This is a genomic window from Acidovorax sp. NCPPB 3576, assembly GCF_028473605.1.
Classification (GTDB): domain Bacteria; phylum Pseudomonadota; class Gammaproteobacteria; order Burkholderiales; family Burkholderiaceae_C; genus Paracidovorax.
Window position 1 is genome coordinate 4,546,248 of the sequence record NZ_CP097267.1, and the last position, 225,793, is coordinate 4,772,040.

Consider the following 225,793-nt stretch of genomic DNA (forward strand, 5'->3'; position numbering starts at 1 on the left):
GTTACCGAAGCCGACCGCAAGCGCACCCCCCGTCCCCAGCCACTGCCCGGCGTGACCCTGTCCACCCCCGGCCGCGGCCAGCGCGTGAGCCTGGAGCGTGGCGTCGCCACCCGCAGCAAGAAGAACCCCGGCAAGCGCTCCAAGAAGGGCGGCTGAAAAGCCCCCTTCGCGCCCAGCGCAACGCCAAAGCCCTCTCCGGAGGGCTTTTTTCATGGGGCGATGGCTGAGCCCCCACGCGGTGCCGCCACGCTCCGCACGCCGGCTCAGAACCGGTAGCGCGCCGTCACCTGCGCGGTGATCCGCCAGCAGGCCGCACGGAAGCGCACCGCCTCGCCCTGCACAAAGGGCTCGAAGGCTGCCCGCACGGCTTGGATGACCCGGGCACGGGTCGGCCCGTCGGCGCCGCGCAGGGCCAGGCCGACCGGACCGAGGCCGGTGAAATAAGGCACCAGTTCGTCGCGCCGCAGGGTGCAGACGGCATCAAGGGGCTCGATCTCGATGCCGTCCCAGCCACTGGCCTGCAGGATGCCCGCCACCCGCTCGCGGTCCGCGAAAGCGAACTGGCCCGGCGCATCCGGCTGGCGCGCGGGCAGGCCGGGCAGCAGCGGGGCTGCGGCGCGCTCGGCGGCCGTCATGAAGGGGTTCTCCGCCGCGCTGCGCCACGCGACGGCGCACAAGCTGGCGCCGGGGCGCGCCGCGCGGTGCAGGTTGGCGAACGCCGCCACCGGGTCGCCGAAGAACATGACCCCGAAGCGCGACACCAGCCGATCCACGGAAGCCGGCGCGAAGGCATGGACCTGCGCATCGGCACAGACGAAGTCCGCGCGCGGCGCAGGCAGCCCCTCGCGCAGGCTGCGCTGGCGCGCCGCGGCGACCATGGGCGCGGAGAGGTCGATCCCGGTGCAGCGCCCCTCCTGCCCCAGCCGGCGGGCGATAGCCAGCGTGGTGGCCCCGGTGCCGCAGCCGATGTCGAGCACCTGCATGCCGGGCCCCGCGCCGGGGGCGTCGGCCGCATCGGCGAGCACGGTCTCGAAGGGCGCGAACATGCGGTCGAGCAGGGGTTGCGCCTGGACCCAGGCATGGCCGGCGGCGCCGTTCCAGAGCGCGGCTTGCGGGGAATCGATCGAAAGGGGTGGGTTCATGGAGGCCTCCTGGGTGCGCGGAAAGGGGGTGAAAGCTAGACTGTGCGACTTCAAGCCGACTTGAGGTCAAGCCCATGGAGATCCTGGACATCGCCGAGGTGGCACGCCGTTCGGGCCTGCCGGCATCGACGCTGCGCTTCTACGAAGAAAAAGGGCTGATCGCCTCCGTCGGGCGGCACGGCCTGCGGCGGCTGTTCGATGCGGGCGTGGTGGAGCGGCTGGCGCTCATCGCGCTCGGGCGCGCGGCCGGCTTCTCGCTGGACGCCATCGGGCAGATGTTCGGCCCCGACGGCCAGCCGCGCATCGACCGCGGCCGGCTACTGGCCCAGGCCGACGACCTGGACACCACCATCCGCCAGCTCACCGCCATGCGCGACGGGCTGCAGCACGCTGCGCGCTGCCAGGCGCCCAGCCACATGGAATGCCCCACCTTCCGGCGCCTCCTGCGCACCGCCGGGGCGGGGGCGGCCATCGGCCGGCCCGGGCGGCCCGCCGATCCAGGCCGGTGACCCGGCAGGGCCCCATGGCCTGCGGCAACGGGGCACAATCGGTCCACCCCTTTCCACCTGCCGGGACCGCACCATGTCCACCCACCTTTCACCCAACGACGCCGGCACCCTCTACCAGGCGTTGCAGGCGGGGCCGCTGGCCGGAAGCCCCATCACGGCACTGCGCATCGGAGCGGGCCATTCGTCCATTGCCAGCGGCACCCAGGCCCAGGCCCTGCTGCTGCGCACCCTTGAGGTGGGCTACTACGCCACGGCCGCCGCGTGCTTTCGCCACGATCCCCCGGCCGAGGGCGAGCTGGAGCATGCCATCCAGGTGGTGGAAGACGCCGTGATGCCGGTGCACGCGGTGTTGCCGCCGGGCACCACGCTCTACACGGCCGACGCCGGCATCCGGCAGGTGGCGCTGGCGGCCGGCATCGAGGCGCAGCCCGAGATGACCCTGCCGCTCGATGCCGTGGAGCGCACCTTCCACCGCCTGGCCGCCGTGGCCATGGGCCGCCCGCCCGCCCAGGAAGGGCTGCCCGAGGGCTCCGCCTTCGCCGCCACGCTGCTCATCCTGCGCGAATGCATGCAGCACCTGGGCTTTGACCGCATCGTGATCCGCTCCGACACGGTGGTGTAGCCCGCGGCCCGGCGATCAGCCCGGACCGGGCACCACGAACGCCGCACGCGCCGCCTCGGCCGCCGCGCGCACGCTGCAGCCCTCGAAATGGTCGTTGACCAGCCCCATGGCCTGCATGAAGGCATAGACCGTGGTGGGACCGACGAAGCTGAAACCCCGCTTTTTCAAGTCCTTGGACATCGCCACCGAAGCCGGCGTGGTGGGCATGGCGCGCACCGACTCCAGCGTGATGCGGCCGGGGCGCCCCTCGGCGGCGGCCGGGGCGAAGCGCCACACGTAGTGCGCCAGCGAGCCGAACTCGCGGCGCAGTTCCAGCACGCGCTGCGCGTTCTGGATGGCCGACTCGATCTTGCCGCGGTGGCGCACGATGCCGGCATCGCCCAGCAGCCGCTGCACGTCGGCCGCACCGAAGCGCGCCACCTGCTCGGCGTCGAAATGGGCGAACCCCGCGCGGAAGGCTTCGCGCTTGTTCAGGATGGTGAGCCAGCTCAGGCCCGCCTGAAAGCCTTCCAGGCACAGCTTTTCATACAGGCGCCGGTCGTCCGCAACCGGAAAGCCCCATTCGTGGTCGTGGTAGTGGCGGTACAGCGGCGTGGCGCTGCACCACTGGCAGCGGGCGCATCCGGCTTCGTCGGTGAACAAGCCGCTGTCCGGGCTCGGAGAGGCAGGGGCGGGAACAGGAGCGGAAAGAGGGGCAGGCATGCATCGATTCTGCCCGCGCCCCGAACGCGGGGACATCGGGCGCACGGTGGCTTTAGCTATCCTTGGCCCACCGACCGCCGACCCATTGCCGAATGCTCCTGCCACCCCTTCCCCCGTCACCCCTGCGGTCGCCTCGCCGCCTCCTGCTGCTGGCCGCCTCGCTGCTGCTCTCCGGATGCGCCAGCACCGGGCAATCGCTGGCGTACTACTGGCAGTCGGTGCGCGGGCACCTGCAGCTCATGCACGCGGCCGAGCCCATCGACTCGTGGCTGGCGCGGGGCGACACCTCGCAGCCGCTGCGCGATCGCCTGCAGCTGGCGCATGAGGCCCGCCGCTTCGCCGTGACCGAGCTGGCGCTGCCCGACAACGCCAGCTACCGGCGCTATGCCGATCTGGGCCGCCGCTCGGCCGTGTGGAACGTGGTGGCGGCACCGCCCGATTCGCTCACCCTGCACCGCTGGTGCTTTCCGATCACCGGCTGCATCGGCTACCGCGGCTATTTCAACGAGGCCGATGCACGCGCCGAGGCCGCGCGGCTGGCCGCCGATGGCCTGGAGGTGGGCGTGTACGGCGTGCCCGCCTATTCCACCCTGGGCTACATGAACTGGGCGGGTGGCGACCCGCTGCTCAACACCTTCATCGGCTGGCCCGAGGGCGAGTTCGTGCGGCTGCTGTTCCATGAACTGGCGCACCAGGTGGTCTATGCCAACGGCGACACGCTGTTCAACGAGTCTTTCGCGACGGCCGTGGAGCGCCTGGGCGTGGCCCGCTGGCTGGCCGAGCGCGCCACGCCGCAGGCGCGGGCCGACTACGCGCACGGCGATGCCCGGCGCAACGCGTTTCGCGCACTCACGCGGGCCGCGCGCGAACGGCTGGCGGCGGCCTATGAATCCGCCGAAGCGCCGCCCGACCCCGCCATGGCCACCCGAAAGCAAGAAGCCATGCAAGCGTTTCGCGCCGACTACGCCGCACTGCGCGCGCGCTGGATCGCCGAGGACGGCGCCACGCCTGCGCAGCTGGCCGGCTACGACCGCTGGGTGGCGGACGCCAACAACGCCACGTTCGGCGCGCAGGCCGCCTATGACGAATGGGTCCCGGCCTTCGAGGCGCTGTTCGAGCACGAAGGCCGCGACTGGCCGCGCTTTTATGATGCGGTGAAACGCCTTGCGGCCCTGCCGCACGAACGACGCGAGGCCGCCATGCGCGCCCTGCTGCCCACCCCGTCCCCGGAGAAGCCCCTTGCCTGACATCCACATCCAACGCCCCCACCGGCTCGGCCTGCCCGAAGCGCGCAAGATCGCCGGCCTGTGGGCCCAGAAAGCCCAGGCCAAGTTCGACATGGAATGCGCCTACGAAGAAGGCGCCGCGCAGGACACGCTGCGCTTTCAGCGCCCGGGCATCGAAGGCACGCTGCAGGTGCATGCGGACCGGTTCGAGCTGCAGGCGGAGCTGGGTTTTTTGTTCAGCGCGTTCAAGGACCGCATCGCCGAAGAGATCGACTCGCAGTTCGACAAGCTGCTGGGCCGGCCCTCGCCCAGCGCGGCCTGAGCCGCGCGGGCAACAGCAACAAAAATGCGGGGCCGCGCACTGCACGGCCCCGCATGGAATCGCTGGCGTTCAGCGCAGCGAAATCAACTCAGCGATTCGATCAGGTCGATGTACTGCTGCTTGGCGGCATCGCCTTCCGTGCCCTTGAGCTTTTCCCACGCATCCCACTTGGCGCGGCCGACCACGTCGGAAAAGCTGGGCTTCTTCTCGGCGTTGTCGCCGGCCGTGGCCTGCTTGTACAGCGCGTAGATCTTGAGCAGCGTCGGATTGTCGGGGCGCTCGCTGAGGTTCTTGGACTGGGCGACGGCGGCTTCGAACGCCGTGTTCAGATCGGACATGGAAAAGGTCTCCGTTGGTAGTCGATCTGCCATCTTAGGGCCTGTTTCTGCCGCGCCCTGCGACGGCCCGCTGGGCGGTAAAGCCTCCCGTGAAGCCATCCGTACCCCACTGCCCGCGCCCGGCCGCCCACACCCCTGTGCTGGGGGGGGGCCTGGGCCTGCCTTCTTCTGCTCAGTCTCCGTTCAGAACGTTTCCCAGTCGCTCTCGGACCCCGACTTGGCCGCCGGGGCTGCCGCGCGGGCAGCCGCAGGTGCCGGGGCACTGGGTGCGGGCTTGGCTGCCCCCGCCGTTGATGCGGCAGGTGGCGAAGGGGGCGGCGGCGACGCAGCGGCCTGGGCCGAGGCTGCGGGCCCGGTCTTCGGCACCGCATTGCCGCCCAGGCGCTTGACTGGCGGCTTGGCCGCGGAGGAGGCCGCAAACCGCGGTGCGGGTGCCGGTGCCGGACGGGACACCCCGGCCTGCGCAGGACGGCGCGCCGGCGCCTCGGCCACCCCGGCATGCAGTGCGCCCTCGCCCGCCAGGCGGAACACCGCGGTCGCGCGCACCAGTTCGCTGGCCTGGACGTTCAGGCTGCTGGCAGCCGCGGCCATTTCCTCGACCAGGGCCGCGTTCTGCTGCGTGGCCTGATCCACATGCGTGATGGCTTCGCTGATCTGATCGACCCCGCTGCTTTGCTCGGCGCTGGCGGCGCTGATCTCGCCCATGAGGTCGGTGGCGCGGCGGATCGCGGTGACCACTTCGGCCATGGTGGCGCCGGCCTTGTCCACCAGCGCGCTGCCACGCTCCACGCGGTCCACGCTGGCGGTGATGAGGCCCTTGATCTCCTTGGCCGCCTCGGCGCTGCGCCCGGCCAGGCTGCGCACCTCGCTGGCCACCACGGCGAAGCCCCGGCCCTGCTCACCCGCGCGGGCCGCTTCCACGGCGGCGTTCAGCGCGAGGATGTTGGTCTGGAAGGCGATGCCGTCGATCACGCCGATGATCTCGCCGATCTTGCCGCTGCTGTCCTGAATGCCGCGCATGGTGTCCACCACCTCGGCCACCACCGCGCCGCCTTGCTCGGCCACCGAAGAGGCGGTCTGCGCCAATTCGTTGGCACGGCGCGCGCTGTCGGCGTTCTGGCGCACCGTGCTGCCCAGTTGCTCCGCCGACGCCGCGGTCTGCTCCAGCGCCGAGGCCTGCCGCTCGGTGCGCGTGGACAGGTCGTGGTTGCCCGCATCGATCTCGCTGCTGGCACCCGACACGCTCTCGGCGCTGGTGCGCACGGTCTGCACGACCGCGCCCAGACGCGCACTCATGCTGGCCATCGCCGCCATGATGCTGTCCGTATCCCCCGGGCGCACCGGAATGCGCGAGGCGAGATCGCCCGCCGCCACCGCATCCGCGACCCGTTTGAGTTCCGCCGGGTCGGCGCCGAGCTGCCGCACCACCGTGCGCAAATAGACGCTGAGACCAGCCAGGCAAGCCGCCACGGCCAGCACCGCCGCCATCGCCACGGCCCGGCCCGTGGCGGCGTACTCCTTCACGTCGTGGATGCGGGCGGAAAGGCGCTCGCCCTGGCGGTCCTTTTCCAGGCCCAGCGGCGCCAGCAATCGGTTTCGGGCGGGAATGGTCTGGTCCACCAGGAAGGCGAAGGCATCGTCCTTGCGATCGGCCTGGATGAGCGCCAGGTTCTGCTCGCCCGCGGCCCAGAACGCCCGCATCAGGGCGGGAAGGGGCTCGTAGGCGCGACGCCCTTCGTCGTTGACCATGTTGGCGCCGAACTCGTCGAGCGTCTTTTGCAGCAACTGGCGCTTTTCGGCGATGTCGGCCAAGGTGACGTTGCGCTCTTCGGGCGTGCGCGCCAGGATCGAATGGCGCAACTGCAGCGACACGCGCGTCACGTTCAGCTCCAGGGCCGCGATCCGCTGCAGTTGCGGCACGTTCCTGGATCGGACCACCTCCGCATCCTCGTTGATCTGGCCCATCATGATCCAGATGGCCACGGCCACCGCGCCGAGCAGCAACAGGATGGCCCCGTTGATGAGTGTCAGGCGGAGTGCGAGCGTGTTCCGGCCTTGTTCAACCTCCATGTCGATCCCCTCTCTCTGCATTGATTGTTTTGACAGGCCTGCAGTACGGCGGGCCATACAGGGCGCTGCGGTTCGTGCGCAGAGGACATTGTTCGCGTTATTCACGCGAAATGCCAGCCCCTGCGTGTCGCCGGGGATGCAAAGGGTCGCCGTGGCGAGGGTTACGCGGTGCTGGAGAGCCCGTCCACGGCCTGGAACATCGACTGCCGCGCCTGGCTCACCACCTGGCCCTTCCAGGCATCGGTATCGGTGTAGAAGGCGGCCAGCATCTGCGCGCGAATCTGCGCGGCCAGTTCGGCCGGGGCCTCGGGATGCAGGTTCAGCCAGTGTTCGGCGCGCAAGGCCTGCATGACCTCCAGCACCGGCACCGTGCCGTATTCCATGGCAATGCCGGTGATCTCGGCCTGCGGGCATTCCTCGTACACGCTGATCCACATCAACCCCGTGAGGAATGCCGAGGTGGACGATCCGTCATAGATCGACGTGACCGGCGTGGCGCCGCCGCCCGCCCACCAGTCGCGCGCCCGCTGCACCGAGGCCGCATCGTCGCGCCCCGCGTAGATGCGTTCGCCGTGGCCGCTGGGCCCCAGGCCCGTGTGCAGGTCGATCCAGGCGATGCGCCGGGCATGTTCGCCCTGCTCGCGCAGCACCTGGCGCAGCGTGCGGTTGCTCCATGTGGGCGCCGTGCCGCCGAAGAACAGCCCCCCCGGAAACTCGTGCTGGCCCCGGCTGATGGCAGCCTGCCACGCGGCCTCGCCGCGCTCGCCGATGAAGCGGAACACCGCCGCGCGGTTCTCGGCCGTGGGCGGCCATTGGTCGGGCAGCAGCAGCGGCTGGATCTCGCGGTAGGCCGGGTTCACCGGCAGGGGCTGCGTGAAGTCGTGGAAATTGCGGTTCAGGTCCACGTTCTCGTGCGTGGCGCGGCGGATGTGCGAGAAGCCATACGGGTTGAGCCCATGGATGTAGAGCACGGCCACCCCCTGCTCGCGGGCCTTGGCGCGCCAGGCCTCGTCGTGCAGCGCGAACACCTGCACGCCGCTGCCGCAGTAGCCCTCCACGCCGTGGCATGCGCTGGTCACGATGAGCAGGTGCTGCGCGTTGTCGGGGCCGTCGCGCACCACGTCCATCGCCAGCGTCTCGCCGTCGCGCCCTTTGAGCGGGTGCGTGTGCGACTCCACCAGCAACCCGGCGGCCGCCGCGGCCTCCAGGAACTGGGTGCGGGCGCGCGCGTAGCTTTGAGAAAACGCCGAGGCGATACCGATCATGAAGATCTCCGTTCAAGGGGCCGGGAGGCTGAAAAAGGCAACGCGAAAACCCCGCCGCAAGCGGCAGGGCCCAGGCGCACGAAGCACCCGATGCGAAGCATTGAAATAGGAATGCCACCAGGCGCCCACGGGCGCCAGGATGGAGGCCGGCACGCGCCAGCGGATCAGCCGGCCGGCCGGGACAGCCAGCCTTGCGCCAGTTGCACCCAATAGGTGGCGCCGAGCGGGATCAGGTCGTCATTGAAGTCGTAGCTCGGGTTGTGCAGCGTGCAGGGGCCGCCGCCATGGCCCATGGCGCGGTGGTCGCCGTCGCCGTTGGCGATGAAGCAGTAGGCCCCGGGCTTGGCCTGCAGCATGAAGGCGAAATCTTCCGCGCCCATGGTGGGCTCCTGCCGCACCACGTTGGCCTCGCCCACGATGCCGGCCATGACCTGGCGCGCGAACTCCGCTTCGGCGGGCGAGTTGATGGTGGGCGGGTAGTTGCGCACGAACTCGAACTCGCACGTGGCCTCGTGCGCGGCGCAGGTGTGTTCGGCCACCTGCTTCATGCGGCGCTCGATCATGTCCAGCACCTCGACGCTGAAGGTGCGTACCGTGCCTTGCAGCTCGCAGCTGTCGGGCACCACGTTGGTGGCCTCGCCGGTGTGGATCATGGTGACCGAGATCACGCCCGCATCCACCGGCTTCTTGTTGCGGCTGATGATGTTCTGGAAAGCCTGCACCATCAAGCAGGCGATCGGCACGGGATCGGTGCCCATGTGCGGCATGGCGGCATGGCTGCCCTTGCCGCGGATGACGATCTTGAATTCGTTGCTCGACGCCATCACCGGGCCGGGGCTCACGGCGAACTGGCCGGCCTTCATGCCGGGCCAGTTGTGCATGCCGAACACGGCCTGCATGGGGAACTGCTCGAACAGGCCGTCCTCGATCATCACGCGGGCGCCGCCCCCGCCCTCTTCGGCCGGCTGGAAGATCAGGTACACGGTGCCGTCGAAATCGCGGTGCTTGGCGAAATGCTGCGCCGCAGCCAGCAGCATGGCCGTGTGGCCGTCGTGGCCGCAGGCGTGCATCTTGCCGGGGTGGGTGCTGGCGTGGGCGAAGGTGTTGAACTCGGTGATGGGCAGCGCGTCGATGTCGGCGCGCAGGCCGATGGCCCGGCCGGAAGCCCCGCCGTCGCGCCCGTGCACGATGCCGACCACGCCCGTCTTGCCCAGGCCGCGGTGGATGGGAATGCCCCATTCGGTGAGCTTGCCGGCCACCACATCGGCGGTGCGGACTTCTTCAAAGCACAGTTCGGGATGCGCGTGGATATCGCGGCGCACGGCGGCGATGCCGGCTGCCTGCGCAACGATGGAATCGAGGACTTTCATAGGAACATTCCTTTAGCGGTGCGCCAGGGCTGGACCGAGCGACCATGACGAAAAAGAAGGGCAGGAATGCAACATGCATGCCTGACGCACCGAGTCTAGGGCCTGCCTGCCCCACACGCCGGAAACTGATTTGATTGACCTAGCGCATACTGGGATGCTAATCGCCTCCATAGGATGCCGATAGTCCCAGCAGGCAAGCACGCGGCCTGCGGGTTTCCCGCCCTTCGCAAATCGACCGAATGGGCGTCGCTACGTGCCACTCCCTCCCCCCAAGCCATCCCCCGCCGGTCCGATCACCGGGTGCCCCAGGGCATCCCCTTCAGCGCAGAGAGCCAGGAACCCCCATGAAATTCTTCAACGGATTGAGTATCGGCACCCGCCTGCACGGCGTGTCCCTGCTATTGATCGCCGCACTGTCGGCCCTTGCCCTCACCTCCTGGCTCCAGCTCTCGGAAGTGGCGCGGCTGGCCGAGGTGGCCGGCAAAACGCGCGTGCTCCAGCTCGGGCTCATCGCCAGCACCGAGCTGAGCGTGACGCAGGTGCTGCTGAACCTGCGCCAGGCGCTGCTGGTGCAGTCGCCGCAGGGCATCGATGCCGTGGCCAAGGACATCGATGCGATGCGCCAGCAGATCACCCGCAACGATAACGCGTTCCTTCAGGGTGTGACCAACCAGGCCGGCCGCGACGCCTTCGAGCGCGACTGGCTGCAGCTGCAGCGCGTCACCTGGCCCGCCGCAGAGGCCAACATGGCCCTGGTACGTGAGGGCCAGTTGCCGCAGGCGCAGGCCATGCTGATGGAAAAGACCATCCCCACCTTCATGCCCATGCAGGCCTGGCTGAAGGCCGAGCGCGAACGCCAGGGCCAAACGCTGGCAACGGAGGTACAGGGGATCCAGTCCGCTGCCGACGCCACGCGGCGCCAGCTCACCGCCCTGGTCACGGTGATCGCCATTGGTCTGATCGCCTTTTCCTGGTACATCGCGCGGCTGCTGCGCGCCCGCGTGAAGGTGTCGCAGGACGTGGCCGACCGGGTGCGCCAGGGCAACTTCACCCAGCCCGTGACGGACAGCGCCCGCGACGAATTCAGTCCGCTGCTACAGACCATGGCGACCATGCAGGCTTCGCTGACCGATGTGGTGGTGAACGTGCGCAACAACGCCGAAGGCGTGGCCACGGCCAGCGCGGAGATCGCCTCCGGCAACAACGATCTGGCCCAGCGCACCGAGCGGCAGGCCTCGGCGCTGCAGCAGACCGCCGCGTCGATGGAGCAACTCAGCTCCACCGTCAAGCAGAACGCCGACAACGCCCGGGAGGCCAACCAACTGGCCGCCGGCGCCAGCGCCATCGCTCAAAAGGGAGGCGATGTGGTGGCCCAGGTCGTGGAAACCATGAAGGGCATCAACGACAGCAGCAAGAAGATCTCCGACATCATCGGAGTGATCGACGGCATCGCCTTCCAGACCAACATCCTGGCGCTCAACGCCGCCGTGGAAGCCGCCCGCGCCGGCGAGCAGGGCCGCGGCTTCGCCGTGGTGGCCAGCGAGGTGCGCAGCCTGGCCGGGCGCAGCGCCGAGGCCGCCAAGGAGATCAAAAACCTCATCACCATCAGCGTGGACCGCGTGGGCCAGGGCACCACGCTGGTGAACCAGGCCGGTGCGACCATGGCCGAGGTGGTCGCTTCGGTGCGGCGAGTGACCGACATCATGGGCGAGATCAGCGCCGCCAGCAGCGAGCAGAGCACCGGCGTGGAGCAGGTGGGCGAGGCCATCACCCAGATGGACCAGGTCACCCAGCAGAACGCCGCGCTGGTGGAAGAAAGCGCCGCGGCGGCGCAGAGCCTGAAGACGCAGGCGCAGCAACTGGTGCAGACCATGGAGGTGTTCCAGATCGCGCCCGGCGCATCGCTGCAACAGCCCCAGCAAGCCCCCATGCCACGCCCTCAACCCAGCGCGGCGCGGCCACCGCTGCCACCGGCGAAGACCCCGGTAAAGCGCCTGGGCACCGCGCCGAGCGCGACCGCAGGCCACGGCGAAAAGGACTGGGAAGGCTTTTGAGCCGGGGACCGCAACACGGGCCGGCGCGATCCGGGAGAATGGACCCATGATCTCCACGAACGCCCTGCAACTGGCCCAGACGCTGGTGCGCATGAACACCGTCAGCCACCGCTCCAACCTGGATCTGATCCATTTCGTGCGCGACACGCTCGATAAGCTCGGGGTAAAAAGCCGCCTGAGTTTCAACGCCGACAAGACCAAGGCCAACCTGTTCGCCACGCTGGGCGAGGGCAAGCCCGCCGGCATCATCCTGTCCGGGCACACCGACACCGTGCCGTGGGACGGCCAGGACTGGACGTTCGACCCGCTGGGCGCCACCGTGCAGGACGGGCGCCTGTACGGCCGGGGCAGCGCCGACATGAAGGCCTTCATCGCCATCGCGCTCGCGCAGGCCGAAGCTTTCTTGAACAGCGATGCGCCCTTCGCCATCCACTATGCCTTCAGCTACGACGAAGAGGTGGGCTGCTTCGGTGTGAAGGAACTCATCGCCGACATGAAGGACGCCGGCATCCGCCCGCTGGCCTGCATCGTGGGCGAGCCGACCAGCATGGTGCCGGCCATCGCGCACAAGGGCGTGTACCGCTACAAGTGCTGCGTTCGCGGCAAGGAGGCGCACTCCTCGCTCACCCCGCATTCGGTCAATGCCATCGAGATGGCGGCGCGCGTGGTGGGCCGCGTGCGCGACATGGCCGAGGGCTTCGAGCGGAACGAGCCGCGCTTCGAAGGCTTCGACGTGCCCTTTTCCACCGCCAGCGTGGGCCAGTTCCATGGCGGCATCGCCGACAACGTGGTGCCGCGCGATGCCGAGTTCCGCTATGAATTCCGCGACCTGCCCACGGCGGACGCCGCCGGCATGCAGGCCGAGGTGATCGCCTATGCCCGGTCGCTGGAGCCCGCGATGCAGAAGGTGGCGCCCAGCACCGGCATCACTTTCGAGACGATCTGCGAGATCCCGAGCTTCCTGGGCCACCGGGACGATGCCGTCACGCGGCTCGCGCAGCGCCTGGCCGGGGAACAAGGCACCACGCTGGTGGCCTTCGGCACCGAGGCGGGGCTGTTCAAGAACGCCGGGATTCCCACCGTGGTGTGCGGGCCAGGCAGCATCCAGCAGGCGCACCAGCCCGACGAATACGTCTCGCTGGACCAGCTCGCCCGCTGCGAGGCCTTCATGCAGGGGCTGGCGGCAACGCGCCAGTTATAGAGAAAAGCAGCGCGCCGGATCAGACGCGCACGCGGCCGTCGCCCGTGAGCATCGACATCTCCACGAAGCGCGACCCCATGTGGTTGCCGGGACCGAACGCCACCTGAAAGCCAGCGATCTGCTGCGTGCCGAAGCCCTCCAGTGCCGAGATCAGCGATTCGCGCGTGGGTCGCGCGCCGGCCTGGCGCAGCCCCTCGGTGAACACGCGCGCGGCCACATAGCCTTCCAGGCTGGAATAGTTGGACTGGACCTTGTTGCCGCCCTTCTTGATCGCCTCCTGGAACTCCCGCGTGAGCTGGCGGGCGGACTGGTAGGGCGAAGGCATCACCTGCGAGACCACCACGCCCGCGCCATCGGCCTTGAGTTCGTCCATCAGCGCCTGCGTGCCCACGAACGACAGGTTGTAGAACGTGCCGCCGTAGCCCGCCTTGCGCGCGGCGCGCACGAACGCGGCGCTGGCGGCATAGGTGCTGACCTGCACGATCGCCTCGGGCCGCGCAGCCACCAGGGTGCGCACCGCCGCGGCCACGTCCACCGAGTTGCGCTCGACCGTCGCCTGCGCCACCGGGGCGAGCTTGTGGGTGCCCAGGGCCAGCGTCATGCCGTCCAGTCCGGCCTTGCCATAGGCATCGTTTTGGTAGAAGACGCCGATCTTGCTCAGGCCCAGGTGGGTGAGCTTGTTCACGATGGCGGCGGTCTCGTCGTTGTAGGAGGCCCGCACGTGGAACACCAGCTTGTTCAAGGGCTGGCGCAAGGCCTCGGCCCCGGTGAACGGGGCGAAGAACGGCAGTTTGGCCTGCGTCAGCAGCGGCATCGCCGCCACGCTGGTGGGCGTGCCCACGTAGCCGAACAGCGCGAACACATCGTCGGTGATGAACTTGCGCGTGTTGGCGGCGCAGCGGTCGGGCTCGTAGCCGTCGTCCAGCGTGCGCAGCTCCACGGTGCGCCGGCCAGAGCCCGCCTGGGCGTTCCACTGCTCGAAGTGGAGCTGGGCGCCCTGGTGCAGTTGCACCCCGAGCTGCGCGGCGGGCCCGCTGAACGGAGCGGACTGCCCCAGCACCAGGGGCGCCTCCGACTGCGCCCTGGCCAGCCCGAAACCGCCGAGCGCGGCGGCCCCCAGGCCGATGGAAAACCGTCTGCGCCCCAACGCAAGATGCTTCATGGTGAAATCCCCTCTTCGATCAAAAAACGTCGATGTTCCGCGGGGTTGCCACCCCGCCATCGCTGCTGGTTGGTGAGTGTATCGACAGGAAAACCCCTATGTCCACGACTGAAATCCCCCTCTTTTCCGAGCCGGTGCGGCAAGTGCGCGGGGCCTGCCCCCACGATTGCCCCGACGCCTGCGCCCTGCTGACCACCGTGGACAACGGCGTGGCCACCCGCGTGCAGGGCAACCCGGCGCACGGCCACACCGGCGGCGTGCTGTGCGCCAAGGTGTCGCGCTATGCCGAGCGCACGAACCACCCCGAGCGCCTGCTGCAGCCGCTCAAACGCATCGGCCCCAAGGGCCCGGGGTCGCAGTTCGAGGCGGTGACATGGGACGAGGCGCTCACCGATATCGCGGCGCGTTTGACGCGCATCGCCGCCCGCGCCCCGCAGGCCATCCTGCCCTACAGCTATGCCGGCACCATGGGCCTGGTGCAGGGCGAAAGCATGGACCGGCGCTTTTTCAACCGGCTGGGCGCATCGCAGCTGGGCCGCACCATCTGCTCCACCGCCGGCGGCGAAGGCCTGAACTACACGCTGGGCGGCAAGCTGGGCATGAAGGTGGAGTTCTTCGCAGAATCGCGCCTCATCGTCATCTGGGGCAGCAACTCCATCGGCAGCAACCTGCACTTCTGGCGCTATGCGCAGCAGGCCAAGCGCGACGGCGCCCGGCTGGTGTGCATCGACCCGCGCAAGAGCGAGACCGCCGAGAAGTGCCACGAGCACCTGCAGCTGCGCCCCGGCACCGACGCGGCCCTGGCCCTGTCGCTCATGCACGAGCTGATCGCCAACGACTGGCTCGACCACGACTACATCGCGCAGTACACCGTGGGCTGGGACGCGCTGCGCGAGAACGCCCTGCAGTGGCCGCCCGAGCGCGCGGCCGAGGTCTGCGGCCTGCCGGTGGAGCAGATCCGCCAGCTGGCGCGCGACTACGGCACCACGCGGCCCGCCGCCATCCGCCTGAGCTACGGCATGCAGCGCGTGCGCGGCGGCGGCAACGCCACGCGCGCCGTGGCCTGCCTGCCCGCGCTCACCGGCGCCTGGCGCCACCGCGCGGGCGGCCTGCTGCTGTCCAGCTCCGGCCACTTTCCCGTGCAGCGCGCCCAGTTGCAGCGCCCCGACCTGCACGCGGGCCCGGTGCCGCGCACCATCAACATGGTGACCATCGGCGGCGACCTGCTGCGCGAATCCTCGCCGGAGTTCGGCCCGAAGATCGAGGCCGTCGTCGTCTACAACAGCAACCCCGTGGCCGTGGCGCCCGACTCCGCGCAGGTGGCCCGGGGCTTCGCGCGCGACGACCTCTTCACCGTGGTGCTGGAGCACTTTCGCACCGACACGGCCGATTACGCCGACTACCTGCTGCCCGCCACCACGCAGCTCGAGCACTGGGACGTGCACGTGTCCTACGGCCATACCGACGTGCTGCTCAACCGCCCAGCCATCGCGCCGCTGGGCGAATCGCGCTCCAATGCCCGCATCTTCCGCGACCTGGCCGAGCGCATGGGCTACACCGAGCCCTGCTTTGCCGACAGCGACGAGGCCCTGTGCCGCCAGGCCTACGGCGACCGCATCGACTTCGGGCAACTGCTCGACGTGGGCTTCGCGCCCCTGCCCCTGCCCGATGCGCCGTTCGCCGAAGGCGGCTTTCACACGCCGTCGGGCAAGTGCGAGTTCTACAGCGAGCGGCTGGCGGCCCAGGGGCTGGCGCCCGTGCCGGTGCACGTGCCCAACCACGAGTTGCCGCAGCCCGGCGGCCGCTACCCGCTGGCCATGATCTCGCCGCCCGCGCGCAACTTCCTCAACTCCACCTTCGTAAATGTGCAGAGCCTGCGCAACATCGAAACGCAACCCGTGCTGGAGATCCACCCCGACGACGCCACCCCGCGCGGCATCGCCGACGGCAGCCTGGTGCGCGTGTTCAACGATCGCGGCAGCTACGAATGCCACGCCGCCGTGAACAACCGCGCCCGCCCCGGCGTGGTCAACGGCCTGGGCATCTGGTGGCGCAAGTTCGGCGTGAACGGCACCAACGTGAACGAGCTGACCAGCCAGGCGCTGACCGATATCGGCGGCGCGCCCACGTTCTATGACTGCGTGGTGGAAGTGGCAGCGATGCCCGGGCAGGCTGAGGTTGCCCGCTGAAATACCGAACCGATGATCGCGCTCAGGGGCCCATGTCCGCGTTGTGCGTCTCGATCCAGTCCAGTCGCGTGGCGTTCTCGACCAGCTTGGCGACATGCACGAACGCTTCGCTGACAGGGCAATGGACCGTGTCGGCCAGGATGCGGGCCAGATCCCCCAGCGCACAAGGCTGGCCCAGCGCCTTGAAGAGGACATGGGCCGGCCTGTTGATGTAGGCGGCGGTCAGAGTTCGATCGTCGACCACGAGCGCACCTCCGTCCGCTTCCTCCCGCAAATGGATGCAACGGGACAGCCGAATCGTTCCCTTCGACATCCGATCGGCCACATGGCTGTCATGTTCCATCAAGCCGAGCCTCCGTGGAGATGAAGTCGAAATGGGTGCCATTCAAGCCGTTTCCGATGCCGATGTGAATGCCGGTGGCTCCTTCGTTGAGCACGCTGTTGAGACTGCGATCGACTCGGCCCAGCGGCAACGCCCCGGTACCGATGGCCACCTCGGTCAAGGCGAAGCCGTATTGCGATCCACTCAGCATGTGGATGGCATCGGCCCATTCGCCCAATCCACTGACGATTCTGTTGTCTTCGACAACCAATTGAAACGGGCAAGCCTTGCGGAGTTTTTCCGCCATTTCCGCTGCGGGCTGGAAGGTCGACGCACTCTCTCGCCGCATTTGACGGTGCTTCGCGACCAGCACCGTATCGACCCGGACCACCCCAGAGACGGACATCGCCGCGTCGACCTGGCCCGCCATGTCGCTGGGCGACATCCCCACTTCGAAGTAGTTGCCAAGGGTCGTGTGCTCGTCGTGGAGCAGCGCCACCCGGGTGCGCCCCACCGCGTGGAGCACATCCGGCAGTCGGATCGTCAACGCAGTGTCCGGCCCCGTCATCGTGATTTCCTCACGCGCCATCAGCAGCCGCGTGATGACGCGGCGGTTCATGGCCACCGACAGAGAAACGTCGACTTCCGAAAACATCTCGACCGAGTATTTCGCTGTATCCAGGTCGGATGAAAAGGACGCGAGCGGCAACCACAGGATGCTCGTCGCCGACCATTTTTCGAGCAGCAACTCGCGTGACGGGACACGGTCCCAGTCAAGCGGTATGGCGAGCGCACGCCTGGGCACTTCGACGTCGCCCACGCCGATTTCGTCAAACGTCGTGACGGGAAGATCGCGCGCCGCCAGCCATTGCGCCAAGTCCCAATCGTCAGTCAAGAGGGTCGCTTCCTGCCCTGAAAAAATCGACCTGATGTTTCGAATCAATCCATCGCGCATGCATTACCTCCCCGGTCGGGTTCGTCCTCGATGGGCCTCAGTCCCACGTCAAGACACGGACACGAGGCGACGTCGCCCACGTTGACTTTCACGATCGCCTCCCGTTTGCGCTGGACGTCGGTTCCAATATTTTTCAGCGGCGACGGAAGATGGGATGGGTTTGGCTCTGGCAACTGCAAAGCACGCCCGTACATCTCGCCATCGGTCGCGTAGCCTTCGGCAATCCATATGCGTCTGGACATTCACAATTTCTTTTTTAAATATTGGAAAGATGGAATCTGGCGTCCGCTTTTCAGAGCGGCGCCAATATCACCGATGGTCTGAACCCCTAAAACTCAGATCGCGTTATAGATGATCGCAAAGATGGGCGTGCTGCTGACAGCATCGAGACCCAAACTCGCCGTGCCCTGAACGTCGTCAAGGGCGCCCAGTAGAGTGATTTCTGGAACTTCGGTGATAACTGCCGTTTGATTCGCGTTCATTTAACTTCCTTATGTCGTGGATAAATGTCAGCCTTTTGATCGCTGACACCACTATTCTCGTGACCTGGGCGACGTTGTGTGTAGAAAAAGAGGCAAGACGTTGCGCCGCAACGACACACCGTTAATTGATTTTCACGATGATCAATGCCGTTTTAATATGGGGGGGGGAACCTCTCAAAACCTCCGAGTTTGCAAGTTTGGTCGTCGTAACTCGTTGATTTATAAGGGTGCCGACTGTTTGGGATGGGGGTTTGAGAGGTTCCCTGGGGTGGACCCAAGAATAAGAAGTGGAGCAATAAGGCCCTTGCGCCCACCCCCAAAAATGCAAAACCAGCCCGTTGCACTGTCTCGGCATCGGTCGGGATATTTAAAATGCATGCCCCGTGAAAATGCATCAAAAAAAGGGCTTCCGAAGAAACCCTTTCGCTCTTGTCTCCAGTACCCAGAAGCGTTGAGTGGACGCGAACGAGGCGCAAGCGGCACGCCGCCGCGGGTCTTCAGATTTTCTGCGCCACCCCTCTTGAAAACCCGAAGCCCGCTGCTAATTCATGGACCGGAAGCGCCGGAGCTTCGCCGGCGTTCCGTTTAACCACCCTCAACGACACGTCACTCATTGGAGGTTTCGCCATGTACCGATCTCTGTTTCCGCGCGATATGTTCGCCGAGATGGATCGCCTGCAGCGCGAGATGCAGCAGGCCTTCGATCTGTCGCCCACCATCCGCGGCTTCGCCCGCAACGGGTTTCCCGCCCTGAACGTCGGCGGGACGCCCCAGTCCATCGAGGTGTATGCCTTCGCCCCCGGCGTCGATCCGGCCACGCTGGAGGTGCACCTGGAGCGCGGCCTGCTGAGCATTGCCGGCGAGCGCAAGAGCCCCATCGGCCAGGCCGATGCGAAGGCGACGGCGCACATCAACGAGCGCTTCGACGGCAAATTCCGCCGCGTGGTCACGCTGCCCGACGATGCCGATCCGGACGCCGTCAACGCCCAGTTGCGGGACGGCGTGCTGCATATCACCGTGCAGCGCCGGGCCTCGGCACAGCCGCGGCGCATCACGATCCAGTAACCCGCAGGTTTCCGAAGCAGACAGGAGAAACAGCCATGCGCAACGATATCCAGACTTCGAATAACAGCCACAGCTTGAGCCACAGCCATAGCCAAAGCGACGGCAATCGCAGCCGCAACCACCACACCGGCAGCGCCCACCCCCAGCCGGGCGCCACCCGCCAGCCAGCCCCCGCGCCGCAGGACCGCTCGCGCTACGCCGATTCGGCGCTCACGCCGCCGGTCGATGTGATCGAGGACTCGGGCGGCATCACGCTCTATGCGGATCTGCCGGGCGTGAGCCGCGACAAGCTCAATCTGCAGGTCGAGTCGGAGACGCTGACGATCGAGGCCGAATCCGACCTGGCCGTGCCCGAGGGCCTGACCTCCAGCCACACGGAAGTAGGCTTGGGTCGGTTCCGCCGGGTGTTCACCCTGAGCAAGGAACTGGACACCGAGCGGGTGTCGGCCGAGCTGGCGAACGGGGTGCTGAAGCTGCGCATTCCGAAGGCGCAGCACGCACAGCCGCGGCGCATCGAGGTGCAGATGGCTTAACGGCTTGCGGAGCCGCCAGGGATCAGTGCACCGGCATTGCTATTACTTATATAGCAATGCTCCCTAGTGAATATTGCGCTGGAGCCCTTTTTTACTCAAAGTCGGCTCGCACAAAAGGATTGCCCCCGCCTCAGCATCGCGGCCCCTGCAGCTAATACGACTGCAGGGGCCGCATTGCGTTGAGCCCAGTTGAGCGCTGTCGGGCTCACCCTGCGGCAGAGGGCGATGCGGCGACGCTCTGCGCATCCAGCGCCAGGTAGTGGTGCACCACGGGACGGCCCGGGCCGACGTGGTAGCGCAGCGCCTCGGCCTGCAGATCGGCATCGGCTTTGGAAACACGGCCGTGCTGGCGCAGGTGCTCGGCCCACGATTCGACCAGGAACCACTCGATCACCCGGCCCGGCTCGGCCGTGTGCTCGGCCACGCCCCAGGCGTAGGCGCCGTCGCGGCGGCGTTCGCGCGCCACGTGCTGCATGGCCTGCAGGAAGGCGGGCAGGTCGGGCTGGCGGATCTGGTATTCGATCTGCACCATGACCGGGCCGCGATCGTGCGCGACGGGCTCGGCCAGCAAAGGCTCGGGCCAGTGGTTGGAAGGCTGCAGATCGGCTTCGCCGGTGGGCAGCTTCACGCGGTGAAAGAGCACGGCCGCCAGCACCAGGCCGCCCGCACCGACCAGCAGCGTGAGCGGCAGTCCCGCCTGCCCTGCCACCAGGCCCCAGCCCAGGCTGCCCGCGGCCATGGCGCCGTTGAACACCATGAGATAGATCGCAAGGCCGCGGCCACGCACCCAGTTGGGCAGCACGGCCTGGGCCACGCCGTTGAGCGTGGTGAGCGCGATGATCCAACCCCAACCCAGCACCAGCATGAGCGCCACGGCGGCCTCGCGCGGCGGCGCGAGGGTGAGCACGGCCATCACACCGGCGGTGAGCAGCGAGGCCAGCAGCACCAGCCCGTCGGCATCCAGGCGCTTGCGCAGGCGCGGCAGCAGCACCGCGCCGAGAATGGCCCCGGCACCGACCGCGCCCAGCATCACGCCGTAGAAGCCCGCCGTGCCGCCCAGCATGCGCCGCGCCACCAGCGGCAGCAGCGCCCAGACGGAACTGGCGAACAGGAAGAACACCGCCGCGCGCAGCAGCACCACGTGCAGTTCGCGGCTGGCGCGGGCGTAGCGCAGCCCGGCGCGGAAGGCGCCGAAGAACTGCTCGTTCAGCCCGGTGGATTCGGCCTTGGGGCGCTTCCACCACAGCAGCGCGGCGATTACGAAGCCGTAGCTCGCCACGTCCAGGCCATAGGCCGCGGCCGCGCCGAAGCTGGCCAGCAGCAGGCCGCCCGCCGCCGGGCCGATGGCGCGGGCGATGTTGATGCCCAGCGAGTTGAGCGCCACAGCGCTTTTCAGCTCGCTGCGGGGCACCAACTCGGGCACGATGGACTGCCACGTGGGCCCCATGAGCGCGGCACCGATGCCGCCCACGAAGGTGAGCGCGATGAGCGATTCCACCGTGAGCGTGTTCGTGCGCGCCATCACCAGCAGCGTGCCGCTCACGCAGGCCAGCAGCACCTGCACGGCGATCAGAAAGCGCCGGCGGTCCAGGATGTCCGACAGCACGCCGGCGGGAATCGCCAGCAGGAAGATCGGCAGCGTGGCCGCCGTCTGCACCAGCGCCACGGCGGCGGGGCTGGACGACAGCTCGGTCACCATCCACGAGCTGGCCACGTCGCGCATGAAGCTGCCGATGTTGCCCAGCACCGTGGCGGACCACAGCACCGCGAACAGCGGCAGGCGCAGCGGCGCGAAGCTGCCCGAAGGTGCGGGCACGGCGGCGGCGACCGCGGCGGACGGTGAATCGTGTTGGTGATCGTCATGCGCCATGGAGGCCTCCCAGGTCGTGCCAGGCGACGAGCAGCATGCCGCCCACCAGGCCCCAATGTTCGAAGAATGCGTTGGCGGCGCGCTGCCGCTCGGGCGGTGCCACCTGCCAGAAGCGGTCGGCCAGGAACGCCGCCAGCACCGTGAAGCCGGCCAGCGCCAGCGCGCCCAGCCAGCGGTACCAGCCCGAGACGATCAGCAGCGAGGCGCCCAGTTGCAGCGCGATGGTTGCGGCCGCCACGGGCGCGGCGGGTGCCAGGCCAAAGCCTCGCATCTCGGCCACCGCGCCGGCGAAGTCGCGCGCCTTGCCGATGCCGCCCTGCAGGTAGGCCGCGCACAGGCACAGCAGCGCGAGCGACTGCACCCAGGGCGCGGTGAAGGCGCCGCGCAGCGCGTCGATGGAACCGTCCACGGTCACACCGCCCAGCAGGCGCAGCCCAGGGCGCCCCAGAAGCCCTTCAGGTCGGCGATCGGCAGCCGGCTGCTCCAGGCCGTGGCGTGCTGGTGGCCGTGCACGTTGCAATCGTTGGCGCAGGCGCACGCGGCGGCGGCGCGGCGCACCACGGCCTGCAGCGGCGCGCCCTCCTGCGTGCCCCAGCCGCCATAGCCGCCGAAGGTGCGCACGGGCGACCAGTCGGGCATGGCGGGCGGCGGTGCCGCGTCGTCGAAGCGGGCGAAATCACCGGCGCCGTACACCACCTTGCCGCCCACCACCGTGAGCAGCGCCGTGGTGTCGGCGATGTCGGATTCGGGGCAGGCGAAGAAGTCGCGGTCGGGCACGGTCAGGTCGGCCAGCTGGCCGGCCTGGATGCGGCCCTTCTTGCCTTCTTCGTTGCTGAACCAGGTGACGTTCTCGGTCCACAGGCGCAGTGCCGCTTCGCGGCCCAGGCAGTTGCGCTGCGGCGTGATCTGCAGGCCGCCCACGGTCTTGCCCGTGATGAGCCACGACAGCGACACCCACGGGTTGTAGCTGGCCACGCGGGTGGCGTCGGTGCCGGCGGACACGTGCACGCCCTTTTCCAGCATGCGCTTGACGGGCGGCGTGGCCTCGGCCGCGCCGGCGCCGTAGCGCTCGACGAAGTACTCGCCCTGGTAGGCCATGCGGTGCTGCACGGCCACGCCGCCGCCCAAAGCGGCGATGCGGTCGATGGACTTTTCCGAGATGGTCTCGGCATGGTCGAAGAACCAGTTCAGGCCGGCCAGCGGCGTGTCGCGGTTCACCTTCTCGAACACGTCGAGCGCGCGCTCGATGGTCTCGTCGTAGGTGGCATGCATGCGCCAGGGCCAGCGGTTCTGCGCCAGGATGCGCACCACGCCTTCCAGGTCGTCTTCCATCTCGGGCGCCATGTCGGGGCGCGGCTGGCGGAAGTCTTCGAAGTCCGCCGCCGAGAACACCAGCATCTCGCCCGCGCCGTTGTGGCGAAAGTAGTCCGTGCCCTGCTTGTATTGCGACGTGGCCGTCCAGTTCAGGAAGTCTTCCTTTTCCTGCTTCGGCTTTTGCGTGAACAGGTTGTAGGCCAGGCGGATGGTGAGCTGATCGGCATCGGCCAGTTCCTGGATCACCTGGTAGTCGTCGGGGTAGCTTTGGAAGCCGCCGCCCGCATCGATGGCGCCCGTCACGCCCAGGCGGTTCAGCTCGCGCATGAAGTGGCGCGTGGAGTTGACCTGGTATGCATGCGGCAGCTTGGGGCCCTTGGCCAGCGTGGCGTAGAGGATGGCCGCATTGGGCTTGGCCAGCAGCAGCCCGGTGGGGTTGCCGGCCGCATCGCGCACGATCTCGCCGCCGGGCGGCGCGGGCGTGTCGCGCGTGTAGCCCACGGCCCGCAGCGCGGCGGCGTTGAGCAGCGCGCGGTCGTACAGGTGCAGGATGAACACCGGCGTGTCCGGCGCCACGGCATTCAGCTCGGCGATGGTGGGCAGGCGCTTCTCCGCGAACTGATGTTCGGTGAACCCGCCCACCACGCGCACCCACTGCGGCGCGGGCGTGACCGCCACCTGGCGCCGCAGCATGCCCATGGCATTGGCCAGGCTCTTCACGCCGTCCCAGCGCAGTTCCATGTTGAAGTTGAGCCCGCCGCGGATGATGTGCAGGTGGTTGTCGATCAGGCCCGGCAGCGCGCTGCGGCCGTTCAAGTCGATGCGCCGCGTGCCCGGCCCGGCCAGCGCCAGCACGTCGCGGTCCGTGCCGACTTGGGTGAAGCGCCCCTGCGCGATGGCCACGGCACTGGCCGTGGGGTTGGCGCGGTCCAGCGTGGTGAAGCGGCCGTTGTGCAGGATCAGGTCGGGGGTGGTGGGCGGGGTCATGGGCAGGCTCCTTGGAGGATCGGCAACGCGAAGGGTGCGCTCTTTTTCAACCCTCGTGGGCGTTGAACATGGCCTTGGCATAGGTGATGCCCAGGCCGTAGCCGCCACCGAACTTTCTGGCGATGCCCGTCGTCATGTCGTAGGTGTCCGTGCGCGCCCAATCGCGTTGCAGCTCCAGCAAATACTGCAGCGCCGTGATGGGCCGCGCACCCGCCTGCACCATGCGCTCCATGGCGCGGTGGTGGGCCTCGGCGGAGATGTCGCCGCTCGCATCGGCGATCACGTACACCTCGAAGCCCTGGTCGAGCGCCGACAGCGCCGGGCCCACGATGCACACGCTGGTCCACAGGCCCGCCAGCACGATGCGCGGCTTGCCGATTTCGTTGATGCGGCGGATCACGGCCTCGTCTTCCCAGGTGTTCATCGACGTGCGGTCCAGCAGCGCCTGGCCGGGGAACGGCGCGGTCACCTCTTCGAACATCGGGCCGCTGAAGCTCTTTTCCGCCACGGTGGTCAGGATCGTGGACACGCCGAAGCCCGCCGCCGCGCTGGCCACCAGGCCAGCGTTGGAGCGCAGCGTGATCGCATCGATGGAATGCGTGGCGAAGGCCATCTGCGACTGGAAGTCGATCATCACCAGCGTGTGGTCCTGCGGGTTGAGCAGCGTGGCGCCGGGGGTGGCGGTGGCGACGGGCTGGGCGGCGGCGGGGGTGCGGACGGCGGTCATGGCAAGGCTCCTGGATGGAATGGAAAAGACGGAAGGAAAAAGGAAAGGCAATCGAAAGAAAAGGCCCGGGGGCCGGGGCGGCGGTGCCGCCGCCCCTCACCAATCAGTGCGGCATGGCGGGCAGCTCGTTGGGGCGCAGGTCGAACACCAGCACCTCGGCGTCGTCGCCCCTGGCAAAGCGCAGGGCGCCAGCGTCGCGGATGCGGGCGCCGTCGCCTTCGGACAGGCGCTCGCCGTTCACCTCCAGGCTGCCGCGGGCCACGTGCACATACACGTTGCGGCCGGGTCCCACGTCCAGTTCGGCGGCCTCGTCGCCGTCGAACAGGCCGGCATGCACCCGGGCGTCCTGGTGGACGGCCAGCGAGCCGTCGGACCCTTCGGGCGAGATGATCAGCCGCAGCCGGCCGCGCTTTTCGGCCTCGCTGAAGTGCACCTGCTGGTAGCGGGGCGTGGCGCCGATCACGCCGGGCACGATCCAGATCTGCAGGAAGTGCACGGGCTCGTCGGCCGAGTGGTTGAACTCGCTGTGGCGCACGCCGGTGCCGGCGCTCATCATCTGCACGTCGCCGGGGCGGATGACCGAGCCGGTGCCCATCGAATCCTGGTGCTCCAGCGCGCCTTCCAGCACGTAGGAGAAGATTTCCATGTCGCGGTGGGGATGAGCGCCGAAGCCCTTGCCCGGCGCCACGCGGTCGTCGTTGATGACCAGCAGGTCCGAGAAGCCTTGCTGGTTGGCATCGCGGTAGTGGCCGAACGAGAACGTGTGGTGCGAATGCAGCCAGCCGTGGTTGGCGTTGCCGCGTTGGTGGGCTTTGCGGATGTCGAGCATGGTGCAGGTTCCTTTCGGTTTCTTCGATGAAATTCACACTGGGGGCCTGTCGCTGAAATCACCTCGATTTCATTGGGCTTCAGTGCTGCGGTGAAGAAAGTATCCCGCGCCGTGAGGGGTCACAGGTTGAAAGGTTTCGCCATCCATCATCGATAATTTCGATGATTCAACCCATCGCCCTCACGCCATGCTGAAACTCACCCTCGAAGCCATCGAACTGGTGGACGCGATTGCCCGCCACGGCTCGTTCGCCGGCGCCTCCGAGCGCCTGCACAAGGTGCCGTCCACCATCTCCTACGCCATCGGCAAGCTGGAGGAGCAGCTCGGCATCGCCCTCTTCACCCGCAACGGCCCGCGCGTGGCGCTCACGCCCGCCGGGCAGGAGATGCTCAAGGAAGGCCGCTGGCTGCTCACCGCCGCGCACCAGCTCGAATCGCGCATGCGGCAGATCGCCACGGGGTTCGAATCGGAATTGCGGCTGGTGCACGACTCGCTCATCCCCACCAGCGCGTTCAACCAGGACATCTGCGCCTTCGAGGACCTGCACTGCGGCACGCGCCTGCGCATCGGCTGCGAGGCGCTCACGGGCACCTGGGAGGCGCTGCGCGACGGCCGCGCCGACATCGTCGTGGCGGCAGGCGAAGGCCCGGCCGGCGGCGGCTACAAGGCGGTGGCCGTTGGCAGCCTGGCGTTCGTGTTCTGCGTGACGGCCACGCACCCGCTGGCGCAGCTGCAGCGCCCGATCACCCGCAGCGACCTGCTGGACCACACCGCCGTGGTGGTGGGCGACGGCGCGCGGTCGCTCACCGACCGCACCGTGGGCCTGCAATCGGGCCAGCGCCGCATCACCGTGCCATCGATGCAGGCCAAGATCGCCTGCCAGGCGGCGGGCCTGGGCCACGGCTTTCTGCCGCGCGCATGCATCCGGGTGGAGCTGGAAACGGGGGTGCTGGTGGAGCTGCCGGTGGAGGAGCCCCGCCCCGACGAGACCTTCTGGCTCGCCTGGAAGCCCGAGCACATGGGCGAGGCGCTCAAGTGGTGGCGCCAGCGGCTGGACCGGCCGCTGCTGCCGGGCATCCTGCCGCAGTGAAGGCGCCGCCGACGCGGCCCATCACAGCGGCAAGTGTCGCTGCGATGGCCGATTCCTCGTCAGGGGGGTGCCGACCGCTGCGGGAATTTTCGATAGATCTTTTTCAGTATCCAGATTTCCCCGCATTCCAAGACCAACCACAGCGGGAAAAGCGGCATCACCATAAAGATGAAAAACACACGCAAGGGAAAATAAAGGAGAAAAAACATCCCCACATAAAACCCGTGCAGCGGCTGCTTGTTTTTGATGAAAAACAGGATGAAGACGAGAAAAGCCAAGCCCGAAGTCAAAATGACATGGAAGCCCAGCAGCAGATAGGCCATGGCCTTGGGCAAATAATCATGGGTGGCCACCCATTTTGGCGAAAGCTCCTGAAAGGCCGATGCGGCCATCGACAGAAAGAAAACGAGAATGCCCAGGCCCAGCACGGCGAATGGAATCCAACACGCGTAAGCCATCCATTTGGAAGGCGCTTTCAATGCTTCGGAACGCGGGGTTTTCATCAATTCCAAATTCTCCTGGGGTCGTATTTCCATGCCGAGGGGTCCAGGGGCACAGGATTCGGCCACGTACCCTGGGGCCATAAATTACCGCCATAGAAGCTTTTACTGACTCCGGATTCGGTGAAGGCCTTGTCGTGATACTGATAATTTATCGCTGCACTGGAACCGGGTTCTAAATCACTGCGTGGGCGCTTACATGGTGCCGCTCGATTTAGGCTCAGTACATTTCATTGCGATCAAATAAATGATTAAAGAAAGTACTCCGGCGCCAGCACCGAAGAAACTATAAAAAAGAGATAAGCCATCCATTTTTGGAATGCGACCGAGCAATAAGAATAATACGAAATTTATTAAAAAACCTCCAAAAATGAAAGCAAAAATTGCAGCCGTCACCAAACCATACCGACGGTAAAACTGCAAAACAAAATACAGACAGGCTGAAATCAGAAAAAAAGAAATTCCAAAAATAAAACTCCCCAAATATAAATAAAGAGAAGAATAATCTCGATGTGTGAAGCAGAGGAACAAAAACGTCACAGAAAGAGAAGATAAAAAACTTGCAAGGAGATATTTATTTATTTGCATGATTTGGCGTGATCAAACACTTTTTCATCCACGTTCCCCCACAAATACTTTGCCAGCGCATTATTTAACGTCCCCATCGGCCCAACACCTTCGCCATAAGTGTGGACAGTTACCTCATTGGCACTCTCCGAAACCCAGCGGCGCACAATTCCTGGATATAAAAGGTGGCTTTTCTCAGTGATATTTGTAACCATTGTTCTATCGACTGATACCGAATGACTCACTGGTCCTACCGGAATAGCAAAGCCCTGTTGCCCGTCTTTAATGGGCTGCCCGTCAGAACCAGGTGCTGGATACCTCATGAGCCCCTCTGAAACTTTGCCCAAAGTGCAACCAGCCGTTTTCTTTGAGCATGAATTAGTGACGTTATAGCTGTGGAAATTGGGATTTTTTTCATCAAACAGCATTACGCCTTTTTCATCTTCTCCGAGCAGACCAGGATAATATGGTCTGTTATTGCTCAGGTATCCCCTTTGCGCCATAGAGCCGGGCTCTAATCCAAGCGGGTCAACCCAGCCTAAGGGGTCACTTCCGACATAGGCATAAATGTTATGTCCCCCGGCCAGCCCAATCGGGTCCTGCGTCACATATTGCCCCAGGTGGGGGTCGTAATACCGGAACCGGTTGTAATGCAACCCCGTCTCAGCATCCAGCTGCTGCCCCTGGAACCGGATGTTCTGCTCGATCCGGTACGGGTTGTATTCCTCCCGCACCTCGCCCCAGGCGCCATAGCTGGCCGCCCACGTCACTTGGCCCGCCTTGTCTCCATTGCCATCCACCAGCCCGATCGGCGTGCCCAGGTGGTCGCACAGGTAGTGCCGGATGGTCAGCGGGTTGCTTGCCGCCTGGGCTTGCCTCTCGGCCTGCAACTGGCCCACGCTGCCCGCCATCAGCTGTGCAAGCTCCCGGGGCATGTGCGCCTGCGCGCGTTGTAGCGCCTTCGCACCCGTGGCCGCATCCAGCACGCTCTGCAGCGCCGCCTGCACCATCTCCCGCTGCGCACGCGGCATGGCCGCGAAGGTGTTGGCCGCATCCGTGGTGTCTTCGCCGGGCTCCGCGCCCAGGCCCATCAGCGTCTGCATCGCATCCTTGGCCCCTTGCCTGCGCTGCAGCTGCAGCAGCGGCACGAAGCTGGCCGGCTCATAGACGGTGTGCCGGATGCCTTTTTCATCCTGCGTGTGCACCAGCCGGTCGGCGTCCCAGCCGTAGTGGGTGGTGTCCTCCCGCCCTTCGCGCACCACGGTCTTGGCCAGGCGCCGCCCGAAGGCGTCGTAGCGGTAGCGCGCCACGGGCGCATCGCCTGTCTCGCCCGGCGCCTGCTCGGAGACCGCCGCCAGTTGGTGCAGCGCGTCGTATTCCAGCCGCAGCGTGCGCCCATCGGCGTGCTGCGCCTGCACGCGGTTGCCGAAGGCGTCGTAGCGGTACTGAAGGATTGCCCCGTCCACTGCGCTGCTCCAGCCGATGCGGTTGCCCGGCCATTGCTGCACCGGCCCGCCCGCGCGGCCTGGCGCGCTGTCCGGCGGCGCCAGCAGATCGAAGCCGGGGTCGTGCAGGTTCTGCTGCACCTGGCTCGCCCAGTCCTGGCGGTCCGCTCCCGGGGCCGCGTCCTGGCCCAAGAGGTCGGGCAGCCGGTTGCCTGCCGGATCGAGCCGCCAGCGCCGCTGCTGCACGCCTTCGGCGACCGCATGCGCCACGCCGGTCAGGCGCTGGTGCACGTCGTAGTGGTAGCGCGTGGCATCCAACGGGGTCTGCACGCCCACCAGCTGGCCCAGCGCGTCGTAGGTGTAGCGGCGCACGGGCAGGGTCCCCAGCGGGCCCGATGCCTGCGCCGCTCCTGTTGCCGTTGTCCGGGGCAGCCCTTGCCAGTCTTGCTGCAGCAGCCGCCCCATGGGGTCCAGGCGCCGGGTCTGGGTGACTGCGGCATGGACCCTTTCCGCGCCGCTGTCCAGTTGCAAGGTGCGTGCGACCTCGCGGTGCAGGGCATCGCGCTCGATGGCCAGCACCGGGGTCTTGTCCAGCAGCAGCCCGTGCACGTGGCCCGAGCCGTAGGCCAGCCAGTCCAGCTCGCCCAGGCCCTGCAGCTGGCTGCCCAGCCGCTGCCCGAGCGCGCCCAGGCGGTGCGCGATGCGGTGTTCGAATTCGGGCTCCGCCTCGCCCCCCAGGTGGGGCGTGGCAGGCGCCTGCCGGTACAGGGTCTGCGCCTCGCCCGTGGCCCGGCCGAAGGGGTCGCGCTCCAGGGCCACGCGGGTGTCGGCGATGAGGCGCTGGGCCTGCAGGCGCTGCGCGGCTTCGGCCAGGGCCGGATCGGGCTCTGCGGTGGAGCTTGCGCCCAGGGCCAGCAGGGCTTGCAGCAGCGGGGCGGGCAGGTCCAGCCATTGATCGCCCAGGGTCTGGAGGTGGGTCTGGGGGTGGGGTTGGCCCTGCGCGGCCGCCCAGGGCAGGTGCGCGGTCCAGGTGCGGGCCGTGGCGAGGGCGCCGCGGTCGTCGTAGGCGTAGGCCTGGATCTGCAGGCTCTCGCCGCGGTCATGGGCGCTGGTGTCGTTGCCCTGTGCGCTGTGCACGCCCGGCGAGCGCACGAGGACGCGGGCCACGATGCGCCCGCCCGCATCATGGTGGTTGCGGCTCCTCACGGTGGCGCCCAGCCCTTGGGCGGCGGCGCCTTGCACGCCCGGGTGTTGGCCCTGCCCGTGTCCGTCGCTCTTGTGCACGAGCTGTCCGGCGGCGTCGTAGCCATAGACTTGCACGCGCCCGTCAAAGCCCACCTCTTGCACCAGCCGGTCCTGCACGTCGTGCACGAAGCGGGTGACGGCCTGGTTCTCGTTGATGAGCTCCACCAGGCGGCCCGCCACGTCGTAGCGCAGCGCGTATCCCCGGCCGGCCTGGGTTTGCGCGATGACGCGGCCCCACAGGTCGTGGCCGTAGGTGACCGAGGTCGTGACGGTGGTGGTCGTGGCGCCATCCCCCACAGGCTGCGCGCCATGCGTGGCCGCCTGCAGCTCGCCGTTCGGTCCCCAGCGGTATTGCACTTGCGTGCCGTCGGGCGCCATGACGCGGGTGGGCCGGCCCGCGCCGTCGTACTGGTAGCGCGTGCGCTGGTTCAGGGCGTCGATGCTCTCGCGCACTTCGCCAAAGGCGCCGTAGTGCCAGGCATGCACCCGGCCCGAGCAGTCGGTGTGGCGCGTGAGCTGCCCGCAGCCGTTGTAGGCCAGTTCCTTGCGCCCGCCCTGCGCGTCGATGACGGCCACGGGCTGGTCGCACCAGGGCCGGGTGGCGGGGTCGATGGCGCCCTCGGCGGTCAGGGGGGCGTATTCGAAGCGGGTGGCGAGGGCCGGGGTATCCAGGCCCTGGGGATCGCCCACGGTCACCTGCAGCAGCCGGCCCCAGGCGTCGTAGTCCATGTGGGTTGGCAGCGCCCCCAGGCCCACGCTCTGCAGCAGCAGGCCGTCCTGCGCCGAGCCCGCTTCGCCCCAGCGCTGGCGGGTGCTGCGCCCGTCGGGGTTCTGCGTGCCCAGCAGCCGCCCGGCGCCGTCGTAGCGCCACCAGGTGGTGCGCCCCAACGGGTCGGTGTGGGCGATGCGCCGGCCCGCGCTGTCGTAGCGGTCGCGCTGCTCGGCGCCATCGGGCAGCACGAGCCGCACCAGGCGCTTGTCTCCGCCCTCGCCTTCGAAGTGGTAGCGGGTGAGCCGGTTCAGGCTGTCGCGCACGCGCACTTCGCTCACTGGCACAGACTGCGGCACGGGTGGCGGGGTGGCGGGGGCCGTCTCGGACTCGGCGATCGCAACGGGGGGGATGGCCGGGATGGCCGGGATGGCCGGGATGGCCGGGATGGCCGCCGGGGGGGCGGGGGGATCGCGGTATTCGAAGACGTACGACAGTCCCTGCTCGTTGTGCTGCTCCACCACGCGGGCGCCGGGCCGGGGCATGGCGGCGCCCTGGTCTTCGTAGAGGTAGGTGTGCAAGGGTCCGCTGCGCACCCGGTGGCGCACCATGCGGTGCAGCCGGTCGTAGCCGAACTCGCGCGTGCGCTGGCCGTCCCGCCCCAGCACTTCGACCAGGTCGCCCGCGCTGTCGTAGCGGTAGCGCACCAGCGGCACCCGGTAGCCCGGGCCGGTGCAGGCCGCATCCAGCGGGTTGTGCACGCAGTCCACGCCGGTCAGCCGCTCGCCGCTGTCCGGGCCGAGCAGCGGGTGGGCGGTGGCGGTGGTTGGGGCCGCGGCGGCAGCCCCCTCCCGCTCGCGGTTGTAGTGCAGCGCATAGCGCCGCCCGCTGCCGTCGGTGATGGCGATGAGCCGCCCGTGCTCGTCGTATCCGTAGTGCTGGCTGCGCCCGAAGCGGTCCAGCACCTGGCCCACGCGGTGGCGCCCGTCCTCCCCCGGCCACAGCAGCCACACGGCGCCGCCGTTGCCCGAGGCGGCGATCACGCACCGGGGATCGCCCATCACTTCAGAGGGAACGTGGGCCCAGCGCGGCTGCCAGGCCCAGGGCTGCAGCTCGGCAGGGGTGCGCGCGAGAGGGGCGGCTGCAAGCGATGTGCCGCCACCGCCGCGCAGGAGCCACAGGTCTTCGCTGGCGCTGTACAGCGCTTGGCCGGGTGCCAACGGCTCGCCGAAGGTGATGGCCCGCCCCCCGGTGTCCAGCAGCACGGTGCGCCCTGCCTCCAGCCGCACGGCGATCTCCATGGGCAGCTTCCAGCCGTAGCCCAGCAGCCCGCAGGTCGCCCCGTGCTCTTCGTTCACGTAGCTGCTGTACTGGCGCTGCCACACGAGCGGCATCGGCCCGGGCAAACTGAAGTCCCGCTCGTCCCCGCCCATCAGCACCTTCGCCCCCAGCGCCGGGTTGACGGGGCTGCCCACCGCCATCCCCCCCGGACACACGGAGCAGGCCACGCCCCCCGCCGAGCCGATGAGCACGGTGGCCGAGCCCTGAACGATCGGCCCTCCCTTCTGGGTCATGTCGCCTTGCCGCGCCGCTGGTTTGCCACTCATGCTTTCGCTCTTTCTTGGGGATCGTTTGCCGGGTTCAGGCAAGGGGAGATGGAAGTCTTTGCACCAATCGCCTCGGGGCTCTGGCCATCGCATCGGGTTTGGGGCCGCGCCGCTGCGCGAAGGCCATGCAGGGCAAGCCCCGCCGGCCCGCCTCAGCAGTTGAGCTTGTCCAGGCTGGACAGCACTTCGATCAGCGCCGGCGTGAGCCGCACGGTGCTCGCCCCGCAGCGCAGGGTGATCTCCTGGTCCGCCTCCAGCGTGATCTGCTGCGCCTTGACGGCCAGCGCCTTGCCCACCTGCAGGCTGTCGCCGCCCGTGACCTGCGCGCTGCGGTCCCCACCCACGCTCACGCTGTCGTCCTTGCCCACGCTGCGGCTCCAGTGCATGCCCACCAGGTCATTGCGCACCATGCCGACGTTCACGCTGTAGGCCACGCCGATGTTCATCATCTTGGCCATGCCGACGTTCTGCATGGCCAGCATGCCCACGGTCTCGGTTTTCATCTTCCCGACCTGGATGGTCCAGTTGCTGCCGATCTAGTCTTTCTCGTTCTTGCCGATGGTCTTGCTGCGGTTCTTGCCGATGCTCACCGTCTCGTCGATGCCGACGTCCTCGCTTCGGTTGTCGCCGATGCTGATCTTTTCGTTGTGGTCCACGCGCTCGGTGCGGTTGGAATGGATGGTGATGGTCTCGTCGCCATCGACTTCCTCGGTGCGCCAGCCGTGCACGGTGATCTTTTCGTTGCGGTCCACGGTCTCGGTGCGGTCGCGGTGGATGACGTTGGTTTCGTCCCGGTCGATGGTCTTGCGCCGATCATTGCCCACCCACTTGTCCTCGTCGTTCTCGACCTCGGTGAGCTGGTCCTTTTGCGCATGCAGCCACAGCTGCTCGGCCCCGGCCTTGTCCTCGAAGCGGATGGCGTTGGCATCCCCCGCGCCGTTCTTCAATCCGTCGCCGAAGGCCCCGCCCTTGCTCGATTTGGTCTTGATGCCCGACTGCGTGGCGTTGGCCGGCAGCGCCCACGGCGGCATGTTGTCGGCGTTGTACACGCAGCCGGTGATGAGGGGGTAGTCGGGGTCGCCGTTGAGGAAGTCGACCACGACTTCCATATTGATGCGCGGGATGAACATGGCCCCGAAGCCGGAGCCGGCCCAGCTGCTCGATACCCGCACCCAGCAACTGGAGTTCTCGTTCATGGCGCCCACGCGGTCCCAGTGGAACTGCACCTTGACGCGGCCGTACTGGTCGGGCCAGATCTCCTCGCCCGGCGGGCCGACGACGACGGCGGTCTGCGGGCCGGTGGTCCTGGGTTTGGGGGTGGTGCGCGCGGGGGTGTAGGGCACGCTGGTGGGCTGGGCCACCAGGGTGAATCGCTGGAACGAGCCTTCTTCCTGCGCCGTGCCCTTGGGGCCGGGCGCTGCGGCGCTGACCTGGGGGTTTTCCTTGAAGTGGTATTCGAGGCCGGTGAGCAGGTATTGCTGGTTCTGGTCCTCGCGCGGGTAGTTCTCCAGCGTGAAGGTATAGCCCGGGGCGAGCGCCCGGTGGCGCGACTGGCCCCGCACGGTGCTGTGCCCGGTGAGGCTTTCCTGCAGCCGCACGCGGGCATAGGCTTCGCCGTCGCCGAACTCGGTGTAGCCGCCCGGCCATTCGTAGATTTCGTGGCTGTCGTGCGCGTGGCCCGGCGGGGTCTGGCGCATGTTGGACAGGTCGGCGCGCGGTTTCTTGAAGTCGTAGTCGTCGTTGTAGTGCCGCCCGGAGTGGATGGCCTGGTGCAGTTCCCAGGCGTGGATGTTCTCCTTGTCGGCGACGGCGGCCTTCTCGGGCGGGTAAAAGGGGATGACGGCAGCCCCGGGCAGCGGGCTGTGCGAGGCGACGATGTCGTCGGCCAGGGTCAGGATGTGCTGGCCGGCGCTGTGCTGGTGGTAGTAGTAGATGCCTTCATGTTCCATGAGGCGCGAGACGAAGGCGCAGTCGGTCTCGCCGTACTGCACGCAGTAATCCCAGCTGCGATACGCCCGCGTGAGCCGCTTTTGCAGGGGGTGGCCGTATTTGCCGAGCACCTCTTCAATGATGTCGGGGACGGTCTTGTTCTGGAAGATCCGGAAGTCGCTCTTGCGCGTGGCCAGCCACAGCCAGGGCTGCAGGCGCAGGCGGTAAGAGTAATACCGGTGGTCTTCGCCTTGCAGGCCGAAGCGGGTGACGATGCCGTCCAGGTAGCGCCGGCCGCCGCCTTCGGTCTCCACTTCCACGCTGGCGTGCTTGCCGAGCAACGCCTTGGGGTCGATGGATTTGCTCTCGCTCAGCAGGTCCACATCCAGCGAGAACAGCTCGGAGAGCGCTTCCTTGCCCTGCAGGCGGCGAAACTGCAGCTGTTCTCCCAATGGCGTTTGGATCGTGACGCGGCGTGTCATCGTGGGCAGACCTTCACACAGGCTGTGGCATTGAAACGACGGGCATCATATCCCGGCATGCGAAAAGCCCTTCCAGCCGGCAGCCCATCCATGGCAGCAGCAAAAGCAGTGCAGCCGATGCTGCAAGCGGCCCCATGTGCTCATCCATTTCCCGCGCCAGAAACGCACTGCTGCCAGTGCCGTTCTGCACCGGCTTGAATCGGAGCCGCCTGCCCCTGCAGCCCCAGCAGTCCGCTCAGCCCAGCAGCTTGAGCAGCGCGTGCGCCGCCGGCTCGGACGATGCCGGGTTCTGCCCCGTCACCAGCAAGCCATCGGTCAGCACGAAGGGTGCCCAGTCGGGGCCCTTGGCATATTGGCCGCCGCGCTCTTTCAGCATGTCTTCCACCAGGAAGGGCACGATCTTGGTGAGCTGCACGCCCTCTTCCTCGGTGTTGGTGAAACCGGTCACCTTGCGGCCCTGCACCAGCGGCAGGCCGCCCACCGTCTTGGTGTGGCGAAGCACGCCCGGCGCATGGCACACCAGGGCCAGGGGCTTGCGGTCGGCAAAGGTGTTTTCGATCAGCGCGATGGAATGGGCGTCTTCCGCCAGATCCCACAGCGGGCCGTGGCCGCCGGGGTAGAACACGGCGTCGAAGTCGTCGGGGTTCATGCCGGACAGCGCAAGCGTGCTGGCCAGGTGCTTTTGCGCCTCGGTATCGGCCTTGAAGCGGCGCGTGGCGTCCGTCTGCGCGTCGGGCTCGTCGCTCTTGGGGTCCAGCGGCGGCTGCCCGCCCTGGGGCGAAGCCAGGGTGATCTCTGCGCCTGCGTCCTTGAACACGTAGTAGGGCGCGGCGAATTCTTCGAGCCAGAAGCCCGTTTTCTTGCCGGTGTCGCCCAGCTGGTCGTGGGAGGTGAGGACCATCAGGATTTTCTTTGCCATGGCGGTGCTTTCATTCAAGAGATCGGGAAAAAGGGAAGCGCTGGCGCGAGCGCGTTTTCTCAGTTGGGGCCAGCATCCGTGAATGGAAGGGGCCACCCCAAAAGAGTGCGCGCCGGTGAGGAAGTCGGCTGGACGCCCCTGGCAATGCCGACCGGGTGGCCCGCGCTGCGAGGGCCAGCCCGAGCTTACTTACAGCGCGGCTTCGAGCACGCGGCGGCTCACCTCGGGCGTCACGTCGCGGTGCTCGCCCAGCCGCACCATGCCGTGCGCCTCCAGTTGCGCCACCAGCGTGTCCACGCTGTCAGCGCCCAGGCCGTAGGCCGACAGCCGGGTGGGAATGCCCATGCGCTCGAAGAAATCGCGCGTGGCGGCGATGGCGGCGTCGATGCGCTCGTCCTCGGTGCCGGTGCGGATGCCCCACACACGTTCGCCGTACTGCAGCAGCTTGGCGCGCTTCGGACCGCGTTGCGCCTGCAGCAGGGACGGCAGCACCACGGCCAGCGTGCGCGCATGGTCGATGCCGTGCAGCGCGGTGATCTCGTGGCCGATCATGTGCGTGGCCCAGTCCTGCGGCACGCCCGCGCCGATCAGTCCGTTGAGCGCGAGGGTGGCGGTCCACATCAGGTTGGCGCGGTCGTCGTACACCGGCTCGGGCGCGGCCAGGATGCGCGGGCCGATCTCGATCAGCGTCTGCAAAATGCCCTCGGCAAAGCGGTCCTGCACCGCCCCGTCCACGGGGTAGGTGAGGTACTGCTCCACCGTGTGCACGAAGGCATCGACCACGCCGTTGGCCAGCTGCTGCGGCGGCAGGGTGTAGGTCTTGGTGGGGTCGAGCACCGAGAACACCGGGTAGGTGTGCGGGCTGCCGAAGGCCAGCTTGGCGCCCTTGGCGCGGTGCGTGATCACGCCGCCGTTGTTCATCTCCGAGCCCGTGGCGGGCAGGGTGAGCACCGTGCCGAAAGGCAGCGCGCGGGCCACGTTGCTGCCGCGCTTTTCCAGGATGGCCCAGGGGTCGCCAGCCTCGAACGGCACGGCCGCGGCGATGAACTTCACCGCATCGATCACCGAGCCGCCGCCCACCGCCAGCAGGAAGTCGAACCCGCCCTCGCGGATCTGCGCCACGGCGTTCATCGCGGTCTCGTAGCTCGGGTTGGGCTCGATGCCCGCGAACGTGGCGTGCTGCCGGGCCCCGAGCGCCGCCCGCACCTCGGCCAGCGTGCCGGTCTTCTCGGCGCTGGCGCCCCCCACCAGGATCAGCACCTTGGCCTGGGCCGGCACCAGCCGCTCCAGGTCGGCGATGCGGCCTTTTCCGAAGGCGATGTGCGTGGGGTTGTGGAAGTCGAAATTCAGCATGGGGGTTTTCTCCTGGGGGACGTTATGGGGTGGCGTGGTGCGCCAGCGCCGGAGTGCGGCCAGCGATGCACGCCGGTCATGGCCCCGGCCAACGAGGGGCGATTTCCCAGAGATGGGGACGAATGCCGGGTTGTAAAGCCGTCCATCCGGGGCGAACGGGTCGCCACAGCACCAGGGTGGCTCCGCTCAGGGCCTCAGCCGGTACGGGAGTGCATGAAGAAGGTCGTGACCTGGAGCAGATTGGGGATGTCGCTCACGGCCACGAGCTTTTGGCGCTTGTCGATGGACTCGAGCTTGACGCGCAGTTGGTTGCCTACCACCAAGGTCAAGACGCTGGGCACGGGAGCGTCGTACGCAAACTTCAAGAGGGCATTGGGCATCGGGTTTTTGAAAAAGAAGAAGCGGCCGGGATCGTCCAGCGCGCCAAAGCGTTCGCGAAGGGCGCTACCGCACAACCCCTGCGAAAGGAGGCATCCGGACGGTGATCCCAACGCGCTGGCATTGGTCCACGATGCGGTCCGCCCAGGCACGGGTCACAAGGAAGGTGCTGGTTCCTACCTCGTCCTGAGTGGCCACCACGTCTGTCTTCAAATTGACAGGGTTGGAGTTCACCAGCCCTGCCGCCTCGCTGGCGGGATCTTCGCGCGGGCCGCCGGGGTCATTGGTCAAGGTGTAGATCCTCGCCCCCGTGATCCACACCATCCAGATCGTGTCGCGCTCCGCTGGCTGCGCGGCATCAAGCCGCTCCTGCACGAAGCAAAAGCGGTTTTCGCGCCGATTCTGGCGAAGCTTGCGCAAGAACGCCTTGAGGGTGTCCGCCGAAGCGATGTGGCCGAACGCCGGTTTCGAGAAAGCAGAATCGGCCGGGACTGGCAATGCACGTTGGCCGGCGGCCTGCGTGGCCCCGGCAGCACCGACCATCAACAAAGCGGCAAAGGCCAGGACGGCCGGCCGGCGCAAAGCCATTCCCGCGAAGGCATGGAGCCAAGGGGCAGGCGGGATATCGAATGCATGGCAAATCGGGAGAAACACGAGGGCGCCGTAGTTTAAATCCCGATTTTCAATTCGTTCCGCCTGGCGGGATATCTGCGCTTCGCAGGGGCTCCGCAACCCTTTGCCCTCAATCCAGCTTCACCCCCGCCGCCTTGATGATCTCCCCCCACCGCTTGGCCTCCGCGCGGGCCATCGCGCGGAACTGCTCGGGCGAGCCGGCCAGGGGCTCCATGCCGAAGTCCTGCATGCGCTTGACCACCGGCGGGCTGGCCAGGGCCTTGTTGACCTCGGTGTTGAGGCGGGTCACCAGCGCGGGCGGCAGGCCGGCGGGGCCGAGCACGCCCTGGAAGGCATAGACCTCGGTGTTGGGCACGCCGGCCTCGGCCAGCGTGGGCACGTCGGGCAGGCCGGGCACGCGCCTGGCCGAGCCGATGGCGAGCGCCCGCACCTTGCCGGCCTGAATCACCGGCAGGCCGGCGGCCAGGTCGAGGAACATGCAGGGCACCTGCCCGCCCATCACGTCCTGCAGCGCAGGCGCCGCGCCGCGATAGGGAATGTGGGTCAGGAAGGTCTGCGTGCGGTTCTTGAACATCTCCATCGCCAGGTGGTGCGGCGAGCCGTTGCCCGGTGAGGCGTAGTTGAGCTTGCCCGGGTTGGCGCGCGCGTAGGCCAGCAGGTCCTTGACGGTCTTGGCCTCGAAGGCCGGGTGCACCACCAGGGCGAGCGGAAAGCGGCTCAGGCCGGCGATGTAGGTGAAGTCTTTTTCCGGGCTGAACGGCAGCTTGCTGAACAGGTGCTCGTTGTAGGCCAGCAGGGCGTTGTCGGCCGACATGAGCGTGTAGCCGTCGGGCTTGGCGGTGGCGACCATCTGCGCGCCGATGTTGGTGGAGGCGCCGGGGCGGTTGTCCACCACGATCTGCTGGCCCAGCGGGCCGCGCAGGGCCTCGGCCACGGTGCGCGCCAGCACGTCGGTGCCGCCGCCGGCCGGGTACGGCACGACCCACCGAAGGGGCTGGCTGGGGTAGTCGGACTGGGCGTGGGCGGCAGCCCAGGGCATGGCGGCGCCGGCGGTGGCGCCAGCGGCGGCCAGGGCGTTTTTAAGCAGGGTTCTGCGGTGCATGGTTTTGTCTCCTTCAAGGGAATGGCTGGGGGAAACGGATGCGCCAGTCAAGCATCCATGTTTTTCTATTTGCTATTATTTTTATAGCTATATGCCCTAGATATCATTGCGCCGGCGCCTGATTTGGCCTGGAATCATTTCCAGCCCCGCGAGGCGGTGCGGCTTCCGGCGCCGGCGTCGGGAACGCCACGCGCTGCACGCGAAAACCCTGCTGCGCCATCAGCGCCGGCAGCCCCTGCTGCCCCACCATGTGCAGCGCGCCCACGGCGGCGAACACGGTGTGACCGGCAGCGTGGACGGCCGCGATGCCGCGCGCCATGCCGGGGTTGCGGGCGTCCACCATCTGCCGGTATTCGGCCTGCTCGGCGTCGCTGGCGAGGCACTCGCACCATTGCGGATAGGTCTGCAGCACGTTCAGGCGCCCGTCGGCCCAGGCCCGGGTGAGCGTGGTGATGGAGCGCTGCGCCTGGCCGCCTTCGAGCTGGTCGAGCGCGGACCCCACGGCGGCCGCGGTGCGGGCCGGGTCGTCGGAGGTGAGCAGGCGGATCTGCTGCTCGGGGGTTTCCAGCGCCACGATGGGCTTGGCCGTCGCGCGGGCCATGCCGGCGATGACGGCGTCGATGCCATAGGCCAGGTCCACGCCCGAGCGGCGCGCCGACTGCCCCACGAGCGTCACGGCCTGCAACTCGGGCCGCAGGCGCGCGATGGCCGGCGCCAGGCAGGCGGCGTCCACCTGGGCGGCGAGGTGGGCGGCCAGGGCCGGCGGCAGCGGGGGCGCACCGGGCGGGGCCACCATGGCCGCCTGCAGGGCCTGCATCACGGCCGGGTCCAGCAGGTCGAGTTCGAGCGCCACGCGGTCCGAGGCCATCACGGCCGCGCGCACCGTCGGGCCGGGGAACATCCAGCCGCGCTCGGCGGCGTGCACGGTGCCATAAAGCCAACTGGTGCGCCCGCCCTTGTCGATGCGCCACAGCAGGCCGCGGTCGCGCGCGTGGCGCAGGGCCTGCGGCATCTCGGCCGGATCGAAGGGAGCCGCTTCGGGCGGGCAGGAACGCGGAGCGCTGCGGCTGGCGTCACTGGTGGCACTGGCTGGGGCAGCGGCAGGCGCGGCAACGGCCGGCGCCTGCTGCGCCAGCAAGGCGCCCGGCAGCACCAGCCACGCCGCCAGCGCGAGCCGGGCCAGCCCCGCGCGGGTCGTCATTGCGGGGCCGCGATGTTCTGGTCGATGGCGCCGAACAGGCTCTGGCCGGCCTTGTTCTTCATCTCGATGCGGATGGTGTCGCCGAACTTCATGAACTCGGTGGAGGGCTTGCCGTCCTGGATGGTCTCGATGCAGCGCTTTTCGGCGATGCAGCTGTAGCCCTTGGGCCACTCGGTGCGGCCGTTCTGCTCCACGCCGCGGTTGCTCACCGTGCCGCTGCCGATGATGGAGCCCGCGCGCACGTTGCGCGTCTTGGCCACGTGGGCGATGAGCTGGCCGAAGTGGAAGGTCATCTCGGGGCCGGCATCGCACATGCCGACCTTGCGGCCGTTCCAGGTCGATTGCAGCGTGAGGTTCACGCGGCCCTGGTCCCAGGCGTCGCCCAGTTCGTCGAGGGTGATGGCGACCGGGCTGAACGCGGTGGCCGGCTTGGACTGGAAGAAGCCGAAGCCCTTGGCCAGTTCGGCCGGGATGAGGTTGCGCAGCGAAACGTCGTTGGCCAGCATGACCAGGCGGATGCCGTCCAGCGCCTGCTCGGGCGTGGTGCCCATCTTCACGTCGCCGGTGACGACGGCGATCTCGGCCTCGAAGTCGATGCCCATGGCCTCGCTCGGCACGACCACGTCGTCGCGCGGGCCGATGAAGTCGTCGCTGCCGCCCTGGTACATCAGCGGGTCGGTGTAGAAGCTCTCGGGCACCTCGGAGTTGCGCGCTTTTCGCACCAGTTCGACGTGGTTGATGTAGGCGGAGCCGTCCGCCCACTGGTAGGCGCGCGGCAGCGGGGCCATGCACTGGGCGGGATCGAAGGGAAACGCGTGCGGGGCGCGGCCGGCGTTGAGCTGGTCGTACAGGTCCTGCAGCTGGGGCGACAGGAAGCCCCAGTCGTCCAGCACCTGCTGCAGGCGGCTCGCGATGCCGGTCGCATAATGGGCCGTGCCCAGGTCGCGGGAGACGACGACCAGCTGGCCGTCGCGGGAACCATCTTTGTAGGTGGCGAGTTTCATGGGGCTCAGACCTCTTGTCTTCCAACGCACCGGCGGCGGGTGCCCGGCACGAATTACGAATGGTTAAATTGATTTAACTAAACAAAACTCTGGAAATTCTAGTGCAGATGGACAAGGAACGGGCAGGCATACAGTCGGTGGAAGTCGGCTTCGCCCTGCTGGAGGGGCTGACCCGGTCGCGCGGACCGCTGATGCTCAAGGACCTCGCGGCCACAGCCGGCATGAGCGCCGCCAAGGCGCACCGCTACCTCGTGAGCTTCCAGCGCCTGGGGCTGGTGGCGCAGGACCCGGGCACCGCGCGCTACGACCTGGGGCCGGCCGCCCTCAAGCTGGGCCTGGCCTCGCTCGCGCGGCTCGATGCGATGCGCCTGGCGCGCGAGCGCATGCCCGCGCTGATGGACACCATCGGCCACACCCTGGCGCTGGCCGTGTGGGGCAACCGGGGCCCGACCATCGTGCACTGGGAGGAATCGCCCCAGGCCGTGACCGCCAACCTGCGCCTGGGCGACGTCATGCCGCTGCTGGCCTCCGCCACCGGCCGCTGCTTTTGCGCCCACCTGCCGCGCGAGACCACGGCCGCGCTGCTGAAAGAAGAGCTGACCCACGCCGCCAAGCTGGGCCGAACCGACCTGCCCGCCAGCCCCGCCGCCGTCGATGCCCTGCTGCACGAGGTGCGCGAGCGCGGCTCGGCCCGGGTGGTGGACACCCTGCTGCCGGGCATCGTCGCGTTCTGCGCCCCGGTGTTCGACGCCGACGGGCACCTGGCCCTGGGCATCACCACGCTGGGCTCGGTCGCCACGTTCGACCCGGCCTGGGGCGGCGCCATCGACGCACCGCTGCGCGCCGCCGCCCAGGCGCTGTCGCGCGACCTGGGCCACGGTTGCGCATGAGCGGGCCGGGGCCAAGGGCGGGCCGCGCAGGCGCTGCGGGCTTGCCGTCCCTGTCGTACGGGCACTGACCCATGCCCCGCCGCGCCCTCGTTCTGCTGACCCTGCTGGTGCTGGCCGTGCACGCCTGGGTGATTGCCGGTCTGCCCCTGGGCGGCGGGCAGGACCGCGGCGCGCCGGTGCGCATGGCCTTCCACACCCGCACCGTGGCGCCGCCGCCTGCGCCAGAAGCCCCCGCCACGCCGCCGCCGGCCGAAGCCGCTCCGGCCCCTGCGCCCACCCCGCCCGCTGCAGCAACCAAACCCCGGCCCCGGCCGGCCCCCGTGCGCAAGCCAGCCACCCCTGCGCCCGCGCCATCGATGCCCGTTGCGCAGGAAGCGCCGCCGATGCCCCCGGGCGATGCCTTGGCCACGGCAGAGACTCCCGCCGCAGACACCACGGCCATGGCATCGGCTGCAAACGCCGTGCCGGAGGGCGCGGCCTCCGAGACAGCCACGGCGCCCGAGCAGGCCGCCGCCGCTGCGTCCAGCCCCGCATCGGCCGCAGCCGCCTCGCCCACCGCGGCTGCCTCTTTCCCGGCCGACAGCCCACAGGACAGCAGCGCGGGCGTGGACATCCGCCCGCCCGGCGCAGGCGCCAACACCGCCAGCACCACGCCGCCGCCCGCGCGCCTGCCCGATCCGGTGCGCCTGGAATTCGAGGTGAACGGCCAGGCCAAGAAGTTCAACTACCGCGCCAGCGCCGAACTGCTGTGGCGCCACGACGGCGCCCGCTACGAGGCCCGGCAGGAGATCAAGGCCTTCCTGATCGGCGCGCGCTCGCAGACCAGCACCGGCCAGGTGACCGCCAGCGGCCTGCAGCCCGAGCGCTTCGGCGACAAGGCCCGCAGCGAGCAGGCTGCGCATTTCAACTTCGGCCAGGGGCGCGTGACCTTCAGCGCCAACACGCCGCAGGCCGCCATCGGCGCCGGTGCGCAGGACCGCCTGAGCGTGTTCATCCAGCTGGGCGCCCTGCTGGCCGCCGCCCCCGAGCGCTACCCCGACGGCACCCAGATCACCCTGACCACCGTGGGCGCGCGCTACGCCGACCGCTGGACCTTCACCGTGGAAGGCACCGAGATGCTGGACCTGCCCCGCGGCGCCACCCCCGCGCTCAAACTGCAGCGCCTGCCACGCAAGGAATACGACCAGAAGGCCGAACTGTGGCTGGCGCCATCGCTGGGCTTTCTGCCCGCGCGCATCCGCATCACGCAGTCCAACGGCGACTTCGCCGATCTGCGCCTGAGCGCCAACGCGCCGCCTTGAATCGCATCCCCGGGCGCGGCGGACCGCCCGAGACCCTGTGCGGTTTCGCCCACATCTGCGTGGGACAGTGCGGTTACTTCGCTAATCCGGCCGCTCGCTCGCAGGATTCATGAAATACTGTTTTCACGCAGCCGGCGGGTTTTCACCGACCGCCGCATGCGCCAGGGCTTGAACTTAGCGACCTGGGTGGCCATCTGACAGCAACACACCGACAGAGGAACACCATGCACATGCTCTATGACTCCGAAACCTTCGTGGTGGTCCACATGCAGCCGGATGCCGCCGCGGACGGTGCCCCCAAAGGCTGGCCCACCCCGCCCCAGTTCGCGCGCCACGGCTTCGAAATCGTGGACAAGCGCTCCGGCAAAGAGGTGTACCTGGACGGCTCCTGGGCCGAAATGTTCCAGCAGCAGATCCTGGCCTGGCAGCGCGACACCCCCACGCAGGAGGAGGTCGAAGACACGCTGGACGGCTACGTGGGGCTGGCGCAGAACCCGGTGGTGGTGCACTGACGCGCGGCAGGTGACACGGCGCGTGCGTGGTCCTTCGCCCCTCTCGCGCCGCCAATGCCGCGACCTATCGATTCAGATTCAATCGACGCGCTCGCCTGTGTGCTGCCCAAGCCACCGGGTGCCTGACGCCGTGAGCCGGTAGCGCTGGTTTTTGCTGTTCGGCTTGTCCGGCATGGTCCTTTCCACCAGGCCCGCAGCCAGAGCGGGCAGCAGGTAGGCCTTGCGAAAATGCTCCGCATGTTTGAGGCCCACAGCGTCCATCAACGACGCACGGGGCATCTCCCCCTGCAAAACCCCGAGAAGCCTCGCGACTTCCGCGGTGACTTCCGCGGTGACTTCCGCGGTGACTTCCGCGGTGATCGGTTGGGCCAGCGGGTGCACCGGCAATCGCACCACGAACGACAACCGCTCGTCGTCGGTTTCGAACACCGGCTCCGGTGACCCATTGGCACGCATCGCCTTGAGAATTTTCGGGATGCCCGTGGCGCGGCCTTCCGTGAGCCGAAGCTCCTTGAGGAACTCACCGATGCGCCGGTTGCGGTAGCGCCGGCTGACGGCACGGCCTGTCCGCAGATCCTCCAACCGCACCGACCGATCCGGCCCCGGGTAACTCAGCACCACCAGTTCATCCGGGCCGATGCGGACCTCCACCGGATCGTGGCTTTCGTAAGTGCGGTGGTACACCGCATTGACCAAGGCCTCCTCCACCGCCGCGAACGGGAAATTCCAGGCCCGAGTGGCCTCGGCCCGCTGGGGGTGCTTGGCCACCGTTTCGTGCAGGTAGTTGCGCTGCAGGTAATCGAGCGCCTCACGAACCATGCGCGACAACGGGCCCTGGAAAGACTTCTCGACGATGACATCCCCGCCAGTGCCTTGGGGAAACGCCACTACATCCACCTGTGCGCCCGGAAAGAAATGCGTGGGCGCCTCGTTGAAGAACAGCAGCCCCACGTTCTTGGGCCAGGGCGACTCGGCAGGTCCGCCCACCACATTCATCTGCCGGCCCAGCGCTTCGACCGACAGGTCGGCCGCATCGGCGGCCAATGCACTATGCACCTCCTGCAGGAATGCCTGCATCAACGGCTTGGACAGCGAAGCCACCGTGGTTGCCTGACAAAACCGGTCGTCCCAAGGCACCTTGGCCGTCAGGCTCAGCAGCTCCTGCTCCGCCTCGCCCTTGGCCTGCACGGTGCTGCTGTAGCGGCGGATATAGGGGTACCAGACCTTGTGCCTGGCCGTCACCGCTTCCGGCACTTTGTAGGGCCGGTTCTGCCCGCCGGGCGCCCACAGCACCATCAGATGGCGGCCTTGCACGACCTCCAGGCTCAGCACGGGAAAGTAGGGCGGCTGCATCAACTGGCATGCAGCCAGCAGTTCCCGCTGGATCTTGTCGAGTTGATTCGCCGCCAGCCCCTTGGGCGGAAAGACGGGCTGGCCGTTGGCATCGCAGTCCTGCCCGATCACCACATAGCCACCGCCCAGGTTTTCGAAGTCGTTGGCAAACGCGCACAGCGTGCGAAGGATGGCATCGGGATTCCAGCCCTCCTTGTATTCGATCCGCTCCCCCTCCACGGTGCGCTGGTGCAGCAGATCGAGCAGGTTGATGGGCAGCTTGGGTTGCGTGGGCTGAAGCATGGTGCGGGCAATCTAGCATGGGCGTTCCGCAAGCCTGCCGGCCGGTCACCCGGCCGACGCATCCCCCGGATAAATCCACCGATACAGCGGCGCCACCAGCAGCAATACGGCGATCAGCCGGCACACCTGGAAGGCCGTCACCACCGGCACGCCCAGCTGCAGCACCTTGGCGGTGATCGACATCTCGGCGATGCCGCCGGGGGCAGAGGCGAGCACCATCGTCACCCAGTGCAGCCCGGTGGCCCGGGACAGCGCCACCGCGAACAGCGCGCACACGGCGAGCAGCACCAGCGTGCCGATCGCCACCGAGCCCAGCCAGCGCGGCGCGGTGTGCAGAAAGCCCGGGCGAAAGCGCACGCCCAGGCTGACGCCGATCACCAGTTGCGCCGCGTTGACCAGCGCCTGCGGCACGGCCGACAGCGTGATGCCTGCCATGGCCAGGGCCATCGAGACCAGCAGCGCGCCCATGAACCAGGGGTTGGCGCGGCCCAGGCGGTCCATCGCCAGCGCGCCCAGGCCGGTGAGGCCGGCCAGCAGCGCCAGCCCCTGCACGTCCACCACGCGCACGGCGGGCGGCAGCAGGTCCAGGCCGTGCAGGCCGCTGAACTGCAGCGCGAACGGAATGGTCACCGTCACGATCACCAGCCGCAGGCTGTGGCTGGCGGCCACGAGGTCGGTGCGGGCGTGCTCGCGCTCGGCCAGCAGCGTCATCTCCGACGCCGCCCCGATGGCGCCCGAGAAATAGCTGGTCGCGCGCACCACCGGCGCCGGGACGCCCGGCAGGTGCGGCGCGTGCACGCGGTACAGCCATGCGCCGAACAGCCAGCCCCCGAACAGCGCCCACGCCACGCCCAGCGCGATCGCCCACCACATCCCCGCCACCAGCGCCGTGACGTGCGGCGTGAAATACAGGCCCAGCACCGCGCCCAGGGTCCATTGCCCGGCATTGCGCAGCCGCCGCGAACTGGCCGTGGGCACGCCCGAGATGGACAGCAGCGCGGTGGCCACAAGCGGGCCGATCATCCAGGGCAGCGGCGTGTGCAAGGCCAGGCACACCACCGCGGCAGCGAGGGCCAGGGCCAGGGTGAGAAGGATGCGGGCGGGGGGAAAAGAGAGCATCGGCGGGCGCGGAGCAGCGAAATCCAGGGGAGGGGAAAGTATCGCCCGCACAGCGCCAGCCCCCTTCCCGCACCCAGGATTGCAATGAAAAAGACCGAATGCCCTAGTATTCATTGCCCTCGATGCTATTTAATTGATAGCAAACCATTCCACCGAGGTCAGGAGGGCCGGGCCTCGGGGCGAAGCGGCTCGTCCGGGGCCGCAGCCCCGGGCCCGGCCAGGGCGCCCAGTGCGCCGGCCAGCGAGGCGTGCGTGAAAACATACCCCTCGGCAAGGGCGCGCCGTGGCACCGCGCGCTGTCCGCACAGCAGGAGTTCGGACATCTCCCCCAGCGCAGCGCGCAGGGGCCACGCCGGCATCCGCAGCAGGACCGGCCGGCCGAAGGAGGCCGCCATCGCCGCGGCGAACCGCGCCTGCGACGGCACGTCCGGCGCCACGGCATTCACGGGGCCGGCCATGCCGGGGTGGGACAGGGCATGGCAGACCAGGCCCACCGCATCGTCCCGGTGAATCCACGGCACAGGCTGCCGGCCACTGCCGAGCACGGCGCCGAGTCCGGCCCGTGCGGCCCAGGCCAGCGGCGGATAGGCCCCGCCCTGCGGCCCCAGCACCAGGCCCATCCGCAGGCAGACCACGCGCACGCCCAGGGCACGTGCCTGGCCTGCCGCGCGCTCCACCCGGGCACACAGGTCCGACTGGAAGCGCCCGGGCTGCGGCGCGCCGCGTTCGTCCAACGGGGTGTCCGCAGCGGGCACCCCGTAGAAACCCACGGCCGAGGCCCCCACCAGCACGGCGGGCGGGCAGTGCAGGCGCTGCATCAGCCCCAGGAGCTGCCGCGCCGTCCCGACCCGGCTCGTGACCAGTTGCTGGCGCCGCGCGCGGGTCCACGGCCTGCCCAGGACCGGCGCGCCGGCCAGGTGGACCACGGCGTCGATGCGCGTCTCGCCCGGGATGTCCTCCAGGCGGTCCAGCGCCCAGACCTGCGGGCCGAAGGTCGCGCGGGCCTGCAGCGGATCACGCGTCCAGACGATCACACGCCGCCCTTCGCCTTGCAGCCGGCGCACCAGCGCCGTGCCGATGAAGCCCGTCGCGCCCGTCACCAGCACGGCCGGCCCGTGGGCGGCAACGGGCCGCGGGCCCTGGGATTGCACGGCCGCCCGCAGCCGCACGACGGCGACCACGTTGCGAACGCTCCAGGCCAGCACCACCAAGGCCGCCACCGTGAACAGCCAGGACCAGGCCCCGTGTTCGACCCGCACCACGCCGGTCGGCAGGGCGGCATGCGCCGCGAAAAGGGGCGCGATCACGCCGACCAGCACGCCATAGCTCACCGCCAGCAGCGTGTGGAGCACCCGCTCGGCGGGCGGCAGGCGGCGGCTGCGGTCCTCCTCCAGGAAGTCCGCCGCGGTGATCACGATCTCCACCGCCAGCAGGGCCGTGGGCAGCAGCACCCACCCGCCCTGCCACTGCACCCAGGCGAACCCCAGGAAGAGCACGCCGTAGATGGCCTCGCGCGCCGCATGCAGCAGCAGCTCGTGGCGGGCCGACGTGCGCTGCGGCAGGCGGGCGGACCACTCGTGGTGCCAGAGGTTGTCGAACGCCCCCATCAGGGACTGCACCGCCAAGACGATGAAAACGATGTCCATGGAATCACTCCTCGGGATCGGTGAACACACCGGTTTGAAAAAACGTGCAGCCCCACAGCGGGTGCGCCATGTCCAGGGTGAAGCGGAACGTGCCCGGCCCTTCGTCGCGGTGCTCGACCCGGCACCGCCCCGGCGTGAGCCAGTCGGGAATGGGCACGCAGAACGCGCCCAGCGCCAGGAAATACCGGCGGCTGTAGAACACCAGGGCCCCGTCCTCGACCACCACGTCAAGCGCCATGGACAGCCCGCCGCTCGTGCGCTCCTGCAGGCCGCCGTCCGGGCCGCGCAGCTTGGTCGAGCGCACGACGGCGGCGTCGCGCCGCCCCGGCAGGCGAAGGTGGCGCTCCCACACGACACCGCCGCGCGCGTCGCAGGACACCCGCACCTCGGCGGGAACCCCGTCCTCGTCCGCATCCAGCAGCGGCCCGCCCAGCAGGCGCGATGCCCAGGCAAAGCACCGGCCCAGGCGGGACCGCCGGACGTCCAGCGCGCCGCTGTAGCGCACCGGCGCATGGCCTGCCGCGAAACGGCGGCGGATCGCCGGCGAAAGCCGGTGCCATTGCGCCGCGCCCAGCAGTGCGGCCAGGTCCAGGGGCGCCGGCGCCTCGGCAGGGGCGCGGGCATCGGCATCGCGGGGCAGTGAGAGCGGGGTGGCGGTCTTCATGCCTTCTGTATTGCAGGGCACGTGCCAGCGCACAAACCGTTGATTTCAAACGGTTTTTTAATCCGCCTGTCAACGCGGTAGACAGCTGCGGCGGGCGCACTGTCGACACGGTTTACAGTGCCGGATGGCCATTCACATCGCGCTCGCCCTGGCATTCGTCCAGACCCTGGCCCTGTCCGGCGTGCTGTGGCTGTGGGCCCAGCACGTGGCGGGCGCCCGGCTGCTGATCGTCTTCCTGCTCGGCGTGGGGCTGTGGATCGTGGGCAACGAACTGCCCAACTGGGCCGGCATCGGCACCGCGCCCTTCGCCATGGCCCTGCTGGCGACGGTGCCCATCACGTCCGCGGCGTTCCTGCACTTTTGCGCCATCTTCACCGGCCAGCGGCTGCCGACCTGGGCGCTGCGGCTGGCCTACGGCGCGGCATGCGGCGCAACCGCGCTGTCCTGGTGGGTGCCGCCGGGCGCGTTCGAGCACTTTCCGCCGTTCACCGGTGTGCAGTGGGTGGTGGTGCCCAATGCGGCCGGCTGGACCACCAGCCTGGTCTGGGCCACCTGCGCGAGCGCGGGCCTGATCGTGCTGGCCAAGGCCTTCTGGCGGACGCGGGTGGCCACCGAACGCCGGCAGATCGCGGCCGTGGCCCTCTCGTGCGGCTGGGGGCTGATGTGCATCTCGGGCTACGCGTTCGCGGCCCTGCGCATTCCCCAGTACCCCTGGCAGGTGCTGGCTTTCCCCGCGTACCCGCTGATCCTGGTCTACGGCATCCTGCGCTACCGGGTCTTCATGGCCAACGCCTGGGCGCGGCGGGCCCTGGCCTGGGCGATCGTGCTGTTCCTGGGCCTGCTGGCCGTGCCGCTGACCTTGCTGCTGCCGGTGGAGTCGCGCTGGCTCACCTCCGCCGTGGTGGCCGCCACCTGCCTGGCCTGGAGCGGGCCGGTGCGCCGGCTGGCCGAGCGCCTGGTCTATCCCGGGGGCACTCCCACGGCGCACGACCTGGGCACCTGGCGCGGCGCGCTGTCCACGGCCCAGTCGCTCGACGAACTCTCGTCCATCGCCGCCTCGCTGCTGTCCCAGCGCATGGGCGTGGCCGTGCGGGTCGTCACGGGCCCCTCGCTCTCCCCCGATCCGCACACCCCCACGGTGCACTGCCGCAAGGACGGCGCCCAGTGGCAGGCCCACCTGCACGGCTTCGAGCAGGCGCCGCCCGGGCAGCGGCACCTGGCGGAGCTGTTCGGCACCGTGCTCGTGCAGGCGGCGGGCCAGGTGGAAAACGCTGCGGCCGCAGAGCAGCGCGAGCGCGAGCGGCAGTTGCAGGCCCGCCTGGCCGAATTGGGCTCGCTCGCGGCCACGGTCGCGCACGACCTGCGCAACCCGCTGAACGTGATCGCCATGGCCACGGCCTTTTCACCGGCCGAGGTCCGCCAGGACGTTCAGGAACAGATCGCCCGCATCTCGCGCCTGGCGGAGGACCTGCTGGACTACGCCAAGCCCTGGCAGATCGAGCCGCGGGCCATCGACCTCTCGCAGCACGTGCGCCAGGCGATCCGCCACGCCCCTTCTGTGGAACTGGGGCCCGGGCTGGACGGGCCCTGCCCCGTGCACGCCGACCCCGCGCGGCTGGACCAGGTGCTGGCCAACCTCCTCACCAACGCCCAGGCCGCCGCAGGCCAGCGGCGGGTGCACGTGGATGCCGAGCCGGGCGTGGACGGTCTGCGGCTGCATGTCTGCGACGACGGGCCCGGCATTCCCGCCGAGCTGCGCGAGCGGCTGTTCCAGCCCTTCGCCTCGCGCAGCCCGGGCGGCACCGGGCTGGGCCTGGCCATCGTCGCGCGCATCATGGCCGCGCACGGCGGCACGGCCGCACTGACCGAGCGCCCGCCCTGGCGCACCTGCTTCACCCTGACCTTCCCCCCTCGACCATGACCCCTTCCCCCTCCCTGGGCCACATCCTGCTGGTGGACGACGAGCCCGCCTACCAGCGGCTGGGCAGTTCCTTCCTGCGCGAACTGGGCCACCGGGTCACCGTGGCCGGCAGCGGCGACGAGGCCGTCTGGGCGTTCGGCCAGGACCGCGCCCATGTGGTGCTGCTCGACCTCGCCATGCCGCCCAGCATGGACCCCGAAGCGGGCCTGGAGCTGATCGGGCGGTTCGCGGGCTCGGTCGTGGTGGTCCTGAGCGGCCATGGCGACCGGGAACTCGCCCTGCGCGCCGCCGAGAAGGGCGCGTGGGACTTCCTCACCAAGCCCATCGACCCGGACATGCTGCGCTTCGTCGTCTCGCGCGCCATGCACAAGTCTCGCCTGGACGAAGAGCTGCGGGAGCTGCGCGCGCGCGAGGGCAGCGAAGACCTGGGCATCGTCGGCCAGTCGCCCGCCGCGCAGCAGCTGCGCGCCATGGTGCGCCGCGTGGCCGGCACCTCGGTGAGCGTGATGGTGCTCGGGCCCACCGGCACGGGCAAGGAGCTGGTGGCCCGCGCCCTGCACCACTGCAGCGCGCGCCGGCAGGGCCCTTTCGCGGTCATCCACTGCGGCGCCCTGTCCAGCGAACTGCTGGAGAGCGAGCTTTTCGGCCACCTGAAAGGCAGCTTCACCGGCGCCCACCGCGACCAGCCGGGCCTGGTGGAAACCGCGCACGGCGGCACGCTCTTCCTGGACGAAGTGGGCGAGATGCCGCCCGCCATGCAGGTCAAGCTGCTGCGCTTCCTGCAAGAGGGCACCTTCCTGCCCGTGGGCGGGCGCGAGATGAAGAAGGCCGACGTGCGCGTGGTGTCGGCGACGCACCGCGACCTGGAGGGCATGATCCAGGACGGCGGCTTTCGCGAAGACCTCTTTTACCGGCTCAAGGGCGTGGTGATGCGCATCCCGTCCCTGGCCGAGCGGGGCATGGACGTGCCGCTGCTGGCCGCGCACTTTCTGCGCCGCGTGGCGCCGCATGCCCTGTTCGCGCCCGACGCCCAGGCCTGGCTCGCCACGCAGCCCTGGCCGGGCAACGTGCGCCAGCTCCGGGCCCTGGTGGAGTCGGCCGGTGCGCTGATCGCCCCGGGCCACCTGCGCATCGACCTCGACCTGTTGCGGTTCGCCAGCGGCGACCTGGCGCACCTGCCGGATGCGGGCCCTGCCGATGCGGCAGCGGCCACCCCCGCCGGCGCGCTGGATGCGGCCATCTTCGAGCTGGAAACCCGCATGGTGCGGGAGGCGATGGAGGCCACCCAGGGCAACCAGTCGGAAGCCGCGCGCCGCCTGGGCATCTCCCGCGCAGGGCTGATCAAGAAGCTCACCCGGCTGGGCCTGCGCTAGCGCGCGCCGGCCACCGGCCCTGCCCGCCCCTTACCCTCCCCTTACCCTCCCCTCAGCCGCACGTGCCCAGGTGCCCGCACTGCGTGCAGTAGTCGCAGCCGTCCTTTCGGATCACCGCGTGCGCGCCGCACTCGGGGCACTTCTTGCCGGCCATCGCGGGCGGCATGCCCATGGGCGCCTCGGGCTCGTCCAGCGGCAGCACCTGCTGCACCGGGTCGGGCACGCGGCTGGCCAGGATGTTCTGGATCGCGTAGGCCATGGCGGCCACCTCGGAGTCGTGCCACAGCGGCACGCGCGTGCCGTCCTCGCGCTGGCGCGTGCCCAGGCGCACGGGGCCGCGGTCCCACGCCACCTTGCGCATGTCGCTCAGGGCGCGCTCCAGGAAGCCGCCGCGCGCGGCCAGCGAAAGCATGCGCATGCTGGAGGTGATCCACTGCTGCGACTCGCCGCTCTGCCCCACGGGCATGAAGAACTCGATGGCGCGGTCCACCGTGCCCGTGCCATGGGCGTTCGGCACCGGCATGAACGACACCACCAGGTACAGCGTCTTGTGGCCCTCCTGCGTCCAGTACTCCACCTTCTCGGCGACGGCCGGCAAGGCGCCCTTGGGGCGGCTTTCGATCACGGTGCGCATCGGATCGATGGGGGCGGAGGACGTTGTCGTCGCTGCGGCCGCTGCCGATGCGGGTGCGGCCGGCGCCGGCTCGGCCTCGGGCGCATGCGTCTCCAGCACGGCGCCCAGGATGGTGTTGGGCCGGTAGGTGGCCAGTCCCTTGAGGCGCGCGCGCCAGGCGGCGAGGTACAGGCCCTTGAAGTCCTCGTAAGGGTAGTCGGCCGGCACGTTCACCGTCTTGGAGATCGCCGTGTCCACGAAGGGCTGCACCGCCTCCATCATGGCGATGTGGTCGGCTGCGGGCATGGACAGCGCGCTCACGAAGTAGTCGGGCAGCGCGTTCACATCGCCGCCCAGCTCGCGGTACAGCCGCCAGGCGTGGTCTTCCACGGCGTATTCGCTCATGCGGCCGTCGCCCTCGCGCTTCCTGCGCTTGTAGGTCCACGAGAACGGCGGCTCGATGCCGTTGGAGGCGTTGTCGGCGAAGGCCAGGCTCACCGTGCCCGTGGGCGCGATCGACAGCAGATGGCTGTTGCGGATGCCGTGCTCGCGGATCTGCGCCTGCAGCGCCTGCGGCAGCCGGCTGGCGAAGGTGCCGGGCGCGAGGTAACCCGCGGCGCCGAACTTCGGGAACGCCCCTTTCTCGCGCGCCAGCGCCACCGACGCGGCATAGGCCGCATCGCGCAGGCGCTCGGCGATCTGCGCGGCCATGGCGCGGCCCGCGTCGCGGTCGTAGCGCAGGCACAGCATGGCCAGCGCGTTGCCCATGCCGGTGAAGCCCACGCCGATGCGCCGCTTGGCGGCCGACTCCGCGCGCTGCGCCTCCAGCGGCCAGAAAGTCACGTCCAGCACGTTGTCGAGCGCGCGCACCTGCGTGGCGACGCTCTGCTCGAAGGCCTCGAAATCGAAGGCCGGCGCGCCCGCCAGCCCGAACGGGTTGCGCACGAAGCGCGTGAGGATGATGGGCCCCAGGTCGCAGCAGCCGTAGGGCGGCAGCGGCTGCTCGCCGCAAGGATTGGTCGCCGCGATCGCCTCGCAGTAATGCAGGTTGTTGTCGCGGTTGATCGCATCGAGGAACAAAATGCCCGGCTCGGCGAAGTCGTAGGCCGACCGCATGATGGTGTCCCACAGGTCGCGGGCCGGCACGGTGCGGTACACCCACTGGCCGTCGGTGCGCTGCACCGCGCCCTGCGCCAGCAGCGCGGCGCAGGGGCGTGCGGGGTGCACCAGGTCCCACGGCTGGCCATCGGCCACGGCCTGCACGAAGGCGTCGGTCACGCCGACCGACACGTTGAAGTTGTTCCACCGCCCGGGGGTGCGCTTGGCGGTGATGAACTCGAGCACGTCGGGGTGGTCGATGCGCAGCACGCCCATCTGCGCGCCGCGCCGCGCGCCGGCGCTCTCCACCGTGGAGCACGACTGGTCGAACACGTTGATGTAGCTGCACGGCCCCGAGGCCAGCGAGGCCGTGCCCTTGACCTGCGCCCCCTTGGGACGGATGCGCGAGAAGTCGTAGCCCACGCCGCCGCCGCGCCGCATGGTCTCGGCGGCCTCGCGCAGGGCCTCGTAGATGCCGGGGTAGCCGCCGTCGTCCACGCCCTGGATGCAGTCGCCCACGGGCTGCACGAAGCAGTTGATGAGCGTGGCCTGGATGTCGGTGCCGGCGGCGCTCATGATGCGCCCCGCTCCGATGGCGCCCGCACGCAGGTTGGCGAGAAAGCGCGCCTCGTGCGCCTCCCGCCCGGCAGCGGGCTCGACCGAGGCCAGGGCCCGCGCCACGCGGCGGTAGAGGTCCTGCACGTCCGTCTCGCCGGGCTTGAGGTACTTTTCTCGCAGCACATCGAGGCTGATGGGCTGCACGGGGGTGGCGTCGGACGCCACGGGGGTGAAAGGGTCGCGTTGCATGTCGCTGGGCTTTTGCGGGGGCACAAGGCACCCGTTTTACTCCCGTGGGCCGCGGGCCGGGTTGCCCAATGTCAACGAGGGCGGCGAGGGTTTTTCAGGGGATGAAAAGGCAGGGGTGTAGGGTCTGCGAAGCCCAGGCCGGGACGCCTTCACGCACGGGGGCTGCGCGCCCCGTTGCGTTTGTTTCCTGAATGGAAACGCTGTGATTCCTCCGCCGGGGCTTATGCGGCCCGGCCGTTGGCCGCACATTCCAGTCAACGTGCCACGGGTGCCCCTTGGCGCCCGTTCCCACGCAGCCATCCCGTGCCCCTCATTCAAGGAACCTCCATGTCCCCCACCGCCGAACTGGCCGCCGAACTCGAAACCGTCACCTCCGAAGCCGATGCCACCCCGCTGATCGAGCGCCTGCAATGGCGCTATGCCGCCAAGAAGATGGACCCGGCCCGCACGGTGCCGCAAGACAAGGTCGAGCGCATTCTCGAGGCGGCGCGGCTCGCGCCCACCTCCAGCGGGCTGCAGCCGTTCGAGATTCTTCTGGTCACCAGCCCGGAGGTGCGCCAGCGCATCCAGGCCATCGCGTGGAACCAGGCCCAGATCACCGAGGGCTCGCACCTGCTGGTGTTCGCCGCGTGGGACGACTACACGCCCGAACGCATCAACGCCATGTTCGACTACACCAATGCGGTGCGCGGCTTCAAGAACGAAGGCTGGGAGAACTACCGCAACATGCTGCTGGGCACCTATCCGCAGCGCGGCGCCGAGGTGAACTTCCAGCATGCGGCCCGGCAGGTCTATATCGCCCTGTCGGCCGCGCTGATGGCCGCGGCCTACGAAGCGGTGGACAGCACGCCCATGGAGGGGTTCGATCCCGACGCGCTGGATGGCATCCTGAACCTGCGCGCCCGCGGGCTGCGCAGCGTGGCGATCATGCCGCTGGGCTACCGCCAGGCCGAGCAGGACTGGCTGGCCCCGCTGGCCAAGGTGCGCCGTCCGCGCGAGCAGTTCGTCACCGAGGTGTGAGGCGCAGCCGCGCGTTTGGACCCGGCAGCGCGGCACCTGCATCGCAGGCCCCCGAGGCCCCGCGCATGCCAGCCGATCATCGACCCTGAAATCCGCCGAGGGCATGGCCCTGGCCCGCCAAAGGCCGGTGTGGACTTCAAAGGCGCAGCGCACAAGGTGCTCCGGGTGCATAACACTTGGAGCGTCTACAACACCAGGTTCTCCACGCCAGGAGCCCCCATCAGACCACATGTCGAACCCAAGGGCGACCTGGCAGGCGCCGAGGAAAGGGTCATTTCTGGAAGGCACTGAAGCTGCCGTGCGGCCACAGGGGCAGCATGGCATCGCAACGGCCTGCCGCCGCCCTGTCAGGGCGCCTTTGCACCGCCCTGACAGGGCGCATCGTAGACACAGCGGAACCCCACATACACCACGTCAAAGTCGGCCGGCTTCCATTGCATGGACGCGGCCTGCATCTGCGCCGCGCCATACCACCAGGAGCCGCCGGCGGTGAGTGCGGTATCGCCCTGCCGGTCGGCCAGCCATTCCCAGGCGTTGCCGCCCATGTCGTGCAGCGCGTTGACGCCACCGCGCGTGGCACCGGCCGGTGCCAGCCGCGGCCAGGCGTCGGCGCCGCTGGTGTTAGCGCCTTCAGGCGAATCGCCGGTCGGGTACGGGTAGGTGCGGCCCCGCACGAAGCCGGCACGAGTCCCTGCGCCCTGCTCGGTGTAAGCCGCCAGCGTCCATTGGGCGCGGGTGGGTAGGCGGCCTTGCGCCCAGGCGCAGAAGTCACGCGCCTCGTGCCAGTTGACGTGCACGGCGGGCCATTGCGGGCTGACCGGCGGCACGCCGAAGGGGCGGCGGAAGTTCCAGCCAGCGCGGCGCTCCCAGCCGCGGCCCCATTCGTGGCCGCCGCCCTCCCGTTCCGCCGTGGTGACACGGCCGGTGGCTTGCGCGAACTCGGCGAACCGGGCGATGGTGGTTTCGTGTCGATCAATGGCGAAGTCGCCAACGGACACCCGGTCCTGACCTTGTGCGGCCACCGCAAAGAGTGCGCAGGCCGTGCCGTGCAGGATTGCCTTCGGTGTTGTCATCCGTTCACTCCTGGGCCGGCGTGGTGTCAGGCGGGAACCGGCGCCTGGCGCGAGATCAGCCCCTCGCGCCGCAGCGACTCCCAGAACGATGCGGGAATGGTCACACGCATCGACGCCACGTTGGCCTGGACCTGGCCGGGCGCGCGGGCACCGGGAATGATCGCCGAAACCACCACCGGTGCCGCCGCGAACTGCAGCGCCGCCGTGCGGATATCAATGCCGTGCCGGTCGGCCACCACCGCCAGCCGCGCGCGCTTGTCGGCCGCGCCCGCGGGGATCTGGTCGCTGAAGTGATACCGGTTGCGCCCGCCCAGGAAGCCGTCGTTGAGCGGCGTGCCGACGACCACGGATATGCCCTTGCGCTGCAGTGCCGGGAAGGTGCGCGAGAGCGCCACCTCGTGGTCGAGGATGGAGTACTGGCAGGCCAGCAGCACCACATCGGGCGTCGGCACGTCCGATTCAGCGGCCAGCACGGCGGCGTCGGGCGTGTTGATGCCGAAACCCCAGCCACCAATCATCCCCTGATCGCGCATGCGGGCCAGCTCACCCATGGCACCGCCGGTGCCCGCCGCAACGGCGAAGTGGTCGCGCCACGTGCCTGGCAGTTCGCTGTTGTCGGGCGACAGGTCGTGGATGTAGACGATGTCGATCTTGGGCAGGCCCAGCCGTTGCAGGCTGTCCTCCACCGAGCGGCGCGCACCGGCCGCCGTGAAGTCGTAGCGATACGCCATGGGCGCGGGCTGCACCCACAGCGCGGCATTGGGCAGCGGCCCGCGGCTGGCCTGCAGCATGCGCCCGACCTTGGTGGACACGACGTAGTCGTCGGGATGCTTGCCGCGCAGGAAGTGGCCCAGCCGGTATTCGCTCAGGCCGTAGCCGTAGAACGGAGAGGTATCGAAGTGGCGCACGCCCGCGTCCCATGCGGCCTGCAACACAGCCTGCGCTTGCGCGTCGCTGAGGGCGGCGAAGATGTTGCCGATCTGCGTGCCGCCCAGGCCGAAGCGGAATGCGGGCCGATAACGTTGCCCGGGAGCAGCCGCTGCATTGCGGGGCAGCGCCCGGTCGGTCATCGGCCCCCGCGTAGCCAGGACGCTGCCCCGCTCGGTGAGCGCGGCAGACAGGCCGGGCGCCTGAGCCCGCGCCAGGGGCGAGGCGGCCAGGCCGGTGAACGTGGCGGCGGTAGTGGTTGCGGCATGCAGGAAGTTGCGGCGGTCCATGATGTTTTGATCCTTGGTGAAATGACGAAGTCCGAACAGCGACGACTCGAGGTCGGACGCGAAAGCCGGGGGGAGTGATGACGCGGCGCGCTCACCGCCGCGCTCGCAATGCCGCCTGGGCCCGGCGGACCAGCCCCTGATACTGGTTCTGCTTGTCGGGATACCAGGGCAGCGACTGCACCTTGCCGAAGCCGGCCAGCGCTTCAACGTAGCGCGCCGTGTGCCCGCGCTGCGACGCGTCAGGCAGCAGTCCCGCGTCGCCGACGGTTACCTGCGCACTGCCGTAGAGCGGTGAGGTGTCCACGACCTTGGCACCAGCGCTGACGTACTGGCCGATGACGTCGTACAGATCGGAGCGGGGCGCGCCAGGCAATCGATCGAACGTCAGGAACGTGGCCGGGCCCAGGCTGCCGCGCGGGAACGTGCGGCGGGTGGACATGCGGTGAGTCAGGATGGCCATGGATGCACTCCAAAAAAACGGTGGGCGGGGTGCGCGGTCGCCCCACGCGCCGCGCAGGGCCCCATGGTCCGCACGCAGCTGACCGATGCCGCTCGAACGGATTACAGATTGGTAATCCAACGCGCAGGGGGTGCAGGCACAATCGGCCCGGAGGTGAAACAGGTGCACAAAGTGCTGGTGATCGAGGACGACCGCGGCGTGGCCGACTATCTGCACCAGGGGCTGTCCGAGTGCGGCTACCGCGTCGATGTGGCGCACGACGGCCCCAGCGGGCGGGCGCTGGCACTGGGCGGCAACTATGCGCTGGTGCTGCTGGACGTCATGCTACCGGGATGCGACGGCTTCGAGGTGCTGCGCGCCATTCGGGACAAGGGCGGGCAGCCCGTGCTGATGCTGACGGCACGCGACCGGCTGGACGACAAGGTACTGGGCCTGAATGCGGGTGCGGACGACTACCTCGTCAAGCCGTTCGCCTTTTCCGAACTGCGGGCACGGGTCGAGGCGCTGATTCGCCGGGGCCATGCCAGCATTCAGGAGCAGACCGTGCTGCGCGTCGCCGATCTGGAACTGGACCTGGCAGCGCACAATGTGCGCCGCGAAGGCCGCCGCATCGAGCTGTCTACCAAGGAATTCCAGCTGCTGTCCTTGCTGCTGCGCCGCAAGGGACAGGTGCTGACCCGCACCACGTTGGCCGAACGCGTCTGGAACATCCATTTCGACTCCGACACCAACATGGTGGAAGTCGCGGTGCGGCGCCTGCGCGCCAAGGTGGACGACGCATTCCGCCACAAGTTGATCCACACGGTGCGCGGTGTGGGCTACATCCTGGAGTTCCGCGGAGGTGCAGATGGCGACGCATGAACCCCGCCGGCGGGCGCCGCATTCCGTGGTGCGCCGCCTGGCGCTGCAGTTGGGCCTGGGCGTGGCGCTGCTGCTGGGTGCGATTTCCGTCGTCGTATACCTGGGGGTGCAGACGCTGCAGGAGCAGGCCCAGTCGCGCATCTTGGGCATCAAGGTCCAGAAGCTGGTGGAAACCTCCAGCGCGATGTGGCGACCCGAGAACCAGGACTTTCTGCACCTGCTGCAGACCAACGCCGTCAAGCGCCAGGGCTCGCGGCTGCAGCTGCTGCACCCCGACGGCTCGGCGTTCTACCTCGATCCCCACGACGAAGCACACACGCTGTCGCCGCAGGTGCGTTCACGCAGCTTCGAGCTGCGGTCGGCTGACGGACAGCGGTCGCTGCGGGGCCGCTTCGATGTCGATATCGCAGAGGACGAGCAGCGACAGCAGACCCTGGCGCGCCTGCTGGCCCTGGCCACCGCGGCCGGGGCTTTGGTGAGCGCAGGACTCGGATTCGCCGTAGTGCGGCATGGCCTGCGCCCGCTGAGCCAACTGGCCCGGCAGACCCAGGCGATGTCTGCAGGCCGGCAACTCGCGCATCTGCAACTGTCGGCGCGCAGTGCCGAGCTGGCGCCGCTGGTAGACCAGTTCAACGAACTCATCGACCGGCTCGAAGCGGGCCGCGCGCAACTGGAGGCTTTCAATGCCGACGTGGCGCATGAGCTGAGAACGCCGCTCACCGCGCTCATCGGCAAGACCGAGCTGGCGCTGTCGCGACCGCGTGCGGCGCCCGAGCTGGCGCGAACGCTGGCGTCCAACCTGGAAGATCTGGGGCGCATGGCCTCGGTGGTGAACGATATGTTGTTCCTGGCGCGCGCCGACGGAGGGCTGCGCGCGCGCGTGGATGCGCCACGCAATCTGGGTCTGCTCATCACCGAACTGTTCGAGTACCACGAGGCCGACGCCGCTGAGCGGGGCCTGCGGCTAGCCCTGGAAGGCGAGCTCATGCTGCCGGTGGACGAACGGTTGGTGCAGCGCGGCGTCTCCAACCTGCTCAGCAACGCGTGCCGCTATGCCGCGCCAGGCAGCACCGTCCGCGTGAAGCTGGCTGCGGGCGGTGCGGACGGCCCCGGCGTGTCAGTGGCCAACGAAGGGCCACCGATTCCCGAGGCCGCATTGCCTCGCCTGTTCGACCGCTTCTATCGCGGCGACTCGGCCCGGCACCGCGAGGGCATGCACGCGGGCCTGGGACTGTCCATCGTGGCGGCCATCGCCCGCATGCACGGCGGCGATGTCTGGGCGCGCTCGGCGGCCGACGGCACCGAGGTCGGCATGCGGTTCGGGACGGCGCCGGCCGGCTGACGACCTCTCCGCATCTGCGCACGTGCCCGCGCTGCGTGCCGTCGTCGCAACCGTCCTGGGCGCACGGTCTCAGCCATCCCCCCCGCCGCTGATCCGTTGCATCCCCGGGTCGCGCCGCGGGAAGGCGCGGGTCGACAGGGCATGGCTTTAGCATGCGCCCATGCACGGCACCCTGTTTCCCTCCCGATCGCCTTCCCGGCATGCAGCCCATCGACTCGGCCCCGCGCCGTGGCCGAGAGGCCCCCGCCTCGCTGCCACCCTGCTGCTGGCCCTGCTCGCCGGCTGCGCGCATGCGCCCCCGGACCCTGCCGCCCCCACCCCCTGGCTCGCCCAGGTCCAGGCCCTGCTGCCCGCCGATGTGCTGCTGATCGGCGAGCAGCACGATGCCCCCGAACACCAGGCGCTGGAGCGCGAGGCCGTGCAGTGGCTGGCCGCGCGCGGGCAACTGGCGGCGCTGGTGATGGAGATGGCCGACAGCGGGCGGGCCACCGACGGCCTGCCCCGCGATGCGGACGAGGCCCAGGTGCAGCAGGCGCTCGGCTGGAACGCGGCGGCCTGGCCGTGGGCGCAGTACGGCCCGGTGGCCATGGCCGCGGTGCGCGCCGGCGTGCCGGTGCGCGGCGGCAACCTGCCGCGGGCGGACCTGCGCGAGGCGATGCGGGACGAGCGCTGGGACCGGCACCTGGACGCCGCGGCGCTGGCGCGCCAGCACACCGCCCTGCGCGAGGGGCACTGCGGCCTGCTGCCCGAGGCGCAGATTCCCGGCATGGCCCGCATCCAGATCGCACGCGATGCCCGCATGGCGGCGGTGGCCGCAGCGGCGCGGCGGCCCGGGCAGGTGGTGGTGCTGGTGGCCGGCGGCGGCCACGTGCTGCGCGGCGTGGGCGTGCCCACGCACTGGTTTCCGGGCCTCACGGCCAAGGTGGCGCTGGCGCAGGCCGGCGGCGCGCCCGGCCCGCAGGCGGGCGACGCCGACGCGGTGCAGGCCACCGCGGCCCTGCCGGCGCGCGACCATTGCGCGGAGCTGCGCCGCGCGCAGGGCGCCAGGCCCTGAGGCGCCACGGTCCCTCCAGCGCAGGATTCAAGCCAAAACGGCCTCCAGCGCATGATTCACTAGGGCATATAGCTATTATTTTTATAGCATATTGTGGGTCTGGCCGCCCTCGCCTCCTGGGCCGGCGCCGTGCGCAGACCCGCCCGCCTGCGCGCGCAGCAGCGCCGTGAACTCGGCCGCCGGCAGCGGGCGCTGGCACAGGTAGCCCTGGTAGCGGTCGCACCCGCGCTCGCGCAGGAAGGCGAGCTGCTCGGGCGTCTCCACGCCTTCGGCCAGCACCGCCAGCCCCAGGCTGTGGCCCATGGCGATGATGGCCGTGCAGATGGCCATGTCGTCGGTGCTTTGCGGCAAATCGCGGATGAAGCCCTGGTCGATCTTGAGCACGTCGATGGGAAAGCGCTTGAGGTGGGCGAGCGACGAGTAGCCCGTGCCGAAGTCGTCGATGGCCATGCGCAGGCCCAGTCCGCGCAGTCGCAGCAGCACCTGGCGCGCCTCCTCGGGCCGCTCGGCGAGCGCACCTTCGGTGATCTCCAGCTCCAGCTGCGTGGGCGGGTAGCCCGAGGCGGACAGGGCCGATGCCGCACAGCCGGCCAGGTCGGTCAGGTGGAACTGGCGCGGCGACACGTTCACGGCCACCGTCAGGCCGGGCAGCCCGGCCTCGCGCCATGCCTGGCCCTGGCGGCAGGCCTCGTGCATGACCCATTCGCCCAGCGGGCCGATCACGCCGGAATGCTCGGCCACCGGGATGAAGCGGGCGGGGGAAATCATGCCCTCCTGCGGGTCCATCCAGCGCACCAGCGCCTCGGCGCCGATGACGCGGCCCGTGGCGATGTCCACCTGCGGCTGGTAGTGCAGCTGCACGTGGCCCAGTGCCAGCGCAGCGCGCAGGCGCGATTCGAGGGCGAGGCGCTCGCGCGCGGCGCGCGTCATGTCTTCGCTGAAAAAGCACCAGGCGCCGCGCCCGCGCTCCTTGGCGCCATAGACGGCGGCGTGGGCGCCCTGCAGCAGCGCCTGGGCGCTGTCGCCGTGGCGCGGGAACAGGCTGATGCCCACGCTCGCGCCGGCCACCACCTCGAAGCCCTCGGGCGAGCGCCAGGGCTCGGCCACGGCGGCGATCAGCGTGCGGGCGATGGCGGCGGCTTCGTCCTCGCTCTGCGCCTGCCGCACGAGCACGCCCATTTCGTCGCCCGCCAGGCGCCCGGCCAGGTCGCCGGGGCGCAGGGCCGATTCGAGCCGGCGGGCGATGTGCCGCAGCACCTCGTCGCCCACGGCGTGGCCGTAGCTGTCGTTGACGTCCTTGAAGCGGTCCAGGTTGAGCAGCAGCACGGCCATGGGTTCGCCGCTGTGGCGGGCCTGCACGGTGGCCTCCTGCAGCCGCTGGGCGAACCAGGTGCGGTTGGGCAGGCCGGTGAGCGGGTCGTTGTGGGCCAGGAACGCCAGTCGCTGGCGCTGCGCGTGCTCCTGCGAGATGTCGGTGAACAGGCACACGTAGTGCGTCACCACGCCGGCGCCGTCGCGCACGGTGCTGAGCGACATGCGCTCGGGAAACACCTCGCCGTTCTTGCGCCGGTTCCAGATCTCGCCCTGCCAGCGGCCGGTGCGCGACAGTTCGGACCACAGGGCCTCGTAGAAGGCGCGGTCGTGGCGGCCGGACTTGAACAGCCGCGGGGTCTGGCCCAGCAATTCGGCCTCGGTGTAGCCCATCAGCCGCGTGAAGGCCGCGTTCACCGACAGGATGCGGTTGTTCGCATCGGTCACCACCATGCCCTCGATCGCGTTGTCCACCACCGTGGTCGCCAGGCGCTGGCGCCGCTCGGCGCCGCGCGCCATGCGGGCCCAGGCGCGGCCCCGGCGCGTGAGCGCGGCGGCATCGGACGCCTGCAGCCGGCGCAGCCCGACCACCGCCAGCGCGGCGGAAACGAGCACGAAAGCGATGTCCTTGGCGCTGCCCAACCAGCCGGCCCCTGCCCTGCCGCCCAGAGGCTCGCCGGGCAGCCACGACAGCAGCGCATCGCCGCCCGCCACCCACGCCACGCCCGCCGCCACATACGCGGCCCAGGCCCAGCCCGGCACCCGCTTCAGGGCGGGGCCCTCCTCTTCATCCATGAATGTCCTTGTTGTGTTTCGCCTCGCCCGGCGGGAGGCGCCACGCCTTCCCGCCGCCCTCCTTGGGGATCGTATTCTCGCGCCAGCCAAGGCCCCTCAGGCGATCGGCAAAGCGGTGCCGGAACGGCGCGCGGGGCCTTGCAACTTTCGGTCCGCTACCGGCCCCGGGCCTTGCTGCGACAATCGCCCGGCTATGAACCAAGCCTATATCCTTACCCTGTCCTGTCCCGACAAGCTCGGGCTGGTGCATGCGGTGTCCGGCTTCCTGCTGGAGCATGGCGGCAACATCGAAGAGGCCGCCCAATACAACGACCACGCCACCGGGCTCTTTTTCATGCGCGTGCAGTTCGCCTGCGGGGCGCACGACCACGCCGCGCTCAAGACGCAGCTGGCCGCCTTCGCCGGCCCGCACGACATGCACTGGCAACTGCACCCGGTGTCCGAGCCGATGAAGACCGTCATCATGGTCAGCCGCGAAGGCCACTGCCTGAACGATCTGCTGTTTCGCTGGAAGTCCGGCCTGCTGCCGGTGCACATCGCGGCCATCATCAGCAACCACCGCGACTTCTACCAGCTGGCGGCCAGCTACAACGTGCCGTTCCACCACATTCCCGTGACGGCCGCCACCAAGGCGCAGGCCGAGGCGCGGCAGTTCGAGATCATCGAATCCGAAGGCGCCGAACTGGTGGTGCTGGCGCGCTACATGCAGGTGCTGTCGGACGACCTGTGCCGCAAGCTGCAAGGCCGGGCCATCAACATCCACCACAGTTTCCTGCCCAGCTTCAAGGGCGCCAAGCCCTACTACCAGGCGCACGACCGCGGCGTGAAGCTGATCGGCGCCACCGCCCACTACGTGACGGCCGACCTGGACGAGGGCCCGATCATCGAGCAGGACGTGGCCCGCGCGGACCACAGCAAGACGGTGGAAGACCTCACCGCCATGGGCCGGGACACCGAAAGCCAGGTGCTCGCCCGCGCCGTCAAGTGGCACACCGAGCACCGCGTGCTGCTCAACGGCCACAAGACCGTGATCTTCCGCTGACAAGCAGCCAGCGTACGTCTAGAAGTTCGCACGCTTCTCATGTTCACTCACACCACGACCGCTTATGCAATCCTCCGTTAAAGCTACTGCGCGCCCCGTCGGAGTAGACCTCTTTGCTGGTGCAGGAGGCCTTTCGCTGGGGTTTGAGCAGGCAGGATTTGATGTGGCAGCAGCAGTGGAGATTGATCCCATTCACTGCGCTACTCACGAATACAACTTTCCGCATTCAAAAGCCATCTGTGCCTCGGTCGTCGACTTGTCAGGGGAAGACATCCGACAGATTGCCAGCCTTGGAAAAATTGATATTGATGTAGTTTTTGGCGGCGCCCCTTGCCAAGGCTTCTCCATGATCGGAAAGCGTGCCCTGGATGACTCGCGCAATCAATTGGTTTTTCACTATGTGCGACTTGTTCGAGAGCTCAATCCAAAATATTTCGTATTCGAGAACGTCAGAGGTTTGACCCTAGGCAAACACGTGCGTTTTCTTCAAGAGCTCATCGATGAGCTTGCAAGCGCAGGATATAAAGTCTTACTGCCTTATCAAGTGCTGAACGCCGCAGACTTTGGAGTTCCGCAAGATCGGAAGCGGCTATTTCTTCTGGGGGCTCGATCAGATCAGCGGCTTCCGCATTATCCAAAGGCTTCCAAGTTGCGCGCAACAGTGTGGGATGCAATCAGTGACCTGCCAAACGCTGATGAATTCGCGCAACTAGAGAAAGGTGATTCGATATCTGTCCGATGGAATACGCGCCCTGCTTACGCACGACGTTTGAGGTGTTTAGAAGTTGATGCCGCAGACTTCAGCTATCCGCGAGAATTCCTAAAGAATCGATTGACGAGCAGTCTACGAACAAGTCACACCGACCTCTCAAAAGAACGCTTTTTGGCGACTGCGCCAGGAGAGACAGAACCAATCAGCCGCTTTAAAAAACTCCACCCTGATGGACTATGTAATACCTTACGCGCGGGAACCGATAGCGCACGTGGTGCTTTTACGTCTCCGAGGCCAATTCATCCAATATTGCCTAGAGTGATTACCGTTCGAGAGGCTGCGCGTTTGCATTCTTATCCTGATTGGTTTCGCTTTCACGCGACAAAGTGGCATGGTTTCAGACAAATTGGCAACAGTGTTCCGCCACTGCTAGGGCGAGCAGTTGCAGCGGAGATCATAGGCGCGCTGAGCCTAACCCCTTGCAAGCCAGGAAGATCTTTGCAGCTTGGAAAAGAATCTCTATTGAATTTCCAGATGCTTGACGCTTCACGATATTTTGGCGTAGCAAGGAATGTCATAGCTCAACGGCAGCGCAACCCCATCAATCGAGACGTTCTCACCCGCAGCATTGAAGAGGCATATGTCTAAGCTCAAGGCACAACCGTTGCAAGGTAATATTCCAAAAACCCCCAATCGATACTCCGCAATCATTGAGCGTGTTTTCCGGAATCACTACGAGGAAGGGGCAGACTCTTTTGAATTCACACGAGAAGAGCTTGTGGCAGTAGCAACGGAACTGGGCCTGCGATTGCCAAAGAATGTAGGCGATTTGATCTATTCTTTTCGCTATAGAAACGAACTCCCGAATGGAATTCTTGAGTCTGCGAAACTAGGACTTGAGTGGATCATTGAGGGAGCGGGACGCTCCAAGTATCGCTTTCGCCTTGCGCAACGCAATCGGATAATACCCCGAGACGATTTACTCACAATCAAAATTCCGGATTCGACGCCGGAAATCATAGGCGCGTATGCACTCGGCGATGAGCAAGCCTTGCTTGCCAAAGTCCGCTACAACCGATTGATAGACGTATTTCTTGGTATATCGGCCTACTCTCTTCAGAATCATTTGCGCACAACAGTCAAGGGGATAGGGCAGATCGAGATTGATGAGATCTATGTCGGCTTAGACAAGCACGGCAAGCAATTTGTGGTTCCAGTACAAGCCAAAGGCGGGTCTGACAAGCATGGCGTAGTGCAGACTCAGCAAGACATTGCACTATGTGCCCAAGCTTTTCCTGGTTTGATTTGCAGGCCAGTGTCCGCACAGTTCATGACCGACGAGCGAATTGCCATGTTTGAACTGACGGTGATGGATGGAAGTGTGAAAGTCGTGGAAGAGCGGCATTACCAATTGGTCAACGCGCACGCCATAACTTCATCCGATCTTGAGCAATATTCCCGAGCGTAAATTTGGTGTGGCGGCCCGCATCCCGCCGATCCAGTGCCTGCTCACCTTCGAGGCCCTGGCCCGCCTGCGCAGCGTGACGCAGACCGCCGACGAACTGTGCGTGACCCCCAGCGCCGTCAGCCACCGCGTTCGCCAGCTCGAACAGATTTTGGGCGTGCGGCTGTTCGGCCGCGCCGATTTCTCGCTCACCACTGAAGGCAGCGCGTACCTGGCCCATGTGCGCGAGGGCCTGAGCGCGCTGCAGCGCTTTCCGGGCGCGGCCACGGCGCCGGGCAAGCGGCGGCTCAAGCTGGCGGTGACGCCGACCTTCGCCCGCGCCATCCTGATCCCGCGCCTGCGTCAGTTCACCGAGGCCTATCCCGAGATCGACCTGGCGCTGCAGGTGTCCATTCCGCTGCTGGACGTGGTGGCCGAGGACGCCGACCTGATCGTGCGCTTCGGCCCGGGGCACTATGCCGACCTGGAACACGTGGAGCTGGCTCGCGACCGGGTCACGCCGCTCGCATCGCCCGCCTTCGTGCGCGAACACGGCCCCTTCGAGCGGCCTGAGGACCTGGAGCGGGCAGCCCTGCTGCGCAGCCCGCTGGAGCCCTGGCGCACCTGGTTCGGTGCCAGCGGCCTCGACTGGGCCGAGCCCACCGAAGGCTCGCAGTTCAACGACATCGGCCTGATGTGCGACGCCGCCGCGGCCGGCATGGGCGTGGCACTGGTGCGGCTCAAGCTCGGCGCGCCCTGGCTGGAGAACGGCACCCTCGTGCGCCTTTTTCCCGGCGAGGCCCCCAGCCCGCATGCGCACTACCTGTGCTGGCGTACCGGCACCATGGACCGCTGGGAGTGCGCCGCCTTCACCGACTGGCTGCGCCGCACCATGGCCTGAGCACGGCCGAAATCCGCCTGCCTGGGCCGCCGCCATCTCTGGCAAAACCCGGATTTCGCAAAACACGCTTGCGCGGCGCGCGCAGGGCCGGCAAGATTCCCAAAGGCCCTGCATTGGCGCGGGTCTATATTTCGCGGAAGGCGGGCGCGGCTTCAAAACCATGAAATGACGCGCCTCGCCGGTTTTCCAGCAGGCCCGGCATTCAAGCCAGGGGCCGCAGTGGCCGATAACCCCTTGATGCCGCCCACCAGGACTTTTGCGACCATGAACGCCTCCACCGATCCCATTGCCGCATCCGAGCTGGAACGCGCGCGCACCACCGGCCTGCTGGCCGCGCTGGAACGGGTGCAATGCACCATCGAATTCGACCTGGCCGGCAAGGTGCAGCACGCCAACCCGCTGTTCCTGGCCCGCATGGGCTACACCCTCGACGAAATCGTCGGCCAGCACCACCGCATCTTCTGCCCGCCCGACGTGGCGGCCAGCGCGGCCTACAGCGCCATGTGGGAGCGCCTGGCCGCCGGCGAGATCGTCGAAGGCGTGTTCCTGCGGCTCACCAGGCAGGCCGATCCCGTGTGGCTGCAGGCCTCCTACAACCCCATCTTCGACAGCGCCGGGCGCCCGGTGGGCGTGGTCAAGCTGGCCACCGACGTGACCCAGGCGCGCAACGCCCAGGCCGACTTCGAGGGCAAGATCGCCGCGATGAACCGGGTGCAGGCCATGATCGAGTTCGACCTGGGCGGCAAGGTGCTGCACGCCAACCCCAATTTCCTGAAGGTGTTCGGCTACACCGAGGACGAAGTGGTGGGCCAGCACCACCGGATGTTCTGCACGCCCGAGGTGGTGCGCTCGGCGGACTACGCGCGGCTGTGGGAGCGGCTGGCCCGCGGCGAAGTCGATGCCGGGCGCTACCGCCGCGTGGCCAAGGACGGCAAGGACGTGTGGATCCAGGCGTCGTACAACCCCATCCTCGACACCTCCGGCAAGCCCTACAAGGTGGTCAAGTTCGCCACCGACATCACCGAGGAAACGCGCCAGGCCGCCGAAACCAAGGGCAAGCTCGACGCCATCGGGCTGTCGCAGGCGGTGATCGAATTCGGCGTGGATGGCACCATCCTCACGGCCAACCCGAACTTCCTGCGCACCATGGGCTACACGCTCGACGAGATCCGCGGCAAGCACCACAGCATGTTCTGCGACCCCGATTTCGTGAAGACGCAGACCTACCGCGATTTCTGGGCGGACCTGGGCGAGGGCAAGTTCCAGAGCGCGCGCTACCGGCGCATCGGCAAGCACGATGCCGGCATCTGGATCCAGGCGACCTACAACCCGATCTTCGACGTGGAAGGCCGCGTGTACAAGGTGGTGAAGTTCGCGGTCAACGTGACCGAGCAGGTCGAACGCGAGACCGCCGTGTCGCAGAAGGTGCGGGACATCGGCGCCGTGCTGCATGCCATCTCCACCTCGATCCAGCAGGTGGCGCGCAGCTCCGAACGATCGGCCGACCTGGCCACGCAGACCCAGCGCGAGGCCGGCCAGGGCCACCAGGTGCTGGCCCGCTCGCGCGAAGCCATCGCCGCGATCGAGCAGTCGTCGACCGACATCCGCGACATCGTCGCCACCATCGGCGAGATCTCCAGCCAGACGCACCTGCTGGCCTTCAACGCGGCCATCGAGGCGGCGCGCGCCGGGCCGCACGGCATCGGCTTTTCGGTGGTGGCCGACGAGGTGCGCAAGCTGGCCGAAAAGTCGGCGCTCGCCGCGCAGGAAATCTCCAAGCTCGTGGGCAGCAGCGTGGCCCGCGTGGCCGAAGGCGGCCGGCTGTCCGAAGAGGTGGGCGCGGCCTTCAGCCGCATCCTGGCCGCGGTGGACAGCACCAGCCAATCCATCGGCGAGATCCGCAACGCCATGCTGGCGCAGGAAACGTCCACCCAGGACGTCGTCGTGCTGCTGGACAAGCTGCAGGGCGCCAGCTCCGGGCGCACGGGCGCATGACTCCACAGGGCAGCCCGCCACTGCAGGCCCAAGCCCAGGCCCATGTGCGGGTGCGCGTGGGCGATTGCCACATCGCCATCGCGGCGGCGCATGTCGAGCGCGCGCTGGCCATCCCGCCCGAAGGCCTGGCGGCCCTTCCCCGCCGGCAGGGTGCGCTGGCTGGAATGATCGATCTGCAAGGCCGGCCGGTGCCGGTCGTGTCGCTGGAGCGCTGGCTGCCCATGGGCGCCTCGCCCGGCAATGCGCCCCTGCAGCGGGTGCTGGTGCTCCATGCGGGGCAGGCGCTGATCGGTTTGCGGGTGGACGAGGTCCTGGGCGTGAAGCCCGTCGATCCGCAGGCCATCGTGCGCGTGCACCACGACGGCGGCGTGGAGGAGTTGTTCCAGTCGGTCGTGCCCGCTTCGGCTGGCGATCCGATCCTGTCCGTGCTCGAAGTCGAGCGCCTGATGGCCCTGTGCCAGGTGTGGTGCCAGGAGGCTTCGGTGGCGACGGCGACGCCGGCAGGCGCCGCGGCCCCGGTGGCGGCTGCGCCATCGGCCCAGGCGGTGGCCGTGCGGCATGCGGTCTTCGCCGTGGGAGACGATCTGTGGGCCGTGCCGGCCAGCGGCATCCACACGGTGGTGCCCCTGCCGCGCATCGAGCTGAACGTGCCCCCCGGCCACTTCACGGTGGGCATCAGCGAACTGCAAGGCCGCAAGCTGCCGCTGGTGAGCGTGGCCCAGCCGCCCGCCCGTGCCGGTGCCGACCTCTCCCCGTGGGTGGCCGTGCTGGAAAGCCAGGGCCAATGGATCGGCCTGACGGTGGACAACTGCCGCCAACTGGCCGACCTGGCGGAGTCCGACCTGGCGCCCACCCCGGGCGATCCGCTGCTCAAGGGCATCGCCCTGGTGCCGGGCCTGGGCACGCTGCGGGTGCTGGACATCGGCAAGGTGTTCGACGCCGTGCCCGAGGCGGCCGTGAGCGAAGTGGCATCCCCGGCACCCGGCGAGGGAGCGGGCGATGCGGCAGGCCTCGGCCCCGGGGGCGCGGGCACGGATTCGGCCGGCGGGCCCCACTTTCTGATCTTCGAGGCCGACGCGCTGTATGCCTCGCCGGTGGACAGCGTGGTCGGCGTCGTCGAGCTGCCCCAAGCCACGATCGATGAATTGGCCCGCGGCCGGACCGCCGTCATGCCGTGGCGCGGCAAGGCGCTCAAGGTCGTGCCACTGCCCTCGCTCAACGGCCAGCCCAGCCCCGAGCCGCCGCGCATGGCCATCCTGCTGCAGCCCGACCCGGCGGAACACGCCACCGTGGGCATCGCCATCACCCGGCTGTGCGACTGGCTGCCAGCCCACCGTGCCGACGTGCGCGAAATGCGGCTCGGCTCGGTGGGCGAGTTCCGCATGGTCACGCACCAGCACGGTGGCGCCAGCGCCAGCATGGTCGTGGTCGATCTGGGCCAGATGGCCTATCTGCTGGGCTGACGCGCCCCTACCCTGAAGGCCCCCTCCATGACCCCAGCCAGCCCCCCCGAGAACGAAGCACAGCGCCTGCGCGCGTTGCAGGATCTGATGCTGCTCGACACGCCCCCGGAGGAACGCTTCGACCGCTTCGTGCGGTTTGCGGCCGAGCAGCTGGACGTGCCGATCGCCCTGATGAGCCTCATCGACGGCCAGCGGCAATGGTTCAAGTCGCGCGTCGGGCTCGACGTGCCGCAGACCAGCCGCGACGTGTCGTTCTGCGCCCACGCCATCCTGCAGCCCGACCTGTTCGTGGTGGAGGATGCCAACCTCGATGCACGCTTTGCCGACAATCCCCTGGTGACCCAGGCGCCGCACATCCGCTTCTATGCCGGCGCCCCGCTGTGCGCGCCGACCGGCGAGCGCCTTGGTACGCTGTGCATCATCGACACCAAGCCCCGCAGCCTTACCGCGACCGAGCGGGCCGTGCTGCGGGCGCTGGGCACCCTGGCCAACGAAACCATTGCCGGCAAAGACTCAGACGCATGACCCGTTCGCCCCCCTTGCCCCTCCTTTTGCTGGTGGAACCGCAATTCGTCCTGCGCCGCACGATCGTCTCGGTCGCGCGCGACCTCGGCCTGGTGGACTTCCAGGAGGCCACCAGCGTGGCGCGGGCCCTGCCGGTGCTGGCGGCCCAGCCCTTTTTCGGCCTGGTGCTCGATTGCGACGATGCCGCCGCCTCCACCGATCTGCTGGCGCGCCTGCGCAGCGGGGCGTTCGCCTGCCCGGCCGACGTGCCCGTGCTGGCCATGTCCTCGCTGCCCGACCCGGACCGCGATGCCTGGCGCGCAGCCATCGGCGTCACGGGCACGCTGCGCAAGCCCTTCAAGATCGGCGCGCTGCTGGAATCGGTGCAGGCCATGGCGGGGCGCCGGCCATGAGCGCGCGCCCACCTCGCCTGGCGATGCGCGGGCCCCTGGCACGCGCGGGCACCATGCCCCCCTTCACCCCCCCTTTGGGAGACCGCCGCCCGTGCCACCGCTGAGTTCGATCACCCGCCCCGAAGAAACGGACCCGGCGCTCGAGCAAGAGCGCCAGCGCATCTGCGCCCTGCGAGCCACCGGCCTGCTGGAGACGCCGGAGAGCGACGGCTTCGACCGCATCACGCGGCTGGCCAGTGCGCTGTTCGACGCCCCCATCGCGCTGGTGACGCTGGTGGACATCGAGCGCCAATGGCACAAGTCGCGCGTGGGCCTGTCCGCGCGCGAACTGCCCCGCTCGGTGGCGTTTTGCCACTACACCATCCAGTCCACCGAGGTGATGGTGGTCGAGGACACCTTGCTGGACGAGCGCTTCGTCCGCAACCCGCTGGTGACCGGCGAGCTGGGCGTGCGCTTTTACGCAGGCGCCCCGCTGGTGCTGCCCGGCGGCCAGGCGCTGGGCGCGCTCTGCATTCTGGACCAGCGCCCGCGCGCATTCGATGCCGCCCAGCGCCAGCAGCTCCAGGACCTGGCCGCGCTCGTCATGAACGAGATCGCGCTGCAGCGCACGGCCGGGCGCATCAACGAGATCACCAGCCTCTACAACCGGGCCCAGCTCGTGCAGGACCTGATGAGCCTGTGCACCCAGGCCCCCGGCGAGCAGCGGACGCTCGTGCTGCTGGACGTGATCCGCGACCGCGACCTGCAGCAGGCGGTGCGCGCCGTCGGCATCGCCCCGCTGGAGGCCGGCCTGCGCGACGTGACGCTGCACCTGATGCAGGCCCTGGGGCCCGGGGTGCAGCTGTACCACGCGTCCGAGACCCGGTTCGCCTACCTGCTGCCCGAGAGCGGCCCCGAGGCGCGGCAGCAGACGCAGGAGCAGGCCGTGCTGCGGGTGCAGCGCCACCTGCAGGAGGCGTTCCGCACGAGCCGCGTGGTGCTGGAGCTTTACCTGGTGGCGGGCCTGGCGCGCTTCACCCTCGATGCGGAGTCCTCAGGCGACGTGCTGCGCCGCGCGACCTCGGCCCTGCACCAGGCGGACGAGCTGAACCGCGCCTTCGTCTGGTACGCCCCCGAGTCCGACACGGCCCACCGCCGCGCCTTCGCGCTGCTGCGCGGCCTGACGCAGGGGCTGTCCGATGGCGACTTCCGCCTGGTCTATCAGCCCCAGTTCGAGGTGCGCCAGCAACGCTTTTCCGGCGTGGAGGCCCTGATCCGCTGGCGCCACCCGCTCCACGGCAACGTGTCGCCCGCCGAATTCATCCCGCAGGTGGAGCAGACCGCGCTGATCCACCTGCTCACCGAATGGGTGCTGCACACGGCCCTGGCCCAGCTGGCGCAGTGGAACCGCCAGGGCCTGCACCTGACGATGGCGATCAACGTGTCGGCCCGCAATCTGGAGCACCCGAATTTCATCACCATCCTGCGCAACGCCATCGCGCTGCACGGCGTGGCGGCACGGCAACTGCACATCGAATGCACCGAGAACGTGGCCCTGACCGGCCGGGCCACCCAGCGCGTGCTGGAAGAGATCCGCGCCATGGGCCTCAAAGTGTCGCTGGACGACTTCGGCATCGGCTACTGCAACCTGTCGTGCCTGCGCGGGCTGCCCGCGGAAATGCTCAAGCTCGACCAGTCGCTCGTCATGCCGATCGTGGACGACATGCAGGCCTGGACGCTGCTGCGCACCATCATCTCGCTGGGCCAGCGCCTGGGCTACCAGCTGGTGGCCGAAGGCGTGGAAACGCAGGAGATCCTGGACATGGTGTCCGAGGCGGGATGCGACCTCGTGCAGGGCTACTTCCTCGCCTACCCGATGGAAGCGCAGGAGGTGGCGCCCTTCTTCGCCGAACGCACGCCGGCAGCGCCTGGAAAGCTTTTCACGGACAGCGCGAAAGAACTTCACGCGCCCGCGCCCCACCGGCCCTCCGTTTGGCAGCCGGATTGACGTAGAGTGAAAACCAGCGGGGCCCGTCTGCCCCGCCGCAATCCATGACGCCTGCCACCGCCACCACCGATTCCTCTTCGGCGCCTGCCGCCCTCCGGGCACGCCTGCTCCCCGCGCTGCAGGCCGTGCTGCCCGCGCACGCGCTGCTCTGGCACGCCGAGGACACCACGCCCTACGAATGCGACGGGCTCACCGCCTACCGCCAGCGCCCGCTGGCCGTGGCACTGCCCGAGACATACGAGCAGGTGCAGGGCGTGCTGCGCGCCTGCCACGCGCTGTCGGTGCCCGTGGTGGCGCGCGGGGCCGGCACGGGCCTGTCGGGCGGGGCCATGCCGCATGCGCTGGGCGTGACGCTGTCGCTGGCCAAGTTCAACCGCATCCTGCGCATGGACCCCGTTTCGCGCACGGCCGTCGTGCAGTGCGGCGTGCGCAACCTGGCCATCAGCGAGGCCGCCGCGCCCCACGGGCTGTACTACGCGCCCGACCCGAGCAGCCAGATCGCCTGCACCATCGGCGGCAACATCGCCGAGAACTCCGGCGGCGTGCACTGCCTGAAATACGGCCTCACGGTGCACAACGTGCTGCGCATCGAAGGCTTCACCATGGAAGGCGAGCCCGTCACCTTCGGCAGCGAGGCGCTGGATGCGCCGGGCTACGACCTGCTGGCCGCCGTGATCGGCAGCGAGGGCATGCTGGCCGTGGCCACCGAGGTCACGGTGCGCCTCATCCCCAAGCCGCAACTGGCGCGCTGCATCATGGCCAGCTTCGACGACGTGCGGCGGGCCGGCGATGCGGTGGCGGCCATCATCGCTGCGGGCATCATCCCGGCGGGGCTGGAGATGATGGACAAGCCGATGACTGCCGCCGTGGAGGACTTCGTCTGCGCCGGCTACGACCTCACCGCCGAGGCCATCCTGCTGTGCGAATCCGATGGCACGCCCGAAGAGGTGCAGGAGGAGATCGGCCGCATGAGCGAGGTGCTGCGCGCGGCCGGCGCCACCGCCCTCACCGTGAGCCAGGACGAGGCCGAGCGCCTGCGTTTTTGGAGCGGCCGCAAGAACGCCTTTCCGGCCAGCGGCCGCATCAGCCCCGACTACATGTGCATGGACTCGACCATTCCACGCAAGCGGCTGGCCGACATCCTGCTGGCGATTTCCGGGATGGAAAAGAAATACGGGCTGCGCTGCGCCAACGTGTTCCACGCGGGCGACGGCAACCTGCACCCGCTGATCCTGTTCGATGCCAACGACCCCGACCAGTTGCACCGCTGCGAGCTGTTCGGCGCCGACATCCTGGAGACCAGCGTGGCCATGGGCGGCACGGTGACCGGCGAACATGGCGTGGGGATCGAAAAGCTCAACTCCATGTGCACCCAGTTCACCACCGAGGAGAACGCGCAGATGTTCGCGCTCAAGGCCGCCTTCGACCCGGCGGGCCTGCTCAACCCGGGCAAGGTGATCCCCACGCTGAACCGCTGCGCGGAGTATGGAAAGATGCTGGTGCGCGGTGGCCAGATCGCCCACCCGGACCTGCCGCGGTTCTGAGCGCCCAAGTTCTGAGCGCCCAAGAGCGGTCACACAACCCGGCGGCCGAGCGCTCACAGCATCAGCACCACGAGCAGGCAGGCCACCCAGGCTGCCAGCGGCGCCAGGTTCTGCCCCAGCCGGCGCGCGCGGCGGTAGAGGTAGGCGGGCGCCAGCCACACCCAGCCGCGAAAGCCCGCGGTGTCGTGCCCCGTGCGCCACAGCCAGCGCTCGTCCACGAAGGCCAGCAGCACGTTGAATGCCACCGTGAGAAAGAAGAACGCCCCCGACTGCACCGCGCGCTGCGACACGTACGGGTCGCGGTACACCAGGTAGGCCACGAAGCCCTCCAGCGAAACGCCCATGACCGGCGCGCACGCCAGCAGCCAGGCCAGCGTGTTGTTCACACCGCCATCCGCGGGATCGGCGGGCGCCGGCTCGTCCGTGTGGCAGCCGAGATGCGGCCGGAACTCCGAATGCTCCACCGGCACCCAGCACGGAAGCCCCGGCCGCCAGATGCGCTGGCCCGGCGGCAGGCGCCGTGCGTCGATCAGGCGCACGATCTCGTCGTCGGGCACCGGCCCGCGGCACCCGCCTTGCGCCTCGTAGAACCAGCGGGCACCCTCGCTGAAGGGGATATCGCCTTCCATCCAGCTCATCGCAGGAACTCCGCCCGGCCCATCGCGGCGGGCGCCCTTTCGGACGGATGGAGGGCCATGGGATCGGCCGGCGGCAGCCGCGTGACGGGCCGCGCCGCCGCGAGCCGGTGGTGCACGGCCCCTGAGGCGGGCAGCGGCCGGTAGCCACGCCATGCCCGCTCCAGCAGGCGCTGGTAGCCGGACGACAGCGCCGGTCCGTCGTGCGCGGCCTCGGCGAACACGAAGTCGGCCGACACCGGCTCGCGCGCGGTGTGGCTGGCGTATTCGGTGTCCACGCGCGAGCCGAGCCAGACGGGAACGGCTTCGTCCATGCGCCATTCGGTGATCTCGCGCACCCGCCGGAAATCGACCGACCGCTGGCGCAGCAGGTACAACGCCTCGGCCCCGCCCGGCTCGCGGGCATGGCCCGGCGGCAGGGCCGCGAGCGCCTCGCGCGTGAGCCGCGCATAGTGGGCCGTGGCCTGCTGGTGCTCGCAGGCGTATTCGACGATGCGGCGCCCGCGCGCATCCTGGAACGAGCGCCACTGCACCGCGGCGCAGGCCCCGCGGCGGTCCAGCGCCGTGCCCACCACCCGGCCCGGCACATCGCCACGCTCCAGATCCTTCACCTGCCGTACCGCGCCATCGCCGCAGCCGGCGAGCGCCATTGCGGCGCCGACCAGCGCCACCCATCCCTTGTGCATCGTTTTCTCTCCCCTGCCGAGCCCCTCGGCGGGCCCTGAAGTACCCGCCGGAAATCGGAAAGTTGACTTTTAATCAATTGTTTGCCGTTACTTTATCCGAAAATCAATCCTCCGTCACGGGGTCTGCCTAGCGTGCCGCCATGCACGATCCCAAGCAGCGGTTTGCCGAAAAATTACGAGAAGCCATGACAGCCGCCGGCTACGAGCCCAAGCCCTCTGTGCTGGAGCGGGAATTCAACACCCGGCACTGGGGCAAACCCATGACCTTGCACGGCGTGCGCCGCTGGCTACTGGGCGAAACCATGCCCGATGCGCGCAAGCTCATCACCCTGGCCGAGTGGCTGCGGATGCCGGTTCAGGAGCTGGCCTTCGGCGTCGTCGACGGCTCCGCGGTGCGCGAAGAAGCCGCCCAGTGGCATGTGGGCGTGGGCTACGAAGACCGCGAACTGTTCGACACCTACCTCAAGCTGCCGGTGCCCAAGCGGCGGCTGGCGCGGGAACTGATCCTGGCCATTGCCAAGGCCCACGCGGCCGATCAGTCCAAGCCGCTGGCCGGCCCATCCCGTTGAAGCGGCACGCCGCCGTCACCCGCGATCACGACCGCCGCGTAACTCGACGACAGAGTCAATCCACGGCCATCGGGCGTGCCTAGCGTGCCGCCCATGCAAGATCCCAAGCAACTGTTTGCCGAAAAATTACGCCAAGCCATGGTGGCTGCCGGCTACGAACCCAAGCCCTCCGTTCTCGAGCGGGAATTCAACACGCGCCACTGGGGCAAGCCCATGACGCTGCATGGCGTGCGCCGCTGGCTGCTGGGCGAAACCATGCCCGATGCCCGCAAGCTCATCACCCTGGCCGAATGGCTGCGGATGCCGGTGCAGGAGCTGGCCTTCGGCACCCCGACGCCGCAGGCGCGCGAAGAAGCCGCCCGCTGGCACGTGGGCCTGGGCTACGAAGACCGCGAACTGTTCGAGACGTACCTGAAGCTGCCCGTGCCCAAGCGGCGCCTGGCCCGCGAGGTGATCCTGGCGATCGCCAAGGCCCATGCGGCCGACCAGACGCCGCGCGGCAACCGCTGAAGCGCGGGGGCGGCGGCAGTCAATGGGCGAGCAGGCCGCGCACGCCCTGCGCCAGGTCGTCCATGTGCGACAGCACGAACAGCAGCAGGCCGATGAAGCCGCCCACCACCGTGCCGTTGATGCGGATGTACTGCAGGTCGCTGCCGATGTGCAGCTCCACCAGGCGCGCCAGCTCCTTGGCGTCCCAGCGGTCCACCGTGTTGCGCATGTGCTCGGCCACGAACTGCGACAGCTCGGGGGCCCACTGCGCCGCCCACAGCTCCAGCCGCACGTTCAGCCGCACCCGCAGGGCCGGGTCGCCCGCGAGCGACAGGCCCAGCCACTGCCCCATCGCGGCCACCTTGCGCGAGACCTCCGAATCCTCGTCGGCCAGGTCGCGCTGCAGGCGCTCGCGCAGGCTGGTCCAAAGCGTCTGCACGTAGCTTCCCAGCGTGGCGTCGTTCTGCAGGTAGTGGCGGATCGCCATGCCGCGCTCGGCCCATTCCGGGTCGGACTGCAGGCGCTCCACCAGCCGCTGCACCGCGCTGTCCAGCGTGCCGCGCAACTGGTGGGCGGGGTTGCCGGCCACTTCGGCCAGCAGGTTCTCGATGGCCTGGGCGATGGCGCCGGCGCCCTTGTCGCTCAGCCAGTCCGTGGGCAGCACCTTTTCCTTGAGGGGATGCTCGCGCTTGATCCACTGCACGATGGTGTCGGCGATGAAGGTGCGGGTCTGCGGCTCGCGCACCACCGTGGCCAGGCGGGCCAGCAGGTCGTCGAGCAGCGCCTGGTGGCGGCCGTTGTGGGTCAGCGCCTCCAGGGCCATGGCCATGGTGCGCGACAGATCGATCTGCCCGATCAGCGTGCGCGCGGCATCGTTCATGAAGCGCTGGATGCGCTCGTCCTCCACCGTCTCCAGCGCCGACAGCGCCAGGCGCGACATCTGCCGCGCCAGCAACTGGGCATTGCCCGGCGAGGTGAGCCACTGGCCCAGCATGTGGGCCGGGTCGTGGCGGCGGATCATGGTGACCAGCGAGGGCGCATCGAGGAATTCGTCGCGCACGAACGACGCCAGGTTGCCGCCGATGCGCGCCTTGTTGCGCGCGATGATGTCCGTGTGCCGCTGCACGAACGGCAGCGGTATGCGCCGGAACAGGGCCGACACGGCGAACCAGTCGGCCAGGGCGCCGACCATGGCCGCCTCGGCCACGGCGCGCACGCATTCCACCGCCAGGTTGCGCGGCAACGCGTAGGTCAGTGCGAACACGGCGGCCACTGCCAGCAGCAGGCCGGTGGCCAGCCACTTGGCCCGGGTCAGTGCGCGGGCCTGGTCTTCATGGGTGCTGTCCATCGCCCGAGGATAGCCCGAGACGCCTGTGGGACAGGGCCGCTTCAGTGCGCTGGCAGCGGTGCCACCCGATCGAGCGCCGCGGCCAGGTGGCCGACCGTGCGGTCCACGTGGTGCCACTTCTCCAGCCCGAACAGGCCGATGCGGAAGGTCTGGAAGTCCGCCCCCTCGCCGCATTGCAGCGGCACGCCGGCGGCGGTCTGCAGGCCGGCCTCGATGAACTTCTTGCCGTTCTGGATGCCGGGATCGGTGGTGTAGCTCACCACCACGCCGGGGGCCTCGTAGCCCTCGGCGGCCACGCTCGGAAAGCCCCGCTCGCGCAGCAGCGCGCGCACCCGGGCGCCCAGTTCGATCTGTTCGGCACGCACCTTCTCAAAGCCGTAGTCGCGCGTCTCCCGCATCACGTCGCGCAGCTGCACCAGCGCATCGGTGGGCAGGGTGGTGTGGTAGGCGTGCTGGCCTTTTTCGTAGCCCTCGGCGATCTGCATCCACTTCTTGAGGTCGCAGGCGAAGCTGCTGCTCGTGGTGCCGTCGATGGCCTGGCGGGCGCGCTCGCTGAGCATCACCATGGCGCAGCAGGGCGAGCCGCTCCAGCCCTTTTGCGGGGCCGAGATCAGCACGTCCACGCCGGTGGCCTGCATGTCCACCCACACGGCGCCGGAGGCCACGCAGTCGAGCACGAAGAGCGCGCCCACGGCGTGCGCGGCCTCGCTCACGGTGCGCAGGTAGTCGTCGGGCAGCAGGATGCCGCTGGCGGTCTCGACATGGGGCGCGAACACCACTTTGGGCGACTGGGCCCGGATGGCGGCGGCCACCTCGTCGGCTGGGCATGGCGCCCACGGGGCCTGCGGGCCCTCGCCCTGGCGGCGGGCCTGGCACACCACCGCGCCGCCGCCCAGAGCGCCCGCATCGAAGATCTGGCTCCAGCGGTAGCTGAACCAGCCGTTGCGCACGATGAGCACCTTCTCGCGGTTGGCGAACTGGCGCGCCACCGCCTCCATGCCGAAGGTGCCGCTGCCGGGCACCAGAACCGCCGTGTGGGCGTGATAGACGCTCTTGAGCGTGGCCAGGATGTCCTGCATCACGCCGGTGAAACGCCGGGACATGTGGTTGAGCGCCCGGTCGGTGTACACCACCGAGAATTCGAGCAGACCGTCGGGATCGATATCGGGCAAGAGGCCGGGCATGGGTTCTCCGTGAGGGGGGGCCAGCGCGCAGCAGGGGCCGTGCACGGCCGGCAGGAACGAGAAAAAGGGGGCAGGCCAGCTTAGCATGCACGCCATCCGCCGGCCCCTGCCCGGCCCCCGTTCCAGCGGCTCTGAAGGCGGCGAATCGCCCCGCATGGACGCGGCGCGGCCTGCCCCGCTAGGATGCCGGATCGACCTTTTCCAGTCCCCACCAGGAGCCCCTCCCGATGCCCGACTTTCGCAGCGACACCGTCACCCAACCCACGCCGGCCATGCGCGACGCCATGTTCCAGGCCCCGCTCGGCGACGATGTGTTCGGCGACGACCCCACCGTGAACGCCCTGCAGGCGCATGCCGCCCAGTTGCTCGGCTTCGAGGCCGCGCTGTTCGCGTGCTCCGGCACCCAGACCAACCTGATCGCGCTCATGGGCCACTGCCAGCGCGGCGACGAGGCCATCGTGGGCCAGAGCTGGCACACCTACCGCTGGGAGGCCGGCGGCATGGCGGTGCTGGGCTCGATCCAGCCGCAGCCGGTGGAGACCCAGCCCGACGGCACGCTGCGCGTGGCCGACATCGCCGCCGCCATCAAGCCCGATGATCCGCACTTCGCCCGCACCCGCCTCGTGGTGCTGGAAAACACCACCGGCGGCCAGCCGCTGCCCACCGGCTACATCGCCGAAGTGGCCGCCCTTGCCCGCTCGCGCGGCCTGGCCATGCACCTGGATGGCGCGCGCATGTTCAACGCCGCCACGGCCAACGCCGGGAAAAACGGCACCGACGTGTACGACGAAGCCCGCGCGATCTGCTCGCACTTCGATTCGGCCTCGGTGTGCCTGAGCAAGGGCCTGGGCGCGCCCGTGGGCTCGCTGCTGCTGGGCTCGCACGACTTCATCCGCCAGGCGCGGCGCACGCGCAAGATCCTGGGCGGCGGCATGCGCCAGGCCGGCTTCCTGGCGGCCGCGGGCCTGCATGCCCTGCAGCACCACGTTCGCCGCCTGGCCGACGACCATGCCCTGGCGCGCCAGCTGGCCGAGGGCCTGGCCGAAGCCGGGCGCAGCCACCCCGTGCTGCAGGGGCGCCTGGCCGTGGCATCGGCCCACACCAACATCCTGTTCACCGACGTGGAGGCGGACGTGGCGCCGGCCTTCACCGCCTGGCTGGCCCAGCACGGCGTGCGGGTGACCAGCGGCCTCTACGGCCGGGGCACGCGCCTGCGCTGGGTGGCGCACCTGGACGTGGGTCCCGAGGACGTGGCGCAGACGCTGGAGTGCGTGCGCCGGTTCGACGGGCGCGGACAATGATCCGCTGAGGTTCGGCAGGGGCATCCGACCCCTGTGTCGCGCCGGGGAGGCGTGTGGGTTGAAACTAAGCGATGAACGGGGGCTCGATGCCTGCCAGGCCGTCGCGCCTCTTGCGGGCGCGTGGGTTGAAACAATGGCGACATTTCCCACTGGGATGTGTCCAACGTGTCACGCCCCGAGCTGGGCGTGTGGGTTGACACCGTGTCGGGCACCTGGAAGGCCAGCCGGCCTTCCAGGCGCACCGTGCGGACGGCTGGATTGAAGCGCGCTGGATCGGCCCGCGCCTTCGCAGCGGGTGGCGCTTGAGCGGGCGCCCGCCTGCAAGAAACCCGAATGCTATATTTTTTATAGCAACACAGGCAATCAGTACTAGGGCATGAAGGGTTTTTGACTCAAAACCCGCTCCACACCCAATCGAACCGCACATCCAGCGGCAACTGGTGGATGCGGTAGGCCGCGGGCAGCGGCTCCAGCGGGCGCAGGCGCACGACGATGGACGGCATGCGCGGCGACAGCGGCGAGACGCGCTCGGCGGGAATGCGTTCGGCCTCGGCTACCACGCCGACCACCTCGGCGCGGATGCGCCCGCCATCCATGAATTGCAGGCTGGCCTGGCGCCCCACCTGGGCATAGCGCGCCTCGTTGGGCAGCACGTAGGCGTGCACCATGGGCGCGCCGCGCCCCTGCAGCACGGCCACGTCGGTGCCGGGCACCACCCACTCGCCCCGGCGCACGAGTTGGCGCACCACGGTGGCATCGAAGGGCGCGACCACATCGGGCGAGGGCAACGAGGCGCTCGCGGCCAGGGGCCCCGTGCCCGAAATCCCGCCCGCATTCGCGAGCGGCACGGGGCTCTGCGCGCGCAGCGCCGCCAGGGCGAGCGCACGGTCGCGCGCCACTTGCGCTGCGTTTTCGGCCAGGTCGGCCCGCGCGCGGTCCACGCCGGCCTGGGCCTGCATGGACTGCAGGCGCACGCCATCCAGCTCCTGGCGCGTGGCCGCGCCCTGCACGTGCAGGGCCTGCATGGTGCGCACGCGCTCCTGGTGCAGGGCGGCCTGCCGCTGCGCCAGGCGCTCGGCCTCTTTCAGCCCGGCCAGCCGCGCGGCCTGGCCCTGCGCCACGGCCTGGGCCACGGCCGGATCGGCGGCGGCCAGCGGCGCGGCCAGGGCGGTGGAGGCCGGAGCCCCCGCGGCCGAGGGCGGCTCCAGCACCATCACCGGCTGGCCCGCCGGCACGGCATCGCCCACGGCCACGATGCGCGCCACGCGACCGGCGGTGTGCACGCCCACGGCCACCTGCTCGGTGACGACGAAGCCGGGCGCCGTCTCCCACCAGTAGGCGATGGCAAAGCGCATCAGCAGGTAGGCCGGCGCTGCGAGCACCATGGCCAGCAGCAGGTACCAGCGCCAGCGCGGCACTTGCCGCTTGGCGGCGGCGTAGCGCACCGGCAGGCCGTTGGCCTCTTGCGCCGAACCCGGCGGAATGTCGAACTGGATCTTCACGGGGCCGCCTCTTCAAAATCTTCCCACGCCTGCACGACCACACCGGCGAAGGCCGGCAGGTCGGACAGGGCCTGCGCCAGGGCGCGCCAGCGCTGCAGCGCCGCAGTGCGGCCCACGCCGTGGCTGCTTTCCTCGGGGGTGAGCGAATCCTCCATGCTCTGGGCCACCGCCACCCGCAGTCCGGGCACCGCCTGCTGCACCAGCGGGCGCGCCAGCTCGGCCGCGCGCTCGGGCCGGCTCACATAGACCATCGCCACCACCTCCGCAGCGCCGGCCGCCTGCAGGCGCTGCGCCAGGCCCGGCACCTGCAGCTCGCGATAGTGCGTGGTGAGGGCCAGGGGCCAGGGCGTGGCGGCGCGCACCGCCCGCAGCGTGGCCACGGTGCCGTCCTCCCAGCCGGGCTGATCGGCGGCATCCAGCTGGCTGCGCTCCAGGTCGAGGTTGAGCCCGTCGAACGGCAGGTGGCGCAGCGGCGCCAGCAGCGCCAGCAGGGCTTCGCGCCCGGCGGGCATCACCCAGCTGGGCTCGCCGAGCATCAGTTCCACCGCCATGCCCCGGTCATGCGCCCGCTCCAGCAGGCGCCGCAGGGCGGCACGGCCCGCCGGCCGGGCCAGGCTGCGCAACTGCGCGCCGGTGAAGGACAGCAGCACGCGCTGGCTGTCCTGCGGCATGGCATCGAGGCGCGCGGGCCGCTCCAGCAGCGCCTGCCCGCTCCAGGAGAACCAGCCCAGGCCCGGCGCCCGCGCTTCCTGGGCCTTTTCGCCCCGCACCGCTGGCGGCAGTGCGGACAGCGCGGTGAGCGCCGGCGCGAGCAGGTCGGCCAGGGGTTCGGCCACGCCCGGCTGCGGCTGGCAGCTGCTGCCGAGCGCCAGCACGTCGAGCGCGGCCAGCGCCCGGCGCTCGGAACCATCGACGACCTGCAGCGAGGCCTGGTAGAGCGCGTAGCGCGCCATCAGCAGGCGCGAGTAGCCGTCGCCGTCGAAGGCATCGAGCCGCAGGCGCGCAACGCGCAGGCCCTCCTGCGCCGCCTGCAGCCGGTTCAGAAAGCCCGGCATCTCGCCATCGCGCAGCTGCCAGTCGGCCAGGGCCTGGTCCAGCACCGAGCGGTATTCGCCCAGGCGCAGTTCCATCAGCTGATCGGCCCGGTCTCGCTCGCTCTGCAGCTGCCCACGGGCCGCATCGCGCTGCGCCCGCCACTGCAGGGGCATGGAAAAGTCCACGCCGACGACCGTGCTGCGGCCGGGCTGGCCGCCGATGTCGCGGCTCACCGACTGCGACAGCGACACGCCGGCCTCCAGGCCCGTGTGCTGTGCGTTGTCGAGTTGCGCGGTGGCGGTGTCGCGCTCGGCGCGGGCCTGGGCGATGGCGGGATCGCCATCGGCCTGCGCGAGCAGCGCCTCGCGGTCCATGCAGTGCGCGGGCCAGTTCGGGATGGCCGTGTCCACCTGGGTCACGGGTTGCCCCGCCAGGCGGGCGAGCGTGCGCAGCGCGCTGGCCTGCGCGGCGCGCTGCGCATCGTGCGCGGCCTGAACGCTGTCGAACAGGGCGGAAAGGTCGAGCCGGTCGGCCTCCAGCATCACGCCGGCCTGGCGCCGGTGCAGCAGCTGCGCCTCCACGGGCGCACGCACGGCCAGGAACTCCTGGGCCAGCAGGCGCCGCCGAAGGCTGTGCGCGAACCGCACATAGGCCTGGCGCACGGCCAGCCGCACGCCACGCTGCGCCTGGGCCTGCCGCAGCCGGCCCAGCGATTCGGCCCCTTCGGCCTCGCGCACGCCACGCTGCTGGGCTTCGCGGCTGCCCAGGAGCGGCCAGCGCACGCCGACCTGGGCCTGGCCGCGCTGGTAGTCGCGGCTGGTGGTGTCGGTGACGGACTCGCGCACGCCCCCTAAGCTGGCGCCGGCGAACACGCGGGCGCCCTGCCCCGCGCGCGCCGCGCCGGTGCGCTGCGCGGCCACGTCGGACTCGGCCTGCGCCAGCCGCACCGCCGGGGCCTGCACTTCGGCCCAGCCCTCCAGCTCCGCCAGCGAGGCGGGCGCCTGGGCCAGCACGGTCGCGTTGAGCGCGGGCGGTGCCTCCTGCGGCACGATCGGTGGCACGACCGGCGGCGGCAGGGACAGATCCGCCGCCAGCACGCCCGAGCCCCACCCCAGCAGGCACAGCACCGCAGCCCATGGCAAAAAACGTCCCCCGAGGCGATGCGGCATATCAAAACTTGGTTTTGCGCAGCACCCACCAGGGGGCCATCGCGGAGTCGAGGTGGGTCTTCAGGAAGACCTCCTGCAGGATCGAGAACGTGCAGTGCACGCGGTTGACGAAGGCAAAGAGCGGAAACAGCGGCAGGAACCGCAGGTAGCCCGCATCGTGCCGGGGCCGCTCGGACACCGCCACGAGGTACAGCAGAAAGTAAAACAGCAGCGCCGCAAGATAGACGACATAGACGAAACCCAGCACCCCCAGCACCGCGCCCACCGGCAGCGTGAACAGCATCACGCCGGTGTAGGCCACGATGAGAAAGGGCATGAGCACCTGCATCACCAGCCCGTTCACCACCACGAACAGAAAATTGCGCCAGCCCAGCAGGCGCGGGCGCAGGTTCAGGCGGAACTTGCGGATGAAGATGTAGAACATGTCGCCGTCCCAGCGCAGGCGCTGGCGGAAGAACACGCGCCAGGTGTCCGGCGCATCGGTGTGGCCCACCGCGTGCGGATCGAACACGATGCGCAGCCCCGGGTGGCGGCCGAAGTACTGCTTGATGCGCATCGTCATGTCCAGGTCCTCGGCCGTGCCCGCGTCCCACCCGCCCAGATTGCGGATGAAGCTGGTGCGGAACACGCCGAACGCCCCCGAGATGTTGTTGACGATGTTGAACTCCGACAGCCCCGTCTTGCCCGCGCCGATGGACAGCATGTATTCGAGCGCCTGCATGCGCGCGGCCAGCGAGCGGCGGGCGTTGCGCACGCGCAGGCTGCCGGCCACGCCCACCACGCCGGGGTCGTCGAAATGCCGCGTGGCGTTGCGCACCATGTCGTTGTCGAACGAGGTGTCGCCATCGAGCGCCATCACGATCTCGCCGCTGGCGATCGACAGGCCGGCGTTCAGCGAGGACACGCGGCCGCCGCGCTGCCACTTGGGCAGCACCACCAGGGCGCGGCGCCGCGCACCGGCCAGCAGTTCGCGCGCTCCGCGGGCCGCACGCAGCGTGGGCTCGTTCTGCACCGCACCGTCCACCACGGCGATGATTTCGATGAAGCCCGGGTAGATCTGCTGGGCGAGCGACTGGATGGTCTTGCGCACGTCGTCTCCCTCGGAGTAGCAGGTGATGACGCAGGACACGCGCGGATAGCGCTCGCGCTGCAGGTAGGGCCTGTGCTCGCGCAGGCCGTACTTCACCATGCCCGAACACACCAGCAGGAAGAAGGGGGCCTCCAGCAGCACCACGAACGGGAAGAACTTGAGCGCCAGCTCCACCCACGACTGGTGCGTCGCGCTGGAAAACAGCGTGACGAACGCGAACACCACCTGCTCCCACATGCGTTCAGGCTCCGTCGCGCAGCCGCGCCATCAGGTCCGCGGCCTGCTCGCCGGAGCGGGTGCCTCCCGGCACTTCCATGTGCCGGATGTGCGTGCGCAGCGGCATGGCCGCGCCGCCGGCAGCGCTCTGAAGGGAGGCCTGCAGGCGTGCCGCCAGTCCCTCGGGCGAGGAGAACGGCAGGAACAGCCACAGGCATTCCTCCTGCGTGCGCGTGGTGATGTCCGAGGTGCGCAGCAATTCGTGCAGGCGCCGCGCGAACTCGTCGAGCATCAAAAACACCCGCGAGGCGCCTTCGCGCTCGATCACTTCGGCCGCGTTCTGGAACTCCACCAGCATCAGCGCGAAACGCATCTCGCCGTGGCGCGAGTGCGTGGCCAACGCCCAGTCGAGCATGCGGCGAAAGTCGGCGGGCGGCACGTAGTGCGTGGAATCGAGCGCGGCGAAGGATTCCTGGATCTGCCCGGCGCGCAGCGCGGCGCGGCCCTGCGGGCTCAGGCGCAAGGCCGAGATTTCGCGCACATCCAGCGCGTTGGGTTCGGCCGTGGTGCGGCAGTCCAGGCAGCGGGCGACCACCTGGGTCTCCACGAACACATGGTGGCAACTGCCGCAGGCGTACTGCGTGAGCGGCCGGTCGTAGTCCACGCCGATGTGCCGCAGCATGGTGCTGCACTTGGGGCAGGAAAGCGCGCCATCGGAGTGGAAGTCGGCCTCGGGCGCCACGTGCCCGCAGGCAAAGCAATGCAGCGAAGGCGACTTGCGGATGTGGATGCTGGTGCAGTGCGGGCACACGTCCAGGTAATGGATATGGGCACTGCCGCAGGTGCGGCAGTGCCGCGTGCGGTCCACCAGCTCGGCCGGCTCCAGCAGCCGGCGCCGCGTGAGGCCGGCCAGGCAGGCATCGGCATCGTCGCCGGCCCGGGCCAGCGCCTCCACCATGGGGAAACGGTACAGCGCCAGGCTGGCGCGGTCGCATTGCGGCTGCAGTTCGGCCCCATCGCGCAGGCACAGGAAGTACAGCACCCGCTCGTCGAAATGCAGGGCCGCAGGATCGAGTGGCAGGCTGCGCCGCACCGCCAGGCACAACTCGCTGGCGGCAAGGGCCGCCGCATAAGGGGCTGCGCCATCCGCCAGCAGGGGCGGGGGGGCATCGCCGGGAGCCATGAACAGCGGGCGGTCCCACCAGACGCTGGCACGCAGCTGTGCGGCCAGCGCGGCGGGGGCATCGCCTTCCCAACCGTCCAGGTAAAACCCCAGGGGCTCGACTCCGGAAGACGCGAAAGCCTCCCACGCATTCCAGGCTTTGGCTCTTGATTCGCCGGCCACCAATTGCCCCGAAGGCCGCAGCACCACCATCGTTTCCGACGCCGCGGCGGGCGTGATTTCAACATTCAAAGAAACTATCCAATCGCAGTTCGCCATAGAGCATGGCCGGCCGCATTGTACGAGTGGCCCGTTTCAGAGATGGGTAGGCAAAGCCCTTGCGCGGCAGGCCGTGGAGGTCGTGTCCGCGCCCGCCACGCATGAAACCTCAACAATCCTCAACAACGGCGCAGAAGCAACGCCCGGTTTTTCACGATTGAAAAATTTCACACCGTTGTTAAAATTACAAACAGAAACAAATACATCCCTGCGACCCCTTTCCCCAACCCAGAGGTGCTCCCATGAAACTCTCGAACATCAAGATCGCCAACCGGCTGGCCATCGGATTTTCCTTGCTCATCTTGCTGATGCTGGGCTTGACCAGCATTGGCGTGAACCGGGTGTCCAACATCAACGGGAGCCTGGCCACCATCGGGGATTTCAACAGCGTCAAGCAGCGCTATGCGATCAATTTCCGCGGCAGCGTGCACGACCGCGCGATTGCACTGCGCGACGTCACCCTGGCGGCACGCCCGCAAGAACTGCAGGCCGAGATCGATCTGATCCAAAAGCTCGCGGACCACTATGCGCAGTCGGCGGCGCCGCTGGACCAGATGTTCGCCTCCACCCCGATCGAGCCCCGCGAGAAGGAGGCCCTGAACCGGATCAAGGAAGTCGAATCGCGCGCCCTGCCGCTGACCCGCAAGGTCATCGAACTGCGTGGCGCCAACCAGCCGGAGGAGGCCATCAAGGTCTTGCAGGAACAGGCCCGCCCCGCCTATGTGGAATGGCTGGCCAGCATCAACCGGCTGATCGATATCGAGGAAGAAAAGAACAAGGCCGAATCGGCCAATGCACGGTCGGTCGCGCAAGGTTTTTCCATCCTGATGCTGGTGCTCAGCGGCACGGCGATCGTGGTGGCGGCAGCGACGGCATGGCTCATCTCGCGCAGCATCGTGCGGCCCATCCAGCGGGCCGTGCAGGCCGCCAGGACCATGGCCACCGGCGACCTGACGCAAGCAGCCCCGGCCCGGCAGACCGACGAGGCCGGCCAGTTGCTCCAGGCACTGGAAGAGCTGCGCCACAGCTTCCAGAACGTGCTGCACGACGTGCGCCGCACATCGGAGGCCGTGGCGGCCTCCAGCACCGAGATATCCCAAGGGACCCAGGACGTGTCGAGCCGCACCGAGCACCATGCCAGCGCGCTCCAGCAAACCGCCGCGTCCATGGAGCAACTGGGCTCCACGGTGCGCCAGAACGCCGACAACTCCCGCCAGGCCAGCCAGTTCGCCAACCAATCCAGCGCGGTGGCCATCCAGGGCGGCGAAGTCGTGAGCGAAGTGGTCGAGACCATGAAGGGCATCCACGAAAGCTCCCGCAAGATCGCCGACATCATCGGCGTCATCGACAGCATCGCGTTCCAGACCAACATCCTCGCATTGAATGCCGCGGTGGAGGCGGCGCGCGCGGGCGAGCAGGGCCGGGGCTTCGCGGTGGTGGCCAGCGAGGTGCGCAGCCTGGCCGGCCGGTCGGCGGAGGCCGCGCGCGAGATCAAGCACCTGATTTCCACCAGCGTACAGCGGGTCGAGCAGGGCAGCGTGCTGGTGAACAAGGCCGGGGCCACCATGACGGAGGTGGTGTCGTCCATCCGCCGCGTGACGGATCTGATGCAGGAAATCAGTGCAGCGAGCAACGAGCAGGCCATGGGCGTCGCGCAGGTCGGTCAGGCCGTGTCGCAAATGGACCAGGTCACGCAGCAGAACGGCAGCGTGGTCGTGCAGATGGCGGCGTCCGCCAGCGGCATGAAGGACCGCACCAGCGCCCTGCTGCAGGCGGTGGGAGTGTTCCGGCTGAATCAGGAAGGACCGCAAGGCGTCGACACTGGCCCGTCGATGCAGCTGGGCTGGACCAGCCGGGCCTGAGCGCCGAGGCCCGGGCTCTCAGGCCGGGGCCGTTCTTCCGCCGAAGAGGCCCGTACCGACCCGCACCAAAGTACTTCCCGCATGAATGGCGGCTTCCAGGTCGGCCGTCATGCCCAGCGACAGCGTGTCGAACGCTGCAAAGCCTTCCCCGCCTTCGCTCCGTATCTGTTCGAACAGCGCTTTCGCCGCCGCGTGGACCGCATACTGCGCGGCGAAATCCGGGGCAGGCTCCGGAATGCTCATCAGGCCCCGCAGCCGCAAACGTGGCAACAGCGCAACAGCCCGGGCCAACGCCAAGGCCTCCGGCGGCGGCACGCCGGCCTTGGTCGCCCCGCCATCCACGTTGACCTGAATGCACACGTCCAGCGGCGCCAGGCTGGCAGGCCGCTGGTCCGACAGGCGCTGGGCGATCTTCTCGCGGTCCACCGTGTGGACCCAGTCGAAATGCTCGGCCACCTGCCGGGTCTTGTTGCTCTGCACCGGGCCGATGCAATGCCACTGCAGCGGCGGCGCCCAGGGCGTGGGGCCCTGTCGCAATGCAGCGATTTTTTCCACGCCTTCCTGGATGTAGTTCTCGCCGAACGCCCGCTGTCCGGCCTCGGCGGCCAGGCGCATCGCATCGGCGCCGAAGGTCTTGGAAACGGCCAGCAGGCGCACGCCGGCGGGGTCTCGTCCCGCCGCGCTGCAGGCCTGCGCGATGCGCCCAAGAACCTGTTGGAGGTTGTTACCAATCGTCGTCATAATGATTCCTCTGAGCGTACCAAACGACCGAGGGACTCCGTGGACATCACCCAATTGCTGGCATTCAGCGTGAAGAACAAGGCTTCTGACCTGCACCTGTCAGCCGGCCTTCCGCCCATGATCCGGGTCCACGGCGATGTCCGGCGCATCAACGTCGATGCGCTCGATCACAAGACCGTCCACGCCATGGTCTACGACATCATGAGCGACGCGCAGCGCAAGGCGTACGAAGAGTTCCTGGAAGTGGACTTTTCCTTCGAGATCGAAGGCTTGGCGCGCTTTCGCGTCAACGCCTTCAACCAAAACCGCGGCGCGGCCGCCGTGTTCCGGACCATTCCGAGCAAGATCCTGACGCTGGAGCAGCTCAACGCACCCAAGATCTTCGGCGAGCTGGCATTGAAGCCGCGCGGGCTGGTGCTGGTGACGGGCCCCACGGGTTCGGGCAAGTCCACCACGCTGGCGGCCATGGTCAACTTCCTGAACGAAAGCGAATACGGCCACATCCTCACGGTGGAAGATCCGATCGAGTTCGTGCACGAATCCAAGAAGTGCCTGATCAACCAGCGCGAGGTCGGTCCGATGACGCTGTCGTTCGCCGCAGCGCTCAAGTCCGCGCTGCGCGAAGACCCGGACGCCATCCTGGTGGGCGAAATGCGCGATCTGGAAACGATCCGCCTGGCCATGACGGCCGCTGAGACGGGCCATCTGGTGTTCGGTACGCTGCACACCTCCAGCGCTGCCAAGACCATCGACCGGATCATCGACGTGTTCCCTGCCGAAGAAAAGGAAATGGTGCGGGCCATGCTGTCCGAGTCGCTGCAGGCCGTCATTTCGCAGACACTGTGCAAGACCAAGGACGGCCAGGGCCGCGTTGCGGCGCACGAGATCATGCTGGGCACCAGCGCCATCCGCAACCTGATCCGCGAGGCCAAGGTGGCGCAGATGTACTCCACCATCCAGACCAGCAGCAGCGCCGGCATGCAGACCCTGGATCAGAACCTGACCGACCTTGTGCGGCGCAATGTCATCAGCCCTGCCGAAGCGCGGGGCAAGGCCAAGATCCCCGACAACTTCCCGGGTTGATGCGCGACGCGAGCGCCGCCCTGTCCATCCACTTTTTGAGATTCGCGGCCTTTTCAGGCCGCACACCGGAGCATCCCCTATGAAAGGCATCCTCGGCCTGTTGAAGGCCAAGACCCGCGGCGGCAAAGCGGTGGAGGAAGGCGGCGGCGATTCCGTCTTCTTCACCACGGCTTTCGCAGGCCAAGGCGTGGACGACGCCATGCTGGTGCCCTGGGAAGCCCGTGCGGTGGAGGTAGGCGCCAAGCGAATGGCGGCCAGCCGCGGCGGCAAGCTGCTGCAGGCACTGTGGTCCAAGGACAAGTACATGGCGCACCTGGACAAGGACGCGGTGGAACGCATGGAACGCTTCTTCGAGTTCGCGGCGGTCGCACCCAACCGCGACGTGATCCGCCAGGACGAATACGGCAATTTCATGGTGGTGCTGCTCACCGGCACGATCGCCGTCGATCGCGTCCAGCCCTGGGGCGAACACCTGCGCTTGGCGGAAACCCGCCCCGGCGATATCCTGGGTGAAATGTCGCTGCTGGACAGCGGTATCCGCTTTTCGGCCTGCACCACGCTCACCGACTGCGAGATCGCCGTTCTCAGCGCGGAGGCCATGGACGACATGATGACCAAGGACCCGCAACTCGCCGCCAGCCTGGTAGCGCTTCTGGCGCGCAAACTCTCGCTGCGACTTCGTGTCGTGAGCGCCCGTCTGTCCGACAGCCAGAAATGACGCACCGCACTGCAACTACCCCAGGGAGAGCTTGCTGATGGAACGCGATCAGGCCAGTAAATTCATCAACGACCTGCTCAAGCTCATGGTGAGCCGCGGCGGCAGCGACCTGTTCATCACCGCCGAGTTTCCGCCGGCGATCAAGGTGGACGGCAAAGTCACCAAGGTGTCGCCTCAGCCGCTCACGCCCGCCCACACGCTGACGCTGGCGCGCGCCATCATGAGCGACAAGCAGGTGGCGGACTTCGAGCGCACGAAGGAGTGCAACTTCGCCATCTCGCCCGCAGGCATCGGGCGCTTTCGCGTGAACGCGTTCATCCAGCAAAGCCGGGTCGGCATGGTGCTGCGGACCATTCCGCTCACGCTGCCCACCATTGACGGGCTGGGCGTGCCGCAGGTGCTCAAGGAAGTCACGATGACCAAGCGGGGCCTGTGCATCCTGGTGGGTGCCACGGGCTCGGGCAAATCGACCACGCTGGCGGCGATGGTGGACTGGCGCAACGAAAATTCCTTCGGCCACATCATCACGGTGGAAGACCCGATCGAGTTCGTGCACCCGCACAAGAACTGCGTCGTCACCCAGCGCGAGGTGGGACTCGATACCGACAGCTGGGAAGCCGCCCTCAAGAACACGCTACGGCAGGCGCCGGACGTTATCCTGATGGGCGAGATCCGCGACCGCGAAACCATGGAGCACGCGGTCGCTTTCGCCGAAACCGGCCACCTGTGCCTGGCCACGCTGCACGCCAACAGCGCCAACCAGGCGCTGGACCGCATCATCAACTTCTTTCCGGAAGAACGCCGCGCGCAGCTCCTCATGGACCTGTCGCTCAACCTGCGCGGCATGATCTCCCAGCGCCTCATCCCCAAGCAGGATGGCAAGGGGCGGGCCGCCGCAGTGGAGGTGATGCTGAACACGCCGTTGATCGCCGACCTGATCTTCAAGGGCGACGTCGTCGAGATCAAAGAGATCATGAAGAAGAGCCGCAACCTTGGCATGCAGACGTTCGATCAATCGCTGTTCGACCTGTTCGAGGCCAACGTCATCACCTACGAAGACGCGCTGCGCAATGCCGACTCGCTGAACGACCTGCGGCTGCAGATCAAGCTGGGCAGCCAGCGCGCGAAGACCACTGATTTGGCCTCGGGCACCGAGCACTTCGCCATCGTCTGACGCAGGCCGCCCCGCTACCCGCCCTTGCCCGGCGGGTTTTCTTTTTTCTGAATTGGAGCCACTTTCCATGCCCAGCACGAATCCCCGCAGCTACGACGCAACGCCTTCCCGCAAGGTCGCCTTTCTCGGCCTGGGCGTCATGGGCTACCCCATGGCGGGGCACCTCGCACTCGCCGGCCACTCCGTCACCGTGTACAACCGCACCGCCGCCAAATCCGCCGCCTGGTGCGAAGAATTTGCGGGCAGCGCTGCGCTCCGGCACGCGCCCACCCCGCGAGAGGCAGCCCAGGGGGCGGAGATCGTCTTTTGCTGCGTGGGCAACGATGACAATCTGCGTTCCGTCACGCTGGGTGCCGATGGCGCATTCGCTGGCATGCAGCCCGGAGCGGTCTTCGTCGATCACACCACGGCATCGGCTGAGGTCGCTCGCGAGCTGTACGGAGCGGCGCGTACGCTGGGACTTCAGTTCATCGATGCACCCGTGTCCGGCGGCCAGGCAGGCGCCCAGAACGGCCAATTGACCGTGATGTGCGGCGGCGACGCCGACACCTTCGACAGCGTGAAGCCCACGGCGCTGGCCTTCTCGCGGGCCTTCACCCGCGTGGGCGACAGCGGATCGGGCCAGTTGGCCAAGATGGTCAATCAGATCTGCATCGCCGGCATCGTGCAGGGTCTGTCGGAGGCCATCGCCTTCGGCCAGCATGCCGGGCTCGACATGCCGCTGGTGCTGGACGTCATCGGCAAAGGGGCCGCGCAGAGCTGGCAGATGGACAACCGCGGCAAGACCATGGTGGAGGGCCGCTTCGACTTCGGCTTCGCCGTGGACTGGATGCGCAAGGACCTCGGCCTGGTCCTGGACGAATCCCGCCGCAACGGCGCACGCGTGCCGGTCACGGCGCTGGTGGACCAGTTCTATGCCGATGTGCAGCAGCACGGCGGCGCCCGGTGGGACACCTCCAGCCTGATCACCCGGCTGGGCCGCAAGAAAACGAACGGATAAAAGAACCGGCCGCTCAGCCCGGCCGCGGCTTCACGGCACCGGCCAGAGGCCCGGCGCCGGAACCGCTTCTTGGCGGGCTCGCTGGCAGCCGCCGCTCAGCGCACCGGCACGTTGGGCGAAGCGTCCGTGGTGACCGGCGCGGGGCGCTGCTGCGCGAAGCCGCGCTCCAGTTCCTGCTGCGTGATGATCTCGAACACACGCACGACCTTGCGCACGCCGTTCACGCCACGGGCGATGTCGGAGGCCCGGTCCGCCTCACGCTGCGTCACGCGGCCCATGAGGTACACCGTCTCGCGCTCGGTGACCACCTTGTAGGCGCTCGCGAACAGGTCCTTGGCATCGACGAAACTCGCGCGCACCTTGCCGGTGATTAGCGTGTCATTGGAACGTTGGGTCAGCGAGCTGGGAGGCATCACAGCCAGATCGTTGACGACCGAGCGCACGTTCTCCACGGCCAGCGTGGCCTGCTCGAGTTTTTCCTTGTCCTGCGCGGTCGGCACCTCGCCGGTCAGCAGCACCTGGCGGTTGTAGCTGGTGACATTGACATGGACGCGGTCGCCGAAGGTGTCGCGAATGCGATTGGAGGCGCGCAGCTCGATGCCTTCGTCCTCCACCTGGGTACCTGTCGTGCGCCGGTCCGACGCCATCATGCTGCCCATGACCGCGGCGCCGCCCACCACAAGGGGTGCGCATGCCGAGAGGGACGCCCCCAAGGCGCCCACGGCCAGAAGGGTGCAAGTCAGGCGGCGGGTCAAGCGGGTCATCGGGAAGTTCATAGCGGTATCTCCTGTTCACCAAGTAATTGGGCATCCACGCCGTCGCACAGGCAGTGCAGGATGAGCGCATGCACCTCCCGCACGCGCGCAGCCCGATCATGGGGCACGGCGATCAAGACATCGGTCTCGCGCAGCATGCCAGCCAGCCGACCGCCGCTGCGCCCCGACAGAGCGATCACTGTCATGTCCCTTTCATGCGAAGCGTCGCATGCGGCCAGTAGCGGCAGATCGTTGCCGGACTCCGAAATGGCCAGCAACACGTCGCCGGCCTGCCCCAGCGCGCGTACCTGGCGAGCCAGCGCGTCGATATCAGGGCCGTCCACGCCTGCGGGGGTCCAGATCGCGTCGGGGGCCAATGCCATCGCCGCCAGTTCAGGCCGATCCCGTTCGAACCCGGCTATGCACAGCGCAGCAAACTGCTGCGCCTGCGCTGCGGCTGGGCCGCTGCCACAGGCAAGCACCTTGCCGCCACTGGTGACGCAGGCGAGGATCGCCTGCACAGCGGAAGCGATGGGATGGCTCAGGGTCTGCGCGGACTGGTATTTGAGGTCGGCGCTGTCGATGAAATGCTGTTGGATGCGTTGCTCGAGCATGAGGCAACGATGATACTCGTGGGGTCGATGCCGTTTTGGTCAACCATCGGAGGCAGGCGTAAAACACTGCATCCTCGTCTGCTCAGGCAATGACTCACGGGATCAGTGCGCATCAAAAGCGCCACGCAGCCACTGCACCGTTTCGCCCTCCACCAGCACGGCATCGAAGCGACATGGCGGTGGCGCAGGCATGCGCATCAAGTAACAACGGGCGGCGAATACGATCCGCTGCTGCTTGACCCGGCCGATGCTGGCACCGGCGCCACCAAACGCGCTGCTGGCGCGGCTTCGGACCTCTACGAACACCACGGTGCCATCGCGCTCGCGAACGATCAGGTCGATCTCGCCACCGCCACGCCCTGGCGTTCGATAATTGCGCTCGATTAGCCGCAGTCCAGCGGCCTGGAGGTGAGCCAACGCACGGTCTTCGGCAGCATTGCCGACCACGCGCGTAGTGGCCACCGGTTTTTTCCCAAGGAATCCCATTGAGCGCCTCTTTCGCTTCAGCCCTGAACGCCGCACGCGACGCGGCGGCTGCGCAGCATTATCCGCAAGGGGCTCTGTACGTCGTAGCCACCCCCATCGGCAATCTGGCCGACATCACGCTGCGGGCACTGCACGTGCTGCAATTGGCAGACACCATCGCGTGCGAAGACACCCGGCATACCCAGGCGTTGCTGCGCGCCTATGGCATAGAGAAAAACGGCGGCCAGTGGCTGGCGCTTCACCAGCACAACGAGGCTGAAGCATCGCTTTCAGTGGTGGAACGTTTGCGTGCTGGCCAGCGGGTGGCTTACGCCAGCGATGCCGGTACCCCGGGCGTCAGCGACCCGGGAGCGCGGCTGGTCGCAGCTGTGCACGCGGCCGGGTTGCGCGCTGTACCCTTGCCGGGGGCCAGCAGCGTGACCTCGGCACTCAGTGCAGCGGGCGCGGTCGCTCAGAGCGCCGAAGGGTTTCTTTTTGCTGGTTTTCTTCCCACCAAGAGCGGTGAGCGGGCGACAGCCGTGCAGCGGCTGTCGGTGGAGACACGGTGCGTGGTGTTGCTGGAAGCGCCGCACCGCATCGCCGAACTGGCCCTGGCCCTTGCAGTGCTTGGCGATCGGCAGGTGACGCTCGCACGTGAACTGACCAAACAGTTCGAAGAAATTGCCACTCAGCCAGCGCGTGCGCTGCCGGCTTGGCTGGCCGAAGGGACACAACGCTGCAGGGGCGAGTTCGTAGTGTTATTGCACCCTGTGCAGCCGACGCAAGACGAAGGAGACAGCTTGCGTGTCTTGAAGTTATTGATGCAGGAACTACCCCTCAAATCCGCCGTTCGGCTGGCGGCAGAGATCACAGGGGCATCGCGCAATGCCCTCTATGAATCGGCATTGGCGTTCAAGCAGGAAGGGACAGAGGACGCGTAGGAGAACTTGAGAGATCGCAAGCCATTCCGCCGCCAGATGCCTTGCATCTTTGGGATGGCCTTAGCGGGTCAGTTGACGGTGTAGGCCAAACCAGAGGCCACGCCGCCGAACAGATCGCCTTCGATCTGAGGCACCTGCGGGAAAGCGCTTTTCAATGCCGTACGCAGCGGGCGCAATGCAGAGGAACCTCCGGTGAGATAAATGGCATCGATGCCACTGGCGTCCAGCCCAGCCTTGAGCAAGCACTCTCGAGCGCAATTCACGATCTGCCCCAAGGGCCCTTCAAGTTGAGCCTCCAAAACATCGGGCGATATGAAAGATTGCAGGCCGGATTCGAGCCAATCCAGTACGATGGGCTGCCTAGCGCTATTTTGGGAAACAAAGATCTTGGCCTGCTCCACCTCATTGGCCAAGCGGTGTCCCCAACGTTCGTTGAGCACCTCCATCAAGCGGTCGTGCAAACGAGGGTCTGCATAGTCGGCCCGAAGCCCTTGTGCTTCCCGCAGTGCTTTGGCGCTGTATAGCCACTGGATCAGGTGCCAAGTCGACAAATCGAAGAATACGCGACTGGGAACTTCGCGACCACTGGGCCCGATATGGCGCAAGCCGAGGAGAGGCATCACTTGGGCACGACTCAATCGTTGGTCGAAGTCAGTTCCACCGATGTGAACGCCGGAAGTCGCCAGCACATCGGAACTGCGGTCTGCCTGCAGCGCACGCTCAGGCCCGAGGCGTACCACTGTGAAATCCGAAGTGCCTCCTCCGATGTCTACCACCAACACCAACGATTCCTGCGAAATTCTTTGCTCATGGTCCAGCGCTGCCGCGATGGGCTCCAACTGGAACGACACGTTGTTGAATCCCGCATCCAAAGCGGCCTGACGCAGGGCATCTTCTGCTTGTGCATCACGCACCTTATCACCGTCAACAAAGTGCACCGGCCGACCCATGACCACGCGGCTGGGCATTGCGCCCAGCACCTGCCTGGCCTGCCCCGCCAGCGTGCGCAAGAACAGCGCAATGATGTCTTGATAACTCACCATGTTCTGGTGCACTGCGGTCTTGTCCTGAAGTAACGCACTGCCCAAAAGGCTTTTCAGCGACCGCATCAATCGCCCCTCTGTACCTGCAAGGTAATGCGCTACAGCATCGCGTCCGATGTGTGTCCGATGGTCTTCCGCATTGAAAAACAAAGCTGTCGGCAAAGTGGTGGCGGCCCCCTCCAAGGAAAGCAATTGCACCGGGCCACGGCCTCGGCGTAATGCCATCGCCGAGTTTGAGGTTCCGAAATCAATGCCAAGGGTGGTTTCTTCTGAAAATGTCATCGTGAACAGATCGGGAGATGGGGCATCGACTCCCGAAATTAAGAAAGCGTTCGTAAAAACAATAGAGGAGTCGTCGCCAAGTGCTCATCAAGGCAATTCAGTGCCATTGAGACTTCTCGACATTGATAACGGAGGGCGATACCCCATCGATCGCATGGGACAGCAAAGGTATCCCACTAGGTTGAGGATCCTGCTTTCCAGGGCAAAAACAAAAAAGCCCACTTATGAGTGGGCTTTTTTGAAAGCGTTTCCGCTATGTTGGTTGCGCGAGGAGGATTTGAACCTCCGACCTTTGGGTTATGAGCCCAACGAGCTACCAGACTGCTCCATCGCGCGGCAAGAGATAAATTATAACCTACTTTTATGCTTCTGCGGAAGCATTTACGGTTTCTGCAGATTCTTCTGCGCGATCAACCAGTTCGACATACGCCATGGGTGCATTGTCCCCCACGCGGAAGCCCATCTTCAGGATACGCGTGTAGCCGCCTGGACGTGCCTTGAAACGGGGGCCGAGCACATTGAACAGCTTGGTCACGCTGTCACGATCACGCAGGCGATCGAATGCCAAGCGGCGATTGGCTAAGGTATCTTCCTTTGCCAAAGTGATCATGGGCTCCACCACACGGCGCAGTTCCTTGGCCTTGGGCAGCGTGGTCTTGATGGCCTCGTGCTCGATGAGCGAGTTCATCATGTTCTGCAGCATCGCGAGTCGGTGCGAGCTGGTGCGATTGAGTTTGCGAAGGCCGTGTCCGTGGCGCATGGTGCTTTCCTTATGAGTAATTAAATCGGGCAGCCGTATCAGGTACTGCCCAAGGCACTGGCTCCCATTGAGGGAACCCAAAATTATAGCTTAACGCTTATCGAGGCCTGCAGGCGGCCAGTTTTCCAGCTTCATTCCCAGAGTCAAACCACGGGAAGCCAAAACTTCCTTGATTTCATTGAGTGACTTACGGCCCAGATTAGGCGTCTTCAGCAACTCGTTTTCGGTGCGCTGGATCAGGTCACCGATGTAGTAGATGTTCTCGGCCTTCAAGCAATTGGCAGAGCGTACTGTCAATTCCAACTCGTCCACAGGGCGCAGCAAGATCGGATCGAACGTTGCACTGCCGCGAGGACCTGCAGGTGCATCGAATGCAGCCAATTCGCCGCCTTCGAGTTGTGCAAACACCGCCAACTGTTCCACCAAAATCTTGGCGGATGCGCGCACTGCATCTTCCGCAGTGATAGCACCATTGGTTTCGATTTCGACAACCAGCTTGTCCAGATCGGTGCGCTGCTCAACGCGGGCGCTTTCCACGGTATAGCTCACGCGCTTAACCGGGGAAAAAGATGCATCCAGCACGATGCGGCCGATCGACTTCGTCGACTCGTCGGCATAACGGCGCAGATTGCCTGGCACATAGCCACGGCCTTTTTCCACCTTGATCTGCATGTCCAGCTTGCCGCCCTGCGACAGATGGGCAATAACGTGATCAGGATTGACGATTTCAACGTCATGAGGCGTCTGGATATCCCGCGCCGTGACCACACCCTCGCCGTCCTTACGAAGGCTCAGCGTGACTTCATCGCGGTTGTGGAGCTTGAACACCACGCCCTTGAGATTCAGCAAGATGTTCACAACATCTTCCTGCACACCATCAATGGATGAATACTCGTGCAAGACGCCTGCTATCGTGACTTCTGTTGCTGCGTAACCCACCATGGACGAGAGCAGAACACGGCGAATGGCATTGCCCAGAGTGTGGCCGTAACCGCGCTCAAAGGGCTCCAACGCCACCTTGGCACGATTGTGACCAAGCTGTTCGACATTGATCGCCTTGGGTTTCAGCAAATTGGTTTGCATTCAGACTTCCTCTCAATACCCCCAGCTCGTTACACCGGTAAGGCTGGTGAAGCGCCTATACCGCGATGCCTCGCGGTATAGGAACAATTTTCTCGAATATGCGCTAAAAGAATTAGCGCGAATAGAGTTCAACGATCAGGGATTCGTTGATGTCAGCGCCGAATTCATCGCGATCCGGAACCTTCTTGAAGATACCCTCTGCCTTGTCGGCATTCACTTCCACCCAAGCTGGCATGCCCACTTGCTGGGCCAGTTGCAATGCTTCGACCACGCGACCTTGCTTCTTGGACTTTTCACGCACAGCCACCACATCGCCCGTCTTGACGAGGTACGAAGCGATGTTGACGGACTGGCCGTTCACCGTGATCGCCTTGTGCGATACCAACTGACGGGCTTCTGCACGCGTAGAACCGAAGCCCATGCGGTAAACAACGTTGTCCAGCCGCGACTCCAACAGGAACAGCAGATTGGCACCGGTGTTGCCTTTACGGCGATCAGCAGCCTCAAAATAGCGACGGAATTGCTTTTCCAGCACCCCGTACATCCGCTTGACCTTCTGCTTTTCACGCAACTGAAGGCCGTAATCAGACGTGCGAGCCCCGGAGGTGCGGCCATGTTGACCAGGCTTGGAGTCGAACTTAGACTTATCCGCAATGGAACGGCGAGCGCTCTTCAGGAACAGGTCGGTGCCTTCACGGCGGGAGAGTTTGGCCTTGGGGCCGAGGTAACGTGCCACTTGAACTTCCTTGGATTGTCATCTTCCGCAACATCATTGCGGGAGCCACCTGCTGCCAAAGCAATCAGGTGGCGGTGGGCTTACAAAAATTAGATGCGACGGCGCTTCTGAGGACGGCAGCCGTTATGGGGAACTGGCGTTACGTCAGAGATCGACGTAATACGAATACCCAAAGCGCCCAGCGCGCGCACTGACGATTCACGACCAGGACCAGGACCCTTGATCTCGACATCAAGATTTTTGATGCCTTGCTCAATGGCAGCGCGACCCGCGACTTCCGATGCAACCTGTGCAGCGAAAGGCGTGGACTTGCGCGAACCCTTAAAACCTTGACCACCCGACGACGCCCAAGACAGAGCATTGCCTTGACGATCAGTGATCGTGATGATGGTGTTGTTGAACGACGCATGCACATGCGCGATGCCGTCCGAAACGTTCTTGCGAACCTTCTTGCGAACGCGCTGTGCAGCGTTATTGGCGGGAGACTTTGCCATGTTGATCTTTCAATCTTTTTACTTCTTCAGCGCTGCGGCACCCTTACGCGGACCCTTGCGAGTGCGAGCATTGGTGCGCGTACGCTGACCACGCATAGGCAGACCGCGACGGTGGCGGAAGCCGCGATAGCAGCCGATGTCCATCAAACGCTTGATGTTCATCGTGGTTTCGCGGCGCAGGTCCCCTTCGATGGTGAACTGTGCGATTTGGTCGCGAATTTTTTCAAGATCGCCATCTGTCAGATCTTTGATCTTCTTCGAGTAAGCGATGTCACATGCTTCGCAAATCTTGCGAGCGCGAGTGCGACCGATGCCAAAAATGGCGGTTAAGCCGATTTCAGCATGCTGATGCGGCGGAATATTAATGCCAGCGATACGTGCCATATGCGTCCTCTAATACTTTCAATCAACCTTGGCGCTGCTTATGGCGCATGTCCGTGCAGATCACGCGCACCACACCCTTGCGGCGGATGATCTTGCAGTTGCGGCAGATTTTTTTGACCGAAGCCGAAACTCTCATTTCATTCTCCTAAAACTCGTCTTTTCGTCCCGGCCGATTGCGCGGAACACAATTTGCGCCCGCGATAGATCGAAGGCATCAATAAACCGTATCCACCAAGGCCAACCCGCCACTATAGCGCATTTGCCAAGATTCCACTCATGTTTGACTGACTTAGCTGCCAGGTGTTGCTTTGAAGTTGGCCTTCTTTAGCAGAGACTCGTACTGCTGCGACATCATGTAGTTTTGCACCTGGGCCATGAAGTCCATGGTGACCACCACAATGATCAGCAAAGAGGTACCGCCAAAATAAAACGGCACGTTGTACTTCAGAATCATGAACTCAGGGAGCAAGCACACAAAGGTGATGTACACCGCTCCAGCCAGTGTCAAGCGAACCAATATCTTGTCGATGTAGCGAGCCGTCTGTTCTCCTGGACGAATCCCAGGAATGAAGGCACCGCTCTTCTTCAAGTTATCTGCAGTCTCCCGGCTGTTGAACACCAATGCGGTGTAGAAGAAGCAAAAGAACACAATGGCTGCGGCGTAGAACATCACATAGATCGGCTGACCCGGGGTCAGTGCTCCAGAAATGTCACGCAACCAACGCATCGATTCACCCGAGCTGAACCAGTTCACCACTGTTGCCGGCAACAGAATGATGGACGAAGCAAAGATCGGTGGAATCACCCCTGCCATGTTGAGCTTCAACGGCAGATGTGACGACTGGCCACCATATACCTTATTGCCCACCTGACGTCTCGCATAATTAACGAGGATCTTCCGTTGACCCCTTTCGACGAACACGACGAAATAGGTCACCGCGGCTACGACCAACACAATGAAAATCGCTGCGAGAATGCTCATAGCACCTGTGCGCACCAACTCCAGCAATCCACCGATAGAACTCGGCAGACCTGCAGCGATACCTGCGAAGATCAGAATCGAAATTCCGTTGCCTAAGCCACGCTCAGTGATTTGCTCGCCCAACCACATCAAAAACATCGTACCAGCCGTCAAGCTCACTACTGCGGTCATCCGAAACCCGAATCCGGGACTCAGAACCAAACCTGCAGAACTCTCCAACGCCACGGCAATGCCCAGCGATTGGAATATGGCCAAGCCCAACGTTCCATAACGCGTATATTGCGTGATCTTGCGCCGCCCTGCTTCGCCTTCCTTCTTCAGCTGCTCGAACGTCGGAACGACGTAGGTCATTAGCTGCATGATGATCGAAGCCGAAATATACGGCATGATCCCCAGAGCGAAAACCGTGAAACGCGAAAGCGCTCCACCCGAGAACATGTTGAACAGGTTCAGAATGCCACCCTGCTGGCCACTGAATAGCTGTTGCAGCTGCGCCGGATCAATGCCCGGCACGGGAATGTGCGCTCCGATGCGGTACACGACCAACGCCAGCAGCAGAAAAACCAGCCGGCGACGCAAATCGCCGAACTTACCGGTCTTCGCAATTTGAGCTGCGTTAGTAGCCACAGATGCGTTCCTTCAGAACGTGTTCAAGCCAGGCTACCGCCGGCAGCTTCGATGGCCGCCTTCGCGCCCGCCGTTGCACCGATGCCAGTCAACTTGACCGACTTGCTCAGTTCGCCGCTCTTGATGATCTTCACCACCTTGATCATTTGGCCGACCAAACCGGCACTCTTGAGAGCCAGCAGGTCGACTTCAGCAAGACCCAACTGGTCCAGCGCCGTCAAGGTCACTTCCGCATTGAACTTCAGCAGATGGGACTTGAAGCCGCGCTTCGGCAGACGACGCTGCAGAGGCATTTGACCGCCTTCGAAGCCCACCTTGTGGTAACCGCCAGAGCGCGATTTTTGACCCTTGTGACCGCGACCTGCGGTCTTACCCAGACCAGAACCGATGCCGCGACCAACGCGGCGCTTGGCATGCTTGGCTCCGTCTGCAGGCTTGATGCTATTGAGTTCCATCATCAATCTCTCAGAGGACTTTGACCAGATAGCTGATCTTGTTAATCATGCCGCGCACTTCAGGGCTGTCCTGCAGTTCGCTGATGCTGTTCAGCTTGCGCAGGCCCAGGCCGCGTACGGTGGCACGGTGCGATTCCTTGGTGCCGATCGGGCTGCGCACCAGTTGAATCTTGACGGTTTGTTGCGTAGTCATTTGCTCAACTCCGTTCAGGCGAAGATGTCTTCGACCGACTTGCCGCGCTTGGCTGCCACTTCCGAAGGGGTCGTGGAATGCACCAGCGCATCGAACGTTGCGCGAACCATGTTGTAGGGGTTCGACGAACCGTGGCTCTTGGCCACGATGTCGGTGATGCCCAACACTTCGAACACAGCACGCATCGGACCGCCTGCGATGATGCCCGTACCCTTGGGGGCAGGAGCCATCATCACGTGTGCAGCGCCATGGTGGCCCGTCACTTGATGGTGAATCGTGCCGTTCTTGAGCGACACCTTCACCAGATTGCGGCGGGCTTCTTCCATGGCCTTTTGCACGGCTGCAGGCACTTCTTTCGATTTGCCCTTACCCATGCCGACGCGGCCATCACCGTCGCCGACCACAGTCAGTGCGGCGAAACCGAGAATACGGCCGCCCTTCACGACTTTGGTCACGCGGTTCACCGCGATCATTTTTTCGCGCAGACCGTCGTCCTGACCTTCGCTCTGCACTTTGGGTTGAAATTTAGCCATTTTGTATTTCGCTCCGCTTAGAACTGCAGGCCAGCTTCACGTGCAGCGTCGGCCAAAGCCTTGACGCGGCCGTGATAGGCAAAACCCGCACGATCGAATGCAACCTTCTCGATACCGGCCGCCTTCGCCTTTTCAGCGATGCGCTTGCCGATGATCTGTGCAGCGGTGGCATTGCCACCCTTGCCAGAGCCACCGAGGGACTTGCGCACATCGGCTTCTGCCGTCGATGCGCTGGCCAGGACCTTGCTGCCGTCGCCGGAGATAACACTGGCGTAGATGTGAAGGTTCGTGCGATTCACCGTCAAACGCGCCACGCCTTGCTGCGCAATGCGAATGCGGGTCTGGCGCGAACGACGAAGACGCTGCTCTTTCTTGGTCAACATGTTGCAGCTCCTTATTTCTTCTTGGTCTCTTTGATCGTGACTTTTTCGTCCGAATAACGGATGCCTTTGCCTTTGTAGGGCTCGGGCGGACGAACGGCACGGATCTCAGCGGCCAACTGGCCAACGCGCTGGCGGTCGGCACCCTTGATCACGATTTCGGTCGGGGTTGGCGTCGCAACCGTGATGCCAGCGGGCATTTCAAAATTCACGGGATGCGAGTACCCCACGTTCAGATTCAGCTTGGCACCTGCGGCCTGGGCTTTGTAGCCCACACCGATCAAGTTCAGCTTCTTCTCGAAGCCCTTGCTGACACCCACCACCATGTTGTTCACCAACTGGCGGATGGTGCCACTCATGGCATTCGCTTCACGGGACTCATTGACAGGCTCAAAGCTGAGCTTGCCGTCCTTGATGGAGACCTTCACAAGCGCGCTCTGGGTCAGCGACAGCGTGCCGCCCGTACCCTTCACATTGATCTGGTCGTCCTTGATGGACACATCCACACCTGCGGGGATGGTCACCGGCATTTTTCCTACGCGGGACATTTCAGTTACTCCTCAATGCCACGTTTAAGCGACGTAGCAAAGCACTTCGCCGCCGACACCGGTAGCGCGCGCTTTGCGATCGGTCATCACGCCCTTGGGTGTCGTGACAATTGCCACACCCAGACCGTTCATGACTTGCGGGATGGAATCACGGCCTTTGTACACACGCAGGCCAGGACGGCTCACGCGCTCGATACGCTCGATCACCGGACGACCGGCGTAGTACTTCAGTGCGATTTCAAGTTCGGACTTGCCGGCTTCGGTCTTGACCTGGAAGCCGTCGATATAACCCTCGTCCTTCAGCACTTGTGCGATGGCGATCTTCACTTTGGAAGACGGCACCAGCACGGTTGCCTTGGACACCATTTGCGCGTTGCGAATGCGGGTCAGCAAGTCAGCGATGGGATCACTCATGCTCATGTTGTATCTCTCCTGCCTGCTTACCAGCTGGCCTTGGTGACACCAGGGATGTCGCCGGCAAAAGCCAGTTCACGGATCTTTGCGCGAGCCAGACCGAATTGGCGGAACGTGCCGCGTGGGCGACCGGTGATTTCGCAACGGTTGCGTTGGCGCGTGGGATTGGCATTGCGTGGGAGCTTTTGCAAACCCAGACGGGCTGCTTCACGCTCTTCATCGCTGCGCTTCATGTCGCTGGCAACTGCCTTCAATTCCGCATACTTTGCTGCGTACTTGGCGGCCAATTTTTCGCGCTTCAGTTCGCGCTGGATCAAAGCTACTTTAGCCATACGCTGCCTCAGTTCTTGAACGGGAAACGGAAACCAGCGAGAAGCGCCTTCGCTTCTTCATCGCTTGTTGCCGTCGTGGTGATGCTGATGTTGAGACCGCGCAAGGCATCCACCTTGTCGTACTCGATTTCAGGGAAAATGATCTGTTCCTTGACACCGATGTTGTAGTTGCCACGGCCATCGAAAGCCCGGCCAGAGATACCGCGGAAGTCACGGACGCGGGGCAGGGCCACGGTCACGAAACGGTCCAGGAATTCGTACATCTGAACGCCACGCAGGGTGACCATGCAGCCGATGGCCTGGCCTTCGCGGATCTTGAAACCGGCGATGGCTTTCTTGGCCTTGGTCACCACAGGCTTCTGACCAGCGATCTTGGTCAGATCGGCGACGGCATTGTCCATCACCTTCTTGTCCGACACGGCTTCGCTCACACCCATGTTCAGGGTGATCTTCGTCAGCCGAGGGACTTGCATCGGAGAGGTGTAACCGAACTGCTTGGCGAGTTCGGGGGCGATTTTTTCGCGGTAGTGTTGTTGCAGTCGTGCCATGTTGACTCCTTAGGCCGCCTTGATTTCAGCGCCGCTGGACTTGAACACGCGAACGCGCGCACCATCAGCCTGCACCTTGATACCTACACGATCAGCCTTGCCGGTAGCCGCATTGAAGATGGCCACGTTGGACTGATGGATCGGCATGGCCTTTTCCACGATGCCGCCAGTCGTACCCTTCATGGGGTTCGGCTTGACGTGCTTCTTGACCAGGTTGATGCCGTCGATGACCAGATAGGAGTCATCCTTGCGCAGCGACACCGTGCCACGCTTACCCTTGTCGCGCCCGGTGAGCACAACGATTTCGTCGCCCTTGCGAATCTTGTTCATGGCGCGTCCTCAGAGAACTTCAGGAGCCAGAGACACGATCTTCATGAACTTCTCGGTACGCAGTTCACGCGTCACGGGCCCGAAGATGCGGGTGCCGATAGGCTCCAGCTTTGCATTGAGCAACACTGCTGCGTTGCCATCGAATTTGACGAGCGAGCCGTCGCCACGACGAATACCCTTCGCCGTACGAACCACCACTGCGCTGTACACCTCGCCTTTTTTGACGCGGCCACGCGGAGCGGCTTCTTTGATGCTCACCTTGATGATGTCGCCAACACTGGCGTAACGACGCCTGGAACCACCCAGCACCTTGATGCACAGGACGGACTTCGCGCCGGTGTTGTCGGCAACGTCTAACCGAGATTCTGTTTGGATCATTTCAATATTCCCAACTTGCACCGGCAGGATTGACAGCCCCAGAGAACGCCTCAAGGGCCGAAGATCAGCCAGTCAGTCTTGGGCCCGTCGTCCATGCCGCAAACCATTTGCAGCATTTCCCGCTGGGCAGAAACCTCGCGCTTTAAACGCGAAGCCTTCGATTTTGTCAAAAAAAGAAAAGGGCGTCAAGCACTTCAAAGCGGCACATTCAAATACTGCGCAGCCAGCGCCTGAAACGTACTCAGTTGAGGGTCGATGTCTAGTTCCTCCCGCAGGATTGCGGCCACGCGCGGCGCCAGGCGGGCAGCCTGAGCGGCATCGAGAAAAAGCATCCGGCTGCGGCGGGCCAGCACATCTTCCACCGTGCGGGCGTATTCATAGCGCGCGGCGAATCGCACCATTGCCTCGGTCAGCCCCTCTGCCAGCACGGCGCCCGCCCCTGACAAGGCTGCGATGAAGGGCGCTTCGCTGCCATAGGAGTGAAGGCCCTGGGGTGCGCTGATGCGGTGCTCGACCGCCTTCTGAGGAGCGCCAACCAAGGGAAGCATGCGCGTCACGCCGCTGGCGCGCCCCTCCAGCAGTCCCGCAGTGAAGCATTTTTGCAACACATCCTCCGCCATGGCGCGGTAGGTGGTCCATTTCCCGCCGGTCACGGTGACCAGTCCGCTGGCACTCGCGATCACCGTGTGTTCGCGGCTGATGCTCTTCGTGTTGTCGCCATCGTCGTCCTGCGGCTTGACCAGGGGACGCAGCCCAACCCAGATGCTGCGCACATCCGAAGGCGCTGGCGCACGCGTCAGATACCGTGCGGATTCGCTGAGGATGAAAGCCACTTCTTCTTTGAACGGCAAGGGCTCGCGTGCCAAGTCCTGGCGCGGACTGTCGGTCGTCCCGAGGATGACCTTGCCCAGCCACGGCACGGCAAAGAGCACCCGGCCATCGGCGGTCTTGGGAACCATGAGTGCATGGTCGGAAGGCAGAAACTCGCGGTCCACCACGATGTGCACGCCCTGGCTGGGCGCCACGATGGGCTTGGCAGGACGGCCGAGTGCCGCAGCGTCCTGCTGGCGGAACGCATCCACCCACACGCCGGTGGCGTTGACTACGCACTTTGCCCGGATGGTGTATGTCGTGCCGGTTTCGCGGTCCTCGCAGATCAAACCCGAAACCTTGCCGCCTTCGTGCACCAGTTCGTTCGCGGAACAGTAATTGACCAGCAACGCCCCCCGCTGCGCTGCCGTACGGGCCAGCGCGAGCGCCAGGCGGGCATCGTCGAACTGGCCGTCCCAGTATTTGACCCCGCCCTTGAGCCCCTCCTTGCGGGCGGTGGGCAGCAGCCGCAAGGTGCTTTCCCGGCCCAGAAACTCGGTGGCGCCCAAGCCGGCTTTGCCCGCGAGAATGTCATAGGCCTTCAAACCCACGCCGTAGAACGGCGTTTCCCAATAGCGGTACGACGGCATCACGAAAGGCAGCGGCTGGGCCAAATGCGGCGCGTTGTTCAGCAGCGTGGTGCGCTCGTGCAGCGCTTCTCGCACGAGGGAGATGTTGCCTTGCGCCAGATAGCGCACCCCCCCATGCACCAGCTTGGTGGCCCGCGAGGACGTGCCCTTGGCAAAGTCGTGCGACTCCACCAGGACCACGCTGAAGCCCCTCGCGGCAGCGTCCAGCGCCACGCCCAGGCCCGTCGCGCCCCCGCCAATCACCGCCAGGTCGTAAAGGCGAGGCTCGGCCAGCCGCGCCATCAGTTCGGAGCGCTTGGTGTACAGGGGGGTGGTCACGGTATTCATGGGGTCGATTGTCCATGCGTCTCGGAAAAACCAAGGGTTAACCCTTGATTCACCGCAAAAAACAAATCCGCCCAAGCCCTTGCAGACAAGGACGAGGGCGGGAGGTGGGCAAACCAGGCCGGCGGTGCGTGGGCGCCGGCCCATCCTGCCGGGTCAGCGCACCTTGCCGTCCTTCCAGGCCTGCAGCAGGCGGTCATAGGCAATGGTTTCGCCCTTGGGCTTTTCGTTGGCCAGCTTGGCCCACGGAGCGGCCTTGTCGCTCAGCCACTTGGCAGGATCGCCCTTGGGATTGAGCTTGGGTGCGCAGTGGGCCATGCCGGCGCGCTCCAGGCGTGCCATGACCTGGTCCATCTCGTCGGCCAGCGTGTCCATCGCGCCCTGCGGGGTCTTCTCGCCCGTGACGGCCTGGGCCACGTTCTTCCACCACAGCTGCGCGAGCTTGGGGTAGTCGGGCACGTTGGTGCCAGTGGGAGACCAGGCCACGCGCGCCGGGCTGCGGTAGAACTCCACCAGGCCACCGAGCTTGGGCGCCATGTCGGTCATGGCCTTGGACTGGATGTCGCTCTCGCGGATGGGCGTCAAGCCCACGATGGTCTTCTTGAGCGAGACGGTCTTGGCGGTCACGAACTGGGCGTAGAGCCAGGCGGCGGCCGTCTTGTTGGCGTCATGGCCGCTGAAGAACGACCACGATCCCACGTCCTGGTAGCCGTTCTGCATGCCGGGCTTCCAGTACGGACCGTTGGGGCCGGGGGCCATGCGCCACTTGGGCGTGCCGTCGGCATTCACCACGGGCAGGCCGGGCTTGACCATGTCGGCCGTGAAGGCGGTGTACCAGAAGATCTGCTGGGCGATCTGGCCTTGCGCAGGCACGGGGCCGGATTCGCCGAAGGTCATGCCCATGGCTTCCTTGGGCGCGTACTTCTTCATCCAGTCCACGTACTTGGTGAGCGCATAGACAGCCGCGGGCGAGTTGGTCGCGCCGCCCCGGGACACCGAGGCGCCCACGGGCGTGCACTTGTCCGCCGCCACGCGAATGCCCCATTCGTCGATCGGCAGGCCGTTGGGCGTGCCGATGTCGGCTGCGCCCGCCATGGACAGCCACGCGTCGGTGAAGCGCCAGCCGAGCGAAGGGTCCTTCTTGCCGTAGTCCATGTGGCCGTAGATGGCCTTGCCGTCGATGGTCTTCACGTCGTTGCTGAAGAATTCGGCGATGTCTTCGTAGGCGCTCCAGTTGAGCGGCACGCCCAGGTCGTAGCCGTACTTGGCCTTGAACTTGTCCTTCAGGTCCTTGCGCTCGAACAGGTCGGCGCGGAACCAGTACAGGTTGGCGAACTGCTGGTCGGGCAGCTGGTAGAGCTTGCCGTCCGGCGCGGTGGTGAACTTGGTGCCGATGAAGTCCTTCAGATCCAGCCCGGGGTTGGTGAACTCCTTGCCGGCGCCCGACATGTAGTCGGTCAGGTTCATCATCTTGCCGTAGCGGTAGTGCGTGCCGATCAGGTCGGAGTCGCTGATCCAGCCGTCATAGATCGACTTGCCCGACTGCATCGAAGTCTGCAGCTTCTCGACCACGTCGCCTTCCTGGATCAGGTCGTGCTTGACCTTGATGCCGGTGATCTCCTCGAAGGCCTTGGCCAGCGTCTTGGACTCGTACTCGTGCGTGGTCAGGGTTTCCGACACCACCGAGATTTCCTTCACGCCCTTGGCCTGCAGCTTCTTGGCCGCGTCGATGAACCATTTCATCTCGGCCAGTTGCTGGTCCTTGGCCAGGGTGGACGGCTGGAATTCGCTGTCCACCCACTTCTTGGCCTCTGCCTCGCCCGCCATGGCGGTGTTGCCGGCCAGGACCGCGACGGCCAACGCCAGCGCCGAATACTGCATCTTCATAGTGCTTGTCTCCTGATAGTCAGTTGAATCGACTCCCCTTTGCATTCCAGCGGCCGCCGGGTCCGGGGGATGGGTCGGACCGGCGGCAGAGAAAACCCCAGGCAGCCGCGCCGTCAGCCCTTGCGCAGGATCAGCGCCAGCAACGCCATCGACAGCACGAAGCTGATCCAGATCGACGGCTCGGCCGACAGCGAGAACCATTGCATCAAATGCCCGCTGATGCCCACGAACGCCAGGTTCACGTAGGCGGCGGCCAGCAGCCCGATGAAGAGGCGGTCGCCGCGCGTCGTCGCCAGCGGCAGCCAGCCACGCCGGAGCGTGGTGGGTGACTTGATTTCCCACACCGTCATGCCGGCCAGCATGAGCACGATGCACAGGAAGAAAACGGCCACCGGCGTGGTCCAGGCCATCCACTCAAACATGGTTACCCCCCTGAGCGCCTGCGGCGCTTCCCCCCAGGGGGACGCAGCTGGTGGCCGGGCAAAGCCCGTTCCACGGCTGCCGCTCCCCTTGGACGCATCGCGCGCTCTGCTGTGAAAGTGTGTGATTCATGCTGGTGCTCCCTTTCACACGTCAAACCCGACCCATCGCGAAACCCTTCGCGATGTAGTGCCGCACGAACCAGATGACGATGGCGCCCGGCACGATGGTGAGCACGCCGGCCGCGGCCAGGGTCGCCCAGTCCATGCCGGAAGCGCTCACGGTGCGCGTCATCGTCGCCACGATGGGCTTGGCGTTCACGCTGGTGAGCGTGCGCGCCAGCAGCAGCTCGACCCAGCTGAACATGAAGCAAAAGAACGCTGCCACACCCACGCCGGCCTTGATGAGCGGCAGGAAGATGGTCAGGAAAAAGCGCGGGAAGCTGTAGCCGTCGATGTACGCCGTCTCGTCGATCTCGCGCGGGATGCCGGTCATGAAGCCTTCCAGGATCCACACCGCCAGCGGCACGTTGAACAGCAGGTGGGCCAGTGCCACGGCGATGTGCGTGTCCATCAGCCCCACGGTCGTGTAGAGCTGGAAGAACGGCAGCAGGAACACCGCCGGCGGCGTCATGCGGTTGGTCAACAGCCAGAAGAACACGTGCTTGTCGCCCAGGAACTGGTAGCGCGAGAACGCATAGGCCGCCGGCAGCGCCACGGTGAGCGAGATCACCGTGTTGATGGCCACGTAGATCAGGCTGTTGATGTAGCCGGAGTACCAGGACTCGTCGGTGAAGATGGTCTTGTAGTTGTCCCAGGTGAAATGCTGGGGAAAGAACGAGAACGTGGAGAGGATCTCCGCGTTCGTCTTGAAGCTCATGTTGACCATCCAGTAGATGGGCAGCAGCGCGAAGACGATGTAGGCCGCAAGGAAGAGGCTCCGCTTGCGAAAGCGCTTTTCATTCATGGCCGGCTCCGGTCTGTGCGTCGGTGCCCACGCGCTGCATCCAGTTGTAGAGGATGAAGCACAGCAGCAGGATGATGAGGAAGTAGATCAGCGAGAACGCCGCTGCCGGGCCCAGGTCGAACTGGCCCACGGCCTTCTGCGTGAGGTACTGGCTGAGGAAGGTGGTGGCATTGCCCGGCCCGCCGCCGGTGAGCACGAAGGGCTCGGTGTAGATCATGAAGCTGTCCATGAAGCGCAGCAGCACCGCGATCATCAGCACGCCGCGCATCTTGGGCAGCTGGATGTAGCGGAACACGGCGAACTTGCTCGCGCCGTCGATGCGCGCGGCCTGGTAGTAGGCGTCGGGGATCGAGCGCAGCCCGGCGAAGCACAGCAGCGCCACCAGCGGCGTCCAGTGCCACACGTCCATCACCAGCACGGTGAGCCACGCCTGCGTGGCGTTGCCGGTGTAGCTGTAGTCGATGCCGATGTACTGCAGCGCGGCGCCCAGCAAACCGATGTCGGCGCGGCCATAGATCTGCCAGATGGTGCCCACCACGTTCCACGGGATCAGCAGCGACAGCGCCACCGTCACCAGCACGGCGGAGGACTTCCAGCCCTGCGCGGGCATGGACAGTGCCAGGCAGATGCCCAGCGGAATCTCCACCGCCAGCACGGCGAGCGAGAACGTGATCTGGCGCCACAGCGCCGCATGCAGCTCTTCATCGCGCATCACGGCGGCGAACCATTCGGTGCCGACGAACACGCGCCGCTCGGGCGAGATGATGTCCTGCACCGAGTAGTTCACCACGGTCATCAGCGGCAGGATGGCCGAGAAGGCCACGCACAGGATGACGGGCAGGATCAGGAACCAGGCCTTCTGGTTCACCGGTTTGGTCGTGGTGCTCATGCCAGCAGTTCCTCGTTTTGGTAGAAGCAGGTGTGGCGCCCCAGCACCTGCAGCCAGACGGTGTCGCCCGCCGAAGGCACGGGCCCGCCCGTGCCCAGGCGGGCCTTGAGCGTGTACTCGCCCACGCGGGCCGTGAGCAGGAAGTAGGTGCCGATGTCCTGCACCTTCTCCACCGTGCAGGGCAGCGCGCCGGGCTGTCCGGCCGTGGCGATGGCCAGGTATTCGGGGCGCACGCCCACCTGCAGCGCGCCGGCCGGCAGGGCCTTGCCCGCGGGCCGCGCCAGGCGGTGGCCCGCGACGACGATGGCGTCCGCCTCGCCCTGCGCGGGCAGGAAGTTCATGCCCGGCGAGCCGATGAAGTGGCCCACGAACACGTGCTGCGGCCGCTCGAACAGCGCATCGGCCGCGCCCACCTGCACGGCGCGCCCGCGCGTCATCACCACCACCTCTTCGGCGAAGGTCAGCGCCTCCACCTGGTCGTGGGTCACGTAGATCAGGGTCAGCTTGAGCTCGTGGTGGATCTGCTTGAGCTTGCGGCGCAGCTGCCACTTGAGGTGCGGATCGATCACCGTGAGCGGCTCGTCGAAGAGCACGGCCGCCACGTCCGAGCGCACCAGGCCGCGCCCGAGCGAGATCTTCTGCTTGGCATCGGCCGCCAGGCCCGAGGCGCGCTGATCGAGCTGCCCGCTCATGTCCAGCATCTCGGCGATCTGGCCGACGCGCTGGCGGATCTGGGCCTCGGGCACCTTGCGGTTCTTGAGCGGAAAGGCGAGGTTCTCGGCCACCGTCATGGTGTCGTAGATCACCGGGAACTGAAACACCTGGGCGATGTTGCGCTCCTGCGGGCTCGCGTGGGTGACGTCCTTGCCGTCGAACAGCACGCGCCCCTGCGAGGGCACGAGCAGGCCCGACATGATGTTGAGCATGGTCGTCTTGCCGCACCCCGAGGGGCCGAGCAAGGCGTAGGCGCCGCCGTCGCGGAACTCCATCGACAGCGGCAGCAGCGCGTAGTCGCTGTCCTGCTGCGGGTTGGGCTTGTAGGCGTGCGCCAGATCCAGATTGATGCGCGCCATCTCAGCGCCCTCCCCGGCGCGCGGGCGCCAGCAGCAAGGCGCCGTCGGCGCCGAAGACATAGGCCTCGCCCGGTGCCAGGTGCAGCGTGATGGCCGCGCCCAGGTCGAAGTAGTGCACACCCGTGACCTGCGCCACGAGTTCGCCCCAGGGCGTGTGCGCATGCACGAAGGTGTCGGAGCCCGAGATTTCGGCCAGCTCCACCGTGCCGGCCACCGACACGTCGCCGGGGCGCGGCTGCAGGCGCAGGGCGCTCGCCCGCACGCCTACCGTCAGGCCCGTCGCGGCGCTGCCCGCAGGCAGCTCCTGCGGCAATGCCAGCAGGCCACCGCCGGCCATGCGCACGCCGCCCGCGGCCGCATCGGCGGCGATCAGGTTCATCGGCGGGTCGCTGAAGGCGCGGGCCACGCGCAGCGAGCTCGGGGCATGGAAGACCTCGGCCGTGGGGCCGTACTGCAGCAGTTCGCCCTCGTGCAGCACGGCGGTGTAGCCGCCCAGCAGCAGGGCCTCGCCCGGCTCGGTGGTGGCATAGACCACGGTGGAGTCGCCGGCTGCGAACAGCTGCGTCAATTCGTCTCGCAGCTCTTCGCGCAGCTTGTAGTCGAGGTTGACCAGGGGCTCGTCCAGCAGCATCAGCGGCGCGCCCTTGGCCAGGGCCCGGGCCAGCGCCACGCGCTGCTGCTGCCCGCCCGACAGCTCGGCCGGATAGCGGTTCAGGAACATGTCGATGTGCAGCCGCTCGGCCAGCGCGCGCACGCGCTCGGCGATGCCCTTGTCGCCCCGCAGCTTGAGCGGCGAGGCGATGTTGTCGGCCACCGTCATGGAGGGGTAGTTGATGAACTGCTGGTACACCATGGCCACGTTGCGCTCGCGCACGGGCACGCCGGTCACATCCACGCCATCCACCCGAACCGTGCCTTCGGTCGGCTTGTCCAGCCCCGCCATGATGCGCATCAGGCTGGTCTTGCCCGCCTGCGTGGCGCCCAGCAGAACGGTCACCGCGCCGCTTTGCAGCGCCATGTCCATGCCATGCAGCCAGTTCTGGGCCCCTACCCGCTTGTTGATGCTCTCAAGTGCCAGCTGCATGCAGCTACCCCATTTCTGCGACCCGAACCGCAGCGCAGAGCGCGCACGGCCAAGTCTTCGTTGTTCGATTGCGATCATTTTTGTTGTTTTGTGATCGTTTTGAATCAAGGTTTACCCTTGATTGATTCGTTTTTGTTCGCTTGGCGCCAGTGGCGCGCCCAGCCCCACCGTCAGCGCGCCGTGCAACGAAAGACGTCTGCAGCGAGGGCGATTGCCAAAAAACAGCGTCTCCAGCGCACTCCGTCCTCTGGAGGTTCCGGGTTTTCCCCTGTGTCGCAAACGCCCTGCTCGGTATTCACACCCTTTACCGCTTGAAACATTGCCCCTAGTCTCGGGCTTCATTCACGAGCGTCGGCGGCGTCGGCGGCGCTCCCGTCCAATTTCGTATCTGGGAGATGTCATGAACAAAATGCGTGTGCTGTCGGTGGCTGTTCTTACCTGTCTATCGTCGGTCGCCATGGCACAAAGCACGTCGGGCATGGCGGGCAGCAGCAGCCTCAACATGTACGGCATCGTGGACCTGGGCGTCAGCCATGTGACCGGCGGCCCCGGCGGCAACCAGACCCGGCTGATCAGCGGCAACATGGAAGGCTCGCGCCTGGGCTTCAAGGGCAACGAAGACCTGGGCGGTGGCTACCGCGCGATCTTCACCATGGAAGCGCGGATCGAGGCCGATACCGGCGACACCAGCAACCGTCCCGTGTCCCTGGGCCAGTTGCCCGACCGGCTGAGCACGGCCACCTCGCTGGGCCTGCCAGCGGCCCTGCAGCCCGCGGTGACCGCCGTGGCCAATCAGATCGGCTCCAACATCGGCGTCAACCTGAACAAAACCTTCTTCGACCGCCAGATATTCAGCGGTCTGGTGACCCCGTTCGGCGCCTTCACGTTCGGCCGCCAGTACACGCCCGGCTACCTGGCCACCGGCAACTTCGATGTGATGAAGACCGAGTCCAGCCTGTCCCTGGGACAACTGGTGGCGATCCCTAACTCGTTCGACATCCGGGTCAGCAACTCGATCCAGTACGCCCTGCAAAAGGACGGCCTCACCGCCACCGCCATGTACGCCGCCGGCGAGGTGGCGGGCAAGCCGAGCGCGCGGCGCCTGCTTGGCATCATGGCGATCTACAAGGGCGACGGCTATTCGTTCGGCGGCGGCTACAACACCCGCAACAACGAACTGGGCGAAAAGTCGCTCACCACCGGCATCCTGGGTGCCACGCTGGACATCGGCCCGGGCACGCTGTCCGGCCAGTACGCCGTCATCAAGGACGACCACCCGAGCGACCTGTCCACCATCGCCGCGAGCCTGTCGGCCAACCCGGCCACGGCGCCGGTGGCGGGCCTGGTGCAGAACGCGTTCATCCAGGGCTTCAAGCAGGACGCCCGCCTGTTCCAGGTCGGCTACCGCATCACCAGCGGCGTGCACACGGTGACCGTGGCCTACAACAACATGAACGACAAGCGCCCGTTCAATGCCGACCGCTACTCCTACGGCGCGGCCTACACCTACGCGCTGTCCAAGCGCACCGACGTGAGCGCCGTGCTGACGCACCTGGAAAACAAGAACACTTCGCAGGACTTTCTGGGTGGCAACGGTTTCATCGGAGGCGTGGCGGCCTCCCCAGGCAAGGACGTGAACAGCATCGCCGTGTCGATTCGCCACCGGTTCTGACGCGCTCCGCAGTCTTCCAAAAGAAGCCTTTGGCCGCCGAGACAAATCCCCCGCAAGGGGGATTTTTTTCGTCCGGGGCCACCGAAAACCTTGCGGGGCACCGACCGCGGCACCCTCCGCCTCAGCGTTCGATCCGGATCGGGATTGTTGCTTCTTGATCGTTTCCCATCAAGGTTTACCCTTGATCCGTTCGTTTTGGTTCGCTTTAAAGTCAGGCCAGCCCTTTTTGCATGCACTGCGCTTTCACTTCGCTTCGTTGCCAGACCCCCACGTGAACACCAACCCCCGCCAACTGCGCCTGCTCGAAGAAGTCCGCTCCCGCCAGTCCGCCACCGTGGAGCAACTGGCCGATACCTTGGGCGTGACGCTGCAGACCGTGCGGCGCGACGTGCAGCGGCTGGCCGAACTGGGGCTGGTGCGGCGGTTCCACGGCGGCGTGCGGGTGCCGACCTCCACCGTCGAGAACCTCGGGCACACGCAGCGCGAAACCCTGCATGCCGACGGCAAGGCCCGCATCGCGCGCGCCGTGGCAGCCCAGGTGCCCAACGACTGCTCGCTGATCCTCAACATCGGCACCACCACCGAAGCCATCGCCCGTGCGCTCATGCACCACCGGGGCCTGCGCGTCATCACCAACAACCTGAACGTGGCCGCCATCCTGAGCGGCAAGCCCGACTTCGAAGTCATCGTGGCCGGCGGCGTGGTGCGCTCGCGCGACCGCGGCATCGTGGGCGAAGCCGCGGTGGATTTCATCCGCCAGTTCCGGGTGGACATCGCGCTCATCGGCATCTCCGGCATCGAATCGGACGGCACGCTGCGCGACTTCGATTACCGCGAGGTGAAGGTGGCGCAAACCATCATCGCCCAGGCCCGCGAGGTCTGGCTGGCCGCAGACCACAGCAAGTTCAGCCGCGCGGCGATGGTGCAGGCCGCCACGCTGGCGCAGATCGGCCGGCTGTTCACCGATGCGCCGCCGCCCGAGCCCTTTCCCGCGCTGCTGCGCGATGCCGGTGTGGACTGCACCGTCGCCGGATGAGGCCCCCACGGCCCCGCGGCACCCCGCCGGCCCTTTCCCTACAGAACACACCATGACCTATTTGCTCGCCCTCGACCAAGGCACCTCCAGTTCCCGCAGCATCGTGTTCGACGAGCGCGGCCACATCGTCGCGCAGGCACAGCTGGAGCTGCCGCAGATCTACCCGCAACCCGGCTGGGTGGAGCACGACCCGCGCGAGATCTGGCGCACCCAGCTGACCACCGCGCGGCAGGCCCTGGCCCAGGCGAATCTGAAGGCCAGCGACGTGCGCGCGCTGGGCATCACCAACCAGCGCGAGACCACGGTGCTATGGAACCGGCGCACCGGCGAGCCGGTGCACCACGCCATCGTCTGGCAGGACCGCCGGGCCGAGCCGCTGTGCGCCGAGTTGCGCGAGCGCGGCCTGGCCGACACCATCCAGGCCAAGACCGGCCTGCTGATCGACGCGTATTTCTCGGGCACCAAGCTGCGCTGGCTGCTGGACCACGTGCCCGGCGCGCGCGCCCAGGCCGAGCGCGGCGAACTGGCCTTCGGCACCGTGGACAGCTGGCTCATCTGGCAGCTCACGCAAGGCCAAGTGCACGTGACCGACGTGAGCAACGCCGCGCGCACCATGCTCTTCAATGTGCGCACCAACCAGTGGGACGACGAACTGCTGGAGCTGCTGCAGATCCCGCGCGCCCTCATGCCCGAGGTGCGACCCTCCAGCGCCCACTTCGGCGACACCCACCCCGAGCTGCTGGGCAGCGCCCTGCCCATCGGCGGCGTGGCCGGCGACCAGCAGAGCGCGCTGTTCGGCCAGGCCTGCTTCAAGGCCGGCATGGCCAAGAACACCTACGGCACCGGCTGCTTCATGCTGATGCACACGGGGCAGAAGTTCCAGACCTCCACCAACGGGCTGCTGACCACCAGCGCGGCCCAGATCGGCACCGCGCCGCCCGGCGCGGCCTCGCTCAGCCTGGCCGGCAGCACGCCCGAGTTCGCGATGGAAGGCAGCGTGTTCGTCGGCGGCGCCGTGGTGCAGTGGCTGCGCGACGGCTTGCGGGCCATCTCCGCCAGCAACGAGGTGCAGTCGCTCGCCGAAAGCGTGCCCGATTCGGGCGGCGTGATGATGGTGCCGGCCTTCACCGGCCTGGGCGCGCCCTACTGGAAGCCCGACGCACGCGGCACCATCACCGGCCTCACGCGCGGCACCACGCTCGCCCACATCGCGCGGGCGGCGCTGGAGAGCATCGCCTACCAGAGCGCCGCGCTGCTGCAGGCCATGAGCCGCGACGCCGTGGCCGCCGGCGGCGCGCCGGTGAGCGAGCTGCGCGTGGACGGCGGCGCCTGCGTGAACGACCTGCTCATGCAGTTCCAGGCCGACCTGCTGGGCATTCCCGTCGTGCGGCCCGCGGTGATCGAGACCACGGCGCTGGGCGCGGCCTACCTGGCCGGCCTGTCGAGCGGCGTGTACCGCAGCACCGACGAGCTGTCGGACCTGTGGCGCGCCGAGCGCCGCTTCATGCCCACGCTGGGCGCCCCCCGCGCCCGCGAACTCATGGCGCGCTGGGAGCACGCCGTGCGGCAGGCCTCGCTCGACTGAAAAGAAGGGAGCCCCGGCGTTCCCCGCGGCGCAGGCGCTAACATCCTGCGCTTCGCCTCCACCAGCCCACCGCCGCCATGAACGCCACGCCCGCCGCGACCGATTCGACCCCTTCCGCCATCGCCTTCATCGGCGGGGGCAACATGGCCAGCGCCATCATCGGCGGGCTGATCCGCCAGGGCGTGCCGGCCGCGCAGATCGAAGTGGTCGAGCCCTGGGCCGAAGCCCGCGCCGCCCTGCTCTCGCAGCACGGCATCACGGCGCACGAAGCGGCCGGCCCCGCGCTGGCCCGGGCCGGCACCGTGGTGTGGGCCGTCAAGCCCCAGACCTTCCAGGAAGCCGCCCAGCAGGCGCGCGCCCACACCGGCAGCGCCGTGCACCTGAGCGTGGCGGCCGGCATCCGCTCGGACAGCATCGCCCGGTGGCTGGGCAGCGAACGCATCGTGCGCGCCATGCCCAACACCCCGGCGCTGATCGCCCGCGGCATGACGGCCCTTTACGCCCGCCCCCAGGTGACCGCCGCCGAGCGCGCGGCCATCGAGCGGATCATCGCGACGACGGGGGAATTCCTGTGGGTGGACGACGAACCGCAGCTCGATGCCGTCACCGCCCTGTCGGGCTCGGGCCCGGCCTATGTGTTCCGCTTCCTGGAGGCCATGACCGAGGCCGGCGCCGCCATGGGCCTGACCCGCGCCCAGGCCCACCAGCTGGCCGTGGCCACCTTCGCCGGCGCCTCCGAACTGGCCCGCCGCTCCGACGAGCCGCCCGAGGTGCTGCGCCAGCGCGTCACCTCCAAGGGCGGCACCACCTACGCCGCCCTGCAGTCGATGGAGCAGGACGAAGTGCCCCAGCGCTTCATGCGCGCCATGGAGGCCGCGCGTGAGCGGGCGCGCGAACTGGGCGACGAGTTCGGCGCCTGATCGCCAGCGCGGGCGGGCGCCCCGCCGGCTTCAAGCCAAAACGCCCTCCAGCACAATAAGTACTAGGGCATATCGCTACAAAAACAATAGCAACTTACCGCAGCGCGTAACCCACGGCGATGCCGGCGAACAGCGTGAACCCGATCCAGTGGTTCTCGCGGAAGGCCCGAAAGCAACCCTCGCGCGTGCGGTGGCGGATCAGCGCGAAGTGCCACGCCACCTGGGCCAGCACCGCGCCGATCGCGAGGTGGAACGCCGCGCCCAGCCCCAACGGCGCCAGCGAAACGCCCCAGAAAGCCACCAGCAGCAGGTAGAACGCCAGGATGGCCGCGACGTCGAAGCGGCCCAGCGTGATGGCCGAGGTCTTCATGCCGATCTTCAGGTCGTCGTCGCGGTCCACCATGGCGTATTCGGTGTCGTAGGCCAGCACCCAGAACAGATTGCCCAGCACCAGCCACAGCGCCAGCCACGGCACCTCGCCGCGCACGGCGGTGAACGCCATCGGAATGCCCATGCTGAACGCCACGCCCAGCACCGCCTGCGGCATCGAGAAGAACCGCTTGGTGAACGGGTACAGCACCGTCACCGCCAGCGCCGGCACCGACCAGGCGATGGTGATGGCATTGGTGGTGAGCACCAGCGCGAAGGCGACCAGCGCCAGCACCGCCCCCACAGCCAGCGCCTCGCGCGGGGAGACGGCGCCGCTGGTCACCGGCCGCTGCGCCGTGCGCTTGACGTGTCGGTCGAACCGGCGGTCGGCCACGTCGTTCACGCAGCAGCCCGCGCTGCGCATCAGGATGGTGCCCAGCGTGAACACGGCCAGCAGGTGCCAGCCGGGGAATCCGCCCGCCGCGACCCACAGCGCCGACAGCGTGGGCCACAGCAGCAGCAGCCAGCCGGCCGGGCGGCTCCAGCGGATCAGGTCAAGGTAGAGCGACAGGCGCGACGGCGTGGGGGCGGAAAGCGGCATGGCGCGGAAAAAGGAAAGGAAAGAAAGAGAGAGAAAGAGAGGGGACCCGGGAAACGAAAACGCCCGCACGGGTGGGCGGGCGCTGGCTGGGCAGGGCCGTGCAAGGCCCGGCCGGCTCACTCCTCCAGGAGCGAGCGCAGCATCCAGGCGGTCTGCTCATGCACCGCCAGGCGCTGGGTCAGCAGATCGGCCGTGGGTTCGTCGCTGGCCTTGTCGGCCACCGGGAACAGTTCGCGCGCCGTGCGGGCGACGGCCTCGTGGCCTTCGACCAGGATGCGCACCATCTCCAGAGCGTGGGGCGGCTCGGTGGGCGCGTCGGGCAGCGAGGTGAGCTTGCCGAACTGCGCGTAAGAGCCCGGCGCCGCATGGCCCAGCGAGCGGATGCGCTCGGCCACCGGGTCCACCGCGTTCCACAGCTCGGTGTACTGCCCCATGAACATGGTGTGCAGCGTGTTGAACATCGGGCCCGTCACGTTCCAGTGGAAGTTGTGGGTGGTGAGGTACAGCGTGTAGGTGTCGGCCAGCAGGCGCGACAGGCCTTGCGCGATGGCCGCACGGTCCTTGTCGCTGATGCCGATGTTGATGCGCGGTGCGCCGCTGGCGCTGGCGCGGGCGATAGGGGTCTTGGGTGTTTTTGCCATGGAGAACTCCTTCGGGTGCTGAACTGAACGATGCGTTGCGTTGCCATCTTGCCGGCCCGGGCGGGCCTCCGCCGCTGAGGGGGAGGCGTGGCGCCCGGGCGCCTGAAACACTTTAGCGCATGCAGGGCGGCCAGCGGCCGCCCGGGGTCACTGCATCTGCGGCAGGTTGCCGATGCGCACCAGCATCTCGGTGAACATCTGCATGTCGGCGTCGAGGTCGGTCACTTCCTTGAATTCCTTCGCGTTGTGGGCCGTGTACTTCTTGCCCGGCATCGCGGGGCCGAAGTTGATCGCGTTGGGCATCAGCTTGGCCGTGGTGCTGCCGGCCGTGGGCACGGGCTTGGCCTCCAGGCCGGTGGTGTCGCCGAAGGTGTTGAGCAACGTGGACAGCCAGGCGCCCTGAGGGTCGCGCGCCATCCACTCGCCCTGGCTGTGGTCCACCTCGACCGCCACGCCGGCCTGCGTGCCCCACGCCTGGATGCGCGCCGTGGTGGCCTTCGTCAGCACGTCCGCCGTGCTGCCGCGCGGCATGCGCACGTTCACCAGCACATCGACCTTGCCGTCCTTCTCGCGCACCAGGTTGGGCGACATGGTGAGCGGTCCCATGAAGTCGTCGCTGTACGCCAGGCCCATCGTGCGGCCCAGGTAGTCGGTGCCGTACAGATCAGCGATGTAGCGCACCGCGCCGGCATAGCCGTTGGCCGCCAGCGGCACGCCGGACTCCTGCAGGAACAGCGCCAGGCGCGGCAGCGGGTTCACGCCCTCTTCGGGACGCGAGCCGTGGGCCGACGTTCCCGTGACCTTGACCGTGAGCGCAGCGCCGTCCTGAACGATGTCGATGGCGAAGGGGCCGCCCTGGCCAGTGTATTTGGCGATGAACGCCTCGCGGGCCGCGCCCAGGCGCTGCGCCGTGGCGGCCAGGTCGCCACCTTGCAGGCGTGCGGTGGCCGTCTGCGGCACGGCGTTGGCCGAGGCGGCGCCCGTCATCGCAGCGATGGTGACTGCGCCGGCCGGCGCGGTGGCGGTGGGCGCCAGCGCGAACGACGCACGCAGCGCGCCGGAGCCCTTTTCGGCCACCACGGCGGGGTACTTGCTGTCCAGCACGATGTTGTACTCGGGCAGCGCGGTCTTGGCGCGGTAGTACTTCATCGCGTCGCCGCCCGTCTCTTCGGTCGTCTCGACCATCAGGCGGATCGTGCGGGCCATCGGCAGGCCGCTGTCCTTGACCGCCTTCATCGCGTACAGCACGGCGGCGATGGAGCCCTTGTCGTCGATGGAGCCCCGGCCATACAGGTTGCCGCCCACGCGTGTGAGCTTGAACGGGTCCAGGCGCGTGCCGTCGTCCAGCACCCATTCGTCGGCCACCACGGGCACCACGTCGGCATGCGTGAGGATGCCGAATTCTTCTGTGCCCGTGCCGGGCAGCTTCACTTCGAAAATGCGGTTGTCCACGTTGCGGTACTGCAGGCCGAAATCCCTGGCCATGCCTTCGACCAGCGTGCCGAAGGCGATGATCGCCTTGTCTTCGTGCGGCGGCACCTTGTCGGCGCGCACCGTGGGAATCGCCACCATCTTCGCGGTCGTGTCGATCACCGCCGTGTGGTGGTGCAGGCGGTTGTACAGGCCCAGCAGGCGGCTGATGTTCACCAGATCGTCGCCCGCCAGCGTGGCCTTGGATTCATACGCCTTCACGCTGGGCGCCAGCGCAGGATAGGTGCGCACCGCGCGTTCGAGGAACGCGCTGAAATCGCCGCTGGGCGCGCCCGTCTCGGCGACCACCAGGCGGTCCAGATCGGGTTTCTTGAGCGTGCCCGCCAGCGGCGCGGTATCGGCGGGCGCCGTCACGCTGGAGCAGGCCGAAAGGCCCAGGGCCAGCCCGGCCGCCATCAAAAGCTTCTTCATGGAATGTTGTCCTTGGATTGTGGAAAAGCGCAGCGCCGCTCGCAGGCGGCATGTGGCGCAGCCTGCGGGCGGGACGGGTGGAGGATGACCACCGGCCGCGCGCGGGGCGAGTTTAGCCCTGCCCCGAGGCGTTTGGATGAAGGCTGCACGGCAGTCAGCGCCGACCGCGCTGCCACCATGTCCCGAAGACGTGCCGAGGAAGCCCCGGAGAAGGAGCCCGCGCCTCAGGACAGGCGCGTCACGCCCGGCAGTTCGCAGGCATAGATCGCATTGCGCAGCGCAGCGATCGCCTCGTAGCGGGTGAAGCTGCGGCGCCAGGCCAGCACCACGCGGCGCATCGGTGGCGGGCTGCCGTCGTCTTCCTGGATGGGCAGGTAGCGGATGTGCGTGTCGTCGCTCTTCCTGCGGCGCGAACCCGTGTGCAGCGCATCGCGCGGCACCGACAGGCGCGGCACCAGCGTCACGCCCATGCCGGCCGACACCATGTGCTTGATCGTCTCCAGCGATGAGCCCTCGAACGTGCGCCGGATGCCCTCGGCATTGCTCGCAAAGCGCGCGAACTCGGGGCACACCTCCAGCACATGGTCGCGAAAGCAGTGGCCCGCGCCCAACAGCAGCATCGTCTCGCTCTTGAGCTGCGCGGCGGAGATGGATTTCTGTTCGGCCAGCGGGTGGCTGCTGGGCACGGCCGCCATGAAGGGCTCGTCATACAGCTGCGCCATCGCCAGGCCCGTGTCGGGAAACGGCTCGGCCATGATCGCGCAATCGATCTCGCCGGTGCGCAGCATCTCCAGCAGCTTGACCGTGAAGTTCTCCTGCAGCATGAGCGGCATCTGCGGCGTGCGCGCGATGGCATGGCGCACCAGCTCGGGCAGCAGGTAGGGCCCGATGGTGTAGATCACCCCCAGCGTGAGCGCCCCGGCCAGCGGGTCCTTGCCGCGCTTGGCGATTTCCTTGATGGCGGCGGCCTGCTCCAGCACGCTCTGCGCCTGGCGCACGATCTCGTCGCCCAGCGAGGTGACCGACACCTCGCCCGCGCTGCGCTCGAAGAGTTTGACCTCCAGCTCGTCTTCCAGCTTCTTGATGGCCACCGACAGCGTGGGCTGCGATACGTAGCAAGCATCGGCCGCCCGGCCAAAGTGCTTCTCCCGGGCCACAGCGACGATGTATTTGAGTTCCGTGAGGGTCATTGTTGGATGCGGATTGGCGAACGCGACATTGTGCGCTGAGATGAAACCCCTGTCGGTCGGCAGTTCGCGAGCAACGCGGTGGGGGGGAAGGAACTTTACCCAGGCTTCACATTGGGTGGCGGGGCGGGCCAGGGGCTGGCGAAAGGTGCATTGCATGCCCGGCAAACGCTAGTGGCTGAGGCATGCGCGTTGCGCGCTAATGGGGCTTGCCAGCCATCTTCGCCGCGATTTTCCTTATGGCCGAATAGGCTTCATGCCCTAGAAAATCATGGTCATGACGCTATTAAAAATATAGCACATCGAATGTGTTTGTTCCGAACTCTGGCGAGGGCAAGTCGTCGGCCCAGGGGGATGGATTCCGTCCGCATTGGACGGCTGAGAAATTAACGCCTTGCCGCCATGCATCGCTCTGAACACTGCTGCGGGAGTACCAACGCCATAAGGCGAATTGATTTGCCACATAAACGATCAGATGGGTTTCGTGCTGTTTAGGCCGCCTTCCGCCGCCTCGCTGTTACGACTTCCGCGTTGGTTGGGCTTTTTCGGATTGCTCTTCATCCGAATTCATCTCAGGCATTACGCTTGATTCTTAAACATCGCGCTGTGCCAATAGCCTTGCGAGTCATTCAGCCAGTCAAACTTCTTTTTTTCTGCGAGCGCGCGTAAAGGGGCAAGTGGTATCTCATAGCGCCAAAGCAGGGCTAGCAACTCACACATTGCTTCTTTGTCAAGGGCAGAAATGCCGATATCAATCAACAAATATCGACCTACGCCCCTCACGCTGCGTATTGCAATTATTTCTTCCAGACCTTGAAAAAGGCGCCGCTCATCACCTCGTGAGTAAAAATTGCCTAAAGCTATCTGTAAAATCAAATCGCATTCCAATCACCGGCGATTGCCAAGAAAAAATTTAACGACTGTCACCTAGGCAATAGCAAGTAGCTAACGCCCTTTTCTTGAGAGCCAAACATGCCTGTAGCCGCTTTAGACCAGTGGTTTTACCAATCAATCCCTTCCTTTCTAATCAATATTTTTTCGCCGATTTTCCTCAACAGCGAGAGGTGGTATTTCGGGCTGCTGAGAAACAGGAGACTCAGTGAAAGCCCCCCAAATCCCTCCGATGATCCACACTCCAACCCACCCGATTACAAGAATCGTCATAGCCACAGCAATCAGGAAAAACCCCATGCCACCGCCGCCATAAGGTATTGCAGACCCAATAGCTGCCAACCATGCCAAAACGGTCAATGCACAGACAATCAAGAACAATAAAAAACCCATGAGCCCCTCATTTGATTAGAAAATAATTAATCATCAATTCAACTACTACTCCTCAACCTCCAAATCATTAGATTGGATTTTATCGGGAATTGATCACTCGGCATTACATTCATCCATTCAATTTAAAAACTCACGCTGCACGCAACGCATACGCCAATTCTCTCCACGCCATGGACAAAATCCATCAATTGCCAATCTAGGACGATGACAATGCCGCAGTAGCCGTCGTGCGCAAATGGCTTTCTTCTGTCACCCCTGGCCCGCTACGCCCCCAGAGCCTATGGTCTGCGTGCGATGAAGGTGCCAGCGGTATGACTCAGTGATAGCACCGTTTAGAAAATGGCTTCGCTATTGGTGAAATCACGTCTCAGCGCGAAGGGTCATTGACGTAAACGAGGCAAGAATTTGCGCTCCGAAAACTGCGGTTATTTCCACCATCTCAAGTTCACCGCGAAGCACTCTCTCAACAACTGCATGTGCGATCGTGGCTAACCGCGGCTCACAGTCGTTCTCTGCGACGCCAGTCATCAAAAAATATGCTGCATCACGAAGGGACGAGTCTTCCGTACCTTGCGTCCAATGTTTCATATTTTCAATGATATTCTGCTGCCTCAATTCGTTGACAAGAAACCTCTCAATGCCATGCAACTCTAGAAAGAACTTAGTCCCGTCAGACCTGATAATCGACAATGAAATCTCGCGACCTGTATCATCAATTTGCACTCCCAGTAATCTACTTTCTACAAAATTCATATAAAATCTTTTCTAAATCAATTGTCAGGATCAGCAATTTACCTGGGAAATGGTGAAAATGGACCGTCTGCTGGAACATTACCAGCTGGCCACGGAGAGTAGGGCCGACCAGCATGGTCATCCCTCTTTCCATCAGACCAGTCATGAATATGCGGATACTGCGCGCCTTGGTGAGGCCTGTCATAGTCTGTTTGAGGGCTACCGTCGGGACAGTAATCTCTTCCACGGTTTGGGCCTTGAACAAAGCCGCCAGGCGGACCCACATCTGGTGGATTTTTTGGGCGATTAAATATTCGATCCAAACCATAGCCCAATGCACCTAAACCCGTTCCGATAGCAATATCTGCCCCAGTGATGATTGCTGGAATGAACGGAATGGCGATTGCGAACTCGCCTGTCGGGTCGGTGTAGGAGGCCGGATTTCCTCCCACATACAAGAACCGATTCCATCCCCCCTCCAGCCCAATCGGATCGGCTTGGATGTACCGCCCTCCCTCCCGGTCGTAGTACCGATTCAGGTTGTACGCCAGTCCTGTCTCCTCATCCCACACCTGCCCCGGATACCGCAGATCGAACTTCACTGCTTCGCTGTAGTTCGTCGCGCCCTGCCCGCTCTGCGCATATCCCGTGGCCCCGGTCGTGGGGTTGGCCTCTCCGAACCCCGTGATGAGCCATTGCCACACCACCTGGCCCTGCGTGTTCGTCAGGCGCCGCGGCGTGTTCAGGTGGTCCGCGTCGATGGCATACAGCCTGCCATTGATCTGCGCCGCCACCGGCATCGGCCCGCTGGCCGTGGGCAGGTAGATGACCTCCGTGCTGTCCATCTCCCCGGCCGGCGCCGCGCTGTTGCTGCTCCTGCGGTTGCCGTACTGGCCCAGCACGGTGCTGCCGATGCCGTCTTCGGCATAGACGGTCTGCGTGGTGATGGCGGGGTTGTTCGCCCCGGACAGCCGCGCATCGCTCTTGAAGACCCGCTGGCCCAGGGCGTTGTACGTGTAGCTCACGGCCAGGGTGTTCGCCGGGTCGGCATTCAGGCCGGCCTTGGCAATGCGGCCGTCGCTGCCGTAGTGCAGATAGTTGTCGCCTTTCTTGGTGAGAGAGCCGGTGGCGTCGTGGCTGTAGGCCACGGTGCTGGTTTGCGCACTGCCGCTGGTGGGCTGGAACGTCTGCGTGTAGTTTTGCAGCCGGTTGCTGCCGCTGACCGCGATGTAGCTGCGTTTGAGCGTGGCCGTGCCCGCCGCCGTGGTGCTGCTGTAGTGGCTCTGGCTGCGGTTGCCGTTGGCGTCCCACGCATAGCCGCTGGTGTTGGCCCCGAGGGTGTCGCTCAACGCGCTGCCCGTGGGTAGCGTGAGGCCGGCCGGCGCGCTGTGGGCACTGGCGGTGAGCCGGCCCGTGGCGTCGTAGGTGTTGGCGCTGGTGATCACGGCCTGCTGCGCCCCCGTGGCGCCCCGCAGCGCGTGCCGCTGCTGCACCTGGGCCAGGCGCCCGGCGCTGTCCCAGGCGAGGTGCGGCAGCAGCCGGCTGGCGGACAACTGGCCCGCCAGGGTGTAGCTGCGCTGCTCGGTCAGGCCGAACGCCGGCCACTTCCAGCCGGTGGGCTGGCCCAGCGGGTTCCAGGTGATGGCGGTGAGCAGCGGCTGGCCGTTCCATTGCAGCCCGGTGAGCTGGCCCGTGGCGTCGTACTGGTACTGCAGCTTCTTGCCGCTCGCGTAGGTGAGCGTGGCGATCTGCCCGGCGCCTGCGCCGCTTGTCCCGCCCGGCCCTGCTGGTACATAGGCCTGGGCCAAGGTGCGGCTGTCGCCGTTGGCCAGCACCTGGGTGCGGGCGGTGACCCGGCCCAGCGGGTCGCGCTGCCAGCGCGTGGTGACGCCGGCGTCCTGGATTTCGCTCAAGGACCCGATGCTGGCCTGCGGCGTGCCGGGGGCGTTGTAGCTGGCGCCGGTGAGGTCGTACCGCCACACGCTCTGCTTGCCGTCCTTCCAGAGGATGCGGGTCAGGCGCCCCGCCGCGTCCCGCGTAAGCCCGGTGGTGCGGGCGAGCGCATCGCTCACCTGGGTGGGGCGGCCCAGGGCGTCGTACTGCACGGTCACCGCGCCGCTGTCGGCCGAGGTCTCCCGCGTGGCGTTGCCCCGGATGTCGTTGGCATACGCGGTGGCCACGCCGGCGAAGTCCTTGGCGCCCTGCACGGCGCCCAGGCCGTCGTAGGACAGCGAGGCGACCTTGCCCAGGGGGTCGGTGATTTCCGCGACGCGGCCCAGGGGGTCGGTGGCGTACCGGTAGCGCTGGCCCAGGGCGTTCTCGGCGGCGAGGCGCTCGCCGTTGGGGCCGTAGGCGTAGCGGTCCACCTGGTTGCCGGCCTTGACGGTCTCCAGCTGGTTGGCGGCGTTGATGCCCCGCTCCTGGCGCCACACGGTTTGGCCCGCGGCGTCTTTGACTTCCTGCAGGATGACGTTGTTGAACAGGTCGTACCCATAACTGCCCGAGGCGCCCCGGTTGTCCTTCCACGAGGCCAGCCGGTGCGCGCTGTCGTAGGCGTAGTCGATCTGGTAGCCGTCCGGCTGGGTCGAGCGGGACAGTTTGCCGATGGCGTTGTATTGGTAGGTCCATGCCAGCCCCAGCACCCAGGCATAGTTGAGCAGGCCCCGGGGGTCGCCATGGGCATACTCGGTGAGCAGGCCGTTGGGCAGCAGCTTGGACACCAGGCGGCCATCGCTGTAGTGGTGGCTGGTGCGCCGCCCGAACGGGTCGGTGGACTCGAACACCAAGGGCGTGTTGCTGTGGTAGGTGTACTCGCGCCGCACGCCCAGGGCATCGATTTCGGCGGTGACCTGGCCGCCCTGGTACTCCCATCGGCGGACGGCGGCCTTGGCTGCGCCGTCGGGCTGGCTGGCGTCGTACACCCGCTCGGTGAGGACGTTGCCGTCCGCGTCGTAGGTGTATTCGGTGACGCGGTTGCCATCGGTGACCTTGACGGGCAGGCGGTAGGTGGGGTGCCATTGCGTGGCGACCCGGCGCTCCTGCGCGGTGCCCTTGGCGTGGGTGGCCAGCAGGGGCAACTGGCGGTCGTTGTCCCATTCGTAGGTGGTCTGGCGGCCCAGGAAGTCCGTTTCCGCCGTGACGAGGCCGGCGGCGTTCTGCACCCGGCGGTTGACCGGGCGGTAGGCCAGCCCCGGCGCCGACGAGGCACTGGTGACGGCCAGCGCCTTGTTCTGCACGGTGTAGCCGTACCGGCGGCTCTGGCCGAGCGGGTCCTTCACGCCGACCTGGCCCGAGGCGATGTCGGTGTAGTCGAACTGGTGCGCCAGGGCGTCGCCCGCATGCGCGGCCTTGAGCGTGCGGCCCAGCGCGTCGTAGCTGAACTGGGCGAAGCGGCTGCCGTTCTCATCGACGAGGGCGGTCAGCAGGAACGGGTTGCCGGTGTCTTCGTACAGGTAGGTCTTCTGGTACGTGTCCTGCAGGCGGGACGACACCAGCCGGTCGCCCACGCCGTCCTGGTGCCCCAAAAAACCCAGGGCCTGCAATGCGATGCAGGCTGCCCACACGACCCTCATGTTGCCCTCCCGTTTGATGTGGGGCCTGATATGAGGTCAAACAGGCCCCACGCCCTAGTAAATTATGCCGTTAATGCTATTTAATTAGTCCGCCCTGAACAATTCTGCTTTCAGCATCAGACGGGTCGGCGGTCATCAGGTGCTGCGACCAGTGCAGAGATGACTGCCTGCATGGACAGCCCGAATCGGACGCAATAAAGCCGCAGCGCGGCCAGGATCAGGCGCAGGTTGTGCCCGGCGCCGCACATCACCGCATGCAGCGCATCGCCCAGCGCACCCTTGAGCGGATTGCGACCCAGCCTGCCGTCCATCTTCATGTGGCCTATCGCTGGCTCGATGGCGCTTCTTCGCTTGATCATGGCCTTGAGCGTCCTCGTGATGCCCCGCTTCTGGCCCGAGCGCAGGATGCGCACGCCTTCGATCTCCACACCCCGGTAGCCCTTGTCCACGATGGCCGTGGCGGGCGGCCTGTCCGTGCCTGTGAGGATGCCCACCTGCTCCAGCGTCTGGGCCAACGTGTGGCCGTCGTAGGGGTTGCCCGGCATGGAGCGCATGCCCACCACCAGGCCTTCCTTGAGCGTGGTGGCGATGCTGACCTTCACGCCGAACTCGTAGGGTGTCCTGGCTTTGCCCTTGCTGATGCACTCCACCTCGGGCGCGTGCAGGGCGTACAGCTTGCTCTTGTCCTTGGGTGCCTGGGTCAGGATGCGACCTGTGCGCTGCAGCAGGTCCAGGACCTTGGCTTTGGCCGCTTCGGGCAGCACGTGCAGTTGGCGCTGCACCTCGCGGTGCACCCGCCCGACACGAGTGCGCAGCGTGCGCACGGCCTTCTTCATGCGCTTGAATTGCCTGGCGTGCGCGTAGCGCCCGATCTGCACGGCCAACCGAGGGGCCACCCGGTTGTAGTTCTGGCGCAGCCGCAGTCCGTTGTCCTCGGCCGCCTTGACCAAGTGCTGGCGACTCTTGTCCAGCAAGCGGCTGTCGGTGGGGTGCGCAATGGCCTTGGGCATCACCGTGGTGTCCACGATCACCTGCTGCGTACTGGCCTTCTGGATCACGCCGCCCTGGCGGGCAGCGTCGATGCTGGCGGCCAGCAGCGTCTCCACGCCTTCTTCGCCGATGCGCTTTCTCCAGCGCGTCAGGCTCGACGGATCGATGGGCGCCTCGGTCTGCAGGTAGGTCTCGCCGCAGAAGAACTGCCAGTACGGGTTCTCCACCCACGTATTGACCACGGCTTCGTCGGAGGCGTCGAACGTGTGCTGCAGGTACAGCAGGCCGGCGACCAAGCGCGGCGGCAAGGCCGGCCGGCCACGCACAGAAGTGAACGACACCGCGAACGTGCGCTCGATCTCGGCCCAGTCGATCAGCGCCGCCAGTCGGACCAGCGGGTGCTGCATGTTGATCAACTCGTCGAGCCGGGAGATGAACAACTCGCCGCTCTGCGGCTGTGAAGGCTTCGGACCCATCGAACTCCTCGGGGCGATTTGCAAGAAAACAGGTACTGGAACAACCATACCTTGCAAATCCTGCGTCCATCAAACCGAAGAACTGCAAGCCAGATCAACAGCTTGGGAATTGTTCAGGACGGACTAATTAATAGCAAACAGGACTGCTTGGCGGACACTTGCCTGCTGCGGGCAGGCATGGGATTCCAGAGACTGCGGCGTCGCCCCCTGACCGCAAGAATTGGGGGCGACAGCCGCCGCCCCTTAATGCAAACTTGCTGGTCTTGGGAACTCTGCAAGATGGACTATTCCTAAATATTCAAAGATATTTAATTCACGACACAAGTGCTATTTTGATCGTTTACCGACAACTTTAAATAAACGTGTATCCAGCACCTCCGTATTATTTCCACCATTTATATATAAAGGTGTAAAAACACGCACCACCGTAGTCTCTGGCACTACCCCCGCAGCGTTTAGCCTTACCGCTGCCCCATTGCTCACTGTAACTGGGGCGCAATCGGCAATCACCACGCCCTCTGCAGATTGAACTATCAGGCTGATTTGCCCAGCATTTTGAAGCCCTTGAACTCTCACATCTATTTGAAAATTAATCTCATCTCCTGCCACCAATGGAATGTCACCTGATGGAGATGTTTGCTGGATGGATACAGTCGGTTTTACTTCCTCCTTACCTTTGCAACCTGCAACAATCAATAAGACGGTCGAAACCCCCGCCACCCCATTTATAAGAAAATATCTTTTGGTATTCATTCACACACCCAGTCACAAGCTTGTTTAACTGCTTTTCCAGCGCCATATTTCTCTAATGGCCCGATACGACACATATCGCCCACCCCACCAGTGACAGATGAGATGGCTTTGCCACAAGACCATTTGCAAACACGATGGTTAAGGTCTTTCGATATCTGCTCCGTAGTGCGTCGTTCACTAGGCGCAGGCAATAGACCTGCCGCACATTCTGGAGTGGCGCAGTTCGAATTGGGTGCATTAGGTTGTAACCATTCTGGCCAATTCGGCCTACGGGGAGGAGGTGCAATTTGTAGCCCTTCAGGGTCTATAAAACTAAGTGGATTTCCCCCCACATACAAGAACCGGTTCCACCCCCCATCCAACCCAATCGGATCCGCCTGGATGTACCGACCGCCCTCCCGGTCGTAGTACCGATTCAGGTTGTACGCCAGTTGGGTCTCCTCATCCCACACCTGCCCCGGATACCGCAGGTCGAACTTGATGGCTTCGCTGTAGTTGGCGCTGCCTTGCCCACTCTGCGCGTAGCCCGTGGCGCCGGTCGTCGGGTTAGCCTCTCCGAACCCCGTGATGAGCCATTGCCACACCACCTGGCCCTGCGTGTTGGTCAGGCGCCGGGGCGTGTTCAGATGGTCCGCATCGATGGCATACAGCCTGCCGTTGATCTGCGCCGCCACCGGCATCGGCCCGCTGGCCGTGGGCAGGTAGATGACCTCCGTGCTGTCCATCTCGCCGGCCGGCGCGGCGCTGTTGCTGCTCCTGCGGTTGCCGTACTGGCCCAGCACGGTGCTGCCGATGCCGTCTTCGGCATAGACGGTCTGCGTGGTGATGGCCGGGTTGTTCGCCCCGGACAGCCGCGCGTCGCTCTTGAACACCCGCTGGCCCAAGGCGTTGTACGTGTAGCTCACGGCCAGGGTGTTCGCCGGGTCGGCGTTGGGCCCCGCCTTGGCGATGCGGCCATCCACGCCGTAGTGCAGGTAGCTGTCGCCCTTTCTCGTGATCGAGCCCGTGGCGTCGTAAGCGTAAGCCACGATGCTGGTTTGCGCACTGCCGCCGGCGGGCTGGAACGTCTGCGTGTAGTTCTGCAGCCGGTTGCTGCCGCTGACGGCGACGTAATTGCGCTTGAGCGTGGCCGTGCCCGCCGCTGTGGTGCTGCTGTAGTGGCTCTGGCTTCGGTTGCCGTTGGCGTCCCACGCGTAGCCGCTGGTGTTGGCCCCGAGGGTGTCGCTCAACGCTGCGCCGCTCGCCAGTACCAGGGTGCCCGGCGCGCTGTGGGCGCTGGCGGTGAGCCGGCCCGTGGCGTCGTAGGTGTGGGCGGTGGTGATCACGGCCTGCTGCGCCCCTGTCGCGCCCCGCAGGGCGTGCCGCTGCTGCACCTGGGCCAGGCGCCCGGCGCTGTCCCAGGCGAGGTGCGGCAGCAGCCGGCTGGCGGCCAACTGGCCCGCCAGGGTGTAGCTGCGCTGCTCGGTCAGGCCGGGCGCGGGCCCGAACGCCGGCCACTTCCAGCCGGTGGGCTGGCCCAGCGGGTTCCAGGTGATGGCGGTGAGCAGCGGCTGGCCGTTCCATTGCAGCCCGGTGAGCTGGCCCGTGGCGTCGTACTGGTACTGCAGCTTCTTGCCGCTCGCGTAGGTGAGCGTGGCGATCTGCCCGGCGCCTGCGCCGCTTGTCCCGCCCGGCCCTGCTGGTACATAGGCCTGGGCCAAGGTGCGGCTGTCGCCGTTGGCCAGCACCTGGGTGCGGGCGGTGACCCGGCCCAGCGGGTCGCGCTGCCAGCGCGTGGTGACGCCGGCGTCCTGGATTTCGCTCAAGGACCCGATGCTGGCCTGCGGCGTGCCGGGGGCGTTGTAGCTGGCGCCGGTGAGGTCGTACCGCCACACGCTCTGCTTGCCGTCCTTCCAGAGGATGCGGGTCAGGCGCCCCGCCGCGTCCCGCGTAAGCCCGGTGGTGCGGGCGAGCGCATCGCTCACCTGGGTGGGGCGGCCCAGGGCGTCGTACTGCACGGTCACCGCGCCGCTGTCGGCCGAGGTCTCCCGCGTGGCGTTGCCCCGGATGTCGTTGGCATACGCGGTGGCCACGCCGGCGAAGTCCTTGGCGCCCTGCACGGCGCCCAGGCCGTCGTAGGACAGCGAGGCGACCTTGCCCAGGGGGTCGGTGATTTCCGCGACGCGGCCCAGGGGGTCGGTGGCGTACCGGTAGCGCTGGCCCAGGGCGTTCTCGGCGGCGAGGCGCTCGCCGTTGGGGCCGTAGGCGTAGCGGTCCACCTGGTTGCCGGCCTTGACGGTCTCCAGCTGGTTGGCGGCGTTGATGCCCCGCTCCTGGCGCCACACGGTTTGGCCCGCGGCGTCTTTGACTTCCTGCAGGATGACGTTGTTGAACAGGTCGTACCCATAACTGCCCGAGGCGCCCCGGTTGTCCTTCCACGAGGCCAGCCGGTGCGCGCTGTCGTAGGCGTAGTCGATCTGGTAGCCGTCCGGCTGGGTCGAGCGGGACAGTTTGCCGATGGCGTTGTATTGGTAGGTCCATGCCAGCCCCAGCACCCAGGCATAGTTGAGCAGGCCCCGGGGGTCGCCATGGGCATACTCGGTGAGCAGGCCGTTGGGCAGCAGCTTGGACACCAGGCGGCCATCGCTGTAGTGGTGGCTGGTGCGCCGCCCGAACGGGTCGGTGGACTCGAACACCAAGGGCGTGTTGCTGTGGTAGGTGTACTCGCGCCGCACGCCCAGGGCATCGATTTCGGCGGTGACCTGGCCGCCCTGGTACTCCCATCGGCGGACGGCGGCCTTGGCTGCGCCGTCGGGCTGGCTGGCGTCGTACACCCGCTCGGTGAGGACGTTGCCGTCCGCGTCGTAGGTGTATTCGGTGACGCGGTTGCCATCGGTGACCTTGACGGGCAGGCGGTAGGTGGGGTGCCATTGCGTGGCGACCCGGCGCTCCTGCGCGGTGCCCTTGGCGTGGGTGGCCAGCAGGGGCAACTGGCGGTCGTTGTCCCATTCGTAGGTGGTCTGGCGGCCCAGGAAGTCCGTTTCCGCCGTGACGAGGCCGGCGGCGTTCTGCACCCGGCGGTTGACCGGGCGGTAGGCCAGCCCCGGCGCCGACGAGGCACTGGTGACGGCCAGCGCCTTGTTCTGCACGGTGTAGCCGTACCGGCGGCTCTGCCCGAGCGGGTCCTTCACGCCGACCTGGCCCGAGGCGATGTCGGTGTAGTCGAACTGGTGCGCCAGGGCGTCGCCCGCATGCGCGGCCCGGAGCGTGCGGCCCAGCGCGTCGTAGCTGAACTGGGCGAAGCGGCTGCCGTTCTCATCGACGAGGGCGGTCAGCAGGAACGGGTTGCCGGTGTCTTCGTACAGGTAGGTCTTCTGGAACGTGTCCTGCAGGCGGGACGACACCAGCCGGTCGCCCACGCCGTCCTGGTAGCTGTACCGGTAGGTGGTGGTTTTGTAGTCCGGCGTGATGATCTTCTCGATCAGCCGCTCGCCCCAGACGAGGGTGAGGGTCTGGCCGAAGGCGTTGGTGATGCTGGTCAGGCGCCCGTAGGTGTAGCCGTAGGTGGTGACCCAGCCGTTGCGCGCCCTGCGGCTCAGGAGCTTGCCGGCGCTGTCGAAGGTGAGCACGGAGTCGTCGCTGGCGTTCCGAAAGCGCCACAGGCCATCGGCCTGGGACAGCGTGTCGCTGCGCTGATCGCCCACCCAGTCCTGCTGGGCGCCCGTGCGCTGAAAGCCCCGCTCTTCGCCATTGCCGAAGAGGACGGTCGCAACGCCCTCGGACACCCGCAGGCTGATGGCGTGGTTGTGCCCCCACTGGCGGCCGAAGCCCCGGCTGGTGCGGGCGGAGTCCAGCGCCCAGTGGCTGCGGTAGATGCGCACGAAGTCCAGGCTGCCGCCCCACGGGTCCTGGTGGTCCACGATCTCCTGGAAGTTCTCGCCGGTGGCGGGAATGACGGGGTCGCCCACGCACATGCCGTCCTGCCCGCCCGGGAACACGGAGACCCCCCGGTAGCCGTCACCGGGCGGCGGTACCGGGGGCGGCGGCAGGGGCGGCGGGGGTGGGGGAGGAGGTGGCGGCGGTGGGGGTGGCGGCGGGGGCGGTGGTGGCGGATCGGGGTCGATCAGCTGCTTGGGGCCGCACCAGCCGCTGGTTTCCGAATCGCGGACATCCCCGCGTTCCGCATTCAGGCAGACACAGGAGAACTGGTCGGTGGCGTAATCGTATTTACCCCGGCTTTGGGTCCAGCCCGCCGGGTTGTAGAGGTATTCGGGGTGCTCGTTGGTGGGCCGGTTGCAGATGGGCGCGATGCTGTCGCCCAGTCCATCCGAACCCTCGCACGGGGTGCCCAGCGAAGGCAGCAGCTGGCACCGGTTGCGCCCCCAAATGGACTGCGCGCAGAACCGATGCGGCCCATCGGGCAACGCACCGCACACGCCTGCCACCGTGCCGGACAGCACCGTGTAGCGCATGTCGGGCCCTCCCGTGGACTCGATTCCATACCCAAACGGCTTGCTTCTGTCGATCCCCCCTGCCTCCGCCACGCCCCAATAACCCATGGCCTGCAATGCGATGCAGGCGGCCCATACGACCCTCATGAATCCCCCTCCCGTTTGATATTGAGTTACGCATTTTATCGACTATGCAGAAACTCGATCATCGAGATACAGGGAGTTACATCACCCGAGCCCTGCCTTGAAAATGCGCAAGGCCTTTTTTTTCACGCCTTCAGATAATCCGACTTCCCCCCCAGCCACCGCATCACATGCCGCTCGGCCAGGGCAGGAAACCGGTCCAGCATGTGCGGCGCCAGCTCCCTCGCCCACTCCAGCAGCACGGTGTCGGTGGCCAGGTCGGCAAAGCGCAGCAGCGGCGCGCCGGACTGGCGGGCGCCCAGGAATTCGCCCGGGCCGCGGATGTCCAGGTCGCGCCGGGCGATCTCGAAGCCGTCGTTGGTCTCGGCCATGGCCTTGAGGCGTTCGCGGGCGGTCTCGCCCAGGCGGCCGCTGTCGTTGGTGGAATACAGCAGCACGCAGGCCGAGGCTGCCGCGCCCCGCCCCACGCGCCCGCGCAACTGGTGCAGTTGCGACAGGCCGAACCGCTCGGAATGCTCGATGACCATGAGCGAGGCATTGGGCACGTCCACGCCCACCTCGATCACGGTGGTGCTGACCAGCACGCCCATGGCGCCGCTGGTGAAGAGCGCCATGACGGCCTTCTTCTCGGCGCTGGGCATGCGCGAGTGCAGCAGGCCCACCTGAACGGGCGGCTGGCCTGCCGCAACGCCGCCCTGCAGGGCCTCGCTCAGCTCGGCATGGGTGGCGGTGGCGTTGGACAGGTCCAGCGCCTCGCTTTCCTCGATCAGCGGGCACACCCAGTACACCTGCCGGCCCGAGGCGACCTGGGCGGCGATGCGCTCGATGACCTCGTCCTTGCGGCTGTCGGCGATGAGCTTGGTGACGATGGGGGTGCGCCCGGGGGGCAGCTCGTCGATGGTGGAGACGTCCAGGTCGGCGTAGTAGCTCATGGCCAGGGTGCGCGGGATGGGCGTGGCGCTCATCATGAGCATGTGCGGCTCCATGCCCTGCCCTTCGAGCTTTTGCCGCAGCGCCAGGCGCTGCGCCACGCCGAAGCGGTGCTGCTCGTCGATCACGGCCAGGGCCAGGCACCGAAAGCGCACTTGGTCCTGGATCACCGCATGGGTGCCCACCACCAGCGCGGCCTCGCCGCTTTCCACCAGGGCCAGCATGGCGGCGCGCTCTTTCTTCTTTTGCCCGCCGACGAGCCAGGCCACGCGTTGGCCGCGCACGGCCAGCAGCGGCTCCAGCCAGCCGACGAGCTTGGCGAAATGCTGCTCGGCCAGGATTTCGGTGGGCGCCATCAGCGCGCACTGCCAGCCCGCGTCGATGCACACGGCGGCGGCCAGGGCCGCCACCACGGTCTTGCCCGAGCCCACGTCGCCCTGCAGCAGGCGGTGCATGGGCACGGGGCGGCCCAGGTCGCGGGCGATTTCTTCGCCCACGCGGCGCTGGGCGCCCGTGAGGCCGAAGGGCAGCACGGCCAGCAGCTGCTCGGCCAGCGTGAGGCCACCTTCACCGGGCGGCGGCGCCTGCAGCACCGGCGCGCGCAGCCGGGCCCGTTCGCGCTTGGATTGCTGCTGGGACAGTTGCTGGGCCAGCAACTCCTCGGCCTTGAGCCGCTGCCAGGCCGGATGGCTGTGGTCCTCCAGGGTGGCGATGGCCACGTCGGGCGCCGGGTGGTGCAAAAAAGTGAGCGCCTGCCGCAGATTCCACCCCGGCGCCGGGCCGTTTTGGCTGTAAACGCGGCCCACCGGCGGCTCCACGCCGGGCGGCAGCGTCTCGGACAGCTCCACGCGCTGCAGGGCGCTCACGATGGCGCGGCGCAGGTAGGCCTGGGGCAGTTGCGCGACGGTCGGATAGACGGGGGTGAGCGCGGCCGGCAGGTCGCCGGTGGCCGTGCGAAAGGCCGGGTGCAGCATCTGCCGGCCCCAGAAGCCGCCCTTGACCTCGCCCCGGATGCGCAGGCGCGCGCCCACGGCCAGGGTTTTCTGGTGCGAGGGGTAGAAGCTGAAGAACCGCAGCTCGCAGGTGCCCGTGCCGTCGTCCACCTGCACCAGCAGCTGGCGGCGGGGGCGCAGCTGCACCTCGCTGGAGACGACGGTGGCCTCGATCTGCACGGTGTCGCCGTCCCGGGCGTTGCGCAGGGGGGTGATGCGGGTTTCGTCCTCGTAGCGCAGGGGCAGGTGCAGGGCCAGGTCGATGTCGCGCACCAGCCCCAGCTTGTGCAGGGCCTTCTGCGCAGGGCTGGGGGCGTGCAGCCCCCCCGGGGGGGCTGCACGCCCGGGCGCGGCCACGGAACCGGCGGCGGCAGTGGTGGCGGCGCTACGGTCGGGCATGGGAAGGGGGAGCGGGCGCAGGCAAAGCGCAATAAGGGGGAACCGGCATGGGCAGAAAAGGCTAACATGCCAGCGCCGTCGTTCGGCGGTTTTTGCGGACGCCCGGCGTTACCCATCCGTCCCATGCTCAAGCGAATCAGCGTCCAACATCTTGCCCTGGGCATGTACCTGCACCAGTTCTGCGGCTCGTGGATGGACCATCCGTTCTGGCGCACCGGCTTCGTGCTGCAGGACCCGGCGGACCTGGCCCGCATCCACGAGACCACCATCGCCGAGGTGTGGATCGATGTCTCCAAGGGCCTGGACGTGGCCTCCGATGTGGCCACCACCTCGCCCGAGGAGGCCGAGGCCCGCCTCGACACCGATTTCAGCCAGTTGCAGGAGATGCCGGACCTGAAGATTCCGCCCGCGCCGGCAACTGCCCCGTCCCAGCGCGTGCGCTCGCTGGCCCCCACCAGCATGGCCGAGGAGCTGGGCCATGCGGCATCGATCTGCAACCATGCCCGCCAAGCCGTGTCCTCGATGTTCCATGAGGCCCGCATGGGCCGCGCGGTGGACTCCAGCGATGCGCGCAGCCTGGTGCAGGAGATTTCGGATTCGATCACGCGCCACCCGTCCGCGCTCATCAGCCTGGCGCGGCTCAAGACGGCGGACGACTACACCTACATGCATTCGGTGGCGGTGTGCGCGCTCATGGTGGCCCTGGGGCGCCAGATCGGCCTGGACACCGCGCGCATCCGCACCTCGGGCCTGGCCGGGCTGATGCACGACATCGGCAAGGCGGCGATCCCGCTGGCGGTGCTGAACAAGCCCGGCAAGCTCACCGACGAGGAGTTCGACATCGTGCGCGGCCATTCCGAGCACGGCTACCGCATGCTGCTGGAGTGCGGCGGCGGCGTGGAGGACGAGGTGCTGGACGCCTGCCTGCACCACCACGAGAAAATGGACGGCTCAGGCTACCCGCACCGCCTGCCGGCCGAGCAGATCAGCCTGACCGCGCGCATGGCTTCGATCTGCGACGTGTACGACGCCGTCACCTCCGACCGGCCCTACAAGCGCGGCTGGGACCCGGCCGAATCGCTGCGGCGCATGGCCGAGTGGACCAACGGGCACTTCGACCCCCGCCTGTTCCAGGCCTTCGTGAAGAGCATCGGCATCTACCCCGTGGGCTCGCTCGTGCGGCTGACCTCGGGGCGCATCGGCGTGGTGATGGAGCAGGCCGCCTCGCTGGTGTCGCCGCGCGTGAAGGTGTTCTTCTCCACCAAGTCCGACCTGCGCATTCCGCCCGAGATCATCGACCTGGCCCAGCCCGGCTGCCCGGAGAAGATCGTTGCCCGCGAAGACCCGGACAAATGGCGCTTTCCGGACCTGAACGAGCTGTGGACCGGCATGCCGTCGGTGCCGCGCTGACGCCCCGGCCCTGACGCGCCACCGGCCGCCCGCATGCCCCCGCCGCGCGCCAGCAACGATCCCGCGGGTGCCGTGCGCACCTATGCGATGGTGGAGCGCTCCAGCCACCTGGACTTCGACATCCGCGACCAGAGCGGGCGTGCGCCGCTCACGCAGCCCCACAAGCACGAGTATTTCCAGATCCAGGTGAACCTGGCGGGCAGCACGCAGCACCACATCGGCGGCGTGGCCCGGCCGTTCACCGCGCGCACCCTGAGTTTCGTGCTGCCGCACCGCATGCACCTGGTGCCGCATCCGCCGGGCACGCGCTGGCTGGTGGTGAACTTCAGCCAGCGCTTCCTGTGGCCCGGGCTGACCGTGGACCCGCTCGACCTGGAAGACGTGCCGCTGGCCCTGGCGCCGGAACTGGCGCCGTTCCAGTTCCAGGAGCACCTGGACTTCACGTTCGACGAAGACGGCTTTCAAGACGTGCAGGCGCTGCTGGGCAGCCTGCAGCGCGAGAACGCGGCGCGGCGCCTGGCCTCCCTGGCGTGCATCCGCGGCTGCCTGCTGCAGCTGCTGGCGCTGACCTGCCAGCGCTGGGAAGGCGAGTTGCGCGCGCTGGCCGCGGCCCAGGCGCAGCGCGGCAGCCGCCGCGCGGCCATGGCCCGGCTGCTGCGCTACCTGCGCGGCGAACTGGCCGGCGACCCCACGCTGGCCGACGCGGCGGAGGCCGCCTGCCTGTCGCCCAACTACCTGGCCCACCTCATCAAAAAGGAAACCGGCAAGACCTTCACCGAGCTGCTGACCGAACGCCGGCTGGCCCTGGCGCAGGAACTGCTGCTGGCCACGGGCGACCGCATCGGCGAGATCGCGCGGCGCTGCGGCTTTGCCGACGAAGCGTATTTCGCCCGGCGCTTTCGGCAGTGGCACGGCCTGAGCCCCAGCGCCTGGCGCGCGCAGCGGCTGCGCGAACTGCAGGGCACGGCCGTGGCGGTGCCCGGTTCCGTCCAAGTGTTGCGCTGAATCGTCCGGGTGCGCCGCGGCGGCGAACCTTAAGCTTTCCGTTGACCAAAACAACGGAGACGCTTTCATGGACCTGAACCGCCGAGACCTCTTGATGACCTCTACCGCCACCCTGGGCGGCGCCCTGGCCGCCGGCTGCGCCAGCGTGACCGCTACCCCGTCCCAGCCCACGCCGTTTTCGCTGAGCGTGCCGGCCGTGCCCATCGCCGGCAGCCGCGAAGTCTTTCCCGTGCACCGCATCTACTGCATCGGCCGCAACTACGCAGCCCATGCGCGCGAGATGGGGTCCGACCCCACGCGCGAGCCGCCCTTCTTCTTCCAAAAGCCCAACGACGCGGTGCAATTCGTGCCGCCGGGCACCACGGTGGACCACCCCTATCCCGCCCTCACCCGCAACTACCACTACGAGGTGGAGCTGGTGGCCGCCCTGCACAGCGGCGGGCGCAACATCGCGCCGGAGCACGCGCTGCAGCATGTGTACGGCTATGCCGCGGGCCTTGACATGACGCGCCGCGACCTGCAAAGCGACATGAAGGACCAGAAGAAGCCCTGGGAGATCGGCAAGAGCTTCGACCTGTCGGCCCCCATCGGGCCGATCCACCGCGTGGCCCAGACCGGCCACTTTCCCAGGGGCGCCATCACGCTGTCGGTGAACGGCACGGTCAAGCAAAGCGCCGATCTGGCGCAGATGATCTGGAGCGTGGCCGAGCAGATCAGCAACCTGTCGCAGGCGTTCGAGCTGAAGGCCGGCGACCTGATCTACAGCGGTACGCCCGAGAACGTGGGCGCCGTGGTGCGGGGGGACCTCATGGTGGCGCACATCGACGGCCTGCCCGACCTCTCGCTGCGCGTGGTCTGAAACGGGCCGCAGCGGCGCCGAGCAGGCGTTTGCGGGCCGACTGGCGTGGCGGTGGCACACTGCCCCGCCATGACTTCGCCTTCCGCTCCTGAGCCGCGCCGCGGGTGCGCGGCACGCGCCGTGGCCGCCCTCGTGGCGCATGCCGCCTCCCTGTCCCGCCGGGTGGTCCTGCCGCTGCTGGGCCTGGCCGCCGGGCTGACCCAGGCGGCGGGCCTGCGCATGATCGAGGTGCCCGCCGATGCCCAGGGCCCGGCATTGCGCGGCGCGATCTGGACGCCCTGCGCCACGCCGCCGGGGCCCGTCGGCATCGGCCCGCTCACCCTGGAGGCGATGCGCAACTGCCCCGTGCAGGGCGCACCGCTGCCGCTGGTCATCGTCTCGCATGGCTCGGGCGGCTCCGCCTTCAGCCACCACGACACGGCCGCGGCGCTGGCCGATGCGGGCTTTGCCGTCGCGGCCATCAGCCACCCGGGCGACAACGCGCAGGACCTGAGCCGCCAGGGCAGGCTCTCCGCCTTCGCCACGCGGCCGGCCGACATGCGGCGGCTCACCGATTACCTGCTGGGCGCCTGGCCCGGCCACGCCGAGCTGGACTTCGGGCGCATCGGCTTTTTCGGGTTCTCGCGCGGCGGCACCACGGGGCTCGTGGCCCTGGGCGCGGTGCCGGACTTCACCCAGCGCCCCGAGCTGTGCCCGGCCGGCTCGCCCATCCCGCTGTGCACCGAGATCCGCAACCGCTCCTGGCCCGCGGTGCCCGCGCCGGACCCGCGCATCCGCGCCGCGGTGATCGCCGACCCACTGAACTTCTTCACCCCCGAGACACTGCAGGCCGTGAAGGCCCCCGTGCAGCTGTGGGCCTCCGCGCTGGGCGGCGATGGCGTCACGCCCGGCAGTGTCGAGGCCCTGCGCCGCGCGCTGCCGGCCGCCCCCGAATGGCATGGGGTGCCCCAGGCGGGGCATTTCGCGTTCCTCGCGCCCTGCTCCGCCTCCCTGGCCGAGCGGCTGCCCGCCCTTTGCCGCGATGCGCCCGGCTTCGACCGCATCGCCTTCCATGCGGCGTTCCACCGCGAGGTGATCGCGTTCCTGCGCCGGCAGTTGGCGCCGGCCGGAGCCGGCGGCCCTTCGGCACGCTAGGGGCGGGCGCAGCCGCGCCCAGCGCCAAGTGGCCATGGGACAATCGCACGCTGTTTTTGGTCGTTCTTTCCTTGGAACGGGCCCGTCCGGCCCTCAAGCCCCCATGCCTGCCAGCCCCCGCACCTTCACGCTCAGCGATTTCGACTTCACGCTGCCACCGCAGCTCATTGCCCAACACCCCGCCCCCGAACGCAGCGCCTCGCGCCTGCTCGATGGCCGCAGCACCGAGCCGGCCGACCGGGTCTTTCGCGACCTGCCCGGGCTGCTGCGCGCGGGCGACCTGCTGGTGTTCAACGACACGCGCGTGGTCAAGGCCCGCGTGTTCGGCGAAAAGGCCAGCGGCGGCAAGCTGGAACTGCTGATCGAGCGCGTGCTGACCGGCAACGAGGTGGTGGCCCATATGAAGGTGAGCAAGAAGCCCCTGCCCGGCGCCGTGGTGCACCTGGCGGGCGGGTTGGCCGGTGGCGGCTTCGACGCCACGCTGCTGTCGCGCTGGCCCGAGGACGACGGCCCGCTGTTTCGCTTCGCGCTGCGGGGCCCCGCGGGCGAGCCCCCCTACGACCTGATGGAGCGGCACGGCCACCTGCCGCTGCCGCCCTACATCGAGCGGCACCAGGAGGGCGGCGACGATCCCGATGCGGCCGAGGACGCGCAGCGCTACCAGACCGTCTTCGCCCGCGCCCCCGGCGCCGTGGCCGCGCCCACGGCGGCGTTGCACTTCGATGCCGGCGTGCTGGCCGACCTGGAGGACCGCGGCGTGGAGCGCGCCAGCGTCACGCTGCACGTGGGGGGCGGCACCTTCCAGCCCGTCAAGACCGAGAACCTGGCCGAGCACCAGATGCACAGCGAGTGGTACGAGGTGCCCCTGGCCACGCTGGCCGCGCTGGAGCGCTGCCGCCAGCGCGGAGGCCGCGTGGTGGCGGTGGGCACGACGACCGTGCGCACGCTCGAATCGTGGGCGCTGAGCGGCCAGGCCACGGGCGACACACGGATCTTCATCACGCCCGGTTTCGGCTTCCGGGTGGTGGACGTGCTGGTCACCAATTTCCACCTGCCCAAGAGCACGCTGATGATGCTGGTGAGCGCCTTCGCGGGCTACGAGCATGTGATGGGCCTGTACCGCCACGCCATCGCGCAGGGATACCGCTTCTTCAGCTACGGCGACGCCATGCTGCTGCAGCGCCCCCAGCCGGCGCACTGAACGCGGGGCCGCACGCGCCGTGACGCCCCACCCGCAGACGCCGCCTGCGCCGCTGCACGCCCTGCGCAGCCGCAGCGCCGCCGTGGCGGGCATCGGCCTCACCGTGGGCGCCTGCGCGTGCTTCGCGGTGCTGGACGCCACCACCAAATGGGTCAGCGCCGCCGTGCCGCTCTTCATGGCGCTGTGGCTGCGCTACCTGTTCCAGGCGCTGCTGACCACGGTGTTCGTGCTGCAGCGCGAAGGCGTGGCCGTGCTGCGCACCACGCAGCCGCGGTTCCAGGCGCTGCGCGCGGTGCTGTTCGCCGCCACGAGCCTGTTCGGGTTCATCAGCATCCAGCACCTGCCGCTGGCCGAGTTCACCGCCATCGTGGCGGCCACGCCGCTGTGCGTGACCCTGGTGGCCGCGCTGTGGCTGCACCAGCGCGTGAGCGCGCCGCGCTGGGCGCTGGTGGCCCTGGGGCTGGCGGGCACGATGGCCATCATCCGCCCGGGGGGCGAATCCTTCACCTGGGCCATGCTGTGGCCGCTGTGCCTGCTGGCGACCGGCACGGGCTACCAGGTCATCAGCAGCAAGATGGCCGGGCACGAGAGCCCCGCCACCACGCAGCTCTATACCGGCTGGCTGGCGGCGGCCCTGGTGTCGCTGGGCGTGCCGTTCGTCTGGACCGACATCGCGGACCCGTGGCTCTGGGCCGGCATGTTCGCGATGGGCCTGTCGAGCGCCGTGGGGCACATGCTGCTTTTGACGGCCTATGCGCGCACGACGCCGGTGACCATCGCGCCGTTCCTGTACAGCCAGATCGGCTTTGCGATGCTGGCCGGCTGGTTGCTGTTCCGGCACGTGCCGGATGCCTGGTCGCTGGCCGGCATCGCAGCCATCGTGCTCAGCGGGGCGGCCAGCGCCTGGCTCACGGTGCGCGAGACGCGCTGAAACGGCGGTTTGGGGGTTTTGATGCCCACGCCGCCGTATTGATTGCCTGTCTTGCTATTTATTTGATAGCAAATTAAAAGGCAGCGGCGTGCCCGTCCTTGCGCGGGTCCGAGCCCGCGATGTAGATGCCGCCCTCGCGCAGCACGAGCTGGGCGCCGCCGAAGGCGAACACGCCGTGGCCCGACTCCACGGTGACCTCATGCCCCCGCGCGCGCAGCTCGGCCAGCACGGCGGGATCGAACCCCGGCTCCACGGCCACGCCCCGTCCGCCGGTGACCCGCCAGCGCGGCGCATCGGCGGCGGCCTGCGGGTTCTGCCCGTAGCGCAGCACGCGCAGGGCCATCTGCACATGGCCCTGCGACTGCATGGGACCGCCCATGACGCCGAAGGCCATGCGCGGCGTGCCGTCGGCATGCATGGCGAAGGCCGGAATGATGGTGTGCGAGGGGCGCTTGCGCGGGCCCACCTCGTTGGCATGGCCCGGCACCAGGCTGAAGCCGTGGCCCCGGTTCTGCAGGCTGATGCCCGTGCCCGGCACCACCACGCCCGATCCGAAGCCCATGTAGTTGGACTGGATGAACGACACCATCATCCCCGACGCATCGGCGGCCGCCAGGTACACCGTGCCGCCGCGGCGCGGTGCGCCATGGCCGGGATCGCCCGCGCGCGCCGGGTCGATGTGCAGCGCACGCTCGCGCAGGTAGGCCGGCTCCAGCAGGTCGCGCGGCGCCACGCGCATCGCGTCGATGTCGGCGTTGTGTTCGTACAGGTCGGCCAGCGCGAGCTTCATGGCCTCGATGCTGGCGTGCACCGTCTCCACGTCGTCCACGGGCCGAGTGCCGATGCCCACGGCGTCGAGCAGCCCCAGCGCGATCAGCGCGGCGATGCCCTGGCCGTTGGGCGGGATTTCATGGACGACCGCATCGCCGAACGGCTGGCTCACCGTGCCCACCCAGTCGGCCTGGTGCGCGGCGAGGTCGTCCTCGGTCATCGCGCCGCCATTCGCCTGCGCGTGGGCGGCCATCTGGCGGGCCAGCGTGCCGCGGTAGAAGGCCTCGCCGCCGGTTTCGGCGATCCGCTCCAGCGTGCGGGCATGCGCTTCGCTGCGGAAGATCTCGCCCGCGCGCGGCGCCCGCCCGCCGGGCATGAAGCACTCCGCGAAACCCGGCTGGGCGCCCAGCCGGTCCGCCCCCAGCGCCCACTGCGTGGCGATGATGGGCGAGACGGGAAAACCGCCGCGCGCGTATTCGATGGCGGGCTGCGCCAGTTGCGCGAACGGCAGCTTGCCCAGCCGCTTCGACAGCGCGACCCAGGCCGAGACCGCGCCGGGCACGGTCACGGTGTTCCAGCCGGACTCGGGAATGCCGCCGCGCTGGGCGAAGTACCCGGGCGTCCAGGCCGCCGGCGAGCGGCCCGAGGCATTGAGTCCGTGCAGTTCCTTGCCATCCCACACGATGGCGAAGCCATCGCTGCCGATGCCGCAGCCCGTGGGCTCCACCACGGTCAGCGCCATGGCCGTGGCAATGGCCGCGTCCACCGCATTGCCGCCGGCCATCAGCATGCGCAGCCCGGCCTGGGCGGCCAGGGGCTGCGAGGCGGACACGATGTTGCGGCCCATGACGGGGCTGCGCTGCGAGGCATAGGGCTGGCCCCAGTCGAGGGCGGTGGCGTTCGGTGGGGGCGCTTGGGTCATGTCTTGTCTCCTTGGGTTGGGGAAGGCGCTCGGGGCGGGCTCATTGTTCCAGGGTGATCTTGCGCTCGCGGATCACGGCGGCCCAGCGCGCGCTGTCGGCCTGCACCATGGCCGCGAACTGCGCCGCCGTGCTGGGCCGGGCCGGCTCGACGCCCAGCTTGGCGAGGCTGGCGACGACGTCCGGGGACTGCATGGCCTTGGCGAAGGCCTGGTGGATGCGCTCCACCAGCGCGGGCGGCGCGCCGGCCGGCGCGTACACGCCGAACCAGGTCACCGACGAATAGCCGGGCAGGCCGGACTCCGCCAGCGTGGGCAGTTCGGGCGCGAGCGCGCTGCGCTGCTCGCTGGTCACGGCCAGGGCCCGCAGGCGGCCGCTCTTCACATGGGGCATGCCGGTGGGAATCGAGTCGAACAGCACATGCACCTGGCCCGTCGCCAGGTCGGCGATCGACTGGGCCGTGCCCTTGTACGGCACGTGCGTCATCTCGATGCCGGCCTGCGCGCTGAAGGCCGCGGCGTTCAGGTGCACGATGGTGCCGTTGCCGCTGCTGGCGTAATTGAGCCGGCCGGGGTGCGCCTTGGCGTAGGCGATCAGGTCCGCCACCGATTTGACCGGCAGCGAGGGCGTGACCAGCAGCACGCTGGCGGCGTCCGCCACATGGGCGACGGGCGTGAAATCCTTGCGCGGGTCATAGGCCAGGCGCGGCATCAGGTGGGGCGAGATCGCGTGCGTGCTGCTGGTGGTCAGCAGCAGCGTGTAGCCGTCGGCCGGGGCCTTGGCGGCTTCGGCCGCGCCGATGGTGCCGCCCGCGCCGGGCCGGTTGTCCACCACCATCTGCTGGCCCAGGTCCTGCGACACGCGCTGCGTGACCACGCGCGCCACCAGATCGGTGGCCCCGCTGGCCGGAAACGGCACGATCACGCGCACGGGGTGGCTGGGCCAGGACTACGCCAGGGCCCCGCCGGCCATCGCGGCGAGCGACAGCGCAGCGAGCAGGCGACGGCTGAATTTCACAAAGGGCATGGGGCACTCCGATCGGGCAAGCGGCAAAAGGGGCCATCTTAGGAATCGGCGTGCCCGCTGACCAACAGCAATTCGGCAATGCCCTTTGCCGCAACGGCAAAGCACTCGATACTTTGCACCTTCCCGAGCAAACCCTTCGGAGCCTTCCGCGCCTTCTCCGCCATGCGAGCCCACCTGCTGCAAGACACCGCCCTGCGCTACTTCCTGGAAGTGGCGCAATGCGGATCGCTGACCGAAGCCTCCGCCCGGCTGCACGTGGCCGCATCGGCCCTGAGCCGCCAGATCGCGGGGCTGGAGGCGCAGCTGGGCACGCCGCTGTTCGAGCGGCACCCGCGCGGCATGGTGCTGACGGCGGCCGGCGAGATCCTCGCCACGCATGCTCGGCGCGCCGGGCTGGACGCCGAGCGCGCAATGGGCGAGATCGGCGCGCTGCTCGGGCTGCGGGCGGGCCAGGTGCGCCTGGCCACCTCCGATGTCTTCGCCAACGAGCTGGTGCCGCGGCTGTGCGTGGACTTCCAGCGGGACCATGCAGGCATCCGGTTCACGGTGACGGCGCTGCCCACCGCCCAGGTGCCGGAGGCCGTGCGCACGGGCGTGGCCGACATCGGCCTGTGCTTCAGCCGTGCGCCGCAGCCCGGCATCCAGGTGGCCCACCGCCAGAGCGCGCCCGTGCTGGCCATGCTGCCGCCCGGGCACCCGCTGGCCGGCGCCGGCCCCGTGAGCCTGGTGCAGATGGCCCGGTACCCGCTGGCCCTGCCGCCGCCGGAGACCATCGTGCGCCAGATGATCGACATCGTGTGCAGCCGCCAGGGCCTGCAGCTGGAGCCCGTTCTGGTCAGCAACCACGCCCGCACGGTGCTGGAGTTCGTGGCGCACGGCGGCGGCGTGTCGGTGTCGAGCGAAGTCGCCACGCGCCATGCCATGGCCGCAGGCGCCATCGTGGCGCGGCCCCTCGGCGACCCGGGCCTGGACCTGCGCGACATCGAAGTGCAGACCCTCGCCGGCCGCGCGCTGCCCGTGGCCGCACAGGCCTTTCTGGAGCGGCTGAAAGAACAGTTGGCGGGATGGTGACGGACTGCAGCGCAGGCCGAGGGATCAGCCGGGGGCCATGCGGTGCTGCAGTGCCTTCAGCACCTCGGCGTCCAGCCTGCCCCGGTGCACGCTGTGCAGGGCGTCGTTGAGCAACTCCCAGGTCGGCCCCTTGCCCCGCTGATCGGCAGTTTTCACATGAAACGCGTCCAGGGCTTCGAAAGGCACGGTGCGGCACGCCTCGGCCGTGATCGGCGCCTTGGCATGCAAATGCACGTAGAGCGCGGGCGCGGGCCGGCCATCCGCCAGCTTTCCCGTATCGATCTTCACTTCGAACAGGGTGCCGTGGCGGTGGTCGGGGTCGCCTTGCGATGGCAGCTTGCGGGGAGCGCCGATCCGCAAAGCCGGCCCTTGCGCCTCGGCGTCCGTCGCCATGTTGAGCAGGTGCGACACGTGCTTCAGGTCCGGGTACGGAAAGGTCTTGATCAGATCGGCCCCGATGGCATCGACGGACCGGTGCAGTCCCTCGATCGCCGCGATGCGCTCATTCAGCGCCCGGAGCGCGTCCGAGACCGATGGCATCCCCGCCACGCCCGCCGCCGCCAGTTGCTCGCGCCTGGCCCGCCACTGCCCCCGTACGCCGAACCATCCATCGAGCGTTTGCCGCATCTGCCGCGCGGCGCTCAGCGGCTCGGTGCGCGGGTCCATCTCTGCGCTGATCGCAGAAGCGTCCTTGTGCATCGATTCGGCTAGCGCCAACAAGTCGCCAGGCCCGCGCAGCCTGTCGAGCTTTGGCGCAGGGAACGTTTTCAGACGCTCCTGGGCCAGCTCCAGCACGACCGCCTGATGCAGGGACAGCGCAGGGGCAGTCTCCTGAGCCGCCTTGTTGCGCGCGAAGGCTTTGCGTGCCTTGCCCGTACCGGAGCGCTTGGGCCGCGTTGCGGAAGCGGAACCGGACGCGGCGGTTTCTTCTAACACCGAATCGCTCTGCGCATCGTCGTCCGGCAACGCTGCGGTTTCGCGTCGCGTCGGATGTCCCAGGAATGTGTTGCCTTCCAGCAGCTTGCCAACGGTGTAGGAGACTTTGTGGGCGTTCAGCACCGCATCGCACTGCTGGGCCAGCGCGCCGATGGCGGCTACCAGCCGCTTGGCGAAGTCGAGAACGCCGGACTGCGAAGCACCGGTTTCGGTGTCGAAGTGGCGACTCGCAAGCACGATGAATGTCTCGGCGTGCTCACGCAAAAGCAAAGCGCCGTTTTCCATGCGGCTCACCATCGGTTGCTGCCGGGGGATGCGGGCGTCCTGCAGCAGGTCGATTGCAGGGGCGTCCGACAGGTTTGCCGCACAGGTCAGCAGTGCGACGGTCTCTCGCAGAAGCTCCGTGCTATTCAAGCCTTCTGCAACCACCATGCGATTGCCCAGTGTCCAGATCTGCTCCTTGTGCAGATCGAACGCTCTCATCCGCAGATTCGTGAGCGTGAGGATGGCCTCCTTCAAGTTCTCGGTCATCGTCGGATAGGCCTTGAGATGGGCGGGCGCACTCAGGTTTTCGATCGCCTCGGAAGTCGCACGGAGATAGGGTTCGATCGCCTCGACGGCGAAATCAACCTGACCGAGGTAGGCATGCAGGTCGCGGTCCAGCGCTGGCAGGTCCACCGGCTCCGAGCGCGCCTGGAGCATGCGCTGCGAAAGCGAGTAGCCTGCCTTGGCAGGCAATGGAGGAAGGTAGCCCACCAAGGTGGCGGCCAGCGCTGCGCGCTTGTTGTAGAGGGCCACGAACGATGTTCGTCCGTCCTCACCGGCCCGGTGAAATTCGGTCATCTCCTTGAAGGCCGCAATGCCGCGATCTGCCGACTGAAAGGCCGTCCACAACGTGCGCTGCTGTTTCTCGACCGTGACGAGCCCGCGCGTCCAAAGCTGGTCGAAAGTACGGAGATAAGCCATTGCACCGTCAACCGTCTGGGCGGCGGCCATGGCTGCCTGCTTTTTTTCGTGTTTCTCAAGCTGCTGTTGCTGCGCCGGCGTCGGTACCCGCTGCGCGGGCAACTGCGCACGGGGCGCAGGCGCCCCATGGCTCGCCGCGGCGCCGCTGGACCGGGGGACAAGGCACTCCGTCAAGTGACTGGATGGGCTGGCCGACACGCTGGCATGCTGGTCGTCAGCGGGCACTGCCGCCTGATCCTGCACAGCGCGATGGCCGCGGTCGTTCCGAGAGGTGCCTGCCGATTGCACGCGTTCGCCGGACACGGGCCTACCCTTCTAACGCGATAGGCAAGGGCTGCAAACTCATGCCTTCATGGACTTTTGCAGATCCACCAGCACCTGGTCCGTCAAAGCGCCACGGTGCACTGGTCCTAGCAACGCGGCATTGAGGGCTTCCCACTTGGGGCCCAGCGCGCGCTGTTCGGCCGTTTTGACATGCACTGCCGCCAGCTCTCCGGGGGAGATATTGGCGATGGCATCGGTTCCCACCACGTTCTTGGTATGGAAGTGCACATAGAGAGGTGCCGCTGGCTGCCCGTTCGACAGTGGCTTCACGGCAAGGCGCACTTCGAACAGCGTGCCGTGATCGCCATCCGGATCGCCATCGGACCGGAGCTTCCTGACCGCTCCGTCCGGCACCGCATCGCCGGAGTTCAGCAACATCGACACATGGTTTGCCTGCGGAAGCGCGTATTGCTTCACGAGATCGATTTCGAAGGTGCTGACCTGGTCGTGCAAGGACCGCACTTGCACAGCGCGCTCGGCCACTTCCTTTTGCAACTCGACCGTTTTAGGGTCCAGCTCCACACCGGTCAAATCTTCGAGTTGCTTGCTTCGTTGAGCCCAGATGCCGGGCTGCCCGAACCGGTCCGCCAGCGCGCGACGCATCGCCTGCCCGGCATTGATGGGATCGGTGCCGGCATCGAGCGCGGCTCGGATTTCCTTCAGATCCTGCTTCATCGGCAATCCCAAAGCGAAGAAGTCGAAGCGCGCTCCGGACGGCACCACTGGCGGCTTTCGAAATTGGTTGACCCGTGCTTGCGCCAGTTCGATGTGGACCTGCTGCTCCACCGACAAGCCAGGCTTCGAAGCCAGAGCGGCCGATGGCGTCGGTGCGGTTTGCGCGGATTTTGAATTCCGGCGGGATTTGCGGCTGGGCTTGGACGACTCCGCCTGAGCGGCCTGCTCGGAGGCTGCGGCCTCCTGCGCTGACGCGGCAGGCTCTTCCGGCTCGATCGGATCTTCATGCTCGGTCAATTTCTGACCATTCATCGTGACGTTATTGACGTCATTGACGTCATGAATGCGCCCGGCCATCTGCGGCGACAGCTTGTACGCGTTCAGCACCTCGCCGATCTCGCTGGTCAGCAGCCGGATGCTTGCCGCCATTTCCAGCGCCGCCTTGCCGACCGGCGATGCGGCCAGATCCTGGTCAGGAGGCAGATTCCGGGTCGCCGCCATGAGGTGATCATGCGCGTGGCGCTCCAGTACCTTCACGTAGTTCTGCAGCCACGCCTGTTTGCGGGGCAGGGGCCCGACGCGCGCGTCCTGCAGCAGGTCAACGACGCTGCGCATGCTCACGACATCGCCAACGAGCTCTTTCTGCATTTCCCGTGTTTGGGCGCTCACGCTTTCTGCCTCGTCAGCCAGCGTCAACATGATGACGCTCAGCATGACCCGATCCACGTGCGAATTGATGGCGATGAGCCGGCTCTGGGCAGTGCCCATGACCGCGGCCCTGAGCGTGTTGGCGGCGTCGGCCGTCGATTCGAACGCTTCCCGCTTTCCAAGCGACTGCATGGTTTCCGCCAAGGCCACGGCATAGGGCTTCAGCTCTTTGAGTTGCACATCTGTCTGTTCGACATAGCCAGTCCACAATGCCTGGGCGCTCGCCATGTCAGGATAAGAAAGAAGCTTCTCCACCAGCGGATGGACGTCGATTTTGGGCGTCGTCATGAGCACGCGATAGGCAGACATCGTCCGCTGCTGCTCGATGAAAATCGGATAAAGCGGACCCAGCTCTTGCGACTGGGCCATCGTCAGTTTGCCCAGCGCCTCCATGGCGGGCTGGGCTTTCTGAAAAGCACGGGACGAGATCATGCGCACTGCCGGCGCGTGAGTCGCCATCGACATCGAGTCCGCTGTCTTGTGATATTGCTGAAGATACGGAACCGCATTGTCGATGATCGCACCCGCCGCCTGGGCTGCGGGCGACGGGCGCGACAAAGCCGTCGCCGCGACACTGCGCCGCTCAGGCGCGTTGCCACGGGGGCGCGGTGCTGCAGCGCTGGAAGATCTGCCGGCCTCGGCCCCGCCACGCGGGCGCAACGTGTCCGAAGGGCCGCCCTGGTGAACCGCGCTGCCACTCTGCCTTCCTGCCGGTGGTCTGGCCGGCGGAGCGGCACCCTGCGAAGGCGGCGTGGTGGCAGGACGGGACGGTGCCCCTGCGGCATGGCCGCGACGGTTCACATTTCCTGTGGGCATGAAAAACCTTGACGCAGTAAAAATCTACAGCCTGAACGATGGCTGAGGTACTGCGGAAAGGCTCTCAAAACCCGAAGCGGCTCAAGGGCTGGCGAATCCCCCATTGGCAAAGCGTGGGCAGCCGCCCAGCCCTCACGCCGCGGCTACTTCTCGGCGTGCTGCTGGCGAAACTCCCGCGCCTTGCCGAAGTGCCCGCACCCGATGAAAGGCACGGGCGGGCGCAGCGCGGACAGCGGCGAAGGGTGGTTGGCGGTGAGAACCAGGTGGCCCCGGTCGCCCGGAATCCACACGCGCTTGGATTGGGCGTGCGAGCCCCACAGCATGAACACCACCGGCCGCTCGCCCTCGGCCACATGGCGGATCACCGCGTCGGTCAGTTCCTCCCAGCCCTTGCCGGAATGGCTGGCGGCCTGCCCCTCTTCCACCGTGAGGCAGGTGTTGAGCAGCAGCACGCCGTTCTTGGCCCACTTGGCCAGGCTCCCGCCCGGCTCGGGCCAGGCAGGAAAGGGGGTGCCCAGGTCGCGCTGCATCTCCTTGAAGATGTTGCGCAGCGAGGGCGGCAGCTGCACGCCGGGCGCCACCGAAAACGCGAGGCCCTCGGCCTGCCCGCGGCCGTGGTACGGGTCCTGCCCCAGGATGACCACGCGCACGGACTGGGGCGGCGTCAGCTCCAGCGCACGCAGCGGCCGGGGCGGGAAGATGGCGGCACCATCCGCCAGCCGCGCCTTCAAGAACGCCAGCAGCGCCTGCCCCCGCGCACCGGCGAAAAACGCATCCACCAGCGGCTGCCATGCGGGCGCGACCGGCCAGTCGGCAGGATCGGCGCTCTGCAGCTGGGTCGGTGGCACGGCAGAATCATTCATGGTCAAAACAGCCTCCAGCGCAATATTATCTAGGGCATATTGCTACTAAATTTATAGCACCCACTCTGTCAGCCAAACAGCTGGGCCAGCGCCTCGCCCGGCTCCGGCGCGCGCATGAAGGCTTCGCCGACGAGAAACGCATTCACGCCCGCGTCGCGCATCTGCCGCACGTCGGCGGGCGAGAGAATGCCCGACTCGGTCACCAGCAGGCGGTCGGCCGGCACGTTCTTTTGCAGCGCCAGGGTGGTCGAGAGCGACACCTCGAAGGTGCGCAGGTTGCGGTTGTTGATGCCCACCAGCGGCGTGCGCAGGCGCAGCGCCCGGTCCAGCTCGGCGCCGTCGTGCACCTCCACCAGAACCGCCATGTCCAGGCTGCGGGCGATGGCCTCGAAGTCGGCCATCTTCGCATCGTCCAGGCAGGCCGCGATCAGCAAAATGGCATCGGCGCCCATGGCCCGCGATTCGTAGATCTGGTAGGCGTCCACCATGAAATCCTTGCGCAGCACCGGCAACTGGCAGCTGGCCCGCGCCTGCTTCAGGTAGTCGGGCTGGCCCTGGAAGAACTGCCGGTCGGTCAGCACCGACAGGCACGCCGCGCTCACCTTGCCGTCGCCCTCGGCATAGCTCTGGGCGATGTCGGCGGGAATGAAATCCGCGCGCAGCACGCCCTTGGACGGGCTGGCCTTCTTGACCTCGGCGATCACCGCCGCCTGGCCCTTGGCTATTTTTGCGCGCAGGGCCGCTTCAAAGTCGCGCGTGAGCACACGGCTTTCCGCATCGGCGCGAATGGCCGCCAGCGGCGTTTTCTTTTGCGCCGCCGCGATTTCCTCGCGCTTGACGGCAATGATCTTGTTCAGGATGTCACTCATGTCGAAAACCTTCTCCGGCTCCTAGAGCCCCTTTTGCATCGATGGACGAACGCGGCGGGCACCCGGCCCTCCGCGGCAGTGCGACCCCTCAGCCCGCCGCCAGCGCATGGGTGCGCGCAACCAGCTGCTCCAGCTTGGCCAGTGCCGCGCCGCTGGCGATGGCCGTGCGCGCGCGGACGATGCCGTCCGCGATGGAATCGGCCACGTTGGCGGCATACAGCGCCGCGCCGGCGTTCAGGCAGACGATGTCCTGCGCCGGGCCCGGCTGGCCGCGCAGCACGCCCAGCAGCACCTCGCGCGACTGCTCGGGGGAGTCCACCTTCAAGGTGCGGTTGCTGGCCATGGCCATGCCGAAGTCCTCGGGGTGGATTTCGTACTCGGTGATCTCGCCCTTTTTCAGCTCGCCCACCAGCGTGGCCGCGCCCAGGCTGACCTCGTCCATGCCGTCGCGGCCATAGACCACCACGGCATGTTCGGCGCCCAGGCGCTGCAGCGCGCGCACCTGGATGCCCACCAGGTCCGGGTGGAACACGCCCATGAGGATGTTGGGCGCGCCCGCGGGGTTGGTGAGCGGCCCGAGGATGTTGAACAGCGTGCGCACGCCCATTTCCTTGCGCACCGGCGCCACGTTCTTCATCGCGGGGTGGTGGTTGGGCGCGAACATGAAGCCGATGCCCACGTCGGCGATGCAGCGCGCGATGGCCTCGGGCGGCAGGTTGATGTGCACGCCCAGCGACTCCATCACGTCGGCGCTGCCGCTCTTGCTGGAGACGCCGCGCCCGCCGTGCTTGGCGGTCTTGGCGCCGGCGGCGGCGGCCACGAACATCGCGCAGGTGGAGATGTTGAAGGTGTTGGCGCCATCGCCGCCCGTGCCCACGATGTCCACCATGTGCGTGGTGTCGGGCACGTGGACCTTGTTGGAGAACTCGCGCATGACCTGCGCGGCGGCGGCGATCTCGCCGATGGTTTCCTTCTTGACGCGCAGGCCGGTCACGATGGCCGCCGTCATCACGGGCGACAGCTCGCCGCGCATGATGAGGCGCATCAGGTGCAGCATCTCGTCATGGAAGATTTCGCGGTGCTCGATGGTGCGCTGCAGCGCTTCCTGAGGGGTGATGGACATAGTGTTTCCTCGAATGAAGCTCAGGCTCCGGGCCGCTCGGAGAGCGCAAGCCGGATGCCGAAACCGATGAACATCGCACCGGCCACGCGGTCCAGCCAGTGCATGCCTTGCTGGATCGCACCTTGGCGGCGGGCCATCCAGGCAGCCGCCAGCGCCCAGCCGGCATTGACCGGAATGGCGTTGATGTTGAACAGCACACCCAGCAGCACGAAGGCCCAGGCCTTGTTCTCGGTGCCCGGCGCGATGAACTGGGGCACGAAGGCCAGAAAGAAGATGGCCACCTTGGGATTGAGCACGTTGGTCCAGAATCCGCCCAGGAACACCTTCTTCAGCGACGCAGGCACCGCAGGCGCAGCGCGCCCGGCAGCCAGGCCCGCCAAATCGCCCGCATCGCCCGCATCCCCGGGGGCCTTGGACCACAGCATGCGAACGCCCATCCACAGCAGGTAGGCCGCGCCCACCCACTTGAGCGCCGTGAAGGCGGTGGCCGATGCGGCCAGCAGCGCGCCCACGCCCACCGCTGCCGCGACGATGTGCACGAAGCACCCGGCGGTGATGCCGAAGCCCGCGACGAGCCCTGCGCGCACGCCGGACTTGAGGGCGTTCGTGACGATGTAGAGCACGTCCGGCCCCGGGGTGAGGTTGAGCAGCCACCCTGCCGCGATGAACAGGAGCAGCTGGTGCGTCTCGATCATGGCCGCGCCTGCAGGAAGTTGCGCAGCATGGCGTGCCCATGCTCGGTGAGGATGCTTTCGGGGTGGAACTGCACGCCCTCGATGTCCAGCGTCTGGTGGCGCACGCCCATGATCTCGCCGTCGTCGGTCCAGGCGGTCACCTCCAGCACGTCCGGGCAGGTGGCCCGCTCGATGGACAGGGAGTGGTAGCGGTTCACCGTGAACCGCTCGGGCAGGCCAGCAAAAACGCCCTTCTGCGTGGTGGTGATCACGCTGGTCTTGCCGTGCATCAGCTCCTGGGCCCGAACGATGGTGCCGCCGAACGCGGCCCCGATGGCCTGGTGGCCCAGGCACACGCCCAGGATGGGCAGCTTGCCGGCGAAGTGCTTGATGGCGGCCACCGAGATGCCGGCCTCGGCCGGCGAGCACGGCCCGGGGGAAATGACGAGCCGGTCGGGCGCGCGCGCGGCGATGCCCTCCACCGTGATCTCGTCGTTGCGGAACACCTCGACCTCGGCACCCAGTTCTCCGAAGTACTGGACGATGTTGTAGGTGAAGCTGTCGTAGTTGTCGAGCATCAGGATATTCATCTGCCTAACTCATTGATTTTTTGAAAATAAACGTCATGAGGCATCCATGGGCAGGGCCATGGATATCCACATTAGCACTGGAACTGAAATCGAATGGCACCCGTCGCCATCGGAATGCCTGCTGGCGCCAGGCGGCCCATCGAGGCGCAGCAGCAGCGAGGCTCCAACCCGTTGCGCGGCGGCATGGCACCGCTTTGCGCCAAAAAACATCCTGCCGCGGGAGCGATGTAGAGGGAGATCCGGAACGAAGAAAGCCCCCAGGGCGTTCATTCGCATGGTTGGCATCAAAGCGGGGATAGGTACTGGTGGGCAAAACAACTCTCCTGTAAGGGAGCCGCCGTGCCGGAAGCGAGGAAACCAACTGCCACCGGTCAAGGCGGCAGCATGCAGTCACGGACCGCAGCGATACGCCGCTTCTACAAGAAGCGCCACCACTGAATTGCGTTGAACGGTGCGTTGCGGGTCATGATGCTTGGCCAGTCTGATCGGTAGAGAGGGTCCGGCAGCCAGGGGATGCGGATGCGAACCGATTCATGCCGGAGTGTAATGCCTCGCGTGAAGGGCGGAGCCCAGGATGGCAAGAAGGCCGAGCGAAGAAGATCCCGTGCAGCCAACGGCTGGCTTGTCGCGTGTCGCGCATCGACGCGGTGTTGCGGGCCGCCCAGGCGCACGCACGGCGGCTCGCGTGCATCGTTTCGCAACAAGGGGGGCACGAGGCGCAGCTAAACTCATCCGTCCGTCCCTCGGCAAGGAGTATCTCTGTGCAAAAAACGGTAGCGGCGACGTTGGTTCTGGCCATCTCCATGGGCCTGGGCGCATGCAAGAAACAAGACCCAACGGCGCACAGCAACGATCACACGGCATCGCCGGCGGCGACGGCCGCCAGCACTCCGCCATCACCCCCTGCGCAGGCAGCAGCCACCAGCAAAGCGTTCGAGCCGTCGAGCCTGCCGATCTCGAGCGTGCCGCTGGGCGCCTTTCCCTATATCGCGCTTCCCGACGGATATGTCGCCGCCAGCACGCCGGATGTCGCCGATTTCGATCAGGTGCCATTTTGGACAGGCGATCGCCTGGAGCCGGTGGAAGGCAAGGTCTGGTCGGCGCACATCAGCGCCGCGCAGGGCAAGACATTCTCGGATCTGGAGCTGCAGCGCAACATCGAATCCGTGGTTTCTTCGCTGGGCGGCAAGAAGATCTTCGATGGCAGGATTCCGGAAGAAGCCGGACAGAAGATCAAAGAATGGCCGCGCGATTTTGCCCTCAAGTACAACAGCGGCTTGGGCGACATCTGGAACAATCCCGCGCAGGTGTTTGTGGTCCGGCGGGCCGATCGCAACATCTGGATTCACTGGTGCAGCTACCAGTTCGGCGGCGGACTGCTCATTGCCGAGACCAAGCCGCTCGAAGTGACCGCTGGCTTGCTGCCAGCCAGCGAGCTGAAGTCGCAGATCGACAAGACTGGCAAGGTGGCATTGCACGTCAACTTTGCCACGGACAAGACCGAAATCCTTCCCGACTCGCAACCGCAGATTGAGCAGGTCGTGCAGTTGCTCAAGCGGGATGCATCGCTGAAGTTGGCCATCAACGGCTACACCGATAGCACGGGTGACCCAGCCCACAATAGGACACTGTCTGGCGGCCGGGCCAAGGCCGTTGTCGCCGCCCTTGCCGCGCAGGGCATTGATGCCGCGAGACTGTCTTCCGCTGGGTTTGGCGACGCCGATCCAGTGGCCAACAACGCCACCGAAAATGGCCGGTCGCAAAACCGCAGGGTCGAACTCGTCAAGCAGCATTAGCGTGTCCTGCGTCCCCGTCGGATCATCCGCGCATCCGTCCAGGCCCATTCCCGCGAAGGCCTGACCGGACCGATTGCCGAAGACGCCCTTCGCTCGGCGACTCGCGACATCCCGCCGCGCAGGGTAGTCGCCGCGCCCGTGAGCGCTTGCGCCATCCATCGATGGGAGGCAGCCTGGTGGCTGGCATCGTTGATGGCAAGCCGATCCACCCGTCGCCCCCCCCTTTCGCACGACGAGGCGAAGGCGGACTTGCCCCCTTGAACGCTTGGGAGGCCCGCCCGTTGGGAATGGCCCCGATCCGCGGCGGCAGCCCTTCAAACCCCCATGGCGCCCCCGCGCCGGCCCTCCAGCGCGCCCTGCCCGCGCCCCCGCACTTCGCATGGCCGCAATCCGCATCGCATACAGAGCGTTTACATACGCTTCACACGCGGAAAGTCGGAACCTCCGCGTTGGGTCATGCAACCGCCCCCTTCCACTCCAGGAAGGCCGATTGCCGTCCAGTGCATTTCTTCATCAACTGCAAGGGGTCAATCCATGGGTGCGATAAAAAACGCGTTCAAATCAATCGCGAAGGGCATTGAAAAAGCCGTTCAGGGCGTAGGGCAAATCGCCAAAGGCCTGGCAACGCTCGATTTGAAAGGGGCAGCGGCCGGTCTCAAGAAACTGGGGGAAGCGGGTGGCGATATCACCCGCGGCATCATCAACCTCACGCCGGCCGCCATGGCGGCCAACACGCTATTGGACGGAGCGCTGGACAAGGTGCTCAAGAAGGTGCAGAGCGTCGCCCAGAAAGTGGTGGACACCGCCGTGGACAGCGTCGAGGGCGGCCTCACGAGCATCAAGAAGGGCGCCGTGGGCCTGGCCAAGGGTATTGCCAAAGGCAACCTGTCCCAGGCCCTGAACGGCATCAAGGACCTGGCGCTGGGCGCCATGGAAACCGCGTCCAATTTCGGGCCCGGCGGCATCGCCAAGAACGTGGCACGGCTGGCGGTGGACTCCACCATCGACCTGGCCACGCAGGAGGTCACCAAGGTCGCGGCCAAGGCCCTGGACCCCAACGGCACCTCGATGCTGGGCGGCCTGGCGGTGGACACCATCGGGGCAGCCACCAGCGGTGGCCTCAGCGCCTCGCGCGCGGGCCGCTTCGCCGATGGCGAAAGCTTCAGCAAGGGCGCCAAAGACCTGCCCGACACGCGCTCGCCCGGCCTGCGCACGGACGGAGACGACCTGCCTGGCACGCGCACGGGCAACACGCGCCAGGATGTGGACGACGCGACCGATACGCGCCTGGCGACCAACCGCAATGGCGTGGACGATGTGTACGACACCCGCCCGACCGGCTTTCGCCAGGGCGCGCGCGACGCGGCGGAAACCGCGGCACGCGATGCAGTCGATACGGTCATCCAGAGCACCATCGACAAGCTGATGCTCAGCCTGCAGCAGACGCTGGACCCCAACAACGACTCGAATGCCGTCAGCACCGGCACGAACATGGTCGGTGGTGCGCTGCAAGACGCCGCCAGCACAGCCGTGCAGACCCGCGGACGCCGCGGCTCGGAAGGCACGCGCCAGGCGCAAGGCCCGGATGAAGTGCCTCCGCAGACGCGCCGCGAGGCCGTCAAGGAATCGGTGCAGAACTCGGTGCACAACGCGATCGACATGGCCATCCAGGCCGCAGTGCAGGCCGCCCTCTACACGCTGCTTCCGAAGCTCGGACTCGACCAGAACAGCGCACTGGCATCGCTCGGCCAAGGCGTTCTGGAGGACACGCTGTCCAACGTGAGCAGCCCGCGCAACGCGACGGGCCTGAAGTCGGGCAGCCGCCAAGTGGCCTCGGACCTCAAGCAGGGCCTGCAGAACTCCATCCAGGAAAAGCTGCTCGGCGTGGCGGACCAAGCCATCCAGGGCATCGTCGATCAGGTGATGGCCAAGGGTATGCAGGGCTTGCAGGGTACACAAGGCTTGCAGGGCCTTCAGGGCACGCAAGGCACGCAAGGCACGCAAGGCACTCAGGGTTTGCAGGGCCTTCAGAGTTTGCAAGGTTTGCAGGATTTGAAGGGCCTTCAGGGCTTGCAAGGCGCGCAAGGTTTGCAGGATTTGAAGGGCCTGCAAGGCGCACAAGGTTTGCAGGATTTGAAGGGCCTGCAAGGCGCACAAGGTTTGCAGGATTTGAAGGGCCTGCAGCCCACGGGCAACGCATTGTCGCCAAGCGGCACTGGCAACCCGCTGACCTCGGACCTGCGCGCAGGCATCCAGGACCGCATCCAGTCCGTGGTGAAGGATGTGATCGGCGGCGTGATGCAGTCGGTGATGGACACCGCCAACAAGGGCGTCGCGGCAGGGCTGTCGCTGAACAAGGGTCTGTCCCAACTGCCCCAGTTGCCCCAACTGCCCACCTCCATCACCTCCGAAACCCGCGTGTCGATCGACATGCACATGCACATCCGCGCCTGACGCGGACGCTGCTTTTTCCTCACTTCTTTTGAAAGGCAATGACCATGGACGACTCCACTGTTCACGAAGATCCCATCGCAGCCTTGGCCGTCTCCCTGGTCAACGCCATTCGCGAGAACCAGCTGGACGAGGCGGAAGCCATGCTGGAGGAGCTGAATGCGCTCAGCCCGGACACCGAGGAGTACCTGATCTTTCCGGTACTCATCGCGATCCAGCGGGGCTACACGCAAGAGGCACTGCAGTACCTGAACTCGCTGGGCGAGGACACCGCCCCGGAACTGAAGGCCCTGTGCCTGAACATCCTGGGCGATCCCACCTGGCACTACCACGCGCAAAGCTGCCTGGAGAGCTCCGACGAGCACGTGCGCAAATCCATGCGCGAGCTGCTCCAGCTGGAACCCGAACTCGCCGGCGATTTCGCGTAAGGCCTCTGCCATGCTGAAGCTCACTCCCCAGGCCGACCTGGGCGTGTTCTACGACGCGGATTCAGCCCGTTATGGCGCTGATTCCGCCAAGGACTACACGCAGACGGTCACCCGCGACGCGTTCACCGCGTTCTACGCCGAATGCCCTTCCATCGGATTCGAGTCCGATGGTGCGCCGATCGGCGGCATCCTGTTCGATGGCGAGCAGGCCCACATCGCGGTGCTGCCGCGCTACCACGGCCTCTGGGCCCTGCTGCTCAAGCCTGCACTGCAGTGGCTGTTTTCGCTGAAAAACGAGATCCTGGTCGCGGTGGAAAACGACAACCACCGCTGCCTGCGTTTCATGGAGCGCCATGGCTGGCAGCGGGTCGGCGCGCGCGGCGACGACATCATCTACCGCATCACGCCGCAGGGCGGCCTGCGCAAGACCGAGTACACGAGCCCCCGTCGCCCCGGCGTGCCAGCAGCTCGCACGACAGGCCCATCCTTCTTCGGAGCATCGCCATGCCTTCAACCTCAATGAGCGCCTCCGCCAAGCAGCCACCCCAGGCCTGGGGTGCGGGCGCGCACCGGATCGTTCCCCACGAGGGCGTGGGGGTCCGCCTGCGGCTGGTGTCGATGGTCCAGCCTCCGATTTTTCTGGACGACGGGTTTCCCCGTTCTTCCGGGCTCTGGGTGTCCAGCAACCTGCTGCTGCCCGGCTGCGAAAGCGCGCTGACGCAGCGCCACATGGCCGTGCAGGGCCTGCTGGTCCGGCTGGAAGCGCTGGCAGGCCAGGAAGGGCGCACGCTCAATCGGACCCTGCGCCTGTTCTCGGACAACCGGCTTTCGCAGGTACACGCCAGCAGCGCGGATTTCGAGCGCCTGAGCGCACCGAGTGGCCTGTCGGGCCCGGCCGGGCCTGCCGCCAGCGGCACCGAGACGGCATGCATCGACGAAGAGCGCGAATGGCTGCTGGTGGATGCGCAAAAGGGCTTTCACCCGGGTGGCGTCGCACCCTCTGCGGCATTGATCGCCGCGCTGGTGCGGCTGGCCGAAGTACCGGTGCATGCCCGCCGCCGCCTGGTCGATGCGGGTGATCCCGCAGGAACGATCGAGGCGGCCAAGCCCCTGGTGCTGGAGGCCGCGCGCGCGCTGGCGCAGCAAGGTCTGGGCGACACGAAAGTCCAGCTATCGGCGCAAGCCATCGCGTTGGCCGAGCACCTGAGCCCGGCCCACCTGATCCAGTGGCTGCTCACCGATGCGGCGCTGCCGTTTCGCGACCGCACGCTCCCCACCTGATCGGATTGCTGCGGCTCGGAATGGAACGCACCGCGGGTGTGAACCGCTCGGTGCTCGATGCGCTGCAGCAAATCCTGCAGTTGCTCAAGGGCCAAGGAACCACCCCGTCGCAGGCGGCCTCACGGCCTTCACAACCCCTGCAACCCGCGCAGCTGGACGCCCAAGGCGCCGCGCGCATTCTGGCCGACCACATGCTGGGCGGCCACGGCGGCCTGCTCGCGAAGGCGTTCGCAGGCAAGGACATGTCTCCGGGCCGCCTCTACCAACTGGCCGAGAGCGGCACGGCCCCGCCCAAGGTCGCCGAGGCTGCGAAGTTCATGCTCCAGAACCCCGATATCTACAAGGCCATCGAGACCCATGACGTCCCAGGTGCCGATGGCAAATCGGGCGTGGGCAATCTGCTGGCTGCCGCACGCGGCGAAGTACCGGGTGTGGGTGGCGCCGCTGCATCGCACTCGGGCATCCGCGAATTGCTGTCGCAAGTGCTCCAGGGACTGCAGGCCCGGGAGCAGCAGCGCGGGGTGCAGATCGAAATCAGGGTGAGCGTGAGCGCCCAGGTTTCCATCAGGACCTGATCAGGCCAGGACACGCGGCCGAAAACAGGATGAGGACGATGGCGAGGGGCGATGCCCCACGCCATCGTCCTTTTTTCGTTGCCTGAACTTCGGACAAAAAAAGGGCCGGCAAACATGCACGGCCCTCGGGAAACGTCAGTGGAAATCAGCGGGTGGCGGGATAGCGGTCCAGCACCTTGCGCACGTAATCCTGCGTTTCGCGGAAGGGGGGAATCTTGTAGCCATGGCGCACGACGGCCCCCTCGCCCGCGTTGTAGGCGGCCAGGACCAGCTCGGTCTGGCCGCTGAACTTGTCGGCCAGAAAGCGCAGATAGCGCACCCCGGTTTCGACGTTGACTGCGGGCGTGAACAGATCGGCGGAAGATGGCGCGCCAAAGCGCGCTGCCGTGGCGGGCATCAGCTGCATCAGTCCCAGCGCGCCTTTGGGCGAGCGCGCATTGGGAGCATAGGCCGACTCGACCTCGATCACGGCCTGGACCAGGTGCGGGTCGATGGAGTGTCGGGTGGCCGCTGACTCGATCACTGGCCAGAGCGATTCGTGGCGCCACCGCGGCGTCACCATGGCCGTGGGCCAGACTGCGCCGGAAGGTGCCGCGCCCTGGGCGCGGGGCGCGCGGATCACCCGTATGCTCGCCACCGCTGCCGCATTGGCCACGGGCTCATCCGTGTCCACCGGGTCGGCTGGCGGGTCGGGCAGTTCCACCGCCCGGCATTGCCCGACGATGGCCGGATAGCGCTTGGCGATGTCGAACGCCACGCGCACCGGATCGGAGTCCGGGCCCTTCACCCAGCAGTCGTAGGCCACGAGCGCGTTGGCGCCGCATGCGTGCAGCGCGGTCGCAGCGACCAGCGCGTGGCGCTGCCAGCGCACCATCACAGCAAGCCCAGGTGGCGCAGCACCGGGGCACGGCTGGCAAAGAAGCAGCGGGCGCTGTGGGCCAGGCGTTCAGCCGGCATCTGGCCGTCGCCATCGCCCTCGAACTGAGCGCGCATCGCCTGGACCATGTCGTCCGCGGTCTGCGCGCCCTGAGAGGCGGCGCGGATCTGCGCCATGGCGAGCGGCGACCAGCCCATGGCCTGGCCGCTGGCGGCGCAGGACAGGTAATTCAGTCCGTCGTCGGCGGACCGCTGCATGACCGCCGTGTTGAAGCGCTGCACCGATTCCCGTGCGCTCTCGCGCAGGGCGGCCGGCAATGCGGGGTGCACTTGTGCTTCGTTTTCCAGCAGCATCAATGCATCCACGATGAAATCTTCTCCCAGCGGCGCCAGTTCGGGCCGGCGGGCCAGTTCGCGGGCGGTGGCGGGGCCTTCCGCCAACGCGTCCAGCAGGCGCAGGGCGGTGGCGCCATCCACATACTCGGCCGCGCCATCGGACAGCGGGCTCTCCTTGGTTTCGCTGCGCGCGGTGGCAAGGAGCCACGTCCTGTCCAGGCGGAACTGCGCTTGCTTCGCCGCGCTGGCCTGGGGCGCCCCACGGGTGTAGAGATCCCAGCGGAAGGACCGGTTGACGGCAAAGTCTCGCAGGGTCTCGCGTAGCACCGGGTCATCGACTCCGCCCAGCAACTGCCGTGTGGGCAAGGGCAGGATCGCGGCATCCACCTGCTGGGCCAGCACGGCAGGCGCAGCGAACTCCAGGCCCGCCTCGGCCATCTCGGCAGCGACCTGGTGGAAGTGCATGGGGTGCCAGTCGGGGTTGAAATACTCGTGCGCGGCGTAGTGCGGATCGAGCCGCCGCAGTCCATACAGGCGCGCCTGCACGGAAAGGTCGTCGGCGAAATAGGTAGGGTTCACCTCGGCGAACTCGTCGAGGAAATCCAGCGTTTGCGACAGGCGCTCGATCGGCGTCGCGCTGGCCGGGACCTGGCGCAGCCCATGCAGATTCACCAGTTCGCGCAGCGGCATCTGGGCAGCCCAGCCGGGCAGCGCGTTGTGGCTCACGAAGACCACGCCTCCCGGGCGCAGCCGCTCGGCGATGAAGCGCATCACCACCTTGCGCAGCGGCGGCGAGATCCAGGAATACACGCCGTGCATGGAGATGATGTCCATGGGGGGCAGGTCACGCTCGAGCAAGGTCTCGAAGGCGTCCTCGAACACCTCCACGTTCGACAGGCCTGCGTCCTGGGCCAATTCGTTCGCATAGGCGACGTGATGGGGGTTGAAGTCGTTGCCGTAAAAGCGCATGTGCGGAAAGCACGCGGCATGCGCTACCAGCGGCAGGCCGAACCCCATGCCCAGTTCGAAGCAATTGAGGGGGGCCGACAGATCGGGACCACACACACCGCGGGATTCGAGGGCCACGCTCATCTGTGCGGGCGACAGGGCGCGGTAGTAGCCACGGGTATAGGGTTCGCTGCGCACGTCGAGCACGGCGGGCTGGGGTGATTTCATCGGTCTTCCTCTGGGCGTTGGGACGGTGACAGGGCGTGTGCACCTCCGCGTTTCGCGAAAGGCGCCAACGGCTGCGCCCATTGCAGCCGCAACGCGCTGCAACGCCGGCCCCGCAGTCGAAAAGATGGCCGGAAAGGCGAAGCAGCGTCTTCACATCGCCCCTCCAGCGCACTGGCCAAAATCCCTTCAGCGGGGGTGAAACCGGGCGCCAAAATCCCCGAAAAACGCGGCCTTCGCACCCTAGGCCGTGTCTTCGCCTACCGGGCCACCCAGGCGATGGGGGCCACCTACTCTTCGTTTCGTCAGTCCAACGAACCGGAGTACTGCGTTGAAGTCCACCGCCCCCATCCCACGCAAGCCATCCGCCCCTCCGGCCTGCGGCATGGGAGCCGTTCAGCGCGACACCCTCGCCGCCGTGCTGCTCGCCTTGACCCTTACCGGTTCCGCTTTCGGACAGCCCTCGCCGAACTACATGAAGATGTCCCACCAGCTGGGCAGCATCTCCGGCATGTCTTCCGCGGCCAGTCCGTTCGCGGCGCCGCCAGCAGACCGCGTCCAAAGCGATGCGCCCGTGGCCACCCGGCCCGTGGCCATGCCCTCGGCCCGGGCCACGTCGCTGTCCACCGCGCAGGCCCTGCCACTGCCACCCAGCGCCAATGAAATGGCGGCCTGGGAAAAGGGCCGCTTCGTCTATCGGGCAGAAAACAAGCGGATCTCGGACGTGCTGCAGGACTTCGCCGCCAGCCGGGGGACCCCGGCCATCGTGGCCGACGGGGTGGAAGGCGTGGTCAATGCCAATTTCGATCTCAAGCCACGCGAATTCCTCGACAGCATTTCGCGCGCCTACAACCTGCTGTGGTACCACGACGGTTCGGCGCTGTACTTCTATCCGGGCCGTTCCATGCAAAGCCGCATGTTCCGGCTCAAGGGCTTCAACCGGGAACAGGTGGCCGATCTGCTGCAGTCGTTCGATCTGGGCGACAAGCGCTACCCCATCCGTTTCAACGAGGCCAACAGCACGCTGTATGCGTCCGGCCCGCCACGGCACCTGGAGCTGGTGAGTTCCGCGCTCGAAGCACTCGATGCGGGTGTGACCGATAACAACGCCCGCACCGCGCGCGTCTTCTCGCTCCAGTTCGCCTCGGCGGGCGACCGCGCCGTGGGCAACACCACCGTGCCGGGGGTGGCCACCATGCTGCGCAAGCTCTACGGCGAACGCGAAAAGGAAGGCTCCAGCATCGCCCCGCTGGTGCGGATGATGGACAAGGATAACGACAGCACGACGCGCAAGAAGCTCGGTGCGTACATCCCCTTGCCCGCCGCCAATCAGTTCTTGCCACCGCTGCCCCGCGCGACCAACCAGGACGCCAGCACGTCAGCAGCCGACCTGCGCCCACTGACGCCGCCCGCGAAGAACTCCGACGAAGAGAACCAGCCACGCTTCGAAGCCGACGAGGGCACCAACTCCGTCGTGGTCTTCGGGCGCGCCGACCGCATGGCGGAGTTCGAGACCTTGATCCGCCGCCTCGACCAAAAGCCACAGCTCATCGAACTGGAGGCCACCATCATTGAGGTCAACTCCGACAGCGTGGACGCGCTGGGCGTGAACTGGACCCTGCGGGGCAGCGACACCAACATCAGCATGAACCTGTCCAACAGCCTCATGCCGGCCTCCGCCCTGGGCACGATCGTGGCCGATGCAGGCCGCCATCTGCTGGCCCGCGTCAACGCCCTGCAGGGCGAGGGCAAAGCCCGGGTGCTGTCCAAGCCGTCCGTCATGGGTGTTGCCAACCGGACCGCCGTCATGCGCGAAAAACGCGTCGTCACGGTGCGGGTGGCAGGCAACCTGGAGGCCAACCTGTTCCAGATCGAGGCCGGAACGCTGCTAGAGATGACGCCGCAGGTCACCCGCATGGACGGCAGCAACAACATCAAGCTCACGCTCTACATCGAAGACGGGGCGTTCGAGACCAACGTGGTGGACCAGGTCCCCATCGTGAAGAAAACCGAGATCCGCACCGAAGCCCATGTGCGCGAAGGCGAGAGCCTGCTCATCGGGGGCATCACCGTGGAGTCGGAGCAGTCCCAGAACAACGCGGTTCCCGGGCTTTCCAAGCTGCCGCTCGTGGGCGGGGCATTTCGCAACAACGAGCGCCAGACGCAGCGCACCGAGCGGCTTTTTCTCATCACGCCGCGGCTTCTTAATGCCGGTTCGCCCGCTCCTGTCGCCTTTTTGAATGAGGTTCGCAAGCCATGAAGCAGCTTCGCATACTGACCGGCCAGCATGCCGGTGCACAGATAAATTTGACCTCAACGCGCTACCTGGTCAGCGCGGAAGACGCAGCAGATATCCAGCTTACCGACTGGACTTCGGATGCGATGTTGATCGAAGCGGGAGAGAACGGAATGATTCAGTTCGCGCTGTCACCACAAGGCACTGCCCAGACTTGGCTGCCCATGGAAGACTTCGTTCCCCATCGCCTGGGCGACATCGTGCTGTGTACCGGCCCCGGCAACGCCGCCTGGCCCGCCAGTGTCGATCTGATCGCACGCCTCAGCCAGGCCCCCGTGGTTGTGCCCCAGCGCCGCAAGGTATCGCCGGTAGTCCTGTCCGCCGTGGTGGGAACCGCGCTCATGACCGCCGCGCTGAGCGCTGCGGTCATGCCGTTGAGCCCCACCAAACGGGAGCGCCCGGCAACGGACGCCGCAGCCCGCGAGCCCCAGCCGAAAGAGCCGCTGCTGGTACGGGTCCAGCGCACCTTGGCCACGGCACCGATCTCGGGGCTGGAAGTGATTGCGCAGGCCGATGGTGTCGTCGTGCGCGGCTTGCTGGCCGAGGCATCGGACGCCGACACGGTGCGCCAGTTGCTGGCGCCGTTCAAGGCCGAACGCATCGTGCACGCCTACGCCACCAGCAACGAGGTGGAGCAAAGCATCGCAGACGCCATTGCACGTCCAGGCATTCGTGTCCATCACCTGGGCGAAGGCCGCTTCAACGTGACCGGCGACACGCAGAACCTGTCGGCGCTCAAAGACAGCGCCACCCGCATCGCTTCCGACCTGGCACCGCTGGTCAAACGGATCGAAGTGAGTGCCGCAGAGCTGCCCCCCACGGGCGTCAAGCGCATGAGCGCGCTGATGAACACAGGGGATCTGCAGTACGTACAGACACGCGACGGCGTAAAGCACCTTTCGCCGCCGAATGCAGAAAGCCTGGCCGCCAACGACTGGTCGGTTTCCCGTTAACCCTTCACCCAACGAACGCCAACACCATGACTGCTTCCAACGAATCCATCATCTTCAGCGACCTCGCCAATCTGGATCAGGCGCTCACCGAGGACAAGACCGGCGACCGTGCTCGGGCCATGATCCGCTACTTCGCGGAGATCGCGGAAGAGAGCAGTGCGATGCTGAAGTCCACCCAGGTGGATGCCGAGCGCCAGCTCGTCAAGCAGCTGATCCAGGCGTTCTACGCGTCGCAGCGCGTGATCCAGCGGATCTGGGAAACCGTGCACGGCACCACCCTGGCCGTCTGAGAAACAAGGAGCCCGCCATGCTGGTCCCCGAAGCACAAACCGCGGCCAAGAGCGCATATCCGGTGATCTACCGCAACCTCATGACCGTGGGCTTGCTGGGAACGATCTACCGGGTGGGCGAGGACGCGCAAACCATTCATTCCACCGTCGAGATGACGCTCGAAGACGCCCATGGCTATTCGCTGTACCGGACCGTTGCCATGGCAATGGGCGGCCAGCTAGGCGAAGCGCGCGAGGCGCTCGCCTCGCGCATCGAGCAAGACCCTCAGAACGGCGAGAACAAGGTCGCCATGGCCGTCGCAATGCTCTTCGGCGGCGACAAGGGATGGCGCTACTGGATCGACAACGTGCTGGCCACCCATGCAGACCAGGAGGTGCGCGAAGCGGCCTTCGGGGTACTGAAGTATGTGGGCCAGCAAAGCCGAAGGGTTTCCCTTCATTGACCCGAATTGGCATGGCGGCACCTGCCGACATGCCTCACCGAATGGGGGCCGCGCAGTGCGGCCTTCAGCAACGCGGAATGTTCCGCATCTTTCTCAAGGAGTCCAAAAATGGTTACTGGTGCAGATGGCAAGACGAAGGCGTTGATGACACGCATGGATCAACAGCAAGACAACCAAAACGCGATGACGGAACTGCAATCCAAGCTGAGCGAAGAGCAAGGCCGCAACTCCGTCATCTCCAACATGGCCGACGCGTTCCAAAAGAACTCCAAGGCCCTGTCGGACAAGCAGGCGCAAGGCGCGGGCTGATTCCGCACGCGCCGTGGGCCCATCCGCCCATGGTGCTGCATTCCCTGTCTTTTTTCTTCCCTACTTTCAAGGAGTTCAAAAATGGTTACTGGTGCAGATGGCAAGACGAAGGCGTTGATGGCACGCATGGATCAACAGCAAGACAACCAAAACGCGATGACGGAACTGCAATCCAAGCTGAGCGAAGAGCAAGGCCGCAACTCCGTCATCTCCAACATGGCCGACGCGTTCCAAAAGAACTCCAAGGCCCTGTCGGACAAGCAGGCGCAAGGCGCGGGCTGATTCCGCACGCGCCGTGGGCCCATCCGCCCATGGTGCTGCATTCCCTGTCTTTTTTCTTCCCTACTTTCAAGGAGTTCAAAAATGGTTACTGGTGCAGATGGCAAGACGAAGGCGTTGATGGCACGCATGGATCAACAGCAAGACAACCAAAACGCGATGACGGAACTGCAATCCAAGCTGAGCGAAGAGCAAGGCCGCAACTCCGTCATCTCCAACATGGCCGACGCGTTCCAAAAGAACTCCAAGGCCCTGTCGGACAAGCAGGCGCAAGGCGCGGGCTGATTCCGCACGCGCCGTGGGCCCATCCGCCCATGGTGCTGCATTCCCTGTCTTTTTTCTTCCCTACTTTCAAGGAGTTCAAAAATGGTTACTGGTGCAGATGGCAAGACGAAGGCGTTGATGGCACGCATGGATCAACAGCAAGACAACCAAAACGCGATGACGGAACTGCAATCCAAGCTGAGCGAAGAGCAAGGCCGCAACTCTGTCATCTCCAACATGGCCGACGCGTTCCAAAAGAACTCCAAAGCCCTGTCGGACAAACAGGCTCAGGGCGCGGGCTAATGCTGCATCGCGCCATGCCGGTTCGACCCGCCCATGGCGCTGCACAGCCTACCCATTTTTTTCTTTCACAAGGAGTTCGACATGGTCACCGGAGCAGATGCAAAAACGCAAGCGCTGATGAAAAGAATGGATCAGCAACAGGAAAACCAGAACGCCATGACGGAATTGCAAGCCAAGCTGAGCGAGAAGCAAGGCCGCAACTCCGTCATCTCCAACATGGCCGACGCGTTCCAGAAGAGTTCCAAGAGCATGACGGACAAGCTCGCGCAGGCTGCGGGATGAACCAATCGGGTCCTCGTTGGACCCAAGGCTCCCCAGCCGCGCATGAATTGCAAGGCGTGCTGCAGTCGCCACAGGCGATGCCCCCCCTTGTCACCACGATCGTGGCCCTTCTGGCCTGCGCTTCGTATGTCGTACTGGTGAGCGCCGAGACGGACCATCGACCAACACCGGCGCAGGGCTGTACGCGGGCCCAGGCCGTCTATGCAGAAGAAACAGGAGTGTTTTTATGAATCCGAAATTTGAGCGCAAGGAATTCGTCACTGCGCTGATCAAACTGGTCTACCGGACCATAGGCCAGGGCATGAACGACGAGGCATCGGACATTCTTGCCGGCATCCGCACACTGCGGCCCAAGGTGGCTGAGCTGGACATGATCGATGGCTGGATTTCCTTCCGTCGCGGTGCCTACCGCGAGTGCATCCAGCTCGTGCGCAGCCTGGAAAGCCACCCGGAACAGTGGGACTCCGCCAAAGCCATGATCGCCAACTGCCAGTACATGCTGGGCGATCGCGGCTGGGAAATGACCTTGAATGAGCTGGAACAAGGCAACGCAGGCCCGGACGCGCTGGAGTTGGTCAGCGGCCTGGTCGTCAACCGGGCCAAGGCCGCCGGCACCTTTGAGGAAACCACCGAGCCGACCAAGCCTGCCGAGGCCGCCAGCGCCTCCGTGTTCCAGATGCCTTTCATGTTCATGCGCGCCTAGACGCTCCCTTCATTTCCGGAGAATCCACCATGGACCCCATCGGCAGCATTGGCGCGGCATCCAGCTCCCTCATCGTCGAGCAGGCTTCCGGCCCCTCGATGAACCTGAGCGCCGTCGCGGAGAAATTCGCCCGCATGATGAAGGAGTCGCCCCCGCTGTCCTCCGTGGAAGCCGAAAGCCCCTCCACCCTGGGCAAGATGCTGATCAATCAGGACGAATCCATCCGCAAGGAAATGCAGGACACGGCAGCGCTCATGCAGGCAGCGATCCAGCAGCCGCCCGGCGTGGACCTGACGGCATACCAGGTCACTCTGATGTACCAGTTCGCCGGCACCCACTTCCAGGTCCAGGCGATGAGCAGCCTCGCACAAACCGCTAAAACCGGCCTGCAGACGCTCATGCGCAACCAATAACCCCTTTCAGCGAAGCACCCACCATGGCGCAATCCCTCTGCTCCCGCGCAGCGACATATCGCCAGTTCGCGCGCCGCGCTCTGATCCCGTTGCTGCTCTTGCTGGCCCTGACCGGCTGCAAGACGGACCTCTATACCAAGCAGACGGAAAACGACGCCAACGACATGGTGGCCGCCCTGCTGGAAAGCGGCGTTCAGGTCAACAAGGCCACCACGGATGCCGGCAAGACGTGGAACGTTCAGGTCGCCCAGGACGACGTGGTGCGCTCGCTGACGGTGTTGCGCTCCTACGGCCTGCCCCGCGAGCGCCACGTCACGCTCGGCGAAATGTTCAAGAAGGAGGGCCTCATCTCCACGCCGACCGAAGAGCGGGTGCGCTTCATCTATGGCGTGGCCCAGCAGTTGGAGGCCACGCTGTCGCAGATCGACGGCGTCGTTACCGCCCGGGTGCACATCGTGCTGCCCAACAACGATCCGCTCGCCTCCGCCGTCAAGCCCGCCAGCGCCTCGGTCTTCATCAAATACCGCGAGAGCGCGAACCTGGCAGGCCTGGTGGCAGGCATCAAGAACATGGTGGCGCGCAGCGTGGAAGGGCTGTCTTACGAGAACGTGACCGTCACGCTCGTGCCTGGCATGCCGTTGAGCCCCGCCGTGCTCAAGGAAGAGTCGAACACCCCGCTTTGGATCGGTCTCGGCGCCGCGCTGTTCCTGCTCCTGACGGCAGGCGGATGGCTCGCCTGGAAGCGTCCCGCCTGGCTGCCGGAGCCGCTGCGGCGCAAGGCGACCAACGCCTCGCAGCCCGCTGCGGATGCAGCCAAGGCCAACCTCCCGGCCACGACAGCCGCAGGAGCTTCGGCATGACCGCCTTGCCCGCGATCGTGCCTGGCCAGGAGCGGCGGCCATGACCCGGGCTCGTCAGCTGGCGTCGCTGGCGCAGGCACTCCAGCAGCGGCTCGAAGCGCTGCACGATGGCATGGACCCGAGCTGGCGTGCCCCGCTCGGTCTGGCGCAGTCGTCCCAGGACTGGGACCAGGGGGCCGTGGGGCAGCGAATGTCCATCGCACTGTATGAACGCAGCTGCGGCCCCCTGCCCCCGCTGCCCTCGCTGGACCACCCTGCCGGGCGGCTCGCTCTGATGGACCGGCAGCAAATGCTGTCGCGGCTGTGCGCGCTCGCCCTGATGGGGCGGCCGGGCGTGTTGCGCTGCTGCGTCGAACGCAGCTCGCGGGCCGCGTTGCAACAATGCCTGGGCCCGGCCTACGGTGCGCTGCGCGGCATCCAGGAAGGCACACCCGTTCCCAGTGAAGTGGCGGCCTGGTCGCCCCTCGCCTGGGCCTGGGTCGGCTACCGCGAACTGGTGCGAGAAGGCATGTGGCCCGATCGGGGACTGCGCCGGCTGGCCCGGTTGTCCCTGCCCCTGTCGCGCCAGGAGGAACCCCGCGCCCGGAACGTGCCGGCGGCACTCACTCCGGCCCAAGCCCGCCTGGAGCGGCTCGAATCACTGTTCGAAAGTGCCCCATGCTGATCTGGTCCAACCCGGGTGGCGCTCATCTGCGCACCGATACCGGTATTCTCCGGGCGCATGAAATTCCCACGGTGACCGGCGTACTGGGGCTGCTGGAGAGCGTACGCAAGGAATGCGCCGCCATCCGCGAGGAAGCGCAGGCGCAGGCGCAGCAAAGCGCCGAAGAAGCCGAACACTCGGCACAGGCGTTGCTGCAGCAGGCGCGGGAAGAGGCCGATGCCCTGGTGGACGAAGCCCGCCGCGAGGCCGCTGCCGAACGGGAATTGGGCTATGCCCACGGCGAACGTGAAGCCGCCGCACGGTGGCACGGACGCTTCGAGCAACTCAAGGCCACGCATGAAGCCGCCTGGCACGCCATGGACACCAAGCTGGCCGGCGTGGTCGCGCTGGCCGTCGAGCGCATCGTGCAATCCGAATCGCGTGAAGCCCTTTTTCGGCGTGCCCTCCTGACCGTGAAGGATGCGCTGCGCCAGGCAGCAACGGCCAGCCTGCGCGTGCATCCCGACGAAGCCGACGCGGCGCGCACGGCAATCGCATCCGCCGTGCGTGGGCCGAACGAGCCCGAGGTGCGTGTCGAAACCGACGCGTCCCTCGCGCTGGGTACCTGCATCTTCGAGTCCGACATCGGCCGGCTCGACACCAGCCTGGGCGTTCAGCTTGCCGGGGTGCGCTCGGCACTGGAGCGGGCCACCCGATTGGCGATGGCCAATGCTTCGCCGGACACGAACGTGCCGCCCGACCCCGAAGAGATCGCGTTCGAGTCTTTGCAGGAAGACCCACCGACGCCGACCCCGGAAACACCGGATTGGCTGCAGGCGACCGAAGAAGTCGAAGAAGTCGAAGAGGCCGAAGAGACTGAGGAAACCCCAAAGTTTGAAGAGGCCGAAGAGGCTTCTGCATCTGAAGATCCGCTGGGGGAAGAGGATCCTGCGCCCTACCCGGCCCTGGCGCCGGAAGCAACGCCCTCCGCCCAGGCGGCATACGCCTCCTCCGACTGGCTCTCCTCGGCCGAGCCTTTGGATGGCGATGCAACGGACTGGATCGAAACCCTGGACCCGATGAACCTGACCGCCGACGACGGCGATGACGAAGAGGAAAAGCACCATGCTTGAAGTCTCCGGACTGCCCGATTGGATGGAGCGGGAAATTGCCTCTGCGACGATCGTTCGCCGCAGCGGCAAGGTCGTTGAGGTGATCGGCACCCTGATGCGCGTGACCGGCCTGGATGCCAAGCTCGGAGAGCTGTGCCATGTGCTCGACGAAAGCGGTGGCCTGCTGCAGGCCGCCGAGGTGATCGGCTTTGCCAACGGCCAGAGCATTCTGTCGCCGTTCGGATCGATCCTCGGCGTGCGGGGCGGCTCGGCCGTGGTCGGACTGGGCGAGGTGCTCTCCGTTCCCGTGGGGCCGAAGCTGCTGGGCCGGGTGATCGACAGCCTGGGCCAACCCATCGACGGCAAGGGCCCGCTCGACTGCCTGGAGCGGCGCCCGGTATTTGCCCTTCCGCCCACGCCGATGGAGCGGGAAATGATCGAGCACCCCCTGCCCACCGGAGTGAAGGCCATCGATGCCCTGCTCACCCTGGGCGAAGGCCAGCGCATGGGCATCTTCGCCCCTGCCGGCGTCGGCAAGAGCACCTTGATGGGCATGCTCGCCCGTGGCACGGAGTGCGACATCAGCGTGATCGCACTCATCGGCGAACGGGGCCGCGAAGTACGGGAATTCGTCGAGTTCATTCTGGGCGAGGAGGGCATGGCGCGGTCCGTGGTGGTCTGCGCAACCTCCGACCGGTCATCCAGCGAGCGCGCCAAGGCGGCCCACGTGGCCACCGCCGTGGCCGAGTACTACCGCGACCAGGGCCTGAAAGTGCTTTTGATGATGGACTCGCTCACCCGCTTCGCCCGCGCGCAGCGCGAGATCGGCCTGGCGGCAGGCGAGCCTCCGGCGCGGCGCGGTTTTCCGCCCTCGGTATTCGCCGAGATTCCCCGCCTGCTGGAGCGGGCCGGCATGGGCGCGGTGGGCTCGATCACGGCGCTCTACACCATTCTTTACGAAGACGAGAGCGGGGGCGATCCGATCTCCGAAGAGGTGCGAGGCATTCTGGACGGCCACATGATCCTGTCGCGCAAGATCGCGGCCCGCAACCAATACCCGGCCATCGACGTGCTGGGCAGCCTGAGCCGCGTGATGTCGCAGATCGTGCCCAAGGACCATCAGCAAGCAGGTGGCCACTTTCGCCGTCTCATGGCGAAATACGACGAGATCGAGCCACTGGTGCAGATGGGCGAATACAAACCCGGCAACGACGCGCTCGCCGACGAGGCCATGCAGAAGATGCCTCAGATTCTGGAGTTCTTGAACCAGGCCACGTCGGATCTCTGGGATTTCGACCGATCGGTGGGCACCCTGGCTCAGGTGGCCAACGGTTGATACCCGCGTCCGTGGGCCGGGGTTCGGCCACCGGTCAAGCCGGGCGGCGGGGGAAAAGGCAGGCCAGCGATGCGATGGCGATGCGGCCCACGCCGGGGGCCGTGCGCAACGCGAACCGCGCGGCTTGCCCAAGCAGGCCCAACGGGCGAACCTGCCCACTCAGGATGTCCCGCCACAAAAGCCCCGCCAGCAAGCGCGACAGATCGATACCGAGGTACAGCGCCGCCAGCGCCAGGCACGCGATGCGCCGGGCATGTCCCACGCCGAGGGCGCGCGCCACGTCGGAGGCAACATGGCGATGCCCGACCTCTTCCTCGCAATGCCAGCGCCACATCCGCGCTTCGCGGCCATTGCCCTGCAGCCAAGCCGTTCCTTCAAGGACCTGGGCCGACAGCAGCGCGGTCAGGTGCTCGAACGCCTCGGCCAGCGCCAGGCGGGTGGGCAGCGGCAACCCCGCCAGTTCCTGGACTGCGGCTGCCACCCGGCCCTCCAGCGCCGCCACCGGAACGCCCGACTGCGCCAACCGCTCGTTGTAGCGACGGTGCGCCCGCTGGTGCGCGGCTTCCTCCCTCACAAAGCGCAGGGCTTCCTCGCGCAGCGCTGGGGACGGGAGGCCTTGCCCGCCGTGGGCCTGCAGCGCATCGGAGATGGCATCGATCACGAAAGCCTCGCCGGAAGGCAGCAAAAGCGACAGCGCATCGAAGAACCGCGTGCGGAACATGTCGCCGTTCCATGGCGCCACACGGGCATGCGCCGCGGTCACAGCAGGCCCCCCGCCCAGTGCGTTGCGCGGCGCAGCAGCCCGAAAGGCAGGATGCGCCAAAGAGGCCACCCCGCTGCCAGCGGCACCGCACCGCGCAACAGGACGCCATGGTCCAGCGAATCCGCATGCGGAAAATAATCCGGCCGCACGCCGACGATCTCCCGAAAGCCCTTGCGGTGGTAGTAGCGCAACTGCGCATCGGCCGGCAGGCCGCCGCGGCGTGAATGCACATAGGTTTGCGCGTCGGGCGCTTGCCCGTCTTCCATGGCGCGGCGCAGGCCTGGAACGGGCGATCCCAGATAAATGTCGCGCCAGCCATTGCGAAGCGCATGGGGCCAAAAGAACCGGATCAGCTCGCAGGCAGCCTCCGGGTCCACGCTCGTCAGGCTGATGCCGAAGAGGCTGCGGCTGCGCTGCGCGCCCACCGGGTGCCCTGCACAGTCGTGCCAGGAGCGCGCAGCCAGCACGGCCTGGCGGCAGACCGGCTTCATGAAGAGCGATGCCAGCGCCTCCCCCGTTCGAGGGCAGAACGCGCCGACGCACAGATCGGGATGAGCCAGGATGCGATCACGCAGCGCGGCCTCGTCGGCCGCTTGCTCCGAAGTCCATTGCCGGGCCTCCAGGCGCAGCAATTGGGGGATGTCCTCCAGGCAGAGAAACCGTGCCTGCGGCCGGCTCTCCGCACGCGAAGCCCCCTTGAAGACCGGGGCAGGCAAGGGCGTGCCGTGAGAGGGCGACCAAGAGCCTGCTGGCGCGCCGCGCCGAATCTGCACATCGAAATACATGAGGGTGGATGATCGTCAGCCCGTGTGAAAAGCTGATGACAATCGATGCAGCGCGCCCCTGGCGGACGGCCCCGCTCGCTTGTCTGGCGATCGCTTCGCATGCTGGCCGCGCACGCAGGCGTTGGCTGCCTACCCTGAAGGCATCCCGATCAACGCGAGAACGCCATGAACAGTCTCATCCTGAAAAGCCCCCCGACAGAACTGCGCCCGGTAGCGGGCGGCCTCTTTGCCTGGTTGAGCGCCAAGGCCTTGGGCGTCCATCGCCTGCGCCGCGCATCTCCCCGCCGCGTGGGGGAAATGTCACCCGCTCCTGCCGTACGGCAAGCTGCCGCCCGGCCGGCCGAGCAGCCTGTACGGGACCTGTCCGAAGGGCTCGCCGGCGTACCGGTCGTTCGCGGCTCGCAAGGGCTGCTGGACATCTGCGAAGACGGGCTGTTCCCCGGATTGCGCAAGATCGTCCTGCGGGGCGAGTTCAGCGACGCGGATCTGCAGCACCTTCCCGGGTCGCTTCAGGACCTGGAACTGCTGCATTGCAAAGGCATCAGTTCAGCGGGCCTGGCGCAGCTTTGCCGGCTGGACCTGCGCTCGCTCACGGCCCGCCATCTGCACATCGACGCGCAAGGCGCCGCGATCCTCGCAGGCCATCCCACGCTGAGCTGCCTGGACCTCAGCCACAACCCGATCGGCGACGAGGGTGCCCGCGCGCTGGCCCGCAGCACTGGCATACAGACGCTGCGGCTGAACGACTGCGGTATCGGCAATGCAGGCGCCGCTGGCCTGGCAGCCCACCCGCACCTTCAGGTGTTGGAGTTGCGGAGTAACCCTTCGCTGGGTGCCGAGGGCATCCGCGCCCTCGCCCGCAGCCATGCCCTGCGCTCGCTGGACCTGAGCGACAACCGGCTGCGCGATGCAGCCATCGCCCCGCTGGGCGGCAACCGCAGCCTGACCCACCTGGCGCTGGGCGGCAACCTGATCGGCGAAGATGGTGCGCACAGCCTGGCGACGCACCCTTTTTTGGAGTCGCTGAACCTGCAGCGCAACCGGATCGGAGACAAGGGTGCGGGCGCCCTGGCGCGGATGCCGCGGCTGCACACCCTGGTGGCGTCGGGCAATGGCATCGGCACGGCAGGCGCGCAAGCCCTCGCGCAACACACCGCCCTGGCCACGCTCGACCTGCGCCACAACCCGGTGGGCGATGCCGGTGCCCAGGCACTGGCCGACGCCCCATCCCTGGTTTTCCTGGATCTGGGCAGTTGCCAAGTGGGCAATGCCGGCGCTTGCGCGTTGGGCCGCTCACGCACGCTGGCCCGCCTGGTTTTGCGCAACGACATGGCAGGGACCGTGCAAATCACGGAAGCCGGCGCTTGCGCCCTGGCAGCCAGCGCCTGCCTGACCGAACTCGACCTGGAGGGCCACCAGATCGGCTCCGGCGGTGCCCGGGCCCTGGCAGCCAACCCCCGCCTGCAGAAACTAAACCTGGCCCGCAACCGGATCGGCGAGTCAGGCGCGCACGCATTGGCTGGCAATCGCACGCTGGCATCGCTGGACCTGTGGAGCAACCCGTTTTCCGAGCGGGGAAACCGTGCGTATGCGCAAACCCATCGCGCACTGATGACCGCCCTCGGTTGAAGGCTTCCGGTATGGGCTGATGGGCCGTCCAGGGCCGGGAACAGGGGGCCTGGCCTGGGTCGAGGAATCGGTTCGCGCGCACGCGGATGAAAGGCCACCGGCCAGGGTGCTTACGCAGTTAAGCCCTGGCTTCGCCAACGGCCCGATGGCAGGGCCGGCCCCCGGCGCCTGCCTGCGATGCATCAATCGGACTTGGGCTTGACCCAATCAGTCAACTCGTCACGGTGCTGCAGGGTGCGAAGGGTCTGATCGACCATCCCCTGGATCTGCGCGATCTCGTCCCTGTGTTCGCCTGCGCCAGCCGCGCCGCCCAGCAGCAGCCGCTGAGCAACCTGCAGATCACCCAATTGCGGCTCGCTGGCCTCCCGCAGTCTGGCCAGCGTGTCCATCGCTGTGCTGAGGTACATCGTCTGATCGTTGCCATGCTCGGGAAACACGCCCCGGAGTTCGGCAGCCAGAGCGGACACCTCGTTCTGTGCGAGGTAGGCCGCGTTCGAAAGCCGCACCATTTTGTTGTCTCGCCACTTGTCGATGGAGTCGGTCAGGCTGTGGGACGCGCCGCCCAGATACTCCTTGCTGGCTTGCCAGACGAAATCGTTGGAAGAACTCTGGCCGGCCTGCTGCAGCATGTAGCCCTGCGAGCGCAGGGATTCGCCCGACAAGGCCGAGTTGGAGCCCCCCCGCCCCAGTTGCCCGACCAGGGCGCCGATGCCGGTCGATGCAACGCCCGCCATCACGTTGGATGCAAGCGAACGGCCCATGTCGCTCAAACGGGCGCGCACATCGTCGCCATTGGGCGACCACGACCCGCTCGTGCGCCAAGGACCGATCCAGAAATGCTGCGTCAGTGCCAGCGTCTCCTTTGCCACTTCCGCCCCATAGCCTGGCAACCCTCGGAAGTCCGCCAGCCCGGCAGCAGGCAGCTCGGGATGCGGCAGGCTCTTGGCAAACACGTTGGCTTTCTGTGTCCCGCCAGCGAGGTCGTCCAGGTTGGCATAGGCCACTGACTTGCCCATGCCCAGCGCGAGCTTGGTCACCCCTCCGCCGAGCCCTGAAGCCCACAGCGAGTGGGCAAACACCAAGGCCGGATTGGTGAACGCATGGATCGGCATCACCTGCCGGCGCAGCACGTTGAAGCCTGCCGTCACGAGCGGCTGGGCCAACACCCCCCATTGCTTGCCGTCCAGCGCAGCCTGCAGTGTCGTCACCGACTTTCGCCGCAGGTCTGCCTGGGTCTTCAATTCATTCATCGTGGGCAGATGGCTCGGGCCACCCAGAGCATCGGCCGTCACCGGTTTCCAGAACTCTTTTCTTCCGTCAACCACGCGCAGTTGCACGGGGCAAGGATCGGGGACCAGCACGCGGGGATCGATGGCCTTGAACTGGGGAAAGTTGGCAAAGGCAGCGCGGCGGTCCATGGCCGACAGCAACGTGGTGTCGGCCAGATGCGCGGTAACCCCGCCGAGAGCGCCGCCAGCGAGCGCAGGGTCGTACTGGTTGCTCAGTTCTCCGATGTTCACCGATTGGCCCTCGGCGTTCAGGCCCGAGCGCGGGCCGATGGCGGTTGCCATCGCGTTGGCGGCTGGCGACCGCGACATCGAGCTCAACAATTGGCGGACAAAGTCGTACCCCGCCGGCAGCGCGGCATCGGCGGCCTTCAGCGAATAGCCGGCAGCTCCAGCGGCCTCGCGCGCATCGGCTGTCTGCCTGGCCCAGTCTTTGTATTGCGCGGCCATCTCGAGCTGCTGCGGGCTTTCGTTACGGAACTGCATGTTATCCAGAGCGGCCACCAGACGATCGCCCGCCGTCAGAGCGGGTAGGTCCGCCGCCGCAGGATCGGCCGCCGCGGGCGGCATGTTGGCCTCCAGGTCCACCATGTCGATGGCGATCTCCTGCACCGATGCCTGCAAATCGGTGGCCTGCGCCACTGCAGTCTGGGGCGCCTGCCCTCGCAATCCGACCTGCCCCGCCAGCGCATTGGCGCCCGCCCAGGCGGCCCCCATGCCCTGCGCCATGAGCCGTCCACCCGACTGCATGGTCTGACCGATGGCCCCCATCCAGCTGCGAGAGGCCCCGGCATTGGCAACGCCTTCACCGAAAGACGGCATGTCGATGGCGACGTAGGGCACGGACGTCGTTGGGGAATGGCTGGCTTCAGACGTTCCTGATGCATGAGTGCCACGGTCGGGAAGCACCGTTCGGCGGATGGGTCCGGCACTGTCCGGTGTGCCCGGCGAAGCTCGCGGGCTCAATTCTTGGTGCTCCAGCGTCTGCGACCGGGGCCGAGACCGGTCAACCGGGTTCCCGGGGGGCGCCGTGTCGGCGCCGGTACGCTGGTGGGTGGGCCGGAGGCTGCGGCTGGTGACGTTCGGATGGTCCATGGGAATGTCCTTGGGTCCAGTGATTCGGGGAGACGAGACGTCCGGTGGAGACTCAAGCGGAGGCCGAGGCCGGCCCGGGCTGCTCCAGCAATGCCTGCAGCACGCTGGCACCCACGCCGTTGAGCATGTCCATGGCGGTGGCCGCGTCTTGCGGGGCCTCGATCCAGGACAGCGAGCTGAGCTGCAGCATGCCTTCGGCGGATGCGCCCAAGTACCAGCCGAACTCCTTCAGGACCGCGGCCTGCAGCGTCAAAAGCTTCAAGACCTCCGGCCCGGCAAGCTCTTGCGCTGCGACCGGCAGCAGCACTTCGGGAAGCACCGCGGCATGCTCGGGGTGCAAATGGAAACGGCCGGCCAAACCGGCCGGCCCGCTGATGACCCGCGGGGCCATCAGGAAGAGGCCGTCTTCCGCCCGCAGGCCGATGTGCACGGCCAACTGGGTCAAGAAATCGATCTGGGCGCGCGTCGCGGCCTCGGGCACGCGGGCAACGGTGGATGGGGCGCTCATGGGACTGTCCTATGACGAATTGAGTGTGTTGGGGGGGGGGGGGAGAGAAATCAGGGCACGGAGGTGGCCCCGACGAAAAGACATTGCACTGCCGATGCTGCTGAAAACGAGGCAGCAGGCCGTGTTGCGGCTGGATGTGCTGCACGCAGGCACAGCGGCTTGGCAAGGCAGGCGAACGCCTGCATGCACCAGCCGCTGTGGCCAAGCAAGGCGGGAAGATCCGCTGGCATGACGCAGCAGACTTCCAGCCTCTTTTTCATCAGCCCGTGAAGGCCTTGGTACCGCGGTTTTCCGCACCTTCCACCTTGGTGGCGGCGGGTGCGAGCACATCGTGGGGTGCGCCAACAATGTCGTTGTTGGCCAGCTTGATGTTGGCCTGCGTCGCGTCGGTACGCACCACGGCTTCCTTGACGTTCCTGATCGTCGAGTTGGTGATCGAGATGTCGGTCGCGAAGTCCTTGCCACCGTTGGTGCGGACCAGCTTGCTGGTGCCATCGAAGAAGGAGTTGTCGATGGAGAAGGCGCCGCCGTGGTTGAGCTGGAACGTCTTGTCGGTGGCGTTCGATGCGCCGCCGTTCTTGAACACCACGTCGCCTTCGCCCTTCTTCGTCATGAAGTCCTCGCCCACATCGCGGCCGAACACGCCGTCGAGGGTGGCATTGCCTTGGGTGTGAATGCCATCGCCGCCGGAAATCTGGACGTTCTTAAGGGTCGCACCGGGTTCCAGGATGAATACCGGCTTCTGGTTCTCGCTCTGACCGCCGTCTCCAAGAGCAGGGCCCGCCTTGTAATGCACGTTGCCGCCGTCGAAGGTGGTGCCGGCCTTGACCACAATGGGCTCATTGACGATCTTCTCGCCGCTGGCGGGTGGAATGCTCGTTACCTTGCCTCCAGAGCCAGAACCCGTAGTGGAAGGGGTCTCGGAAGGCTTGGTGCCGGTAGAAGGACCCGTCGTGGAAGGCTTGTCTGTGGAAGGCTTTTCCGTACCGCCGCCATCACCCACTGGAGGCTTCGTACCGCCATCACCGCCAGCAGAAGGCTTCGTACCGCCATCACCGCCAGCAGAAGGCTTCGTACCGCCATCACCGCCAGCAGAAGGCTTCGTACCGCCATCACCGCCAGCAGAAGGCTTCGTACCGCCATCACCACCAGCAGAAGGCTTCGTACCGCCATCACCACCAGCAGAAGGCTTCGTACCGCCGCCACCACCAGCAGAAGGCTGCGTGCCGCCGCCACCACCAGCAGAAGGCTGCGTGCCGCCGCCACCACCGCCTCCGCCCGACTCGCTATCGGACTCGTCCGGCTTCTTGCCCGTCAGGAGTTCGATCAGTTTTTGCAGCAACTCCATCAGTTGTTGGGTTGCATCCTGTGCGCCACCATTTTGCTTATCGCCATTGGCCAGCTTGTCCAATGCGCTGCTGTCGCCCTTGATGAGGGCCTCTACCAATTGCTTGAGCATATCGCCCGGCGAGCCCTGCCCCTTTGCACCATCAGTTCCATCGGCTCCACCGGAATCACCAGTGCCGCCAGTTCCGCCGGCATTGCTGGTTCCATCGGTATTGCCGGTGCCGCCGGAATCCCCGGTGCCGCCGGCCCCACCGCCACCACCAGAGCCTTCCGCCTTTCCGCCTTGCAGAGTTTGCAGGATTTGCAGAATCTGCTCGAGCACCTGCAGCAGCTGCTGGATCGACGACTGGCCGTCGCCGCTTTGCGTGCCGTCCGCGCCCTCAGTGCCGCCAGTGCCGCCGGCACCGTCCGTGCCTCCGGTGCCGCCCGTACCGTTTTTCTTGCCCAGGTCTTCCACCGCACCCGAGCCACCCGACAGCAGTGCCTCGATGAACTGCTTGGCCAGATCGCCGATGTCGCTGGCGCTTGTATTGCCGTCGCCACCACTGCCACCGCCATTGGTTTGCCCCGTGCCGCCGGCACTGCCCGTACCGCCTGTGGACATCTTGTCCAGGATCTGGCGCAGATAGCTTTCGCCCAGTTGCTCCAGCAGGTTGCCACCGCCGCCGCCGTCCTTGCCCATTTCATCGAGCGTGTTGCCGCCACCGCCGCCGAGCTTGTCGGCAATGCTGTTGGCCAGATCGTTGGCGGGATTTTTCTGCGAGTTCTGTTCCATGGACTTGGCGATCTGCTGCAGCAGTTCGGCGAACTGCTGGATCAGCCCGGACATCCCCTGGCCCTTGTTCGTGCCGCTGCCTCCGTTGGTGCCGTCCGCGCCACCCTTGCCCGACACACCGTCCGTGCCGCCCGCCTTGCTGTCGGAACCGTCTTTGTCCATCGCTTTCATGACTTGCTGCAGCACCAGCACAACCAGCTGGAGCAGTTCGTCCTGCAGTTTCTGGGAAGAATTCTGTTGGTTGCCCGACAGAGAGTCCAGGTTGTTGTTGAACCGGGAGGTGGTCTGGGTTTGAAAATTGACTGACATGCTGACTCCTTAAAGCAAAGTGAAAAAAAAGCTGTCCACCCGATGGCGGTTCAGACAGGGAAAGTCCGGCGGAGGGATCCACCGTGTGGCGCGAATGGGCAAGGGATCAAAGGAAAGGCACGAACGTGGTGGCGACCGGATCGGCACGTGGTGGGAAACCCCGGCACCGAGATGAACCTCGCAGGGGCACGTCAAGCGCGGCGGCGGCGGGGGGCGCCGCCGCACGGCCAACACCGCGCATCGGCGCGAAGCCAGTGCACGCGACAGACTGGCCGCCAAGCTTCTGGGGCGGTAGCGCAATGCCCGCCAGGTGAATCCGCCTTCACCCATGGGGCACCCCCGGCGAAAGGGCTGGAGCGGGCGAGGCCGGCGAAGGCGACAGCAGGCGCTTGATGCGCTCGGCCACCGGCCGCATCGTGAGCTGGGGCCGCACCTGCTGGAAAAACACTCCCACCAGGAGCACCAGCAGCAGCATGGTCGTTGCTCCCTTGATGGGCTGGGCAAGGCTGTTGGGCTCCAGCTTTTCTGCCGCCTTGCCCAGCAACCCGATGCCCAGGTCGATGAGCATCAGGATCACGATCACCGGTCCGGCGATCTTGAGCACGGTTTCGGCGTAGTTGGTGACTTCGGTCGGCAGGAACCGCTCCATCAACACCGACCAGCTGGGCATGACGCCCGTGAGCGGCCACCACTCGTAAGAATCGAACAGCAAGCCGATGAAGACCAGCATGCCCCCCAGCATGTAGAAGCCGACGATGGCCAGTTGAGACAGCAGGTTGCCCACTGGCGTGCTTTGCTGGCCGCTGAGCGGATTGGTCTGCTGGATGTTGTTGTAGCCGGTCTGGTTGTCGATGAGCATGCCTACGCTCTCGGCCACCCAGAAGACGGTGCCGACCGCAAAACCGATCAGCATTCCGATGACGCCCTCCTTGAGCACCAGCACCGCCATGTCCACGGCGGTCAGGGAATGCAACAGCTCGGTCGGTTGGCCCCAGGCCACGAAGGCGCCCAGCACGAGAACGAGCCCGCCGCGGGTGCGCCCATACAAGAGCATGTCGTTCGTTGCCGGCATGACGAGCATGGCGGCATAGATGCGCGCGGTGGACAGTGCCAGCACGGCAAAGAAACCTTTGAGATCGAGCGTCAGCTGGAACAGGCCCAGCCCCTGCTGCATGGAGGGGTCCATCGCCATGTCACGCCCTGGCGCCGCGCGCGAGCTGCAATCGCGTGCGCGCAGCGGCCCGTGAGCAGGCCAGCATGCGTGCGACAGCAGTTTCCTCAGCCTCCTCGTCCTGCGCATCTTCCTGTGCACGCTCGGCCTCTTGCACCGCCCGTTCCAGCCGGGCCTCGGTCGCCTCCAGTTGCTGCGTTGCCCGCCGCAGCGCGGACTCGCGTTCGGCCACCCGCTGCACGGCCGCCTCCACCTGCGTTTCGGCACGATGGGTGCGCTTGCCGGCTTCCGCGCTTTGCACTTCGGCCTCCTTCACCAGGATCTGCAGCGTCACCACCTCCTGGGCATGAAAGCCCCGTGGACGCTCGGTGGTCGAAGCGATCCGGTCACGCATGTCGCTCTCGGCCTGACGCACCTGCTGCTCATCGGCCATGGCCGCCTCATGCGCCGCCCGGTCGCGGTCACGCTGACGGGCGCTTTCCTGCAATGCCGCTTCGCTCTGCTCGACACGCCGCTTCTTCAGGCGCACCAGGATGCGCAACCCCTTGATCGTGCTCATGAATCCCTCTCCAGTGGCCGACCGACATCGATCAACCTTCTGGCGGCAAGACTAGAAGCGCAAAGCCCCGCGACAGGGACCCAGAACGAAGGCAATCACGGCAAAGCGAATGTTGGCGCGCAGGGCACGGGGCGAGATACGCCACGTTCGTCTGCGAGGGCAAGGACTTCGCATCGGCGGCACGCCAGGTGCCATGCGGAACTAGATTGCACGAACCCATCGCGCACCGCGACCACCGAGCCCACTCCATGTCAGAAAAAACGGAAGAACCCACAGACAAGAAGCTCATGGACGCCCGCAAGAAGGGAGAAGTCCCCAAGAGCCAGGACATCGTCGCCGCAGCCATCCTGGTCGCGTCGCTGCTGGTGCTGATCGGTTCGGGACCCATGCTCTACGACCACATCGCGAAGGTGGTGAAGACAGCCATACACCAAGGCATCCAGGCGCAGAACACACAGCAAGTCCTGGCCCTGATCTCCTCCATGGTGTTCGACGGCGCGATCGCCGCGTTTTCCCTGGTCATCGTCTCTGTGCTGGTGGCGATCATCGCGATGATGGGCCAGGTGGGGGTCATCATTTCCTTCGAAGCCATCCAGCCGAAATTCGAGAAACTGAACCCCGCCGAAGGCCTTAAAAAACTGATCAACGCACGCTCGATCATCGAGTTCTGCAAGTCGGTGGTGAAAGCCGTGGCACTGGGCGCGGTGATCTGGCAAATCGTACTCAGCCTCGTGCCGTTGCTCGTGGGCTCTGCCTATCTGTCCGCGCAGGGTGCGGGCCAGGTGGCGTGGAGCGCCATCCTGAAGCTGATCAGCTTTTCGTGCCTGGTGTTCGTGATCATCGGGCCGGTGGACTTCGGCTTGCAGCGCTGGCTTTTCATCCGCGACCAGCGCATGAGCAAGGACGACATCAAGCGCGAGCGCAAGGACAGCGACGGCGATCCCCACGTGAAAGGGCAGCAGAAATCGCTGCGCGATGAACTGGCCAACAGCCCGCCGCAGGAACGTGTTCCCGGCGCCACGGTAGTGGTCACCAACCCGACCCACTATGCAGTGGCATTGCTCTATGAAGAGGGCGTGACGCCCCTGCCCATCGTGGTGGCCAAGGGGATGGATGCGCAGGCAGCGGTGATCCGGGGCCTGGCCGCCACGCATGGCGTTCCGATCATCGCCAACCCGCCGCTGGCCCGTGCGCTGCACCGCCTGCCGCTGAACCAGCCCATCTCCGAAGAGCTGCTCGAATCCGTCGCCGTCGTGCTGCGCTGGGTGGCCGAACTCGACCAGTTCGGCGGCGGCACTGCATCAAACAACCCGGCTCCCTGACAAGCATTCATTACCAGGAAAACCCCATGGCCAAACGCTTCGACTCCACCCTGGTCAACGACGTGACGATGGCGGGCTTTCTCGTCGGCGTGATCGCGCTGATGATCCTGCCGCTGCCCACCATCCTCATCGATGCGCTGCTGGCCATCAATCTCACGGTGAGCATCCTGCTGCTCATGACCGTGCTGTTCATACCGGACGCACTGTCGCTTTCGACCTTTCCCTCGCTGCTGCTGTTCACCACGCTGTTCCGGCTGGCGCTGAACATCGCCTCCACCAAGGCGATCTTGCTGCATGCGGACGCGGGCCACCTGATCGAGAGCTTCGGCCAGCTGGTGGTGGGTGGCAACCTGGTCGTGGGGATCGTGGTGTTCCTGGTGATCACCATCGTGCAGTTCATCGTGATCGCCAAGGGTTCCGAGCGCGTGGCAGAAGTCGGTGCGCGCTTCACGCTGGACGCCCTGCCCGGCAAGCAGATGAGCATCGACGCCGACCTGCGGGCCGGCCTGCTGACGCCCGACGAGGCCAAGCGAAAGCGCGCGCACCTGGGGATGGAGAGCATGCTGCACGGCGGCATGGACGGTGCGATGAAGTTCGTGAAGGGCGACGCCATCGCCGGGCTGATCATCACCATGGTGAACATCCTCGCCGGCGTGGTGGTGGGCATCATGTACCACAACATGACGGCCGGCGAAGCCGCCAACCGCTTCGCGGTGCTGTCCATCGGCGATGCCATGGTGTCGCAGATTCCCGCCCTTTTCATCTGTATGGCAGCCGGCGTGCTGACCACCCGTGTGACGGACGAGCACAAGACCAAGCCCACCTCGCTCGGCGAGGACATGACCGAACAGCTGACCCGCAACCCGCGCTCGATGTATCTGGCTGCAGCGCTCACGATCGGCTTCGGTTTCATCCCGGGCTTTCCGCTGTTGCCGTTTGCCGTGCTGGCGGGCGGGCTGGTGGCTGGCGGACACTTCCTGACCAAGAAGCGCGCCCGTTTGGCAGGCAATTCGCTGTCCAAGCCGATCGCGGCACTGATGCGCGAGGGGGCCAAGGGCGATGCGCCGTCGATCCAGCAAAAAGCACCCGAATTTGCCAAGCCCCTGTCCATCCGCATGTCGGATGCGTTGGGCAAGCTGATCGATGCCGAGCGGCTCAACGGGGCACTCAACAAGGAGCGGGAGGGCCTGCAGTCCCGGCTGGGATTGCCCTTTCCCGGCGCTGCGATGTGGGTGGCCACCGACATGACCGGGCTTCGCTACGAGGTGCTGATCAACGATGTTCCGGTGGCGCAGCCGGAACTGCCCGGCCGCATGCTGCTGCTGCTCGATTCCGAATCTCCGCTGGCGGCATCCGCCCAGCAGCATGGACCCACGCTGGGCCGCGAGGTTTCGCTGTGGTTGCCACCGGAGGCCGTGCCCGGCGCTCAGCGCGAAGGCGTGTGCATCGACGTGGAGCAGGTCATCGCACGCGAAGTCGTGGGCATGCTGCAGCGGCACGCCCACCTGTTCATGGGTGTGCAGGAGGTGCAATGGGTGATCGAGCGCAGCATGCCGGAATACCCGGGGCTCGTGGCCGAAGTGCAGAAAATCATGCCCCTGCAACGCATGGCCGAAGTACTGCGCCGGCTGCTGGAGGAACAAGTGCCGATCCGCAACATCCGCAGCATCTTCGAGAGCCTGATCGTCTGGGGGCCGAAGGAAAAAGACCTGCTGCTGCTCACCGAATACGTGCGTTCCGACCTGGGCCGCTATCTCGCGCATGAAGCGACCAGCGGCCAGCGGCATCTGTCGGCGATCTTGCTCGACCCGGACATCGAGCAGGCCATCCGAGGCTGCATCAAGCCCACGCCGGCGGGGAACTATCTGGCCATGTCGCCCGATGACGCACGCGACCTGACCGAGCGCATCGCGGCGGTCGCGGATAACGCAAGGCAGCCCGGCGTGGCGCTGGTCACCTCGATGGACATCCGCCGCTATGTGAAGAAGATGATCGAAAGCCGCCTCGACTGGCTGCGCGTGTATTCGTTCCAGGAGCTGGGAACCCAAGTAGAACTGCGGCCCATCGGCCGCGTTTCCTGAGGCGCACGGCCATGGCCTCTCTCCAGCGCCCCGATCACACCCTGCGCCACGTGGCGCATCCCGCAGTGGCAGCCGCCGCCGCGCTGCTGCGGCCGAACGCGCAGGAGCGATTCCGCCGCGAGCTGTTTCCGCCCGCACTGCCTCAGGAGTCCCTTGCCCAGGCAGAGACGATCGAGTCCACCGACCCGTTCGCAATGGCCGTGGATGGCGCACCACCCGACCCCACGGACTCGGGCGATGGAGAAACACGGGAGCAGGCCGACTCGCAGGACGATTCGCCCCAGGAAGAAGAGCGAGACAGCAGCGCCCCTGCGGCCTCTGCGCCACCAAGCCAAGCCCCGGCCCCCGACCTGTCGCCCCCGCAGTATTTCTTCATTCAGGGCGACACCGTGCCGCCGCCGCTCGCACGTGCCCCCACCCCGGGAGAAACAGGGCACGGCCTGCCTGACGACCGCGCGCCCGTGCAAGCGGCCGGTATGGCCGGCAACGCCACGGATGCGGAGCCGCCGCAGTGGCTGCGCGATACCGCTCAGACGATCACCGACCTGTGCCTGCGGGCAGATCCGGCCTTCCAATCCTGGGCCGTGACGGTGCCCATGGACCCCAAGGTGCTGCCGGAATGCGACCTGGCCCTGGGTCTTTCGGCCTATGCCATGACGCTTCGCTTTCGAACGGTGTCCTCCGAGTCCCGCCACCTAATCTCAAAGCATCGCGATCAACTGCATGGGTTGCTCGCCCGTCTGGGCACAGCCCACCGAAGCATCGACATTGACCTGGAATGACCTTGAACGCAGTCAAGCCACCGGCTTTTCCCCTCAGCGACCTCGCAAGGTACCTAAAGCCCATGGACCGCGGCGAAGCCCGTCTGGCGCGGGTGATGTTCGACCGGCGTTTCGTGCGATGGGTCCGGGCCCTTTCGGGGCAACCGGATGCGTCGATCAGTTGGGCACCCGGTCAATCGGGCAAACGCATCAGCATGGAATTCCGGTCGACGCAGGGCACGATGCGACTGTCGGTACCCAGGGCAGACTGGCCTGCTCTGGAAATGGCAGCACGCCTACCAGACATGGCGCTTGCTCGGGACGTCGCACAGTCGCTGCTGGCCCAGCCACTGGCTCCTTTCCAGTCCCGCTTTGCAGGCCTGGTTCTGCATCGACTGCAGCTTGATACCGTCGCAGCGCCGTTTGAAATCACCACGAGAAATCGCCGCATCGGGCTGCAGACCATCGACGACGCGATGGCTGGACAGATTCAAGCGCTGCTGGCCGCCTCGGTCCGAAGCGATGCAAGCCACCTTCTCGGCCTGCGCGTGGCCTGCCGCATCCGGCTCGCAAGCAAAACGTATTGCGCCTCCGAACTGGGATCGGTCGGGAAGGGCGATGTGTTGCTCACAGGCTTGCCCGCCGCAGCTTCGGCCTCTCTGCATTGCCACTTGTTTTTTGGAATGGGCGTCTCCATGGAAACCACCGCACAAATCGATATCGACTCGCACCAAGCCACGCTCGACAGGGCACCTCAACCCGGCGGCGATTCCATCCCGGAGCATGAGGTGCCAGCGGGTGTGGAGATCGGTGGCATCGGAAAGCTGTCCATCCCCGTGGCCTTCGAGATAGACAGTGCCCGTGTCCGGCTCGACGACCTCGCCGCCTTCGGTCCGGGGTCCGTCATCACATTGGACATGCCAGTGCGCGAAGCACTGGTGCGCCTTGTGTGCCACGACCAGGTCGTCGGCATCGGCCGCTTGATCGTCATCGGCGAGCAGCTCGGCGTGCGCATCGAGCGCATGGGGCTCAGCCAGGCGGCCGAAGCCCCATCGCAAGATTTGCCATGACTCCGCTGTCGTCCGTGCAGGGGCTGGACCCCGTCTCGCTGTTCATCGCCCTGATGGCGCTGGCGGTACTGCCATTCGCGGCCATGGTGGTGACCTCATACACCAAGGTGGTGGTGGTGCTGGGCTTGCTGCGCAACGCATTGGGCATTCAGCAGGTGCCGCCCAACATGGTGCTCAACGGCATCGCCATCATCATCTCGATCTACGTCATGGCACCGGTGGCCATGGAAGCGGCCGACCAGATCCAGAACGCGCCGCCCTCATCGCAGACGTCCAACACCCAGCAGCTGTTGGCGGCGGCCTCGGCCGCCAAAGAGCCATTCCGGCAGTTTCTCGTCAAGCACGCGCACCCTGCCGAGAAGGCATTCTTTCTGAAGTCGGCGCAGGCGATATGGCCCCAGGAGCGCGCGAAGGCCCTGCTGGCGGACGATTTGATCGTCGTAGCCCCCGCCTTTTTGCTGACCGAGCTGACGGCCGCCTTTCGCATCGGCTTTCTGCTGTACCTGGCGTTCGTGATCGTGGAGCTGGTCATCGCCAACGTGCTGCTGGCGATGGGCCTGTCGCAGGTGTCGCCCACCAACATCGCCATACCGTTCAAGCTGCTGCTGTTCGTCGTGCTCGACGGATGGTCTCAGGTCATGCACGGGCTCGTATTGACCTACCGATGACGAAGGACACGCCGCCATGACGCACGACAGCATCGTTCAACTGACCTCCGAGGCGCTCATGCTGTGCCTCATCCTGTCGCTGCCCGCCGTGGCAGTGGCAGCCATCGTCGGCTTGCTGGTGGCCCTGGTGCAGGCCGTGACCTCGCTTCAGGATGCGGCCATTTCGCAAGGCATCAAGCTGATCTGCGTGACGGTCACCGTCGCGGTGTCCGCGCCCTGGGTCGGCACGACGGTGCTTCAGTTCTCCCAAAGATTGCTTGCCGCAACGTTCACGCCATGAATCCCAACACGCCACTCGTCCGTGGGGTGCAGATGCAGTTGCTCAAGCAGCTGCGTCTGCGCCAGCACAACCATTTGGTTGCGCAGGCCGCCTCGGCCCAGCATGAGCAGGCTGCGCGCAACGCATCGATCATGCAGGGCCGTTTCGGCGACTATGTTTTTCGCACGGTTCCCCGCCCGCCGCTGCCTTTGCCGCCAAAACAGGCCAAGCTCCCCGGCCAGCCCGAAGCTCCATTCCTGGCGCAGGGGCAAGACATCCCGCTCGAAATCCTGCAAACCGATCCCCAGGACACCGAAGAGCGCCTGGGATCTGCCGAACGGTGGAAGACTGCGCTCGACGACGACCGCGGAGAACGCTACGCCCGGTATCGGGAATCGCTCCGGGACGCCGGAAACGAATCCGTTCCGCTGGACAGCTTTTTGCGCCAAGGAAGCAACAGCCGGGACAAAGGAGATTCCCAGGACAACTCGGAAGGCAGCCATTCCGGTTCGGGATCAGGTTCTGGGTCCGGTTCGGGGTCAGGGTCCGGTTCGGGCTCCGGGTCAGGGTCAGGGTCCGGTTCGGGGTCAGGCTCTGGCTCTGGCAAAGGCGACCAAGGAGGCTCACGCGAACAGTCGCCAACCAACCGGATGGCCAAAGCCGGACTGGCCGCAGGCGCCATGGCGGCTCAAGATGCCTTGCAGAGGCATTACGCCGGCACGGCGCAGGACCGGGCCCAGGCTCTCACGCAGCGGCTGTGGGAACACAGCCGCAAGCCCCACTTCGCGGCCACCGCCACGCGGAGCATGGCAGAGACAGCGGCTTATCTGCGACACCATGGCGAACGGGGGGCATTGAGCACCCTGCAGCGGGTGAAGATCGCGGTGCTGCAGTGCGGCGCAGCCGCACCCGATTCCGCCAGCGACACCGTTCGCATGAAAAATCTCAAGGTTTTGCTGCCCCTGGCCTTGCTGAACACCGATCTGCCGCGCACGCCCTCCCAGGCACAAATCGCGATGGAGCGGCAATTGCAGGCCAGCCAGTCCCTGGCGAGGCCCCTTCGCCCATGAGCCTCGACCAATACAACCAGTTGGTCACCGAGCTGTGCGAGGCCATCGACCTGCCCGATCCGCAAGCGGTGCTGGCCCAGGGCTGGATCGAGGTGGAAGGGTTCGAGGTTCTGCTGTCCCACTACGAGAACGATCCCGCAGCGCTGTATCTCAACTTTCACTTCGGAATCGTCACCGCGGGACGAACGCTGACCATCTTCCGGCTGCTGCTGGAAGCCAACCTCACTGTCTATGCACAGGATCAGGCCCAGGCCGGAATCAACCCCGACACGGGAGGAATCATTCTCATCGTGCGGGTGCCGATGACACCGGAAATTACTGGCACCTGGCTGGCCGAAACACTGACCCACTACACCGAACACGGACGTTACTGGAAGGACAACGTGCTCAGTTCCACCGACGAAGCCTTCAACGGCATTTGTGCGGGAGACTACATCTGGCTCAAGGTGTGAAATTCCGGCGGGCCCCGCACTTTTCTGGGCGGCGCACTGACCCGTTACCAGTAAAGCGCGGTGTATTCGTTGCCTGCCGCCTCTTTCCCCTCATGCGACAGCAGCCGGTAGCCCCGCCCATAAGCCGCCTGAACGCGCAGTTGGCATCCGGCTTCGCGCAACTTGGTGCGCAGCTTGTAGATGTGCTGCTCCAAGGTGCGCTTGTTGGACTCGACCGAGCGCCCCCATACCTTGGCAGTGATGGTCGGCAAAGACACCACTTGGTTGGGCTTGGAAAACAGCAGGCAGGCCAATTCGCATTCGCGGTGCGTGAGTCCGACGGTCTTGTCTCCATGAACGAGGCAGAGCCTGGCAGGGTCGAGCCGGCAGCCGTCCACATCGATGGGGTGGGCGGCCTGGAAAGCCTGGGCCTCCATGTGCCCTCGCAGCCGAGTCTTGAGTTCGTCGTGCCCTACGCGGGAGAGGCTGATGTAGTCCACCGCCCCGCAGGCCAGGGCCACACCGAAGCCGGCGTGCAACTCTGCGCCCACCACCACGACAGGGACCTGATCGGACACGCAGGTTTTGATCAATCCCAAATCTTCCGCCAAGGTGCCTCCACAGTCTTCGAGGATCACGGCATCAAAAGCCTGCTGCCTCACCTGCATGCGAAAAGCGGCAATGCTGACGTGCAGCATGGCCTGGATTCCGCCACGGGAAAGCAGATCCACCAGGAACTGATTTACCGTCGATCGACGCGAAAGAAGAGCAATGTTCATGGAAACCCTCGACGCAAATTTAAATCGACAAATGGCGGCGCATCGCGCTGCCCCCTGGCCTGTTCAGCTGGACGTAGGTGCCGAACGAGAGCAATTGGGTTGCTACACATCGTCACAGATTTTGCAATTTTATTGCAGCCTTCCGCGGAACAGAATCAGCGAAATGTGCTCCGCAGTATGCCCTTTTGGCAGGGCAATTGCTTATAGGCAATAACTATTCGACGCCATAGCACTCCCTTATCGCTCACCGATCGAGCCCCACCTTTCTCAATCGAATGGCACTGCCTTAGCCGTTTTTTGTTGGCAGTACCAGCCCTTTTTGCAGCTCCCTTTTCCCTGAGCAGCCGCTGGTTGACGACATGAATTCACTCTAAGCACCTTGGATGAACGCGGAAGCAGCCCTTCATGAAAAGCCGATGACCCGCAGATGAATATTGGATGAATGGTGAATGAAGGCGCTGCCAATAGCTTCAGGCAGCGCGTTCAAAGGTATCCGAAGGCACTCACATCAAAACGTGCCAATTAGCAAAAGTTGAGGATTGAACGTAAGGAAGTTGAGCATTGCCTGGACGCCCGTTCCTAGCATCGAGTGGTCATCAATCAAAGGCGCGGCAACACCGCGAAGACCCATGCTGCTCACACTTCTGTCGTTGACCTGCCAGCGCGCCCAAGCCCAGGCGCCGGAGCTCTCCAATCTCATCCACGCCATGCGCGTCAAGGACGCAGCGGGCATCGGCCGGCGCCGCCTAGAGCGCAATGGCCGCGATACCGGCACCCCGCAAGAAGGGGCGCTGCTGGGACGCAGCCTGCTGCTGGTGGGCATGGAAGAGGCCGCCAGCGAAGTGTTTCACCAGCAACTCAAGGCCTATGACCAAGTCTCGCGCAGCAATGTGCGCTGGCAGTCTGCACTGGACCAGGCCTGGCTCTTTCATCACCTGAACAAGCCCGCCCGTGCCGTCGCCTGCTGGGCGATCGTGGCCGGGGACCACGAAGCCCCGGTGGAACTGCGCGTGGAAGGCCACTGCGGCAAGGCGCTTTCGCTGCAGGCCCTGGGCCAGCATGCCGAAGCCCTGGCCACGGCACGCCAGGCCGAGGCGCTCTGCCAGGCCGGCAATGCGGCCATGCTGGAGCCTCATGCCCAGGCGATCCGCCTTGAAGTGCTGGCAAGGGTTCACCTGCTGCGCCACGAAGAGCTGACCGACCACGCGCTTTCGGAGTCCGCCGTAGCGCTGGCGCGCGACCTCCCCTCGGAGGCGGAAATGGTGGCCGAACTGGCGGCACTGGAATCGAGCGCGCGCGTGCCCAAACTGCTGCAAGCCCGCCTGGCTTACCTGCGCTGCGGCTTGCTGGGACAGCACGCTGCCGGCCGGCAGGAGGCCGTGGCTGGCTTCGTGCGCTGGCTGCGCGAACACGAACTGGCCGGCCTGGAATCGCAAGTCAGAGTCGAAGCCTGCCTGGCGTTGCTGACCGACAAGGCGGCCACGGGCGCCCGTGAGGTGATCCAGCCGCTGGCCAGCGTCGAGCGCGAGGTCGATCGGCACCCCTACGCGTCCGACATCCAGTACTGCCTGTCCAAGATCCACATGGAAGAAGGCCGCCTGGGCGAGTCATTGCGCCAATACAAGCGGCACGTCGCCCAGGCCATGCGGGTGGTGCACAACACGGTCCTTGCGCGCATGAACAGCGCGGCAGCCACCCTGCCCTCGCAAGCGCAGGACACGACCGGGCTGCGCCTGCCCCCCCGCTACCGTGCGGCCTACCGCTATATCGTCGAGCACCTGCACGACGCCAACCTGTCGGTGCGCGAGATCGCAGGCCGCCTGGGCGTCACCGAGCGCGCACTGCAGTTGGCGTTCCGCAACCACCTGGGCATGACGCCGGCGGAGCTGATCCGTACAGAGCGCGTGAAGCGCATCGAAGACGAGCTGCGCGAGATGAGCGAGACCGGCGGACGGGCCCACATGCTGGACGTGGCGTCCCGCTGGGGCATCTGCAACCGGTCCACGCTGGCCAACGCCTTCAAGCTGTCGTCCGCCCGCGCCGCAGATGCGCACTGATCCCGCGGCCGGCAGGGCGCGGCAGCCGCCCGCCGCCCGGCCCTTTCTCCGCTTACTCCGCAGCGCCCTTCTTGGCCCCTTGCTCGACCAGTCGTGCGAATTCCCCGTGCTCGTAGGCAATATACGTTTCCATCATGCTGCGGTAGATGGCCTCGATCACCGCGGGCTCGCCGCCCTCGGCCAGCGCACGCTCGCGCACCCGGGCCACGATGAATTCGATGCGCGCCTCGTCCCGCACCTGGGACTCGCGCTGCTTGTTCAAGGCGGCCTGCGTCATGTAGCCACCGCGCTCCACCAGCAGCGGCACCAGGATGTCGTCCAGCGCGTCGATGCGCGCGCGCACCTGCGCCATGCTGCTGCAGCGCTCCACTTTGTCGATCGCCCGGGTCATCATTCGAGTCCTTCTTCAACCAGTTCGGCAGCGCGCAGCAGGGCGCGGGCCTTGTGTTCCGTTTCCTTCCACTCCAGCTCGGGCACCGAGTCGGCCACGACGCCGGCCGCGGCCTGAACATAAAGCGTTCCGTCTTTCACGATGCCGGTGCGGATGGCAATGGCCACATCCATGTCCCCGGCGTAGCTGAGATAGCCGCAGGCCCCGCCGTACAGGCCGCGCTTGACGGGCTCCAGCCGGTCGATCAGTTCCATCGCATGCACCTTGGGCGCGCCGGTGAGCGTGCCTGCCGGAAAGGTGGCCTTGAGCACATCCATGTTGGTCATGCCGTCGTTGAGCAGGCCCTCGACGTTGCTCACGATGTGCATCACGTGGCTGTAGCGCTCCACGGCGAACGCCTCCGTCACCTTCACGGTGCCCGTCTTGGCGATGCGGCCGATGTCGTTGCGGGCCAGGTCGATCAGCATCACGTGCTCGGCCCGCTCCTTGGGGTCGTTGACCAGCTCGACTTCCGTCGCTTTGTCATGCTCTGGCGTATTGCCGCGGGGGCGCGTACCGGCCAACGGGCGGATCGTGACTTTCTGGCCTTGCGGCGTGCTCTCTTGCCGCACCAGGATTTCGGGCGAAGCCGAGACGATGTGGAAGTCGCCCATGTGGTAATAAAACATGTAGGGCGAGGGGTTCAGCGACCGCAGTGCGCGGTACAGCGAGAGCGGCGATTCGGTGTAGCGCTTGTGGATGCGCTGGCCCACCTGAACCTGCATGAAGTCGCCCGCGGCGATCAGCTCCTTGGCTTGGTCCACGGCCGCCAGGTAATCGGCCTTGGAAAAGTCGCGCTGGGCGGGATGGCTCTCCGTCGGCTTGACGACAGGCGCTGCCACCGAATACTTGAGCTGGTCCTTCAAACCCCGCAGGCGCTGCTTGGCCTTGGAATAGGCCTCGGGCTGCGCCGGGTCGGCATAGACGATGAGATACAGCTTGCCCGAAAGGTTGTCGATGACGGCCAGTTCCTCGCACTGCAGCAGCAGGATGTCGGGCATGCCCATCGTGTCGGGCGGGCAACTGGCTTCGAGCTTCTTCTCGACGTAACGCACCGCGTCATAGCCGAAGTACCCCGCCAGGCCGCCGCAAAAACGGGGCAGCCCGGGGCGCAGCGCCACCTTGAAGCGCTTCTGGTACGCCTCGATGAAGTCCAGCGGATTGCCGGGGGCGGTCTCGACCACCTGCCCGTCGGTGACCACCTCGGTCTTGGCGTCGGCCCCGAAGCCGCTGGCCCGCAGCAAGGTGCGCGCCGGCAGGCCGATGAAGCTGTAGCGGCCGAAACGTTCGCCCCCCACGACCGATTCGAGCAGGAAGCTGTATTTGCCGCCGTCCTTGCTGTAGGCCAGCTTCAGATAGAGCGACAGGGGCGTTTCCAGATCGGCGAAGGCCTCCGCGATGAGCGGAATGCGGTTGTAGCCTTCGCTGGCCAGGCTTTTGAATTCAAGTTCTGTAATCACGGGAATTTCCCAATCGGGCAGCGCCAGGACAAGGACGGTGGGCGCCGCAGTTCATTGCGTTCGGCCCGGCAGGGCCACGGGTGCAGCTGGGATTGCCCCAGGTGCCATCAGGCGTTCGATGCGGCTGGCTTGCGCCAGGGCCAGGCTCCCCGGTCGCTGCAACCTGTGATGAACACGTGGTGAATGAACATGGGGAGAAAGTGTAGCAAAGCAGTATGGGCACCTTGGCCAGGGAACGGGACCCAGGCGCTTGCCTGCTGAAAACCCTGTTGTGCCTGCCTTGATCCCGCAGCAACAATTAGAAACGAACGATCGTTCTTTTTTTGGAGTTGCCATGATGTTTCTGCAGCGGTGGCTGGTGGCCGCCCTCGCCAGCGTTCTTCTGATGGGCACGGCCTGGGCCCAGACCGTGACCGTGGCCGATGTGAAATACGACACCGCCCTGCCACTGCAAGGCTCCCCGCTGATCCTCAACGGCGCGGGCATCCGCTACAAAGCCGTGTTCAAGGTGTACACCGCCGGCCTTTACCTGGAGCGACGGGCCAGCACGCCGCAGGAGGTGGCGGCGCTGCGTGGCCCCAAGCGTCTGTCGATCACCATGCTGCGCGACATCGAATCGGCCGAACTGGGCAAGCTGTTTTCCCGCGGCATGGAAGACAACATCGACAAGGCCTCTTTCTCTCGCCTGGTGCCCGGCGTGCTGCGCATGAGCGAGATCTTTTCCCAGCACAAGAAGCTCTCGGCGGGAGACGCGTTCACGGTGGACTGGCTGCCCGGCACGGGCACCGTGATCAGCGTCAAAGGCGTGGTGCAGGGCGAGCCGTTTCGCGAGCCCGAATTCTTCGACGCCCTCTTGGGCATCTGGCTGGGCGAGCGGCCGGCGGACTGGAAGCTCAAGGACGCCCTTCTGGGCAAGGCGGGCGGCTGATGCCGCCGCTTTCATGATCGGCGTCGACGCCGGGCTGGCCGCCGGGCAGCCCCCACGGCGCGTCACGCGCCGGGCAGCAGGGCCTCCAGTGAATCGACATAGCCATCGGCATCCACCTCGCGCACCGGCTGCCCATGGTTGTAGCCATAGGTCACCAGCACCACGGGACAGCCGGCGGCGCGGGCGGCCTGGGCATCGTTGCTGGAGTCGCCGACCATCAGCGTGCGCGCGGGCGGCGTGCCCAGGGCCTCGCAGGTCTTGAGCAGCGGCAGCGGGTCGGGCTTCATGCGCTCGAAGGCATCGCCGCCGAACACCTTCTCGAAGAAGCCGTCCAGTCCCTTGGCCTGCAGCAGCGAAACGGCAAACGCCGTGGGCTTGTTGGTCAGGCAGGCCAGGCGAAGGCCCTGACGCCGCAGCGCCTGCAAGCCGGTGACCACGCCGGGATACAGCGCGGCGAACTGGCCGTTGATGGCCGCGTAATGGCGCTGGTAACTTTCCCATGCCTGCGGGTAGATTGCTTCTTTTTTGATAGCAATACGCCCTAGTGAATCATGCGCCAGCACGTGATTCAGCACTGAAACAATCAGGTGCTGCGAGCCCTTGCCCACCATGCGTTCGATGTCGGGCGCCGCGATGCCGGGCAATCTCAGCTCTCGCAGCATGCGGTTGATCGCCTCGGAAAAATCACCCAGCGTGTCCACCATGGTGCCGTCCAGGTCCACGATGGCCGCGTCGGCCCGCGCCGGGGCCAGCGGAATAAAGTCTGAAAATGGGTTGGTGTGCATCGTCAGGGCCACGCACAAGCGTGCAATGAGTGAAAGGTAAGGGGGACTGTGACCGGCCAAGGGGGAAGGACGCCCTCACCCCTGCGGAAAACTCACCGCTTGCGTTTCGCGCCGCTTCGGCCGCACGACCACCGTGCCCGCCAGCTTATCGTGCCAGCCCTGCTTGCGGTCGTCGAACGCCACCCACAGCAAACCCAGGCCGAGCGGAATCGCGGAGGCGAAATACGCCAGGTAGCGGCCTGCGGACTGCCCGGGCGTCATCGGCTTGCCAGTGGCGGCGTCCACCACCCGGGCGCCGATGGCCATCTTTCCCGGCGTAGCCTGCCGGCTGAGCCAGAACAACACCACCGCCACCGCGGGCAGCACCCAGGAAATGATGAAATCCGCTGGCCCCACGATCAAGCGCTCGGATTCGAAATATTCCCACCCATAGAACGACACCAGCAGCGGCACCGTCACGACGATCAGCAGCACGGTGTCGATCAGCGTTGCGCCCACGCGCGCCCAGAAGCCGACATATTCGAGATCGGGAAAACCGTTGTGGTCGTTCATGGAGTCATTTCTTTCGCAAGGGTCTGGGCGCCATGGATTCTGGCATCGACCGCGCCCAGCCGCCCCCACCCTTCGGCAACTCGCAGGTCGGGCGCCGCGCTTGGCAGGCGGGTATCGGGCCTTTCAAACGCCGGCGCGCCTCAGCACTTGGGGCCCACGCGGCAACGCGTCTTTCATGCCGCTTTTCTCTCGGGCGCACTCTTTTTCGCCACGGCGGTTTTGGCGCCTGCCTTCTTGGCTGGCGCTTTGGCTGCAGCCTTTGACGCGGGCTTGGAGCCCCCTTTGAGGCTGCGCTTGAGCAGCGCTGTCAGATCGATGACTTCGCCAGTTTGTGGGGCGTCTTCTTCCGGGTCCAGAACCGTCTGGCCTTCTCCGGCCTTTGCCTTTTTGTCCACCAGCTTCATCACCTGGATACGGAACTCGTCCTTGAAATCGGCGGGGTCCCATTTGCCGGACATTTCCTCGACCAATTGTTTGGCCATCTTGAGTTCGGCCGCGCTCACGCTTTTCTTGCCTGCGGGCGGCAACTCCAGGGAGTCGAGGGTCTTGACCTCGTCGCCCCAGCGCAGAAGGTTCAATACCAGCGCCGGGCCGGAAGGCACCAGCGCGGCCAGATGCTGCTTCGTCGAGATGACGACTTTCGCCAGTCCGACCTTTCCCGTCGCGATGAGGGTCTCGCGCAGTAGCGCATAGACCTTGTCGCTCTTGTTGACCGGCGCCACGTAGTAAGGCCGCTCCAGGAAGAGGAACGGCATTTCGTTGGCATCGATGAAGCGTTCGATCTCGATCGTCTGCGTCGTCTTGGGGAAGACCGCTTCGATCTCTTCCGGACTGATGATGACGTACTTGCCGTCTTCGTACTGCACCCCCTTGACGATGTTGTCCTTGTCGATTTCCTTGCCCGTTTTCTTGTTGATGCGTTTGTAGCCCACCGGGTCCATGGACCGCTTGTCCAGCCAGTCGAAGTCGATCCCCTGCTCCGTCGCGGCCGTGTGGAGCCCGACAGGAATGTGGACCAGACCAAAGGTGATGGCGCCTTTCCAGAGCGTGCGACTGCCAGTTGCCATGTGACTTTTCTCCGAACGGGAAACCCGGTTGGCCGAAGTGTCAGACGCTTGGCCCGCAGTTTTTGTAGGCGGCCGCTTACCTGGACGGTAGGCCTTGCGTCCCAATCGGCTTTCCGCGCGGCCTTGTGCGTGCCCATGTGCGGCCATGCGATGGGCTGCAGATGTTTCAATATCCCCTATGCTGAGGACATGCCCACCGCACTGCTGCGCCCCATTGCAATCTATGTCGAGGAGCCCACTCCAGGGCAGTTCGTCTGGGCGCTGATGGAGCGTAAAGACAGCGGGACCTGGGCGGAGATCCAACGGTCCGCGTTGGCAGCGGGCACCTACCACCAAGCCATGGCCGATGGACTGGTGGTCCTGCAGTCCATGATCGACGACCTGGACATCGGGCCCCGCCGTCCGCTGAAGCGCGCGAAAGTCGCGAGGCAACCATCTGACGACGCACGTGCCACAGACCGACCAGAGGCTGAGCCACCGGCCCCATCCAGAACGTCCCTCTTCGGATTCGGCCCCTCCCGTTGAGCACCGGCGTTAGTTGCCCAACTCAGCCAACTGGAACGCAATCCTCTTTTGAACGAAAGGAAGATGCCCGATCCATCCCAGCACGGCGTTGCGCGCCGCCCGGGCGATGGGCGAGGACACGGTGGCAACGCGCGTCATGGTATCGGTGGTATCGACCACTTCCCGTGCGATGGCATGGCGCCGCGCCGCCCATGCCTGCAGGCCACCGAGTTCGCCCCGCCGTAGAGCCTGCAGCAAAGGCTCGGCCAAGGCAGCGGCATCCTGGATTCCCGTGTTCATGCCCTGCCCGCCTGCGGGACTGTGGACATGCGCGGCGTCGCCGCAAAGCAGCGTCCGCCCCTTCAGCAATTGGGACGCGACACGGTGCTGCAAGTGAAAGCGGGAACTCCATGAAATCTCCGCAATGCCTGGCAGGTGGGGTTGGGGTCCCCGCTCGTTCAGCAAAGTTTGGATGTCCGCGAGTGTTGGCGCTTCGCCAGCATGCGCCACGGTGGCAACGATGCGGTATCGGTCGGAAGCACCCTCGGGGCCCCCAGGCAGCGGGGCGACCACCATCAGCCCCTGCGCCGAGAAGAACAAAGTGACCTCCTCCCGCGGCAAAGGCCAAGCCATTCGCACATCCGCCAGCAGGAATACCTCCTCGTAATCGCCCCCTTCGAAGGCAATGCCCGCGCACTGGCGCACCGTGCTGTGGGCGCCGTCGCAACCCACGATCCATCGGGCATGGATCTGCCGGATTTCGCCGACCGGCGATTGCAGGTCAGCGCGGATTCCATCGGGCGTCGGCGCTGCGCAAATCAGGCGTGCCGGACGAATGACATGCCCTCCCAGGGCATGAAGCCGGGCCTGCAGGATGCGCTCCGTTTCGTCCTGCGGGCACATGAGAGCAAAGGGATAGGCGGAGGGCAGGGCCGAAAACCCGATGTTTAGCAAGCCGCGATCCGAATCCCGCACGCGGAACTCGGTGGTCCTGTGCCCTTTTTCCAGAAGCGCCGGCACCACACCGTAAGGCCCAAGAACCTCCAGCGTCCGCGCATGGATGACCGCTGCGCGGGACGTGTTCAGGCCTGCGGCGTGCTGGTCCACCAACACCGATGAAATGCCCGCATGCTCCAGCGCCAGGCGCAGCGTCAAGCCCACCGGGCCTGCCCCGACGATCAATACCTCGGTGTTCAGCGACGAATCGGCAATGCTCTGCATGTTTCGCTCCAAAGTAAACGCACGTTTGCATTTTGACCGGTAAACATCAAAAGGTAAACTGTTGTTTACATCACTCGGAACGATTCTTTGATTCCCCGCGCTCTCACCCCCCGCTCGCAGGCCACCCGGGACCGAATCCTGGAAGCCGCACGCGCCCTTTTCGCAACCCATGGCTATGAGGGAACGACGCTGCGCGACGTGGCGCTGCAAGCCGGCGCCAACGTGGCGCTGATCATTCGTTACTACGAAAGCAAGGACGGTTTGTTCGCACAGGCGGCCAGCTTCGACCTGAGGCTGCCCCATCTGGCAGAACTCGACCCCGAAACGTTGGGAGAGCACCTTGTCTCCCACTTCCTCTCTATCTGGGAGGACGATGCCACAGGCCGGCAGTTGGTGGCCCTGCTCAAAGCCGCGGCGAGCCATCCCGCTGCGAAGGCCCGCATGCGGGACATTTTCCAGTCCCAATTGCTGACGACGGTTCAGGCCATGGGATGCGCCCCGGCGCAAGCACAGACCCGCGCCGCCCTCATCGCGTCGCAAATGCTTGGGCTGGCGCTGGTGCGGTATGTGCTGGAACTGCCATCCGAGCCTTTGGACCGGGTCACCACCGTCCGCGTCCTGGGGCGCACGGTCCAGCGGTACCTCGCCGAGCCGCTGTGACTCGGGGAGTGCAGCCCGCCGTCAGGCGCGTTGGTGCATGCCATACGCGCCAAGCCCGCACTGGCGGGTGATGCAGAATGCCCACCACGTCAATACAGGCCCATCGATGACAACGCTCCAAAACATCCTCGGCACGGACCTTCCCCTCATCCAGGCGCCCATGGTGGCGGTGTCCGGGAGTGCCATGGTGATTGCGGTGAGCGAAGCGGGAGGCCTGGGCTCCTTGCCATGCGCGGGGCTCACGCCCGACCTGATCCGTCAGGAAGTCACCGCCATCCGCGCGGGGACCGGCCGCCCTTACAACGTCAACTTCTTTTGCCACACACCCCCACGGCCGGATGCGCAGCGGGAGGCCGCATGGCGTTCGGCGCTAGCGCCTTATTACGCCGAGTTCGGTCTGCGTTCGGAGGACATTCCCGCCGGTGCCGGGCGCCATCCGTTCAATGCCGAAGTGGCCGGTTTGCTGGCGGAGTTTCGGCCGCCCGTGGTCAGCTTCCATTTCGGTTTGCCGCCGGACGACCTCCTGGCGCAAGTCAGAAGCTGGGGCTCCAAAATCCTCGCGTCGGCCACCACGTTGGAAGAAGCCCTCTGGCTGCAAGCGCGCGGCGTGGATGCCGTCATCGCGCAGGGTCTGGAGGCCGGCGGGCACCGGGGGCATTTCCTGTCGCACGACCTCACGAAGCAGTCCGGCACGTTCGCGCTGCTTCCGCAGATCGTCGGCGCCGTCCGGTGCCCCGTCATCGCGGCGGGGGGCATCGCGGACGCCAACGGGGTGGCGGCGGCCATGGCGCTGGGAGCCTCCGGCGTGCAGGTCGGCACGGCTTACATGCTGGCCACAGAGGCCACCACCAGCGCGGTGCACCGGGCCGCATTGAAAAGCGATGCGGCGCGCCATACCGCGCTCACCCATCTTTTCACCGGCCGTCCTGCGCGGGGCATCATGAACCGCCTCATGCACGACCTGGGCCCCATGAATCCCGCAGCCCCGGAGTTTCCCCTCGCCACGGCCGCGCTGGCGCCCCTGCGCGCCAAGGCCGAGGCCCAGGGCAGCAGCGACTTTTCACCGCTCTGGTCCGGACAGAACGCGAGCGGATGCCGGGAGGTGTCCTCTGCCGCCTTGACGCACGCGCTGGCGCAGGGCTTTCGCTGAGCGGCCTGCCGCCCCGATTCACTTTCCACACCGTCCTGACATGAAGATTCCCGCATTGCCATTCACCACGACGGACTGGTCGCTCATCGCCCCGACCGAGCATCCTGGCGAGACCGGAATGGCGCTCTGGCGCACGCTCACCGTGGGGGACATCCGCATTCGCCGGGTCGATTATTCCGCCGGCTACCTGGCCGACCATTGGTGCGACCGGGGCCACATCCTGTTCGTGCTGGAGGGCACCCTGGAGACCGAGTTGAAGGATGGCCGCCGCGTCACGCTCACGGCCGGCATGAGCTACCAGGTGTCCGACTTCGGCGATGCGGCCCACCGGTCCTCGACGGAAACAGGCGCCAAGCTCTTCATCGTGGACTGAAGCTGCTGCGGGCCGCTGCGGGTGGCTGGCCCGCATTGCACCTGCGCGCCGTCCGACAGACGCCCCGGTGGTGCGCCCCTAGTCTGCAAACCTTGTCCCGGCTGGCCCTTTGTCCAGTTGCCAGGGGCGGTTTCCATTCAGAAGGACCACCATGCCGATTTCTCTTCGCCGCTTTTCTTTCCTTGCCACTACCGCCTTGCTGGCCGCAGCCGCCGGCACCGCGCATGCCGCACCGGACGAAGCCGCCCGGGCGCGCTACGAGCGTGACCGCCAGGCCTGCCTGAGCGGCAACACGCAGCAGTCCCAGGCCGTGTGCCTGCAGGAAGCGGGCGCCGCCCTCGAATCGTCGCGCACCGGCCAGTTGACCAACCCTGGCGTCCAGGCCGAGCAAAGCAATGCGGTGGACCGTTGCGCCGTGTTCAAGACGGCCGAAGAGCGCTCCGATTGCCAGGACCGCGTGAAAGGCCCGAGCGCCGTGTCCGGCTCGCCCGCCGCGGGCGGCGTGCTGCGCGAAAGCACCACGACCACCATCGTGCCGGCTCCGGCTCCTGCCTCGCGCTGATCGCCCTCAATGCAGGCCGCGTCCGCAGCGGCCCGCCTCAGGCCAATTGCGTGCGCATGGCGCCGATCACGCCGGCGTAGTCGGGCTTTCCGAAGATCGCGCTGCCCGCTACGAAGGTGTCCGCGCCTGCATCCGCCACGCGGCGGATGTTGTCGGTCTTGATGCCGCCGTCCACTTCCAGGCGGATGTCCTTGCCGCAGGCGTCGATGCGCCGGCGCACGGCCTCGATCTTGCGCAGGGCCGAGTCGATGAAGCTCTGGCCCCCGAAGCCCGGGTTCACGCTCATGATGAGGATGAGATCGATGTCGTCGATCACCCAGTCGAGCACGTCGAGCGGCTCGGCGGGGTTGAACACCAGCCCGGGCTTGGCGCCCTTGGCGCGGATGGCCTGCACGCTGCGGTGCACGTGGGCCGAGGCGTCGGGGTGAAAGCTGATGTAGTCGGCGCCGGCGTCGGCGAACGCGGCGGCCAGCGCATCCACGGGCTGCACCATCAGGTGCACGTCGATCGGCACGGGCTGGCCGCCCGGGGTCTTGGCGTGGGGCTTCAGCGCCTGGCAGATCATGGGCCCGAACGTCAGGTTGGGCACGTAGTGGTTGTCCATCACATCGAAGTGGATCCAGTCGGCGCCAGCGGCGATGACGTTCTTCACTTCGTCGCCCAGGCGGGCAAAATCGGCGGACAGGATCGATGGGGCAATGCGGTAGGTGCGGCTCATCCCCCGATTGTCGCAGCAGCCCGGAGCGATCCGGAAGGCACGACCACCGGCGCAGTTACCATTGCACCCATGCCGAAGTACCAGTTCCAGGCCGAGGTGCAACCCCAGTACCTGCCCGAGCAATCCACGCCCGACGAGGGCTTTTATGGCTTCGCCTACACCATCACCATCACGAACACGGGCGACATACCCGCCCAGTTGATCTCTCGCCACTGGGTCATCAGCGACGCGCGCGGCCACACCGAAGAGGTCAAGGGCCTGGGCGTCGTCGGGCAGCAGCCGCTGCTCAAGCCCGGTGAATCCTTCCAGTACACGAGCGGCTGCCGCCTGCGCACGGCCAGCGGCAGCATGCACGGCCGCTATTTCTGCGTGGCCGAGGACGGCGAGTCGTTCGAATGCCCCATTGCGCTCTTCGTGCTGGAAGCCGTGTCCGGCGACGCCTCGGGCGCTCCCCTGAACGGCAGAGTGCTGCATTGAAGCGCCACGCCAATGACCTGGGCCACCTGCTGGCCCAGTTGGATGCGGGCGCGCCGCTGGCGCAGCGCCACCTCTGGCTGATCTCGCTGCTGGACTGGGTGCGGGGCAACCGCCGCTCGGTCGAGGCCGCGGTCGGCCGCATGCAGCTGTTCGTGGAGGCCATCGAAAAGGACGACGCCGCGCGCCAGCGCCTGCAGGACTGGTGGAGCGCGCTCGTCGGCACGGTGGACATCACCACCTTGCTCGCCGACTTCGGCTTCGCCCCGCGCACCGCCCTTGCCAGCGAAGTCGCCGAGCGGCTGCGCTACAAGCTGCTGCCGGGCAGCCCGGAGACCATCGACGCGTCCGAGCTGTTCATGCTGGCGCTGCCCTACGATTTCGATGCGCTGTGGCTCGCCGCCCTGGACGAGGCCTTGCTCGCACGGCTGCTGTCGGCCATGGCGCCTGCCCAGGCGCCCGGCGCTACCCGCTGGCAGCGCGCCTTGCTGGACGCCATCACCTACTGTGCGGGGCAGATCCTGTCCACCGGCTTTGCCCCCGAACTGCGCCTGCGCATGAGCGAAGCCGCGCGCGATGCGCAGCCGTTCCACGCACTGATCCGCGATGTGGAAAGCGTGCGCGTGGAAGTGATGCACCAGTTGCGCACCACCGACCGGCTCGAAGAATCCGTGCAGCGCCTGCGCGAGCGGCTCGATGCCTGCCGCGCGGCCGCGGCCACGGTGTATTCGCACTTCGAGGACAACGGCATTTCGGTGGGCCTCGTGTTCCGGCTGCGGCAATTGCGCGAACGCATCCTGCGCGTGCGCGAACTGCTGGACTGCCTGCTATCGCCCGCGCCCGCGCCCACCGCTGCCCGGCTGATGGCGCGGCTGGTGACGGTGGGCCGCGAGCGGCGCAGCCTGCGCGCGTTGCTGGCATCCAACTCGTCGCTGCTCGCGGCCAAGGTGGCCGAGCGCAGTGCGGAGACGGGCGAGCACTACATCACGCGCACCGGCGCCGAGTACCGCGCAATGGTGGGCAAGGCCGCAGGCGGCGGCCTGGTGATGGCCTTCACCACCTTGATGAAGTTCGGCCTGGCCGCACTGGCGCTGTCGGCCTTCTGGGGCGGCTTCTGGGCTGGCGTGAATTACTCGGTGAGCTTCGTGCTGATCCTGTTGCTGCATTTCACCGTGGCCACCAAGCAGCCCGCCATGACCGCGCCCGCCATGGCGGCCAAGCTCAAGGATCTGCGCTCCGACGAGGCCGTGGTGTCTTTCGTGGATGAGGTCACTCATCTGGTGCGGTCTCAGGTGGCCGCGGTGCTGGGCAACGTACTCGTGGTGTTCCCGACCGTGATCGGCATCACGCTGCTGATCGCCAAGGGAACGGGCCAGCCGGCCATCAGCACGGCACAGGCCCACCATGTGCTGGAGTCGTTGCACCTTCTCGGTCCCTCGCTCCTGTTCGCCGCCTTCACCGGCGTGCTGCTGTTCGCCTCCAGCATCATCGCGGGCTGGGCGGAGAATTGGTTCGTGCTGCACCGCCTGGATTCGGCCGTGCGGTACAACCCACGCATCACCCGGTTCCTGGGCACGGCGCGCGCGGACCGCTGGGCGCACTTCCTGCGCGAGAACCTGTCAGGTTTTGCAGCCAACATCTCGCTGGGCTTCATGCTGGGGCTGGTGCCGCCGATTGCCTCGTTCTTCGGGCTGGGGCTGGACGTGCGCCATGTCACGCTGTCGTCGGGCCAGTTGGGCGCGGCGAGCACGGCGCTGGGCCTGCAGGTGCTGCACATGCCGCAGTTCTGGTGGGCGGTGGCCACGATCCCGCTGCTGGGCGCGCTGAACGTGTCGGTCAGTTTCTACCTGGCCTTCCGGCTGGCGCTGCGCGCGCACAGCGTGACGGGGGTGGAGCGCGCCCGCATCTATGCGGGGCTTCGATCACGCTTGCGGTGCGCTCCGCTGGAGTTTTTCATGCCCGCCCGGCGCGCGGTTTGAGCCCTGTTGAAAGGTCTTTTCCACCGCATTGAACCACCCGGGAATGGGGGCCTCCGTCCTACAGGATGGAGCGACCCCAGCGGGTAAATTCGGGCGACCCCGGGGTCGGGCCGCTGCGCGCCGAGGGGGCTTCGCGAAGGCCGACCCAACCCTGCAGGCCATGTGCCTGCGCGAAGAGGACATACAAAGAATGGATGAAATCCTGAGCTTCTGGGCGCAATGGTTGCGCCCTTCGGCCGGGTTGCCCACCGTGCAATGGTCGCTGCTGCTCGCAGTGGCCGCGGTTTCGGGCTACCTTTTCCAACGCCATATCGGCCTGCCCAAAGTGGTCGGCTACACCCTGGTCGGCACCATTGCCGGCCTGCTGGGTTTCACGGGCGCCGTGTGGCCGCTGCAGGGCATCAGCCTGTTCCTGCTGGAGTTGGGCATTGCCCTGGTGCTGTTCGAAGCGGGGGGACGCATTCCGCTGCGCTGGTTCCGTCACAACCCGATGGTGCTGGTGCAAAGCATCGCCGAATCGGCGCTGACCTATTTCGCCGTGTACTACGTGCTGATCTGGCTGGACGTGCCCCAGCGCGCCGCCGGCCCGCTCGCGCTGGTGGCCCTGGCGGCCTCGCCCGCCGTGCTGAGCCGGGTGATCGCCGACACGCGTGCCGCCGGCCCCGTGACCGACCGCGCCATGGTGCTGGCCACGCTCTCCACGCTGTATGCGCTGACGCTGGGCAGCGCCACGGCGGAACTGATCAACCGCCCCGCCGCCCGCATCATGGACACCATGTACCCGGTGATGGTGGTGCTGGGCGTCTCGATCATCGTGGGCGCCGTGCTGGCCCTGGTGCTGCGCATGGCGCTGCGCTTCATGAGCCCGACGAGCGAGAACACCTCGTTCCTGCTGCTGACCCTCATTGCCGCAGGCACGGCCGTGGCGGCTCACATGGGCGGGTCCGCGCCGCTGGCAGCGCTGTTGGCCGGCATGCTGCTCAAGCAGCTGAATCCACGCCCTTGGGCCTGGCCTCGCCAGATGGGCACGGCCTCTTCCCTGCTGACCATGCTGATGTTCGTGCTGGTGTCCACCGTGGCGGCTCAGGCTGACTGGAGCGGCCCGGTGGCGGGCATGGTGCTGGCACTGATCGTGGTGCGCCTGGCGGCCAAGGCCGTAGGCGTGGCGGTGGGCAATGTGGGCAGCGGCGCCAGCTGGCGCCAGGCCCTGTGGGTGGGTTGCGCGATGACGCCGATGTCCTCCATCGCGCTGCTCATCGCCTCGCAGTTCGTGGTGGCTTCGGCTTCCACCGGCCAGTTGATCGCCCGTGTGGCGCTGCCGGCCATCCTCGTCATGGAAGTGCTGGGGGCCGTGATCGCCACCGTCGCCATCTACCGCGCGGGCGAGAGTTCGAAACCCTGGGCGCCACTTTCGCGCGCCGGCAACGGAGACAACAGCCGTGAGTCTTGAAGCCTTCCACCATTCCGAACCCCTGACGCTGGGCGTCGAGCTGGAACTGCAGCTCGTCAACACGCACGACTACGACCTCGCGCCGTACGCCGAGGACATGCTGCGCCTCATGCACAAGACGCCGCTGCCCGGCAGCGTCGTGCCCGAGATGACCAACAGCATGATCGAGATCTCCACCGGCGTGTGCCACAGCAGCAGCGAAGTGCTGGGCCAGCTCACGCAGATCCGCGATGCACTGGTCAAGAGCGCGGACAAGCTCAACATCGCCGTGGCCGGCGGCGGCACGCACCCGTTCCAGCAATGGCACGAGCGGCGCATCTACGACAAGCCGCGCTTTCGAGAGCTGTCGGAGCTGTACGGCTACCTGTCCAAGCAGTTCACGATCTTCGGGCAGCACGTGCACATCGGCTGCCCCGACGCCGACGCGGCGCTGCTGATGCTGCACCGCATGTCGCGCTACATCCCGCACTTCATCGCGCTGTCGGCCTCCAGTCCCTACGTACAGGGGCAGGACACGGCGTTCGACTCCGCGCGACTCAACTCGGTGTTCGCGTTCCCGCTGTCGGGCCGTGCGCCCATGGCGCTCACCTGGACCGATTTCGAGCACTACTTCGACAAGATGACGCGCACCGGCGTGGTCAAGAGCATGAAGGACTTCTACTGGGACATCCGCCCCAAGCCCGAGTTCGGCACCATCGAGATTCGCGTGTTCGACACGCCGCTCACCGTGGAGCGCGCCGCCGCGCTGGCCGGCTTCGTGCAGTCGCTGGGTGCGTGGTTCCTGGCCGAGCAGCCGTTCATGCCCACCGAAGACGACTACCTCGTCTATACCTACAACCGCTTCCAGGCCTGCCGCTTCGGCATGGATGCGGTCTATGTGGACCCGGCCACCGGCAACCACATGCCGCTGCGCGACCACATCCTGCAGACGATCGACCACATCGCGCGCCACGCGGGTGTCACCGGAGCGTCGAGCGCGCTGCACATGCTGCGCAGCGAGGCCGACGCCGGCCAGAACGATGCACGCTGGCTGCGCGAACGCCAGCGCAACGAGCAGCTGCTGGGCGAGGTGAGCCGGCAGGCGGCGCAGCGCTTTCGGGGCGCGGTGTCCTGACGCATTGTTTGCACACGCCGCGCCCATGACGAACGCAACGCTTCACGCGCTGCAAGCCGACATCACCCCCATGGCGGTGGACGCCATCGTCAACGCGGCCAACTCCTCGCTGCTCGGGGGCGGCGGAGTGGATGGCGCCATCCACCGCGCAGCGGGTGCGGAGCTGGTGCATGAATGCCGGCTGCTGGGAGGGTGCAAGCCAGGGGACGCCAAGACCACCAAAGGCTATCGGCTGGCGGCCTCCTTCATCGTTCATACCGTCGGCCCGGTGTGGCGCGGCGGAACGAGCGGCGAGGCGGACCTGCTGGCGTCCTGCTACCGGAAGTCGCTCATGCTGGCGAGCGGGCTGGGGGCCAGGACGATCGCTTTTCCCTGCATCAGCACGGGCATCTACGGCTACCCGATCGAGCAGGCGGCGAAGGTGGCCATCGACACGGTCCGCGCCACCCTGGAACAGACGCCAGGGATCCAAGAGGTGGCCTTTTGCTGCTTTTCGGAGGAAGACCTGTCCGTTTATCGAACGGCTCTCGCAGAGCGTACAGGCGCGTCCGCCCGGGATTGATCGTGCAAGGTGGGCCGGCGAGGGCCGGCATGGCGCGGGCAACTCGGCGCAAAGGCCTCCGGAGAGCGTGAAAAACGCATGAGGCGCCTCCGCAACGGCATCTTTAAAACTGCGAAGAATATTAATCGCTTCTTAAATGCAAACCGGTGATATAATGCCTTTTGTTGCAGTCACGGCTCTTGACTAGTGCAGTCACCGCAACACCTGTCTGGAGAGGGTCATCCGCTCCATTCAGGCCGCCTTTTGCGACCCTTGTCGCCCTGTTGGTCTGTCGAGCTTCAGCCAACCGAGTCCTTCGATGCTCGCGCAGGTCCATTCCAGCCTGCGATCCTGAATGAATTAGATTCCAAAGACCGCCATTCCCATGGGCAAGTACGTCGTTTCGCCCGCGACACACCCGACCGACTGTGGCCGCTTTCGCGCCTCCTTTTCGGTCCATCGTTCCCAGGGAAACGGCAGCTACTGCCGGGTTTTCCGTTTTGACAAAGCCTTCGCATCGCGCGAAGCCGCCCGGCTCTTTGCAGTCACCCAGGGCTGGCTGCAAACGTGCATGCCTCACCCGCCGACATGTTGATGGTCTGCTGATGCAGATTCCATCCTCCCTTGCCAGCCGCTGCGGACTCCCGACCCGCATCTCCCGTTTTCCAACGGCGCGCCATTCGTTGCGTACCTCTTTCTGAAAGGCTCCTCATGAGCAGCAAAATCTATGTGGGCAACCTGCCCTATTCCGTGACCGATGCGATCCTGCAAAGCAACTTTGCCGAGTTCGGCAACGTCTCTTCCGCCAAGGTCATGATGGACCGTGAAACCGGCCGCTCCAAGGGCTTCGGCTTTGTGGAAATGGCTTCTGCCGAAGTCGCCCAGGCCGCCATCACCGGCCTGCACGGCATGTCCGTCGATGGACGCTCGATCGTCGTGAACCTGGCCCGCCCTCGCGAAGAAGGTGGCGGCTCGGGTGGCTACAGCCCAGCGGGCTATAGCGCGAACAAGCGCTCGGACGTCGGCTACGGCACGGGTGGCTACGGCGGTGGCCGTTACTGAGCCCAGTGACCGCCCCGTGAAAAGCCGGCTCCCCTGAGCCGGCTTTTTTTCGTCCCGACTTTCTGCGCCCGATCGATGCGAGGGCGACTTCAATCTGGCAAAGGGCGTGAGGCCATTGCTTGTGCAATCGCCATGGCGGCCTACACTGGCCCCATGGACTCCCCCCTGGTTTGCACCGATGCTGCCTTGATCGCACTGCTTCTTGCTGCGACCTGCGCACATGCGGCCGCAAAAAGGGCGCATCGCCGGCTGACGCCCGCACATTCCCAAGCCCGGCGGTCCGCTCTCCTCCCCTTTTAGCGCAACCATTCACCGCCGGGCACGAAGCCTCGCGCGGCAGCGGGCACCGCCTGACTGGACGGCACCCGCATTCGATGGAGTGCGTCAATGCATGCAACGATTCACGGCGAGCGCACGCTCACCGACTTGGACTTCGCTCGTCTGAGCAAATTGCCCGGGCACGTGCGTCCACCCAGCCTCGCCCAGTTGCTGGCGAGCGCCGAGGTGACGGGTTCACGCGCCGTGCCTTCCGATGTGGTGACGATGTATTCACGGGTGGAACTCGTCGACGTGCACACCCACCGGCGGCAAACGCTCACCGTCTGCTACCCAGGCGATGCCGAGCCCACGGCCGGCTTCATCTCGGTGCTCTCGCCGGTAGGCAGCAGCCTCCTGGGCCTGAAAGTGGGGGACGTCGCGAAGTGGCTGACGCCCCATGGCGACGAGTGCGCGAGCCAAGTCGCGGCCATCCTCTTTCAGCCCGAGGCCACGGGCGACTACCAGACGTAAGCCGGACAACGCTCCCGCGCGCTCCATTTGCCCGCGCCACGGCATGCCGCACCTTATGCTCCCGGCATGGGTGAATTCGATCTGATCCGCCGTTTCTTTCAGCGCCCCGTGCGCCGTGCCGAGCTGGGCGTGGGCGACGACTGCGCGCTGCTCGCGCCCGCGCCGGGCATGCACCTGGCCGTCTCCAGCGACATGCTGGTGGAGGGCCGCCATTTCTTTGCCGATGTCGATCCCGAAGCGCTCGGCCACAAGGCGCTGGCAGTGAACCTGAGCGACCTGGCCGCGTGCGGTGCGCGCCCCCTGGCGTTCACGCTGGCCCTTGCGCTGCCGCGGGCCGACAGCGCCTGGCTGGAGCGTTTTTCAGCGGGGCTTTTGGCACTGGCCGATGCGCATGGCTGCGAGCTGGTGGGCGGCGACACCACGGGCGGGCCGCTCAACATCTGCATCACCGTGTTCGGCGAAGTGCCGGGTGGCCAGGCGCTGCTGCGCAGTGGCGCGCGCGCGGGCGACGACCTGTGGGTGAGCGGCACGCTGGGGGACGCGCGGCTCGCGCTGGAGGCGCTGCGCGGCGAACGGGCCCTGCCCGCGCCCCTGCTGGCGCGGGCACGGGAGCGCCTGGAGCGCCCCACGCCGCGCGTCGCGCTGGGCCAGGCGCTGCGCGGGCTGGCCCACAGTGCCATCGATGTGAGCGACGGGCTGGTGGGCGACCTGGGCCACGTCCTGCGCGCCTCGGGCGCAGGGGCCCGCATCGATACCTCGATTGCTACCAAATTAATAGCAACAGGTGCAATGGATACGGCGGCAGAGGGCATTTTCGATCAAGACACCCTGTTGCGCTGCACCCTCGCCGGGGGCGACGACTACGAACTGCTGTTCAGCGCCCCGCCGGAACACCGGGCTGCGGTGCAGGCCGCCGGCGAGGCCACAGCCACGCCAGTCACCCGCATCGGCGCCATCGAAGCCGCACCTGGACTGCGGCTGATCGACGCCCAGGGCCGCGCTCTGGCACAGCAGTACTTGTCGTACGACCACTTTCAGTAGTCCTCTGCGCAATCACCTGCGTGACAGGGCTGCGCGTACTTTTTCATCGTCGTCATACGACTTTGTGACGAAATGCCACGGAAATTCACATTTCAGCCCCCTGAACGATGACGACAGATGCCGAAAGCGCAATCGTTTGTGCCTAAGTAGGTACTAACTCGAAGCGACTTACCGGACCCTTACAAGGTCCAGGAATGCGGGTGGATCGGGAATACGCGAACACCCTCTTTTTGCCCTCCTCCCACAATCGCCGGCAAGTTGTACGACATCCTTCAAGATGATCTGCACACCAAGACAGCCGGGACACCCCAGGCTGCGATCGCCGCGCCGACGGCGCGTGCATTCCTTGCATCGAAGACGAGAGGAGACATTCCATGAAACGCAGAGATTTCGCGCTGACGGCGCTCGCGCCGCTGTGGCTCACCGCCTGTGGAGGCGGTTCGGGCAGCGCATCCGGCCCGCAGGGCGAGGCGGCCACCGCGCTGCGGCGCGCCGCCGACTACATGGACGAGGTGGTTTCGTACCGCGGCGGCTATGTATGGTCGTATTCGCCCGACCTGAAGCAGACGTTCGGCGAGATGGAGGCCTACCGCACCATGTGCTGGATCCAGCCGCCGGGCACGCCCTCGGTCGGCCACGTGTACCTGGACGCCTACCACGCCACCGGCGACGACCGCTTCCTGCAGGCCGCCGAGCGCACCACGCTGGCCATCGTCGCGGCGCAGCACGCCTCGGGCGGCTGGAACTACATCCACGACTTCGCGGGCGAGGCGTCGCTCCAAAAGTGGTACGACACCATCGGCAAGAACGGCTGGCGGCTGGAGGAGTTCCAGCACTACTACGGCAATGCCACGTTCGACGACGCAGGCACGGCCGTGGCCTCGCAGCTGCTTCTGCGCATGTATGTCGAAAAGCGCGATGCGCGCTTTCTCGCGCCGCTGCAAAAGGCCATCGACTTCGTGCTCAACGCGCAGTTCGGCCCCGAATACGGCGTGGCGAACGGCGGCTGGCCGCAGCGGTTTCCGCACTTTCCCGGCGCGGTCGGTGCCATGCCATCGCCCCACCCCGATCAGGTGCCCGCGGGCGCCCATTCGGGCATGGAAGACGGCGACTACACGCTGCACGTGACCTTCAACGACGACGTGATGGGCGAGAACATCAAGTTCCTCACGATATGCGTGATGGCGCTGGGCGAAACGCGCCTGCTGGCCCCCATCGCACGCGCCATGGAGTGCATGCGCCTCATGCAGCAAAGCGGCCCGCAGGCCGGCTGGAGCCTGCAGCACCTGTCGCGTCCCAAGGACGGGCGCCCGGCAGGCGCCCCGGCCGGCGCACGCAGCTACGAGCCCCGCTCGCTGGCCACGCACACCACGCAGACCAACATCCGCCAGCTGTTCAACTACTTCCAGCTCACGGGCGAGCGCCGCTATCTCGCGCGCATCCCCGAGGCCATCGCCTGGCTCAAGACCTGCCCGCTGCCGGCCGCGGCCATCGCCGGCAGCCCGCTGCTGGGCGGCGGCCGCACCCACCCCACGTTCGTGGAGCTGGGCACCAACGCGCCGCTGTACGTGCACCGCTACGGCTCCAACATCCACAACGGCGGCTACTACGCCGACAAGGACTGGGCCAACACTGTGAGCCACTACTCGGCGGGCCGCGCCATCGACATCGCAGGGCTGGAGGCCACCTACCGGCAGCTCGATGGAATGAGCGATGCCGCCGTGGCAGCGATGGCTGCGCGCTCGCCGCTCAAGGCCGGCACGGCCACGCGCGCACTGCCCCGGTACTTCTCGATCCGCGAGGTGGACTTTCCCGACCTGTTCACGGGCGCCACCATGGCCACGCCGAAGGTCGCCGACAGCGAGGCGCAGACGCTGGTGGACGAGCTGGGCAGCAAGGGCTACTGGACCTCGCCCGTGCCCGAGATCGTCAACCCCTACCAGGGCGACGGGCCCTCGGCGGCCTACACCGGCACCGCCTACCGCAGCAAGCACGTGGGCGATGCCTGGGACACGTCGCCCTACCCGGCCGACAACCCGCCGGAGGTGCCGCCCTACGTGAAGCGGGACAAGCCGCAGTTCATCGTCACCTCGGAGTGGATCCGCCGCATGGGGCGGCTCATCGCCTACGTGGCACCGCAGGCGTGATCGACGGCTGACGTTTTCCGGCCCAGCCCCGAGCCCACCCACCGCAGCCTGCCGGTCCGGGATCCGATCCCGGGCCTGCAGGCTGCCTTTCTTTGGATCGCACCCAATGGATGGGCGCACAAAGTATCATATTTATCAAATAAATACAGAGGTTCCAAATCCTCAATGCAACCCATTTCTCTTTCCAAGGGCTGAAATTCCGAGAATTCAGATTATTTTTTGATACCCATTGTAGGGTTTCAAATTTATCATTTATACGAATTATTACATTTCAAATCACCCCAACCAGACCCGGAAGGATGGATATGAACCCGAGCAGCACCCTGACCGTTTCACGGCGACTTCTGATCGCTTTCGGTACCGTCATCGGTATCTTCCTGGCGGTCGCCGCCACGTCCCTGTACAGCAGCGCCCATCTGGCCGAAGCGGAAACATGGAACATCCACACCTACCAGGTGCTGGACCGCTCCAACACGCTGCTCAACAGCATGGTCAACATGGAAACCGGCACGCGCGGCTTTCTGCTCAGCGGCGAAGACCGGTTCCTGGAGCCCTGGAAAGCAGGCAGCCAGGCGTTCGACCAAGCCTGGACGGAGGTCAAGAAGCTGACCTCGGACAACCCGGCGCAGCAGCAGCGCCTGGACGGGATGAAGGCCCGCAACACCGAATTCACCGCCGTGGTGATCGCCTTGATGCAGGCACGGCGCGACGTGGCGGCAGGCACCAGGACCATGCAGGACTTCCTCGTGCAGTTCGGTCAGGGCAAGGACAAGGCGGCCATGGACGGCTTTCGCGCGCTGCAGGGCGAACTCGACAAGGCCGAGAGCGACCTGCTGGCCCGCCGCTCCGCGGAAGCCGAGCAGCTGCGCGCCTTCAATGTCAACGCCTGGTGGCCGGCTCCCTGCTCGCCATCGGGCTGGCCTGTGCGCTGGGCGTGTGGGTCACGCGGTCCATCACGCGGCAGCTCGGCGGCGAGCCGGACTACGCCTCCGAGGTGGTGCGCCAGATCGCCGCGGGCAACCTCGCCGTGGACGTGAGCACCCGCGCAGGCGACCAGGCCAGCCTGCTGGTGGGCATGAAGGCCATGCGCGACAGCCTGGCGCAGGTGGTGGGCCAGGTCCGCCAGAGCAGCGACTCGATCGCCACCGGCAGCACGCAGATCGCCACCGGTAACGCCGACCTGAGCCAGCGCACGGAAGAGCAGGCCTCCAACCTGCAGCAGACGGCCGCCTCGATGGAAGAGATCACGGCCACCGTCAAGAACAACGGCGATACCGCCCGCCAGGCCACGCAGCTGGCCGACTCCGCCAGCGCCGTGGCGCAGCGCGGCGGCGTGGTGGTGGGGCAGGTCGTGGACACCATGGAGGCCATCACCGCCTCCAGCAAGAAGATCGTGGACATCATCGGCGTGATCGACGGCATCGCCTTCCAGACCAACATCCTGGCGCTGAACGCGGCCGTGGAAGCCGCCCGCGCCGGCGAGCAGGGCCGCGGCTTCGCCGTGGTGGCCAGCGAAGTGCGCAGCCTCGCGCAGCGCAGCGCCGACGCCGCCAAGGAGATCAAGGGCCTCATCACCGACAGCGTGCAGAAGGTGGACGCAGGCAGCCAGCAGGTGGAGGAGGCCGGCCGCACCATGGCCGACATCGTGGCGCAGGTCAAGCGCGTGAACGACCTCATCAGCGAGATCAGCGCCGCCACGCAGGAGCAGACACTGGGCATCGGCCAGGTGAGCGACGCCGTGAGCCAGCTCGACCAGGTGACGCAGCAGAACGCCGCGCTGGTCGAGGAAAGCGCCGCTGCGGCGGACAGCCTGCGGGCGCAGGCGGGCAGGCTGGTGCAGGCGGTGAGCGTGTTCCGGCTGGACCACGAAGCCCTCAGCCTGCACGCGGTGGCGGCCCCCGCACCGGCCCGCGCCGCAGCACCCAAGCCCGCCCCGCTGCGCGACGCCACCGCACCGCGTGCCCCGGCCCGCGTGGCGGCCGCTCCCCGAAAGGCCGCCGTGCCCAGCCCGAACCAGCCCTCGCTGGCCATGGCCGGCGGCGGCAGCGAAGACGACTGGCAGAACTTCTGACCCGCCCCCGCGCACCGTCCATGGCCCATCGTCCCGCCCCGGTACGATGGGCCACCGGACGCCACCGGGACCCCTTTTCTTCCTTCATTGCCTGAAAGAGATCCGCCATGGCCCTTTCTTCCTCTCCCACCGACACCACCGCCGCCAATGCCGTCAGCAAGGGCGGCGAATTCCTCTCGTTCCGCCTGGGCGATGAGGAGTACGGCATCGGCATCCTCCAGGTACAGGAGATCCGCTCCTACGAGCCGCCGACGCGGCTGGCTGGCGCGCCCGACTTCATCAAGGGCGTGGTCGATCTGCGCGGCATCATCATTCCCATCGTGGACCTGCGCCTGCGGCTGCATTGCGCCAGCGCCGAGTACAACCACTCCACCGTGGTGATCGTGCTCAACGTCGGACAGCACACCGTGGGCGCGGTGGTGGACTCCGTCTCCGATGTGGTGGAGTTGACGGCGGAGATGATCCGCCCCGCGCCCCAGCTGTCCTCCAGCGTGGACGCCCAATTCATCCTGGGCCTGGGCAGCGTGAACGACCGCATGCTCATCCTCGTGGACATCGAGGGCCTGGTGGGCAGCGAGACGCTGGGCCGCATGCGGCCGACCGGCGTCAGCCCGGCCGCCGCGGCCGCTGCCGCGTTCATGGACTGATCGCCGAAGCGCCCTCGGCGCGGGGTTCCTGCGGGCCGCGGCGGGCACGGGTGAATAATCGCCGGGCGCGGTACTTTGCCGCCGCCTCCAGATCCATCCGCCAGCCCACCCAGGAGCCGCCCTTGATTCCCTCCATGCCCTCCCTGCGGCCCGTGCCTGCCGTCCGGCCGGCCGGCCCCACCATGGCCGCGCTGCTGACCTGTCTGTCCAGCGCCACGGCACTGCTGGGCACCGGCGCCGCCCTGGCGCAGGACAGCGTGGCCTCGCGCATCACCCAGGTCACCGTCTCCCCCGGCAGCGCCACCGTGGAGCGCACCGCGCGCGTGGCCGCCGGCGCCCGCAGCGCCGTGTTCCGCTGCCTGCCCGCCTCCATCGACACCGCCAGCCTGCAGATCGCGGCGGGCACCGGGGTGCGCGTGGGCGAGTTCAAGATCACCACCGAAGACCGCGACGTGGGCACGGGCTGCGCCAGCCCGCTGGACGGCCGCGTCCAGGACCTGGAAGACCAGCTGGCCGCCGTGCGCGCCGAGACCGCCTCGCTGCAGCTCGTGAACCGCTACCTGCAGGGCGTGGCCGGCAATGCCGGCAGCGCGGCCGACACGCCGCAGCCCGACCGCCGCGCCCCTGCCAGCGCCGCCGCGCCGGTGAGCCCGGGCCAGATCGGCGCCACGGCCGATGCGCTGCGCAAGACCTCGCTCGACGCCCTCACCCGGTCGCACGCGCTCCAGCGCCGGCAGGAGGCGCTGGAACTCGCGCTCAAGCCCCTGGTGGCCGAGCGCAACCGCAACGCGGGTGGCCCGCGGGCGCGCGCCGTGTCGGTCGCCGTCCACCTCGCCGCCGAGCGCGAGGGCGAACTGCGCCTGTCCTACCAGGTGCGCGGCCCCGGCTGGCAGCCCACCTACCGCGCCGTGCTGAACAGCGACACCGGCGCCGTGGTGCTGGAGCGCCTGGCGCTCGTCGCGCAAAACAGCGGCGAGGACTGGACCGACGTGCGGCTCACCCTCTCCACGCAAGCCGCCACCCGCGCCACGCGCGGCCCCGCGCCCGGTGCCTGGACCCTCGATGTGGCGCCGCCCCCGCAGCCGCAGATGGCCATGGCCCGCCTGCCCGCACCGGCGGCACCCGCTGCGATGGCCGCGCCGGCCAGCGTGGCCGAGGAAGCCGAGCCGCCCAGCTTCGACGTGACCGCGTTCGCCGGCACCTACGCCACGCAGTTCGCCGTGCCCCAGCGCATCACCGTGCCCTCCAACGGCCAGCGCACCACGCTGGCCCTGGGCACGCACAACGCGGCCGCCACGCTGCTCACGCGCGCCGCGCCCGCACGGCAGGGCACGGCCTACCTCGTGGCCGAGATCGCGCCGCCGCCGGGCGCCTGGCCCGCAGGGCCCGTGGGGCTGTACCGCGACGGCGCCTTCATCGGCAACGACACCCTGGATTTCACGCAGGACGCCACGGCCGGCGGCAAGGCCACCCTGTGGTTCGGGGCCGACGACCAGGTGGTCGTGCAGGCCGAGCCGCCGCAGGAGAGCACCGGCAGCGCCGGCTTCACCGGCGGGCGCACGGAGCGCCGCACCGATCGCGCCTATCGCGTGGAAAACCGCCACACCCGGCCCATCGCGTTGCAGGTGCTGGACGCGGCGCCGGTCTCGCGCAACGAGAAGATCGAGGTCGAATCCCGCTACGCCCCCGCGCCG

208 protein-coding genes, 1 tRNA gene and 4 pseudogenes (2 of these 213 only partly in view) are annotated in these 225,793 nt (G+C 66.8%); 101 read left to right on the plus strand and 112 right to left on the minus strand.

Annotated elements, in window-relative coordinates:
- Positions 1-156, plus strand: the 3' portion of a protein-coding gene (locus M5C98_RS20695) for a hypothetical protein (protein ID WP_272549310.1). Its footprint begins 15 nt before the window's first position; the window shows 156 of its 171 coding nt (coding positions 16-171); the start codon falls outside the window, past its left edge; the stop codon is at positions 154-156.
- A 107-nt stretch (positions 157-263) separates the two neighbouring features.
- Here the strand turns inward: M5C98_RS20695 and M5C98_RS20700 are convergent, their stop codons facing one another.
- The gene (locus M5C98_RS20700; protein WP_272549311.1) at positions 264-1,142 is read right to left on the minus strand and encodes a class I SAM-dependent methyltransferase; all 879 of its coding nucleotides are present in this window, start codon (positions 1,140-1,142) and stop codon (positions 264-266) included.
- A gap of 74 nt (positions 1,143-1,216) precedes the next feature.
- Between M5C98_RS20700 and M5C98_RS20705 the strand changes: the two genes are divergently transcribed.
- Together M5C98_RS20705 and M5C98_RS20710 are read left to right on the plus strand one after the other, a co-directional pair.
- Positions 1,217-1,651 carry a helix-turn-helix domain-containing protein gene (locus tag M5C98_RS20705; protein ID WP_272549312.1) on the plus strand — a complete coding sequence of 145 codons (435 nt, stop codon included), beginning with the start codon at positions 1,217-1,219 and terminating at the stop codon, positions 1,649-1,651.
- Positions 1,652-1,724: 73 nt separating this feature from the next.
- On the plus strand, positions 1,725-2,273 hold the full coding sequence (locus tag M5C98_RS20710; RefSeq protein WP_272549313.1) for a hypothetical protein: 549 nt from the start codon (positions 1,725-1,727) through the stop codon (positions 2,271-2,273).
- A gap of 15 nt (positions 2,274-2,288) precedes the next feature.
- Here the strand turns inward: M5C98_RS20710 and M5C98_RS20715 are convergent, their stop codons facing one another.
- Positions 2,289-2,975: a DNA-3-methyladenine glycosylase I gene (locus M5C98_RS20715; RefSeq protein WP_272549314.1), complete on the minus strand. Its 687-nt coding sequence runs from the start codon at positions 2,973-2,975 to the stop codon at positions 2,289-2,291.
- A gap of 92 nt (positions 2,976-3,067) precedes the next feature.
- Between M5C98_RS20715 and M5C98_RS20720 the strand changes: the two genes are divergently transcribed.
- Entirely contained in the window at positions 3,068-4,222 is a 1,155-nt protein-coding gene (locus tag M5C98_RS20720) for an aminopeptidase (protein WP_272549315.1), read from the plus strand.
- Entirely contained in the window at positions 4,215-4,523 is a 309-nt protein-coding gene (locus M5C98_RS20725) for a polyhydroxyalkanoic acid system family protein (protein ID WP_272549316.1), read from the plus strand. Before M5C98_RS20720 ends, M5C98_RS20725 begins: the two co-directional genes overlap by 8 nt.
- 83 nt (positions 4,524-4,606) lie before the next feature.
- On the opposite strand, the gene M5C98_RS20730 is transcribed toward M5C98_RS20725, so the two are convergent.
- The 4 genes from M5C98_RS20730 to M5C98_RS20745 form a co-directional block, all read right to left on the minus strand.
- Positions 4,607-4,861, minus strand: a complete 255-nt coding sequence (locus M5C98_RS20730) for an acyl-CoA-binding protein (protein ID WP_272549317.1) — start codon at positions 4,859-4,861, stop codon at positions 4,607-4,609.
- 183 nt (positions 4,862-5,044) lie between these two features.
- Positions 5,045-6,931: a methyl-accepting chemotaxis protein gene (locus M5C98_RS20735; protein WP_272549318.1), complete on the minus strand. Its 1,887-nt coding sequence runs from the start codon at positions 6,929-6,931 to the stop codon at positions 5,045-5,047.
- 161 nt (positions 6,932-7,092) lie between these two features.
- Positions 7,093-8,196 (minus strand): M14 family metallopeptidase, encoded by a 1,104-nt coding sequence (locus M5C98_RS20740; protein ID WP_272549319.1) that lies wholly within the window; start codon positions 8,194-8,196, stop codon positions 7,093-7,095.
- Positions 8,197-8,360: 164 nt separating this feature from the next.
- Positions 8,361-9,566: a M20 aminoacylase family protein gene (locus tag M5C98_RS20745; RefSeq protein WP_272549320.1), complete on the minus strand. Its 1,206-nt coding sequence runs from the start codon at positions 9,564-9,566 to the stop codon at positions 8,361-8,363.
- Positions 9,567-9,910: 344 nt separating this feature from the next.
- Here M5C98_RS20745 and M5C98_RS20750 point away from each other — a divergent pair, with 344 nt between their 5' ends.
- Both M5C98_RS20750 and argE read left to right on the plus strand, forming a co-directional pair.
- Positions 9,911-11,620, plus strand: a complete 1,710-nt coding sequence (locus M5C98_RS20750) for a methyl-accepting chemotaxis protein (protein WP_272549321.1) — start codon at positions 9,911-9,913, stop codon at positions 11,618-11,620.
- Positions 11,621-11,666: 46 nt separating this feature from the next.
- Entirely contained in the window at positions 11,667-12,821 is a 1,155-nt protein-coding gene (argE, locus tag M5C98_RS20755) for an acetylornithine deacetylase (protein WP_272549322.1), read from the plus strand.
- Positions 12,822-12,840: 19 nt separating this feature from the next.
- On the opposite strand, the gene M5C98_RS20760 is transcribed toward argE, so the two are convergent.
- A complete protein-coding gene (locus M5C98_RS20760) occupies positions 12,841-13,983 on the minus strand; it encodes an ABC transporter substrate-binding protein (RefSeq protein ID WP_272549323.1) in 1,143 nt (380 codons plus the stop codon).
- A 98-nt stretch (positions 13,984-14,081) separates the two neighbouring features.
- On the opposite strand from M5C98_RS20760, the gene M5C98_RS20765 reads away from it, so the two are divergent.
- Positions 14,082-16,172: a molybdopterin-containing oxidoreductase family protein gene (locus M5C98_RS20765; RefSeq protein ID WP_272549324.1), complete on the plus strand. Its 2,091-nt coding sequence runs from the start codon at positions 14,082-14,084 to the stop codon at positions 16,170-16,172.
- Positions 16,173-16,194: 22 nt separating this feature from the next.
- Here M5C98_RS20765 and M5C98_RS20770 read toward each other — a convergent pair whose 3' ends face one another.
- The 4 genes from M5C98_RS20770 to M5C98_RS20785 form a co-directional block, all read right to left on the minus strand.
- A complete protein-coding gene (locus M5C98_RS20770) occupies positions 16,195-16,416 on the minus strand; it encodes a hypothetical protein (RefSeq protein ID WP_272549325.1) in 222 nt (73 codons plus the stop codon).
- Positions 16,417-16,504: 88 nt separating this feature from the next.
- A complete protein-coding gene (locus M5C98_RS20775) occupies positions 16,505-17,449 on the minus strand; it encodes a hypothetical protein (RefSeq protein WP_272549326.1) in 945 nt (314 codons plus the stop codon).
- Entirely contained in the window at positions 17,434-17,691 is a 258-nt protein-coding gene (locus M5C98_RS20780) for a hypothetical protein (protein WP_272549327.1), read from the minus strand. Before M5C98_RS20780 ends, M5C98_RS20775 begins: the two co-directional genes overlap by 16 nt.
- A gap of 93 nt (positions 17,692-17,784) precedes the next feature.
- On the minus strand, positions 17,785-17,931 hold the full coding sequence (locus M5C98_RS20785; protein ID WP_272549328.1) for a hypothetical protein: 147 nt from the start codon (positions 17,929-17,931) through the stop codon (positions 17,785-17,787).
- A gap of 627 nt (positions 17,932-18,558) precedes the next feature.
- Here M5C98_RS20785 and M5C98_RS20790 point away from each other — a divergent pair.
- Both M5C98_RS20790 and M5C98_RS20795 read left to right on the plus strand, forming a co-directional pair.
- Positions 18,559-18,996 carry an Hsp20/alpha crystallin family protein gene (locus M5C98_RS20790; RefSeq protein ID WP_272549329.1) on the plus strand — a complete coding sequence of 146 codons (438 nt, stop codon included), beginning with the start codon at positions 18,559-18,561 and terminating at the stop codon, positions 18,994-18,996.
- Between the two features lie 35 nt (positions 18,997-19,031).
- Entirely contained in the window at positions 19,032-19,529 is a 498-nt protein-coding gene (locus M5C98_RS20795; protein WP_272549330.1) for an Hsp20/alpha crystallin family protein, read from the plus strand.
- A gap of 205 nt (positions 19,530-19,734) precedes the next feature.
- Here M5C98_RS20795 and M5C98_RS20800 read toward each other — a convergent pair whose 3' ends face one another.
- The 5 genes from M5C98_RS20800 to M5C98_RS20820 all read right to left on the minus strand — a co-directional run bounded on the left by M5C98_RS20800 (position 19,735) and on the right by M5C98_RS20820 (position 25,256).
- Positions 19,735-21,399 (minus strand): MFS transporter, encoded by a 1,665-nt coding sequence (locus M5C98_RS20800; protein WP_272549331.1) that lies wholly within the window; start codon positions 21,397-21,399, stop codon positions 19,735-19,737.
- On the minus strand, positions 21,389-21,808 hold the full coding sequence (locus tag M5C98_RS20805) for a DoxX family protein (RefSeq protein WP_272549332.1): 420 nt from the start codon (positions 21,806-21,808) through the stop codon (positions 21,389-21,391). The genes M5C98_RS20800 and M5C98_RS20805 overlap by 11 nt, the downstream gene beginning before the upstream one ends.
- Positions 21,809-21,810: 2 nt before the next feature.
- Entirely contained in the window at positions 21,811-23,700 is a 1,890-nt protein-coding gene (locus M5C98_RS20810) for an amidohydrolase (RefSeq protein WP_272549333.1), read from the minus strand.
- A 46-nt stretch (positions 23,701-23,746) separates the two neighbouring features.
- The gene (locus M5C98_RS20815; protein WP_272549334.1) at positions 23,747-24,427 is read right to left on the minus strand and encodes a hydrolase; all 681 of its coding nucleotides are present in this window, start codon (positions 24,425-24,427) and stop codon (positions 23,747-23,749) included.
- A gap of 103 nt (positions 24,428-24,530) precedes the next feature.
- Complete coding sequence (locus M5C98_RS20820; RefSeq protein ID WP_272549335.1) at positions 24,531-25,256, minus strand: pirin family protein; 726 nt, start codon at positions 25,254-25,256, stop codon at positions 24,531-24,533.
- A gap of 187 nt (positions 25,257-25,443) precedes the next feature.
- Here M5C98_RS20820 and M5C98_RS20825 point away from each other — a divergent pair, with 187 nt between their 5' ends.
- Complete coding sequence (locus M5C98_RS20825; protein WP_272549336.1) at positions 25,444-26,346, plus strand: LysR family transcriptional regulator; 903 nt, start codon at positions 25,444-25,446, stop codon at positions 26,344-26,346.
- A 59-nt stretch (positions 26,347-26,405) separates the two neighbouring features.
- Here the strand turns inward: M5C98_RS20825 and M5C98_RS20830 are convergent, their stop codons facing one another.
- The 11 genes and pseudogenes from M5C98_RS20830 to M5C98_RS20880 form a co-directional block, all read right to left on the minus strand.
- The gene (locus tag M5C98_RS20830) at positions 26,406-26,882 is read right to left on the minus strand and encodes a hypothetical protein (protein ID WP_272549337.1); all 477 of its coding nucleotides are present in this window, start codon (positions 26,880-26,882) and stop codon (positions 26,406-26,408) included.
- 159 nt (positions 26,883-27,041) lie between these two features.
- Positions 27,042-27,434 (minus strand): hypothetical protein, encoded by a 393-nt coding sequence (locus tag M5C98_RS20835; protein WP_272549338.1) that lies wholly within the window; start codon positions 27,432-27,434, stop codon positions 27,042-27,044.
- On the minus strand, positions 27,425-32,419 hold the full coding sequence (locus tag M5C98_RS20840) for an RHS repeat-associated core domain-containing protein (protein WP_272549339.1): 4,995 nt from the start codon (positions 32,417-32,419) through the stop codon (positions 27,425-27,427). Before M5C98_RS20840 ends, M5C98_RS20835 begins: the two co-directional genes overlap by 10 nt.
- 152 nt (positions 32,420-32,571) lie before the next feature.
- Positions 32,572-34,830, minus strand: a pseudogene (locus tag M5C98_RS20845) (type VI secretion system Vgr family protein).
- A gap of 235 nt (positions 34,831-35,065) precedes the next feature.
- Positions 35,066-35,749 carry a type 1 glutamine amidotransferase domain-containing protein gene (locus M5C98_RS20850; RefSeq protein WP_272549340.1) on the minus strand — a complete coding sequence of 228 codons (684 nt, stop codon included), beginning with the start codon at positions 35,747-35,749 and terminating at the stop codon, positions 35,066-35,068.
- 189 nt (positions 35,750-35,938) lie between these two features.
- Complete coding sequence (locus M5C98_RS20855) at positions 35,939-37,102, minus strand: iron-containing alcohol dehydrogenase (protein WP_272549341.1); 1,164 nt, start codon at positions 37,100-37,102, stop codon at positions 35,939-35,941.
- Positions 37,103-37,296: 194 nt separating this feature from the next.
- Positions 37,297-37,443 carry a hypothetical protein gene (locus tag M5C98_RS20860; protein ID WP_272549342.1) on the minus strand — a complete coding sequence of 49 codons (147 nt, stop codon included), beginning with the start codon at positions 37,441-37,443 and terminating at the stop codon, positions 37,297-37,299.
- A gap of 103 nt (positions 37,444-37,546) precedes the next feature.
- Entirely contained in the window at positions 37,547-38,068 is a 522-nt protein-coding gene (locus M5C98_RS20865; RefSeq protein WP_272549343.1) for a hypothetical protein, read from the minus strand.
- A gap of 154 nt (positions 38,069-38,222) precedes the next feature.
- Complete coding sequence (locus M5C98_RS20870; RefSeq protein ID WP_272549344.1) at positions 38,223-39,215, minus strand: Bug family tripartite tricarboxylate transporter substrate binding protein; 993 nt, start codon at positions 39,213-39,215, stop codon at positions 38,223-38,225.
- A gap of 103 nt (positions 39,216-39,318) precedes the next feature.
- The gene (locus M5C98_RS20875; protein ID WP_272549345.1) at positions 39,319-40,416 is read right to left on the minus strand and encodes a TraB/GumN family protein; all 1,098 of its coding nucleotides are present in this window, start codon (positions 40,414-40,416) and stop codon (positions 39,319-39,321) included.
- On the minus strand, positions 40,413-41,420 hold the full coding sequence (locus M5C98_RS20880; protein ID WP_272549346.1) for a fumarylacetoacetate hydrolase family protein: 1,008 nt from the start codon (positions 41,418-41,420) through the stop codon (positions 40,413-40,415). Before M5C98_RS20880 ends, M5C98_RS20875 begins: the two co-directional genes overlap by 4 nt.
- Before the next feature lie 107 nt (positions 41,421-41,527).
- Here M5C98_RS20880 and M5C98_RS20885 point away from each other — a divergent pair, with 107 nt between their 5' ends.
- The 3 genes from M5C98_RS20885 to M5C98_RS20895 all read left to right on the plus strand — a co-directional run bounded on the left by M5C98_RS20885 (position 41,528) and on the right by M5C98_RS20895 (position 44,123).
- Positions 41,528-42,310 carry an IclR family transcriptional regulator gene (locus tag M5C98_RS20885; protein WP_272553362.1) on the plus strand — a complete coding sequence of 261 codons (783 nt, stop codon included), beginning with the start codon at positions 41,528-41,530 and terminating at the stop codon, positions 42,308-42,310.
- Between the two features lie 71 nt (positions 42,311-42,381).
- Positions 42,382-43,611: a DUF3108 domain-containing protein gene (locus tag M5C98_RS20890; RefSeq protein WP_272549347.1), complete on the plus strand. Its 1,230-nt coding sequence runs from the start codon at positions 42,382-42,384 to the stop codon at positions 43,609-43,611.
- Positions 43,612-43,835: 224 nt separating this feature from the next.
- On the plus strand, positions 43,836-44,123 hold the full coding sequence (locus tag M5C98_RS20895) for a BTH_I0359 family protein (protein WP_272549348.1): 288 nt from the start codon (positions 43,836-43,838) through the stop codon (positions 44,121-44,123).
- A gap of 78 nt (positions 44,124-44,201) precedes the next feature.
- On the opposite strand, the gene M5C98_RS20900 is transcribed toward M5C98_RS20895, so the two are convergent.
- From M5C98_RS20900 to M5C98_RS20915, 4 genes are all read right to left on the minus strand, one after another.
- On the minus strand, positions 44,202-45,758 hold the full coding sequence (locus M5C98_RS20900; protein ID WP_272549349.1) for a Fic family protein: 1,557 nt from the start codon (positions 45,756-45,758) through the stop codon (positions 44,202-44,204).
- Between the two features lie 45 nt (positions 45,759-45,803).
- Complete coding sequence (locus M5C98_RS20905; RefSeq protein WP_272549350.1) at positions 45,804-46,877, minus strand: AbrB family transcriptional regulator; 1,074 nt, start codon at positions 46,875-46,877, stop codon at positions 45,804-45,806.
- Between the two features lie 158 nt (positions 46,878-47,035).
- Positions 47,036-48,523 (minus strand): TIGR01777 family oxidoreductase, encoded by a 1,488-nt coding sequence (locus tag M5C98_RS20910; RefSeq protein WP_272549351.1) that lies wholly within the window; start codon positions 48,521-48,523, stop codon positions 47,036-47,038.
- A gap of 4 nt (positions 48,524-48,527) precedes the next feature.
- Positions 48,528-49,187: a DUF4166 domain-containing protein gene (locus M5C98_RS20915; protein ID WP_272549352.1), complete on the minus strand. Its 660-nt coding sequence runs from the start codon at positions 49,185-49,187 to the stop codon at positions 48,528-48,530.
- 124 nt (positions 49,188-49,311) lie between these two features.
- On the opposite strand from M5C98_RS20915, the gene M5C98_RS20920 reads away from it, so the two are divergent.
- Both M5C98_RS20920 and M5C98_RS20925 read left to right on the plus strand, forming a co-directional pair.
- On the plus strand, positions 49,312-51,108 hold the full coding sequence (locus M5C98_RS20920) for a sensor histidine kinase (protein WP_272549353.1): 1,797 nt from the start codon (positions 49,312-49,314) through the stop codon (positions 51,106-51,108).
- Entirely contained in the window at positions 51,105-52,481 is a 1,377-nt protein-coding gene (locus tag M5C98_RS20925) for a sigma-54-dependent transcriptional regulator (protein ID WP_272549354.1), read from the plus strand. The genes M5C98_RS20920 and M5C98_RS20925 overlap by 4 nt, the downstream gene beginning before the upstream one ends.
- Before the next feature lie 52 nt (positions 52,482-52,533).
- Here the strand turns inward: M5C98_RS20925 and M5C98_RS20930 are convergent, their stop codons facing one another.
- Positions 52,534-54,999, minus strand: coding sequence for an adenosylcobalamin-dependent ribonucleoside-diphosphate reductase (locus tag M5C98_RS20930; RefSeq protein ID WP_272549355.1), 2,466 nt, complete (start codon positions 54,997-54,999; stop codon positions 52,534-52,536).
- 432 nt (positions 55,000-55,431) lie between these two features.
- On the opposite strand from M5C98_RS20930, the gene M5C98_RS20935 reads away from it, so the two are divergent.
- Positions 55,432-56,019 carry a nitroreductase family protein gene (locus M5C98_RS20935; protein WP_272553363.1) on the plus strand — a complete coding sequence of 196 codons (588 nt, stop codon included), beginning with the start codon at positions 55,432-55,434 and terminating at the stop codon, positions 56,017-56,019.
- A 347-nt stretch (positions 56,020-56,366) separates the two neighbouring features.
- On the opposite strand, the gene M5C98_RS20940 is transcribed toward M5C98_RS20935, so the two are convergent.
- The 3 genes from M5C98_RS20940 to M5C98_RS20950 all read right to left on the minus strand — a co-directional run bounded on the left by M5C98_RS20940 (position 56,367) and on the right by M5C98_RS20950 (position 58,769).
- The gene (locus M5C98_RS20940) at positions 56,367-57,092 is read right to left on the minus strand and encodes a formylglycine-generating enzyme family protein (protein WP_272549356.1); all 726 of its coding nucleotides are present in this window, start codon (positions 57,090-57,092) and stop codon (positions 56,367-56,369) included.
- Between the two features lie 26 nt (positions 57,093-57,118).
- Positions 57,119-58,309 (minus strand): aldo/keto reductase, encoded by a 1,191-nt coding sequence (locus M5C98_RS20945; protein ID WP_272549357.1) that lies wholly within the window; start codon positions 58,307-58,309, stop codon positions 57,119-57,121.
- A 91-nt stretch (positions 58,310-58,400) separates the two neighbouring features.
- Positions 58,401-58,769 (minus strand): hypothetical protein, encoded by a 369-nt coding sequence (locus M5C98_RS20950; protein WP_272549358.1) that lies wholly within the window; start codon positions 58,767-58,769, stop codon positions 58,401-58,403.
- A gap of 162 nt (positions 58,770-58,931) precedes the next feature.
- On the opposite strand from M5C98_RS20950, the gene M5C98_RS20955 reads away from it, so the two are divergent.
- From M5C98_RS20955 to M5C98_RS20965, 3 genes are all read left to right on the plus strand, one after another.
- Positions 58,932-59,630 carry a heavy metal response regulator transcription factor gene (locus M5C98_RS20955; RefSeq protein WP_272549359.1) on the plus strand — a complete coding sequence of 233 codons (699 nt, stop codon included), beginning with the start codon at positions 58,932-58,934 and terminating at the stop codon, positions 59,628-59,630.
- Positions 59,617-60,972, plus strand: coding sequence for a heavy metal sensor histidine kinase (locus M5C98_RS20960; RefSeq protein WP_272549360.1), 1,356 nt, complete (start codon positions 59,617-59,619; stop codon positions 60,970-60,972). The genes M5C98_RS20955 and M5C98_RS20960 overlap by 14 nt, the downstream gene beginning before the upstream one ends.
- Before the next feature lie 160 nt (positions 60,973-61,132).
- Positions 61,133-62,026, plus strand: a complete 894-nt coding sequence (locus M5C98_RS20965) for a ChaN family lipoprotein (protein ID WP_272549361.1) — start codon at positions 61,133-61,135, stop codon at positions 62,024-62,026.
- Between the two features lie 81 nt (positions 62,027-62,107).
- Here the strand turns inward: M5C98_RS20965 and M5C98_RS20970 are convergent, their stop codons facing one another.
- Positions 62,108-64,132, minus strand: a complete 2,025-nt coding sequence (locus M5C98_RS20970; RefSeq protein WP_272549362.1) for a putative bifunctional diguanylate cyclase/phosphodiesterase — start codon at positions 64,130-64,132, stop codon at positions 62,108-62,110.
- 193 nt (positions 64,133-64,325) lie between these two features.
- Between M5C98_RS20970 and purU the strand changes: the two genes are divergently transcribed.
- The 10 genes from purU (at position 64,326) to M5C98_RS21020 (ending at position 76,137) form a co-directional block, all read left to right on the plus strand.
- Positions 64,326-65,174 (plus strand): formyltetrahydrofolate deformylase, encoded by an 849-nt coding sequence (purU, locus tag M5C98_RS20975; RefSeq protein WP_272549363.1) that lies wholly within the window; start codon positions 64,326-64,328, stop codon positions 65,172-65,174.
- 64 nt (positions 65,175-65,238) lie between these two features.
- Positions 65,239-66,534, plus strand: a complete 1,296-nt coding sequence (locus M5C98_RS20980) for a DNA cytosine methyltransferase (protein ID WP_272549364.1) — start codon at positions 65,239-65,241, stop codon at positions 66,532-66,534.
- Positions 66,527-67,354 (plus strand): hypothetical protein, encoded by an 828-nt coding sequence (locus tag M5C98_RS20985; protein ID WP_272549365.1) that lies wholly within the window; start codon positions 66,527-66,529, stop codon positions 67,352-67,354. The genes M5C98_RS20980 and M5C98_RS20985 overlap by 8 nt, the downstream gene beginning before the upstream one ends.
- Positions 67,332-68,231 carry a LysR substrate-binding domain-containing protein gene (locus M5C98_RS20990; protein ID WP_272549366.1) on the plus strand — a complete coding sequence of 300 codons (900 nt, stop codon included), beginning with the start codon at positions 67,332-67,334 and terminating at the stop codon, positions 68,229-68,231. Before M5C98_RS20985 ends, M5C98_RS20990 begins: the two co-directional genes overlap by 23 nt.
- 264 nt (positions 68,232-68,495) lie before the next feature.
- On the plus strand, positions 68,496-70,226 hold the full coding sequence (locus M5C98_RS20995) for a methyl-accepting chemotaxis protein (protein WP_272549367.1): 1,731 nt from the start codon (positions 68,496-68,498) through the stop codon (positions 70,224-70,226).
- Entirely contained in the window at positions 70,223-71,689 is a 1,467-nt protein-coding gene (locus M5C98_RS21000) for a chemotaxis protein CheW (RefSeq protein ID WP_272549368.1), read from the plus strand. The genes M5C98_RS20995 and M5C98_RS21000 overlap by 4 nt, the downstream gene beginning before the upstream one ends.
- Positions 71,690-71,716: 27 nt before the next feature.
- Positions 71,717-72,214 (plus strand): GAF domain-containing protein, encoded by a 498-nt coding sequence (locus M5C98_RS21005; protein WP_272549369.1) that lies wholly within the window; start codon positions 71,717-71,719, stop codon positions 72,212-72,214.
- Positions 72,211-72,606 (plus strand): response regulator, encoded by a 396-nt coding sequence (locus tag M5C98_RS21010; protein WP_272549370.1) that lies wholly within the window; start codon positions 72,211-72,213, stop codon positions 72,604-72,606. The genes M5C98_RS21005 and M5C98_RS21010 overlap by 4 nt, the downstream gene beginning before the upstream one ends.
- Before the next feature lie 91 nt (positions 72,607-72,697).
- Positions 72,698-74,593, plus strand: a complete 1,896-nt coding sequence (locus M5C98_RS21015; protein WP_272549371.1) for a putative bifunctional diguanylate cyclase/phosphodiesterase — start codon at positions 72,698-72,700, stop codon at positions 74,591-74,593.
- A gap of 44 nt (positions 74,594-74,637) precedes the next feature.
- Entirely contained in the window at positions 74,638-76,137 is a 1,500-nt protein-coding gene (locus tag M5C98_RS21020; RefSeq protein WP_272549372.1) for an FAD-linked oxidase C-terminal domain-containing protein, read from the plus strand.
- Positions 76,138-76,190: 53 nt separating this feature from the next.
- Here M5C98_RS21020 and M5C98_RS21025 read toward each other — a convergent pair whose 3' ends face one another.
- Together M5C98_RS21025 and M5C98_RS21030 are read right to left on the minus strand one after the other, a co-directional pair.
- Complete coding sequence (locus M5C98_RS21025) at positions 76,191-76,775, minus strand: GYF domain-containing protein (RefSeq protein ID WP_272549373.1); 585 nt, start codon at positions 76,773-76,775, stop codon at positions 76,191-76,193.
- Positions 76,772-77,458 (minus strand): hypothetical protein, encoded by a 687-nt coding sequence (locus tag M5C98_RS21030; protein WP_272549374.1) that lies wholly within the window; start codon positions 77,456-77,458, stop codon positions 76,772-76,774. The genes M5C98_RS21025 and M5C98_RS21030 overlap by 4 nt, the downstream gene beginning before the upstream one ends.
- Before the next feature lie 140 nt (positions 77,459-77,598).
- Between M5C98_RS21030 and M5C98_RS21035 the strand changes: the two genes are divergently transcribed.
- Together M5C98_RS21035 and M5C98_RS21040 are read left to right on the plus strand one after the other, a co-directional pair.
- Positions 77,599-78,027: an XRE family transcriptional regulator gene (locus tag M5C98_RS21035; RefSeq protein WP_272549375.1), complete on the plus strand. Its 429-nt coding sequence runs from the start codon at positions 77,599-77,601 to the stop codon at positions 78,025-78,027.
- Positions 78,028-78,120: 93 nt separating this feature from the next.
- On the plus strand, positions 78,121-78,537 hold the full coding sequence (locus M5C98_RS21040; RefSeq protein ID WP_272549376.1) for an XRE family transcriptional regulator: 417 nt from the start codon (positions 78,121-78,123) through the stop codon (positions 78,535-78,537).
- A 19-nt stretch (positions 78,538-78,556) separates the two neighbouring features.
- Here M5C98_RS21040 and M5C98_RS21045 read toward each other — a convergent pair whose 3' ends face one another.
- Both M5C98_RS21045 and M5C98_RS21050 read right to left on the minus strand, forming a co-directional pair.
- Entirely contained in the window at positions 78,557-79,864 is a 1,308-nt protein-coding gene (locus M5C98_RS21045) for a DUF445 domain-containing protein (protein WP_272549377.1), read from the minus strand.
- Positions 79,865-79,905: 41 nt separating this feature from the next.
- Entirely contained in the window at positions 79,906-81,048 is a 1,143-nt protein-coding gene (locus tag M5C98_RS21050) for a pyridoxal-phosphate-dependent aminotransferase family protein (protein ID WP_272549378.1), read from the minus strand.
- Positions 81,049-81,275: 227 nt separating this feature from the next.
- Between M5C98_RS21050 and ltaE the strand changes: the two genes are divergently transcribed.
- The gene (gene ltaE, locus M5C98_RS21055; protein WP_272549379.1) at positions 81,276-82,349 is read left to right on the plus strand and encodes a low-specificity L-threonine aldolase; all 1,074 of its coding nucleotides are present in this window, start codon (positions 81,276-81,278) and stop codon (positions 82,347-82,349) included.
- A gap of 392 nt (positions 82,350-82,741) precedes the next feature.
- Here the strand turns inward: ltaE and M5C98_RS21060 are convergent, their stop codons facing one another.
- Genes M5C98_RS21060 through M5C98_RS21075 form a run of 4 tightly spaced genes read right to left on the minus strand, consistent with a single transcriptional unit; the run spans position 82,742 to position 88,775 of the window.
- Positions 82,742-83,851, minus strand: coding sequence for an HlyD family secretion protein (locus M5C98_RS21060; RefSeq protein ID WP_272549380.1), 1,110 nt, complete (start codon positions 83,849-83,851; stop codon positions 82,742-82,744).
- On the minus strand, positions 83,848-86,055 hold the full coding sequence (locus tag M5C98_RS21065; protein WP_272549381.1) for a TolC family protein: 2,208 nt from the start codon (positions 86,053-86,055) through the stop codon (positions 83,848-83,850). The genes M5C98_RS21060 and M5C98_RS21065 overlap by 4 nt, the downstream gene beginning before the upstream one ends.
- Before the next feature lies 1 nt (position 86,056).
- Positions 86,057-87,382 carry a glycosyltransferase family 2 protein gene (locus M5C98_RS21070; protein ID WP_272549382.1) on the minus strand — a complete coding sequence of 442 codons (1,326 nt, stop codon included), beginning with the start codon at positions 87,380-87,382 and terminating at the stop codon, positions 86,057-86,059.
- Positions 87,383-87,386: 4 nt separating this feature from the next.
- Positions 87,387-88,775: a hypothetical protein gene (locus tag M5C98_RS21075; protein ID WP_272549383.1), complete on the minus strand. Its 1,389-nt coding sequence runs from the start codon at positions 88,773-88,775 to the stop codon at positions 87,387-87,389.
- 269 nt (positions 88,776-89,044) lie between these two features.
- Here M5C98_RS21075 and M5C98_RS21080 point away from each other — a divergent pair, with 269 nt between their 5' ends.
- On the plus strand, positions 89,045-90,664 hold the full coding sequence (locus M5C98_RS21080; RefSeq protein ID WP_272549384.1) for a methyl-accepting chemotaxis protein: 1,620 nt from the start codon (positions 89,045-89,047) through the stop codon (positions 90,662-90,664).
- Positions 90,665-90,682: 18 nt separating this feature from the next.
- On the opposite strand, the gene M5C98_RS21085 is transcribed toward M5C98_RS21080, so the two are convergent.
- Positions 90,683-91,405, minus strand: a complete 723-nt coding sequence (locus M5C98_RS21085) for a YggS family pyridoxal phosphate-dependent enzyme (protein ID WP_272549385.1) — start codon at positions 91,403-91,405, stop codon at positions 90,683-90,685.
- Positions 91,406-91,444: 39 nt separating this feature from the next.
- Here M5C98_RS21085 and M5C98_RS21090 point away from each other — a divergent pair, with 39 nt between their 5' ends.
- The 4 genes from M5C98_RS21090 (at position 91,445) to M5C98_RS21105 (ending at position 95,380) form a co-directional block, all read left to right on the plus strand.
- The gene (locus tag M5C98_RS21090; protein ID WP_092744851.1) at positions 91,445-92,488 is read left to right on the plus strand and encodes a type IV pilus twitching motility protein PilT; all 1,044 of its coding nucleotides are present in this window, start codon (positions 91,445-91,447) and stop codon (positions 92,486-92,488) included.
- A gap of 79 nt (positions 92,489-92,567) precedes the next feature.
- Positions 92,568-93,206, plus strand: a complete 639-nt coding sequence (locus M5C98_RS21095; RefSeq protein WP_272549388.1) for a cyclic nucleotide-binding domain-containing protein — start codon at positions 92,568-92,570, stop codon at positions 93,204-93,206.
- 37 nt (positions 93,207-93,243) lie between these two features.
- On the plus strand, positions 93,244-94,380 hold the full coding sequence (locus M5C98_RS21100) for a PilT/PilU family type 4a pilus ATPase (protein ID WP_272549389.1): 1,137 nt from the start codon (positions 93,244-93,246) through the stop codon (positions 94,378-94,380).
- Between the two features lie 67 nt (positions 94,381-94,447).
- The gene (locus tag M5C98_RS21105; RefSeq protein WP_272549390.1) at positions 94,448-95,380 is read left to right on the plus strand and encodes an NAD(P)-dependent oxidoreductase; all 933 of its coding nucleotides are present in this window, start codon (positions 94,448-94,450) and stop codon (positions 95,378-95,380) included.
- A gap of 95 nt (positions 95,381-95,475) precedes the next feature.
- Here M5C98_RS21105 and M5C98_RS21110 read toward each other — a convergent pair whose 3' ends face one another.
- From M5C98_RS21110 to M5C98_RS21120, 3 genes are all read right to left on the minus strand, one after another.
- Positions 95,476-96,144 carry a BON domain-containing protein gene (locus M5C98_RS21110; RefSeq protein ID WP_272549391.1) on the minus strand — a complete coding sequence of 223 codons (669 nt, stop codon included), beginning with the start codon at positions 96,142-96,144 and terminating at the stop codon, positions 95,476-95,478.
- An 8-nt stretch (positions 96,145-96,152) separates the two neighbouring features.
- On the minus strand, positions 96,153-96,749 hold the full coding sequence (locus M5C98_RS21115; RefSeq protein WP_272549392.1) for an SIS domain-containing protein: 597 nt from the start codon (positions 96,747-96,749) through the stop codon (positions 96,153-96,155).
- A 102-nt stretch (positions 96,750-96,851) separates the two neighbouring features.
- Positions 96,852-97,235 carry a YraN family protein gene (locus M5C98_RS21120; RefSeq protein ID WP_272549393.1) on the minus strand — a complete coding sequence of 128 codons (384 nt, stop codon included), beginning with the start codon at positions 97,233-97,235 and terminating at the stop codon, positions 96,852-96,854.
- Here M5C98_RS21120 and rsmI point away from each other — a divergent pair.
- The gene (rsmI, locus tag M5C98_RS21125; RefSeq protein WP_272549395.1) at positions 97,235-98,155 is read left to right on the plus strand and encodes a 16S rRNA (cytidine(1402)-2'-O)-methyltransferase; all 921 of its coding nucleotides are present in this window, start codon (positions 97,235-97,237) and stop codon (positions 98,153-98,155) included. The genes M5C98_RS21120 and rsmI overlap by 1 nt on opposite strands.
- 68 nt (positions 98,156-98,223) lie before the next feature.
- Here rsmI and M5C98_RS21130 read toward each other — a convergent pair whose 3' ends face one another.
- The 26 genes from M5C98_RS21130 to M5C98_RS21255 all read right to left on the minus strand — a co-directional run bounded on the left by M5C98_RS21130 (position 98,224) and on the right by M5C98_RS21255 (position 116,760).
- Positions 98,224-99,480, minus strand: a complete 1,257-nt coding sequence (locus tag M5C98_RS21130; protein ID WP_272549396.1) for an Hsp70 family protein — start codon at positions 99,478-99,480, stop codon at positions 98,224-98,226.
- Positions 99,481-99,739: 259 nt separating this feature from the next.
- A tRNA-Met gene (locus tag M5C98_RS21135) sits at positions 99,740-99,816 on the minus strand.
- A gap of 25 nt (positions 99,817-99,841) precedes the next feature.
- Positions 99,842-100,240, minus strand: a complete 399-nt coding sequence (gene rplQ / locus M5C98_RS21140) for a 50S ribosomal protein L17 (protein ID WP_272549397.1) — start codon at positions 100,238-100,240, stop codon at positions 99,842-99,844.
- 90 nt (positions 100,241-100,330) lie between these two features.
- Positions 100,331-101,323 (minus strand): DNA-directed RNA polymerase subunit alpha, encoded by a 993-nt coding sequence (locus tag M5C98_RS21145; RefSeq protein WP_272549398.1) that lies wholly within the window; start codon positions 101,321-101,323, stop codon positions 100,331-100,333.
- A gap of 112 nt (positions 101,324-101,435) precedes the next feature.
- Positions 101,436-102,059: a 30S ribosomal protein S4 gene (rpsD, locus tag M5C98_RS21150; protein WP_272549399.1), complete on the minus strand. Its 624-nt coding sequence runs from the start codon at positions 102,057-102,059 to the stop codon at positions 101,436-101,438.
- Between the two features lie 89 nt (positions 102,060-102,148).
- Positions 102,149-102,553, minus strand: a complete 405-nt coding sequence (rpsK, locus tag M5C98_RS21155; RefSeq protein ID WP_011793799.1) for a 30S ribosomal protein S11 — start codon at positions 102,551-102,553, stop codon at positions 102,149-102,151.
- Between the two features lie 18 nt (positions 102,554-102,571).
- Complete coding sequence (rpsM, locus tag M5C98_RS21160; protein WP_056670935.1) at positions 102,572-102,937, minus strand: 30S ribosomal protein S13; 366 nt, start codon at positions 102,935-102,937, stop codon at positions 102,572-102,574.
- Between the two features lie 22 nt (positions 102,938-102,959).
- Positions 102,960-103,073 (minus strand): 50S ribosomal protein L36, encoded by a 114-nt coding sequence (rpmJ, locus tag M5C98_RS21165; protein WP_011793797.1) that lies wholly within the window; start codon positions 103,071-103,073, stop codon positions 102,960-102,962.
- 153 nt (positions 103,074-103,226) lie between these two features.
- Positions 103,227-104,546 (minus strand): preprotein translocase subunit SecY, encoded by a 1,320-nt coding sequence (secY, locus tag M5C98_RS21170; RefSeq protein ID WP_272549404.1) that lies wholly within the window; start codon positions 104,544-104,546, stop codon positions 103,227-103,229.
- 23 nt (positions 104,547-104,569) lie between these two features.
- On the minus strand, positions 104,570-105,001 hold the full coding sequence (gene rplO / locus M5C98_RS21175) for a 50S ribosomal protein L15 (RefSeq protein WP_272549405.1): 432 nt from the start codon (positions 104,999-105,001) through the stop codon (positions 104,570-104,572).
- 10 nt (positions 105,002-105,011) lie between these two features.
- Positions 105,012-105,194, minus strand: coding sequence for a 50S ribosomal protein L30 (gene rpmD / locus M5C98_RS21180; protein WP_056670941.1), 183 nt, complete (start codon positions 105,192-105,194; stop codon positions 105,012-105,014).
- 14 nt (positions 105,195-105,208) lie between these two features.
- Positions 105,209-105,727 (minus strand): 30S ribosomal protein S5, encoded by a 519-nt coding sequence (gene rpsE, locus M5C98_RS21185; protein ID WP_272549406.1) that lies wholly within the window; start codon positions 105,725-105,727, stop codon positions 105,209-105,211.
- Between the two features lie 17 nt (positions 105,728-105,744).
- Positions 105,745-106,110, minus strand: coding sequence for a 50S ribosomal protein L18 (gene rplR, locus M5C98_RS21190; RefSeq protein WP_272549407.1), 366 nt, complete (start codon positions 106,108-106,110; stop codon positions 105,745-105,747).
- Between the two features lie 11 nt (positions 106,111-106,121).
- Positions 106,122-106,655 carry a 50S ribosomal protein L6 gene (rplF, locus tag M5C98_RS21195; RefSeq protein ID WP_272549408.1) on the minus strand — a complete coding sequence of 178 codons (534 nt, stop codon included), beginning with the start codon at positions 106,653-106,655 and terminating at the stop codon, positions 106,122-106,124.
- 24 nt (positions 106,656-106,679) lie between these two features.
- A complete protein-coding gene (gene rpsH / locus M5C98_RS21200; protein WP_005793636.1) occupies positions 106,680-107,075 on the minus strand; it encodes a 30S ribosomal protein S8 in 396 nt (131 codons plus the stop codon).
- Positions 107,076-107,095: 20 nt separating this feature from the next.
- On the minus strand, positions 107,096-107,401 hold the full coding sequence (gene rpsN, locus M5C98_RS21205; protein WP_272549410.1) for a 30S ribosomal protein S14: 306 nt from the start codon (positions 107,399-107,401) through the stop codon (positions 107,096-107,098).
- A gap of 8 nt (positions 107,402-107,409) precedes the next feature.
- Positions 107,410-107,949: a 50S ribosomal protein L5 gene (rplE, locus tag M5C98_RS21210; protein WP_272549411.1), complete on the minus strand. Its 540-nt coding sequence runs from the start codon at positions 107,947-107,949 to the stop codon at positions 107,410-107,412.
- 9 nt (positions 107,950-107,958) lie between these two features.
- Positions 107,959-108,279, minus strand: coding sequence for a 50S ribosomal protein L24 (rplX, locus tag M5C98_RS21215; protein WP_272549412.1), 321 nt, complete (start codon positions 108,277-108,279; stop codon positions 107,959-107,961).
- Between the two features lie 9 nt (positions 108,280-108,288).
- Entirely contained in the window at positions 108,289-108,657 is a 369-nt protein-coding gene (gene rplN / locus M5C98_RS21220) for a 50S ribosomal protein L14 (RefSeq protein WP_272549413.1), read from the minus strand.
- 194 nt (positions 108,658-108,851) lie between these two features.
- Complete coding sequence (locus M5C98_RS21225; RefSeq protein ID WP_272549414.1) at positions 108,852-110,444, minus strand: glycerol-3-phosphate dehydrogenase/oxidase; 1,593 nt, start codon at positions 110,442-110,444, stop codon at positions 108,852-108,854.
- Between the two features lie 153 nt (positions 110,445-110,597).
- Positions 110,598-112,328 (minus strand): ABC transporter substrate-binding protein, encoded by a 1,731-nt coding sequence (locus M5C98_RS21230; RefSeq protein WP_272549415.1) that lies wholly within the window; start codon positions 112,326-112,328, stop codon positions 110,598-110,600.
- 113 nt (positions 112,329-112,441) lie between these two features.
- Positions 112,442-112,750 carry a DUF2160 domain-containing protein gene (locus M5C98_RS21235; RefSeq protein ID WP_272549417.1) on the minus strand — a complete coding sequence of 103 codons (309 nt, stop codon included), beginning with the start codon at positions 112,748-112,750 and terminating at the stop codon, positions 112,442-112,444.
- Between the two features lie 151 nt (positions 112,751-112,901).
- Entirely contained in the window at positions 112,902-113,714 is an 813-nt protein-coding gene (locus tag M5C98_RS21240) for a carbohydrate ABC transporter permease (RefSeq protein WP_272549418.1), read from the minus strand.
- Positions 113,707-114,603, minus strand: a complete 897-nt coding sequence (locus M5C98_RS21245) for a carbohydrate ABC transporter permease (RefSeq protein ID WP_272549419.1) — start codon at positions 114,601-114,603, stop codon at positions 113,707-113,709. Before M5C98_RS21245 ends, M5C98_RS21240 begins: the two co-directional genes overlap by 8 nt.
- Complete coding sequence (locus M5C98_RS21250) at positions 114,600-115,676, minus strand: ABC transporter ATP-binding protein (RefSeq protein ID WP_272549420.1); 1,077 nt, start codon at positions 115,674-115,676, stop codon at positions 114,600-114,602. Before M5C98_RS21250 ends, M5C98_RS21245 begins: the two co-directional genes overlap by 4 nt.
- A gap of 1 nt (position 115,677) precedes the next feature.
- Entirely contained in the window at positions 115,678-116,760 is a 1,083-nt protein-coding gene (locus tag M5C98_RS21255) for an ABC transporter ATP-binding protein (RefSeq protein ID WP_272549421.1), read from the minus strand.
- Positions 116,761-117,160: 400 nt separating this feature from the next.
- Between M5C98_RS21255 and M5C98_RS21260 the strand changes: the two genes are divergently transcribed.
- The 4 genes from M5C98_RS21260 to proC all read left to right on the plus strand — a co-directional run bounded on the left by M5C98_RS21260 (position 117,161) and on the right by proC (position 121,973).
- A complete protein-coding gene (locus M5C98_RS21260; protein WP_272549423.1) occupies positions 117,161-118,432 on the plus strand; it encodes a porin in 1,272 nt (423 codons plus the stop codon).
- Between the two features lie 271 nt (positions 118,433-118,703).
- Positions 118,704-119,468: a DeoR/GlpR family DNA-binding transcription regulator gene (locus M5C98_RS21265; protein ID WP_272549424.1), complete on the plus strand. Its 765-nt coding sequence runs from the start codon at positions 118,704-118,706 to the stop codon at positions 119,466-119,468.
- A gap of 52 nt (positions 119,469-119,520) precedes the next feature.
- On the plus strand, positions 119,521-121,053 hold the full coding sequence (glpK, locus tag M5C98_RS21270; RefSeq protein ID WP_272549425.1) for a glycerol kinase GlpK: 1,533 nt from the start codon (positions 119,521-119,523) through the stop codon (positions 121,051-121,053).
- A gap of 77 nt (positions 121,054-121,130) precedes the next feature.
- A complete protein-coding gene (gene proC, locus M5C98_RS21275; RefSeq protein ID WP_272549426.1) occupies positions 121,131-121,973 on the plus strand; it encodes a pyrroline-5-carboxylate reductase in 843 nt (280 codons plus the stop codon).
- A gap of 94 nt (positions 121,974-122,067) precedes the next feature.
- Here proC and ubiA read toward each other — a convergent pair whose 3' ends face one another.
- The 12 genes from ubiA to recG form a co-directional block, all read right to left on the minus strand.
- Entirely contained in the window at positions 122,068-122,943 is an 876-nt protein-coding gene (gene ubiA, locus M5C98_RS21280; RefSeq protein ID WP_272549427.1) for a 4-hydroxybenzoate octaprenyltransferase, read from the minus strand.
- 116 nt (positions 122,944-123,059) lie between these two features.
- Positions 123,060-123,584, minus strand: a complete 525-nt coding sequence (locus M5C98_RS21285) for a Dps family protein (protein ID WP_272549428.1) — start codon at positions 123,582-123,584, stop codon at positions 123,060-123,062.
- 147 nt (positions 123,585-123,731) lie between these two features.
- The gene (locus M5C98_RS21290; protein ID WP_272549429.1) at positions 123,732-125,486 is read right to left on the minus strand and encodes a dipeptidase; all 1,755 of its coding nucleotides are present in this window, start codon (positions 125,484-125,486) and stop codon (positions 123,732-123,734) included.
- A 224-nt stretch (positions 125,487-125,710) separates the two neighbouring features.
- On the minus strand, positions 125,711-126,676 hold the full coding sequence (locus M5C98_RS21295; RefSeq protein WP_272549430.1) for a LysR substrate-binding domain-containing protein: 966 nt from the start codon (positions 126,674-126,676) through the stop codon (positions 125,711-125,713).
- 576 nt (positions 126,677-127,252) lie between these two features.
- Positions 127,253-127,549, minus strand: a complete 297-nt coding sequence (locus M5C98_RS21300) for a hypothetical protein (RefSeq protein ID WP_272549431.1) — start codon at positions 127,547-127,549, stop codon at positions 127,253-127,255.
- A 147-nt stretch (positions 127,550-127,696) separates the two neighbouring features.
- Positions 127,697-127,957, minus strand: a complete 261-nt coding sequence (locus M5C98_RS21305; RefSeq protein WP_272549432.1) for a hypothetical protein — start codon at positions 127,955-127,957, stop codon at positions 127,697-127,699.
- A gap of 360 nt (positions 127,958-128,317) precedes the next feature.
- Positions 128,318-128,710, minus strand: coding sequence for a hypothetical protein (locus M5C98_RS21310; protein WP_272549433.1), 393 nt, complete (start codon positions 128,708-128,710; stop codon positions 128,318-128,320).
- A 38-nt stretch (positions 128,711-128,748) separates the two neighbouring features.
- Positions 128,749-132,261 (minus strand): RHS repeat-associated core domain-containing protein, encoded by a 3,513-nt coding sequence (locus tag M5C98_RS21315; RefSeq protein WP_272549434.1) that lies wholly within the window; start codon positions 132,259-132,261, stop codon positions 128,749-128,751.
- Positions 132,262-132,377: 116 nt separating this feature from the next.
- Positions 132,378-133,727 carry an IS5 family transposase gene (locus M5C98_RS21320; protein WP_272547823.1) on the minus strand — a complete coding sequence of 450 codons (1,350 nt, stop codon included), beginning with the start codon at positions 133,725-133,727 and terminating at the stop codon, positions 132,378-132,380.
- Between the two features lie 327 nt (positions 133,728-134,054).
- On the minus strand, positions 134,055-134,480 hold the full coding sequence (locus M5C98_RS21325) for a hypothetical protein (protein ID WP_272549435.1): 426 nt from the start codon (positions 134,478-134,480) through the stop codon (positions 134,055-134,057).
- A complete protein-coding gene (locus M5C98_RS21330) occupies positions 134,477-139,057 on the minus strand; it encodes an RHS repeat-associated core domain-containing protein (protein ID WP_272549436.1) in 4,581 nt (1,526 codons plus the stop codon). Before M5C98_RS21330 ends, M5C98_RS21325 begins: the two co-directional genes overlap by 4 nt.
- Positions 139,058-139,179: 122 nt before the next feature.
- Complete coding sequence (gene recG / locus M5C98_RS21335; protein WP_272549437.1) at positions 139,180-141,375, minus strand: ATP-dependent DNA helicase RecG; 2,196 nt, start codon at positions 141,373-141,375, stop codon at positions 139,180-139,182.
- A 123-nt stretch (positions 141,376-141,498) separates the two neighbouring features.
- On the opposite strand from recG, the gene M5C98_RS21340 reads away from it, so the two are divergent.
- From M5C98_RS21340 to M5C98_RS21365, 6 genes are all read left to right on the plus strand, one after another.
- Positions 141,499-142,785 carry an HD-GYP domain-containing protein gene (locus M5C98_RS21340; RefSeq protein WP_272549438.1) on the plus strand — a complete coding sequence of 429 codons (1,287 nt, stop codon included), beginning with the start codon at positions 141,499-141,501 and terminating at the stop codon, positions 142,783-142,785.
- Between the two features lie 33 nt (positions 142,786-142,818).
- The gene (locus M5C98_RS21345; protein WP_272549439.1) at positions 142,819-143,790 is read left to right on the plus strand and encodes an AraC family transcriptional regulator; all 972 of its coding nucleotides are present in this window, start codon (positions 142,819-142,821) and stop codon (positions 143,788-143,790) included.
- Positions 143,791-143,857: 67 nt separating this feature from the next.
- Entirely contained in the window at positions 143,858-144,649 is a 792-nt protein-coding gene (locus M5C98_RS21350; RefSeq protein WP_272549441.1) for a fumarylacetoacetate hydrolase family protein, read from the plus strand.
- Between the two features lie 69 nt (positions 144,650-144,718).
- Positions 144,719-145,783 carry an alpha/beta hydrolase family protein gene (locus M5C98_RS21355; RefSeq protein WP_272549442.1) on the plus strand — a complete coding sequence of 355 codons (1,065 nt, stop codon included), beginning with the start codon at positions 144,719-144,721 and terminating at the stop codon, positions 145,781-145,783.
- Between the two features lie 103 nt (positions 145,784-145,886).
- On the plus strand, positions 145,887-146,984 hold the full coding sequence (gene queA, locus M5C98_RS21360) for a tRNA preQ1(34) S-adenosylmethionine ribosyltransferase-isomerase QueA (protein ID WP_272549443.1): 1,098 nt from the start codon (positions 145,887-145,889) through the stop codon (positions 146,982-146,984).
- A 19-nt stretch (positions 146,985-147,003) separates the two neighbouring features.
- Positions 147,004-147,915: a DMT family transporter gene (locus M5C98_RS21365; RefSeq protein ID WP_272549444.1), complete on the plus strand. Its 912-nt coding sequence runs from the start codon at positions 147,004-147,006 to the stop codon at positions 147,913-147,915.
- Positions 147,916-147,988: 73 nt separating this feature from the next.
- Here M5C98_RS21365 and M5C98_RS21370 read toward each other — a convergent pair whose 3' ends face one another.
- On the minus strand, positions 147,989-149,608 hold the full coding sequence (locus tag M5C98_RS21370; RefSeq protein ID WP_272549446.1) for a gamma-glutamyltransferase family protein: 1,620 nt from the start codon (positions 149,606-149,608) through the stop codon (positions 147,989-147,991).
- A 40-nt stretch (positions 149,609-149,648) separates the two neighbouring features.
- Positions 149,649-150,554, minus strand: a pseudogene (locus tag M5C98_RS21375) (Bug family tripartite tricarboxylate transporter substrate binding protein); the annotation flags it as partial.
- A 240-nt stretch (positions 150,555-150,794) separates the two neighbouring features.
- On the opposite strand from M5C98_RS21375, the gene M5C98_RS21380 reads away from it, so the two are divergent.
- Entirely contained in the window at positions 150,795-151,703 is a 909-nt protein-coding gene (locus M5C98_RS21380) for a LysR family transcriptional regulator (protein ID WP_272549447.1), read from the plus strand.
- Positions 151,704-151,727: 24 nt separating this feature from the next.
- On the opposite strand, the gene M5C98_RS21385 is transcribed toward M5C98_RS21380, so the two are convergent.
- The 7 genes from M5C98_RS21385 to M5C98_RS21415 all read right to left on the minus strand — a co-directional run bounded on the left by M5C98_RS21385 (position 151,728) and on the right by M5C98_RS21415 (position 160,247).
- A complete protein-coding gene (locus M5C98_RS21385; RefSeq protein ID WP_272549448.1) occupies positions 151,728-153,908 on the minus strand; it encodes a hypothetical protein in 2,181 nt (726 codons plus the stop codon).
- A 39-nt stretch (positions 153,909-153,947) separates the two neighbouring features.
- The gene (locus M5C98_RS21390; protein ID WP_272549449.1) at positions 153,948-155,870 is read right to left on the minus strand and encodes a hypothetical protein; all 1,923 of its coding nucleotides are present in this window, start codon (positions 155,868-155,870) and stop codon (positions 153,948-153,950) included.
- Between the two features lie 401 nt (positions 155,871-156,271).
- Positions 156,272-156,991, minus strand: coding sequence for a uracil-DNA glycosylase (locus tag M5C98_RS21395; protein WP_272549450.1), 720 nt, complete (start codon positions 156,989-156,991; stop codon positions 156,272-156,274).
- 68 nt (positions 156,992-157,059) lie between these two features.
- Positions 157,060-157,860 carry an indole-3-glycerol phosphate synthase TrpC gene (gene trpC, locus M5C98_RS21400; protein WP_272549451.1) on the minus strand — a complete coding sequence of 267 codons (801 nt, stop codon included), beginning with the start codon at positions 157,858-157,860 and terminating at the stop codon, positions 157,060-157,062.
- An 88-nt stretch (positions 157,861-157,948) separates the two neighbouring features.
- On the minus strand, positions 157,949-158,983 hold the full coding sequence (gene trpD / locus M5C98_RS21405; protein ID WP_272549453.1) for an anthranilate phosphoribosyltransferase: 1,035 nt from the start codon (positions 158,981-158,983) through the stop codon (positions 157,949-157,951).
- Between the two features lie 20 nt (positions 158,984-159,003).
- Positions 159,004-159,678: a LysE family translocator gene (locus M5C98_RS21410; RefSeq protein WP_272549455.1), complete on the minus strand. Its 675-nt coding sequence runs from the start codon at positions 159,676-159,678 to the stop codon at positions 159,004-159,006.
- Complete coding sequence (locus M5C98_RS21415; RefSeq protein ID WP_272549457.1) at positions 159,675-160,247, minus strand: anthranilate synthase component II; 573 nt, start codon at positions 160,245-160,247, stop codon at positions 159,675-159,677. Before M5C98_RS21415 ends, M5C98_RS21410 begins: the two co-directional genes overlap by 4 nt.
- A gap of 629 nt (positions 160,248-160,876) precedes the next feature.
- Between M5C98_RS21415 and M5C98_RS21420 the strand changes: the two genes are divergently transcribed.
- The 6 genes from M5C98_RS21420 to M5C98_RS21445 all read left to right on the plus strand — a co-directional run bounded on the left by M5C98_RS21420 (position 160,877) and on the right by M5C98_RS21445 (position 166,778).
- On the plus strand, positions 160,877-162,043 hold the full coding sequence (locus tag M5C98_RS21420; RefSeq protein ID WP_272549459.1) for an OmpA family protein: 1,167 nt from the start codon (positions 160,877-160,879) through the stop codon (positions 162,041-162,043).
- Positions 162,044-162,577: 534 nt separating this feature from the next.
- On the plus strand, positions 162,578-164,497 hold the full coding sequence (locus tag M5C98_RS21425; RefSeq protein WP_272549461.1) for a hypothetical protein: 1,920 nt from the start codon (positions 162,578-162,580) through the stop codon (positions 164,495-164,497).
- A 44-nt stretch (positions 164,498-164,541) separates the two neighbouring features.
- A complete protein-coding gene (locus tag M5C98_RS21430; RefSeq protein ID WP_272549463.1) occupies positions 164,542-164,922 on the plus strand; it encodes an HrpB1 family type III secretion system apparatus protein in 381 nt (126 codons plus the stop codon).
- A gap of 10 nt (positions 164,923-164,932) precedes the next feature.
- Entirely contained in the window at positions 164,933-165,445 is a 513-nt protein-coding gene (locus M5C98_RS21435) for a GNAT family N-acetyltransferase (RefSeq protein WP_272549464.1), read from the plus strand.
- Positions 165,427-166,203 (plus strand): hypothetical protein, encoded by a 777-nt coding sequence (locus M5C98_RS21440; protein WP_272549465.1) that lies wholly within the window; start codon positions 165,427-165,429, stop codon positions 166,201-166,203. Before M5C98_RS21435 ends, M5C98_RS21440 begins: the two co-directional genes overlap by 19 nt.
- 20 nt (positions 166,204-166,223) lie before the next feature.
- Positions 166,224-166,778 (plus strand): hypothetical protein, encoded by a 555-nt coding sequence (locus M5C98_RS21445; RefSeq protein WP_272549466.1) that lies wholly within the window; start codon positions 166,224-166,226, stop codon positions 166,776-166,778.
- Between the two features lie 145 nt (positions 166,779-166,923).
- Here M5C98_RS21445 and M5C98_RS21450 read toward each other — a convergent pair whose 3' ends face one another.
- The gene (locus M5C98_RS21450; RefSeq protein WP_272549467.1) at positions 166,924-167,652 is read right to left on the minus strand and encodes a lytic transglycosylase domain-containing protein; all 729 of its coding nucleotides are present in this window, start codon (positions 167,650-167,652) and stop codon (positions 166,924-166,926) included.
- Complete coding sequence (locus M5C98_RS21455; protein ID WP_272549468.1) at positions 167,652-169,166, minus strand: class I SAM-dependent methyltransferase; 1,515 nt, start codon at positions 169,164-169,166, stop codon at positions 167,652-167,654. Before M5C98_RS21455 ends, M5C98_RS21450 begins: the two co-directional genes overlap by 1 nt.
- A 328-nt stretch (positions 169,167-169,494) precedes the next feature.
- On the opposite strand from M5C98_RS21455, the gene sctC reads away from it, so the two are divergent.
- The 15 genes from sctC to sctN all read left to right on the plus strand — a co-directional run bounded on the left by sctC (position 169,495) and on the right by sctN (position 179,649).
- Positions 169,495-171,423 (plus strand): type III secretion system outer membrane ring subunit SctC, encoded by a 1,929-nt coding sequence (gene sctC / locus M5C98_RS21460; RefSeq protein WP_272549469.1) that lies wholly within the window; start codon positions 169,495-169,497, stop codon positions 171,421-171,423.
- A 47-nt stretch (positions 171,424-171,470) separates the two neighbouring features.
- Positions 171,471-172,412 carry a secretion protein gene (locus M5C98_RS21465; protein WP_272549470.1) on the plus strand — a complete coding sequence of 314 codons (942 nt, stop codon included), beginning with the start codon at positions 171,471-171,473 and terminating at the stop codon, positions 172,410-172,412.
- A 26-nt stretch (positions 172,413-172,438) separates the two neighbouring features.
- On the plus strand, positions 172,439-172,702 hold the full coding sequence (locus tag M5C98_RS21470) for a hypothetical protein (protein ID WP_272549471.1): 264 nt from the start codon (positions 172,439-172,441) through the stop codon (positions 172,700-172,702).
- Positions 172,703-172,719: 17 nt separating this feature from the next.
- Positions 172,720-173,145, plus strand: coding sequence for a hypothetical protein (locus M5C98_RS21475; protein ID WP_272549472.1), 426 nt, complete (start codon positions 172,720-172,722; stop codon positions 173,143-173,145).
- Between the two features lie 108 nt (positions 173,146-173,253).
- Positions 173,254-173,454, plus strand: a complete 201-nt coding sequence (locus tag M5C98_RS21480) for a hypothetical protein (protein WP_272549473.1) — start codon at positions 173,254-173,256, stop codon at positions 173,452-173,454.
- Between the two features lie 81 nt (positions 173,455-173,535).
- Entirely contained in the window at positions 173,536-173,736 is a 201-nt protein-coding gene (locus tag M5C98_RS21485; RefSeq protein WP_272549474.1) for a hypothetical protein, read from the plus strand.
- A gap of 81 nt (positions 173,737-173,817) precedes the next feature.
- The gene (locus M5C98_RS21490) at positions 173,818-174,018 is read left to right on the plus strand and encodes a hypothetical protein (protein WP_272549474.1); all 201 of its coding nucleotides are present in this window, start codon (positions 173,818-173,820) and stop codon (positions 174,016-174,018) included.
- A gap of 81 nt (positions 174,019-174,099) precedes the next feature.
- Positions 174,100-174,300, plus strand: coding sequence for a hypothetical protein (locus M5C98_RS21495; RefSeq protein WP_272549474.1), 201 nt, complete (start codon positions 174,100-174,102; stop codon positions 174,298-174,300).
- 33 nt (positions 174,301-174,333) lie between these two features.
- Positions 174,334-174,582 (plus strand): hypothetical protein, encoded by a 249-nt coding sequence (locus tag M5C98_RS21500; protein WP_272549476.1) that lies wholly within the window; start codon positions 174,334-174,336, stop codon positions 174,580-174,582.
- A gap of 226 nt (positions 174,583-174,808) precedes the next feature.
- Complete coding sequence (locus M5C98_RS21505; RefSeq protein ID WP_272549477.1) at positions 174,809-175,285, plus strand: HrpB1 family type III secretion system apparatus protein; 477 nt, start codon at positions 174,809-174,811, stop codon at positions 175,283-175,285.
- A gap of 29 nt (positions 175,286-175,314) precedes the next feature.
- Complete coding sequence (locus tag M5C98_RS21510) at positions 175,315-175,698, plus strand: type III secretion protein (protein WP_272549478.1); 384 nt, start codon at positions 175,315-175,317, stop codon at positions 175,696-175,698.
- Between the two features lie 23 nt (positions 175,699-175,721).
- Positions 175,722-176,558 carry a type III secretion system inner membrane ring lipoprotein SctJ gene (gene sctJ, locus M5C98_RS21515; RefSeq protein WP_272549479.1) on the plus strand — a complete coding sequence of 279 codons (837 nt, stop codon included), beginning with the start codon at positions 175,722-175,724 and terminating at the stop codon, positions 176,556-176,558.
- A 40-nt stretch (positions 176,559-176,598) separates the two neighbouring features.
- Complete coding sequence (locus M5C98_RS21520) at positions 176,599-177,222, plus strand: type III secretion protein HrpB4 (protein ID WP_272549480.1); 624 nt, start codon at positions 176,599-176,601, stop codon at positions 177,220-177,222.
- The gene (gene sctL, locus M5C98_RS21525; RefSeq protein ID WP_272549481.1) at positions 177,216-178,334 is read left to right on the plus strand and encodes a type III secretion system stator protein SctL; all 1,119 of its coding nucleotides are present in this window, start codon (positions 177,216-177,218) and stop codon (positions 178,332-178,334) included. Before M5C98_RS21520 ends, sctL begins: the two co-directional genes overlap by 7 nt.
- Positions 178,327-179,649 carry a type III secretion system ATPase SctN gene (sctN, locus tag M5C98_RS21530; RefSeq protein WP_272549482.1) on the plus strand — a complete coding sequence of 441 codons (1,323 nt, stop codon included), beginning with the start codon at positions 178,327-178,329 and terminating at the stop codon, positions 179,647-179,649. The genes sctL and sctN overlap by 8 nt, the downstream gene beginning before the upstream one ends.
- Positions 179,650-179,683: 34 nt before the next feature.
- Here the strand turns inward: sctN and M5C98_RS21535 are convergent, their stop codons facing one another.
- Together M5C98_RS21535 and M5C98_RS21540 are read right to left on the minus strand one after the other, a co-directional pair.
- On the minus strand, positions 179,684-180,370 hold the full coding sequence (locus tag M5C98_RS21535; protein WP_272549483.1) for a metal-dependent hydrolase: 687 nt from the start codon (positions 180,368-180,370) through the stop codon (positions 179,684-179,686).
- Positions 180,371-180,408: 38 nt separating this feature from the next.
- On the minus strand, positions 180,409-181,128 hold the full coding sequence (locus M5C98_RS21540) for a hypothetical protein (RefSeq protein WP_272549484.1): 720 nt from the start codon (positions 181,126-181,128) through the stop codon (positions 180,409-180,411).
- Positions 181,129-181,362: 234 nt separating this feature from the next.
- Between M5C98_RS21540 and M5C98_RS21545 the strand changes: the two genes are divergently transcribed.
- Complete coding sequence (locus M5C98_RS21545) at positions 181,363-182,826, plus strand: ribonuclease inhibitor (RefSeq protein WP_272549485.1); 1,464 nt, start codon at positions 181,363-181,365, stop codon at positions 182,824-182,826.
- A 182-nt stretch (positions 182,827-183,008) separates the two neighbouring features.
- On the opposite strand, the gene xopF is transcribed toward M5C98_RS21545, so the two are convergent.
- The 5 genes from xopF to M5C98_RS21570 form a co-directional block, all read right to left on the minus strand.
- Complete coding sequence (gene xopF, locus M5C98_RS21550) at positions 183,009-184,955, minus strand: XopF/Hpa4 family type III secretion system effector (RefSeq protein ID WP_272549486.1); 1,947 nt, start codon at positions 184,953-184,955, stop codon at positions 183,009-183,011.
- Positions 184,956-185,259: 304 nt separating this feature from the next.
- Positions 185,260-185,715 carry a hypothetical protein gene (locus M5C98_RS21555; protein WP_272549488.1) on the minus strand — a complete coding sequence of 152 codons (456 nt, stop codon included), beginning with the start codon at positions 185,713-185,715 and terminating at the stop codon, positions 185,260-185,262.
- Between the two features lie 259 nt (positions 185,716-185,974).
- Entirely contained in the window at positions 185,975-188,146 is a 2,172-nt protein-coding gene (locus M5C98_RS21560; RefSeq protein ID WP_272549489.1) for a pectate lyase, read from the minus strand.
- Positions 188,147-188,468: 322 nt separating this feature from the next.
- Positions 188,469-189,338, minus strand: a complete 870-nt coding sequence (sctT, locus tag M5C98_RS21565) for a type III secretion system export apparatus subunit SctT (RefSeq protein WP_272549490.1) — start codon at positions 189,336-189,338, stop codon at positions 188,469-188,471.
- 1 nt (position 189,339) lies between these two features.
- Positions 189,340-189,876, minus strand: coding sequence for a type III secretion protein (locus tag M5C98_RS21570; RefSeq protein ID WP_272549491.1), 537 nt, complete (start codon positions 189,874-189,876; stop codon positions 189,340-189,342).
- Positions 189,877-190,124: 248 nt separating this feature from the next.
- On the opposite strand from M5C98_RS21570, the gene sctU reads away from it, so the two are divergent.
- The 8 genes from sctU to M5C98_RS21610 are packed head-to-tail and all read left to right on the plus strand — an operon-like array spanning position 190,125 to position 197,559.
- Positions 190,125-191,198: a type III secretion system export apparatus subunit SctU gene (gene sctU / locus M5C98_RS21575; protein ID WP_272549492.1), complete on the plus strand. Its 1,074-nt coding sequence runs from the start codon at positions 190,125-190,127 to the stop codon at positions 191,196-191,198.
- Between the two features lie 26 nt (positions 191,199-191,224).
- Entirely contained in the window at positions 191,225-193,279 is a 2,055-nt protein-coding gene (sctV, locus tag M5C98_RS21580) for a type III secretion system export apparatus subunit SctV (RefSeq protein ID WP_272549494.1), read from the plus strand.
- Positions 193,280-193,290: 11 nt separating this feature from the next.
- The gene (locus M5C98_RS21585; protein ID WP_272549495.1) at positions 193,291-194,061 is read left to right on the plus strand and encodes a type III secretion HpaP family protein; all 771 of its coding nucleotides are present in this window, start codon (positions 193,291-193,293) and stop codon (positions 194,059-194,061) included.
- Between the two features lie 2 nt (positions 194,062-194,063).
- Positions 194,064-195,110, plus strand: a complete 1,047-nt coding sequence (sctQ, locus tag M5C98_RS21590) for a type III secretion system cytoplasmic ring protein SctQ (protein ID WP_272549497.1) — start codon at positions 194,064-194,066, stop codon at positions 195,108-195,110.
- Positions 195,107-195,778, plus strand: coding sequence for a type III secretion system export apparatus subunit SctR (sctR, locus tag M5C98_RS21595; RefSeq protein ID WP_272549499.1), 672 nt, complete (start codon positions 195,107-195,109; stop codon positions 195,776-195,778). Before sctQ ends, sctR begins: the two co-directional genes overlap by 4 nt.
- Positions 195,779-195,794: 16 nt before the next feature.
- On the plus strand, positions 195,795-196,058 hold the full coding sequence (sctS, locus tag M5C98_RS21600; protein ID WP_272549500.1) for a type III secretion system export apparatus subunit SctS: 264 nt from the start codon (positions 195,795-195,797) through the stop codon (positions 196,056-196,058).
- Entirely contained in the window at positions 196,055-197,107 is a 1,053-nt protein-coding gene (locus M5C98_RS21605) for a hypothetical protein (protein ID WP_272549501.1), read from the plus strand. Before sctS ends, M5C98_RS21605 begins: the two co-directional genes overlap by 4 nt.
- Complete coding sequence (locus M5C98_RS21610) at positions 197,104-197,559, plus strand: CesT family type III secretion system chaperone (RefSeq protein ID WP_272549503.1); 456 nt, start codon at positions 197,104-197,106, stop codon at positions 197,557-197,559. Before M5C98_RS21605 ends, M5C98_RS21610 begins: the two co-directional genes overlap by 4 nt.
- A 44-nt stretch (positions 197,560-197,603) precedes the next feature.
- Here M5C98_RS21610 and M5C98_RS21615 read toward each other — a convergent pair whose 3' ends face one another.
- Positions 197,604-198,317, minus strand: coding sequence for a winged helix-turn-helix domain-containing protein (locus tag M5C98_RS21615; RefSeq protein WP_272549504.1), 714 nt, complete (start codon positions 198,315-198,317; stop codon positions 197,604-197,606).
- Positions 198,318-198,946: 629 nt separating this feature from the next.
- Between M5C98_RS21615 and M5C98_RS21620 the strand changes: the two genes are divergently transcribed.
- The gene (locus M5C98_RS21620; protein WP_272549505.1) at positions 198,947-200,374 is read left to right on the plus strand and encodes a helix-turn-helix domain-containing protein; all 1,428 of its coding nucleotides are present in this window, start codon (positions 198,947-198,949) and stop codon (positions 200,372-200,374) included.
- 52 nt (positions 200,375-200,426) lie between these two features.
- Here M5C98_RS21620 and M5C98_RS21625 read toward each other — a convergent pair whose 3' ends face one another.
- Positions 200,427-200,765: a chorismate mutase gene (locus M5C98_RS21625; RefSeq protein WP_272549506.1), complete on the minus strand. Its 339-nt coding sequence runs from the start codon at positions 200,763-200,765 to the stop codon at positions 200,427-200,429.
- The gene (gene trpE / locus M5C98_RS21630) at positions 200,765-202,264 is read right to left on the minus strand and encodes an anthranilate synthase component I (protein WP_272549507.1); all 1,500 of its coding nucleotides are present in this window, start codon (positions 202,262-202,264) and stop codon (positions 200,765-200,767) included. Before trpE ends, M5C98_RS21625 begins: the two co-directional genes overlap by 1 nt.
- 334 nt (positions 202,265-202,598) lie before the next feature.
- Here trpE and M5C98_RS21635 point away from each other — a divergent pair, with 334 nt between their 5' ends.
- Positions 202,599-203,192: a chalcone isomerase family protein gene (locus M5C98_RS21635; protein WP_272549508.1), complete on the plus strand. Its 594-nt coding sequence runs from the start codon at positions 202,599-202,601 to the stop codon at positions 203,190-203,192.
- Positions 203,193-203,254: 62 nt separating this feature from the next.
- Here the strand turns inward: M5C98_RS21635 and gph are convergent, their stop codons facing one another.
- From gph to ku, 3 genes are all read right to left on the minus strand, one after another.
- Positions 203,255-203,977 carry a phosphoglycolate phosphatase gene (gene gph, locus M5C98_RS21640; RefSeq protein ID WP_272549509.1) on the minus strand — a complete coding sequence of 241 codons (723 nt, stop codon included), beginning with the start codon at positions 203,975-203,977 and terminating at the stop codon, positions 203,255-203,257.
- A gap of 75 nt (positions 203,978-204,052) precedes the next feature.
- Positions 204,053-204,529: an RDD family protein gene (locus M5C98_RS21645; RefSeq protein WP_272549510.1), complete on the minus strand. Its 477-nt coding sequence runs from the start codon at positions 204,527-204,529 to the stop codon at positions 204,053-204,055.
- Between the two features lie 173 nt (positions 204,530-204,702).
- Positions 204,703-205,596 (minus strand): non-homologous end joining protein Ku, encoded by an 894-nt coding sequence (gene ku, locus M5C98_RS21650; RefSeq protein ID WP_272553365.1) that lies wholly within the window; start codon positions 205,594-205,596, stop codon positions 204,703-204,705.
- 189 nt (positions 205,597-205,785) lie between these two features.
- Here ku and M5C98_RS21655 point away from each other — a divergent pair, with 189 nt between their 5' ends.
- A complete protein-coding gene (locus M5C98_RS21655; protein ID WP_272549511.1) occupies positions 205,786-206,121 on the plus strand; it encodes a hypothetical protein in 336 nt (111 codons plus the stop codon).
- Between the two features lie 9 nt (positions 206,122-206,130).
- Here M5C98_RS21655 and M5C98_RS21660 read toward each other — a convergent pair whose 3' ends face one another.
- Positions 206,131-207,492 (minus strand): FAD-dependent oxidoreductase, encoded by a 1,362-nt coding sequence (locus M5C98_RS21660; protein WP_272549512.1) that lies wholly within the window; start codon positions 207,490-207,492, stop codon positions 206,131-206,133.
- On the opposite strand from M5C98_RS21660, the gene M5C98_RS21665 reads away from it, so the two are divergent.
- The 4 genes from M5C98_RS21665 to M5C98_RS21680 all read left to right on the plus strand — a co-directional run bounded on the left by M5C98_RS21665 (position 207,409) and on the right by M5C98_RS21680 (position 210,066).
- Positions 207,409-207,981: a TetR/AcrR family transcriptional regulator gene (locus M5C98_RS21665; protein WP_272549513.1), complete on the plus strand. Its 573-nt coding sequence runs from the start codon at positions 207,409-207,411 to the stop codon at positions 207,979-207,981. The two genes, M5C98_RS21660 and M5C98_RS21665, sit on opposite strands and share 84 nt — an antisense overlap.
- 106 nt (positions 207,982-208,087) lie before the next feature.
- Entirely contained in the window at positions 208,088-209,131 is a 1,044-nt protein-coding gene (locus M5C98_RS21670) for an NAD(P)H-dependent flavin oxidoreductase (RefSeq protein ID WP_272549514.1), read from the plus strand.
- A 40-nt stretch (positions 209,132-209,171) separates the two neighbouring features.
- Positions 209,172-209,504 (plus strand): DHCW motif cupin fold protein, encoded by a 333-nt coding sequence (locus M5C98_RS21675; protein WP_272549515.1) that lies wholly within the window; start codon positions 209,172-209,174, stop codon positions 209,502-209,504.
- Positions 209,505-209,655: 151 nt separating this feature from the next.
- Positions 209,656-210,066, plus strand: coding sequence for a hypothetical protein (locus M5C98_RS21680; RefSeq protein ID WP_272549516.1), 411 nt, complete (start codon positions 209,656-209,658; stop codon positions 210,064-210,066).
- A gap of 37 nt (positions 210,067-210,103) precedes the next feature.
- Here M5C98_RS21680 and rpe read toward each other — a convergent pair whose 3' ends face one another.
- A complete protein-coding gene (rpe, locus tag M5C98_RS21685; RefSeq protein WP_272549517.1) occupies positions 210,104-210,784 on the minus strand; it encodes a ribulose-phosphate 3-epimerase in 681 nt (226 codons plus the stop codon).
- 69 nt (positions 210,785-210,853) lie between these two features.
- Here rpe and apaG point away from each other — a divergent pair, with 69 nt between their 5' ends.
- From apaG to M5C98_RS21745, 14 genes and pseudogenes are all read left to right on the plus strand, one after another.
- Entirely contained in the window at positions 210,854-211,261 is a 408-nt protein-coding gene (gene apaG / locus M5C98_RS21690; protein WP_272549519.1) for a Co2+/Mg2+ efflux protein ApaG, read from the plus strand.
- Positions 211,258-213,237, plus strand: coding sequence for a site-specific recombinase (locus M5C98_RS21695; protein WP_272549520.1), 1,980 nt, complete (start codon positions 211,258-211,260; stop codon positions 213,235-213,237). Before apaG ends, M5C98_RS21695 begins: the two co-directional genes overlap by 4 nt.
- 190 nt (positions 213,238-213,427) lie before the next feature.
- The gene (locus M5C98_RS21700) at positions 213,428-214,687 is read left to right on the plus strand and encodes a cation:proton antiporter (protein ID WP_272549521.1); all 1,260 of its coding nucleotides are present in this window, start codon (positions 213,428-213,430) and stop codon (positions 214,685-214,687) included.
- A complete protein-coding gene (locus tag M5C98_RS21705; RefSeq protein ID WP_272549522.1) occupies positions 214,677-215,801 on the plus strand; it encodes a YbdK family carboxylate-amine ligase in 1,125 nt (374 codons plus the stop codon). Before M5C98_RS21700 ends, M5C98_RS21705 begins: the two co-directional genes overlap by 11 nt.
- A 25-nt stretch (positions 215,802-215,826) precedes the next feature.
- Positions 215,827-216,363 (plus strand): O-acetyl-ADP-ribose deacetylase, encoded by a 537-nt coding sequence (locus M5C98_RS21710; protein WP_272549524.1) that lies wholly within the window; start codon positions 215,827-215,829, stop codon positions 216,361-216,363.
- 364 nt (positions 216,364-216,727) lie between these two features.
- A complete protein-coding gene (locus M5C98_RS24840) occupies positions 216,728-216,937 on the plus strand; it encodes a hypothetical protein (protein ID WP_404976892.1) in 210 nt (69 codons plus the stop codon).
- Positions 216,938-217,053: 116 nt separating this feature from the next.
- Positions 217,054-217,404 (plus strand): RNA recognition motif domain-containing protein, encoded by a 351-nt coding sequence (locus tag M5C98_RS21715; protein WP_272549526.1) that lies wholly within the window; start codon positions 217,054-217,056, stop codon positions 217,402-217,404.
- A gap of 387 nt (positions 217,405-217,791) precedes the next feature.
- Complete coding sequence (locus M5C98_RS21720; RefSeq protein ID WP_272549527.1) at positions 217,792-218,193, plus strand: GreA/GreB family elongation factor; 402 nt, start codon at positions 217,792-217,794, stop codon at positions 218,191-218,193.
- A 66-nt stretch (positions 218,194-218,259) separates the two neighbouring features.
- The gene (gene thiL / locus M5C98_RS21725) at positions 218,260-219,234 is read left to right on the plus strand and encodes a thiamine-phosphate kinase (RefSeq protein ID WP_272549529.1); all 975 of its coding nucleotides are present in this window, start codon (positions 218,260-218,262) and stop codon (positions 219,232-219,234) included.
- A 374-nt stretch (positions 219,235-219,608) separates the two neighbouring features.
- Entirely contained in the window at positions 219,609-221,381 is a 1,773-nt protein-coding gene (locus M5C98_RS21730) for a pectate lyase (RefSeq protein ID WP_272549530.1), read from the plus strand.
- Positions 221,382-221,869: 488 nt separating this feature from the next.
- Positions 221,870-222,175 (plus strand): annotated as a pseudogene (locus tag M5C98_RS24845) (CHASE3 domain-containing protein); the annotation flags it as partial.
- 53 nt (positions 222,176-222,228) lie between these two features.
- Positions 222,229-223,452 (plus strand): annotated as a pseudogene (locus M5C98_RS21735) (methyl-accepting chemotaxis protein); the annotation flags it as partial.
- 107 nt (positions 223,453-223,559) lie between these two features.
- Positions 223,560-224,099, plus strand: coding sequence for a chemotaxis protein CheW (locus M5C98_RS21740; RefSeq protein ID WP_272549531.1), 540 nt, complete (start codon positions 223,560-223,562; stop codon positions 224,097-224,099).
- 182 nt (positions 224,100-224,281) lie between these two features.
- Positions 224,282-225,793, plus strand: the 5' portion of a protein-coding gene (locus tag M5C98_RS21745; RefSeq protein WP_272553367.1) for a DUF4139 domain-containing protein. The gene runs 135 nt beyond the window's last position; 1,512 of the gene's 1,647 nt are visible here — the first part of the coding sequence; its start codon is at positions 224,282-224,284; the stop codon falls past the right edge of the window.

What these genes read in the sequence shown, in the direction of transcription:
- M5C98_RS20700 (WP_272549311.1), bottom strand. Translation starts at nt 1,142, where the DNA reads ATGAACCCACCCCTTTCGATCGATTCCCCGCAAGCCGCGCTCTGGAAC.
- M5C98_RS20705 (WP_272549312.1), top strand. Translation starts at nt 1,217, where the DNA reads ATGGAGATCCTGGACATCGCCGAGGTGGCACGCCGTTCGGGCCTGCCG.
- M5C98_RS20710 (WP_272549313.1), top strand. Translation starts at nt 1,725, where the DNA reads ATGTCCACCCACCTTTCACCCAACGACGCCGGCACCCTCTACCAGGCG.
- M5C98_RS20715 (WP_272549314.1), bottom strand. Translation starts at nt 2,975, where the DNA reads ATGCCTGCCCCTCTTTCCGCTCCTGTTCCCGCCCCTGCCTCTCCGAGC.
- M5C98_RS20720 (WP_272549315.1), top strand. Translation starts at nt 3,068, where the DNA reads ATGCTCCTGCCACCCCTTCCCCCGTCACCCCTGCGGTCGCCTCGCCGC.
- M5C98_RS20730 (WP_272549317.1), bottom strand. Translation starts at nt 4,861, where the DNA reads ATGTCCGATCTGAACACGGCGTTCGAAGCCGCCGTCGCCCAGTCCAAG.
- M5C98_RS20735 (WP_272549318.1), bottom strand. Translation starts at nt 6,931, where the DNA reads ATGGAGGTTGAACAAGGCCGGAACACGCTCGCACTCCGCCTGACACTC.
- M5C98_RS20740 (WP_272549319.1), bottom strand. Translation starts at nt 8,196, where the DNA reads ATGATCGGTATCGCCTCGGCGTTTTCTCAAAGCTACGCGCGCGCCCGC.
- M5C98_RS20745 (WP_272549320.1), bottom strand. Translation starts at nt 9,566, where the DNA reads ATGAAAGTCCTCGATTCCATCGTTGCGCAGGCAGCCGGCATCGCCGCC.
- M5C98_RS20750 (WP_272549321.1), top strand. Translation starts at nt 9,911, where the DNA reads ATGAAATTCTTCAACGGATTGAGTATCGGCACCCGCCTGCACGGCGTG.
- argE (WP_272549322.1), top strand. Translation starts at nt 11,667, where the DNA reads ATGATCTCCACGAACGCCCTGCAACTGGCCCAGACGCTGGTGCGCATG.
- M5C98_RS20760 (WP_272549323.1), bottom strand. Translation starts at nt 13,983, where the DNA reads ATGAAGCATCTTGCGTTGGGGCGCAGACGGTTTTCCATCGGCCTGGGG.
- M5C98_RS20765 (WP_272549324.1), top strand. Translation starts at nt 14,082, where the DNA reads ATGTCCACGACTGAAATCCCCCTCTTTTCCGAGCCGGTGCGGCAAGTG.
- M5C98_RS20775 (WP_272549326.1), bottom strand. Translation starts at nt 17,449, where the DNA reads ATGCGCGATGGATTGATTCGAAACATCAGGTCGATTTTTTCAGGGCAG.
- M5C98_RS20780 (WP_272549327.1), bottom strand. Translation starts at nt 17,691, where the DNA reads ATGTCCAGACGCATATGGATTGCCGAAGGCTACGCGACCGATGGCGAG.
- M5C98_RS20785 (WP_272549328.1), bottom strand. Translation starts at nt 17,931, where the DNA reads ATGAACGCGAATCAAACGGCAGTTATCACCGAAGTTCCAGAAATCACT.
- M5C98_RS20790 (WP_272549329.1), top strand. Translation starts at nt 18,559, where the DNA reads ATGTACCGATCTCTGTTTCCGCGCGATATGTTCGCCGAGATGGATCGC.
- M5C98_RS20795 (WP_272549330.1), top strand. Translation starts at nt 19,032, where the DNA reads ATGCGCAACGATATCCAGACTTCGAATAACAGCCACAGCTTGAGCCAC.
- M5C98_RS20800 (WP_272549331.1), bottom strand. Translation starts at nt 21,399, where the DNA reads ATGGCGCATGACGATCACCAACACGATTCACCGTCCGCCGCGGTCGCC.
- M5C98_RS20810 (WP_272549333.1), bottom strand. Translation starts at nt 23,700, where the DNA reads ATGACCCCGCCCACCACCCCCGACCTGATCCTGCACAACGGCCGCTTC.
- M5C98_RS20815 (WP_272549334.1), bottom strand. Translation starts at nt 24,427, where the DNA reads ATGACCGCCGTCCGCACCCCCGCCGCCGCCCAGCCCGTCGCCACCGCC.
- M5C98_RS20820 (WP_272549335.1), bottom strand. Translation starts at nt 25,256, where the DNA reads ATGCTCGACATCCGCAAAGCCCACCAACGCGGCAACGCCAACCACGGC.
- M5C98_RS20825 (WP_272549336.1), top strand. Translation starts at nt 25,444, where the DNA reads ATGCTGAAACTCACCCTCGAAGCCATCGAACTGGTGGACGCGATTGCC.
- M5C98_RS20830 (WP_272549337.1), bottom strand. Translation starts at nt 26,882, where the DNA reads ATGGAAATACGACCCCAGGAGAATTTGGAATTGATGAAAACCCCGCGT.
- M5C98_RS20835 (WP_272549338.1), bottom strand. Translation starts at nt 27,434, where the DNA reads ATGCAAATAAATAAATATCTCCTTGCAAGTTTTTTATCTTCTCTTTCT.
- M5C98_RS20840 (WP_272549339.1), bottom strand. Translation starts at nt 32,419, where the DNA reads ATGAGTGGCAAACCAGCGGCGCGGCAAGGCGACATGACCCAGAAGGGA.
- M5C98_RS20850 (WP_272549340.1), bottom strand. Translation starts at nt 35,749, where the DNA reads ATGGCAAAGAAAATCCTGATGGTCCTCACCTCCCACGACCAGCTGGGC.
- M5C98_RS20855 (WP_272549341.1), bottom strand. Translation starts at nt 37,102, where the DNA reads ATGCTGAATTTCGACTTCCACAACCCCACGCACATCGCCTTCGGAAAA.
- M5C98_RS20865 (WP_272549343.1), bottom strand. Translation starts at nt 38,068, where the DNA reads ATGGCTTTGCGCCGGCCGGCCGTCCTGGCCTTTGCCGCTTTGTTGATG.
- M5C98_RS20870 (WP_272549344.1), bottom strand. Translation starts at nt 39,215, where the DNA reads ATGCACCGCAGAACCCTGCTTAAAAACGCCCTGGCCGCCGCTGGCGCC.
- M5C98_RS20875 (WP_272549345.1), bottom strand. Translation starts at nt 40,416, where the DNA reads ATGACGACCCGCGCGGGGCTGGCCCGGCTCGCGCTGGCGGCGTGGCTG.
- M5C98_RS20880 (WP_272549346.1), bottom strand. Translation starts at nt 41,420, where the DNA reads ATGAAACTCGCCACCTACAAAGATGGTTCCCGCGACGGCCAGCTGGTC.
- M5C98_RS20885 (WP_272553362.1), top strand. Translation starts at nt 41,528, where the DNA reads ATGGACAAGGAACGGGCAGGCATACAGTCGGTGGAAGTCGGCTTCGCC.
- M5C98_RS20890 (WP_272549347.1), top strand. Translation starts at nt 42,382, where the DNA reads ATGCCCCGCCGCGCCCTCGTTCTGCTGACCCTGCTGGTGCTGGCCGTG.
- M5C98_RS20895 (WP_272549348.1), top strand. Translation starts at nt 43,836, where the DNA reads ATGCACATGCTCTATGACTCCGAAACCTTCGTGGTGGTCCACATGCAG.
- M5C98_RS20900 (WP_272549349.1), bottom strand. Translation starts at nt 45,758, where the DNA reads ATGCTTCAGCCCACGCAACCCAAGCTGCCCATCAACCTGCTCGATCTG.
- M5C98_RS20905 (WP_272549350.1), bottom strand. Translation starts at nt 46,877, where the DNA reads ATGCTCTCTTTTCCCCCCGCCCGCATCCTTCTCACCCTGGCCCTGGCC.
- M5C98_RS20910 (WP_272549351.1), bottom strand. Translation starts at nt 48,523, where the DNA reads ATGGACATCGTTTTCATCGTCTTGGCGGTGCAGTCCCTGATGGGGGCG.
- M5C98_RS20915 (WP_272549352.1), bottom strand. Translation starts at nt 49,187, where the DNA reads ATGAAGACCGCCACCCCGCTCTCACTGCCCCGCGATGCCGATGCCCGC.
- M5C98_RS20920 (WP_272549353.1), top strand. Translation starts at nt 49,312, where the DNA reads ATGGCCATTCACATCGCGCTCGCCCTGGCATTCGTCCAGACCCTGGCC.
- M5C98_RS20925 (WP_272549354.1), top strand. Translation starts at nt 51,105, where the DNA reads ATGACCCCTTCCCCCTCCCTGGGCCACATCCTGCTGGTGGACGACGAG.
- M5C98_RS20930 (WP_272549355.1), bottom strand. Translation starts at nt 54,999, where the DNA reads ATGCAACGCGACCCTTTCACCCCCGTGGCGTCCGACGCCACCCCCGTG.
- M5C98_RS20935 (WP_272553363.1), top strand. Translation starts at nt 55,432, where the DNA reads ATGGACCCGGCCCGCACGGTGCCGCAAGACAAGGTCGAGCGCATTCTC.
- M5C98_RS20940 (WP_272549356.1), bottom strand. Translation starts at nt 57,092, where the DNA reads ATGACAACACCGAAGGCAATCCTGCACGGCACGGCCTGCGCACTCTTT.
- M5C98_RS20945 (WP_272549357.1), bottom strand. Translation starts at nt 58,309, where the DNA reads ATGGACCGCCGCAACTTCCTGCATGCCGCAACCACTACCGCCGCCACG.
- M5C98_RS20950 (WP_272549358.1), bottom strand. Translation starts at nt 58,769, where the DNA reads ATGGCCATCCTGACTCACCGCATGTCCACCCGCCGCACGTTCCCGCGC.
- M5C98_RS20960 (WP_272549360.1), top strand. Translation starts at nt 59,617, where the DNA reads ATGGCGACGCATGAACCCCGCCGGCGGGCGCCGCATTCCGTGGTGCGC.
- M5C98_RS20965 (WP_272549361.1), top strand. Translation starts at nt 61,133, where the DNA reads ATGCACGGCACCCTGTTTCCCTCCCGATCGCCTTCCCGGCATGCAGCC.
- M5C98_RS20970 (WP_272549362.1), bottom strand. Translation starts at nt 64,132, where the DNA reads ATGGATGAAGAGGAGGGCCCCGCCCTGAAGCGGGTGCCGGGCTGGGCC.
- purU (WP_272549363.1), top strand. Translation starts at nt 64,326, where the DNA reads ATGAACCAAGCCTATATCCTTACCCTGTCCTGTCCCGACAAGCTCGGG.
- M5C98_RS20980 (WP_272549364.1), top strand. Translation starts at nt 65,239, where the DNA reads ATGCAATCCTCCGTTAAAGCTACTGCGCGCCCCGTCGGAGTAGACCTC.
- M5C98_RS20985 (WP_272549365.1), top strand. Translation starts at nt 66,527, where the DNA reads ATGTCTAAGCTCAAGGCACAACCGTTGCAAGGTAATATTCCAAAAACC.
- M5C98_RS20995 (WP_272549367.1), top strand. Translation starts at nt 68,496, where the DNA reads ATGAACGCCTCCACCGATCCCATTGCCGCATCCGAGCTGGAACGCGCG.
- M5C98_RS21000 (WP_272549368.1), top strand. Translation starts at nt 70,223, where the DNA reads ATGACTCCACAGGGCAGCCCGCCACTGCAGGCCCAAGCCCAGGCCCAT.
- M5C98_RS21005 (WP_272549369.1), top strand. Translation starts at nt 71,717, where the DNA reads ATGACCCCAGCCAGCCCCCCCGAGAACGAAGCACAGCGCCTGCGCGCG.
- M5C98_RS21010 (WP_272549370.1), top strand. Translation starts at nt 72,211, where the DNA reads ATGACCCGTTCGCCCCCCTTGCCCCTCCTTTTGCTGGTGGAACCGCAA.
- M5C98_RS21020 (WP_272549372.1), top strand. Translation starts at nt 74,638, where the DNA reads ATGACGCCTGCCACCGCCACCACCGATTCCTCTTCGGCGCCTGCCGCC.
- M5C98_RS21025 (WP_272549373.1), bottom strand. Translation starts at nt 76,775, where the DNA reads ATGAGCTGGATGGAAGGCGATATCCCCTTCAGCGAGGGTGCCCGCTGG.
- M5C98_RS21030 (WP_272549374.1), bottom strand. Translation starts at nt 77,458, where the DNA reads ATGCACAAGGGATGGGTGGCGCTGGTCGGCGCCGCAATGGCGCTCGCC.
- M5C98_RS21035 (WP_272549375.1), top strand. Translation starts at nt 77,599, where the DNA reads ATGCACGATCCCAAGCAGCGGTTTGCCGAAAAATTACGAGAAGCCATG.
- M5C98_RS21040 (WP_272549376.1), top strand. Translation starts at nt 78,121, where the DNA reads ATGCAAGATCCCAAGCAACTGTTTGCCGAAAAATTACGCCAAGCCATG.
- M5C98_RS21045 (WP_272549377.1), bottom strand. Translation starts at nt 79,864, where the DNA reads ATGGACAGCACCCATGAAGACCAGGCCCGCGCACTGACCCGGGCCAAG.
- M5C98_RS21050 (WP_272549378.1), bottom strand. Translation starts at nt 81,048, where the DNA reads ATGCCCGGCCTCTTGCCCGATATCGATCCCGACGGTCTGCTCGAATTC.
- ltaE (WP_272549379.1), top strand. Translation starts at nt 81,276, where the DNA reads ATGCCCGACTTTCGCAGCGACACCGTCACCCAACCCACGCCGGCCATG.
- M5C98_RS21065 (WP_272549381.1), bottom strand. Translation starts at nt 86,055, where the DNA reads ATGCCGCATCGCCTCGGGGGACGTTTTTTGCCATGGGCTGCGGTGCTG.
- M5C98_RS21070 (WP_272549382.1), bottom strand. Translation starts at nt 87,382, where the DNA reads ATGTGGGAGCAGGTGGTGTTCGCGTTCGTCACGCTGTTTTCCAGCGCG.
- M5C98_RS21080 (WP_272549384.1), top strand. Translation starts at nt 89,045, where the DNA reads ATGAAACTCTCGAACATCAAGATCGCCAACCGGCTGGCCATCGGATTT.
- M5C98_RS21085 (WP_272549385.1), bottom strand. Translation starts at nt 91,405, where the DNA reads ATGACGACGATTGGTAACAACCTCCAACAGGTTCTTGGGCGCATCGCG.
- M5C98_RS21095 (WP_272549388.1), top strand. Translation starts at nt 92,568, where the DNA reads ATGAAAGGCATCCTCGGCCTGTTGAAGGCCAAGACCCGCGGCGGCAAA.
- M5C98_RS21100 (WP_272549389.1), top strand. Translation starts at nt 93,244, where the DNA reads ATGGAACGCGATCAGGCCAGTAAATTCATCAACGACCTGCTCAAGCTC.
- M5C98_RS21105 (WP_272549390.1), top strand. Translation starts at nt 94,448, where the DNA reads ATGCCCAGCACGAATCCCCGCAGCTACGACGCAACGCCTTCCCGCAAG.
- M5C98_RS21110 (WP_272549391.1), bottom strand. Translation starts at nt 96,144, where the DNA reads ATGACCCGCTTGACCCGCCGCCTGACTTGCACCCTTCTGGCCGTGGGC.
- M5C98_RS21115 (WP_272549392.1), bottom strand. Translation starts at nt 96,749, where the DNA reads ATGCTCGAGCAACGCATCCAACAGCATTTCATCGACAGCGCCGACCTC.
- M5C98_RS21120 (WP_272549393.1), bottom strand. Translation starts at nt 97,235, where the DNA reads ATGGGATTCCTTGGGAAAAAACCGGTGGCCACTACGCGCGTGGTCGGC.
- M5C98_RS21130 (WP_272549396.1), bottom strand. Translation starts at nt 99,480, where the DNA reads ATGACATTTTCAGAAGAAACCACCCTTGGCATTGATTTCGGAACCTCA.
- rplQ (WP_272549397.1), bottom strand. Translation starts at nt 100,240, where the DNA reads ATGCGCCACGGACACGGCCTTCGCAAACTCAATCGCACCAGCTCGCAC.
- M5C98_RS21145 (WP_272549398.1), bottom strand. Translation starts at nt 101,323, where the DNA reads ATGCAAACCAATTTGCTGAAACCCAAGGCGATCAATGTCGAACAGCTT.
- rpsK (WP_011793799.1), bottom strand. Translation starts at nt 102,553, where the DNA reads ATGGCAAAGTCTCCCGCCAATAACGCTGCACAGCGCGTTCGCAAGAAG.
- rpsM (WP_056670935.1), bottom strand. Translation starts at nt 102,937, where the DNA reads ATGGCACGTATCGCTGGCATTAATATTCCGCCGCATCAGCATGCTGAA.
- rpmJ (WP_011793797.1), bottom strand. Translation starts at nt 103,073, where the DNA reads ATGAGAGTTTCGGCTTCGGTCAAAAAAATCTGCCGCAACTGCAAGATC.
- rplO (WP_272549405.1), bottom strand. Translation starts at nt 105,001, where the DNA reads ATGGAACTCAATAGCATCAAGCCTGCAGACGGAGCCAAGCATGCCAAG.
- rpmD (WP_056670941.1), bottom strand. Translation starts at nt 105,194, where the DNA reads ATGACTACGCAACAAACCGTCAAGATTCAACTGGTGCGCAGCCCGATC.
- rpsE (WP_272549406.1), bottom strand. Translation starts at nt 105,727, where the DNA reads ATGGCTAAATTTCAACCCAAAGTGCAGAGCGAAGGTCAGGACGACGGT.
- rplR (WP_272549407.1), bottom strand. Translation starts at nt 106,110, where the DNA reads ATGTTGACCAAGAAAGAGCAGCGTCTTCGTCGTTCGCGCCAGACCCGC.
- rplF (WP_272549408.1), bottom strand. Translation starts at nt 106,655, where the DNA reads ATGTCCCGCGTAGGAAAAATGCCGGTGACCATCCCCGCAGGTGTGGAT.
- rpsH (WP_005793636.1), bottom strand. Translation starts at nt 107,075, where the DNA reads ATGAGCATGAGTGATCCCATCGCTGACTTGCTGACCCGCATTCGCAAC.
- rpsN (WP_272549410.1), bottom strand. Translation starts at nt 107,401, where the DNA reads ATGGCTAAAGTAGCTTTGATCCAGCGCGAACTGAAGCGCGAAAAATTG.
- rplE (WP_272549411.1), bottom strand. Translation starts at nt 107,949, where the DNA reads ATGGCACGACTGCAACAACACTACCGCGAAAAAATCGCCCCCGAACTC.
- rplX (WP_272549412.1), bottom strand. Translation starts at nt 108,279, where the DNA reads ATGAACAAGATTCGCAAGGGCGACGAAATCGTTGTGCTCACCGGGCGC.
- rplN (WP_272549413.1), bottom strand. Translation starts at nt 108,657, where the DNA reads ATGATCCAAACAGAATCTCGGTTAGACGTTGCCGACAACACCGGCGCG.
- M5C98_RS21225 (WP_272549414.1), bottom strand. Translation starts at nt 110,444, where the DNA reads ATGAATACCGTGACCACCCCCCTGTACACCAAGCGCTCCGAACTGATG.
- M5C98_RS21230 (WP_272549415.1), bottom strand. Translation starts at nt 112,328, where the DNA reads ATGAAGATGCAGTATTCGGCGCTGGCGTTGGCCGTCGCGGTCCTGGCC.
- M5C98_RS21235 (WP_272549417.1), bottom strand. Translation starts at nt 112,750, where the DNA reads ATGTTTGAGTGGATGGCCTGGACCACGCCGGTGGCCGTTTTCTTCCTG.
- M5C98_RS21240 (WP_272549418.1), bottom strand. Translation starts at nt 113,714, where the DNA reads ATGAATGAAAAGCGCTTTCGCAAGCGGAGCCTCTTCCTTGCGGCCTAC.
- M5C98_RS21245 (WP_272549419.1), bottom strand. Translation starts at nt 114,603, where the DNA reads ATGAGCACCACGACCAAACCGGTGAACCAGAAGGCCTGGTTCCTGATC.
- M5C98_RS21250 (WP_272549420.1), bottom strand. Translation starts at nt 115,676, where the DNA reads ATGGCGCGCATCAATCTGGATCTGGCGCACGCCTACAAGCCCAACCCG.
- M5C98_RS21255 (WP_272549421.1), bottom strand. Translation starts at nt 116,760, where the DNA reads ATGCAGCTGGCACTTGAGAGCATCAACAAGCGGGTAGGGGCCCAGAAC.
- M5C98_RS21260 (WP_272549423.1), top strand. Translation starts at nt 117,161, where the DNA reads ATGAACAAAATGCGTGTGCTGTCGGTGGCTGTTCTTACCTGTCTATCG.
- glpK (WP_272549425.1), top strand. Translation starts at nt 119,521, where the DNA reads ATGACCTATTTGCTCGCCCTCGACCAAGGCACCTCCAGTTCCCGCAGC.
- proC (WP_272549426.1), top strand. Translation starts at nt 121,131, where the DNA reads ATGAACGCCACGCCCGCCGCGACCGATTCGACCCCTTCCGCCATCGCC.
- ubiA (WP_272549427.1), bottom strand. Translation starts at nt 122,943, where the DNA reads ATGCCGCTTTCCGCCCCCACGCCGTCGCGCCTGTCGCTCTACCTTGAC.
- M5C98_RS21285 (WP_272549428.1), bottom strand. Translation starts at nt 123,584, where the DNA reads ATGGCAAAAACACCCAAGACCCCTATCGCCCGCGCCAGCGCCAGCGGC.
- M5C98_RS21290 (WP_272549429.1), bottom strand. Translation starts at nt 125,486, where the DNA reads ATGAAGAAGCTTTTGATGGCGGCCGGGCTGGCCCTGGGCCTTTCGGCC.
- M5C98_RS21295 (WP_272549430.1), bottom strand. Translation starts at nt 126,676, where the DNA reads ATGACCCTCACGGAACTCAAATACATCGTCGCTGTGGCCCGGGAGAAG.
- M5C98_RS21305 (WP_272549432.1), bottom strand. Translation starts at nt 127,957, where the DNA reads ATGGGTTTTTTATTGTTCTTGATTGTCTGTGCATTGACCGTTTTGGCA.
- M5C98_RS21310 (WP_272549433.1), bottom strand. Translation starts at nt 128,710, where the DNA reads ATGAATTTTGTAGAAAGTAGATTACTGGGAGTGCAAATTGATGATACA.
- M5C98_RS21315 (WP_272549434.1), bottom strand. Translation starts at nt 132,261, where the DNA reads ATGAGGGTCGTGTGGGCAGCCTGCATCGCATTGCAGGCCCTGGGTTTT.
- M5C98_RS21320 (WP_272547823.1), bottom strand. Translation starts at nt 133,727, where the DNA reads ATGGGTCCGAAGCCTTCACAGCCGCAGAGCGGCGAGTTGTTCATCTCC.
- M5C98_RS21325 (WP_272549435.1), bottom strand. Translation starts at nt 134,480, where the DNA reads ATGAATACCAAAAGATATTTTCTTATAAATGGGGTGGCGGGGGTTTCG.
- M5C98_RS21330 (WP_272549436.1), bottom strand. Translation starts at nt 139,057, where the DNA reads ATGAGGGTCGTATGGGCCGCCTGCATCGCATTGCAGGCCATGGGTTAT.
- recG (WP_272549437.1), bottom strand. Translation starts at nt 141,375, where the DNA reads ATGCCCGACCGTAGCGCCGCCACCACTGCCGCCGCCGGTTCCGTGGCC.
- M5C98_RS21340 (WP_272549438.1), top strand. Translation starts at nt 141,499, where the DNA reads ATGCTCAAGCGAATCAGCGTCCAACATCTTGCCCTGGGCATGTACCTG.
- M5C98_RS21345 (WP_272549439.1), top strand. Translation starts at nt 142,819, where the DNA reads ATGCCCCCGCCGCGCGCCAGCAACGATCCCGCGGGTGCCGTGCGCACC.
- M5C98_RS21350 (WP_272549441.1), top strand. Translation starts at nt 143,858, where the DNA reads ATGGACCTGAACCGCCGAGACCTCTTGATGACCTCTACCGCCACCCTG.
- M5C98_RS21355 (WP_272549442.1), top strand. Translation starts at nt 144,719, where the DNA reads ATGACTTCGCCTTCCGCTCCTGAGCCGCGCCGCGGGTGCGCGGCACGC.
- queA (WP_272549443.1), top strand. Translation starts at nt 145,887, where the DNA reads ATGCCTGCCAGCCCCCGCACCTTCACGCTCAGCGATTTCGACTTCACG.
- M5C98_RS21370 (WP_272549446.1), bottom strand. Translation starts at nt 149,608, where the DNA reads ATGACCCAAGCGCCCCCACCGAACGCCACCGCCCTCGACTGGGGCCAG.
- M5C98_RS21380 (WP_272549447.1), top strand. Translation starts at nt 150,795, where the DNA reads ATGCGAGCCCACCTGCTGCAAGACACCGCCCTGCGCTACTTCCTGGAA.
- M5C98_RS21395 (WP_272549450.1), bottom strand. Translation starts at nt 156,991, where the DNA reads ATGAATGATTCTGCCGTGCCACCGACCCAGCTGCAGAGCGCCGATCCT.
- trpC (WP_272549451.1), bottom strand. Translation starts at nt 157,860, where the DNA reads ATGAGTGACATCCTGAACAAGATCATTGCCGTCAAGCGCGAGGAAATC.
- trpD (WP_272549453.1), bottom strand. Translation starts at nt 158,983, where the DNA reads ATGTCCATCACCCCTCAGGAAGCGCTGCAGCGCACCATCGAGCACCGC.
- M5C98_RS21410 (WP_272549455.1), bottom strand. Translation starts at nt 159,678, where the DNA reads ATGATCGAGACGCACCAGCTGCTCCTGTTCATCGCGGCAGGGTGGCTG.
- M5C98_RS21415 (WP_272549457.1), bottom strand. Translation starts at nt 160,247, where the DNA reads ATGAATATCCTGATGCTCGACAACTACGACAGCTTCACCTACAACATC.
- M5C98_RS21425 (WP_272549461.1), top strand. Translation starts at nt 162,578, where the DNA reads ATGGGTGCGATAAAAAACGCGTTCAAATCAATCGCGAAGGGCATTGAA.
- M5C98_RS21430 (WP_272549463.1), top strand. Translation starts at nt 164,542, where the DNA reads ATGGACGACTCCACTGTTCACGAAGATCCCATCGCAGCCTTGGCCGTC.
- M5C98_RS21435 (WP_272549464.1), top strand. Translation starts at nt 164,933, where the DNA reads ATGCTGAAGCTCACTCCCCAGGCCGACCTGGGCGTGTTCTACGACGCG.
- M5C98_RS21440 (WP_272549465.1), top strand. Translation starts at nt 165,427, where the DNA reads ATGCCTTCAACCTCAATGAGCGCCTCCGCCAAGCAGCCACCCCAGGCC.
- M5C98_RS21445 (WP_272549466.1), top strand. Translation starts at nt 166,224, where the DNA reads ATGGAACGCACCGCGGGTGTGAACCGCTCGGTGCTCGATGCGCTGCAG.
- M5C98_RS21450 (WP_272549467.1), bottom strand. Translation starts at nt 167,652, where the DNA reads ATGGTGCGCTGGCAGCGCCACGCGCTGGTCGCTGCGACCGCGCTGCAC.
- M5C98_RS21455 (WP_272549468.1), bottom strand. Translation starts at nt 169,166, where the DNA reads ATGAAATCACCCCAGCCCGCCGTGCTCGACGTGCGCAGCGAACCCTAT.
- M5C98_RS21470 (WP_272549471.1), top strand. Translation starts at nt 172,439, where the DNA reads ATGACTGCTTCCAACGAATCCATCATCTTCAGCGACCTCGCCAATCTG.
- M5C98_RS21475 (WP_272549472.1), top strand. Translation starts at nt 172,720, where the DNA reads ATGCTGGTCCCCGAAGCACAAACCGCGGCCAAGAGCGCATATCCGGTG.
- M5C98_RS21480 (WP_272549473.1), top strand. Translation starts at nt 173,254, where the DNA reads ATGGTTACTGGTGCAGATGGCAAGACGAAGGCGTTGATGACACGCATG.
- M5C98_RS21485 (WP_272549474.1), top strand. Translation starts at nt 173,536, where the DNA reads ATGGTTACTGGTGCAGATGGCAAGACGAAGGCGTTGATGGCACGCATG.
- M5C98_RS21490 (WP_272549474.1), top strand. Translation starts at nt 173,818, where the DNA reads ATGGTTACTGGTGCAGATGGCAAGACGAAGGCGTTGATGGCACGCATG.
- M5C98_RS21495 (WP_272549474.1), top strand. Translation starts at nt 174,100, where the DNA reads ATGGTTACTGGTGCAGATGGCAAGACGAAGGCGTTGATGGCACGCATG.
- M5C98_RS21500 (WP_272549476.1), top strand. Translation starts at nt 174,334, where the DNA reads ATGGCGCTGCACAGCCTACCCATTTTTTTCTTTCACAAGGAGTTCGAC.
- M5C98_RS21505 (WP_272549477.1), top strand. Translation starts at nt 174,809, where the DNA reads ATGAATCCGAAATTTGAGCGCAAGGAATTCGTCACTGCGCTGATCAAA.
- M5C98_RS21510 (WP_272549478.1), top strand. Translation starts at nt 175,315, where the DNA reads ATGGACCCCATCGGCAGCATTGGCGCGGCATCCAGCTCCCTCATCGTC.
- sctJ (WP_272549479.1), top strand. Translation starts at nt 175,722, where the DNA reads ATGGCGCAATCCCTCTGCTCCCGCGCAGCGACATATCGCCAGTTCGCG.
- M5C98_RS21520 (WP_272549480.1), top strand. Translation starts at nt 176,599, where the DNA reads ATGACCCGGGCTCGTCAGCTGGCGTCGCTGGCGCAGGCACTCCAGCAG.
- sctL (WP_272549481.1), top strand. Translation starts at nt 177,216, where the DNA reads ATGCTGATCTGGTCCAACCCGGGTGGCGCTCATCTGCGCACCGATACC.
- sctN (WP_272549482.1), top strand. Translation starts at nt 178,327, where the DNA reads ATGCTTGAAGTCTCCGGACTGCCCGATTGGATGGAGCGGGAAATTGCC.
- M5C98_RS21535 (WP_272549483.1), bottom strand. Translation starts at nt 180,370, where the DNA reads ATGTTCCGCACGCGGTTCTTCGATGCGCTGTCGCTTTTGCTGCCTTCC.
- M5C98_RS21545 (WP_272549485.1), top strand. Translation starts at nt 181,363, where the DNA reads ATGAACAGTCTCATCCTGAAAAGCCCCCCGACAGAACTGCGCCCGGTA.
- M5C98_RS21555 (WP_272549488.1), bottom strand. Translation starts at nt 185,715, where the DNA reads ATGAGCGCCCCATCCACCGTTGCCCGCGTGCCCGAGGCCGCGACGCGC.
- M5C98_RS21560 (WP_272549489.1), bottom strand. Translation starts at nt 188,146, where the DNA reads ATGTCAGTCAATTTTCAAACCCAGACCACCTCCCGGTTCAACAACAAC.
- sctT (WP_272549490.1), bottom strand. Translation starts at nt 189,338, where the DNA reads ATGGCGATGGACCCCTCCATGCAGCAGGGGCTGGGCCTGTTCCAGCTG.
- M5C98_RS21570 (WP_272549491.1), bottom strand. Translation starts at nt 189,876, where the DNA reads ATGAGCACGATCAAGGGGTTGCGCATCCTGGTGCGCCTGAAGAAGCGG.
- sctU (WP_272549492.1), top strand. Translation starts at nt 190,125, where the DNA reads ATGTCAGAAAAAACGGAAGAACCCACAGACAAGAAGCTCATGGACGCC.
- sctV (WP_272549494.1), top strand. Translation starts at nt 191,225, where the DNA reads ATGGCCAAACGCTTCGACTCCACCCTGGTCAACGACGTGACGATGGCG.
- M5C98_RS21585 (WP_272549495.1), top strand. Translation starts at nt 193,291, where the DNA reads ATGGCCTCTCTCCAGCGCCCCGATCACACCCTGCGCCACGTGGCGCAT.
- sctR (WP_272549499.1), top strand. Translation starts at nt 195,107, where the DNA reads ATGACTCCGCTGTCGTCCGTGCAGGGGCTGGACCCCGTCTCGCTGTTC.
- sctS (WP_272549500.1), top strand. Translation starts at nt 195,795, where the DNA reads ATGACGCACGACAGCATCGTTCAACTGACCTCCGAGGCGCTCATGCTG.
- M5C98_RS21605 (WP_272549501.1), top strand. Translation starts at nt 196,055, where the DNA reads ATGAATCCCAACACGCCACTCGTCCGTGGGGTGCAGATGCAGTTGCTC.
- M5C98_RS21610 (WP_272549503.1), top strand. Translation starts at nt 197,104, where the DNA reads ATGAGCCTCGACCAATACAACCAGTTGGTCACCGAGCTGTGCGAGGCC.
- M5C98_RS21615 (WP_272549504.1), bottom strand. Translation starts at nt 198,317, where the DNA reads ATGAACATTGCTCTTCTTTCGCGTCGATCGACGGTAAATCAGTTCCTG.
- M5C98_RS21620 (WP_272549505.1), top strand. Translation starts at nt 198,947, where the DNA reads ATGCTGCTCACACTTCTGTCGTTGACCTGCCAGCGCGCCCAAGCCCAG.
- M5C98_RS21625 (WP_272549506.1), bottom strand. Translation starts at nt 200,765, where the DNA reads ATGACCCGGGCGATCGACAAAGTGGAGCGCTGCAGCAGCATGGCGCAG.
- M5C98_RS21635 (WP_272549508.1), top strand. Translation starts at nt 202,599, where the DNA reads ATGATGTTTCTGCAGCGGTGGCTGGTGGCCGCCCTCGCCAGCGTTCTT.
- gph (WP_272549509.1), bottom strand. Translation starts at nt 203,977, where the DNA reads ATGCACACCAACCCATTTTCAGACTTTATTCCGCTGGCCCCGGCGCGG.
- M5C98_RS21645 (WP_272549510.1), bottom strand. Translation starts at nt 204,529, where the DNA reads ATGAACGACCACAACGGTTTTCCCGATCTCGAATATGTCGGCTTCTGG.
- ku (WP_272553365.1), bottom strand. Translation starts at nt 205,596, where the DNA reads ATGGCAACTGGCAGTCGCACGCTCTGGAAAGGCGCCATCACCTTTGGT.
- M5C98_RS21655 (WP_272549511.1), top strand. Translation starts at nt 205,786, where the DNA reads ATGCCCACCGCACTGCTGCGCCCCATTGCAATCTATGTCGAGGAGCCC.
- M5C98_RS21660 (WP_272549512.1), bottom strand. Translation starts at nt 207,492, where the DNA reads ATGGGTTGCGAAAAGGGCGCGTGCGGCTTCCAGGATTCGGTCCCGGGT.
- M5C98_RS21670 (WP_272549514.1), top strand. Translation starts at nt 208,088, where the DNA reads ATGACAACGCTCCAAAACATCCTCGGCACGGACCTTCCCCTCATCCAG.
- M5C98_RS21675 (WP_272549515.1), top strand. Translation starts at nt 209,172, where the DNA reads ATGAAGATTCCCGCATTGCCATTCACCACGACGGACTGGTCGCTCATC.
- M5C98_RS21680 (WP_272549516.1), top strand. Translation starts at nt 209,656, where the DNA reads ATGCCGATTTCTCTTCGCCGCTTTTCTTTCCTTGCCACTACCGCCTTG.
- rpe (WP_272549517.1), bottom strand. Translation starts at nt 210,784, where the DNA reads ATGAGCCGCACCTACCGCATTGCCCCATCGATCCTGTCCGCCGATTTT.
- apaG (WP_272549519.1), top strand. Translation starts at nt 210,854, where the DNA reads ATGCCGAAGTACCAGTTCCAGGCCGAGGTGCAACCCCAGTACCTGCCC.
- M5C98_RS21700 (WP_272549521.1), top strand. Translation starts at nt 213,428, where the DNA reads ATGGATGAAATCCTGAGCTTCTGGGCGCAATGGTTGCGCCCTTCGGCC.
- M5C98_RS21710 (WP_272549524.1), top strand. Translation starts at nt 215,827, where the DNA reads ATGACGAACGCAACGCTTCACGCGCTGCAAGCCGACATCACCCCCATG.
- M5C98_RS24840 (WP_404976892.1), top strand. Translation starts at nt 216,728, where the DNA reads ATGGGCAAGTACGTCGTTTCGCCCGCGACACACCCGACCGACTGTGGC.
- M5C98_RS21715 (WP_272549526.1), top strand. Translation starts at nt 217,054, where the DNA reads ATGAGCAGCAAAATCTATGTGGGCAACCTGCCCTATTCCGTGACCGAT.
- M5C98_RS21720 (WP_272549527.1), top strand. Translation starts at nt 217,792, where the DNA reads ATGCATGCAACGATTCACGGCGAGCGCACGCTCACCGACTTGGACTTC.
- thiL (WP_272549529.1), top strand. Translation starts at nt 218,260, where the DNA reads ATGGGTGAATTCGATCTGATCCGCCGTTTCTTTCAGCGCCCCGTGCGC.
- M5C98_RS21730 (WP_272549530.1), top strand. Translation starts at nt 219,609, where the DNA reads ATGAAACGCAGAGATTTCGCGCTGACGGCGCTCGCGCCGCTGTGGCTC.
- M5C98_RS21740 (WP_272549531.1), top strand. Translation starts at nt 223,560, where the DNA reads ATGGCCCTTTCTTCCTCTCCCACCGACACCACCGCCGCCAATGCCGTC.